Source organism: Streptomyces sp. NPDC002643 (genome assembly GCF_053592555.1).
Genome location: NZ_JBSFVY010000002.1, coordinates 245708 through 476393 on the forward strand (window position 1 = coordinate 245708; position 230686 = coordinate 476393).

Below are 230686 nucleotides of genomic sequence, written 5' to 3' on the forward strand. Positions count from 1 at the left end.
GACGACCAGGGCCGCATCCGCACCGAGACCTACGTCTTCGACACGCCGCAGGACAGCTTCTCTCCGCTTCCCGCCTCTCCGGGAACCGGTGCAGCGGGCGCCACGGATGCGGGAACGTCCCCTTCGGGGGAAAGGAACTCCTCTAAGGACGGGGGAAAGATCCCTCCCTTCCCTCCGCAGGACAGCGACGCCCCGACCGGGGCTGAGCAGAGGGAGGGCACCAGCGAGAAGCGGGACAAGCAGACCGCCGAGGCCGCCCGCATCCTGCGCCGCTTCGCCGCCATCGACAGCCGCCTGAAGCTGTCCGAGCGACACGTCGCCAAGCTCGCCCCCTCCGTCGCTGACTGGCTCGACCGTGGCGCCACCATCGGCGAGATCACCGACGCCGTGACCCAGGGCCTTCCCTCGAAGGTCTACTCCGCCGCGCGCCTGATCGCCGACCGCCTCGACCGCAAGCGCCCCGAGCGCAAGCGGCAGTGGAAGACGTACACCGACTGCCCCGAGGGCTGCGGAAACCTCCTGCCCGCAGGCCAGGACGCCGGCATCTGCAACGAGTGCGCCCTCGGCACCGCCGCGTACTTCGAGATCGACTGCGAAACGGGCGAGATCGCTGACGCCCCGGAGTCCCCCGCGCTCCCCGAGCCCGGCCCCCTCGCACCCCAGGGCCTCGCCGCCTTCCGCGCTGCCCGCGCGGCCATGGCCCAGTAACCCCTTCCCTCACCCGCACCACCTCGAAAGGCACACCCATGTCTACGCCTGCCCGTATGCCCCGGTACGCCTACGTCGTCGGCGGCCTGGTGCTCGCCGTCGCCCTCGCGATGTCCGCCCCCGGCGAGTACCAGCTCGCCCGCACGGCCGGATGGAACGAGTGGGTCGCCGCCGGTATGCCGGTCTGCATGTCCGTGTACGCCGTCGTCGCGGTCTGGTTCACCGAGAGCAGGGCCAAGGGAGAGAAGGGCCGGGGCAGCGCCATAGCGGGAGCCGTGGGTGCGCTGGGCATGACCCTTGCCGGTCAGGTCGTCGCGCACTGGATCTCCGCCGGATACATGACCTCCTCGAAGGAGCTGGTCGCCGCCGTCTCCGCCGTCCCCGCCATTGTCGCCGGACACGTCGCCCACATGGTCATCCGCGCCGCCAAGCATGTGCCGGCGGAGGCCGCGCAGGTCGTCGAGGACCAGGACCAGGACGCCGAGCCCGTTCAGCCGACCCTCGACGGCACCGAGCCGCCGGTCGACGAGGTGGCCAAGGCTCGCGCCCGTCGCCGTCCCGGTCGCCCGGCTCCCAGCCTCGACGAGATCAAGGAGGCCGCGAAGACCCTGCTCGCAGATGGCGAGGAGATCAACGGTCCGAACCTGGCCAAGGTCATGGGTCGTGACCGCCGGACCGGCAGCCGCTACCTGAAGCGACTCCAGTCCGCCTGACAACTACAACCCGCACCCGCTCATGGGGGACAATCTGTACAGCGAGAGTCCCCCATGGGCGAGGAAGCGGAGAGATGGACGTAACGATCACCGTGCGCGTGTGTGACAAGTGCAAGAGGCAGGATCGACCCGCAACTCGCTACAGCCTCACGGCCGACGAGAGCAAGCCCGTGACCCGCGACCTGTGCGACGAGGACGCGGCCCCCGTGCTCGCTGTCTTCGACCTGGCCGTGGTCGAGAACAGCGAGCCTGAGCCTGCCGAGCCGAAGCCCCCTACGCAGAGGCGGGCGCCCGCCAAGAAGGCTGCCGAGAAGAGGACGACGCCTCGCAGGCGCGGCCGGACTCCGGTCAAGACCCTCGAAGAGATCGAGGCGGACAAGCAGGCCGCAGCCGCGAAGTCCTGAGACGCAGAAAGGCGCCCCCCTGCCGACCCGTGAGGGCCAACAGGGGGGCGCAGTGCTACTCGCCGTCGCTGGGCTCGACCACGCCGAGGGCAGTGGCGATCTGGACGATGACGGCGACCTCGGGCTTGTCGGCGTAGACGATGGCGGCGACGCTCACCATCACGCCCAGGGCCGCGATGACGGCCCCGGCGCGCGAGCGGTAGCGGACGGGCATGACGGACAGGAGAAGGGACGCAGGGCGTCGGTGCTTGCTCATCGGCGGCCCGCCTGCTTCTGGAGCGCGAGGAAGCCCTTCGGCCCGATCTTCGGGTCGTGCAGGCCGCTGCGGTACGCCGGGTTACGGTCGTGGAAGCGGGCCACGGCGCGCTGAGTCTCCGGGCCGTAGAAGTCGGTGTACGCGCCCTTGATGGGGCCGTACCCCGCCTTGACGAGGAGCTGCTGAAGCTCGCGCACCTGCTTGTGCGTAGCGCCGGGCTTCACTGCCGGGTTGAGGGCGACGATGTTCGAAGCGGGCTTCGGAGTGGGCTTCGGTGCCGGCGGCTTCGGCTTCTCGGGGTCGGCAACCTTCGGTGCAGGCATGCCCGCCTCCACCCACTCGTACAGGTGCTTGCCGGGGCAGGCGGTCGCGAAGCCGTCCTTGTGACCCTTCTTGGTCAGGGTCCGGCCGGTCTTCTTGCACGCCTCGTCGTACAGCGCACGCGCAGCCGCGAGGGCCTTGTCGCTCGGCTTCTGGTCCCCGCCGATGGCGATCTGAACGCCGATACCGGAGACGTTGTGCTCAGGGCAGTGCGCGCCCTGAAGGGTCCAGCCGCGGCCTTCGTAGATCGTGCCGTCCTGGTCAACGACGAAGTTGTAGCCGACCCCGGCCCAGCCCTGGGCCAGGTGCGAGCGCTCGATCGCCTGCGGGACCTTGACCCCGGTGTAGTTGATCGGGTTACCGCCGTCGTAGTGGATGAAGAACTCGGTCCGCTTGGACAGTGGGACGTCGGCCGGGTCGCCGTTCCAGGGCTTCGCGCCCCAGCTCTTACGGGAGACGATCGAGACAGACAAGGGACATACCTCCGGGCATGACAAAGGCCCCGCACCAGGCGGGGCCGCAGGGACGTAAGGGGGCAGCCGTCAGCGCGGGACAGCTGTGGAGATGTGGGTGTCGAGACGCTCGGCGACGGCCAGGCGCTCGCTGCGTTCGTGGGACAGCTCGGCGCGCAACTCGCGGATGTCCCGGCTGTGTTCGGCCTGTCCCGCGAGGACCTGATCGAGTCCCGAGATCACGCGGTCGAGGTCGTCTCGCAGGTTCGTGCTGTGGGTGTTGGAGACCTGTTCGCGGGCCTCTTGCGCGTGTTCGCGCACTTCGTTGAGGGCTGTCCCCTGGCGTCGGACCAGCTCGACGAGGACGCCCACCAGGGCCACGGTGACCATGCCGCCGGCAGAGACAGCCGCGACCTGAACGCTCGGGTCAAGGCTCATCGGGACATGTCCCTTACGAGCTGCTCCAGACGCTCGATGCGCTCGGCCTGGTCCTGCACGACGGACAGGAGGGCCACGCCGAGAAGGTCGTAGCGCAGGGCGTCGATGCGTCCCTCTTCGTCGTAGGTGACGATCTCGGGAAGCGTCTCGGCGACCTCTTCAGCGATCAGGCCGAACTCGTCCCGCAGGTATTCGCCGCCGTCTTCCTTCGGCCGCCGGTCATAGACGCGGGGACGCAGGGACAGAACTGCATCGGGGTCGATGTCGATGTCCCGGATGTTCTGCTTGAAACGGCGGGACGAGGTGTTCCGCGCGAAGGTGCCGTCACCCTGCACCCACACCGCGTAGTACGTCCCCGAGCCGGACACGGAGTCGGCGTGCACGCGCTTCGTGCCGTTGGACCAGGCGATCGTGTCCCCGGACTCCAGGTAGGACGAGTGCGTGTGGGACGACGGCGTGAACGTGGTCGGCTTCGAGGTGATGCTCGACCACGTGTGGGAGTGCGTCGAGGGGGCGAAGGTCGAGGGGACACCGGTCAGGTCCGACCAGGCGTGACCGTGCGCGGTCGGGTCGAAAGTCGTCGGCTTGCCCGTGACCTGCGTCCAGTCGTGCGTGTGCGCGGCCGGGGGCAAGGACGTGGGCCGGTCGGTGATGTCCGCCCACAGGTGACTGTGTGTGGACGGCGCGAAGGTGGCGGGCTTGCCGGTCAGCGTCGCCCAGCTCACGTTGCCGATGAGAGGTGTCCACGCCGTGTCATTCCAGAACTCGAAGGCGCTCGTGTCGGCGTTGTAGCCGATCTGTCCCAGGCGCGGGGATGTGGGGCGAGTGTTGGTGTTCCACACCAGGATGCGCGTCCCGACGAAGGGGCGGGTTCTGGTGATGTCCCCGGACGTGATGGAGGTGACGTTCGCGTTCACCGTGACCTGGGCGAGAGCGATTTCGTAGATGCCCGTGTCCGTCTGGGTCAGAGCCGGGGGAGTCGTCGAGCCCGCGGTGCCCTGCTTCACCGCGATGACGATGCTGTTCAACGCGGGGTCCAGTCGCAGGATCACCCGATCGACCCGGATGGAAGTGCTGGCGGCCGGAATGGTCGCGACCTCGGTCGCGGTGGACTGCACCATGTGCCCGCGCACGAACGCCAGTCCGGAGGAGACGTTGAGGTTCATGCCGGTGCCGGCGGTGACCGTGAAGCCGGACCCGCCGAAGCTCGCCACGATCCCCGACTCCTGGAACTCGCGGAACATCTGGCTGAACTGCGTCTCGGTGACGGCCTGAGCGTCAAAGGGGTAGGAGGTTATAGCCAAAGGGGGAACTCCTTAGATGGCCGCGCCCGCGTCCTCGATCACCAGTTGCGACAGGGAGCCCGGCAGGTAGCGGACCATGCCGTACGTCGCAGCGGCACGACGAGTGTTGAGCGTGACGCCGACCGTGATCAGTCCGGCCGGGGGGTTGTTGATGTAGCAGTTGATGTCGAGGCCGGTCGCCGTGTTCGAGTCGTCATCGAAGGTCGTGCTGAAGGCGTCGGCGACGAGGGAACTCGTTGTCGTGACCGTCGAACCGGCCGCCCACCGAACGGTGGTGTACGCGCCCTGCTTCGCGTAGCGGAGGCTGGCGTTATCGCCCGTGCCGTCCGTGTCGACGGCCGCGATCCGGAGGACGACCTTGTAACAACGGCCCGCCTCGGCCGTGAACTGCTGGCTGTAGATCAGGGTCGCCGTGTCACCGATGTACGACGAGGTAGCGAGCGTCTGCATAGCGAGGACGCCCTTCGCGGCCTTCTCGTTGAAGGCCGAGGTGCGCCAAGCCGTCCAGCCCGCCGCGTCGTTGCCCGTACGCGACCACTGCTCGACCGTGGTTGGGCTGAGCCGTAGCCACGTCTGGTGGGCGTAGGTGCTGCCGACCGGACGGACCGTCCGCACCGTGCCGTACTTGCCCCCGTTACCGAAGGACCATCCGCCGGCAGCGGCTTGCGTCTCGTTCATCGTCAGCGTGGACACGCCCGCCGGGTAGGCGCTTGGCAGGGAGCTTTGGGTGTAGTCCGTCGGAATCAACTGATGGTCGAACCCGATGTGCCGCCAGGGGCCCCAGCCGTCCGCGTCGCTTCCGCTGCGCTCCCACTCCTGGGTGCCGTCTGCGACGCTCAACCGGCTCCAGCGCTGATGCGCGAACGTGCCGGTGGGATTGCGGAAGATGCGCAGGACGCCGTACCCGGCGCTCGCAAAGGACCAGCCGCCCGCACTCGCCTGCGTCGTGTCCAGCGTCACCCACGAGTCACCGTGCGGGTATGCGGTCGGAAGCGAGGCTTGCGTGTAGTTCGCCGCGGTGAGCGCATTGTCGAAGGTGACCTGCCGCCAGGGGGACCAGCCGCTCGTGTTGCCGCCGCGCACCCACATTTCATGCGGGGTGGTGTTCGCGTGCACCCGGCGCCACGTCTGCGTCGCATCGCCGCCAGACCAGACACGGGTGGTGACGTACCCCCACTTACCGGCGAAGTCCCACCCGCCCTGCGTGGCAGCGGTGGCGCTCAGATAGAACTCGGTGGCCTCGCCCTGCGGGTAACTCGTGGGCGGCGTCGCCTGCGTGATGCCGCCAGGCTCGATGACGCGGGGGCCGGGCGGGGTAGCTTCCGCCGTGCGCTCCAGCGAGGAGACTCGCGACTCCAAGTCCTTCTGCGCGGAGGCGGCAGCCGCCTGGGGAGAGAGCGGGGTCGGGTCGCCCAGGGTGGCGCCGAGCCGATAGCCGTCCGAGTCGACCTTCAGGACCATGCCCGTGACGACGGCCGCCATCTCCGAGCCGCCGACGATGACGGACACCTTGTCGCCGAGGAACCAGTCGCGGCCGAAGTCGAGCGCGCTGTCCTCCATCGGTACCGCCTGCGCCGCCTTGACGGTTGTGCCGCCATCGGCGAGGGCCTCCGTGCCCTTCTGTGTCAGCTCGGCCGTGTCGGTCGAGGAGCGCTCGTCGATGAAGCTCTCGATGCGGCGGCCCCAGTCCGTCTCGGCCGCAACGGAGTCCGCGTTGTCGACGCCGACGAAAAGGCGGTTCGAACCGTCCCCGTCGCCGCCAACGATTACTCGAGTTTTTGCCGGCGTCGACACCGACACCCGCTGGCCCGCGAGCGTGTTGTTCACGACGCCGAGGCGGGCTTCCTTCGTGCGGTCGGCGACCGCGTACGTCTCGAAGACGAGGTTCGAGCCCCGCTGGACGATGCGGAAGCCGAGGCCCGCAGGCTCGGCCAGTTCCTTGCACAGCTCGCCGAGCTGCTGGAAGCGGGCGGCCTTGCTGAGGATCGAGCCCCGTGCGCCGTTCGTGCCCATGATGAGCCCGGCCCGGCGCCGGTTGGCTGGGGCGCTCGGCCCGCAGTTCGCGTTGACGTAGTAGTGCATGAGCGACTCGGCCGTGTCGGTCCGGTCGTCGTAGGCGCGGATCTGCGTCGCGGGGTCACCATTGGACGGCTCGGGCCAGGCGAGCATGTCCGCCAGGATGATCGTGTCGTCCACACCCTCGACGGTCAGCGTGCCGAGAGGGTCGGTCGCGGTGACGGCGGTCTCCGTCTTCGTCACCGGTCCCGAGAACAGAACGTCCGTGGGGCCGGTGACGATGATGCCCGCGCCAGGCGTGGACAGGACGGCGGCGAGCGGATGCTCCGCGTTGATCTGGAGCTTCCACGTCCCGACGTTGTTGTGCACGTCTTCCGCGTCCATTGTCAGGAGATCCGCAGGGATGGCGCCGATGCGCGTCAGGGTCTTGTCGCGCACCTCGACGAGGAGATCCTCTTGCCTCACTAGATCACCACCCACTTACGAGGACGCCACGAGCACACGACCTTGGAAGCGGACGTGGTGTTGAGGAGAGAAGTCGTCGCAGTCGAGATGCCGGGGGCGATCGACCAGAATTGCGGGGCCGTGGCCAGCGACGTGTACCGGTTCGCGCCGGTCCCGTCTTGCACAGTGCCGGCGCCCATGTCGACGATCAGCTTTTGCCCGGCCGTAAGCGTGCCGGTCCAGTGCAGCGTCTTGCCGGTGGGGCTGATCGCCTTGAAGTTGTCGCCCGGTCCGGTCACCTCCCACACGGGATAGGCGTTCACGTCGCCCTCGTTGGAGAGCTGCACGGAGCCGATCGCCTGCGACGAGGCGAGCGGCATGGACGACATCGACGACAAGAAGGCGCCTGCCGTGGACCCGCCGATCGTGACTGTCTGGGCGGCCTCGGCGAGGAAGTACGGGGACGGGGCCCGCAGGGTGATGACGGTCTGCACGTCCCGTGTGCCGGCGCCCGCGTCTATCGCGCCACCACCGCTCCATGCGACCGGCGTCGACCAGCGCCCGCCCGCGTTGTCGATGTACGTCAGAGTCAGGCCGCTCTCGTCCGCCAGGACCCGCGCGAGGCGGGTCACCAGCTCGGACAGGTGCGCCCTGTCCCGCCCCACGATGTCGAGGGGTATGTCGATGTCACGGGGGAGGACGCGCCGCCCACGGTAGGCGGCGCCGTCCCCCGCGCCTTCGAGCCACTGAACGGAGAGCTGGGGCAGGCCCAGGCCGGTTATCCCGGCGAGGGCCTGAAACCCCGATCCCCCAGTCTCGAACCCGTCCAGGCTGAGCCTGTCCGAGGCCGAACTCAGTTCCAGCTTCACCAGCCGACCATCCTTGCCCGCGAGGCAGCCGCGAACAGCTCCTCCTCGGACGAGAGGGAGCTTCCGGACCCTGCGTAGTAGTTGAGAACCTTCGTCACCGACTGGCCGGAGCCAGACGTCGACAGGCCGCCAGAGACAGCGGCCGTGACCTGCCGGGACGCGCCCGAAACTGCGCTCGCCGCGAGGGTGTTGGTCGCGCGTTCGACGCGCCCTTGCTGGTCCTCGACGCCGAGACCGAAGCCCTTGCCGACGAAGTTGCCGAGCTTGCGGAACAGGCGGCTCGGACTGTGGATGTCCAGCGCCTTCTTGATCGCCTTCACCATGGCGTCGGCGATCTTGAGCATCTGCTTCTCGATCGCGTCCTGCTGCGCTTCGAGGCCCTTGACGAGGCCCTCGGCTGCCTGAATCCCCGCGTCGTACATGTAGTGCGCTGCGGTGGACCCGGCCTTCGTGGCGTACTTCTCCAGCTCCTTCTGAAGGTCGTTGACCTCCGAGACGCCGGAGGCGCCAGCGTTGGCGATGGCCTCGGCAGCCGCGAGTCCGGCCTCTGGTCCGGCCATGGCGATCTGATCGAACGTGGTCTGGTTCAGCCCGAGCTTCTTGAGCTTCGCGAGCACAGTCGCGAACCGCTTGGCCTGCTCGACCGCGTTCTTCAGGGAGTTCGAGATCGTCTCGAACGAGGCGTCCTTGACCTTCGTCACGTCGCCCGTGTCGATGACCCGCTCGCGAACCTGCTTCGCGTAGTCCGACATCTCCTCGCGGAGCTTGTCGAGCTTCTCCTGAGCCGCCTTCAGCTTCTTCGCCCCGGCCTCCCACTGGGCGGCCAACTGGAGGAGCTTGGTGCGGTCCTTGGCGATCCGGTCCTTCAGACCCTTGGAGGCGTTCTTCGGGATCTTCGCCGTTAGCTCGTTGAGCGACTTCTTGACGTTGTCGTACTGGGACTCCAGGCCCTTGATCAGACCCGAGATGATCAGCCGACCGGCGTCGTAAAGGAGTTTGGCGTCCTTGGGAGCCGGACCCTTCCAGTCGGTGAGCTTGCTCGTCAGGTCGCCGAGCGTGCTCTTGACCGAGCTGAACATCGACTTCAGACCGTCGATCAGACCGGTGATGATCTTCTTACCGGCGTCGACGAGCAGATTCTTAGCGTCGCTGAATATCTGCTTGACGTTCTTCGGTAGATCCTTGACGAACTTCACGCAGTCGTCGATCTTCTGGGAGAAAATCTTCTTGACCGCTTCCCAGGCGGTACCCGCCTCGGACTTGATTTTCGTCCAGGTCTCGCCGAAGAACTTGATGATCGCCTGCAAGGCCGCGCCCGGAGCGTTCTTCAGGGCCGTCATGAAGTTGGCGAAGTTGGTCTTCGTCGCATTCCAGACGTTGATGGCCGCCGTCTTCACGGCGTTCCACGAGTTGTCCCAGAGGCCCTTGATCGCGGTCAGGAGCTTCTTGCCGACGCCCAGGATTCCGATGTTCAGGAACACCATGAAGAGGCCCTTGATGGTGTCCCAGAGGCCAGAGAGGAAGCCCTTTACTCCGTTCCACATCTGCTTCAGGCCGTCGAGGGCCATGCCCCAGTCGCCCGTGATCAGGCCGACGAAGACGCCGATGATCGTCTTGAAGTAGCCGACGATGAAATCCCAGACGCCGACGAAGATGTCCTTCAAGCCGGTGAGGACATCGGCCACGCCCTGAATCGCCATGACGAGCGAGTCAAGGAAAAGCCCGGCGATGAACTCGATGGCGGGCGCCAAGATCGGCATCAGGAAATCGACGATCGCGAGGAGCGCATCAAGGAACGGCTTGAGCGCTTCCATGACGGCGGTGAACGCTTCGCCGATCTTCGGCAGGAACTCGGCGGCGAGCGACTGAACCACAGGGATCAGCGGCAGAATCGCAGCCGTGAGGATCTGCATGAGGATCTCGATAATCGGCTGAAGGGCAGCCGACATCGTGGCGAGCGTTTCCGAGATGATCGGGATAATCGGGGCCAGTCCCTCGACCAGGGCACTGATCAAGGGAACGAGCGCCTCGACCACGGTCGTGATCAGCGGGGCCAGCGCGGCGACGACGCCGCCCAGGGCCTCGCCGAGAAGACCGATCAGAGGCTCGATCGCGGGGGCCAGCGCCGTGAACGCCTCGGAGAGGGGCGTCAGGACGGCCGCGATCAGCGGGCCGAGCATCGTCAGGAACGAACCGGCCAGTGTCAGCAGTGCACCGAACGCCTGGCCCAGCGGGGCCAGTGCCGGGGCGAGAGCGGTCACCGCGGCCTGGATGCCGTCGAAGAGGGCGTAGATGCCGGCAAAGACCTCGGGCTGATTCAGCGCGGCAGCGATGCCGCCCAGTGCCGTACCAAGGATCGTGCCGACCTGCGGCATGACCTGAGTCAGGAGCCCGACGAACTGCCCGAAGAACGCCTTGACCTCTTCGCCGCCAACGGAGGCCATGTTGCTCATGGCGTCGTGGGCTGCGGTGAACAGGCCGATGAGCTTGGACTGAACGCCGCTACTGTCGACGGCCTCGTGGATGCCCGCGAGGGTGTCGCGCATCATGCCGAGCGTTGAGCCGCCGGCAGCCTGGGCCGCCCTGGCGAGGCCAGCGAAGATGCCGCCGGTCTCGAAGATGACACCGCCGAGATCCTTGAGGGCCTGGATACCGGCGTCGATCTCCTCGCGGAGACCGGACTCGCCCTTCTGGTTCAGCCAGTCCGACGCCTTCTCGGCAACGTCCACGAACCACTGGGCGAGCTGGGGCAGGTAGCCCGCACCGACCTCGCCGAGAACCTTGATGATGTTGGCGAAGTGGTTCGTACCGCCCGCCGCGATCTCGATCGACTTCGAGAGGTCGGCGAACATGCCGTCCAGCGCGGGGGCAAGAGCGCCCTTGAGGGAGGTGGCGAAGCCACCGAAGAACGAGCCGAGCTGGGTCGCAGTCTTGCCGAACCCTTCGCGCAGCTCGGGGAGAAGCGTGTCGATCAGGTCCTTGATCGGAGCCTTGGCCTTCTCCCAGAAGTTCGAGCTGATCAGGTCTTGCAGCGCGGAGAGCTGCCCCTTGACCCCAGGGAGAACCTTGTTGAAGTCCTTGAAGGCGGCGACGGTGGCACCAACGCCGATCGCCATTCCGCCGAGAATTCCGGGCAGGGCGAGGGACGTTGCTCCGATCTGCGCGAGCGATGCGGCCAGCGTGAAGAGGTTCGAGGCCGCCGAGATACCCCACGCCGACAGGCCCGCTATCGCAGTCGCGATGGTGCCGATGATCGGCGCGTTGCGGTCCAGGTTCTTGATGGAGTTGCCCAGGCGCTCGAACATGTCGCCCAGCACGCGGGCCCCGGACAGGGCTTGCAGCATGGCCGTAGCCGCCGCAGCGGCCGACAGCTTCACGCGTGGGATCAGCTCGACCACACGGTCCCGCGAGAGGGCCGCCAGGTGCGCGATCGTCGCCATGATGCCGGCACGGGAGACCTCGGGCTCGATCGTCGACTTCAGCTTCTTGATCTTGTCCTGAAGATCCTCGATCTCGCGCTCGACCTTGCGCCGCTCCATCGCGTCCAGCTCGGGCGTGACCTTCGCCTTGAGGGCCTGCATCTGCTCAAAGGCGGCTTCGAGCTGCCGCTTCGTCTGCGCGACCATCTCCTCGTCGAGCTTCGGCCGGACCTTGATCTCGTCCATCTGGGCCTGGATCTCGTCGCGCGCCTTCTGCGCGGCCTCGCGATCCGCGGTGACCTTGGCCTGAATCTCGGCGCCGAGAAGGGCCTTCATCTCGGCCTGGGCGGTCAGGAGGGACCGCTTGTCCATCTTGACCTTGATCTCTTCCCGGCCCATTTCTTCGAGCTGGTCTTCGATCTGCTTCAGCGCAGCCTCGACGGACGACATCGACTTCTTGTCGACCTTGAGGTCAAGGGTCAGATGCTTTTCGAGACGCGCCCGAGCCTTCAGGAGAGACGCCTCGTCCATCTTGACCGAGAGGTCGATCTCCTTGAACTTCTCCAACTCGGCATCAATGCGCGCGATAGCGGCCTTGACGGAATTCGTCGAGCGGGGGTTGAAGCCGATTTCCAGACGGAGTAGCTTTTCGAGCCGCTTCTTCTCTGCTTCGAGTGACGCCTCGTCGAGCTTGACCTTGATGTCGACGGCGCGAAGGTCCGACAGCTCGCGGTCGATCTGCGCTATGGCCGACTTCACCGAGGACTGCGAGTCCTTGTCGACGCGCAGATTGATGTGCGCGATCTCGCCGAGGCGGTCCTCGAACAGATCGACGGCCGCGTTCAGGGAGTCGGCGTTGATGTCGATGTCGATGTCGGTCTGGGCGAGTTCGTCGAGCGCGGCTCGGACCTTCGATATCGCCTTGGACACCGACGCCTGAGAGTCGAGGTTGACCCCGATGCTCAGGTCCGACAGCTCCTCGTCGGCGCCCTGGCGGACGCGACGGGCCTCGCTGATCATCTGCTGACCAGAGGCCCGGAAGGTGATGCGGTGCTGGTTCGCCCTCTGCTGGTACGCCTGGGCGGCCTTCTTGACCTCGCCCGACATGCCGGTGAGGTCGAGCTTCGTGTAGAAGCGGATCTTCCGAGAGTCCGTGGACTTGTTGTCCCGGTTGATGTCCCGGACGATTTCGAGGACATCCGCGCGGGCGCCGGCAGCGTCGGCCTTCGTGCGGATCGTGATCGCGAGATCGTTCTCGATCTTTTCGAGCTTGGTCTTCAGGTCTTGCTTGAAGCCGGTTGTGTCCGGCATGACCTTGACCGCGATCCGGCCGACGATATTCGGTTCCGACGCCACGGGCTTACCTCCGCTGGAAGTGCTTGTAAATCTCCGCGACGGTCCGCGGCTTCTTGGCCTTGTCCTTTTTCTTCTCGGCCTTGGTCGCCTTCGGCCTCGGATAGGCAGGGATCTTGGGAGCCTTGCCCTTGCCCCATTGGCCGGTTGCCCTGGTGTTTTGGTTGACGGCGTCGAACAGGTCGGCGGCTATATGCCGGTCCTGACCCCAGCCGAAATGCTCACGGCCGCCGGACGCCAAAGCGACAGTGAGGGAGGTGTCGGGGAGCCTCTGCACAAGCAGAAGGACGAGCGCGGGAGAGGGCCCCCGGCCCTCGATTACCTCGGCGAGATCGACGCCGAAGTGAAAGAGGAGATCCGGGTAAAGCCCTTCCGCGTATTCGTCGATCAGCCCTGCGAGGCCGAGGCTTCCCCCACCTGAGTGCTCTCGCCGTAGTGGCCGAAGATTTCGGCGAGGATCGCGAGGTCTCCGTCCACGGCTTCGAGGAGCTTGTCGGCGGCCTTCTCCGACTCCGCGATGGTGCGGATGGCCTGGGCCAGAAGCTCGGCCTGGTCGGCGTCGTCGTTGCCCATCTCTTCCTGAAGGGCCAGGAGCGCGTCACGCCGGGCCTTCGGCAGGCGGAGCGGGTTGAGCAGACGAACGGTGTCCTCGCCGAGGGTGATGTCGGTCGAGCCGTACTTGCGCTCAGCGGCGGCGCGGATGTCGTCGAGGGAGAAAGAAGCCATGGGGGTGCGGACCTCCAGAGTGAGAAGACAGGAAGGGGGCTGCGGACCTGAGAGAGAGGGGGGAGACCCGGCGCGGGCGGGTCCGCATCACACCCGCGCCGGGAGCCATCAGGCGGCCTGGCCAGCCACCCAGGCAGTGCCGTTCCAGTACGCCTTCGAGGCGTCGCCGAGAACGACGTGCTGACCGGTGGTCCACGCGCTCGACGGGGTGGCGATGACACCGGACATGGCGGCGAGGTTGTCGGGAGCCTCAGCACCGGCCGGGCTGAAGGAGCCGGGGCTGCCAGCGGTCGCGCCGGTCGCGAGGGTTCCGCCCAGAGGCGTGATCGCGTACGTCCAGACGTTGTTGCCGTAGGCCATCGGCTTCACGCCGAGCGGCAGACCGGCGAGCGACTCCGTATCGGAGATCGCCATGTCGTCCGCGCGGTAAATCTCAGCGCGCGGGGCGTAGAAGGCGAAGTGGTTGTCGCCGTCGATGAAGACCGCCAGGAAGGCGGACTGCGTGGGCTCGGGCTCCGTGGGGACACCGACCGAACCGTCCGGCAGGATCGGCGCGTTGGCGCCGAAGTACAGCTTCAGCGCGGCCGTGTCGAACTGCTGGAGCGTGAACGTCATGGTCTCGGTCCGCGCGCTGTACTTCGTGCGCAGGGACTTGTTCTGAAGCGACCCGATGGTGGTCGCCTCGCCACCCTCGGACGTGATGCCGAAGATGTCTTCGAGGGAGGTGTGACCGACGTTCTGCCACGGGCTGACCGGGGTCAGGAGATCCGCCGGCATGGACGTACCCGTGGGCGCCGTCAGGTAGTTACCGGAGCCGACGACAAGGGTTGCTGCATCGTTGATCGGCAAGGGGGCTGCATCCTTACTCGCGCACGCAAAAGGCCCGCACCCCCGAAGGGGCCGGGCCTGCGTGAAGGGGAACTGTTAGGGGGTGTAGGGGCGAATCCGCGGCTTGCGGATCTGCACGTCGTAGATCGACTCGTAGCGCCAGATCCCCGTGGGGAGGTCGGCGTACTGGACGGGGCCGGTAGCGGTCGCCCAGTCCGTTGCCCGTCTCGGCGCGGAGTTGAGGTCCACGCGGATGATGTGGCCGAGACGCGGATACACCTTTTGGTTCAGCCAGGCGTCGCGCATGACGACGCGGACGGCCTCGCCCAGGATTGCCGCGTCCTCGTCCCCGTTGGGGTCAGGCGCGAACGTGTTGATCACGATGCGGGCCGCATCCGTGAAGCGGGTGTCGCCCTGCCACTCACCCCACGTCGGGTCGCGGCGGACCAGGACCAGGGGGAACTTCTCGTGCAGGTCGACGAGGGACTTAACCCGGACTCCGGGCAGACCCTCGCGCAGTACGGCGAGAAGGAGATCCTCGACGGGAGACAGCTCCGCCATGGCCTTGATGTGGTCGGGGAGTCCTGCCATCAGTCGAGGTGCACCTTCCCCTTCCGCTTCTTCGGGAGGTTCGCGGCGCGAGCCAGGATGAACAGACCCTCGGACGCGGGGATCACGTCGAGGTACTTCGTGCCGTCCTTACGCGTCTTGACGACGATCGACTCCGCGCGGCCGTACTCGATCGACAGGGCGGCGTCCTTGCCTCGCTCGTCGTCGAGGATCACGTACTTGTCGATCCGGCCGTCCTCGACGTCGATCGAGGCGTGGCCTTCCTGGCGGTGCTGGAGTAGCAGAGCCTCGGCTCGCGCGGCGACTTCGAAGCGGGCCTCGTCGAGCGTCCGCTGTACGCCGGGCATGCGGGCGATGTACTCCTCCAGCTTCTTGCCGCCCACCGTGTCGTCGATCTCTGCCATCAGGGCCGCTCCCGTATGTCGATCGACCAGTGCCGTGTGCGGCGGTCGCCGTGGTGGTAGGCGGGCGGCGTCACGATGTCCCACATGCGGCCCTGGTACTCGACGCGGGACCACAGGGTGACGCCTTCGACATGGGCGTCCACGATCATGCGCGTCACGTTGATCTGCTGCTGACCGGGAACCTCGGCCTTGCCCGACCGCTGCGGGATGAAGGCGGCCTTGACCGTGATCGGGTTGTCCTCGTCCACGGCGATGACCGTGTTCCCCCGGTTGTCGACGAACTCCTTCGTCGCCCATACCGTCGCGGTCTGGCCGCGCCTGCGCTGGACGCTCACCAGGGGCTCACCCCGTCACTGAACATGGGGAAGGGGTCGCCGTTGTAGTCGACGGGTACGTGCCCGGCCGCGTCTCGTACAGGGAGCTTTGTTCCCCAGGCGGAGACGGCCGCGCTGTAGATGCCGCGCTTGCGCCCGGCGAGGTCTTCGAGGAGACGGATCTCGTCTCGCGTGAAGTACACGCTGCCGGCGTCTCGGCCGTGAGCGTCCGACCAGGCCAGCGTCTCGTCACCGGCCCGGCTCTGGGTGTAGCCGTTGGGGTTGCGCACGTAGCGTGCGGCGGCCTTCAGGACGAGGGTCTTCACCAGGCGGGGCACCGTGGCCTCGGGCCACTCGCGGCCGTAGGAGGCAGCAAGTTCCGAAGCGTCCGTCAGTGCCCCCGAGGCGATGCGCTCCTCGTCCGCGTCCAGCTCCCAATCGAGACGGCCCTTCAGCTCGTCGAGGGTTGCGTAAGCCAAGCCCCGACCTCCTTTCCGAAAGGCCGGGGGGCCGCGCTCCCGGTCTGCCCCAGGTCACGCGGCCCCCCGTTCACGATCAGGCGTTGGCCGGGTCGGTCTCAGCCTTCATGCCGGTCGGCGTCCAGACCTTCGCGTCGGAGATGCCGGTGATGGTGGCCAGCTCGGACGCGGCGGCCGGGTAGTTCGAGGCGCCGTCGAGGGTGAGCTTGATGCCCCGGACGAAGTGCTCCTGAGTGGAGACGATCTCCTTCTCGTTCACCTTGTCCCAGCCGACCAGGACATCGGTCACGGAGCGGAAGCCCGCGTAGGTGTTCACGACGGAACGGTCCTGCATGTAGAGCGGGTCGTAGTCGCGGACCCACCGCAGGGCGATGTTCTCGAACGAGGTGGTCGCGCCGTACGGAACCGACTGCGGAACGCTCGGGGCGCCGGACAGGAAGATGAACGCCGAGGACGCGAAGGCGTACGCGGCATCCGCGGGGATGGTCTGGTCGACCACGATGCGGAAGCCGAAGCGCTCGCCGATGGTGGCGGTACGGAGCGCGGTCTCGGCCTCGGAATCGCCAACGTTCTGCGCGAGGTTGAGCTTGTCGTCGTTCAGGAGCGCCGACTCGAACTCGGTGCCGACCAGGAGGTAGCGACCCTCCTTCGGCGCGTGGAAGGCGTTCAGGACCCGGCGGGCCTCGATCAGCGCACCGCGAAGGTTCTGCTGGGCGTTACCGATGACGGCGTTGTAGGTCTGGCCCGTCAGAAGGTTGACGGCCCGCCGCTGAAGACCGCGAGCAACCGCCTTGGACTGCGGGCGCAGGAGCTTCGACCAGTTGTCGATGTCGAAGTCGTTCTGCTCGTCGGTCAGCTTGACTGCCGAGTAGACGTTGCCGCCGAAGGTGACAGCGATGGTCCGCTCGCTGTACTCGTCGAAGACGATCGGCGAGGTTCGGTCGTTCCTCCACCCGTAGTCGTGGAACGGGAGGATTCCCTCGACCTTCATCGAGATCGTGTCGTTCTCGGCGCCCTTGAACTGGTCGACACCCTGCTTCTGGAACAGGTTCGGGATGACGAGTTCCTGCTCCAGCATGCCGACTGCGGCATTGACGAGCTTCTGCGGCTTGACTACCTGGTGCTGAGGGGTGGGCAAGAGTGTTACCTCCGGGGGCATGAAGAAACCCCCGGCCGAGTCAGCACGGGGGTTGAGTAAGGGGGTTCATCGGGGGCGCTAGAAGCGCCGAGTGCGCCGCGCGAGCTTGCGCGGGTCCATCTCTCCGTCGTCCTCGTCGTCGGACGGAGTGAGGCCGCCACCCAGAGCGGGCGGGGCGGCAGGGGTGATGAGTGCCTGAAGGGCCTTCGCGTCAGCCTCCAGCTCCTCGGGAGTCGTGCCACGCAGACGCCCGGCCAGCTCCTCGGGGAGGTCGTACTTCCGGGCCACGGACGCGACGACGAGCGAGTGCTCCAGCTCCGCGTTCTTCGCCTTCACCTCGGCGATGGCGGCCTCGACCTCCTCCGGGCTCTTGGCCCCGGAGAGCTTCGTTTCGGCGTCCCGCAGTCGAGTGCGGTAACCGGCCGCCTCGCCTCGGACCTTGGCCAGCTCCTTGCGAGCCCAGTCGGGCAGCTCGTCTTCCGATGAGCCGCCGGCACCGGCCTTGTCGTCCGGCTTCTGCTCGTCGTCCGGCTTCTGGCCGGGCGGAGTCTCGCCGGTCTTCTCCTCGGTCGGTGTCTCGTCAGGCTTCTCTTCGGGCACTTCACGCCTCCGGGGCTGTGTCAGTGGACTGCCGCGCCTCCTGGGCTGCGGCTCGTTGCTTGCTGCGGATGAAGCGGCGCCACACGGTCACCGCGGCCTTTCCGCTGTGGCCCTTCGTGACCTCCGGCCAGAGGGCCTCGTACTGCCGCGAGAGGGCGGTCAGTTCGCTCGACTGGTACTGATCCCGATTCCAGATCGGCATCGCGTAGCAGTGGCAGTTGTCGTGGTACTTGTCGCCGTCGTTGAACAGCGCGGACTCGCGGCTCTTGTAGACCGGGCCCCGGCTGATCAACATGGCGCACCAGCCGCACGGCGTTCCCGTGCGAGACAGACGCACGTACCCGAGGGCCCGGCCGTCCCGGCGCATGTGGTTCCAGTTCGTTGACCGGGCACCGTTCATGGCGACGCGGGACGCGGCTGCGGCTTGCTGGGCGCCCGCCTGGCGGTGAGCTTCGTCGGGATCTGCGTCTTCGAGAATCAGCCGGCGGTCGAGGTTGGCGGTGCCGAGGGCTTCCAACGCGATCCGAAGTTCTGCTTCGGCCTCGCGCTCGATGCGCTCCTCGTCCTCGCGCAACCCGTTCAGGTCCTCGACGAGGATTCGCTCCCAGTCGGGCTCGTCCTCGTCTTCGTCGTCCTGTCGGGCGGGCGAGGCTTCCCCGTCATCGACGGTCGCGGCCTCGCCCCCCTGTTCTGTGGGCGGCTCGTAGGTACCCGCCAGTTCGGCGAACTCCCTGCGCAGGTCCGCCAGGGTCACGTACGACGGTTCGGGGTGGTAGGGGTCGGTAACGGTCGTGCCGGTCTGGAGCGCTCGGGCGAGCCGGTAGTAGGCCCGCGCGAGGTCCCGGCTCTGTCGGCGTCTGCTCATGACGAGCGTGATCGCCTTACGCAGCCAGGCCCCAGCCGTAGCCGCCCGCCGCTCGGGCGGAACGTCCTGCCACAGGGCCAGGGCCTCAGCTGTGGTCCTGGCCCCGATCTCCGTCAGTGCGACGTGGAAGGCGACTGCAACCTCGTCGGTCTCGGCCATCCTCGCCAGTGCCATTACGCGGCCACCGCCACCGAATCCGCGGTGACCGGCTCAGGCTCAGCGGTCGCCCGCGTGAGCGCGGAGGCGAGCTGACCCACCGAGTCTTCCTCGTCCGCGAGGTCGTCCCACTCGTCCAGCTCGGTTTGCGTGACGTTCGGGACGCGCTTCCACAGCCCCTTCGCCGGGATGCCGAGCTGCTCGCGCAGCTTGCCCAGGGCGTCAGCGGCCTGCGCGAGGGAGCGCTGCTCCATGTCGCGCCAGATGACCTCGCCCTTGAAGTCGTCCACACCGGCCGCGCCTTCCAGCTCGGCGGCCAGCCTGAACACCCGCTCCCACGCCTCACCGAACACAGTCCGGAACTCCTGGATCTTGCGGGACAGCGCCGTCTCGGCGGCCTGCAAGGCTTCGGCCGAGAGGTTGGCGATCTGTCCGAGCAGATGGTGAGGGGGTACCTGCGCCACGGCGCTGAGGTGCCGGATACTCATGTCGATGCTGTCGATGAATCCGCCGAGCGGAGTCTCGTCCAGCGATCCGAAGCGAACATCGGGGTCCTCGGCGAACAGGAACCGCTTCGCGTTGTGGTTGATCGGCAGGGGGATCGGGTTGCCCTGCTCGTCGTAGACGACCTCGCCCGTCTCCGGGTCGCGCTGGACCGGCGGAGCCATGCCCGTGACGGTCCGCACCTTCGTGCTGCCGTACGACTGGGCGAGGAGCAAGTCGAAGATGGTCTGGTTGATGCGGTTCTGGAGCGGGATCATCGGCTCGATCACGCCGACCGTGCGACCTTCAAGGTCGACCGACGCGGCGAAGCGGGTGACCGGGCATTCCGAGGCGCCGTGGCGCTTGCCCTTGCCGACCTTCACGCCGTCCGCGTCGTCGAGGGACTTGAAACGGACCGCATACTCGAAGCGGCCGTCCCACATGCGGGCGGTGCCGGCGGTTTCGCCGGACGGCCAGGACGTGACGGTCAGGGCCGCGTACGGGGTGTCGTCGTTCGCCGGGTCCTCGTACAGGGCGGCCGTCCGCAGCGCGGACAGGCCCTTCGTCAGGACCACGCCCTTGACCCGCTCGGTCAGGGTGAAGCTGTGCCCATACGTCAGGGCGCCCTTGTAGACGGCCGACTGCCGGGCGTCGAGGCGGGACCGCTGCCAGTGCTCCCACTGCGGGGAGGTGAGGTCCGTCGCCGAGCCCTTGCCCTCGTCGTCGCCCGCGCGGTAGCCGTCCACGTAGAGGGCCTGCGCCGGGGTGTTGACCAGAAGCGGAGTCCAGTTCGAAATGGAGCGCTTCGCGAGGAGCCGGTACTCGTCGTCCGCCATGGCGGGCATGTACGGGTCGTCATGCTTGCCATGTAGGTAGTTGTCGATCCGGGTCAGCCGGTCTTTGTCCCGGCCAAGGATGGCGAGGAGCTGCACCGCCAGGGAGGCGGGCGTGGGGTCGGCCATGGTTCACCACCCTTGGGTCTCATGTTTACACCGCTACAGGAAGAACCCTCGGCCGGTCCGCTTGCGGACCTTCTTGCCTCGGGCGCGAAGGTCGAACAGGGCCTCGTGCGCCAACATGAGCGCGGCGTAGGCGTCCACCTTCTTTGGCGACTCCCGGCTTTCCTTGCCGAAGCTCACGCCGTAGTTGTTCGTCCGGCGCCGTGCATTGAGCACGTGCCGGCGGAGCTTCAGGTCGCCGTCGTGGGTGAGCTTGCGATCGAAGATCGTGCGCATGAGGCGCTCGTTCGCAAGGGTCGACGCCTTCAGGCTGGTGCGCATGTCCCAGCCGATCGCGTCCTTGCCGGGCGCCTTCACGGCCAGGCCCTCGCCGTACGTCTCCGACCACTCGGAGATGTAGGACTCCCAGAGCGCCACGTCGGCGTACATGCCCTGCACCTCGAACAAGCGGAAGGCATCGTGTACGGCCGAGTCGACCTGATCGCGGGGGACTTCCCAGTCCTTCCCCTGCGGGCCGTCCGGCTTCTCCCACAGCCCGAGCACGAAGGCGCACATGTCGCTGACGCGCAGAGCCACCAGGGCTGTGCTGTCGTCGCGGAGGCCGCCGTCGAACCCGAGCGTGATCTCGTCGCCGGGCTGGAGCTGCTTGCCGTCGTCCCGCAGGACATCCCACTCGGCCGGGCCGAAGAGGGCGTCCTCGCTCGCAACGATCTGGTTCAGCCACATACGCCGCGAGCGGCTGGGCGCGATGGTCGTGTCGAGGATCGACTGAAGGATCGTCTCGACCCGGAGCCACACCGCGTCACCGCGGATCTTCGGCAGGACGATTCGAATAGCCTCGGGCGTCAGAGGAGTTGAAGGGTGCGCCTCGATGCTGTCGTACATGAAGCCGATGTCGGCTGCCCGGCCTTCGAGGATCTTCTCGTACGCCTCGCGCATCTTCTCGGCGACGCTGTCCTCGCCAGGGAGGTAGGCGTTCGTGATCGCGAGGTAACGGCTGTCCTTCTTGGTGGCGTTGCCGTCGATCGTCTCGTACATGCGGTCGCCGTTGTTGCCGGTCACCCAGTGGTGCGTCTCGTTGAGCACCGTGAACGTGACTCGGCCGCCTTCCAATGCACGGAAGGAGCTGGTGACTGCTTCGAGTCTTTGCCGGCCGCCGTTCGCGCGGATCAGCTCGGCCCCGGCTTTGATGCCGTACGTCTCGATGAGCTTGTCCGACATCAGGGACGGCATCAGCGTCATCGTGTTGCGTGTCTGGTCGCGCGACACGGCCGCGATCTGCACCCACGCTTGCGGGTGCGGGACTCCGACCGGTTGCCCGTCCTCCCAGTGCGAGAACCGGGAGGGGCCGACGAACTCGACGAGCGAGATCACGGCCAAGAGGGGGTCCTTGCCCCAGCCCTTGAGCCGCTGAAGCACGCCCTTGCGGTAGATGAAGCGGCCGTTCTCGTCGACCGCGTACCACCAGAGCACGAAGCGGAGTTGTTCGCGCGTGAAGCGCCAGGGCCCGCCGTCCTCCGCCTTCAGGAACTCGGCGCACCAACCGGCGATCTGCCACCCGAGCGTGCGCTCGGGGAGCTTCCACGACCCGTCCGGCTCACGCATCCATGTGGGGCCCAGGAAGGCCGGTTCGAGGGCGTCGATCTCCTCGTCGGTCAGCTTCGGGGGAGCCTTCATCATGCGACTCACCCCCCGGCGCTACTCGGCGAGTCCGAGATCCTTCTTGTAGTCGGCGATGGCGAGGACAGCCGCGGACTGCTCCTCGGGCTCGGGCTCATGCAGTTCGATGCGCACACGGCGCCGGTCGCCTTCGGCGACGAGGAGCCGCTCGAAGGCGCTGTAGATGGTCTGGAGCATCTGACCCGACCTCTTCCCGGACTTCTTGTAGAAGGAGAGGTCTTCGCAGAGGGAGTAGGCGAGGGCCCAGTCACTCGCCTGGTAGAAGTCGGCCTGGCCGGACTCCTTCAGCGAGTCCCACAGGCGCTTCGCGATCGGGTGCCAGGAGCGGTCGCCGTTCGGCACCTTCGTGGGCCGGGCGACGCCGCGCGTCACTGACTGGACGTCGCCGCCCTTGCGCTCGCGGGGGCGAGCCAGGTCGGCTTCACGGTTGGGTACGGGGCCGGGCACTGGCTCACCTCCTTCAGAACGTCCCGCCCGTCAGGAAGTGGGCGGAGAGCCAGGCCATGAACGCGACCAGGACGAAGCGGCGGAGTCGCGTTGTCCGGTCCGGCACGACGCCTTTCGCGGTGTGGAACCACTTCCAGATGTGCTCGGACAGGGTGTCGCCGGGCTCTTTCAGGTAGAGGGCGGCGCCCTCGATCACGACGAAGAGGCCGATCCAGGCGACCCAGGCAACGGTGAACACGGGCGCCCCCTCACAGAAGGCCCGGATGGGCTTCGGTCCGCTTGAATCGCTTGCTGATCCGGCGCCGTTGGGCGGCCAGGGCGAGGGCTCCCTCGCGGGAAGACTTGGCCTGGTGATGAAACCCGCAGAGTGCTCTTAGGTTGATCTCTCGATGGTCATCACCAGGCACGATGTGGTCTACGTCCGTTGCGAGTTCCTCGCAGCGCTGCCCGTACTGATTGCGGGCGGTGCAGCGGTGTCCGTCTCGCCGCAGGACGCGGAGTCGGATCTTCGGCCAATCCGCCGGCAGGCGCTCGCGCCTATCTGAGGAGGACCAGTTCGGCATCACACCCCCAGGTCGAGGAGAGCCACGAACGCGGCCGAAGCCTGCTGGGGGACGACGCCGTTACCGAGGATCTGGAGCTGTTGTCCGCGAGTCAGGCCGGGAACGTCGGTGACGTATCCGCGAGGCAGGCCCATGAGCCACTCGACCCACCGCGCGCTGACGCGCGGGCTGCCCTGTAGACCGATCTCGGTAGGCCGGGGAGCAGCCCGGCCGGTCACGCCCTCCCACTGACGAATGCCGGGGAGGTACTCGCCCCACCAGGAAGCGGGGGAATGGGGACCGTCGATCTCGGGCTCAGGCTCGCGGCCTTCGCGGATCGCGCAGGAGTAGGGGAGGACGAAGCTCGCCTCGTCGTCGAGAGTGGGGCCGTGACCACCAGCTCGGCGTTCGTCAGGATGGCGGGGGCCGCCGTTACTGCCGAGGTTCGCGGTCGGCGTCTTCAGGGGTCGCGATGCAGAACCACCGATCGCGGAGGTGGGGAGCACCAGTTTCGGAAGCTCGTACGCACACCCATCGCGCGCTGTACCCGATCGCGGCCAGGTCGGAGACGACGACTTCGAGGCCGCGCGTCCGGAGGTTCGAGACGTTCTCCAGGAAGACGTATCGGGGTCGTATCGTGCGAACTGCTTCAGCGACGTGGACCCAAACTCCAGAGCGAGCGCCTCGTATGCCAACCCGGTTCCCCGCAATCGAGATGTCCTGGCAGGGGAACCCCGCCGTGATCACGTCGACCAGGCCCACGAGTTGAGCCCAGTCGATCTCGCAGATGTCGCCGAGGTTGGGAGCGTCCGGGTACCTCTCGGCCAGGACGGCGCTTGGGCCGGGCGCGCTCTCTGCCACGTACACCACGCGGCCGTTCACGAGAGGAGCCACAGCCTCACCCAGGCCGCCGTACCCAGCGCAGAGTTCGAGGATCTTCAAGCAGACCCCCTCGCGCGAAAGACGTATGTACGTACTCGCGTCTTCCGTCTTCGATCAGGAGGCCCCCTTCGGGGGCCAAGCCTGCAACCTGCGATGTACGTACGGCGTCTTCATACAGGCGAGCCCCGACAGGGGCTCAAGCCTCGCGAGCCTCGCGACTTACGTACTTACACTTACAAGTCGCTAAATGATCTTGCTTTCGGAAACGGGAAAGCCTGTGACCTCGCTCACATTCCTGCGGCGCCCGAAGGGCGACGGCGAAGGAGTGCAGCGGCGAAGGAATTGTGCCGCCCGAAGGGCGGACAGCATGAAGACGGCAAGCGGCTGCGGCGGCCGGTAGGCCGCCCCTTCATGAAGACGCGAAGACGTACTTCGGCCAGGCGAGCGCCGATAAGGTCGGCGGCATGGACGAGACGACCTTCACGTACGAGCTTCGTGTGCCGGCGGCAGCCAACGCAGGTGAAGGCTGGGAGGACCCTGCCCACAACGGCGAGATGACCACCTGGGCCGGGACGGCACACGACCTCGGCCGCCTCGTCCTAGCGCGCTGGCGCGAGACGGCCCAGGAGAAGTACCGAGGGCTTCCCGCCGTCGTCGAGGTGCACAGCGAGGATGGGCGCCATGCGGTGATCGACGACCCGACCCCGGTCCACGGGCCGACGCTCGCCCTTGAGTGCGCGATCGAAGAGGCGCAGGTCGCCGACCTCGCCCATGACATGAAGAGGCAGGAGCTTGCCGAGGCCATGCGGCTCGCGAGGGAGTTCGACGGCTTGTCCGACCGGAACATCGAGCACCGCGTGCGCTTCGTCCTGGTGCCGAACGAGGCGCGGAAGATCCTGGGCGACGGCAAGGACTGACCTCGCCGCAGCCTTCATTCCTGTGCAGTGCCGGCGGGCGTTCTGCAGGACGGTCGCACCGCCGCTGACCTGCGGAAACTTGCGGCGCGGCGGTCGGCATGCTAGCGATCACGTCGACCCTGGAACCGTGGCAGAATCCGAGCTGCTAAGACCCGGCGGCCGGGAAAACCGTCGAGCGCGGGTCATACCCCCACCCCTGCGCCCACGGCTGGGCGAATGGGACGCATGAGCGCCAGGCCGGCCGCTTGGGTGTGAAACGGACATGAAGGCACTAGGTCGACCGCTTACGGCCACAAGCGGACATCCATGCGCATGTGAGTGCATCACTAGCGGAGTAGCGCATAGGCATACGTGAGCCACACATGAGTGCACACAGGACAGAGCGCAACGCAATGCCGCAGGGCAGGGCTAGGCAGGGCAGGCCACACAGACCAGCCCAGAGCGGGCAGCACTGCACGCGCGTAAAGAGGCTAAGGACTCCAGCCCTCCCCAGCGGGCGCGGTTGCGGCGCACCCTGGGCAGCGTGTTAAGGTGTGACCACACCACGACGAATGGCCCGGCAACGGGGCGGACGGAATGGCACGCAGGACCGGGAAACCGCAGCTCACGCAAGGGGGTTGCGGAACGGACCGGGAATCGTGTTAAGGTGTGACCACGCCGAACGGACCGCAAGGTTCGGGAGGGCAGCGCTCCGGCCACATGGTCCGGGCGGTAGGACAATGGGAGTGCCTACCGCTGACCAGGCCAAACGCGAAACTCCGAACGGCAAGCGTGATAAGGTGAGACCACGCCGAACCAGCCCGGTTCGGCGAATCAAATCGGCTGGTGTAAACTTGAGACCAGCCTCACCCGAAGGGTAAGGTCACTTGACCGAGTACGTGTTCAGCGACGCCGACCGCGAGTACGGCAAGCGGGTCGGAGTGAAGAAGTCGGACGGCGACTTCCGGTGCTACCAGTGCATCGACTTCAGCTTCTACGAGGCGGAGGTCTCCGAGCGGGATGCAGACAAGCGGTGCACCTACTGCGGGGGGTTCGTCTTCATCACCCCCCAGGTGATCGCCCAGATGGAGGCCCCGAAGCAGGTCCTGCCGGTCGACCTGTCCAAGCGTGAGGTCCAGCGGTTCGACCTGGTGGCCATGGCCTACAACCTCGGCCGTCGCGTCGAAGAGGTGTCGTACGCCTACGACAAGGCCCGTCAGCGGATCGCGGAGCTGGAAGCCAAGCTCGCCGAGTACGAGGACGCCGGTTTCGTCGAGACCGTCGACTTCTAGACCCAGGTGTAAACATTGGACCGGGTTGCCCCTTCCCACACAGGGAGAGGGCGGGGGCAGCCCCTCTCTCGAATGCGAGGACACATGTACTCCGACTACCGCACCCCCTCCGAGGAGGTGCTCGCCAAGTACGCGGCCTACCTGGACGACGCTTACCGGTCCTGGCCCTCCTGGCGAACGGGTACCTACGGCTCGGAAGACGAGCCGACGCACGTGGAGCTGTTCGTCTGGCACGACGACCGAACCGGATGGATCGGCGATAAGTCGAACTTCGAGGTTGCCCGCGACCTGATCCGGTGCGCCGCCGACGAGGGACGCACGGACACGGAGGTGTCCGACGAGCAGATCTACGAGTGCGGCGGTGGGTCCTCCGCCTGGGACGTGGCGCAACTCTTCGTCCAGGTCTACGAGGGCGGATGCCCCGAGGAATGCGCCGGCACCCATGGGCAGGAGTGTGCCCCGAACTGCGACCCGATCGTGGATATCTGCTACGGGCAGGACTGCACCGGAGACTGCCACGAGACCCGTGCCTACACCGCAGCTTTCCGTACGGCCGTCGCCCTGGTCGAGCACGTCAAGCACGAGTACCCGTTCCTCGACGAGGACGACTACGACGACCAGCGCCGCGAGGTGTTCGCGAAGAACCTCGACGAGGCCCTCGACGACGTAAAGATGCACTTCCCGTACGACACCGAGGCCGACCACAGGTCCATCGTCGAGCACGGCACCGAGGCCCTGTACGACCTGGAGTACCGCGACGAGGACGGCCACGCGTCCTGGGACCAGGTGCGCGAGGCGTACGACGACGCTCGGGACGAGCACTTCCTCGACCTTGGCCGCGCGTTCATGCGCAACGAGATCCCCGGACAGCTCGCCTTGGAGGTGGCCGGTGCGTGAGGACATCGCCGTCCCCCCGATGCGCAAGGTGCCCCGAAGGGTCTACCGCGACTGGGAGATCAGCCGCACACCTAGCCACCAGTGCGCCGTGATGTCTGAGCCGGTCCCTGCCCGCGAGATCAGGGGCGGTGACCAGATCATCGGCCTGGCCGCCAACCCGTCGCGCCACAGGACAGACGGTTGGCGAGTCGGCCGGGTCCTGATCAGGGAGACCCGCGAGGGCCTGACACAGATCCGCATCGGCTTCTACGGCGAGTGGATCACGTGGGAGGGCGACCCCGACACCCCGATCCCCGTGTACCGGCGCTGACCCCCGAGTACTGCCGTCCCTCCCTGACTCCCCTCTCGGGGAGGGGCGGCCCCCGGATGCAAAGGCGAAACACCCCGCATGGGGTGTCAGCGGGAGGCGGTTCCTCCCCTCTGACGATGCCAGCCCGCATCGATCCATCCCCGAACTGAGGATCACATGAGCACCCTTTCCGACGCGATCAAGGCTGCCGCCGACATGGTGGACCAGCACCGCGGAGTGGTCTGTCTCGCCCTCTTCTCCGACAGCGAGGAACTGCACTTCTCCGCCCGCAAGGCCCGTGAGAAGGGTCTGCACCCCTTCGCCAACGAGCGCAACAACGCGTCTCTCCTCGCTCGCCACGTCGCAAGGCGCCTTACGGACGGCTTCAACACCCCGGCCTTCTGGGTCGAGCACCACTGGCAGACCCTCTTGGCCGCCGTGGTCCGCCGCGAGGCTGCCGACCTCGCCCACCGTCAGTCGATCTTGAAGTGGCTGGGCAGCTACGAGGGCTCGACCGACGCCCCGGTCTTCAAGGTGCAGTCCTGGCAGTACAAGTCGGCCGGGCAGCGCGTTGAGGCGCTCGCCGAGGTCAAGGCCGCGCTTACCGCCGTGCGCGACGCCTCCCGCGTCGCCGCTGCCTGATCACCCACCCCTCACGAAAGCGAGCCCGATCATGATCAAGCCCGACGACCAGATCGCCTTCCTGGCCCCCGAGTGCTACGCGCTCTCCGTCCTCCTCCGCTTCGGTGACGTGGTGATCGCAGGGTTCTACGAGCCCTTCGAGATCGACCCCCGCGAGCAGGTCGTCATGAGCTTCGACCTCCCGACCTTCGAGGAGCGCGAGGCCGCAGCGAAGGCGCGCATCGACGAGGCCGCCATCGGCCACATCCTCGACGGCTGGGACCTGATCTCCGTCTGACCCCCCAACCCATCGGCCGCCCCTGTCCACACAGGGAGAGGGCGGGGGCGGCCCCCTACCGCGAAAGCGAGGACACATGATCACGGCCCGCAAGATCGACCCGCAAGTCTGGATCGGCTGCCTGGCCTGCTACAACGCCGGTCGCCTGGTGGGTGATTGGTACGCCGCCGACACGGCCGATCTGGTCACCCCGGCCGACCTGCACAAGCGGGAGACCTCCCACGAGGAACTGTGGGTGATGGACCACGAGGGGTTCTGCGGAGCCCTGGAGGGCGAGTGCTCGCCGTCCGAAGCGGCCGAGATCGCCGAGGCCCTGGCCAGCCTGACCGAGGACGAGGCCCAAGCGTTCGCCTGCTGGGTCGAGGTGTTCGGCGAGCAGTCCGACCGCGCCCACTGGGTCGACAAGTTCCGCGACGCCTACCGGGGCTTCTGCGACGACGAGGCGGCCTACGCCCAGGAGTGGGCCGAGATGACCGCCTCGGACGAGGACAAGGAGCGCATGACGCGCTGGCCCTTCAACGAGATCGACTGGACGAGGGCGGCCGAGGAGCTGTTCAGCGGCGGTCTGCACGCCGAAGAGGTGCTCGGCGGAATCCACGTCTTCTGGTCCGACTGACCCGACCCTCTTCTCACAGTACGCAATGTAAACATGAGACCACAGAGAGATACGCACATGATGCCGTCCATCAAGAACGCCGAGTCGATCGCGTTCAGCAAGATCAAGCTACTCGTCGCCGAGGTGCTCAAGACCGCGCGAGAGGTCACCGCGTGGCGCAACGACTACGACCCCGGCACGCAGGAGTGGTACACGCTCTGCAACCTCGCCCAGACCGCCGAGAGCCTGGCCCTCACCCTGCCGGTCGAGATGCTCCCCGACGAGGAGTGGCGCTACGTCAGCCCCGCCGAGTACGCGGCCGTAGACGAGATCCTCGCGCTGCTCGAAGGGAGCGAGGCCAAGTGAAGCTCCTTCGCGCCATCGTCGCCGGATTCGCCGCCGCCGTCTTCGTGATCCTCGCCGACTACGCAGGCGCCTACCACCTGGCGAAGACCGCCGAACCGAAGCCCACCCACGCCCCCACCTTCCGGGAGCGCATGAAGGCCGAAGGCCGCGTGTTCTGGGGCGTGATCGACGGACACCGCGACTGCTGGGCCTTGATCGGCGACACCTCGTACGTCACCTGCCGCGACGGCTACAAGACCACTTCCTGACGCAAGCGGCCCCTCCTCACAGGGAGCGAGGAGGGGCCACCTCGAAAGGCTACCCGATGGACTCGATCCGCTGCGGTGACTGCGACGCCCCCTTCGGCCTCCGGCCGGACGGTCTCTTCCAGTGCGACGGCAAGCAGCCCCACGAACTCGACCCCCGCGACATCGACCTTGACGGCTCCGACGTGTGGGCGGTCAACGCCGCCGGCACTCTCGTGATCGTCGCCGACCCCGCCGTCACCGCCGAGTGGGCCCGCGAGGCCCTCGACACCTACCTCGAAGACGAGCCCGGCACCTGGGGCGAGGGCGACTCGATGCGCTCCTTCCTCGAAGCGGTCGACGACCTCCTCGACGCGGCCCGTGCGGGCCTCCCCCTCCCCAACCACCCCTGAGAGAAGCCGACATGAAGAACCTGCGCGACCACATCGACCTGACCGCCGAGAAGGCCCAGATCGACGCCGACATGCAGCACGCCGTGACTTTGGACTTCGGCCCGTACCTCGGCTACCTCGCCCACTACGGCCAGACCCTCGCCCGCATGGCAGGCGAGTACCGGCAGCACGAGATCGCCCGCCGAATCCTCACGGCCTACGCCGACGAGGCCCTCGACCGCGCCAACGGCAACTGAACCCAACTCCCCTGAAAGGAAGCCAACATGACCGCCCCGTTCCTCTCCTCGTTCCTCCGCCCCAACCCGCGCAACCTGGAGAGCCTCAAAGCGGCCTGGGCCCGCATGCTCGAACTCGGCTACATCACCCGAACCGAGCCGGTCGACGAGCCCGAGGGATGCACCCGAACCCGCTGCGCTGGAGTCCACGAGGGCTACCCCGGTAGTGAGCACCGATGGGCCCTGTACTGCCTGCTGTGCGCCGTCGACATCGAGGTCTTCTACAGCCACATGCGGGAGCGCAAGGGCAATAACCCGGCGCCGCCCCGCCGTCACAAGGGCTGCAAGTTCAGCGGCCCCAGCCGCGCCAAGGCACGCGCCACTCGCTACGCCGAACTCGGCCTCGACCTGCCCGCCTGGGACATCGACGCCCACGCCGCCCGCCTCGCCGCCTGATCACCCGAAGGAGACCAACATGTCCGACGTACTCGCCACCACCGAAGACGGCCGCTACCGCGTGCGCCTGGTGCTCGACGAGCACCCCGAGAACCCCCGCAACGACGACGAGACGCTCGTCCACGTCATCACGATCGACACCCACCTCGGGCAGTACCACCCCGTCGACAAGGACGGCGGTCCGCTCGCCGAGGCGTGGGAGCGCCTGAAGTGGAACTGCTGGACCGGCGTGGACATCTTCACCCGCTACGTCTCGATCATGCACGGCGGGATCGTGCTGGAGTCCAGCCCGCAGAGGGGCCCGCGCTCCCTCTGGTACGTGACGGGTGAAGAGGCCCGAGCCATAGACGGCGGCCTCCTCACCGAGGGCTACGTCGAGGCCGAAATGCAGGAGTACGAGGCATGGGCCGAAGGCGACGTGTGGGGCTTCGTCGTCGAGGAGCGCGTCGACTGGACCCGTGACGACGACCCCGACGAGTCCATGGAGACCTGGGAGCACGTCGACTCCTGCTTCGGCTTCTACGGCAAGCCATACGCCCGATCCCAGGCCCGCGAGGCCCTCCGCTTCTACGCCGCGCGTCCCGCCGGCATCGCCGCCTGACCGTCACCCATCACGGCCGCCCCGTCCATACAGGGAGAGGGCAGGGCGGCCCCCTGACAGAGAGCAGAGAGACCATGAGCGAGCCCGAGTTCGAGTACGCCGGACACGTCGGCCTGTCCTTCGGGACCGTGTACTTCGAGCGCCTGGCCGTCGACCCCGACGACAAGCCGTGGGCCACCACCGACCGGCCGTGGGTGACCGCCTACCGCGTGACCGGCCCCCGAATCCGCGGGACGGTCCGGATCACCCCCGTCTACGACGAGCCGCTCGTCACCTGGCACACCAACGGCCCCAACGAAAACGCCTGGGAGTTCCTCCCGACCGGCTTCTACGTCGGGTACGGCCGAGCCTCGTACGCGGCCTGCGAGGGTGACCTCGAAGTGTGGGGCTCGCGTCTGGCCGAAGGCGTGCACGTCTACACGAAGCGCGAGACGAAGCACGACTTCCCGGTCCGCCGACTGCAAACCGGCATCGGCGACTACCCGGCCCCGGCGGGCGTCCGCGACAAGACGCGCGAGCTGATCTGGGCCCTGGTCGAGATGCACAAGGAGGATGCCGCCCTCGTCCACGAGAAGGCCGCCGCTTTCGCCCGCGACCAGCGTGCCACCCGAACGACCGACCTCCGCAGCGAGTACCGCGAGGTCGAACGGATGCTCCGCGAACTCCAGGGGCGTCACGCCGAGCTGCAAATGCGCCTGAGCCTCATGGAGGGCGCCTGGTCCTTCGCGACCGCCATCGACGAGGCGGCACCGGCCGCCACCACCCAGACCGCCTGAAGGAGACAGACCGATGAACGCCCCCCTGATCGGCCTTGCCGGCGCCGCACGCTCGGGCAAGGACACCGCAGCTCAATCGCTCCTCGACCTGGGCTGGACGCGCCGAGCCTTCGCCGACAAGGTCCGCGACGTGCTGTACGCGATGAACCCCGTCCTCGACGAGTCCTCGTACGCCGATGGGTTCACCTCCCTGCGGTACGAAGTCGACCACTACGGCTGGGAGAGCGTGAAGGAGATGTACCCGGAGGTGCGCCGCTACCTTCAGCGCCTCGGCACTGAGGGCGGCCGGGAGATCCTTGGCGAGTCTGTGTGGGTCGATGCCCTGTTCCGCGACTCCGAGTCCTGGGGCCCGACCGTCATCACCGACGTGCGCTTCCCGAACGAGGCGAACGCGATCCGTGAGCGCGGCGGCCTGGTCGTGCGGATCGAGCGGCCCGGCATGAAGCCCATCCGGGAGGCCGGGCACTCCAGCGAGAACGCGCTCGCCGGGTACCTGTACGACGACGTGATCCTCAACGACGGCACCGTGGAACAGCTCCGCGACCGTGTGATGCAGCTCATCCCGCTCACTCTGTAAACATGAGACCTTGGTGTTAAGGTTGGCCCATGCGACTGACCCCCCGAAAGGAAGAGGTCGAGGCGATAAAGGCGCTCCTGGAGGACCCCACCTTCGAGAGCGCCGACCAGATGGCCAAGGCCGTCTTCAAGGAAGCCGCCGACCTCATCCAGATGCGCAACACGATCGCCCTCGTCCACACCTGGGCGGACGGTCACCGCGGCCTGAACTTCGGCCCCTTCGGCAGCGAAGCGGAGGTGAAGACCTTCGCCTCGAAGATGGCGTTCGGAGGCACGGGCCGCATGGTCCAACTCCACAGCCCCGGCGTGATGTTGGCCAACGTGGACGGCAAGAAGGGCTGGAAGGGCTACTGCTTCCACCCCGAATGCGGCCACGCACCCTTCACCCACTCCGCAGCAGGCGCCGGCAGAGGTGCCTGCCAGCTCCCCACCTGCCCGTGCGACAAGTTCCGGGCCAAATGACCTCAGAACGGATACCGCCATGACTGACGCACTCCGCGCCCCGAAGATGACCGAAGCCGAGATCGCCGAGCTGCGAGCCCTTCGCGAGGGATACCACGTCACCGACGCCTTCCTTGTCCGCCTCGCGACCCACTTCGTACAGGCCGAGGTAGACGGCGTGCTCAACCCGGCTCGCCACCTCGCCGACTACCTCGGAGTCCAGCGTCAGACCGTCCTCACCTACATGCGCATGGCCCGCCGCAGGGGCTTCGTCGCAAAGCCCCGCCACTGACCAGCAAGGAGAGCCATCATGAAGACCGTCGACTTCCACACCTGCGAGTGCTCGGACAAGCGGGCCTTCCCTGACAAGCGCTCCGCCGAGAAGGCTCTCGGCCGCGCACAGGCCAAGCGTGACCGCCAGGCCCAGTCGATCCGTGGACGCGGCCCCATCAACCGTGAGAACCGCGTCTACGAGTGCGAGTTCGGCATGTGGCACCTCACGAAGCAGTCCCGCCGCTCCTACGAGGAGTACGCCGCCAACAACGCGGCCTGAATGTAAACTTTGGACCGAAGGAAGCAGCCGTGACCACCCCTCTCAACCTCCGCTCCGACATGCGCGTCGAACTCGTCGCCCACAACCTCTCGGACCTCGCCGTCGTACGAGCCGCCCGCGTCTCCACCCTCGGCGCCGAGACCCGCCAGGACGAGACCGGCCGGACCCTGGCCACCAGCGACGAGGGCCTGATCAAGTACCTCATGCGCGAGCGTCACGGCAGCCCGTTCGAGCACGGCAGCCTCACCCTGTACATCGAGGCACCGATCTTCGTCTTCCGCGAGTGGCAGCGCCACCGCATCGCCTCGTACAACGAAGAGTCCGCCCGCTACCGCGAGTTGAAGCCCGACTTCTACCTTCCCGCCGTAGGTCGCAACCTCGTCCAGGTCGGCAAGCCCGGCCACTACCGCTTCGAGCCCGGCACCCCCGGGCAGTTCGCCACTGTGGACGCCGAGCTTCTCCGCGCTTACGAGACCGCCTACCAGGCGTACGAGCGGATGCTCTCCGCCGGCATCGCCCGCGAGATCGCCCGCGCCGCCCTGCCGGTCGGCATCTACAGCTCGATGTACGTCACGATGAACCCCCGCGGCCTGATGAACTTCCTGAGCCTGCGCACCCACCGCGAGGACGCGGCCTTCGTCTCCAACCCGCAGCGCGAGATCGAGATGTGCGCCGAGAAGGCCGAGCGGATCTTCGCCGAGCTGATGCCGATCACGTACGCGGCCTTCGAGGCGAACGGACGGGTCACCCCGTGACGAAAGAGGAGTGGGTCGAGGCCATGCTCGCAAAGGCCCCGACCCCTACCCCCGAAGACATGGAGTGGCTCTGTGCCCGCTTCGGTCTGGAGCGCGATGGATGACGCGCCCCGCTACTTCCAGATGACGTCGATCAGGTCCGGCCGGAACGCGTGGTTACCGCCTCGCGGCTGCTTCTTGATCACCACGGCCTCGATGAACCGCTCGATCGCAGCGCGCTTCATCGGGGTCGTGTACGTTTCCCACTCCCTCGCGATCCGCTCGGCCGCCGTGGTGCTCGACTCCATGCCGGACACGTTCAGGGTCGCGACCTCGATTTCGAGGGCATCGCGCCGATCGTCCAGGCGCTTGATCTCACGTACGAACTCCTTCAGCGGGAACTCGCCCGACTCCCGCAACTGCCGGGCCTCCGTGATCTCCGCCTTCACCTGATCCAGCTCTGCCCTGGCCTTCACGAGTGCCGGATTGATCTCTGACTTGCCCGACCGCAGGGCCTTCGCCATGCGCCGCAGGTACGCCAGGAGGGCCGCCTCGACGAACTCCTCGACCGGCGGGCCCGAGCGCGAGACTCCACCGCAGCCCCCCGCGGACTTCAGGCAGGTGTAGAAGAACCCGTGCCGCTCGTAGCTCGTCGTGCCGCGCGTGTACATCATCGTCAGCATTCCGCCCCCGCACTCGCCGCAGCGGGCTATGCGGGTCAGTAGCCGCTTCGTGACCGTGCTGCCCTTCTTGCGCCCTCGCCCGGAGATCGCCCGAGACTTCAGCACGTCGCACACGGCCCGCCACTGGTCCGGCGAGCAAATCTTCTCCCAGTCGCCAATGACCGGCGTCCCGTCCGCTCGCTCAAGGACGAACTCGCTCAGGTCGAGGCGCCCGCGTTTCTCCCGCTCGGCCTGCGGCACATACACCCGGTACCCGCACAGGCGGGGGTTCGTGAGGATGTACCGGACGGACGTGTACGTGATGTTCCGGCCGGGCGGAGTCTGCCGACTCCTCACCCCCAGCTCGACCCATTCGAGGTGCACCTCGGACAAGAGCTTGCCGTTCAGGATGTCCCGATGGGCCTTGTTGATCAGCTCGGCCTCGAAGGGCTCGGCCTCCTTCCCGCCGTCCTTCCAGCCGAAGGGGGCCACCCCGCGATGGGGCTTCCCCTCCATCGCCTCGGCCTTCTTCTGGCGAGCGACACGGCGGGCCGCGTCGGCAGAGAACTTGTTCGCGATCATCACGTACAGGCGGGCATTGAACCGGCCGTCGTCGGTCGACAGGTCGTAGTCGCCGGCAGTGGTCGCGAAGACCATGGGCCGCCGGGCCCGCTCGTATATATCGATCAGTCGTTCGAGCTGTCGAGGCTGCCGAGTCACGCGGTCGATGTTGTACGCCGCGATCCCGTCGATGACCTCGGTCTCCAGGTCGGAGACCAGCTCGTCAAAGTCCGGCCGCTTCACGCGCCGCTTGAAGGCGGACAGGTCGTTGTCCACGTACATGCGGTGCAGGGTCAGGGACCGCACCTTCACGAGGTCGTGAACGTCCTCCTTCTGGCGGGTCACCCCCTCTTCGCCGTCTCGGCCGTCGCCCAGCTCTCCTGCGTCGCTGATACGCGCGTAGCCGCCGACTAGTATCCCCATGCGGACTCTCTCATTCCGGATCTGGGGTCAGGGTAATCGAACCAGTTCGAACTACGTTTTGGGGGTCCTGGGCGAGACCCGTACGTACTCCTTCGAGGCCATGACCAAGGCGGTACGGCTGATCGAGGGCGGCGCGCGGTTCATCGCGACCAACCCCGACGAGACCGGGCCGTCGACCGAGGGGCCGCTGCCGGCGACCGGGGCGGTGGCCGCGCTGATCACCAAGGCGACCGGGAAGAAGCCGTACTTCGCCGGCAAGCCGAATCCTTTGATGATGCGGACGGGGTTGAACACGATCGGGGCGCATTCGGAGACCAGTGCGATGATCGGGGACCGGATGGACACCGATGTGCTGGCCGGGATCGAGGCGGGGATGGAGACGATTCTGGTGCTGACCGGGTTGACGTCGCCTGAGCAGGTGGAGGACTTTCCGTATCGGCCGTCGGCTGTGGTGAACTCCATTGCGGATCTTGTTGAGCGGATTTGAGCGCCTAGTGGCTCGGGGGATCGGGTGGGGTGGCGACTGCGGCTGAGTGGGGCTGATCGCGCAGTTCCCCGCGCCCCTGTTCGGGCCTGCGGCCCTCAATCCGGCCTTCGGCCTAAACCACCCGGCACCCGTACGGAGCAGTGACCGTCCTCCCCGGATGCGTGCCCGTCCTCGCCGGGGGAGCCTCTGATGTGGAGGTTCACCATGGGCTCACTGCGGCTTACTCTCTGTGTGGGGGCGGTGGTCGCGGGCGCGTCGAGTTTGTCGGCGCCCGCTGTGTACGCGGCCGAATCCGGGGGTGTCTCCGTGCTGCCGGGGGAGCCGGCGCCCGGGACCGATGTTCGGGTGCGGGTCGAGGGGTGCGGGGGGAGACAGGGCACCGCCGCCTCGGCGGCGTTCGTCGCGGACGCCCAGCTCACCCAGCTCGGTGGCCCGAGTGTCGGCACCCTCGTCGGGGAGACCCGCGTACGGTCCTCGCTCCGACCCGGGACGTACGAGGTACGGGTCTTCTGCGACGGCAGGGAGGGCAAGGTCGAGGGCGCGATCAGGGTCGGGGACGGGAAGCCGTCCACCGCCAGGCCCTCGACTTCCGAGCCGGAGCCCCAGTCCGCCGCCCCGGCCTCTCCGGTCGCCCCCGTTCGCGCGGGAGGCGGTGGTGCGGCCGAGTATCTGGCCGCCAACCTGGGCGAACCCGCCGCGACCGAGACCACCGACTCCTCCGACTCCGCTGATTCCTCCCTCATCCCCCTGAACTCGATGGACGACGCCCGGCACACCGGGCCCGGTACCCCGCACACCGTGGTCGGGCTCGTGCTGGCCGGGGTCGCGGCGGTGGTCGTGATCGCGCGGGGTGCGCGGCGCGGCCGTGGGAACAAGTGAGGTCGTCGCCGTGGCCGGTGAGAAGTACATGGACGACAGCGGGTTCGGGGTGGGGGAGCGGGACGGTGGCGGGGTCGGTCGATTCGCCGCCGGGATCGTCTGGGCGGTGCTGCTGCTCGGGCTCTGGCTGTGGGGGCGCGAGGCCACCGACGTACGGCAGGGGATATCCGCCCCGACCACCGGTGACGTGGCGGCCGTCGGACGGCCCGCGCAGGTCGAACTGCCGCCCGCCGCCCAGCCGTTGAAGGGGGCCCGGCCCAAGCGGATCGACGTTCCGGCGATGGGGGTGCAGGCGCCCGTCGTACCGCGCGGCCTCGACGTCGACGGGGCGATCGCCCCGCCCTCCTACGACCAGCTGGGCGTCGTCGGCTGGTACGCGGGCGGCACCCGGCCCGGGGCCACCGGGGTCGCGCTGTTCGTCGGGCATGTCGACACCGAGACCCGGCCCGCCGTCTTCCACAGGCTGAGCGCGCTGCGCCTCGGCGAGAGCGTTCGCGTGGCGCGGGACGACGGTACGGTCGCCGAGTTCACCGTGGACGACGTGCAGGTCTTCGGGCGCGACGACTTCGACGCCGCCCAGGCGTACGGCCCACGGCAGTCCGGGCGGGCCGAGCTGCGGCTCATCACCTGCGGCGGCACCTTCGACCGGGAGAGCCGTACGTACACGGCCAACGTGGTCGTCTCCGCGTACCTCAGCGGTATCGAGCCCTGAGCGCGCCCGGAGGGCGTCGTCGGCGGCGCCGTCACCTGGCCCGGTCGACGACCCGCTCCCCCCGGGGCCGCCGACCGGGCTGGTCCTCGACCGCGCACGCTCGGGCCGCGGGAGTGACCCGGCGTCGGCACGGGAGGCGTGGAGGCGCCGCTCCGAAGTGACTCTAGAACGTGTGAACGTATCGGGCTAGAGGCTTTTTGACGCCAAGTCGATGGGCGGTGACTTTGCGTCACTGTGCCGGTCCTTGTCGTCATCCCGCGTCAACTCCTCGTCCGGGGCGCGTAGTTGACATAACCGGCTCGTGGACAAGGGGGTGACCTCCTGTGGGCGAGGCGGGACTTATGCCAGGATTGGGACTTACGACACGGTGCACCCAAGGGGGAGTTGGATGTACGCCAGGAGGGGGGCGCCCGTCGTGCGGGCGTCCGTGGCGGTGGCGGGGGCGGCACTGCTGCTGGCCGGCTGTTTCGGGGGAGACGGTGACAAGGGCGGCGACGGAGAGCGCGACCGGGCCTCCGGGCCCGACATCACTCAACAGCCCCATGGCACGGACCCGTTCTGGGTCAACCCGGACGGGAACGCGGCGGCCCAGGTCGCCGCGTACGAGAAGGAGGGCAAGGACGAGGACGCCGAGCTGATCCGGAAGATCGCCGAGCAGCCCACCGGCGAGTGGATCGGGCCCGAGAACCCGGAGGACGAGGCGCGCGGCTTCACCGAGGCCGCCGAGAAGGCCGACCGGGACGCCATCCTCGTCCTCTACAACATCCCGCACCGCGACTGCGGCCAGTACTCCGGCGGCGGCGCGGCCGACGGCGACGCGTACCGGGCGTGGATCGACGGGGTGGCCAAGGGCATCGGGGACCGGCCGGCCATGGTCGTCCTCGAACCGGACGCCGTGCTGCACGTCGTGGACGGCTGCACACCGGGCGAGTTCCACGAGGAGCGGTACGACCTGCTCAAGGGCGCGATCGAGAAGCTGACCTCGCTCAAGAACACGAAGGTGTACGTGGACGCCGGGAACGCCGGGTGGAGCGAGGCCGACCGGATCGCCGAGCCGCTGAAGTGGGCCGGCGTGGAGCAGGCCGACGGCTTCGCCGTGAACGTCTCCAACTTCTACACGACCGAGGACTCCATCGAGTACGGCAAGCAGTTGTCGTCCAAGGTCGGCGGGAAGCCGTTCGTCATCGACACGAGCCGCAATGGGAACGGGCCTTGGACCGAGGGGGACGTGGACGAGCAGTGGTGCAATCCGCCGGGGCGGGCGTTGGGGGAGTCTCCGACGACGAAGACGGCGGATGAGCTGGTCGACGCGTATCTGTGGGTCAAGCGGCCCGGGGAGTCGGACGGGGAGTGCAAAGGGGGGCCGAAGGCCGGGGAGTGGTGGCCGGAGTATGCGCTGAGTCTGGCCAAGGCCTCTGAGTAAGGGTGGGGGCGCCTAATGGGGAGGGGGTGCGGGGCTGACGGTCGGATGTGGCTGGTCGCGCAGTTCCCCGCGCCCCTGAAAAAGCGGGGCTGCGCCCCTGCTTTTTCATCAGCCCGCCCGACCTCAGCCTTCAGGCCAAGGGCAACCGCAGGCTTTTAGGGCGCGGGCAATCGCGCAGGCTTTTGGAGCGCCGGGTAACCGCAGGTTTTTAGGGGCGCGGGGCTGTATCTGATGTGCGGCTCCGCCGCGCGGGCGCGACCAGCCCCCACCCACCCGCACCCGAAAACGAACCCCCTACGGCACCTTCACCCACCGAGCCTTGCTCGGTACGCCGGCGTCGTCCGCCACAAACAGCATGTACCACCCGGACTGCACCAGATTCCGATTCCCCGGCACCGTCACCGTGATCTCGTCCCCGCTCGTCTCGAAGTCCACCGCGATGGACTTCTGATCCACATCCGTGACATGCGTCGACGCGCTCGGCCGGATCAGACGGGCCGTCTTGATGGACGACGCGTGCCGTGTGCTGAACGTCGCGGTGCCGCCCCGCTTCACCGTCTTCGGCCCGCCCGACAACGTCGGCCGCGCGTCGCCGTACAGATACGGCGGCGTATAGATCTCGATCCGCTGCTCGAACTCCCCCGGCTTGGAGTTGGCCTCGTCCGCGTACAGGGAGTCGGAGCCGAAGAAGACCACGCGGCCGTCGGGGAGGAGCAGGGAGCCGGAGTGGTAGTTGCGGCCGACCAGAGGGTCGGCCACTTGGCGCATCTCGCCGGTCTTCGCGTCGTAGAGGCGGGCCTGGAGGATGTTGGAGTCGCCGCGGCCGCGGTAGTCCTCCGAGCCGCCCGAGATCAGGACCGTGTCGTCGGGGAGGATGGAGGCCTGGGGGTACCGGGTGCCCTTCTCCAGCGACGGGCCGTCCACAAAGCGCGGGCTCTCGGCCAGCAGGTCGATCACCCGCGTCTTCCTGCTCGACCGCTCCGACTCGCCGACCCCGCCGCCGCCGATCACCATGTACTTCTCGTCCTGCGCCGGCGGCAGCAACACCGTGCCGGCGGTCTCCAGCAGCTTGCTGTCGCTCATCCCGGGGACCTTGGTGAACTTGTTGGTCTTGAGGTCCCAGATGCCGGGGTCGCGGCCGATGTTGTCGGGGCCGTAGCCGGCGTTCGCGCCCGAGTAGAACAGCTTGCCGTTCTGCATCAGGGAGATCGCGGGGTAGGTCGGGAACTGCTGTTCCTTCTTGGTGTACGTCCAGGACCTGGTCTCGGGGTCGTAGATCTCGTTCTTGCCCGGGACCAGTTGGCCGATCTCGTCGAGGCCGGACAGCGACAGGACGCTGCCGTCGGAGAGCGTGGTGAGCGTGGGGTACCAGCGGGCCTCGTTCATCGGGTCGACCTTGATGTACTTCTCGGCGACCGGATCGAACTCGTAGGCGTCCTTGATGCCTTGGAAGTCCTTCTTGTCGAGGGCGAGCTTCTGCGCGATGCCGTAGGTGTTGCGGGCGTCGGCGCCCTTGAGGCCCACCACGCTGTAGTTGTCCTCGGTGCCGGTCTCGTACTTCTTGCCGCTGCGCTGGGCCTCGACATACGCGCGGGCGATCCCGGGCTTGTTGCCGGTGAATTTGCCGGTGTCCGGGTCGAAGGTCTTCGTGGCCTTCTTGAGGGTGACCTCGTCCTTCAGGACGAACGTCTTGCCGTTCTTCTTGCCGACGAACTTCGTGCCCGGCTTCAGCTTCATCTGCTTGTCGGGGTTCTCGTTGTGGATGATCATCAGGCCGCCGGCCTTGGTGACATCGCCCTTGAGCTTCTCGTAGCGCTTGGTGCCGCCCGCGATCAGCAGATTGCCGTTGGACAGCTGGGTGTGGCCGGTGCAGAACAGGTCGGCCGGGGTCGGGACCTTCTTGATGGTCATCTCGACCGGGTCCCAGACACGGGTGTCGAATTTCTTCTCGTCGAAGTTGTCCTGGTCGTTGCCCGAGCCCGCGATCAGCAGGACCTTGCCGGTGTGCAGCAGCGCGGCGTGGATCGTGTTCTGCCGGTACTCCTTCGGGAACTCCACGATCTGCCAGTGCCCGTTCTCGGCCTTGTACTCCGGTCTGTTGATCTTGTACTGGTGGTACTGCTCGGTGCCGAATCGGTACAACCAGGGCCCGTTCATCCCCGCGAGGGCGAGGACCACCGCCCCGCCGATCGCCAGACGACGGGCGCGGCGGCGGCCTGCACGGTCCTTCATTCCTTACGTCCCCCAAGTCCGCCCAGGGCGATCTGCATGGTCTGCTCGCTACCCGCGCCGCCGGGCCCGGACGCGGCCCAACTCGGCTTGTGCTGGGGAGCGTGGGGTGCGTGTGGGGCGCCCGGTGAGTGGGGCGGCGCATGGTGTGCGAGATGCGCGGGGTGTGCCGGGGCCGCTTCGGGTGGCGCCACCATCGAGCCTTGCAGTGCTGCCTTGGCGGCGGCCTTCTTGGCGTCCTCGCGCAGCATGTAGCGCCAGACGAAGATCGGGAACGCGGTGATCAGCATGGCGAACGTCGCCCAGATGATCATCGCCGGGTGGGAGTTGCCGAGGACGAGACCGGCGGCGATCGAGGCGCCGAAGATCGCGATGAAGTACCAGTGGTAGCGGAAGGTGCCGAGCCAGCGGTCGGGGCTCGCCGAGTCGCCCTTCGGCGTGACCACGAACTTGCTCTTGCGGCGCAGCGCCGAATCGATCAGCGCCTTGGCGTACAGCGGCGCCGACAGCGCGGACATCACCATGCCGGCCACACCGCCGGAGCCCTCCGGCTCGTGCGGGGAGACATTGTGGCGGCGGTTCCAGACGTACAGGCCTATCTGCAGGGCGGAGGCGTTGCCGTAGAGCATCAGCCACACCACCGGGTCGATGTTCACACCCGAGGCGCCCGCGCCCAGGAACAGGGCGCAACTCAGCGCCGCGAGAATCCAGTTGAGGGCGGACATCGGGTAGAAGATGATCATCATGGTGTAGTTGAAGAGCTTGGTCGGCGGCAGCGAGTACCAGCCCTTCCAGTACTGCTTGAGGATCGTCTCGTACGTCCCGCGCGACCAGCGCATCTGCTGGGTGAAGAAGTCCGTCCAGGCGCTGGGGCCCTCGCCGACCGCGAGGACGTCCGGGGTGTAGACCGAGCGCCACTTCCGGCCCGTCGCCGGGTTCTTGTGGCGGTGGATCTCGAAGCCGGTGGCCATGTCCTCGGTGATCGAGTCGTAGAGGCCGCCGATCTGCTTGAGTGCCTTGATCCGTACGGCGTTCGAGGTGCCGACGAACATGGGCGAGCCGTAGCGGTTGCCGGCGCGCTGGATCAGGGCGTGGAACAGGAACTGCTGGGACTCGGCGGCCTTGGTGACGAAGTTGTCGTAGTTGCCGTACACCTGGGGGCCGATGACGAAGCCGACGTCCGGGTCGCGGAAGAACCCGAGCATCCGCTCCAGGTAGTTGGGCAGCGGGATGTGGTCGGTGTCGACGGAGGCGAAGTAGTCGTAGTCGTCTCCGTGGGCGTCCAGCCAGGCGTTGTAGTTGCCGTGCTTGGTCTTGGCGCGGTGCGGGCCCTTGGGCTGGTTCCACTTCGCGATGCCCTTGCGGGAGAAGTGGTGCACGCCCAGGCGCGCGCAGACCGCCTTCACCTCCGCGTCGTCGCCCTCGTCGAGCAGCCAGATGTGCAGAAGCCCCCGGTGGCGCAGCTTGACCGCCGCCTCCAGGGTCTTCGTCACCATCTCCAGCGGCTCCTTGCCGGGCACGAAGGAGGTGAGGAAGGCGACTCTGGTGCCGACCTCCGGAACCACCGGGACCGGGTCACGGGCCACCAGCGTGGCGTGCGCGTTCGACAGGACGTTCATGCAGCGGAAGAACTCGATCAGCCCGATCGAGACCAGCATGATCAGATCGAAGGCCGGCAGGAGGTCGTACGTGGGATAGTCGCGCTTGGTCCAGTGCTCCGGCTGCAGCAGCCAGGCGAGCAGGACGAGGGAGAGCACCGGCGCGGCGAACAGCATCAGCGCGATCCTGATGCGGTGCGGCTCCTGGGAGATCAGGGAGCGGTAGCGCACCTTGTACGGCTTGGTCGGATCGGGCTGAGTGAGGGGCCCGGCGAGCCGGCTGTAGTGCTCGTAGTCGTATCTGGGAAGGCTCTTCTTGAGTTTTCGGAAGGCTCCGGTCCGATGTGACGGCATCTTGAGCTGGGTCGTATCGGACGAGTCGTGGTGGTGCCGGGCGCCCGTCGGCGTCGACGTCATGAGTCATCCCCCCGCACACACGTGCGTGTGTGTGTTAGTCGGTCTTCCGCCCGTTTCGGTCCCCCTCGACCGTTACGGACGTATCAGTGGTGGATCGTCGTCACCATGTGATCTACACCATAAAGACACGGGACGGCGGCCTTCCGGTTCCATTGATGCCCCCCTCGGCATCGCTTCCAGGCGTACGTGACCGGCGCACGCGACAGGTGTGCGCGCCGGGGGGCCGTCGATCCCCATCCCTGGACGCATAACGCCCACAGCCCCCCAACTGCCGTGTATCCCGCAGTCTCTTACGGCCCAGGGTTCTACGGTGTTCGTCTTGATCGCAAGAGCGAAACACGGTGTTTACCGGTCATACGCGGTTATTGGGACATCGGTGGAGGATCTGTGGGGAGTGGGGAGGGAGCGCGAAAAGGCCCCCCGCTCTCGCGAGGGGCCTCTCGGTGGTGGTGCGCCGCCAGGGACTCGAACCCCGGACCCGCTGATTAAGAGTCAGCTGCTCTAACCAACTGAGCTAGCGGCGCGCGAGAAGAACTCTACCGGGTGTCCGGGGGTGCTCCCGACCAGAGCACCCCCGGACGAGCCGCCTACTTGAGCCAGAACTGGCTGGGGGTGCGGCCGTTGACCTGCCAGACATTGTCCGCGCGCTGCATGCTGTTGCAGACGTCGTCGCCGTACTTGGACTCGAACAGATCCTGTGAGAACCACTCACAGGTCACGTTCTGCAGTCGCTGCCGCGCGCCCCATGTCACGCCGAGCTTGGTGATCTCGCCCGGCGGGTTACCGACCCTGTCGGTCCGGTCGATGGCCCGCTGGCAGGAGACGCCGTCGGTCTTCGGCACCTCGATCACCCGCGCCCAGGTGACCTCCTGCTGACCGTTGTTGTAGTAGCCCTTCCAGTAGTTCCCGCAGATACGGGAGCCGGACTGGGCCTCAGCCGTTCCGGGAACCGCGATCGCGAACAGGGCCCCGGCCGCCAGACCCGCGGCGGCGAGCGAAGCCGTACGGCGCTTGATGCGCATGACCGTCATGGTTGTCTCCTTGGGTGTCTCCCCGGGGCCGGGGAGGGGGGAGTGGCCGGCCCCGGGGAGAAGGTGTGGGGGGTGTGGGGGGTGTGGGGCGAACCGCGAGGTCAGATACGGCCGTTGACGGCGTAGCCGACCCTTTCCTTCTCGTAGACGTTGCGGGTCCAGTTGCCGAATCGGGTGTTGCCGTTCCACTCGTAGACGGTGCCGCCCTGGCAGCCGCGGTTGGTCCGCACCCAGCCGCCGGAGAAGTCGCCCTGGGTCCAGCGGCGTACCGCGATCTGGACGGGGTGGGCCACGTCACCGCCGTTGAGGTTCACCTTCCAGCCGAAGGTGGTGTTGATCTGGGTGGTCTTCTGGTACCCGCCGACCAGTGAAAGGACGACGTTGTACCACTTCTTGGAGGGCGAGCTGGCGTTACCGGCATCGGTGCCGCCGCCGATGGCCCAACCGGTGACCGTCGACTTCGAATGCTCCCAGGAGTACTCGCAGGTCCGGCCCCTCGGGCACACGAACTCGGTGCCGCGCCATACCCAGTCGTCCCACGTGTTGCCCGCCCGCTGCCGGGTGATGGCGCGGGTGACGTTTCCGCCACCGGTGCCGGGCACGATCCGCGCGCCGTCGGAATAGCTCTGGCTGAAGCACTGGGTGGCCGCTTCCGCCGAGCCGGTCGAGATGACCGCCGTCGAGATGGCGAGGGTTCCGCACATCAGGGCGCGCTGCCACAATTTCATGGACACTGTGTTTTCCTTTCGGGGGGGGGGTGCAGTCGACGCGTAATTCCAGAATTCCTGGGTCGCCGTACTTCGGAATTCCTGGAACGTGTTGAGTGATGTGCGAGGTCAGATACGGCCGTTGATGGCGTAGCCGACCCTTTCCTTCTCGTAGACGTTGCGGGTCCAGTTGCCGAATCGGGTGTTGCCGTTCCACTCGTAGACGGTGCCGCCCTGGCAGCCGCGGTTCGTTCTGACCCAGCCGCCGGAGAAGTCGCCCTGGGTCCAGCGGCGGACCGCGATCTGGACGGGGTGGGCCACGTCACCGCCGTTGAGGTTCACCGTCCAGCCGAAGGTGGTGTTGATCTCGGTGCTCTTCTGGTATCCGCCGACCAGTGAGACAAGGGCGTTGTACCACTTCTTGGTGGGCGAGCTGGTGTTGCCGAGATCGGTGCCGCCGCCGATGGCCCAACCGGTGACCGTCGACTTCGAATGGTTCCAGGAGTATTGGCAGGTCCGGCCCCTCGGGCACACGAACTCGGTGCCGCGCCATACCCAGTCGTCCCACGTGTTGCCCGCCCGCTGCCGGGTGATGGCGCGGGTCACGTTTCCGCCACCGGTGCCGGGCACGATCCGCGCGCCGTCGGAATAGCTCTGGCTGTAACAGGCGGTCGCCGCTTCCGCTGTGCCGGTCGCGGAGACGGCCGTCGCGACGGCAAGGGCTCCGCACATCAGAACCCGCTGCCACACTCGTAGACGCATGTCAGTACACCTGCGACCACTCGGCGGGCGTACGGCCGGCGACCTGGTGGATCAGGTCCACCCGGTTCATGGTCAGGCAGGGGTCCCAGCCGTACTTGCCCTGGAACAGGTTGCCGGCCTCCTCGCAGGTCCAGGAGCGCATGGGCTGCCGGGGGTTCCAGGTCACCTTGCCGTAGCCCGGGAGCTCCCGGCCGTTGATGCTGTTGGTCTTGTCGATGACGCGCAGGCAGATACCGAAGTCGGTCTTGGGCACCTCAAGGACCTTGGCCATGATCCCGACGGTCTTGCCGTTTGCCCTGGCCTCCCAGTAGTTGCCGCAGATACGGGAGCCCGACTGGGCCTCGGCCGTACCGGGGAGCGTGATCGTGGTGGCCGCCGCGGCGGCCATCGCGAGAGCGGCCAGTGCCGTCCTGCGTTTGTGGGGGAATGCGATCGCCACGTCTGTCTCCTTGAGCTCCTGAAAACGGACCTCGCGCGAGGGCCGAATTCCATGGGGGGTGGTCATTCAATGGAGCGTGAGGGCTGCCAACAGCCCTGTGTGGCGGGCGACTTGTTCGGCGAACCCGTCGTCCGGCGGGCATCAATATGGATCGCGTGAGGAGGGGAAGTCAAGACTTCAAGAACCGTCTTTTGAGCTTTGTTTGAGGTAGCTGGAATTGGTGTTTCCGGGCATGCCGAAGGCCCCTTCCGCGCCCGGGAAAGGGCATGGCGAAGCGCCGGAAGGGGTTATGGGAAAGGAAGCGGCTACCTGAAATCAGGGCATGCCTGAAGGGGGAGTGCTCGCGAAGAAAGGAGGTGGGGGGTGGGGGGTCTTCGGAGACGCTTCGGTGAAGTGGGGTGGGGGGTGATGCGGCTCTTACTCAGTCGTTGATCATGCAGCCCGGGAACTCGACCGTCAAGCGCATGGCAGCGAGAACGCAATGTTCGAAACTCTACTGAGCAGTCACCTTCCCTCAACTTACTCAACCGTCCGGTAACCATGAGCCCGGGGCCCGATTTTGCATTTCTTTGGTGAACCGGTCGGGCCGACGGAGGTGAGCGGCGCCCGGGGCCCGGCGGGACGGCGTACATCATTTGGACCGTCAGCATGCGACACCGGGAGACAGTTGGGAAACTGGCGGTCGTGCAGAACCCTGGAATTCGTCGCCCGGTCCGCGAGGGGAATCGTATGGACGCTCCGGTATTCGAGGAAGTCGATCCCGGGGGCGATTGCGAGTGCCCCGGTTGTGTTCATCGGCGTCGGCTTGTGCCGTACTCGGCCCGATGCGTCCATCTGGGCCGGCCCGCGGTCCGGAACGCGATCGTCGTGGCCACCGCGGCCGGTGCGGCGCTCGGTGCGGGGCAGGTCGTCCCGGCGGTCGCGGCGGCCCCCGAGGCGGGCCCGCAGACCCGGCCCGAGGAGCTGCCCGCGACCCTCCCCATGACTCGTCCCATGGCCCTCCGTGCGAGCGTTCCCGCAGATGAGCAGCCCCGTACCCCGCAGGGGAAGAAGGCTCCGCTGCACGGTCCCGGAGGGCGGCCGGCGGACCCGGAGAAGCCGCCAGAGGAGCTGAAGACACCGCCGATCACCCGGGCGGAGATCATCCGGCGGGCCCGGACCTGGATCGTCGCCGAGGTGCCGTACAGCATGACGGAATACTGGTCGGACGGTTATCGGCAGGACTGCTCGGGCTTTGTCTCCATGGCCTGGAAACTGCCGGGGAACGAGTGGACGGGCAGCCTCGACAAGTTCGCCGAGCGCATTTCCAAGGACGATCTCGAACCCGGGGACATGCTGCTCTTCCATAATCCGAATGACCCTCAGAAGGGCTCGCACGTAGTAATTTTCGGCGGCTGGACGGACGACACGCACACCGAGTACATCGCCTACGAGTCGACCCGCCCGCACGCCCGCAGGCTGGTCACCCCGTACAGCTACTGGAACAACTCCAGCCGCTATGTGCCGTACCGCTACAAGGGGCTGGTCGAGGAGGGCGAGGGCGAGGGCGAGGGCACGGCGGACGGCAAGACGGGCACCGTCGACTCCCCGTCCGGGCCGGACGCCACGGGTGAGCCCGGTTCCGCCGAGGCCCCGGGGGCCAAGGGCTCCGCCGGTGCCGACCGGGACGACCGCTATCCGGGGGCCGCCTACTTCGGGCCCGGCGCCGACAACCGCCATGTCACCCGGTTGGGGCAGCTGCTGGTGGAGCGCGGTGGGGGCCGCTTCTACCGCGAGGGGCCGGGGCCGCGCTGGACGGCGGCCGACGGCAGGGCGACCCAGGCCTTCCAGCGGGCCCAGGGCTGGTCGGGCCGGGACGCGGACGGGCTGCCGGGGCCGACGACCTGGTCGTACCTGGTGAACGGGAAGGGGCGCGACATCCCACCGCCCGGGAGCGCCGGCCCCGCCGGCAGACCCGCGACGCCTCGCCCGTCCGGGACCTCCGTGCCGCCCTACCCGGGCCGCGGCATGTTCCGCCCCGGCGCGGACAACGCCCATATCACCCGCCTGGGGAAACAGCTGATCAAGAAGGGCTTCGGCAAGTACTACACGTCCCCTCCGGGTTCCCGCTGGGACGAGTCGGACCGCCGGAACGTGGAGGCCTTCCAGCGGGCCCAGGGCTGGCGGGGAGGCGCGGCGGACGGCTACCCGGGACCGGAAACCTGGCGCCGCCTCTTCTCTTGACCGGGCCTTGGGCGACCTGACGACTCCGGCCGACCCCGGAGTCCCTGGCCGACTCCGGCCGACCTGACCGACTCCGGTCGGCCCCGGTGACCCTGGCCGACCCCGGTGGCCCCGGTCGGCCTTCGGCCCACCCGACCAGCCCCGAGGCTGAACCCGACCGGCCCCTGACCGAAGTGCAACCGACACCTGACAGCCCCCGGCCGCAGCCGACTGGCCCCCGACCGAACCCCGCCGAACCTGCCTGACTCCAGTTGGCCTTGACCGAATCCGACTCGCCCCCGAGCCGAACCCGACTCGCTCCCCTCGGCTGGCCCCCGACCGACCTCCGGTCCACCCCGACCGAACCCCTGCGACCCCGACTCGCCCCCCGGCCCACCTCGACTGGCCCCGACCAAACCCCCACGACCCCGGCCGCCGCCCGGCCCACCCCGACTGGCCTCCGACCGGCCCCTGACGACATCCGGCTGAACCCGACGGGCCCCTGCCACCCCGACTGGCCCCGGCCACCCCGGCTGACCCGACCGCCCCCGCTCGACCCGACCCGCCCCGTGACTCCCCCCAACCGACCTCGGCCCCTTCGCCGAGCCGACCCGTCCCACCCCCCTCGTCGGCCCACCCCCGCACGCCCCCCCAATCCCCCTCTCACCACGGTTCTTCCTGCGCGGAGGCATGGAGGCACGTATGAGTACGACCACCTCATCCAGTCCTGAGCCGGAGGGGGCGGCGCGGCCCGCTCGGCTCATTCAGAACGAGGTCACGACCGAGATCCCCGTCCATCTGCTGTTCCGCGACGACCCGGCGCCGTTCTCCGTACCGGTCGCCCCCGCCGTCGTCGGCCGGCGGCGCGGCACCGGCGAGCAGCCGAGGGTGCGGCGCGGCCCGGGAGCGGTGAAGCCGAGGCCGACCGTGGAGGTGGACCCCGAACTGGTGGAGCGGCCCGCGCGGGTGTGGCCCGGTGGGATCGGTGTGCTGGGCGGGGCGTGCGGACTGGCCGGTTGTGTCCTCACCTCGTGGTGGGCCGGCGCGCTGCCCGGCATGGCCGTACGGGCGTTGGGGCTTCCGGCCGCGCACGCCGGTGCCGGACTCGGCCCGGCGCAGTGGGCGGCGTACACCGGCGCCGGGGCGCTGACCCTGTTCGGGTTCGGCGGTCTGGCACGGGGCAGGACCGGGCGGGCCTGGGTGCTCGGCCTCTTCGGGCGCTACCGGGGCACGGTCCGCCGTACCGGACTGCTCTGGGTGAACCCGCTCGTGCTGCGCCGCCGGGTCGACGTACGGCTGCGGCACTGGCGGAGCGAGCCGATGCCGGCCGTCGACGCGGGCGGGGTCGCGCTGCGGGTCGTCGTCCTGGTGGCCTGGCGGGTGCGGGACACCGCGCGGGCCGTGCTCGGCGTCGAGGACCACGAGCAGTATCTGCGGGAGTGCGTGGAGGCCGCCCTGTCCCGGGTGCTGTCCCAGCTTCCGGCGGACGCGACGCCGGGCGCGCTGGTGCGGGACGCGACCCTGCGCAACACCGAGGCGGTCGGCGAGGCGCTGACCCGGCTGGTGGTCGCGGACACGGCCCCGGTCGGCATCGAGGTGTACTCGGCCCAGCCGACCCGGATCGACTACGCGCCCGAGGTGGCCGCCGTGATGCAGCGCCGCCGGATCGCCGCGCTCGACGCCCAGCACCGGGACACCGTGCTCACCTCGGTCGTCGACTCCGTGGAGGACACGGTGACCCGGCTGACCATGCGCGGTCTGGTCGAACTCGACGACTACGAACGCAAGGCGCTGGTGAAGGACTTGACCGTCGCCTTCTACACGGGCCGCCGTGAAGTCTCGTCATGAACGGGGCCGTTGATTGGTATGGACATGCTCACTCGCCGCCCATAATCTGGAACTTGGTCTAGACCTGGAACACCCCCACATTCTCCAGGGAGCGGCAGTATGCGTAGAAAGACCAAGTGCTCCGCCCTCGCCGTCGGCCTCGTCACCACCGGCGCCCTCGTCCTCTCCAGCCCGGGCGCCTCCGGCCACGGCTACACCGATCTCCCCGTCAGTCGGCAGAAGCTCTGTCAGAACGGCACCGTCACGAACTGCGGCGACATCCAATGGGAGCCGCAGAGCGTGGAGGGCCCGAAGGGCTTCCCAGGCTCAGGGCCGGCTGACGGCCAGATCTGCTCCGCAGGACACAGCAGGTTCGGTCAGCTCGACTCACCCACCAAGCCGGGCGGCGGCGCCTGGCCCACCACCCAGGTGACGGGAGGCCAGAACCACACGTTCCGCTGGCAGTTCACGGCCATGCACGCCACCACCGACTTCACGTACTACGTCACCAAACAGGGCTGGAACCAGAACCACGCCCTGGCCCGCTCCGACCTCAACCTCACCCCGTTCTTCACCGTCCCCTACAACGGCCAGCGCCCACCGGCCACCCTCTCCCACACCGGACGCCTGCCGTCCGGTCTGAGCGGCCACCACGTCATCCTCGCGGTCTGGACGATCGCCGACACCGGCAACGCGTTCTACGCCTGCTCGGACGTCACGTTCTGACCGCCCGACCGCCCGACCGCGTGACGGCATGCCTGCCCGACCGCCGATGGGTGGATTCCGCGTGCGCCGTCCGACCGGCGCACGCGGATACGGCACGCGTGCGCGAGTTCTGAGCATCCCTTGAGCTGACGGGCGCACCCGGACGGGTACGTTCCCCCACACACCGCCGACCAGGGCGGTCGCCGAACCCCGGGGGACACCGATGGACTTCGCCTTCTACCTCATCCCGGCGGTCATGATGGCCGTCATCGCCTTCATGGCGTACCGCATCACGCGCCGCTGGTTCCAGATCCGCAGCGCCTGGAACAGCGGGCTGACGGCGGAGGGCCGCTGTCTGAAGGCGTTCACCACGGTCAGCAGGGGCGCGGGGCACAACAGCGCCGTGCACAGCACGATCCACCACGTGTACGAGTTCAAGACGCACGACGGGCGTGCCGTCCGCTTCGAGGAGGAGTACGGCCCGTTGACGACGGTCGAGGGCGACTTCGTCACCGTCTACTACACCGACGGCCCCCACGTGGTGGCCACCGCCCACGCCCCCGGCCAGCGGCTCAAGCAGGCGGCGGCGAGCTTCGGCCTCCTCGCCTTCCTCAGCGTGGCCTTCGTCTTCTGTGTCGGCTTCATGATCACGTACCACCAGTTCGCCACGGACCCGACGTACCCCACCCCGTGACCCCGACCGGGCGGGCTGCGACCTCCATGCCCCTCCAGTCTGGCAAGCCCCTCCCCATCTGACGATCCGTCAACTACCGTGCGTCCCCATGGAGTCCACTGGGCGTACGGTCGCGGAGCTCGTCGCCGGCCGGTGGGGTGACCATCGGCCCGGGCTGTGGTTCGAGGACAGGGTGCTGACCCATCACGAGGTCGCGGCCGGGGCCGCCGCCCGCGCGGCGCTGCTGGCCGATCTGCTGCCACCCGACGCCGAACCCCACCTCGGCGTTCTCCTCGACAACACCCCGGAGTTCCCCCTGTGGTTGAGCGCGGCGGCCCTCGCGGGCGCGGCCGTCGCCGGGATCAACCCCACCCGCCGGGGCCCCGAACTGGCCCGCGACATCCTGCACACCGAGTGCCGGGTCCTCGTCACGGAAGAGGCCCACCTCCCTCTCCTCGCCGGCCTCGAACTCCCATGGGGGTCCCCCCGCGCGAGCGGAGCCGAGCGTGGGGGAGTACGCGTCCTGGTGACCGACACCCCGCCGTACGAGGACCTCCTGACCCCCTACGCCGACGCCGCACCCGAGCCGACGACCCGGGCCACCCCCGCCCACCGCCTCCTCCTCTACTTCACCTCCGGCTCCACGGGCGCCCCCAAGGCGGCGATCTGCTCGCAGGGGCGGCTCGCGGCGGCCGGACGGGCGCTGGTGGACCGCTTCGGGGTGCGACGCGACGACGTCCACTACATCTGCATGCCGATGTTCCACGGCAACGCGGTGATCGCCGACTGGGCGCCCGCGCTGGCCGCAGGCGCGGGCATCGCCCTCCGCCGCCGCTTCTCGGCCTCCGGCTTCCTGGACGACGTACGGACGTTCGGGGCCACCTACTTCACCTACGTCGGCCGGGCCGTGCAGTACATCCTGGCCACCGAGCCCCGCCCCGACGACCACGACAACCCCCTGCGCATGGGCTTCGGCACCGAGGCCGGGGCGGTGGACGCGGCGGCGTTCGAGAAGAGGTTCGGGGTACGGCTGGTGGAGGGCTACGGGTCCTCCGAGGGCGGGGCGGCGATCCAGTGGACGCCCGGAGCGCCACCGGGGGCGATCGGCCGGGCGGCACCGACGGACGACCTCGTGGTGGTCGACCCGGCGACGGGATGGGAGTGCCCACCGGCGGCGTTCGACGAGGACGGCACCCTGCTCAACGGCACCGTGGCCATAGGGGAGTTGGTGAACCGTGGCCCCAACCCCTTCGAGGGCTACTGGCGCAACCCCGAGGCGGACGCGGCCCGCCGCCGCTCCGGCTGGTACTGGACCGGCGACCTCTTCTACCGCGACCTCGAAGGCTTCCTCTACTTCGCGGGCCGCGCGGATGACAGGCTCCGCGTCGACAGCGAGAACCTCGCCGCCGCCGTCATCGAGAACATCCTCGCCCGCTACGAGGGCGCCGACGCCGTGGCCGTCTACGCCGTCCCCGACCCGGTCGCTGGCGACCAGGTCATGGCCACCATCGCGGGCACCTTCGACCCGAGATCCTTCATGGAGTTCCTCCTCTCCCAGCCGGACCTGGGCACCAAGATGAGCCCCCGCTTCATCCGGGTCGTCCCCGCGATGCCGGTCACCGCCACCAACAAGATCCAGCGGGCCGCGCTGCGTCGAGAGGGCTTCCGCTGCCCCGACCCGGTCTGGTGGCGCCCACCGGGCAAGTGGACGTACCGCAGGTTCACGGCGGTGGACCGGGCGAGGCTGGTGGGCGAATTCCGGGCGCGGGGCAGGGAGGAACTGCTGAGGAGGTAGGAGCTGCGGACGAGGCAGGTAGCCAGGTAGGCCCAGCCCTACCTCCGGTACGCCCCCTGCCCCCATGGCCCTTCCCCGTCACCGCCGCCTACCGTGACTCCATGATCCGAACGGTCGTGCGGGACGTGCGGTACGTACGGTACGTACGAGATGTGCCCCGAGCCGTGGCCTATCTCCTCACCGGCGTGCTCATGGGCCTCGTCCTGCTCGTGGCCCTCCTGCTGCTGCTCACCCTCGGCCTCGCCCTGGCCCCGGTCCTGGTGGGCCTGCCGCTGCTGGCCCTCGCCGTACTGTCCGGCGTACCCGTGGGCGCCCTCGAACGCCGTCGGCTGACCCTCGCCGACAGCGCACCCCTCCTCCCCGACCCCCACGCGACCCCCGCCGAGCCGGGTCTCGCCGCCTGGGCCCGGCTGCGGCTGACCGAACGGGCGACCTGGCGGGAGCTGGCGTACACCGTGGCGCTCGGCTTCGCGCTGTGGCCGCTGGACGCGCTGGTGCTGTTCGGGGCGCTGGGCCTGCCCGGCGCGATGATCGGGGCGCCCGCGCAGCTGGCGTTGAGCGACAGCACCAGCGGTGACACCCGGATCGCCAAACTCTGGCTGATCGATTCCTACGGCCAGGCCCTGCTCTGCGTGCTTCTCGGCGCCGCCCTCCTCCTCGTGTTTGCCTGGCCCCTCGTCCGGTACGCCCGAGCCCGTGCCGCGCTGGCCCGGCTGTCGCTGGCGCCCGGTGAGGCCGAGGCCGAGCGCAGGCTGGTCGAGGTGACACGGTCGCGGGCCCGGCTGGTGGCCGCGTTCGAGGCGGAGCGGCGGAGGATCGAACGGGATCTGCACGACGGGGCTCAGCAGCGGCTCGTCTCACTCGGCATGACCCTGGGCCTGGCCCGTCTCGACGCCCCACCCGAACTGGCCGACCGGCTCACCGCCGCCCACCAGGAGGCGGACCGGGTCCTCACCGAACTCCGCGAGCTGATCCACGGCATCCACCCCCAGGTCCTCGCCGACTACGGCCTCCCGGACGCCCTCGCCGACGCGGCCGACCGCTGCGCCGTACCGGTCGAACTGGATGAACTGGACGCGGAACTGCCGAGGTTCGCCGAGTCCGTCGAGTCCGCCGTGTACTTCGCGGTCCGGGAGGCGCTCGCCAACGTCGTCAGACACAGCGGGGCGGCGCGGGCGTGGATCACCGGGCGGTACGCGGACGGACGGCTGCGGGTGGAGGTACGGGACGACGGCACCGGCGGCGCGGACCCGGCCCGGGGCACGGGTCTGACCGGGCTCGCCGATCGCCTCGCCGTACTCGATGGCACACTGACCGTCCACAGCCCGCCCGGCGGCCCGACCGTCCTCTCCCTGGAGATCCCGTGCGCACAGCGCTGAAGATCGTGCTCGCCGAGGACAGCGTGCTGCTGCGGGAGGGGCTGGTGGGCGTCCTGACCCGGTTCGGGCACGAGGTCGTCGCGGCAGTGGGGGACGCGGAGGCGCTGACATCGGCCGTGGTGTCGTACACCCCCGACCTCGTCGTCACCGATGTGCGGATGCCGCCGGGCCTCACCGACGAGGGCCTGCGCGCAGCCCTCGAACTGCGCGCGGCGAACCCGGCGCTCCCCGTCCTGGTCCTCAGCCAGTACGTCCAACGCGCCTACGCCGCCGAGCTGTTGGACACCGGTGACGGCACCGGCGTCGGCTATCTCCTCAAGGACCGCATCGGCCAGGTCGAACAGTTCGCGGAGGCGGTGGAGCGGGTCGCGGCCGGGGGCACGGTCGTGGACCCCGAGGTCGTACGACAGCTGCTGCGGCGGCGCCGTGATCCGCTGGCGGCGCTGACCCCGAGGGAACGGGAGGTGCTCGCGCTGGTGGCCGAGGGGAAGTCGAACGGGGCGATCGCCCGCGACCTCGTCGTCACCGAGGCGGCGGTCGGCAAGCACATCGGCAACATCCTGGCGAAGCTGGAGCTGCCTCCGGCGGAGGAGACCCATCGCAGGGTGCTGGCGGTGCTCGCCTATCTGCGCAGCTGAGGCCCGCACGGCGGTAAGGGGGGTGCGGGTGGCGAAGCCACCGCGACGCGCGGCGAAGCCGCGCAATAACGACGATGGCGAGGCATGTTCGCGCTTTCCGCGAACATGCCTCGCCATCGTCATCGTGCGCCGCCAGGGACTCGAACCCCGGACCCGCTGATTAAGAGTCAGCTGCTCTAACCAACTGAGCTAGCGGCGCAGACTCTGTCGCCGTCCCGCTTTCACGGCTGGCGACAGGGAAAATACTACCTGGTCCGGAGGGGTGCCCTCGACCGGATAAACGTGACGTGGATCTCTGGCGAACGCCGGAGGGCGTCTCCAGGGCGTGGCCCTAGATCGCCAACGACAGCAGCACCGGCGCCGCCCCCCGGTTCAAGGTCTGCGCGGCATGGCGGAGCCGATGCGCGTGCTCCAGTGGGAGTGACAGCGCGAGGCAGCCGACCGAGGAGCCCGCTGTGATGGGGACGGCCGCGCAGACCGTGCCCGGCGCGTACTCCTGGAGGTCGAGGACGGGGACGGTTGGGGACTGGGCGTCGAGTTTGCTGAGCAGCACCTTCTCGCTGGTGATCGTCCGGGAGGTGAGCCGGGCCGGCCGGTGGCGGGAGAGGTGGTCGCGGCGGGCGTTGAGGTCGAGTTGGCCCAGCAGGCTCTTGCCGATGGCGGTGGCGTGGGCGGCGGAACGGAAGTCCACCCACTGGTGCACGGCGGGTGTGGCGGGCCCCTCGGCGACCCCGGTGACCTGGATCTCCCCGTCCTGGTACCGGCTGATGTAGACGGCGGCGCCCAGTGAGTCGCGCAGCCGGTCGAGGGTGCGCTGAAGCTGCTCGGCCAGGGCCTGGTCATGACCCTGGGCGGAGCTGAGCCGGGCGAGTGCGGCGCCGCTGACATAGGCGCCGTCGGTGGTCTGCTCGACATACCCCTCGCGGCGCAGCATCCGCAGCAGCGCGGTCAGTCGCTCGCTGCCGACGCCGGTGCGACGGGCGATCTCGGCGTCGGTGACGCCGTCTGGGTGCCGCGCCACCGTCTCCAGGACACGGAGGGCGTCCTGGGCGGAGTGGTACGGGGCGGTCGGCTCGTGCTTGAGCGCCACGGTTCCCCCTGCGCTTCTCGGGCCGTTTTTCGGACAGCTTGCCATCCACCACGATACGGCCCAAGAGGCGCCCGCGCAGGGGTTGTTCGCGAGAATTTCCGTCCACCCACGGGCCTCTCAACAGCCGGACCAACCCTCTGGCATATGTCAGAGTCATGGCTCGCTCGTCCGACCTTGCGCGTTCCCAGCCTCGTGTCCGTTCACATGCCGTAGTCAGAGGACCGCGCTGAGGAACTCCCGCGTGCGTTCCTGTTCGGGGTCGCCGAAGATCTTCTCCGGGCTGCCGGATTCGATCACCTGTCCGGAATCGAACATCAGAACCTGATCCGAGATGTCCCGGGCGAAGTTCATCTCATGGGTGACACAGAGCATGGTGATGTCGGTGGTGCGGGCGATGTCCCTGAGCAGGTCGAGGACGCCCGCGACCAGTTCGGGGTCGAGTGCGGAGGTGACCTCGTCGAGAAGCAGTACCTGGGGGCGCATCGCGAGGGCGCGGGCGATCGCCACGCGCTGCTGCTGGCCTCCGGAGAGCTGGGTCGGGTAGGCGTCGCACTTGTCGGCGAGCCCGACCAGGTCGAGCAGTTCCCGGGCACGCTGCTCGGCCTCGTCCTTGCCGAGGCCGAGGACGTTGACCGGTGCCTCGGTGATATTGCGCAGCACCCGCATATTGGGGAACAGGTTGAACTGCTGGAACACCATCCCGATGTTCTTGCGGACCTCCCGGCACTCCTTCTCGCTCGCCGGATACAGCCGCCGCCCGCCGACCGTGATCGTTCCCTCGTCGGGCTTGGTCAGGGTCATCAGCAACCGCAGGATCGTCGTCTTGCCGGACCCGGACGGCCCGATCAGCGTGACGTGCTTGCCCGCGTCGACGGAGAAGCTCAGCCGGTCGAGGACCGTGGTGCCGCCGAAACGCTTGACGACGTTCTCGAAACGGATCAGCTCGCCCACCGGACGATCGACGGGGGACTCGGACTCGGCGCCCGGGTGGGGCTCGGTATCGGTGCCCGGGTTGGGCTCGGGGTCTTTCATCAGCGGGGTGTCAGCGGACAAGACGACGCTCCAGGGCTCGCAGGAGGAGGGAGGCGGGGTAGGCGATCAGGACGAAGGCGATGCCGACGGCGACCACGGGCTCGTTCATCTCGAAGGTCCGTGAGCCGAACTGGCGGGCCTCGCCGAGCATTTCGAGCACACCGATGGTCATCAGCATCGGCGAGTCCTTCAGCATCGCGATGACGTAGTTGCCGAGGGCGGGTACGACCCGGCGCAGCGCCTGCGGCAGGATCACCGCGATCCAGGTCCGCGACCTCGGCAGACTGAGCGCGGTCGCCGCCTCCCACTGGCCGGCGGGCACACCGTCGATCCCGGCGCGGTACACCTCGGCCGTGTACGTCGAGTAGTGCAGACCGAGGCCGAGGACGCCGGTGGCCAGCGCGGAGAGGGTCAGACCCCATTCGGGCAGGACGTAGAAGAGGAAGAACAGCTGGACGAGCAGCGGGGTGTTGCGGACGAACTCGGTGACCGCCGTCACCGGCCAGCGCACCACCCTCAGCGGCGACCGCTGGGCGAGCGCCCACACCAGCCCGAGCGAGAACGCCAGCAGCGAACCGCCGAGCAGCGCCTGCAGCGTGACCAGCACGCCGTCCCGGAAGACCGGCATGAACTCGTCCAAGGTGGACCAGTCCCAGCTCATGAGGAACCTCCGGGGGACGACGGGGTGACGGAGGCCGCGGATGACGCGGATGACGCCGATGACGCGGCGGCGGCGGACGATCCGGCCGCGGCCAGGGGCTTCCGGGGCCCGGGGACCCCCTTGACCGGCGCCCGGCCCACCCCCGCCTTCGCCCGGCGCTCCACCTGCCGCATCACCCGCGTGATCACGAAGGCCAGCACGAAGTACATGACGAGGACCACCGTGTAGACCGGCGCGCTCTGCCCGGTGGCGTTGCGCACCAGCTGGGCGGCGAAGGTGATGTCGGCGACCCCGAGGACGGACACCAGGGCCGTGCCCTTGAGCAGTTCGATCAGCAGATTGCAGAACGGCGGCACCATCTCGGGCCAGGCCTGCGGCAACACGATCCTCCGCAGCCGCTGCCCCGGTGTGAAGCTCAGCGCCACCCCCGCCTCGCGCTGCGCCACCGGCACCGCCGCCACCGCGCCCCGCACGATCTCCGAGCCGTACGCACCGTACGTACAGCCCAGCGTCAGTACGGCGGCCCACATCGGCACCAGCTGCCAGCCCAGCGTCAGCGGCACCACGAAGAACACCCAGATCATCAGCACCAGGGCGGACGTCCCACGGAAGATCTCGAAGTACGCACCCGCCAGAAACCGTACGATCCACAGCCGATGCGTACGGGCGAGCCCCACGACGAAGGCGACAACGGCCCCGAGCGCCGCGCTGAACACGGTCAGCTGGACGGTGATCCAGATCCCGCGCAGCAGCAGCTCCCACAGACCTTGACTGAAGCTGAAGTCGCTCATGAGCGGCACTTCTCCTCGGCCTTGACGTCGGTCATCTGGTCCTCGGTGAAGCCGAAGGGCCGCATGACGTCCAGCAGTTCGCCGGTGCGCTTCATCTTGTGCAGCTCACGGTTGAAGGCGTCCCGCAGATTCCGCTCGGGCAGCCGGAACGCGAACCCCCCGACATCGACGACGGGCTCACCGTCGACATACGGAGTGACCTCCTCCGTCGCCTCCGCCTTCGTACTCTTCGTCTGCTCGACGACATTGCGCACGGCGACGGCGGTCCCCGCGAACACATCGACCCGCCCCTGTTCGACGGCGAGGAGACCGGCCAGCTGATCCGGCAGGGTGCTGATCCGCTTCACCCCGGCGGCCTTGGCGTAGTCGATCTCCGCGAAGCCGATCCCGGTGGCCATCCGGGCCCCGGTCCGAGCGATGTCGGCGTAGGTACGCAACCGCTTCGGATTCCCCTTGGGCACGATGAACGCGTCCCGCATCCGGTACTCGGGGTCCGCGAACAGCACCTGCTCACAGCGCTCCGGGTTGATGTACATCCCGGCGGCGACCACGTCGAACTGCAGCGAGTTCAACCCGAAGATCAGCGACCCGAACTCGGTGGGGAACGGCTCGACGCTCTCCACGCCCAGCCGCCGGAAGATCCGGGTGGCGATGGCGGGCGCGGACCCGGTGATCTCACCGTCCGTCCCGATGTACCCGTACGGCTGCTCACCGGCGATGCCCAGCTTCACGGTGCCCTTGGCCCGCAACTGGTCCAGCAGATGCCCCCCGTCGTTGCTGTCGGCGGTCGCCACCCGGCTGCATCCACTGCTGCCGCCGACCACCGCACCGGTGGTGACCAGCGCGGCAGCGCCCGACAGCAAAGAACGCCGACGTACGGGGGGTCTGCCGCCACCCCATGGACCTGTCTCACTTCCCTGCACTCGAACCATGGCCGCGCGGCTACCCGACCCGCCCCCGGATATGCCGTATCTTTTCGGGTCCTTCACGCAGGGGCCCGACAGCCGAAACGGACCGAAACAGCCGCGATTGAGCCGCCCGACACTGGGCAGACGCGCGGGGAAGGGACCGCTCGGACACACCCGAGAGAGCCCGGCGCCATGGTTCGTTCCCGCCGCGACGGCGATCAGCCACGACGGCGGCGCCTACCCTCCCAGCGCCCGGTTCAGTGGCCGGGTACGTACCCGCGCCGCTTGTCGACCACGTTCGGCAGCGGCCGCCCCGCCGCCCACAGCTCGTACAACTCCACGAACTGGCGCCCGAGTTCATCGCGCCACCCCACGGTGTCACCGCTCATGTGAGGAGAGACGATCAGGCCGGGCACCTCCCACAAGGGGTCGTCCCGGCCCAGTGGCTCACGCTCGAACACATCCAGCGCGGCCCCCGCGATCCACCGCTTCCGCAACGCCTCGACCAGCGCCTCCGTCACCACGAGCGGCCCACGCCCCACATTGATGAACCGCGCCGAGGGCTGCATCACCCCGAAACGCCGGGCGTCGAACATCCCGTACGTCGACTCCGTCAGCGGCGCCGCCGCGATCACCCAGTCGGCGCGGGCCATCAGCCGGTCGAGATCGGCGGGACCGTACACACCGGGACGCGCCTCCCGCCCCACCACCGCCGTGAGCACCCCGAGCCCCGCCAGATACCGCGCCACGGCCCGCCCGATCGGCCCGGACCCGACCACACACGCCCGGCTCCCGGCCACCCGCAGCCCCTCCCGATGCCGCCACCGCCTCTCCCGCTGGAGCTCCCAGGTACGCGGCAGATCCTTCGCCATGGCCAGCACGAGCGCGCCCACGTACTCGGCGATCGGCTCCTCGAACACACCGCGCGCGTTCGTCACCACCGTGTCGGAGGCGATGAGTTCGGGGCAGAGCAGATGGTCCACGCCGGCGCTCGCGGTGTGCACCCAGCGCGGCCGGGGCCCGTCGCCCGGCCATGCCTCCCGTACCGCCCGCGAGGTGAAGTCCCACACCAGCAGCGCGTCGGCATACGGCAACCGCTCGGCCAGCGTCGACGCGTCGGCGTGCTCGACGGTCACCCGCCCGGTCAGCCGCCCCAGCCGGGGCAGGGGTTCGGCATCGAGAACGAGCAGAGTAGACGGCAGCCCGATCGCCCCATTCCATCCCCGTGAAGTGCGTTCCCCACGTCCGACCAGTGCCGATCGACCACGCTCGCACCCGAACCCACCTTCGTCAACACGGCTCCGTACGGTCCGCCGTCCGCGCCTCCCTCTCCGTGCGGCGGGCGGCTCTCGGCCAACCAGGTGACGATGTGGGCCGCGCCGCGTCACCTGGGTACCCGGGCAGTGGGGCCGTACCAGGCTCTGTTCGACGAGTCGGCCAGGCCGTCGTTCGGTGCGGGCCCCGTTCCGCCACCGCCGGTACCGCCGGAAGAACAGGAAGGTTGGGCATGACCGCACTCGGTTTCCTCTACCCGGGCCACTCCGCCGAGGACGACTTCCCGCGGATCGAGCAACTGCTGGGCAGCGACATCCGGGTGGACGTCGTGCACATCGACACCGGCGAGGACGCGCACCACATGGACGCCCTGCGCGAGACGGGCACCCCCGAACGCCTCGCCGCCGGCTGCGAGGCCCTCCGCCTGACCGGCGCCGAGGCCGTCGTCTGGGCCTCCACGGGCGGCAGTTTCGTCTACGGCCACGAGGGCGCCCAGGACCAGATCCGCACCCTGGCCCGCGCGGCGGGAATGCCGGCCTCGTCCACGTCCTTCGCCTTCGTCCACGCGGCGAAGGAGATCGGCGCGAGCCGAGTGGCCGTGGCCGCGACCTACCCCGAGGACGTGGCCCAACTCTTCGTGGACTTCCTGGCGGCGGCCGGCCTGGAGGTCGTCTCCCTCCACTCCTCGGGCATCGCCACGGCGGCGGAGGTCTCGACCTGGGGCATCCACGACACCTTGACGATCGCCCACACAGCGGACCACGAGGCCGCCGACGCCCTACTCCTCCCCGACACGGCCCTCCACACCGCCTCCCACATCCAAACCCTGGAACAACACCTGACCAAACCGGTTCTCACCGCCCACCAGGTCTCGGTCTGGGAAGCCCTGAGGCTGACAGACCGAAGGGTCAACGCCCCACAATTGGGCGCCCTGTTCACGAGGGAGCCGATCGTGCAGGTGTAGCGGGGGTTGCATCGGGTGCCGGTGCCGGTGCCGGTGTCTTTGTCGTCGGGGGCGAGGGGCGAGGGGCGAGGGGCGGTGAGGGCGCAGGGGGCGCGCTTGCAACCCCCGGGCGCGACGCATGCCGCTGCTTTTTTGGGGGGCGCGGGGCTGTATCTGATGTGCGGCTCCGCCGCGCGGGCGCGACCAGCCCCCACCCACCCGCACCCGACACTCAAGCCGCCCAGGGGGGCATGGGGGCGCAGCCCCCTGGGACGGGACGGGTAGGGGCGGCGGGGGGCGGAAATAACCGGAGCCACCCTCCTGTTCCCGCAAGACACACCCCGCACCACACGGACACACCCCAGGAGGACACCCCCGTGACCACAGACGAGATCCGAGGCGAAGCCAAGGGCTCGGCCCCCGTCCCCCTCTCGGTCCTGGACCTGGTCACCGTAGGCGCCGGCCGCACAGCCACCCAGGCCCTCCAGACCAGCGTCACCCTGGCCCGTCAAACCGAGCGCACCGGATTCCACCGCTACTGGGTGGCCGAACACCACTCCATGCCGGGCGTGGCCTCCTCCTCCCCGGCGGTGATCCTCGCCCACCTCGCCGCCCACACCACCCGCATCCGCCTCGGCTCAGGCGGCGTGATGCTCCCCAACCACGCCCCACTGGTCATCGCGGAACAGTTCGGCACCCTGGAGGCGATGGCCCCCGGCCGCATAGATCTCGGCCTGGGCCGAGCCCCCGGCACAGACGGCCCCACCGCCGCCGCCCTCCGCCGCACCGTCAACCTCCACGAGGGCGCCGACGACTTCCCCGAGCAACTCGCGGAGCTGACCCGCTTCCTGGACGACGACTTCCCCGACGCCCACCCCTACCGCCGTATCCACGCCGTCCCGGGCCCGATCCAGGGCACATCCCCCGGCGGCATACAGTCCCCGCACCGCCCCCCGGTCTGGCTGCTCGGCTCCTCCGGCTTCAGCGCCCGCCTGGCCGGCGCACTCGGCCTCCCCTTCGCCTTCGCCCACCACTTCTCGGCCCGCAACACGATCCCCGCGCTGGACCTCTACCGCGAGTCGTTCCGCCCCTCCGCGGCCCTCGACACCCCGTACGCCCTGATCGCCGTCTCGGCCCTCGCGACGGACGACGAGAAGGACGCCCGCCGCCAGGTGAGGGCGGCCGCCCTGAACATGGTCCGGCTGCGCACCGGCCGCCCGGGCCTCGTCCCCACCCCCGAGGAGGCGGAGGCGTACGAATTCAGCGTGGTCGAACAGGACTTCATCGACTCCTGGAACGCGGACGTCGTCCACGGCACCATCGACGAGGTCCGCACCCGCCTCGACGACCTCCAGAAGCGCACGGGCGCCGACGAGTTGATGCTCACCACCCACGCCCACAGCCCCGACCTGCGCCTACGCTCCTACGAACTGATCGCGCACGCTTACGACTTGCCGCACCCGACCGACGACTGAACGACCGACAACCGACCGCCCGACCGACAACTGATACCGCCCGATCGACAACTGAACGGCACCACGGAGCGACCGGTCGCTCCTCGGGCCCACCCGACTGGTGCTCAGGCCCGAGGACAGGCCGCGGCCCCCAGCAGCGCGGCGATCCGCTCCGGTGACACCGCGCGGGAGTACAGCCACCCCTGCCCGGTGTCGCACCCGAGCCGGCGCAGCCGGGAGGCCTGGGCGTCGGTCTCGATCCCCTCGGCGGTGACGCTCAGCCCCAGCCGGTGCGCGAGTTGCACGAGCGCCTCGACGATGATCTCGTCGGCGGCGTTCGGCTGCCCGTGATCACCCGCCCCCGTCCCGGGCCCGGCCCCCACTCCGCCCCGCACACCCGTACCGGCCCCGCCCTGCACCCCGGCGCCCTGGAAGCCCCGTACGAACGCCCCGTCCAACTTCAGTACGGACACCGGCAGTCGGCTCAGATAGGCGAGGTTGGAGTACCCGGTGCCGAAGTCGTCGATGGCGATACGGACGCCCATGTCGCTGAGGGCCTGGAGCGCTTCGAGGGGCCGCCCGGCGGAGCCCATCAGCGCGGACTCGGTGAGCTCCACCTGGAGCAGGTGCGGGGCGAGCCCGGTCTCCGCGAGGATCTCGGCGACATCGGCGACGAGATCGGAGTCCCAGACCTGCCGTACGGCGACGTTGACGCTGACGAAGATCGGCGCCCGGTCGGGATGGTCGAGCTGCCAGCGCCGGGCCTGACGGCAGGCGGTGCCGAGAATCCACCGCCCGAGCTGGACGATCGAACCGTCCTCCTCCGCCAGTGAGATGAACCGATTCGGCGCCAATACGCCGAACTGCGGATGGTGCCAGCGCACCAGCGCCTCGACCCCGTGCACCTCACCGTCGGCCATGCCCACCAGCGGCTGGTACTCCAGCACGAACTCGCCCCGCCCGATGGCCGCCCGCAGCGTGGAGGACAGGGCCTGACGGGTCATCCGGTGCGCGTTGCGCTCGGGGTCGAACAGGGTCCAGCGGGACTTTCCGTCGGCCTTCGCCCAGTACAGCGTCGTATCGGCGGCCTGCATCAGCCCCGTCGCCGTCGTGCTCGCCGACTGCCGTTCGACGACGCCGATGGAGGCGGAGACGGACAGCCGCTGACCGGAGAGGTCGAAGGGGGCCTGGAGGCTCCGGAGCACGGCCTCGGCGAGGTCGGCGAGTTGCTCGGTGCCGGTGGAGTCCTCGACGAGCAGGGCGAACTCGTCCCCGCCCAGCCGGGCGACCAGCGGTGCCCCGATCGCCGCCCCGCCCGCCGTACGGCCCTGCGCGGTGGCCTCGGCGCACCGGGTGAGCCGTTCGGCGACGGCGGCGAGCAGCCGGTCGCCGACGCGATGGCCGAGGGTGTCGTTGACCGCCTTGAACCCGTCGAGGTCCAGATAGACCAGACCGATCCGCCCGGTGCCGGCCTCGTCGTAGGCGTCCCGCTCCAGGGCGGCGGCGAGCCGCTCGAAGAAGAGGGCGCGGTTGGGGAGCCGGGTCACCGGGTCATGCATCTGCAAGTGCTGGAGCCTGGCTTGAAGTTGCCGGTTTACGCTGACGTCGGCGACGGAAAGGAGGATCGCGCCCTCCTCCTCGGGCAGCGGAGCCACCGACACCTGCACCCACAGCGCGGCCCCGTCCGGCTGTTTGAGCCGTCGCGTACAGCGCAGCCGGGCCTGCCGCCCGCGCAGCACCTCCCGGTAGGCGTGCCAGGTGCGGGTGTCCGCCGCGAGGTCCACCAGATCGGCCGCGACCCGCCCCACCAACGTCTCCGCGTCGGCGCTGAGGAGCGTCCCCAGCGCGCCGTTGGCGGCGGCGATCCGCCCCTCCCGGTCCACGACCGCCATGGCGAGCGGCGCGGCGGAGAAGGCGGCGGGGAGGGCCGGCGCGGCGGGCGGGCCGACCAGGGCCTCGACGGGGGAAACGGCGGGTGTCACCGCCGACCTGCCGGAAAAGCCCGTGGTGACGGGCGCGTCGGCGCCGTCGCCGCCCTCCGCCGGGGAGATCACGGGCAGGGGGACCGAGGCCGCTGCGGTCTCCTGCACCGACCCCTGGACCGATGACTGCTCGGACGCCTGAACGGCCGCCGCACCTGAAGCATTGACGTGACGCTCTGTGACCGTCACCCGGACGAGGTCTGCCGCGGGCGCCTGCCCGTGGGACATTCCGCTCACCGTTCGCTCCCGCAGTGCACTCGTGTTCGTACGGATCTCGTTTGTGTCGTCGGAGCGGCCGAACAACGTACGTCGGGGCGCTCAAGCCGTGTCCGTGCAGGAAAGTGTGCCGATCATAGAGGCTGGCCCCAGGGCCTTCTAGCCACTCTCCAGTCTCCCTGAACAACGACCCGATCTGACAGATCGTTTCTGCCCCGAGCTGAACGGCATCTCCGCGCCGTCGACCGGTTGTGACGTTCCGTGAGGGAGCGGGGTGTCGACCCCCGGCCGGCCCCTCGGACGGACCCTCACCCTTCTGGGGCAGACAAACAGGGCAAAGTACTACTAATTCCGAAAACCTGGACGCGGTGTTCTCAAGATCGGCGTCCGGGAGGTCTCCGTGCAGCGTCAGCTCCCCTGGAGCCTGTGGAAGGGGCCACTCCGACAGGGACTTCTCGGCGGCCGGGCGCCCGATCTGCGCAGTACGGCGGCCATGTTGACCTCCCTGACCGCGCTCGCCGCGACCTCCCTCGTCGCGGCCCCCTCCGTCGCCGTACCCCTGTCCGAACCGTGCGAACTGCGCCGGACCCCCGCGCACCACTCGGAGGGCGTCGACAGCTGGAACGCCGCATATCCACGCCCCACCCGCGCCCTCGACGCCGTACTGGTGTTCCTGTCCTTCCCTGATGCGGCCCCCCTGACGACCCCCGCCGAACTGACCGCCGATCACTTTCCGGCCACCAGTCGCTTCTTCGAACAGGCGTCGTACGGCAAGTTCGCGCTCCGTCCCCATCCACGCCGCGAATGGCTGCGGATGCCCCAGCCCTCGACGGCGTACGCCATACGGCGCGACTGGAACGCCGCTCACCGGGCCGCCTATCTGAAGGATGCCCTCACGACCGCCGACCCCCACATCGACTTCTCCCGCTACGACATCGTCTACTTCATCGCCGACCCGCACGCCCCCGGCGTCGACTCGGATGCGACGAAGGTGGTGAACCTCGAAACCCCGCTGGAGGTCGACGGCGCCGCCCTCCGCCGAGTCGTCACCGTGTTCGAGAGGCATCCCCCGGACCGCCTGGTCCTCGCCCATGAGACCGGTCATGTCTTCGACCTCCCCGATCTCTACCGCCGCCCCGCCGACGGCAAGGGCGACTGGGACACCCATGTGGGCGACTGGGACCTCATGGGCAGCCAGTTCGCCCTCGCCCCCGACCTGTTCGCCTGGCACAAGTGGAAGCTGGGCTGGCTGGAGCCGGGGCAGGTGGAGTGCGTACGGGGCACGGGCCGCACCCGTCTGACCCTGGAGGCGGTGGGGGCGGGGCCGAGGAGGGGGTACGGGGGTGGGGGTGACGCGGGTGAGGTGGGCGCCGGCGCCGGGGACGCCGTCGGCGCCGCTGCCGGGGCCCTGGCCGTGGACATGGGGGCGAGCCGGGAGTGGAGGGAGGCGGCGGCCGGAGCGGGGGCGGCCCTCGGGGTCGACCGGAGCGCGGAGCTGTTCGGCGCCGGCCGGGGTACGAAGCTGGCGGTCGTCCGCACGGGCCCCGACAGCGCCCTCGGCATCGAGGCGCGGAGCGCCGTGGGCAACGACCACTCCCTCTGCACCCAGGGCGTCCTCGTCTATCGGGTCCGTGGCACGGCCGAGTCCGGCGGCGGCCCCATCGAGGTCCTGGACGCCCACCCCCGCACCGAGTCCTGCTGGGAGGACTCCGTCTACCCACCCCTCGCGGACGCCCCGATCGGCGTGGGCGAGAGTTTCACGGTGCCGGGGGAGGGGGTCCGGGTGGCGGTGGAGGGGCGTACGCGGTCCGGGGGGTGGACGGTGCGGATCACGACGGCGGGGTAGGGCGGGGTGCCGGTGGCTTTGTGGGTTGGTGGGCCGGCGTCGGGTGGTTCGGGGAACGAAGAAGCCCCTCGCTTTCGCGAGGGGCTTCTTCGTGTCGTGCGCCGCCAGGGACTCGAACCCCGGACCCGCTGATTAAGAGTCAGCTGCTCTAACCAACTGAGCTAGCGGCGCCTGCTGACGTCGTAGACCTTAGCACCCTGGTCGGCGGGAGGAAAAATCGATACCCGCAGCACCGGGGAGGTATGCGCCCGAGCGGCCCGCACCGCCGCCCAGAGCAGAACCTCGGGCCCCGGAAGCCAGGGCCGCCGCCGATCGGGGGCGACGATCCAACGGGAGGCGGGCCGGTTGAAGCGGGGGGCTTGCGCCGTGCCGTCGTCGCCGCGTCCGCCGTCGCTGCCGAGGCCCCCGCCCCTGCCGGCGTCCCCGCCCTTGCCGATGTCGCTGCTGTCGCCGGTGCCCGACCCGGTGTGGACGTCGGCCAGGGCCGGGACGGTGACCGAGTCGCCGGGGCCGTGACAGAAGAGCGGCGGAACAGCGCCGGCACGGCCGGGTGCGCCCCACTCCTCCCACTCCAGCAGGCTGGGCAGCCGCTGTGCGGTACCGGGCGAGGCGAAGATCAGCATCCGCCCCCGACAGACGGCGACGGGCCCACACCCGGGCCCTTCCTCCCACAACCGGTCAAGCATCCACCGCCCAAAGACAAGGGGCGCACTGACGACATCGAACGCATCCCCACACCCCAACACCACACCCGCCGCACTCCCACAGCTCATACACCCAGAAGTACAGTCCGTGACCACCCGCCCCCATAGGGTTGCCGAAACTTGGCACGAAGAGCAGACAAGTCGGGTACCTTGCCACACCGGGCATATGCCCCAGCGAGAAACCCAGCCGCGGTCACTGACACCACGGAGGCAACTGCCCACCCAGTCGCCCCAGCGCCACAGCTTCGGGCCCGCCGGGCCGCTTCCCGCTCCGCCGTCGCAGCTGCGGGCAATCGCACCGCCGGGCGGCTGCCCGCCCGGTCGCCCTAGGTCGTCGTGGCTGCGGGCGCCCGTGCCGCCGGGCGGCGCCCACCCGGCAGTCGTCGTGGCTTCGGGCAATCGTGCGGCTGGGTCGCTTCCCGCTCAGTCGTCATAGCTGCGGGCAATCGCGCCGCCGGGCGGCTGCCCGCCCGGTCGCCCTAGGTCGTCGTGGCTGCGGGCGCCCGTGCCGCCGGGCGGCGCCCACCCGGCAGCCGTCATAGCTGCGGGCAATCGTGCCGCTGGGGCGGCGCCCATCCCAAAGGGAGCGGCACTCTGCAAGCGCCGGTGAGTGAAACCCCGCCCAAGCTCAGCCCCAGCTACGAGCACACTCAGATCGCCTCAGGCCCGCTGGCGTCCCGCCCCCGCAGCAGATCCCGCCCGAACTCGACCATCTTCTTCGCATAGTCCTCGGTCCACTCGGCCCGCTCGGCGATATCCGCCGCGGTCAACCGATCGAACCGCCGAGGATCGGCAAGCTGCGCCGCGGCGATCGCCTGGAACTCCACCGCCCGATCCGCCGCCGCCCGAAACGCCTGCGTCAACTCCGTAGCCCGTGCCAACAACGCCCGTGGATCGTCGATCGACTCCAGATCGAAGAAGTGCTCGGGATCACCGGCGGCCTCCGCCGGCTCGAAGAGCAGAGGCGCGGGGCGTAGCCGCGGTTCGTTCCGACGCGGCGTGGGCTCCGCCATGTCTTTCCTCCTTGTACGACGGTTCAGACGGCCTGTTCTCGGGGGCGTCCCAGGGGGAAGTCCACCGTCCATTGTCTCGCGCCCACGCAAGTGGGCACCGAGCCCGCCCCCACCCCCCGAGCGCCGCACCCCGTACCCACACCACGCACCCCCGAACCCGCGCCCCTCCCGCACGCCCCCCACGACCGCCGGACCACCCGAAACCCGGCCAGTCGATGCCGGAGAGCCGATGCCGGAGGGCCGGTCAGGGCCGCCACACCACCCGATGCTCGGCCAGCTCCGCCAGAACCGCGTGGTTCGCCTCCCACCCGTCAGGGAACTTCACGGTCACCCCCAGCTGGACCGGCTCGGTCGACGGATGGTCGTCCAGGAGGTCGGTCACACCCGCTCGGCACACCACGACGCACGCGTGCCGATGGCGGGAGGCGAGGACGCACAGCCGCCCCGTCTCCAGATGGAACGCGGTCGCGTCCGGGCGACCGGAGAGCGGATGCAGGACCACCGTCACGTCGTACTCCCGGCCCTGAAGCCGGTTCGCCGTGTCCACGACCACGTCCGCGACCCCCAGCTCGGCCAGCGCGGAGCGCACCGCCGCGGCCTGGTCCCGATGCGCCGTACCGACGGCGATCCGCTCGGCGGTCAACGGCACCGGCTCCTCCGCCCGCTCGGACACCGCCGCCCCACCCCGGTCCAGCAACCGCCGCACGACCAGCGCGACCGCCCGTACCGCCTCCGGATCGGTACGGGGCGTATGCCGGGCCGGCAACTCCAGCAACCCCCACCCGGACTCGGCGGCCTCGTCGATCACCCGGTCGGGCCCGGAGCCGTCCGACGGGACCCCGAAGGCCAGCCGCCGGTCCCCGTGCCCCGTACCGCTGCGGAACGGCGTGAACGGATAGAACGCGTCCGAGACGAGCGGCGCCGCCGACGCCGGAAGCCGCCACGACACCGGCAGCCGGTGCTGGGGCAGCTCGGGGTTGTGCGCCAGCAGCGTCGTCACCGCCGACGCCGACGGGTCGTACGACAGGCCCGCCCACTGCTCGCTGCCGACGATCGCGAACGGGTCCAGCTGCCCGGGGTCGCCCACGAACAGCGCCCGCTCGAACAGCCCCGCCACCGCCAGCAGCGCGTCCGACCGCATCTGGTATGCCTCGTCGACGATCGCGTGCCGCCACGGCTCGACACCCTTGACGTGCGCCCACTTGGCCGCCGTCGAGATGACCACGTCCAGCCCGGCCAGATCGGCCGCCTTCGTGGACTTCCGTACGTTCGGCAGGGCGTCCAGCGCCTTGTCGTACGGGTCGCTGTCACTGCTGTGCAAGCGGCCGACCGGCAGGTCCTGGTCCTTCTCCGCGAGACGGACCACCAGATCGTCGACCTGCGCGTTCGTCTGCGCGATGATCATCAACGGGCGCCCGGCGGAGGCCAGTTCGAGCGCGGCCCGTACGACGAGCGTCGACTTCCCGGCGCCGGGCGGCGAGTCGACCACCACGCCGCGCGACTCGCCGCGCAGGGTGTCGCGGAGGATCGCGTCGGTGGCCCGGCCGGCCGCCGCACCGGGGTCGAGTACGGCCTCGGCGGCCTCGGTGGGGCTCACAGCACATCCTCCTCGGTCGCCTGGTCCGGCAGCGGCAGCGCGTCGGGCGCACCCGGCGGCCCGCCGTGCGTCCACGGTGTCTCCTCGGGATCGGGCAGCTTCGCCCCACCCCGCTGATCATGCTCGAAGAGGGTGAAGCAGACGGGGTCCCCCTTCTCCGGCACGGACCCCACCTCCGGCTCCTTCCCCCGCCCCATCTTGTCCAGCACCCGCAGCACGACGAGCGACCCGTCCCCGCCCTCGGCGGAATCGCCGTCCTCGTACCCCACGAACTCGGCCGCCTGCGGCTTCCCGCCCAGGGAGCGGTACACCTTCGCGCGCTCCCCGACATGCGGCCGGTCCTGGGTCCGTACGGTGATCAGGGGCCGTGGGCTGGGCCGTTTGCCCTCGCTGTACGCCATGACCACCTCGACGACCTCCCCGGCGAAGGCCTCCCCGGCCAGGCGGCGCCCCGCCATGACGAGGGGGTCGTCCAGGGCCTCCTGAGCGTCGAGGCGGGCCTGCTCACGCTCGCGCGCGGCCAGTTTGTTCGCGGCGGTGACCGCGTCGTCGAGGCGGGGCTGCGGGGGCTCCCCGGCGGTGACGCGGTCCCGGTGGCCGGTGAAGGACCAGCGGTCGCGGGTCCAGCGGTCGGCCGCGTGGGCGCCCTCGGGCAGGGCGCGCAGCAGGTCCAGGCCGTGCCAGACCGCGTCCCACGTGGGCCGGGTGCGGCTCTCGACCAGGGCGCGGATCTCCCGCTCGGCGGCGGTGAGCGCGCCCAGCCGCTCGTCGGCCTCCATGCCGTCCTCGGCGGCGCCGAAGGCCTGCCGCGCCCGGTCGTACCGCTCGATGGCCGGGGCCAGCAGCTTGTTATCGAACGCCGGGTCGGTGGCGGGGCCGGCGGGCGGGCACAGCAACTGGCCCTCGGCGTCCCGCGCCAGCTCGGCCCGACGCGCCGCTTCCTCGCCCGACATCCCCTCCGGGGGGTCGATCCAGGCGAGCAGCGAGGCCAGGTGCTGGTCCTCGACGCCGGACTGCCCGGTCGCCCAGTGCCGGGACAGCAGATCGGTCAGGGCGAGCAGCAGCGAGGAACCCGGCACCCGCGCCCGCTCCCCGAAGTGCGTCAGCCACCGCCCCAGCAGCGGCACGCGCGGGGGCGCCGGATGCGGTGCCTCGGGGTCCTGCTCGGCGGTCCGCCGGAACCGCATGGCCCGCCCCAGCAGCCGTACGAAGTCGATACCGGTCCGGCTCGGCACGATCAACTGCGGGGCGTCCGCGCACAGTTCGACCTCGACCTTGACCCGCTTGCCGGTCTCCGGGTCGGTCTCGCTGCGCTCGGCGGCCTCCACGACCTCGCCGTACGCGTCCACATAGGGCAGCACGATGTCCGCCAGCTCCGCCAGGAACGCGAACCGCAGATCGCGGTCCCGTGGCTGCGGCACCACCAGCAGCCGGGGCGCGTCCCGCTCGGTGCCGACGAGCGCCCCGAGCGGGGCCCCGGCCTCACCCGCGGTGATCAGCGGCACGAACACGAGCGGGTGCTCGGAGAGATGCCGGTGCAGAACGGTGGCGGCGGGCTGAGCCCGGCCCGTACTCACGGCTTCGAGCCGGGCGAGCGTCGACATCAGGGACATGGGACGCCCTCCCGGGGGCCGCCGGGGGCGACGGCGGACGAGTCGAGGGCCGGGCGCGCGGGGGCCGTCGAAGGCTCGACGGCCGGTCGTACGCCGGGGGCAGACGTCTGCGGGGCCGCCGCCGGTCGCGCACCGGCGGCGGCCAGGGCCTCCGCCCGTAGCTCCGCCGCTCTGCGCAGCGCGGCCACCGCCGGGTCGTCCGGGTCGCCGGCCAGGCCGTGGGCCGCCGCCAGGACGTCCTCGACGGTGGTGAGGCCGCCCAACTCGGCCCGGGCGGCGCGGCCCAGGGACGTCACCGCGCCGTCCGCGCGGGAGCGGGCGCGGCAGTGGAAGGCCAGCTCGCAGGCGGCGAGGCACTCGGGGGCGTAGGTGGCGGAGAGACACTCGACGGCGGCCGTCAGCTTCTCCTGGGGCAGGTCCGGGGCGAAACACGTGCCCTCGGGGAGCGCGTCCGCGATCTCTTCGATACGGGTGAGCCGCGTCAACTGGCGGCGCGTGACCGCCCGTTGCTTACGGACGTCCACCGCGGCGGCCGTCGGCAGGTTGGTGAAGTCCTTCGGGCAGACCAGCAGCACCCGGTGCCGGACCTCGGGTGTGGAGGTCTCCCCTGCTTCCTTGGTGCCGAGCCGGGCGGCGACCTCCTCCAGGGCCAGGACGTACACCGCGGCCTGGCGGGCCGCCGCGCCGACCTTCGCCGGGTCCGCCGAACCGTCCAGCATCGGGAAGGACTTGATCTCCACGACCGTCCACGAGCCGTCCGGGTGGACCACCACGGCGTCCGGCTCCAGGAAGGCGGGGGAGCCCGCCACGTCCAGCGCCAGCATGGGGTGGTCCAGCAGCGCCCAGCCGCCGGCGTCGGTGGCCTCGCGCAACGCCAGCGCCGTACGGGCCGTACGGCCCTGGGGGCCGACGGCGGCCAGATCGGGGACGGAGGCCGCGACCGGTGGCTCGGCGCCGGGGTCCAGCCTCTCGTGCACCAGCCGCAGCAGCTCAGCGCCGCCGTCCGCCTTGACCCGGGCCTCGAAGGCGTTGCCGCGCATGAAGGCGAACTGGGACTGACCGAAGGCGGACGGCGAACCGAGCGCGCTCGCCAGCACCGCCTTGTTCACCCCCGCCCCGTCCAGCAGCGCGCGGCGCTCGCAACCCGGGTTGGCCGCGAGCGCGGCGAGGGCGCGCGCGTCCAGCGCCTTGGGTGGGACCTCGGGTCCGCGCAGCTCAGCGAGCCGCTGCCGCAGCGCCGTCCCCTGCCTCCGAGGGGGCGGCACCGGGACCGGTTCCGATGATCCGCTGCCGTGGAATTCGTTCACCCGCGGAAGTCTGGCACCCACCACTGACAATTGGGGAAATCGAGCCCCGAGAGGCCCCGGATTCGACGGCGGCGGACGCGTCCGCCCGGCGGCCGTGAGCGTCGGCGGTCTCCCCTTCGGCGGCCTCGCGGGGGGCGTCGTAGCGGTCGGTGGCGGCCATCGGCGGGAGGCCCAGCGAGGCGCGGCACTGGTCCAACGTCCTTGTCACCACCGGTGTCAGCAGCAGGCCGGTGCCCATCACGGCGGCGCCGGCGACCGCGTCGAGGAAGTAGTGGTTCGCGGTGCCCATCACCACGATCGTCGTGATCAGCGGGTACGCCACGGCCGCGGTCCGCACCGGGCGCGAGCCGCCGCCGAAGCGCCACAGGATCACCCCGCACCACAGCGACCAGCCGACGTGCAGACTCGGCATCGCCGCGAACTGGTTCGTCATACCGCCCAGCCCCCGGGGCGCGCTGGCCTCCCCGCCCCACCAGCCCCAGGCGCTGTAGTGGGCCATCGTGTCGACGAAACCGTGGGACGCGTGCAGCAGCCGGGGCGGGCAGGTGGGGAACAGGGTGAACCCGATCAGCCCGATGAAGGTGGAGGTCATCAGCCACGTGCGGGCCGCGCGATAGCGCACGGTACGGGACCGGAAGAGCCACACCAGGAGCGCGGGGGTGACCAGGTAGTGCAGCGACGCGTACCAGAAGTCGGCGGGTATCCCTATCCAGGGCTCACGGGTGAACAGCCGGTTCAGCGGATGCTCGGCGTTCAGCCCCAGGGCCTTCTCGACGCGCAGGATCGCCAGACCGTGGTCCACGGCACTCGACACATCGCCCCGCGCGAGCAGTCGCCCGGCCGTGTACGCCCCGTACACCAGGAGGATCAGCGGCAGCTCGGTCCACCAGCGCGGGCGCGGGCCCGGTGCCGCTTCCCCGGCTCCCTCGGCCTTCTCGGCGACCTGTGTGTCGGTCTTCCCGGTACCCGGTCCCTTCCTGGTAACCGGTCCGACGGTCGCCTCGGCCTGCGGCATCGATTGATCCTCCCCCGTCTGCGCGTCGTTCATCGAGTGTTTGTCGTGCGGGACGATGGCCAAGACGCGGTGACCGCCTCATGGGTTGCCCTACGACAGCGTGAGCGAAAATGGACACATCCGCCGCTCCATTTTCACGTCACCCAGAAGACATCGGAAATACCTGAAAGGTCCCCCATGGCACCGCGCATCCTGCTGGCCCGGCACGGACAGACGGAATGGTCCCGGCTCGGGAAGCACACCGGCAGGACGGACGTCCCCCTCCTCGACGAGGGCCGACGCGGCGCCAAGCTGCTCGGTGAACGCCTCCACCGCGCGCCCCTGGACGGCCTCCCCGAGGTCGAGGTCCGCACCAGCCCCCTCTCACGCGCGCGTGAGACCTGCGAACTGGCCGGCTTCGGTGACCGCGCCACCGACTGGGACACCCTCATGGAGGTCGATTACGGCGCCTACGAGGGCCTCACTCCGTTGGAAATCCAAACCTTCCGCCCCGGCTGGCTGATGTGGCGGGACGGCGTCCCCGAAGGGGAGACTCTCGATCAGCTGACGGCCCGAGCGGACGAGGTGGTCGCCTGGGCCCGCGACTCCGACCACGACGTCCTGATCTTCGCCCACGGCCACATCCTGCGCTCCATAGCGGCCCGCTGGCTCGGCGAGCCCATAGCCTTCGCCGCCAAGATCCGCCTCAACCCCACATCACTGTCGACCCTGGGCTGGGCATACGGCGCCCCGGCAATGGAGTCCTGGAACGACACGGGCCACCTGTGAGTTCACGTCGCTGCGGGCAACGGGCCGCTAAGGCGGCGCCCACCCAGCAGTCGTCGTAGCTGCGGGCGCCCCCAGCCGTCGTAGCTGCGGGCAATCGTGTGGCTGGGGCGGCGCCCATCCCAAAGAGAGCGGCACCCTGTAAGCGTCGGCAAGCGCAACCCACCCCCGCCCAGTCCAGCCCCCGGGCGCCCAGTAACGCAAACCACCCCTAGGCGGACCGCGCGACCCCCGCATGCCGCTCAAGAAACGCCGACACCCCACCGGCCCGACGATGCGGCAACAACACCCGCGCGGTCCCGGCCAACATCTGCTGCACCCGAGAGGACTGCACCTCGTCCAACAGATCCAACACCCGCATCCCCGCACCGGCGGCCTCATCCGGCCGCCCCCCACGCGCGAGATCATCCGCAAGCTCAGCCGTGTAGAGCGCGATGTTCCGAGTGAAGTGCGGATTCTGCGTCCCCGCCGCCCGCCGCGCATGCCGCGCCGCCCGGTTCCAGTCCCCGAGCGTCGACCAGCACTGCGCCTCAAGCCCCTCCAACTCGGCCTCTCCATAGAAGCTCATCCACTCGGGATCGGCCTCCGACGCCCCGCGCGCGTACAGGACGTGCGCGCGGGCCAACGCCTGCTCGCACCCGGCCCGATCGGCGAGCCCCGCCCAGCCCCCCGCCTCACGCAGCGCGAGCAGCGACATCAGCCGGGCCGACCCGAGCGGCCGGGCCACCCGCTGCGCGGCCTGCGCGGCCCGTACGGCCTCCCGGGGCCGCCCGGCGTCCCGCGCGAGGAACGCGGTGTTGCAGAACGCGTGCGCCTCCAGCGCCGGGTCCCCCGACATACGGGCCGTGGCGAGGGCCTCCGCGTAGTGCGAGCGGGCGTCGTCGAAACGCCCCGAGTCATGCGCCAACCACCCCACGGAGATGGCCAGTTCACCAGCTCCCGCGTACAGCCGGTCGGCGGTGGACTGCCGTGCGGTCCCGGCGTCGAGCAGCGCGTACGCGGCCCGCAGCGGCGCCGAGGCCCTGCGGTACAGCCCGTCCGCCCCGTGCCGGTCGTCGAGCAGCCGGATCTTGCGTACGGCCGCTTCGAGGGCCCCCGCCTCCGCCGTACCCGCCCGGTGGACGGTACGGCCCGCGGCCGACGCGGACACGGCCGATGGCGATCCCGATGCCGTGCCGCTGAGGGCGAAGGGGCCGAAGGAGGCCGCCGCCACCGCGGCGGTACCTCCCGTCATGAACGCGCGACGCTGCACGTCGCTCTCCTCGTGGTTCTGGTACGTGTGGTGCGTGTCCCGCCGGCCGCGCACATAGCCCGTGTCGCCCCGCGGGTCCTGCATGTCGTACGTCTCTTGCGGGTCATACGGCTCGTACGCCCCCTCCGTCTCACCCCTCGTTCCGTGCGAGGAGCGTGGACGGCTCTTGGTGCGAGGCGAGGGCGCCTCCTCGGCGGGCCGCGCCCCCCGACCGCGTACCTCTGCGCGGGGCGCGAAGCCCAGGTCGGTGAGGGTCCGGCCGGGGAACATATGCAGGAACACCCGCTCGTACGCGTAGTTGGGACAGCGGATCTCGCCCGCCTCGACCCGCCCGACGTAACGAGCGTCACAACTCACCCGCTCGCCGATCTCACGCGCGGCCCGCCGTACCGCCGCGGCGAACTCGCCGGGCGAACGCTGTCCGCGCAGCTGCCGGAAGGCGAGGTTCGGCCGCTGTGGTCGGGGGGACGGGGACGAGGCCACCGATGACGTCGCCATGGTCGGGCCCTCTCTCGCGAACCGTCGAACCGTCGAACCGTGCCGGATTCATAAGGAATTGGGTGCGCGGTGGAGGTGCTTACGCGTGTTTGATTCCGCTGTGTCCGGCGGGGCAAGAACGTACCGGCCCCACCGGTGTCGCGAGACGAGGTTTGGCTACAAACCGGATATCTCATCCTTCATCTGCCATGAACTGCCATCCTTTGCGGGGCGGTTTCGCCGTAGCCGTTGACGCGGTGGAGCGTTGGGCAGCGTGGACCGGGAGCGCCCGTACTCCCGACCCGCTTACCGGAGGAGGGGGTTCGGACGTGTTGGAGGCCCACATGGAGAAAGTCGCGGCGCAGCATTGGCCGGTCCCCGAGTGCACCCCCGGGTCCCCGCAGTCGGCCTCCGACTGCGACCTCGTGACCGTGCCCGCGCGCCAGGGGCTGGAGGCCGTCGACATCCTCCGCCGTGGCGCGGTGGAGACGGCGGGGCCCGTCATGACCGTGGGGCCCGTGCTGCACGACGGTCCCTGCGACACCCTGGGGTTCGTCGTCCCGCCGGGGACGGCTGACGCCTGGGATGTGCCGGGGAGTGTCTGCACGCACAGCGACGGGCGGGGGGCCGTGCTGGCGCCGGTCGACGGGGCGGGGTGGCTGCTGCCGCCGGGTGAGGTGGACCTCGCGACCGATCCGGCGGCGTTGCGGGCGGCGCTTGGGGAGGCGGCGCGAATCATCGAGGCCGCGGACAACTGTAGCTAGCCTCTGTTTCGCGTTCAGCGGCCCTTGGGGCCCACGACCCACTGGAGCGGCGTCCTCCGCCACCTCCGATAATGGGTGAATGAGCAGGTCGAAGAAGGGGCGCGGGCGGCGGGCGGCAGACGTTCCGGCTGTCGTGGAGGCGGTCGACGGCGGGCTGGCCGAGTTGGTGCCCGACCCGGATCGGCCCCGCGCCTGGACCCTGCTCATCGACGGTGCGCCCCAGTCGCATGTCGATCTCGATGATCCCTCCTACCTCTCCTTCGAGTACCAGCGGCGGCTCGGGCATGTCATCGATCTCGTCGCCCTGCCGGGGCGGCCCGTGCAGGTCGTGCATCTCGGCGGTGGAGCCTTCACACTCGCCCGGTATGTCGCCGCCACCCGGCCCCGGTCCACTCAGCAGGTCGTCGAGCGGGACGCGGCGCTCGTGCGACTCGTGCGGCGTGAGCTGCCGTTGGACGCCCACGCGCGCGTGCGGGTGCGGTCGACGGACGCGCGGGAAGGGTTGGCCAAGGTGCCGGACGGGTGGGCGGATCTGGTGATCGCGGATGTGTTCAGCGCGGCGCGTACCCCGGCGCATTTGACGTCCACGGAATTCCTCACCGAGGTACGGCGGGTGGTGAAGCCCGGCGGGCAGTACGCGGCCAATCTCGCCGACGGGCCTCCGCTCGTCCATCTGCGCGGACAGATCGCCACCGCCGCCGTCGTCTTCCCGGAACTGGCGCTCGTCGCCGACCCGACCGTGCTCCGGGGCAAACGCTTCGGCAACGCCGTCCTCGTCGCCTCCGATCTACCGCTGCCCCTCGCCGAACTCACCCGCCGCGCAGCCTCCGACCCCCACCCCGTCCGGGTCGAACACGGCCGTGCCCTCATCGACTTCACCGGCGGCGCGACCCCGGTGACGGACGCGGCGGCCGTCGCCTCACCGGCCCCGCCCCCGTCGGTGTTCCGCTGACGGCACCGGGTCGGGCAGCCCGGGTGAGGAGGCCCTGTGCCAGGAGGCCCCGCGCCGGGAGACCCGATCAGTAGGTCTGGACGTCCACCTTCGGCGCGCTGTCGTGCCAGGTGCAGAACACGGTCACCCGGTCCGAACCGGCCGCGAACTCCACCCGAATCCAGGTCTCCGTCTTCCACACCTGCATCGACCAACCCGAGCCGGGCGTCGCCGAGACGAGGGTCGCGTAGGTCTCGCCGAGCGAGAAGACGACCCGGCCGCCCTCGGTGTCGTAACTCTTCACCTCGCCGGAGTCGGTGGGGGTGTTGGGGGTGGTGAGGGACGAACCGGGGTCGGGATCGGCCGACTTCGACGGCGACGGGGGCCGCGCGGAGGGGGAGGCGGAAGGGGGCGGGGTGGGTGTACCGGTGTTCGGTGTGGCGTCGGCGCCGGCGGCGTTGATGGGCAGGGCCCGGGGCGGGTCGTAGGCGGTGCCTGTCATCACCGTGTGGACGCCCCACCATGACAACGTGACCGCCGCGCCCGTGGCGAGCAGCCAGGCCAGTAGATGAAGGAGTCCTCTGCGCATCGCGGCCATAGTGCACCACGGGCCCCACGGGTGTTGTGCGATCGCGTGTTCGGGCCGGGGCGCGGGGTTTGTCGGTGAGTTATCCACAGGCCCCGACCGGCTTTCTCCGCATGGCGTACGTTCGGCGCATGGCAAGTGTGCTCGTGGTCGAGGACGACCAGTTCGTACGCTCGGCGCTGATCAGGCATCTGACGGACGCCGCACATACCGTGCGCAGCGTCGGTACGGCCCTGGAGGCGCTGCACGAGGTCGCGCACCACCGCTTCGACGTGGTGATCCTCGACCTCGGGCTGCCCGATCTGGACGGTTCGGAGGCGTTGAAGATGCTGCGGGGGATCACCGAGGTACCGGTCATCGTCGCGACCGCGCGGGACGACGAGTCGGAGATCGTACGGCTGTTGAACGCGGGCGCGGACGACTACCTGACCAAGCCGTTCTCGGTGGAGCACCTGTCCGCGAGAATGGCCGCCGTACTGCGCCGCTCCCGCGCCTACGCCGGTGAGGCACCGTCGTCCACGGTCATACGGGTCGGCGGTCTGTCCATCGACCCGCTGCGCCGCCAGGCCGAGCTGGACGGCGTACGACTCGACCTCACCCGGCGGGAGTTCGACCTGCTCGCCTTTCTCGCCGGGCGGCCGGGTGTCGTCGTGCCCCGCAGGGAGCTGCTCGCCGAGGTGTGGCAGCAGACGTACGGGGACGACCAGACCATCGACGTCCATCTGTCCTGGCTGCGCCGGAAGTTGGGGGAGACGGCGGCCAACCCGCGCTATCTGCACACGTTGCGCGGCGTCGGTGTGAAGCTGGAGCCACCGGGGGCGGAGGCCGGGCCATGACGCCGACACGCACGCGCACACGGACGCGCACACGGACACGGACGCGGGTGCCGGGCCGGGCGCGTGGGGCGGTGCGGTCATGAGGTGGGCGCTGGTCAAGGTGTGCGTGGCCGTGACGAGCATGGTGGTGATCGCGTTCGCGGTGCCGTTGGGGTTGGTCATCAAGGAGATGGCGCGGGACCGGGCCTTCTCCAACGCCGAGCGGCAGGCGGCGGCGATCGCTCCGGCGCTGTCCATCACCACCGACCGGGACCAGCTGGAGCGGGTCGTCGCTTCGGCGGGCGCGGACGACGGCATCGCGGTCCACATACCGGCGCGGACGACCGCCGAGGGTCAGGAGAGCGCCGGCGCTCAGGGAAGCGGCGGCAGCCTGGGCACCGCCGGGATCGATCTCGGACGGCAGCGCGCCACCGACGAGGACATCGCCACCGTGCGCGAGCTGGGGCGGGCCTCCACCACGGAGGTGCCCGGCGGCTCCGCACTGCTCCAGCCCACGGCGCTCAGCTCGGGCGAGACAGCGGTCGTCGAGGTGTTCGTGCCGGAGACCGAGGTGAGCCATGGCGTGACCACGGCGTGGGCGGTGCTCGCCGGGGTGGGCCTCGCGCTGATCGTGGGCTCGGTGGCGGTGGCCGACCGGCTGGGTGCCCGGATGGTCCGGCCCGCCCGGCGGCTGGTGGAGAGCGCGCGTGAACTGGGGGAGGGACAGCTGGGCGCACGGGTACCGGAGGAGGGGCCGAAGGAGCTGCGGCTGGCGGCGGTGGCGTTCAACGCGATGGCCGACCAGGTGGTCCACCTGCTGGCGAACGAGCGGGAGCTGGCGGCCGACCTGTCCCACCGGCTGCGCACCCCGCTGACCGTGCTGCGGCTGAACGCGGCCTCGCTCGGCGAAGGCCCGGCCGCCGAGCACACCCGGGCGGCAGTGGAGCAACTGGAGCGGGAGGTGGACACGATCATCCGTACGGCGCGGGAGGCCAGGCCGCAGACCGCGGCGGCGGGGCCGGGCGCCGGGTGCGACGCGGCGGAGGTGGTGGGTGAGCGGATGGCGTTCTGGTCGGCGCTGGCGGAGGACGAGGGCCGCAAGTGGCGGGTGGCCGGGGTGGAGCGCCCGGTGCGCATACCCGTGGCTCGGGCCGACCTCGCGGCCGCGCTGGACGCCCTCCTCGGCAATGTCTTTCGTCACACGGCGCAGGGCACGGCGTTCGCGGTGGACGTCCATGACGCGCAGGACGCGGTGATCGTCCTGGTCTCCGACGCGGGCGCCGGCATCCCCGACCCCGGGGCGGCCATGGCCCGGGGCCGAGGCTCCGGCACGGCCGGCTCGACGGGTCTGGGCCTGGACATAGTCCGCCGCCTGGCGGAGTCGACGGGAGGAGACGTACGCATAGGCCGCTCGGTACTGGGAGGAGCGGAGGTGAGGATCTGGCTCCAGACAAGAAGACCGCCGAGCCCCGAGCCGCGCCCCAAAGGGGCGCGGGGCCGAGTCGATATGCGGCTCCGCCGCGGGGCGCGACCAGCCCCCACACACGGGCGCTGACGCACGAGCCGGCGGACCCGAGCTGTCATGCACCCCACCCGCCCCGCAGCTGAACACAACCCCCCTCTGTTCATCTCCTGTCCGTAACCTGAGTGACCCATGGGTGTGTCGGTCACGTTTCGACCCGGAGGGATTACGTTTCAACAAAGGAAGACATGAAGTCTTGACGTATGACAGGACATAGAGCTGTTATTACGGCCACCGTGTTCGGTCGAGTTGGTTTCTGGTCGTTTTCGATCAGTAACTGGCGAGGGCCATTGACGACCGGACCATCTGTCCCAGGGAGCCGTACATGCAACTCACACCTTCAGGTCTCGCCGTGCCCGGCCCGAGTCGCCGCACCCTGCTGCGCGGCATAGGCGGCGCCGCCGCACTCGGCGCCGGTATCCCTCTGCTGAGCGCCTGCGGCGGCAGCGGCACGGCCGCCGACCCGAAGACCGTCACCCTCGGCTCGAAGGCGTCCGACCCGGTCCCGAAGAAGGCGTTCGCCGAGATCTACGCGGCGTACAAGAAGAAGACCGGCATCACGGTCGACGTGAACACCAAGGACTCCAACACCTTCCAGGAGCAGATCAACTCCTACCTGCAGGGTACGCCGGACGACGTGTTCACCTGGTTCGCCGGTTACCGCATGCAGTTCTTCGCGGCGAAGGGCCTGGCCACGCCGATCGACGACGTGTGGAAGACCATCGGGGACAACTTCCCCGAGGCGATGCACAAGCTCAGCAAGGGCGAGGACGGCAAGTACTACTTCGTGCCGCTGTACACGTACCCCTGGGCGATCTTCTACCGGAAGAGCGTCTTCGAGGAGAAGGGCTACGAGGTTCCCACCACGTGGGACGACTTCGTGGCGCTGTGCAAGCAGATGCAGAAGGACGGGCTCGTTCCGATCGCCTTCGGTGACAAGGACGCCTGGCCCGCGCTCGGCACCTTCGACCAGATCAACTTCCGCAAGAACGGCTACGACTTCCATGTCGAGCTGATGGCGGGCAAGGCGTCCTGGACCGACGCCAAGGTGAAGGCCGCCTTCGACCTGTGGACCGAGATCCTTCCGTACCACCAGGAGGGCGCGGTCGGCCGTACCTGGCAGGACGCGGCGCAGACGCTGGCGTCGAAGAAGGCGGGCATGTACCTGCTGGGCACGTTCGTGGCGCAGCAGTTCACCGACCCGGAGGCCCTTGAGGACCTCGACTTCTTCGCCTTCCCGGAGATCGACTCGGCCTACGGGCAGGACACGGTCGAGGCGCCCACCGACGGCTTCATGATGAGCAAGAGCCCCAAGAACAAGGCCGAGGCCGTCAAGCTGCTGGAGTTCCTCGGCACCACGGACGCCGAGGACATCTACCTCAAGGCCGACCCGAGCGTGGTCCACGCCGCCACCGGCGCCGACACCTCGTCGTACACCGCCCTGCAGAAGAAGGCGTACGAAATGATCGCGGGCGCCAAGAGCCTCACCCAGTTCATGGACCGCGACAGCCGTCCCGACTTCACGTCCACGGTGATGCAGCCCTCGCTGCAGAAGTTCATCCGTGACCCGAAGGGGATCGACAGCCTGCTCACGTCGATCGAGCGCCAGAAGAAGACGATCTTCGCTTCCTCATGACCAAGACCGATACCACCCCCGAGAAGTCGGGCAACCCGGAGGCGGCCGTGCCGCCTCCGGGCTCTGCCCATGTCACCGCCAAGAAGCCCCCCACGGGCCACGCTCGTCTGCTCACCCGGCGCGACCGGCTGACCCTGGGTGTGATGGCGGGTCTGCCGACGATCCTGCATGTCGCCCTGGTCTGGGTGACGGCCCTCGCCTCGATCTTCCTCGCCTTCACCACCTGGGACGGCATCGGCTTCGACTCCATCACATGGGTCGGGCTGGAGAACTTCAAGGAACTGTTCGAGAACAACCCGCAGTTCTGGCCGGCCGTCCAGCACAACGTCATCTGGTTCGTCGTCCTGATCCTGATCCCGACGCCGATGGGCCTGTTCCTGGCCGTACAGCTGGACAAGAAGATCCGCTTCAGCCGCGTCTACCAGACCGCGTTCTTCCTGCCCGTCGTGCTGTCCATGGCCGTCATCGGTTTCGTCTGGCAGCTCGTCTACAACCCCGACACCGGTCTGATCAACAGCCTGATCGGGGCCAACGAGCCCGGCAAGTACATCGACTGGATCGGCGACCCGGACCTCAACCTGTGGGCCATCCTCATCGCCGCCTCCTGGCGCCACACCGGCTACATGATGATCCTCTACCTGGCCGGCCTCAAGGGCGTCGACCCCTCGCTGCGCGAAGCGTCCTCGCTCGACGGCGCCAACGAGTGGCAGACCTTCAAGAACGTCATCTTCCCCACCCTGCGGCCCACCAACACCGTCGTGCTGGTCGTCACCATCATCGAGGCACTGCGCGCCTTCGACCTGGTCTACGTCTTCAACGGCGGGGCCGAGGGCACCGAACTGCTCTCCATCCTGGTGACCACCAACATCATCGGTGAGTCCAGCCGCATCGGATACGGATCGGCGATCGCGGTCGTCCTGCTGGCGATCTCCCTCGTCGTGATCATCCCGTATCTGATCGCCACCTTCCGGAAGGAGCGGCGGGCATGAGCACCACCCTCACCGTGTCCAAGGACACCACCGGCGGGCCGGTCCCGGCCGTGTACAGGAAGACCTCCCGCCTGCGCCCCGCCCGGATTCTGCTGCACGTCTTCCTCGCCGGCACCGCGCTGGCCTGGCTCGCCCCGCTCCTGTGGGCGATCTACGCGGCGCTGCGGCCGTACTCGGAGACCAGTGAGAAGGGCTATGTCTCCTGGCCCGACAAGCTGACCTTCGAGAACTTCACCAACGCGTTCACGCAGTCGGACATGACGCACTACTTCGTGAACACGCTGATCGTCGCCGTCCCGGCGGTGCTGCTGACGCTGTTCCTGTCCTCGATGGTCGCGTTCTACGTCAGCCGCTTCGACTTCCGCCTCAACCTGTTCCTGCTGCTGGTCTTCACCGCCGGCAACCTGCTCCCGCAGCAGGTCATCATCACCCCGCTGTACCGCATGTACCTGCTCATCGACCTGCCCGGCATCACCATGAGCGGCAAGCTGTACGACTCGGCCCTGGGTCTCGTCCTGATCCATGTCGCGTTCCAGTCGGGGTTCTGCGCCTTCGTGCTGAGCAACTACATGCGCTCGCTGCCGCACGAGCTGACCGAGGCCGCGCTCGTCGACGGCGCCTCGGTATGGCGGATGTACTGGCAGATCGTGCTGCCGCTGTGCAAACCGGCGATGGCCGCCCTGGCCACGCTGCTGTCCATCTGGATCTACAACGACTTCTTCTGGGCACTCGTGCTGATCTCGACCGGTGAGAACATGCCGATCACCTCGGCACTGAACAACCTCTCCGGCCAGTTCTTCACCGACAACAACCTCGTCGCCGCCGGCGCCCTCCTCACCGCCATCCCCACCCTGATCGTCTACTTCCTGCTCCAGCGGCAGTTCGTGGGCGGTCTCACCCTGGGCGCGAACAAGGGCTGATCCCGCAGTTCGTGCTAGTTCGTTCTATTTGGTACGAGTTCGTACCGGTGTGGCGCCGGGCCTGTTTCGGGCCCGGCGCCACACGTACCTGAGACCCCGAGAGAGAACACCGTGCCCCACCCCTTCACGCCGGTCGCCTCCGTGCCCGTGGACCCGAACACCGCCCGGGTGCACGAGGAGGGCTGGCAGTCGTGGAGCCCCAGCGGCTCCTACGCCCTCGGCGACGCCCCGTACCGCCCGACCAACGCCAACTGGGCGACCGTCTGCTACCGCCCCGGCCGCACCGTCCCCGCCGACACCTTCCAGGGCGAGGGCCTGCTCGCCCTCGACCCCGGCGACGGCGGCCCCGTACGGCTGTGGGCGGCGCCCGAGCCGACCGCCGAGGTCCCCTCGATCCGCCTCGTCGTCCGCGACGGCGTGGCGGAGGTGACCGCCGACGGCCCGGTGAAGGAGTGGACCGGCACCGACATCCAGTCCGTCCTCGCCGACTGGGCCGACGGCCTCGCCGTACCCGCGCCCCGCCCGGCGCCCACGGTCTGGTGCTCCTGGTACGAGTACTTCACCGAGGTCACCGAGGACGACATCCACGAGAACCTCCGTGCGATGGACACCCTCGACCTGCCCATCGACGTGGTCCAGATCGACGACGGCTACCAGAAGGCCCTCGGCGACTGGCTCACCCTCTCCGGCCGCTTCCGCTCCCGCGCGGGCATCTCCGAGGTGATCCGCGCCCGTGGCCGCCGCGCCGGCATCTGGACGGCCCCCTTCCTGGTCGACCCGGCGAGCACCCTGGCCGCCGAGCACCCCGAGTGGCTCGTCCGCGACGCGGACGGCGACGCCCCGCTGCACGCCGGCCGCAACTGGGGCCACGACCTGTACGTCCTGGACACCACCCACCCCGAGGCCGCCGCGTACCTCACCGAGGTCTACCGGACGCTCCTCTCCGAGGGCTACGACTACTTCAAGGTCGACTTCCTGTACGCGGGCGCGCTGGAGGGCGTACGGCACGCGGATGTGGACGCGCTCACCGCGTACCGCCAGGGGATCGAACTGATCCGCGACGCGATAGGCGAGGAGTCGTACCTCCTGGGCTGCGGCGCCCCGATCCTCCCCTCCATCGGGCTGTTCGACGCGATGCGGGTCAGCCCCGACACGGCACCGCACCGCCGTCCCGAGGCCGACGACTACAGCCAGCCCGGCCAGGACCCGGCGGAGTTCACGGGTGTGGGCCGGCAGTGGCAGCACGGCCGTCTCTGGGTGAACGACCCCGACTGCCTGATGGCCCGCCCGGCCGTGGAGACGCGGGAGCGGTGGGCCGCGCACGTGGAGGCGACCGGCGGCCTGATGGCCTCCAGCGACCGCCTTCTCTCCCTGGACACCTGGGGTGTGGACACGACCCGCCGTCTGCTCGGCGGAAACCCCGGAGGAACCGACCGATGAGCACCTCTCTGAACGTCCCCGGTATCGCCTACGGCGGCGACTACAACCCCGAGCAGTGGCCCGAGGAGGTCTGGGCCGAGGACGTACGCCTCATGCGCGAGGCGGGCGTCAACATGGTGAGCGTCAACATCTTCTCGTGGGCGTTCCTGGAGCCCAGGGAGGGCGAGTACGACTTCTCCCGCCTGGACAAGATCCTCGCCCTGCTCCACGAGAACGGCATCGCCGCCGACCTGGCGACCCCGACCGCCGCCCCGCCCGCGTGGTTCTTCCGGGCGCACCCGGAGGCGCTGCCGGTCGACAAGGACGGCCGCACCCTCTCGTACGGCAGCCGTCAGACGTTCTGCCCGTCGAGCCCGGCGTACCGCGAGGCGGCGCTGCGCATCGCCCGCGTCCTGGGCGAGCGCTACGCCGACCACCCCGCCGTCGTCATGTGGCACGTCCACAACGAGTACGGCTGCCACAACGGCGAGTGCTACTGCGACACCAGCGCGGCGGCGTTCCGGGTCTGGCTGCGCGCGAAGTACGGCGACGACCTGGCGGCGCTCAACGACGCCTGGGGCACGACGTTCTGGAGCCAGTGGTACTACGACTGGGACGAGATCATCCCGCCCCGGGCGACCGGCGCGGTCCCCAACCCGACGCACCAGCTGGACTGGCGCCGCTTCTGCAGCGACGCCCTGCTCTCCCTGCTGAAGGCGGAGCGCGAGATCCTGCGGGAGACGGCCCCGGCCACCCCCGCCACCACGAACTTCATGGTGATGTACAACTTCGACAAGCTGGACTACTGGCGCTGGGCCCCGGAGCTGGACATCGTCTCCAACGACCACTACCTCCAGTCCACGGACCCCGAGTCGGAGATCGACATCGCGCTCAGCGGCGATCTGGTCCGCTCGCTGGCGGGCCGCCCCTGGCTGCTGATGGAGCACTCCACGGGCGCGGTCAACTGGCAGCCGGTCAACCGCGCCAAGACCGCCGGCGAACTGCGCCGCAACGCCCTCTCCCATGTGGCCAGGGGCGCCGACGGCATCGCCTACTTCCAGTGGCGGGCCGCCAAGGCGGGCGCCGAGCAGTGGCACTCGGCGATGCTGCCCCACGCGGGCACCGACAGCCGGATCTGGCGGGACGTGGTCGCACTCGGCGCGGACCTGAAGGCGCTGGCGGAGGTGCGCGGCAGCGAGGGCGTGGCCGAGGTCGCCGTCGTCTGGGACTGGGACGCCTGGTGGGCGGTCGAACTCCCCTCCCAGCCGAGCGAGAAGCTCCGCTTCCAGGACCTGGTCCGCGCTTGGTACGAGCCGCTGTGGCGGGCCGGGGTGGCGGTGGACTTCGTACGCCCCGACGCCGATCTGTCCTCCTACAAGCTGGTGCTGGCGCCGAGCCTGTACCTGGTGGACGACGCGGGCGCGGCCAACCTGACGGGCTTCGCGCAGTCCGGCGGTACCCTCGCCGTGGGCTTCCACAGCGGGGCGGTCGACGAGAACTGCCATATCCGGCTGGGCGGTTACCCGGGAGCGTTCCGCGAGGCGCTGGGCGTTCGGACGGACGAGGTGTTCCCGCTGCTGCCGGGGGAGACCGTGGGCCTGAGCGGGGGCGGTACGGCTTCGCTGTGGTCGGAGCGGGTGGCCCTGGCGGGCGCCGAGCCGGTCGCCGCGTACACCTCCGGCCCGCTGACCGGCGTCCCGGCGGTGACCCGCAACGCGTACGGCTCGGGCACGACGTGGTACCTGGCCACGCGCCCCGACCCGGCGACGCTCGCGTCACTGCTGGACCGGCTCCGCTCGGAGGCGGGCGTGGACCCCGTGCGTGCGACTCCCCGGGGCGTGGAGGCGGTCCTGCGCCGGGGACCGGACGCCGACTACCTCTTCCTGATCAACCATGGGGACGAGGACGCCGAAGTCGCCGCCCACGGCACCGACCTGCTGACGGGCAAGGCGGCCGAGGGCGGCTCGGTGACGGTGGCCGCCGGGGACGTGGCGGTCGTACGGGAACCTCGCTGACGGCGATGTGAGGGGGCCGGTGACCGGGCGCATGTCCGATCGCCGGCCCCCTCCGCGCTCGACCCTCGGCGCTCACGCCTCCCCCTCCGCTCACGCACCCGAGCCAGGCCCTCCCCGCGCTCACGGTGCCGGGACCGCGGCCAGCAGGGCCGTGTCGTCGTCGACGCGGTCGGGGGTGGCCAGCATGCCGAGGGCCAGGCCGATGATCGCGTCCGGCGCGGGCGCGGCGTGCGGCGATGCCGGTGCGGGCAGGACGTCGCGGCAGATGCGGCGCAGGGCCGCGAGCCGGTCGTCGAGGCGCGTGGTGCGGTGCTCGACCAGGCCGTCGGTGAACAGCAGCAGCCCGGTGCCGGGCAGGAGCAGCGTCTCGTGGTCGGTGGCGTCACCACGGGCCACCCCGAGGGGCATGCCCGGGGCGAGGTCCAGGTATCCGGTCCTGCCGCCGGCCACCAGCAGCGGGGGCAGATGGCCCGCCGACGCGTAGCGCAGCCGACGGGCTCCGGGCTCGTAGACGGCGTACAGGCAGGTGGCGAAGCGGTCGCTGTCGAGGGCGGAGCAGTGCGCGTCGAGGCGGGCCAGCACCTCGCTCGGGGTGGGGCACTCCAGCGCGTAGGCGTGCAGGGCCGAGCGCAGACTGCCCATGAGGATGGCCGCGTCGACGTCGTGGCCCATGACGTCCCCGATGGCCAGCCCGACCGCGCCGTCCGGCAGTTGGATGACGTCGTACCAGTCGCCGCCCACCTCGGCGCCGAGGGCGCTGGCCCGGTAGTAGGACGCGGTGGTCATGCCCGGCACCTGGGGGAGAGCCTGGGGCAGCAGCGCGCGTTGCAGCGCGACGGCGAGGCGGCGCTCGTTCTGGTAGCGGGTGGCGTTGTCGTAGGCGACGGCGATCCGGCTGGTCACGGCCTGGAGGTAGGTGCGTTCGCCGTCGGAGTAGGGGCGGTGGCGGCGGGCCACGGCCAGGGCGCCCAGCATCCGTCCGCGCGAGGTCAGCGCCAGGGCCAGGAGCCGGCCGTCCGGGTCGCGGGGCGTGGGGCCCCCGCGCAGGACGCGGGCCACCGCGTCGGCCAGCCGGTCGTCGGTCGCGGAGCCGTGTCCCGAGGTGTACACCGCCGGGTCCGGTGACCCGTCCGGGGCGGGGCCCCGGGCGTCGCCGAGCACGTCGATACGGACCTCGTCGGCGAGCTGGGGGACGAGCAGTTCACCGGCCGTCTCCAGCACCTGCCCCGGTTCCAGGCTGCCGGACAGCCGCAGTCCCGCCTCGGCGAGGGTGGCCAGCGCGGTCGCGTGCTCACGGGTCTCGGACAGGATGCGGTCCCGCAGCCGCGACAGCTCCAGGTTGGCCCGTACACGGGCGAGCAGTTGGCGGGACGAGAAGGGTTTGGCCAGGTAGTCGTCGGCGCCCGCCTCGATGCCCTGGACGGCGGCCTCCTCACCGGCCCGGGCGGTGAGCATCACGATCGGCAGATGGGAGGTACGGGGGGCGTCCCGCAGCGCGCGGACCAGCTCGAAGCCGTCCATGCCGGGCATCATCGCGTCGGTCAGCACCAGGTCGTACGGGCCCTCGACGGCGGCCGCCAGCGCGGTCCGGCCGTCGGGCACGAGCCGCAGGTCGTACTCGGGGTGCAGCAGGTCGTAGAGGTACGCCCGCATGTCGCTGTTGTCGTCGGCGACGAGCAGCCGGGGGCGGGCACTCCGGCCGGGGACGCCGGGGCGGGTGGTCCCCTCGGCGTGGGGCCGAGGCTCGGCCCGGCCCTCCCGCTCGGCCCGCTCCACCCCCTCCCTGCGGGCCGCCCCCTCCCCGGCCGCCTCCTCCCCGTGGGCCACCTCCTCGGCGCAGGCCTCGCGCGCGGTGCGGGTCGGCCATCCGTGCGGGGCGGCCGGGCCGCGTGCCGCCTCGGCGTAGGCGGTGGCCCGGCGAGAGGGCCCGGCCGGCGTGCCGACGCGCTCGGGCCCTGTCCTCGGCGGCGGGGACAGATGGGCCGTGCCGAAGGGGATCTCCACCGTGAACGTGGTGCCCCGGCCCGGGCGGCTGCCGGCGGTGATGGTGCCACCGTGCTGCTGCACCAGGTCCTTGACCAGCGCGAGGCCGATACCGCTGCCCTCATGGGTGCGGGCGGGCGCCCCGTGCACCTGGTGGAAGCGTTCGAAGAGCCGGGGCAGTTCCTCCTCGGGCACCCCGATGCCCGTGTCCGACACCGTCAGCCGGGCGCGGTCGCCGACGGCCGACACGGCGACCCGGGCGCCGCCCGACGGCGTGAACTTCAGCGCGTTGCTGAGCAGATTGAGGACGATCTTCTCGTACATCTCCCGGTCGACGCAGACCGGCTGGGGCAGCGGCGGGCAGTCGACGTCCAGCGACAGGCCGGCCGTCTCGAAGGCGGAGCGGAACATCCCGGACAGCTCGGCGGTGGTGGCCGACAGATCGACGGGCTCGAAGTCGCCCTGCAGGGCCCCCGCCTCGGCGCGTGTGACATCGAGCAGGGTGTTGACCAGCTTCAGCAGCCGCAGGGCGTTGCGCTCGGCCAGCTCCAGCCGTCTGCGGGTCCCGGGCCGGTCCTCCTGCGCCAGCGCGTCCTGGACCGGACCGAGGAACAGGGTGAGCGGTGTGCGCAGCTCATGGCTGACGTTGGCGAAGAACATCGTCTTGGCCCGGTCCAGCTCCGTCAGCGCCTCGGCGCGTCGGCGCTGCTCCTCGTGCGCGAGCGCGGCCGAGAGGGCGGCGGTGACGGCGCGCGCGAGGATGTCGAGGAAGTCCCGGTAGCCGCCGGCCAGGGGAAGCAGCGGATTGATCCCGGCGACGAGGACGCCGCGTACCCGGTCGGGGTTGCTCAGCGGCAGGGCGAGCGCTTCCACGGGGGGCGCCTCGGCGGTGGACGCCTCGGCGTGAGGTGCCTCGGCGGGGGCGCCCGGCTCGCACAGGAAGGGCTCGGCGGGCAGGGTGACGGCGGTGCCGCCGGTGACCCGCGCGGCGACGTCCTCGGGCAGCCGGGCCCGGCTCCCGTGGGGCGGCGGCCGGCAGGTGGACGCGGCCAGGACGGGCTCTTCCGTCCCCGAGGCCAGATACAGGTGGGCGAACGGCACGTCGTCGCGGTAGCGGGCGAGCACGTCGGCGATCTTCCGCGCCACCTCGGCGGGGCCGGGCAGATCGGTGGTGTGGACGCCGATGTCGGCCAGCAGCCCGAGCCGCCGCTCGCCGAGCACCCGGCCGGTGGTCTCCGACACGAAGCACAGCACCCCGCCGACGGTCCCGTCGTCCATGAGCACCGGCTGGAAGGAGATGTCGAAGTACGTCTGCTCCACGAAGCCGTGGCGGATGAGGCGGAAGGGCCGGTCACGGACGACCAGTGCCTGACGCCGGTCGACGACGGACTGGAACATGGGCCCCGTGTAGTCGTCCCAGTTCTCCGGGAACAGCTGTCCGGCCGGGGCCCCGAGCGCGCCCGGGTGCTTGGAGCCGATGATCTCGGCGTAGCCCTGGTTGTAGAGCATCACGAAGCGGGGCCCCCAGAACAGCGCCATCGGCAGGTCGGAGGCCAGCACGACGCGCAGGTTCTCGACCAGCCGGTGCGGCCAGCCCGGGGTGGGACCGAGCACGGTCGCCGACCAGTCGGTCCCGGACAGCACCTCACCGAACGGCCCGCCCTGGGCGAAGGCCCGGACCGCCTCGTCTCCCTCTCCGTACGCGTCGCGCGGCGCGTACCCGTCGTCGTCGCCACGGTGCATCTGCCTCAGCCCTTCCTCACCGCCCGGGCAGGGCCTGCTCCGCCCAGATGGTCTTGCCGAGGGCCGTGTGGCGGGTGCCCCACGCCTGGGTCATCTGTGCGACCAGCATCAGGCCCCGGCCGCCCTCGTCGAAGGTGCGGGCCCGACGCAGGTGCGGGGCGGTGCTGCTGGCGTCGGACACCTCGCAGATGAGCGTGCGGTCGTTGATCAGCCGCAGCTGGATCGGCGGCTCGGCGTGCCGGATGGCGTTGGTGACCAGTTCGCTCACCACCAGCTCGGTGATGTACGTGGCGTCGTCCAGCCCCCACTCCGCGAGCCGGTCGGCGGCCAGCTTGCGGGCGTCGGCGACCATGGCCGGATCGGCGGGCACGTCCCAGGCGGTCACATGGTCGGCGTCGAGCGTGCGGGTACGGGCGACGAGCAGGGCGATGTCGTCCATGGGCCGATCGGACAGCATCGCGCCCAGCACCAGGTCGCACACACCGTCCAGGGAGGCGGCGGGCTGCGCGAGGGCATGGCACAGCAGATCGAGGCCGAGGTCGAGGTCGGGGTCGCGGGCCGTGATCAGCCCGTTGGTGTAGAGGGCGAGCAGACTGCCCTCCGGTACGTCGACCTCGACGGCCTCGAACGGCAGCCCACCGAGGCCCAGGGGCGGCCCGGCGGGCGCCTCCAGGAGGGTGACCGTTCCGTCGGGGCTCACCAGGGCGGGTGCCGGGTGCCCGGCGGTGGCCAGGGTGCAGCGGCCCGCGATCGGGTCGTACACGGCGTACAGGCAGGTCGCGCCGAGGTCTCCGTCGTCGTGCGGGGCGTCGTCCTCGCTGTCGTCGGCGTTGAGGTGGGAGACCAGGTCGTCGAGGTGGGTGAGGAGTTCGTCGGGCGGCAGATCGACATCGGCGAGGGTACGGACGGCGGTGCGCAGCCGGCCCATCGTCGCCGAGGCGTGCAGGCCGTGGCCGACCACGTCGCCGACGACCAGCGCGACCCTGGCGCCCGACAACGGGATCACGTCGAACCAGTCGCCGCCCACGCCGGCCGTGCCCCCGGCGGGCAGATAGCGGGAGGCGACGTCCACGGCCGCCTGGCGGGGCAGCCGCTGCGGCAGCAGGCTGCGCTGGAGGGTGACGGCGGTGGAGCGCTCACGGGTGTAGCGCCGGGCGTTGTCGACGCAGACGGCCGCCCGGGCGGTGATCTCCTCGGCCAGCAGCAGATCGTCCCGCTCGAACGCCTCGGGGCGCTGGTGGCGGATGAAGACGGCCACACCCAGGATGGTGCCCCGGGCCCGCAGCGGCACCATCATCACGGAGTGAATCCCGAACGTCCCGATCTGCTCCGCGCGGGCGCGGTCCCGGGCCGCCCAGGGCGCGAACCCGGGATCGGCCACCGCGAACAGCGCGCCCCTGCCCGAGTTCAGGCACTCCACCGGGGGCGAGTCCGCCGGGTAGACATCCGTCTCGCCCAGGCCGATCACGGACTCGGGAACGTCCGCGTACACGGACTGGTGGGCCACGCGCCGCAGTTCCATGGCGCCGTCCGCGGCCCCGAGGCGGCCGCCGGGCGTCGGTTCGGGACCGCTGTCGAGGGAGGCGAGCAGGTCGACGGTGACGAAGTCGGCGATGGCGGGGACGGCCACGTCCGCCAGTTCCCGCGCGGTCCGGGCCACGTCCAGGGTGGTCCCGATGCGGGCGCTGGCCTCGGTGATCAGCTGGAGCCGCCGGCGGGCCCAGTGCTGCTCCGTGATGTCGTGCGCGGAGAGGATGACACCGCGCGTCCGGTCGTCCCGGTCCTTGAGAGGGGCGAGGTAGCACGACCAGGCGTGCTCCCGGCTCTCCCCCTCGACCCTCAGGAAGTTCTCGATGTACTGCGGTTCGTCGGTCTCCAGCACCCGGGTCATGGCCCGCTCGGTCTTCTCCGCGTCCGCGTGCGGGACGATCTCGCTCACCCGCAGCCCGCGCATCTCGTCCTCGCTGAGAGCAGACGCCCGTTCCATGTCCGCGTTCGCGCGCCGCAGCCGCAGACCGGTGTCGTAGAGCGCCATCGTGCAGCACGGAGTCTGGGCGAAGGCCCACCTGGTCAGACGGTCGTCCAGGTGGTCCGGGTCCGTTCCGGTGAGGGCGGAGACCACCAGCCAGTCGCCCTGCCCGTCGCCGGTCGTCCGGTGGTGGGCGAGGACCGCCACCTCCAGCCGCCGGCCGTCCCGGTGCCGCAGCGCCACCCGGCCGTTCCAGCGCGACCGCGCCGCGAGGGAGGGCAGGTCCATGTCGACTCCGTCGGAGAGCAGGACGGCGCCGGCGCGGCCGACGATCTCCGTCGCGCCGTAGCCGAGCAGCCGCTCGGCTCCCGTGCTCCAGCCCGTCACGGTGCCCTGCTCGTCGAGTGTCACCCTGGCCGTCGCCGCCTCGTCGATGGCGCCCGTCGAGGGCAACCATCGACGGGCACCATCATCGGTCCGCGTCTTCCCCATGTGCCTCATCCCGTCCTCGGAGACGTGGCCGCCCTGTCAAGTATGACGCAATCGAGTTATTTCATGACATGTGCCTACGTGGGGCGCGAACGGGCACGGAAAGGGCACGGCGCTCTCTCAGCCGCACCGTGCCCCGGGCCCGCGGACCTACCCGGACCTACCCGAACCCCCGGTCACGCCGAGTTCGTCACCAGCGGCGGAAGCGCCCCCGTCTTCGCCGCCTGCGCGTACCAGTACGCACTCGACTTCGGCGTACGAGCCAGCGTCCCGTAGTCCACGTACACCGCCCCGAACCGCTTCCCGTACCCGTACGCCCACTCGAAGTTGTCCATCAACGACCAGAGGTAGTACCCGCGGACATCCGCCCCCTCGGCGATCGCCCGCCGCACCGCCCGCAGATGGCCGTGCAGATACGCGATCCGCTCCGGGTCGTGGACGCGGCCGTCGGCGTCCATCTTGTCGTCGTACGCCGCCCCGTTCTCGGTGATGTACATCGGCAGCCCGGGGGTCTCCCGCGCGTACCGCATGATCAGCTCGTGCAGGCCCGTCGGGTCGATCGTCCACCCCATCTCCGTACGGTCGCCCGGCGTCTGGTGGAACAGCACGTCGTCCGCGCCCGGCCACGGGGAGTGCTCGCTCGCGCCGTGACCGTCCGCGCGCGGGCCCTTCAGGTCGGCGTCCGCCGCGCCCACCAGCGTCGGCGTGTAGTAGTTCAACCCCAGCGCGTCCAACGGCTGGTTCGCCGTCGCCACATCGCCGTCCTGGACGAACGACCAGTCCGTCAGCGACGCCGTCGCCGCGAACAGCGACTCCGGATACGCCCCGTGCAGCATCGGCCCGTGGAAGACACCGTTCGCGAGGTCGTCGATCTTCCGAGCCGCCGCCAGATCCGCCGGGGAGTCCGAAATCGGCCGTACGACCGACGAGTTCAGGCTCACGGCCACACTGTTGCGCGCCGGCATCACCGACCTCAGCGCCGCCACCCCCAGCCCGTGCGCCACGTTCAGATGGTGCGCCGCGCGCAGCGACGCCACCGGGTCGGTTCGGCCCGGCGCGTGCACCCCGGAGCCGTAGCCCAGGAACGCCGTGCACCACGGCTCGTTCAGCGTGATCCACTGCTCGACCCGGTCGCCCAGCGCCTCGCCCACGATCCGCGCGTACTCGGCGAAACGGTGCACGATGTCCCGCTCGGGCCAGCCGCCCGCGTCCTCCAACTCCTGCGGCAGATCCCAGTGGTAGAGGGTCACGGCCGGCTTGATGCCCTTCTCCAGCAGCTCGTCCACCAGACGCCGGTAGAAGTCCAGACCCCGCTGGATCGCCGGACCCCGGCCCGTCGGCTGGACGCGCGACCAGGAGATCGAGAAGCGGTACGAGGTGAGGCCCAGGTCGGCCATCATCGCCACGTCGTCGCGGTAGCGGTGGTAGTGGTCGACAGCGATGTCACCGGTCTCGCCACCGGCGGTCTTCCCCGGCGTATGGCTGAAGGTGTCCCAGATGGAGGGCGTACGGCCGTCCTCCCGCACCGCGCCCTCGATCTGGTAGGCGGAGGTGGCCGCGCCCCAGAGGAAGGCGGGAGGAAAGGTCACCGGCGTGGTGGGCTCAGGCATGGAAGCGCTCCCATTGGTGGTCGGGTAGACCGACGGAGGTGGGTGGGGGGAAAGAGAACAGCGGGAGGAAGAGGGGCCGGGGCGGCGGTGACCCGGCCCCCGAGAACGAACCGCGGTGGGCCTCAGCCCTTCACCGCCCCCTGCATGATGCCCCCCACGATCTGCTTGCCGAAGACCGCGAAGACCAGCAGCAGCGGGAGGGTGCTCAGCAGGGCGCCCGCCATGATCAGGGCCTGGTCGGGGGTGTAACCGCGGCCGAGGCCGGCGACCGCGACCTGGACGGTCGGGTTGCCCAACTGGGTCAGGACGAGGAACGGCCACAGGAAGTCGTTCCAGGTCTGGACGAACATCAGCATGCCGAGCACGGCCATGGCCGGACGCGCGGCCGGGAAGACCACATGCCAGACGACCCGCCAACTGCTCGCGCCGTCCACCCGCGCCGCCTCGATGATCTCGTCCGGCAGCGCCTGGAGCAGATACTGCCGCATGAAGAACACACCGAACGCGCTGACCAGCGACGGCAGGATCACCGCCTGCAGCTGATCCGTCCAGTCCAGCTCGGCGACCAGCATGTACAGCGGGATCACCTGGAGCTGCGGCGGCACCATCATCGTGCCGATCACGATCAGCATCAGGGCGTTACGGCCCCTGAAGCGCAGCTTCGCGAAGGCGAAACCGGCGATCGTGGACAGGAACACGATCGTCAGGGACGAAATGCCCGCCACGATCGTCGTGTTGAGGAACGCCTCGCCCAGATTGGCGTCCTTCCAGGCCACTTCGATCTTGTCGAAGAGGTTGGCGCCGAACCAGAACGGCGGCGGTGTCTCCGCCAGCCGCGCGTTGTCCCGGGAGGCGGCGACCGCCGTCCAGAACAACGGGAAGATCGACACCAGGGCGAAGATGATCAGGATGGCGTACGCGAGGGGCCCGGCGTGGTGCTGGCCGCCCGCCCGCGCCGCCTTGGAGCCGAACCTGCGTCGCCCGTCCTTGGGCGGCTCCGGCGGCACGGCATCGACCGGGGCTTTGTTGATTGTCGTCGTCACGGCCGGTCTCCTAACCACTGGCGCGCAGCCGGCGCGAGATGACGTAGTTGACGATCCCGATCACGATGAGGATCAGGAACATCGTCCAGGCGATGGCGGAGGCACGGCCCAGGTGGTGGTTCACCCACCCCTGCTCGTACATGTACAGGCCGAGCGTCTGGAACTGGTGCTGGGGACCGCCGGAGGCACCCTTGTTGGTGTCGAACATCAGGGGCTCGGCGAAGAGTTGCGAGGCACCGATGGTCGACACCACACAGGTGAACAGGATCGTCGGGCGCAGCGACGGCAGCGTGACATGCAGGAACTGCTTCCAGCGGCTGGCGCCGTCGAGGGCCGCCGACTCGTACAGGTCCTGCGGGATCGCCTGCATCGCGGCCAGATAGATCAGCGCGTTGTAGCCGGTCCAGCGCCAGATGACGATCGAGGACACGGCGATCTGCGCGTACCACTTGTCGTTCTGCCAGTCGATGCCGTCGACACCGATCAGACCGAGGAACCAGTTGATCATCCCGTAGTCGCGGCCGAACAGCAGCACGAAGACGAGCGTCGCCGCGGCGATCGACGTGGCGTACGGCGCGAGCATCACGACCCGGAAGAACGACGAGGCGCGCAGCTTGTAGTTGAGGAGATGGGCGATGCCCAGCGCCATCATCAGCTGCGGGACGGTCGAGATGATCCCGATGGTGAAGGTGTTCTTCGCGGCGTTCCAGTAGAACTCGTCGTCGAAGATCCGCGTGTAGTTGCGCAGCCCCGCCCACTCCATGTCCGTCGGCGCGGTCAGCTCCACCGTGTGCAGCGAGGCCCACGCCGTGTAGATCAGCGGGAACAGACCGAACGCCACGAAGAGGAGGAAGAACGGGGAGACGAACGCGTACGGGCTCCAGCGCACGTCACGCTGCCAGCGCCGGGACAGCCGGGCCCGTTTCCGAAGCGTCTGGGGAGACTCGGCGGGCGGACCGGCCGGGGCCGCGCCCCCCTCCTTCACGGGGGGCGCGGCGGCGGTGTCGTGCCTGGATGCCATTCCGGTCACCTGATATCTCCGAGTCGACGGCCTGGAGAGCGGAGACGGGGTGCCGTCCACACGATCGGGTGAACGGTGCTTGATGCGTTGCGAGAACCAAGCATGCGGCTAGATCCTTGGTGTTGTTGTAGACCGGGCTGGTTCCAACCCGGCTGGTGTTGATCGCGTAGGACTCGATCGCTTGCTGAGCGGCCGAGCGGCGTGAGCCAGGAATCCCTCTGCTCCGGCTGGGGGAGGGGTCATTGCTCCAGGTTGTTGTCGATGGTCTTGGTGGCGTTGGTCCAAGCCTCCTCAGGAGACTTGCCCTGCGTCACCAAGATGACCCCGTTGTCCGTCAGACCCTGCTGGATGATCTGGTCCTTCGGGCCGACCACCTGGACCGGGAGTTCCGCGGCCAGCGGCGCGTAGATCTGGCCGATCGGGGCGTCACCGGTCATCTTGTTCTTGGCGTCCTTCACCAGCGGCAGATCGTAGGCGGCCTGCGCGCTCGGGAAGCTGCCGCGCTTGGAGAAGAGCTTCGCCTGCTGCTCGGGTGCGGTCAGCCAGGCGGCGAGCTTCGCGGCCTCCTCGGCGTTCTTGCCCGACTTCGGCACGCTGAGGAAGGAGCCGCCCCAGTTGGCGGCCTTCGGCGGCGCGGCCACGTCCCACTTGCCGGCGGCCTCCGGCTTGGACTTGCTCTCGATGTAGCCGAGCATCCACGGCGGGCAGGCCATCGCGGCGAACTTGCTGTTGGCGATGGTCGTGTCCCAGGCGGGCTGGAACTGCGTCTGGTTGCCGATGAGCCCGGCCTCGGCGGCCTCGGCGGTCAGGTCGAACGCGTTCTTGATCGCCGGGTTCGTCTTGTAGATGACCTCGCCGGAGGCGCTGTAGAACCGCTCCTTCTCACTGCCCATGATGGCGTTGAGCAGACCACCGGGGGAGTCCATGAAGGTGGTGCCCTCGGGCGCCTTCGCCTTGTAGTCCTTGCCGACGTCGACGAGCTTGCTCCAGTCACCGGCCCACAGCTTCCCGACCTCCTCGCGATCGGTCGGCAGCCCGGCGGCCTCGAACAGGTCCTTCCGGTAGCAGATGGCCATCGGCCCGACGTCGGTGCCGAGCCCCACCGTCGCTCCGGCCTCCGTGGACCCCTGCTCCCACTTCCAGGGCAGGTAGTCGCTCTCCTTGCCGTACTTCGACAGGTCGACGAACTTGTCGCCGTACTTCTCGACGACCTCGGCGATGTTGCCGACCTCGATGCCCTGGATGTCCTGCAGACCGCTGCTGGTCGTGAGGTGGTTGACGAGCGCGGGGTAGTAGTTCTCGTTCCGCTCGGTCACGGTCTGCTGGATGTCGATGTCCGGGTTCAGCTTCTCGTACTCGTCGTAGAGCCCGGCCTCCTCGAAGCCGAAGCTGCCGAAGAGCCCCAGGGTGATCTTGGTCTTGCCGCCGCCCTCGCTCGTCGACGAGCCCTCCTCGTCCTTGCCGTCGTCGGCACAGCCGGCCAGCAGCCCGGCGCCCAACGCGGCGACGGCCGCGATGACCACCGTCTTTCGCGTCCTGCGGGCGATACGGGTGCCCCCGTCCGACCGAGATCGGGAGTGGGGGAGGGTACGTGCTCGCATTGCGTCCTCCTGATGCCCTGACGTGCCGACCCCCCGGCCAACTGCGTTGTTGGGCCCGTTAGTTCAAGCTGCGGCTCGGGCGGGGAACGTGCGGGATGTGTAAGTGCCAGGTACTGTGGGAGCGCTCCCACAAGTGATGTGTTGAAGAGTCGTCGGTTCATGCGGGGGTGTCAAGGGACCGGACGACGAGATCTGGCTTCGGTTATCGGGCTGTTAACTACGGGGTGGGGCGGGGCCGTGGGGGTGGGCCGGAGCGGTGTGGCGGCCACCGGTTTGCTGCCGTACTCGCCTGCCCGGCCCGCCGCCCGGTGGCGGGAGAAGATCTCAAACGAGCTCTTGGTGAACCTCTCGGTGAAGTTCTCGGGCGTCGTACGAGGATCAGGACTGTTAGATTCCACGCCAGCGCGGTGTGAACGGGAGGCGACCATGGTGGCAGGCCACGGAGCACGGGGCCGGAGCGGCCGGCGGCCGACGCTGGAGGAGGTCGCCGCACGGGCCGGGGTCGGCCGGGGCACGGTGTCCCGGGTGATCAACGGCTCACCGAGGGTCAGCGACGCGACCCGCGCGGCAGTGGAGGCGGCGGTCGCTGAGCTCGGTTATGTCCCGAACACGGCGGCGCGGGCGCTCGCGGCGAACCGCACCGACGCGATCGCGATGGTCGTCCCCGAGCCGGAGACGCGCTTCTTCGCGGAGCCGTACTTCTCGGACATGCTGAAGGGCGTGGGCGCGCAGCTGTCGGACACGGAGATGCAGCTGCTGCTGATCTTCGCGGGCAGCGACCGGGAGCGGCAGCGCCTGGCCCAGTACCTGGCGGCCCACCGCGTGGACGGCGTACTCCTGGTGTCGGTCCACGCACACGACCCGTTGCCCGATTTGCTGGCGCAGCTGGAAATCCCGGCGGTGATCAGCGGTCCGCGCTCGGAGCGGGAGACGCTGCCGTCGGTGGACTCGGACAACTACGGCGGCGGCCGCTCGGCGGTGGAACACCTGATCGCCCGGGGCCGCGCCCGTATCGCCACGATCACCGGCCGTCTGGATGTGTACGGCGCCCAGCGGCGGATAGAGGGCTACCGCGAGGCGCTGGAGGACGCGGGCCGCGAGGTCGACGAGAGTCTGATCGTCCCCGGCGACTTCACGGAGGAGGGCGGCCGGCGGGCGATGCGGGAGCTGTTGGACCGCTGCCCGGACCTGGACGCGGTCTTCGCCGAGTCGGACGTCATGGCGGCGGGCGCCCGCCAGGTCCTCCGCGAGGCGGGCCGCCGCATACCGGACGACGTCGCGCTGGTCGGCTACGACGACTCGGCCATCGCCCGCCATATGGACCCACCCCTGACCAGCGTCCGCCAGCCGATCGAGGAAATGGGCCGAGCGATGATCGACCTGCTCCTCGACGAGATCGCGGACCGCCGCCCAGCGGCGTCCCGAGGCCTGGAACGACGCCAGGTGGTGCTGCCCACGGAACTGGTGGCCAGGGATTCTTCCTGACGGGTGATGTTGGCGATGTGCGCTTTATTTGTACAAGCCCATCATGGAGGTGGTCGCGGTGACCGTAACCCAGATTGATCTTGATGACGAGGCGCTCGCTGAGGCGATGCGCCTGATGGGGGCCACGACGAAGAAGGACACCGTGAACACGGCCCTGCGGGACTACGTGGCCCGCGTCAAGCGGCTAGAGGCCGCGGAGAAGCTGGCTGCCCGAGGCGCGCGTGGTGAGTTCGACGCCGCTGCGGCGGCCCATGAGGCAGCCAAGCGTGCGCGCCGGGCGGCCTTCGAGTGATCACGTACCTCCTGGACGCATCGGCTTTGTGGCATTTCTTCCGCACCCCCGGGGTGCTGCGGGCCTGGGAAGTCCACATTGCCGCAGGAGCTTTCCATATCTGCGAGCCCACACGTACCGAGTTCCTGTACTCCGCCACCGGCCCTGCTCACCGCGACGAGATGGAGGAGGAGTTGGACGCCCTGTGCCATCTGTCGCCAGTTCCGAAGGGCGCGTGGCGCTGGGTCGAAACGGCACAGTACAAGCTCACCCAGCACGGGCAGCATCGTGCTGCGGGCGCCATCGACCTCCTGGTCTGCGCCACAGCCCTCCACCACGACCACACCGTCCTCCATGTGGACAACGACTTCGCCGCGGTGGCCGCCGTGCTGAAGGAAGTGGACCAGCGGGACGCGCGTGGCTGAGGGCGGGAGCGGAAGCACCGGCGAGCACTCGTTGCTGTCGGTGGACCGGATCGAGGGGCGCTCGGTGCGGGCGTACCTCGACGTGGTCGGTGAGGTGTTCCGGGTGTTCGGCAAGCAGGACTCGGGATGTCTGTCGTACGGGGTGCGGTTGCCGGGCAGCGGGGAGCGGTGGTTTGTGAAGACCGCCGTCACCGGGGCGGGGCGGGAGGCCATGGAGCGGGGCTGGGCGTTTCACCGGGCCGTACGGCATCCGGTGATCGTGCCGCAGACGCACCGGATCGAGGTACGGCACAACGGCGGCAGCCTGGCCGTGGTCATGCCCTGGCGGGACGGGGAGGTGCTGTACCACCCGGGGGAGCGCGGCACCGGGGATCGCACGGCCGCCAAAAGCCCCATGTCCCGCTTCCGCGCCCTCCCCCTGCCTCGCGTCGAGGCGGCCTTCGCCCGCGTCCTCGAAGCCCACCTCGCCGTCGAGGCCGCCGGCCACGTCGCCGTGGACCTCTACGACGGGGCCATGCTGTACGACTTCACGGCTCACGAACTGCACCTGGTCGACCTGGACGAGTACCGCCCCGGCCCCTTCACCCTGCGCACCGAACGCCTCCCGGGCTCACGGCGGTTCATGGCCCCGGAGGAGTTCCGCCGCGGCGCCGTCATCGACATCCGGACGACCGTGTACGCACTGGGCCGGGCCGCTCGGCTGCTGCTGGACGCGGGCGACGAGGAGCGCGCCTGGCGCGGCACACCGGCCCAACTGGCCGTCCTGGCACGGGCCACCCACCCCGGACCGCCTGAACGCTTCGCGAGCGTAAGGGAGTTCGCGGACGCCTGGCGGCACGCCGTGGAGGCCGGGACATCGGCGCCGTAGCGCGTGGCACTCGCAGGGGACCCGACATGACATCAGCCGGTGGCCCGGTAAGTAACCGGGCCACCGGCTGATGCATCAAGGGTGAGTGACGGGACTCGAACCCGCGACATCCTGGACCACAACCAGGTGCTCTACCAGCTGAGCTACACCCACCATGACCGGCGGTTCATCCGAAGGTTTCACCGACCGGCCGAGAAAAAGTGTACAGGGTCTGAAGGGGTGCTCGCGCACGCCTTTTGCCGGCGCACCACCGCGCCCGTGGGGCGGGCTATCGCGCAGGTAGGACGTGCTTCGCGGCGATCGCGCGGGCCGTGTCCGAGTCGGGGCCGGGCTGCGGGACGAAGATCGCCTCGCGGTAGTAGCGGAGTTCCGCGATGGATTCGCGGATGTCGGCGAGCGCCCGGTGGTTGCCGTTCTTCTCGGGGCTGTTGAAGTACGCCCTCGGATACCAGCGGCGGGCCAGCTCCTTGACCGACGAGACGTCCACGATGCGGTAGTGGAGGTAGTCCTCCAGCGTCGGCATGTCCCGGACGAGGAAGCCCCGGTCGGTGCCGACGGAGTTGCCGCACAGGGGCGCCTTGCCCGGCTCCTTGACGTGTTCGCGTACGTACGTCAGCACCTGCTCCTCGGCGTCCGCGAGCGTCGTACCGCCCGCGAGGACGTCCAGCAGACCGGACGCGGTGTGCATCCGGCGCACCACCTCCGGCATGGTCTCCAGCGCCGAGTCCGGCGGGCGGATGACGATGTCGACACCCTCGCCGAGTACGTTCAGCTCGGAGTCGGTGACGAGGGCGGCCACCTCGATGAGCGCGTCGTCGGACAGCGAGAGGCCGGTCATCTCGCAGTCGATCCACACCATGCGATCGTTCATGTGTCTCACCTTACGGCCCGTGACAGCCGTACGGCCCGGTCCTGCACCTGGGTGATCAGGGCGGGACCGGGCCGCACGGCCACTACGGATGTGCTACGGCGCGCTGCGCTGCCCCGGCAGCCGGCCGGCGTACAGCTCCGGCTTGGCGCCCTCCGTCGACAGGGACGCCGAGGGCGCCAGCGCGCTCGCGGCGGCCGTACGACGGGCCTGGAGCGGCACCGGGGCGTGCTCCGGCGCCACCGGGGTCGGTCCGGCGTGGCCGACCGGACCGACCGGGCCGTCGTGGTCGCCGGGCTTGTCGCCCTGCGGACGCCGGGCCCGGTACGCGGCCCGGTACGCCGCCGGGGACGAGCCGAGCTGGCGGCGGAAGTGCCCGCGCAGCGCCACCGGCGAACGGAAGCCGCAGCGTCCCGCGACCTCGTCCACCGAGTAGTCCGATGTCTCCAGGAGACGCTGCGCCTGCAGCACCCGCTGGGTGATCAGCCACTGCAGGGGAGCGCTCCCGGTGAGCGAGCGGAACCGGCGGTCGAACGTACGACGGCTCATGTACGCCCGTGCCGCGAGCGTCTCCACGTCGAACTGCTCGTGGAGGTGCTCCAGCGCCCAGGCGACGACCTCGGCGAGCGGGTCGGCGCCGATCTCCTCTGGTAAAGATCGATCGAGGTAGCGCTCCTGGCCGCCCGATCGACGCGGTGGGACCACCAGACGGCGGGCCAGGGCCCCTGCCGCCTCGTTCCCGTGATCCGTCCGCACGATGTGCAGACAGAGATCGATTCCGGCCGCGGTGCCGGCCGATGTCAGTACGTCGCCGTCGTCCACGAAGAGCTCTCGTGGATCGACGTGGACGGACGGATAGCGCTTGGCCAGCGTCGGCGCGTACATCCAGTGCGTGGTCGCGGGCCTGCCGTCCAGCAGTCCGGCGGCGGCCAGCACGAACGCGCCGGTGCACAGCCCCACGATGCGGGCGCCCTCTTCGTGCGCTCGGCGCAGTGCGTCGAGCGCCTCCTCCGGCGGCGGTGAGGTGATCGAACGCCATGCGGGCACGACCACCGTGCCCGCCCGCGAGATCGCCTCAAGGCCGTTCGGCGCGGTGAGTTCCAGGCCCCCCGTGGTCCGCAGCGGGCCTTCCTCGCCCGCGCACACCAGCAGGCGGTAGCGCGGTACGCCGGCGTCCTGGCGATCGATCCCGAACACCGACAGCGGTATGGAACTCTCGAAGATGGGGCCGCCGCTGAACAGCAGCACCGCGACGATCTCCTTGCGGCGTCGCCCGGAGAGTTTCCGGGCCGCTCCGTCCGGCGCGGCGGTGGAGTCGTGGCTCATACTGCTAAGCCCCCCTCGGTGGTCGCGGCTCCTCGGTTGTGTCGCTCCTGCACGTTTCCCCTTGGTCCTGCACGAGTCCCCCGCCGTAAGACAGTCATGATCGAATCTACTGTGTCCCGTGGTGCCGGCGTGACCAGTTCGCCATCCGGCACATTGTCGACATGGCAACTTGGCGTGAAGCATTCGATCACGAAGCGTTGCACTCTCGTGGCGCGCAGGGAAGTGCGCCTCGTCCCAGTGGCTGGTCCACGTAGGGTGCGCGGCGCCCCTGGACCCCTTTCAGCGCAGGTCGAACGGGGGGTGGAGGGGTGTTCGACCAAGGGATGTGCAGGTGGCCGAAGTTGGCTGAAAAGATACGGGAGTGTGCGCGGAAACCGGTCAGTCGACCGGCGTACTCGGACCGGCCTTTCGACCGCCCCCGCGCGCCCCGGAAGCGGATCGTCCGTGTCTGGGACGAGGGGAGCCGGTGCGCGCGGTCCGGGCGGAGTCGCCGTGCCGGGTCCGGGGGGAACCGGCCTGCGGGGTGTGGGCGGAGCCGGTGCGCGGGGTGCGGGCGGAGCCTGTCCGGGGGGTGCGCGCGGCCCCGCGTTCGGACTGGCGCAGGAGGATGCGGCAGACGGCGGTGACGGCCGCCAGGCCCAGGGCCGCGCCGGTCGCCCCGGCCAGTGAGGTGCCGTACCAGACGAGGACGACCGGGACGAGGACACAGCTGAAGGCCGCCCAGCGGACCACGTCCGTGGCGCTCTCGGGGGAGTCGTGGGAGCGGGCCCGCGCGGGGGCCGCGGACGTCGAGCCGGGGCCGAGGGGGTCCGGTGGACCGGCGGCCTCACCGGTCCCGGCTGTCTCGGGCGGGGACTGGGGCGCGGTGCGGGGGACCGGCACGGCTTGCTCCCTTCTGGCTCCCTCGGGGACGACTTACGGGGGTTCAACGCCTGTTCGAGCCGTCGGTCACTGGCGCGGGCCCGATGGGTTGCCGTCCGTGATCCGGCCTGTGACGGGCGCCGGTTACTCGTACAACCGTTTCCTGTGGAATCCGCTGTACATGGCAGCAACCATTGCGTTACGGGCGGGGGGTCGTGCATGCTCCCTGGAACCCCCGTGCAGCCGGTGCGGGATCTGGGCGGAGGAGGCGTGCGGCCGTACCCTTGAGGGTATGGGGTTGGGAAGATGATTCCCGGACACAGCTCCGCCGCACCCTGACGTCCCATCCACGTCGTCCCAACCCACGAGGACCCAAACGCCGAGACACCCATGGCCGGTCACGAATTCTTCGACTCCTCGGACCGCAAGCGGCGGCCCGTCGCCGATCCCACGGCGGCCGACCCCCTCGCGGCACCAGAGGCACGCCCCACCTGCGATCCCGCCTTCAAACACGGCGTCGTCGTGGGTTTCGACGGTTCCACGTCCAGCGAACGGGCCCTCGCGTACGCCATCGGCATGGCCCGCCGCTCCGGCTCCGGCCTGATCATCGTGCATGTGGCCAACCGGCTGCCCACGACCGTGTGGGCCGGTTGCGAGCCCCCCGTCTTCGTCGACGTCCCCGATCATCGGACCGAGGTCCTCGGCCTTGAGCTCGCCTGCGCGGACTATCTCGCCGAAGTGCCGTGGATTCTCGTCGAGCGCGGCGGGGACATCTGCCATGAACTCGAAGAGGTGGGCAGGGAGTACGAGGCCGACGCCATCGTCGTGGGCTCCACCCATGGCCTCGTCGGCCGGATCTTCGGCTCGGTCGCCGGCCGCCTCGCCAAGCGCGCCCAGCGCCCGGTGATCGTCATCCCGTAACTCCCCTACGGCCCAGGTGGGATGAGCCGGGGTGAATCCGGCTCGCCAGCAACTCCCTTCCGTGAATGCGTGAACCTACCGACGCGTAGAGGTGTTTGTGTCCTTGTGAAGGGCATATACCGGTCGCCGGCCCCACAACATGGCCGGAAAACGCACCGCACGCACCGCACGCGCGGCACAACCGCGCACGCATGAACGCATGAAGGGAGCCCGCCGTGGACAATGACGTCTCCGCGGGAAGCACCACCTCGACCTTTGGCCAACTCGCGCTCGGACTCACCCTGTTGGCGTTCGGTCTCGGTCACACACGGGTGATCGACGGACTGACGGACACCGACGCCGCCTCACTCGCCACCTACGTCGGCGGCATCGCCCTCTTCGCCGCCGGGCTGCTCGCCTTCCGCGACCGCGACGGCCTCACGGGTACGGCGTACGCCGCGCTCGGCGCCCTCTGGTTCACCTGGGGCGTGACCGCCGACGGATCGGCCTCGGCCAACGCGGGCGGGCTCTTCATGCTTCTGTTCGCCCTCGTGGCCCTCAGCCTCGCGCTGGGCACGTCGGTGACCCTCGCCCGGGCGACATACGCCCTGCTGTTCGTCGCCCTGCTGCTGCTCGCCATAGCCGCGTTCGGCGACAGCGAGGGGATGGCGAAGGCGGCCGGCTGGTTCGCGGCCGTGGGCGGCCTCGTGGCCTGGTACGCGGCGACCGCCGCACTGGCCCACTGGCCGACGGTACTTCCGAAGCGGGCTGCCGGCCGGGGAGTGACGGCCACCGGCTGATCGGCAGCCGACGCCGGGACATCGGGCACCCCCGGCGCACTGGAACGGACCCCCTGTGCGAGGTGGCTACACGTGGGGGTCCGTTCTTCCGACCCGGGCCAGCACCTGGTCGGCCAACTCCCGTGGGGGCAACTCCCCGTCCAGGAACACCGTGTCGCCGGGCAGGGTGTCGACCGCGGCCATGCACGGCTCGATCCTGTCCTTGCACCAGCGCCGGACCCGTTCGTCCTGCTCGGGATTGTCCGGGGTGAAGCTCCGGCCGTCGATCCGCTTCTCCAGGACCTCTCGGGAGACCTTGAGGAAGAAGTGGTGGACATCGACGCCCGCGTCCTTCAGCGCGCCGAAGATCTCATCGACGTACCCCGGGTCGATCAGGGTCATGGGGACCAGGAGCGGGCGGCGGTACTCCTCGACCAGGCCCACCGCCAGTGCGGCGACCTGCCGCCGCCACAGCCGGAGATCCTGGAAGTCGCCGGTCGGCACCTCCACGATCTCCCGCAATACATAGCCGACCATCTCCGGGTCATAGACCAGCGCTTCGGGCCAGCGCGGACGCAACTCGTCCACCAGCGTGCTCTTTCCGCTGCCGAACGCACCGTTCACCCAGATGATCAACGCGATCCTCCCCAACCCCGTTGCCGGGCCCGCTGATCGGGCCCGGCGTGTTGGATCAGCATCCCGCAAGGCCGGGGACTTCGGGGGTGGTTACTCCACCGTCACCGACTTCGCCAGGTTGCGGGGCTTGTCGATGTCGCGGCCGAGGGCCAACGCCGTGTGGTAGGCGAGGAGTTGGAGCGGGATGCCCATGAGGATCGGGTCCAGCTCGTCCTCGTTCTTGGGGACGACGATCGTCTGGTCGGCCTTCTCCTGGTGCTGGTGGGCGACGGCGAGGATCTTGCCGCTGCGGGCCTTGATCTCCTCCAGGGCGGCGCGGTTCTTCTCCAGGAGGTCGTCGTCGGGGACGATCGCGACCGTGGGGAGCGCCGGCTCGATCAGGGCCAGCGGGCCGTGCTTCAGCTCCGACGCCGGGTACGCCTCGGCGTGGATGTACGAGACCTCCTTGAGCTTCAGGGACGCCTCGCGGGCCACCGGGTAGCCGCGGACCCGGCCGATGAACAGCATCGAGCGGGCCTCGGCGAACTCCTGGGCCAGCTTCTTGATCTCGTCCTCCTGCTCCAGCATCTCGGAGATCTGGGCGGGCAGTTTGCGCAGGCCCTCGATGATGCGCTTGCCGTCGCGGACGGAGAGGTCACGGGTGCGGCCCAGGTGGAGCGCCAACAGGGCGAAAGCGACCGTGGTGTTGGTGAAGCACTTGGTGGAGACCACGCAGACCTCCGGGCCCGCGTGGACGTAGACGCCGCCGTCCGCCTCCCGGGCGATCGCCGAGCCGACGACGTTCACCACGCCGAGGACCCGCGCGCCCTTGCGCTTCAGCTCCTGCACGGCGGCCAGCACGTCGTAGGTCTCACCGGACTGGGAGACGGCGACGTAGAGGGTGTCGGGGTCGACGACCGCGTTGCGGTAGCGGAACTCCGAGGCCGGCTCGGCGTCCGCGGGGATACGGGCCAGCTCCTCGATCATCTGGGCGCCGATCATGCCCGCGTGGTACGAGGTGCCGCAGCCGAGGATCTTCACCCGGCGGATCTGGCGGGCCTCACGGGCGTCCAGGTTGAGGCCGCCGAGGTGCACGGTGGAGAAGCGGTCGTCGATCCGGCCGCGCAGCACACGGTCCACGGCGTCGGCCTGCTCGTGGATCTCCTTGTGCATGTAGGTGTCGTGGCCGCCCATGTCGTACGAGGCGGCCTCCCACTCGACGGTGGTCGGCTCGGCCGTCGTACGCGTGCCCTCGGTGGTGTAGGTGCGGAAGTCGTCGACCTTGAGGGTGGCCATCTCGCCGTCGTCGAGGGTGACGATCTGGCGGGTGTGGGCGACCAGCGCGGCGATGTCCGAGGCGACGAACATCTCCTTCTCGCCGATGCCGAGGACGACCGGGGAGCCGTTGCGGGCGACGACGATCCGGTCGTTGAAGTCGGCGTGCATCACGGCGATGCCGTACGTGCCCTCCAGGATGCGGACCGCCTGGCGGACCTTCTCCTCCAGGGTGGTCGCCTGGGAACGGGCGATCAGGTGGGTGATGACCTCGGTGTCCGTCTCGGAGAGGAAGACGACGCCGTCCGCCTCCAGCTTGCGGCGCAGCTCGGAGGCGTTGTCGATGATGCCGTTGTGGACGACGGCGACCTTGTTGTCGGCGTCCATGTGCGGGTGGGCGTTGACGTCGGACGGGGCGCCGTGCGTGGCCCAGCGGGTGTGGGCGATGCCGGTGGTGCCCTTGAAGCGTGCGGGGACCTTGGCCTCCAGGTCGCGGACCCGGCCCTTGGCCTTGACCATCTTCAGACCGGGGGCCTTGGGGGAGGTGACGACGATGCCCGCGGAGTCATAGCCCCGGTACTCCAGCCGCTGCAGGCCCTCCAGGAGGAGGGGGGCGACATCACGCTTGCCGATATAGCCGACAATTCCGCACATGTATAGGTGTCCCGTTCCCGTTTTGTCTGTCTTCGGTCTGTCTGAGATCTTGTCTGAGATCTGTCTGGGGTCTGTCTGGTGCGACGGTCGTGGTGTGGTCCGGCGGCCGGTTCAGCCGTAGACCATGCGGCGCAGCTGTCTGAGTGTCAGCTCCGGTGGTGCGACCGCGCGGTATTTCAGGTCCGCCCCGATCCGTTCGAAGATCTCCGCGTTCACCAGGCCCTGGGCCTGGAGTTCGCGGTGGCGGCGACGGACGTAGTCCTCCGTCGTCTCGTCGAAGTAGGCGAGCACGTCCTGGATCACCCGCAGCGCCTCGCCCCGGCTGAGGGGTGTGGACCGCGTCAGATGATCTACAAGTTCGTCGTGCACCCGGTAGATCCTGGGGTACCGGCGTAGGTTTCGCAAGAATCCTGCCCGATTTCGGGCAGCTCCCTGTTAAAGACCCTTGGGGGAACGTTGAACGTGTTATGAGCGCCTGTTCGGGAGCTGTCCATCCGACGGACCGCAGTCCGTCGCCTCGGGCGACGAGTTTCGGACGCCATGGACCTACCTCGCATGGGCGTACCCGAGCGGCTCGCCGACCTGATGAGCATGGCCGAGCAGCACGAGTACCTGCGCGCGCGTTTCTCGCGGCGCACGATGATCAGAGGTGGCGCCGTCACGCTCGGCGCCGTCACCGGTGGCGTTCTCGTCACCGGCCCCGCGGCCCAGGCGGCCACCGCCGCCCGCGCCTCCTCCGCACCCACCCAAGCCGCCACGCGCACCGAGCACATCGACGGCTCCTTCGTCGCCCCCTTCGGCCGTCACCTCGCCTACGGCAACGACCCGCGCACGGAGATCACCGTCTCCTGGCAGGTGCCCGTCGCCGTGAAGAAGCCCTTCATCCGGGTCGGCGCCCACCCGCAGGACCTCTCCCGCAAGATCGACGCCGAGGTACGCACCCTCTTCACCCCGGCCGGTGTCGGCGCCAGCGGAAACCACACCCAGTACTACGTGCACGCCCGGCTCACCCACCTCAAGCCCGGTCGCACCTACTACTACGGCGTCGGCCACCAGGGCTTCGACCCCGCCGAGCCGCACCTCCTCGGCACCCTGGGCACCTTCACCACCGCCCCCGCCCACAGCACGCCGTTCACCTTCACCGCGTTCGGCGACGAGGGTGTCAGCTATCACGCCCTCGCCAACAACAGCCTCCTCCTCGGGCAGAACCCGGCCTTCCACCTCCACGCCGGTGACATCGCGTACGGCGACCCGGCCGGGCAGGGGAAGACCTCCGACACCGGGTTCGACTCACGGGTGTGGGACCAGTTCCTCGCGCAGACCGAGTCCGTCGCCAAGTCCGTCCCGTGGATGCCGGCGTACGGCAACCACGACATGGAGGCCTGGTACTCGCCGAACGGCTACGGCGGCGAGGAGGCCCGCTGGACCCTCCCCGACAACGGCCCCGACAGGAAGAACCTGCCGGGTGTCTATTCGTTCGTCTACGGCAACACGGCGGTGATCTCGCTCGACGCCAACGACATCTCGTACGAGATCCCGGCGAACCTCGGGATCTCCGGCGGCACCCAGACCACATGGCTGGAGGCCCGGCTCAGGAAGTTCCGGGCCGCGAAGGACATCGACTTCGTCGTCGTCTTCTTCCACCACTGCGCCTACTGCACCTCCACCGCGCACGCCTCGGAAGGCGGTGTGCGCCAGGAGTGGGTGCCGTTGTTCGAGAAGTACACCGTCGACCTGGTGATCAACGGGCACAACCACCAGTACGAGCGCACCGACGTCATCAAGGGCGACAAGGTCACCAAGAAGCTGCCGATCGGTGGCACCGCGTACCCCGAGAGCGAGGGTGTGGTGTATGTCACGGCCGGCGCGGCGGGCCGCAGTCTGTACGCGTTCAGCGCGCCGCAGTCGTACGAGGGTCATGAGAACGAGGTCGAGTCCGTGGCCTCCTTCGTCAACACCAAGGACGGGAAGGCCGACGAGACGGTCGCCTGGTCGCGGGTGCGCTACCTCGACTACTCCTTCCTCCGTGTGGATGTGAGGCCCGCGCCGAAGGGGCGTCTCGCCACCCTCACCGTGCGCGGCATCGCCGAGACGGGCGACGAGGTCGACCGCTTCACGGTGGCCCGCCGGGCGAAGTAGGGCACCGGAGGGGTTTCGGGTGCGCAGGCGGTTTCGTTCCACAGCCGTTGGCCGTTCCACAGCCGTTGGCCGTTCCACAGCCGTTGGCCGTTCCACAGCCGTTGGCCGTTCCACCGTCGTTGGTCGTTCTACAGCCGCTTGAGGACCGCCTGTTTGGCCAGGGTGAACTCCTCGTCGGTGAGTACACCCGAGGTGTACAGGTCTCCCAGCTCGCGCAGTCGGCGCAGCAGGGCGTCGTGGTCGTCCTCGCGAGGGGCGGCGGGCGCGAGCCGGGGGACGGCGGGGTCGGGGCCTGGTGGCGGCACGTCGTCGACGGTCGTCGACGGGTGGGGGAGACGGGCCTGGACGGCCGCCGCGACCAGGGCCATCAGGGGGTCCTTCTTGAAGCCCCACAGTTCCACCGAGTTGGCGTCGTACTTGGGCGGGGCCTTGGTCGGGGCGTTGCGGACGGTGAAGCGGAGGTAGCCGTTCTCCAGGCCGACCGACGGGTGCCACTCCACGGCCTCGATGTCCCGCAGGGCGAGCTGCCGGGTGCCGGCGGCGGCCTTGGAGTCCTCCGTCTTCCAGTTCCACTCCAGCCGTACGTGCTCCCCGTCGAAGCTCGCGCTGCCGTCCCCGGCGGAGAACGTGAGGGGGACGGGCGGGCCCGGCAGCAGATAGGCGTCCACCGCGTCGGGCGGCACCTCGTCGAGCAGCAGCGCGTTGCGGATCTCGTCCACGAAGTACTCGGCGACCCCGTACCGGTCGGAGTCGACGCTGAGCTGGTACGGGTCGTTGCCGTCGGTGAGCCGGCCGCCGGTGGCCTGGAGGAGGGGGTCGGAGCCGTCGCGCAGCCGCAGTCGCAGCCGCCCCGACTTCTTGCCCTGCTCGAAGGAGATCCCCGCCAACGCCCCTAGCGGGACGGCGAGTTCACCGAGGGTCTTGCGCAGCAGACTCACGCTCTTGTCGCGGCCGGGGGTCAGCCGCAGGGTGTCACCGTCGAAGGTCCATGTGCCGTCCCGCTGGAGGATTTCCGCCATGGAGGGATTGTTCCACCGGGTCTTCGCAATAATGGTCTAGACCTGAGGGGTGGGTTGGGTGGATGGTGGTGGGGTCCGTTCGGTTGGTGGAAGGGGACGCCGTTGACACCGCACCACAGGCCGTACCGGAGATCGCATCACAGATCGCATCACCAATCGCATCACAGATCGACCCGCTTGTTCGGATCGCTGCTGCTCGTGGCGGCCGGGCTGTTCACCATGGGAGCCGTACCCGTGTCCGAGACCGTGTCCGAGAGCGATGACTTCGACGTGACCCCGCTCGCCCGGATCATTCCCGCGCCCGCCTCCGTCCGGCCCGCCGGAGCCCCGTACCGGATCACGGACGCCACCCGTATCCAGGTGGACGACGCTCCCGGCGTCCGCGGTGTCGGGGAGTATCTGGCCGAACTCCTGCGGCCCTCGACGGGCTACCGGCTGCCCGTGACGGACCGTCGAGCGGCCGGTGCGTCCGATGCGGCCGGAATCCGGCTCAGGTCGGCGCCCGGGGAGGCGGGTCTCGGACAGGAGGGCTATCGGCTGGACAGCGGGCGGTCCGGTGTCACGATCACCGCCCGCACGACCGCCGGGCTCTTCCACGGCGTACAGACGCTACGGCAGTTGCTGCCCGCGTCGGTCGAGAAGGACTCCGTGCAGCCGGGCCCGTGGCTCGTCGCCGGCGGCACCATCGAGGACACCCCGCGCTACGCCTGGCGCGGCGCGATGCTGGATGTCTCCCGGCACTTCTTCACCGTCGACCAAGTCAAGCGGTACGTCGACCAGTTGGCGCTCTACAAGTTCAACAAGCTCCACCTCCACCTCTCCGACGACCAGGGCTGGCGTATCGCCATCGACTCCTGGCCCAGGCTGGCCACGTACGGCGGCTCCACACAGGTCGGTGGCGGCCCCGGCGGCCACTACACCAAGGCCGACTACGAGGAGATCGTCCGGTACGCCGCCTCCCGCCATCTGGAGGTGGTCCCCGAGATCGACATGCCGGGCCACACCAACGCGGCCCTCGCCTCCTACGCCGAGCTGAACTGCGACGGAGTCGCGCCGCCGCTCTACACCGGCACCGAGGTCGGCTTCAGTTCGCTCTGCGTCGACAAGGAGGTGACGTATGACTTCGTGGACGATGTGGTGCGGGAGGTGGCCGCGTTGACACCCGGCCGCCATCTCCATATCGGGGGTGACGAGGCGCACTCCACCAGCCATGAGGACTACGTCACGTTCATGGACCGGGTGCGGTCGGTCGTCGAGCGGTGCGGGAAGACCGTGATCGGCTGGCACCAGCTGACCGGGGCGACCCCGGCGCGGGGCGCTCTCGCGCAGTACTGGGGGCTGGACAGTACGAGCGCGGAGGAGAAGGAGCGGGTGGCCGCCGCCGCGCGGAAGGGTGCCGGGTGGCTGCCGGTCATCATCCGGGCCTGAGTGTGCGAGAGAGCCTCACTCGTACGGGTGAGAAGTGGGCTTCTTATTGGGAACGACGGTACGGGCGCCGCAGATGGGTGCCTAGGGTGTGCGTAAGCCCGTTGGCGACAACCAAGTTAGCGGGCATCACTGGAGAGGTTTCGGACTTCTCCCGGTTGCTGGCAGAGCAGTCGTCAGGCGGACCTGAGTGCCGTCCAACTCCCCGGAGCGATCCAGGGGAGAGTCTCCCACCACGTGCGGGAGAGAGCTGCAACTCGACATGAAGTACGACATGTCGCAGGGCCGGACACGGCCGAGCAAAGGAAGACGGGCACTCCCGGAGCACCGTACTCCGGGGCTGCCCGTCAGCGTGTTGGCGGGTCGGGTGCGGGTGGTGTGTGGTTGCTCGCGCCCACCCGCCCGCAGCGAACAATCAACCGGCAAAATACGACGGGCACCTCGGAGGACCGTACTCCGAGGTGCCCGTCAGCCTGGTGGGGCCGAGCCGGGTCGCTAGAGGCCCGCGATCGGGTTGTTCAGGTTGCCGACCAGCTGCAGCGCCCCCGCCGGGTCCGCCAGGTCCACCATCTGCTTGTTGTTGCGCAGCTGGAGGCGGTTGAGGCAGGAGAGGGCGAACTCGGGGGCGAACATGTCGTACTGGGCGAACTTGTCGGCCAGTTCGGGCATGGAGTGCTGGTAGTCGCGGACCGTCTCGGCGACCGTGCGCCAGAAGTCCTCCTCCTCCAGGACTCCCTCGTCCGCCAGGTTGGAGGCGAGGAAGCGGAAGAAGCAGTCGAAGACGTCCGTGAAGATGGACAGGAGTTTCTTGTCCTCGGGGACTTCGACGCGCAGGCGTTCGACCGTCGGAGGGAGGACCGCGTCCGGGTCCATCACCGCGATCTCCTCGGCGATGTCCTTGTAGATCGCCCGCTCCACGACGCCGTCCCTCAGGACCAGGATGACGTTCTCGCCGTGCGGCATGAAGACCAGGTCGTAGGCGTAGAAGCTGTGGAGGAGCGGGGTGAAGTACGCCCGAAGGTAGCGGCGCAGCCACTCCGTCGGGGTCAGGCCGGAGCGTGCGATGAGCGCCGCCGCGAAGCCGTTGCCCTCGTGGTCGACATGGACCAGGGAGGCCATGGTCGCCAGGGACTCGCCGTCCTGGAGGCCGGACACGGGGCTCTCCCGCCACAGCGCGGCCAGCATCTTGCGGTACGGGGAGAACTTGTCGGTTGCCGCCTCGTACTCCAGGTGCCGGTAACCGACGGCCGCGCGCTCGCGGATGATCGACAGGCCCGTGGACTTCAGCACCGGGTCGCTGTCGATGAGCCCGGCGAGCCAGTCGTTGATGGCCGGGGTCGCCTCCATGTACGCCGCCGAGAGGCCGCGCATGAAGCCCATGTTGAGGACGGACAGGGCCGTCTTCACGTAGTGCTTCTCGGGGGCGGAGTGGTTGAAGAAGGTGCGGATCGACTGCTGGGCCAGGTACTCGTCGTCGCCCTCGCCGAGGCACACCAGGTACTGCTGGGCGACCTCGGCGGCGAAGGTGACGGTGAGCTTGTTCCACCACTGCCAGGGATGGACCGGGATGAAGAGGTAGTCGGCCGGGTCCAGCTCCAGGCCGGTGAGGACGGAGTGGAAGCGGGCGACCGTCTCCGCGCCCAGCTCGTCGCGGAGGAACGCCTCGTACTCGATGCCCACGCCCGCCGTGAAGGCCGCGCGGGAGCGGTGGGCGGCCAGCCAGATCAGTTTGACCGGGCTCGCGGTCTCGGGCGCGTACGAGAGGTACTCGTGGACGCCGAAGCCGAGGCGGCCGTTGTTGGCGACGAAGCAGGGGTGGCCCTCGGTCATCCCGGTCTCGATGGCCTGGAAACCGGCCTCGGCCAGCTCGGTGACCGGGATCTGCGGCTTGGTGAGCTTGTAGCAGGTGCCGGAGAGGGTGGAGGAGATCTCCTCCAGATAGACCGGGAGGATCTCGTCGCTCAGGCCGAGGGAGCCCTTCAGCTCGATGAAGAAGTCCAGGGCGGCCAGAGGGAGGTCGACGCCGTCTCGCTGACGGGAGATCGAGTCGGCGTCGACCTGCCAGTGGTCGAGGGCACGCCGGACGGCGGTGAACCCGTAACGGGTCAGACCGTCGTCGCTGCGGACCTCGTAGCGGCCGTCCGCGGTGGCCTGCGGGGTGATGAGCCGCTCATGGGCGAACTCGGCGAGGGCCTTGCGGATCAGCAGGCGGTTGGCCCGTGCCCAGCGGTGGGGGGACAGATGCGCCACGGCATCGGAGAGGGTCATACAGCTACTCCTCGGGCAGCCTCGAAAAACTGCTCTCGCGTACAGAAGCTCAGCAGTGCGCGCTTCTCCGGCTTGTCGATCTCGCGGTCGGGGACGAAACCGACGACCTCGTTGAGGGCGTGGACGGCCTTGTTGGACACGTCCGGCTCGACGACGACCCGGTGGGTGGCCGGGTCCTCGAAGAGGTGCGCCATCACGGCGGTGATCACGGACCTGGTGAAGCCGTGCACCGGGGTGTCCGTCGGCGGCACCAGGAAGTGCATACCGACGTCTCCGGGCTCGGGCTCGTACAGGCCGACGAGTTCACGGTGGGCGGGGTCGTACTTCTCCATGAGGAACGCGGGCTCGCCGTCGAGCAGCCCCAGCAGGGCGTGGTGGTGCGGGTCGGCCGCGATCTCCATGTAGGCCCGCTCGACGTCCTCCAGTTTGGCGCCCTGCATCATCCAGTACGCCGCCTTGGGGTGCGTCACCCAGGAGTGCAGGAGTTCGCCGTCGCTCAGCGGGTCCAGCGGACGGAAGGTGAAGTTCATACGGCGAACTCCTGGAAGGCGATCGTCTTCTCGACCGGGTAGTACTCGGTGCCCAGCAGCTCGCGGATGATGTACGCGTTGCGGTAGGCGCCCATGCCCAGGTCGGGGGAGGTGATGCTGTGGGTGTGGACGCCGGCGTTCTGGAGGAAGACGCCGCGGCCGGTGACGTCGATGGCGTAGTTGCGGGCCACGTCGAAGCGGCCGTGGCCGTCGAAGACGAGCCGGTCGTGGAGCGAGGCGAGGAAGGCCGGCGGCTGGTAGTGGTAGCCGGTGGCCAGGACCAGGCCCTCGGTCTCGATCTCGAAGTCCTTGCCCTGCTCGTCCTGGCGGAGGCCGAGGATGTAGCGCCCGTCCTCGTGACGCGCGCTGTTGAGGGACGAGTTGGTGAGCAGACGGGTCGGGACCGGACGTCCGCCGCCGCTGACGTTCTTCTGGTACAGCAGATCGAAGATCGAGTCGATCAGATCCCCGTTTATGCCCTTGAACAGGCCCTTCTGCTGCTTCTCCAGCCGGTAGCGGGTCTCCTCGGGCAGCGCGCGGAAGTAGTCGATGTAGTCCGGGGACGTCATCTCCAGCGTCAGCTTGGTGTATTCGAGGGGGAAGAAGCGCGGGGAGCGCGTCACCCAGTTCAGCTGGTAGCCGTGGACGTCGATCTCGGAGAGCAGTTCGTAGTAGATCTCGGCGGCGCTCTGGCCGCTGCCGACGATCGTGATCGACTTCTTCGACCGCAGCTCCGCCTTGCGGTGCATGTACTGGGCGTTGTGGAAGAAGTCGCCGTCGAGGCCCTGGCAGGCGTCCGGGATGTACGGGACGGTGCCGGTGCCGAGGACGAGCCGCCGGGTGCGGTACGACTCGCCGGCGGCGGTGCGTACGACGTAGACCTCGTCGGCGGCCTCGTACGTCACCTCCGTCACCGTGGTGTTGAAGCGGACGTTGCTCAGCCGGTTCGCGGCCCAGCGGCAGTAGTCGTCGTACTCGACCCGGAGCGGATAGAAGTTCTCGCGGATGTAGAACGAGTACAGACGGCCGGAGTCCTTCAGGTAGTTGAGGAAGGAGTACGGGGACGTCGGGTCGGCGAGGGTGACCAGGTCCGACATGAACGGGGTCTGGAGGTGGGCGCCGTCGAGGAACATGCCCGAGTGCCACTCGAAGTGCGGCTTCGAGTCCAGGAAGATCCCGTCGAGTTCGGCGATGGGCTCGGTGAGGCAGGCGAGGCCGAGGTTGAAGGGTCCGAGCCCGATGCCGATGAAGTCGTGTGTTTTCACGGCGGATTCAGGAAGCGCGGGTTCAGGAAGCGCGGTCAAGGGACTCTCCCAGGTACTGCTCGGCGTGGCCGGCGATCAGATCGAGTACGGCGGCGATGTCGTCCACCGTCGTCTCGGGGTTGAGCAGGGTGAACTTCAGATAGTGGCGACCGCCGACCTTGGTGCCCGCGACCACCGCGTCCCCGGAGGCGAACAGGGCCTTGCGGGCGTAGAGGTTGGCGCGGTCGATCTCCGCCGGGTCGGTGACGGCCTCGGGGATGTAGCGGTAGACCAGCGTGGACAGCTGCGGCTCCACGACCACGTCGAAGCGCGGGTCGGCGGCGAGCAGTTTCCAGCCCTCTGCCGCGAGGTCGCACACCTCGTCGAAGAGCCGGCCCACACCGTCGGCGCCCATCGTGCGCAGCGTCATCCACAGTTTGAGGGCGTCGAAGCGGCGGGTGGTCTGGAGGGACTTGTCGACCTGGTTGGGGATGCGCTCGGTGACCATACGGCGCGGGTTGAGGTACTCCGCGTGGTAGGTGGCGTGGCGCAGGGTGTCCCCGTCGCGGACCAGCACGGCGGACGAACTCACCGGCTGGAAGAAGGACTTGTGGTAGTCGACGGTGACGGAGTCGGCGCGTTCGATGCCGTTGAGGAGGGCGCGGCGCTTAAGAGAGATCAACAGTCCGCAGCCGTACGCCGCGTCGACGTGCATCCACGCCCCGAACCGGTCGCACAGCTCGGCTATCTCGGGCAGCGGGTCTATGGAGCCGAAGTCGGTGGTGCCGGCGGTGGCGACGACGGCCATGGGGATGAGCCCGGCCTCCTCGCAGCGCTCCAGCTCACGGGCGAGGGCGACGGTCTGCATGCGCTTGTTGCCGTCGACGGGGACGGAGACGACGGCGTCCTGGCCGAGGCCCAGCAGTTTCGCGGACTTCTTCACGCTGAAGTGGCTGACCTCGGAGGCGAAGATCCGCAGTTTGGCGAGGGAAGCCGTTCCTTCCCATCCCTCCGGGCCCGGCTTGGCCTCTTCCCTGGCCAGCAGCAGCGCCTGGAGGTTGGACTGTGAGCCGCCGGAGGTGAAGACGCCGTCGGCGCCCTCGTGGAAGCCGATGCGCTCGTTGGTCCAGTCGATCAGTTTGCGCTCGATCAGGGTGCCGCCGGCCGACTGGTCCCAGGTGTCCAGGGAGGAGTTGACGGCGGAGAGGACGGCTTCGCCGAGCACGGCCGGGATGACGACCGGGCAGTTGAGGTGCGCGAGATACCGGGGGTGGTGGAAGTAGATCGCGTCGCGGAGGTAGACGTCTTCGAGTTCGTCGAGGACGGCCGTCGTGTCGTGCAGCGGCTTGTCGAGGTCGATTTTCTCAAGGGTGGGAGAAAGGGCGTCGACGGTGACACCGGTGAACGGTCGGTCGGTGGTGGCGAGTTTGGCCGCCACCCGCTCCACGCCTTCGGTCACGGTGCGGCGGTACCGCTCCGCGGTCGTGTCATTGAGCAGGTGCGAGCGCATGGGGAGGTCCTCCGAGCGGGGCAGTCCGGGTGGGACGGAGAGGTGAGGTGTGGGGGGCGAGATCACATCGTCCAACTTAGGTAAGCCTAACCTAATTAACGCACCGGAAATCCTGACTCCCCCGTGACTGTGGTCACTTCAGGAACGCGGCGGCGCGGGTTTGGGCGAGGGGTGGGTGAGGTCGCGGGGCGAAGCGGGTGAGGTCGCGCGGGCGCGGGTGGGTGGGGGGCTGCTGCGGTTCGGGTGGGTGAGGTGAGGGCTGTGCGGTTCGGGTGAGGTCGGTGAGCGGGCGTGCGAGGTCGGTGAGCGGGCGTGCGAGGGGCCGGTCCTGTGGCGCGGGCCTACTCGCCGCGCTCCCGCAGCTGCTCCTCGGTCAGGCCCTCGCGCCAGTACCCGACGAACGTCACCCGCCTCTTGTCGATCCCCCGCTCGCGGACGAGATGCCGCCGCAGCTCCTTGATGCGCCCGGACTCCCCCGCGATCCAGGCGTACGGCAGCGCGGCGGGCGGCAGTTGGGCGTCCCGGACGGATTCGAGGGCGGCCGGGGCCCCTTCGTCCCGCACGAGCCAGGTGATCTCGGCGTCGGCGTCGGTGGCCAGGTCCTGGATGTCGCCGGGGTGGTGAACCTCCAGCCAGACCCGGGCGGGCATACCGGCGGGCAGCGACTCCAGGATGGCGGAGGCGGCGGGAAGGGCGGTCTCGTCACCCCAGATCAGCACCAGATCGGTGTCCTCGGGCGGCCGGAACCGAATGGCCCGGTTGTCGGCGATGGCGGGCCCGAGCAGCAGAACCCGGTTCCCGGGGGCGGCGGTCGAGGCCCACCGGGACGCCGGCCCGGCGGGCACGGAGGCCTCCGGCTCGACACCGTGCAGCACGAAGTCGATGTCGATCTCGGTCGTCGTGCCATGGCCGTCGGCACGCAGGGTCCGCAGGGTGTACGACCGCATCACGGCCCGTACGTCGTCGGGCAGTTCCCGCCAGCCCTGCCACCATCCGTCGCCCAACTCGACGGGAACGGCGGGCGCGTCCTGCCCCGGGTGCGGCAGGAAGAGCGACAGCGACTGATCTCTGCGGTCGGAGTGGAAGTACCGCAGATCGTCCCCCGCGAAGGAGACCCGAACGAGAGACGGCCCGAGCCGCCGGGTCCGTACGACCTGAAGGGAGAAGAACCGGAAGGGGGCGGCTATGGCGGTGGTCATGGTGGGGGCTCCTCTGTAAGGAGGGGTACTACCGCGCCCCTTCATGGGCCGTAGGCCCAAAAGGGGCGCGGGGAACTGCGCGACCAGCCACAACGGACCCGCAGTCGAAGTACCTCCGTCAACTAACCTTCTTCGCGTTCTCGATCGCCTCCGCCAACTCCTCAAGAAGCGGCGCACACTTGTCGTAGGACAGAATCGGCTCGGGGTTGCGCCCGATGACCTGCCCCGCCTTCACCGCGGGCAGCGCCTTCCACGTCGCCTCGGTGATGTCATCCGGCTGAATCGCCGACGTACGGTTGTCCATGATGATGACGTCCGCGTCGTACTTGTCGACGTTCTCCCAGCTGAGGTTCTCGAACCAACCACCGCTGGCCTTGAGGGCGTCGGCGCCGGGCTCGACGAAGTTCACGCCGAGGGCCTTGTAGTACTCCAGGTCGATGGAGAGGTTGGACCCGGAGACGTAGAAGATGTCCTGGCTGGCGGACCCGGCGAGGACCTTGATGTCGGGCTTGGCCTTGGCGGCGGCGCGCAGCCGGGCCGCGGCGTCCTCGAACCGCTTCTTCGCGGCGGTGATCTTCTCGCCCTCCGTGTCGGCGCCCAGCGACTTCGCCAGCTCCAACATGCGCTGCAGCGGCTCGGTCATCTGGCGGTCGTAGACGGAGATGCCGACGCTCGGGGCGAGCTTGGCGATCTTGTCCTTGGAGGCCTCGGGGACGTACCAGAGGGTGCCGGCGTCGTCGTACATGGTGGTGATGAGGACGTCGGGGGAGAGCGCGGCGTACTTCTCGACGTTGAACTCGTCCCAGACGTTGCCGATGATCTCGACCTTGCTGATGTCGAGGTCGCCGGCCTGGACGTCGGCCTTGCCGTCCTGCGTCTTGGTGGGACCGAAGACGCCCTTGACGTCGATGCCGTAGTCGAACAGCGCGGCGGCGACACCGACGAACGCGACGATGTTCTCGGGGGTCTTGTCGAGTTCGACGGTGGTGCCGCGGTCGTCCTTGAACGTCCAGGGACCCGACTCGGCGGCAGCCGTCTCCTTGTCCGACCCAGCGCTGCTGCTGCTCTTCTCGTCTCCACAGGCGGCGAGGACGGCACCGAGACCGAGTGCGCCACCGGCGGCGAGGATGCCACGGCGGGTGAGGTGAGCGGCTCTGGCGTGAGACATGTGTGGCTACTTTCGAACGGGGCGGCGGTCGCCCGAGGGTGAGTTCGAAGGTAGGTTAGCCTAACCTCATCGCTTGTCCAGAGGGTGGTTCCAAGTAGTGGAATGCCCTGGTCCAGGCGTGCCCTAATCTTTGAGTTCCCTGTGAATCCAAGGTTGGCGGGGTGGTTGAGATTTCAATAGGTGATGAACCCGCTGGTGGAGTCGTGGATGCGAAGACATGGCGGGGAGGGTGCGACGGCGTACCGAACGGCGCAACAGCCCCTCCGTGCGCGCCTGTTGAGCCCCGCTTATAGGCCCACGCATCGGATGTGGATAGAGCGAATCCAGCCAGGGGGACGGTGCCTGGTTGGTGTCTCCTCAAGCGGGCGGTCGGCGCCCGATCGCCAGCAAGTGGGAGCTGGCGGCGAGCAGTTCGGGATAGGGCTCGGCCATACGCGCCGCGGTCAGCGCCGACTCGAACATCGGTGAGCCGATCAGCGACTCGCCGGTGTGCCGCTCGGCCGCGGCCAGCAGCGCCCAGGCCGGGCCCTCGACGCCGTACACCTCGGTCTCGTCGAAGCCGGCGGTCGCCACCTCCGCGAGCAGTTGCGCGCCGCTGTGGAAGTACGCGGCGGTGAAGGCCTTCCTCCCGTCGTGGATCTGTGTCGCGAGGATGCCGTCGATACTGCGCCGCAGGGGCTCCTCGTGCAGATGCGCGAACGCGGTGTGCTCGAACAGCGAGGCGTACCGGTTGATGCCGGCGGCGGCCAGGAGACCCTCGGGCTTGAGGACGCGGTGGGCCTCCGTGAGGGCCTGGTCGCGGTCGGCGCGGTCGAGGAGGTGGTAGAGCGGGCCCAGCACGAGCACCACGTCGTACGAGGCGTCTTCGACGGGGAGCCTGCGCGCGTCACCGAGTTCGACGGTGGCACCGGTCTGCTGCGCCTGCTCGATGTGCCGGGGGACCGGGTCGATGAGATGGACGCCGTATCCGTCGTCGACGAGCCACCGCGCATGGGCGCCGGGTCCGCCACCGACGTCGAGGACGCGGGCCGGTGGGGCGGGCAGATATCGGCGCAGCAACTCCTGTGTGCGTACCATCTCCAGACGCCCATCGGCGGTCGTGGACAGCCGGTCCGCCTCGTCGATGGTGTCGGTGTAGAACGTCACGATCTCCGGCGCTACCTCAGGGCTTGTCATGCGGGCATTCTGATGGTTGCCCGGTGGACCAGTCCAGTGATCGGAAAGTTACGGCCCATGCCCCTGCTGAAGTACGAGCAGATCGCGGAGGATCTGCGGACACGGATCGCGAACGGCGAGTTCCAGCCCGGCGATCTACTGCCCTCTGGGCGTGATCTGGCCGAGCAGTGGGACGTGTCCAGGGCGACCGTCGTCAAGGCGTACGACACATTGCGCAACGATGGTCTGGTGGTCGCCCGGCAGGGCAGCGGATTCACCGTCGTCGACACGCCGGTCGCGCGGCCGGCGGGAGGGCGCCGGGCCGGTTCGACGCGGGTGGTCGGTGGTGCGCCGTACCGTCGTCTCGGCATTCCGGACCGCACGGTGCCACCCGTGCATGTGGCCGAGGCCCTCGGCCTGAATCCGGGCGATGAGGCGCTCCGGCGCATCCGGCTGGTCCTGCTCGACGATAGATCGCCGCACAGCCTGGTGACGGCCTGGTTTCCGCCCGCCGTCGCGGATGCCGCCCCGCGCCTGGCATTGAAGGGGCCGATCGCCGAAGGTACAACGCACTATGTGCGCCGGGAGACGGGCCGTTTCCCAATAGAGGGCGTGGACGTCACGACAGTGCGGCTGGCCGACGACGATGAGGCGCGCCTGCTCGAAGTGGACCAGCCTGCCGCAGTGGCCGTGGTACTGCATGTGGCGTACGACGCCGAGCATCGCGCTCTGGTGTGCGAAGAGGGCGTCACGGCGTCCCATGTGTTCGAAGAGGTCGACCGGTACCGGATGGGCTGACAGGCCCCGTTGGGCTGACAAGGTTCCCGAAGCGCTTGACTGGACCGGTCCACCGGTCCAGTCTCATTCTTGCGCTGCGCAGCCGGACGCTTTCGGCGGCCCTTGGTGTAGTCGAGGGCGCCCTGGCCGCGCCGAGTCTGGCAACGCACAAACCGAGCCCCCGCAACCGTGGCGACGGTCCGGGGGAATGGCCGACCTGATCGGAGCAGATCGACAATGAACCTTGTACCACGATTGCGCGAGCTGATGAGAGCACTGCTGTTCGGGCGGCGCGGAATCGGCCATCCCGGCCTCAGCGTCCACGCAAACTTCGGCCCCAACTTCCCCATCCGGCATGCGCCTTGCGGCGTGTGGGGAGCCGTCCTCGCCCGCGCGCGCATCCGCCGCGCCCCGCACTTGTGGGCGCTCCCCGAGGCTCCCGCCCCCATGGCCGACGCCTTCGCCCTGGACCTCGTACGTGCCTACGTGGTGCGTGAGGACGAGCAGACCCGGCGCCCGGCCTCCCCGGTGAGGAGGGCCTGGTGACGATGCCCAAGTGCAGGCCAGTCATCGGCGACACCGTCGAGGACACCGACCGCAAGCGGGTCGGCAAGGTCATGGGGTTCGAGGGCCCCTACGTGCAGCTCCGACCCATCGGGGGTGGGCGGGAATGGGACGCCTGCGCGGACAGGCTCCGGCGGCTCACGCTCGCCGAGACCTTGAGCGCGGAGGTGGCCGCGGCCAACGTACGGTCCAAGGGAGAGCGGCTGTGAGTACCCAGGACGACGAGACCACCGAGGCGGTCGTGCCCAAGGGCTGGGACCCGGAGGGTTTCGTGGCCCACAGCTATCGGTGCCATCAGTGCGCCAGCAACCCGCTGGACCAGGCATGCCCGGAGGGAATCAGGCGACTCCGCCGTGCCCCGGTGAACGCCGCGCCTCCGGACGACGACACCGCCACCCCGATGGAGTCGCTGCCCATCGACACCGAGACGATGCGCGACACCACGGCCCGCCTCCTCTCCCCTCACGCCCATCAACTCCAGCCCGCCGACCTGCTCGACCTGACCCTCCTGTGCCGGGGCCACCTGACCCTGCTGATCCTGGAGGTAGAAGCGGCGGCCGCCCGCCGGAAACCGAACAACGACACCCTCACAGCGAGCACTTGGGCCGACATCGACGAAGCCCGGCGCCGCCTGAACCTGACCCTCGACGGACGCCTGCCCCACACCCTCGCCCACGCCCAACGCCTCGCCCGCTCCGTCGACCACCTCCTCCACGACCTGGAGAAACTGGGCGGTGGGCGACCGTGACCGCAGAACTGCCCCAGAGCTGAACCGCAGGCTTCCCGCCCCGGCCAAGGGGCGGGCAGGCGGGCCCGCAGGGTGACAGGCCCTGCGGTGCCCATGGCGCCACCGGACAGAGTGGGGCGAGGACCAGGCGCAGAACATGCTGCGCGAGGCACACCGGGTGCTGCCCACGCTGCCGGGTCGCCGCGCGGTTCTGCTGACTCTGCGGCACCCCGCGAATGTCCCGGCCGGGCCCGGTACGGCCGATACGATGACCGGGCCCGCGCCCAAACGGAGGCCCTTCAGTGAGCCAGCACCGTATCGCCCGTGCGGCGGTGTTCTCGGCCGGGTCCTGGGGAACCGCCGCCGCCAAGATCCTGGCCGACGCCGGTACCGACGTCATCGTGCACGCCCGCCGGGACGAGATCGCCGACGCGATCAACACGCGGCACCGCAACCCCGGTTACTTCCCGGACGTCGAGCTGCCCGCCGCCCTGACCGCGACGACCGACCCGGCCACCGCACTGGATGGCGCGGACTTCCTGGTGCTGTCCATCCCCGCGCAGACCCTGCGCGCCAACCTCGCCGCGTGGGCGCCGCGCATCGAGCCCGACACCGTGATCGTGTCGCTGATGAAGGGCATCGAGCAGGGCACCCACCTGCGCGCAAGTCAGATCATCACCGAGGTGACCGGTGTGGGCGCCGACCGGGTCGCCGTACTCTCCGGTCCGAACCTGGCGCGCGAGATCATGGCGGGCCACCCCGCCGCCGCCACCGTCGCCTGCCCGGACGAGGACGTCGCCCGCCGTTTCCAACAGGCCTGCCACACCGGCTACTTCCGCCCCTACACCAGCACCGACGTGACCGGCTGCGAGCTGGGCGGCGCGGTGAAGAACGTCATCGCCCTCGCGGTCGGCATCGCCTCCGGCATGGGTACGGGCCACAACGCACAGGCCATGCTCATCACCCGCGGCCTGGCGGAAACCACCAGACTCGCCGTGGCCATGGGCGCCCACCCGGCCACCCTCGCCGGTCTGTCCGGCCTCGGCGACCTGGTCGCCACCTGCTCATCCCCCCTCTCCCGCAACCGCACCTTCGGCACCCACCTCGGCAAGGGACTGAGCGTCGAAGAGGCGACGGCCGCCACCCGGCAGACCACCGAGGGCGTCAAGTCCGCCGAAGCGATCCTCGCCCTGGCCCAGATCCACGACGTCGAGATGCCGATCACGGAAGTCATCTCCGACCTGCTGCACTCGAAGGTCACCCTCGCCGAGGCCGCCGCAGCGCTGATGCAGCGGCCCACCAAGCCCGAGCGCTGACCCTGCGGCGCTCCGCAGGGCGCCTTCCCGAGCCCCGTTCAGCCGGCCAACCCCAACTCCCTCGCGATCAGCATCCGCTGCACCTCACTCGTCCCCTCCCCGATCTCCAGGATCTTGGCGTCGCGCCACATGCGGGCCACCGGGTACTCGTTCATGAAGCCGTAGCCGCCGTGGATCTGGGTGGCGTCGCGGGCGTTGTCCACCGCGATCGTCGACGAGTACAGCTTCGCCAGGGCCGCCTCCTTCTTGAAGGGTTCGCCGGAGATCAGGCGGCTGGCCGCGTCGCGCCAGGCCAGTCGGGCCGTGTGGGCCTTCATCTCCATGTCGGCGATCTTGAACTGGATGGCCTGGTTGGAGCCGATGGGGCGGCCGAAGGCGTGGCGCTCCTTCGCGTATTTCACCGACTCGTCCACGCAGCCTTGCGCCAGGCCTGTGGCGAGGGCCGAGATCGCGATGCGGCCTTCGTCCAGGATGCGCAGGAACTGGGCGTAGCCACGGCCGAGTTCGCCGAGGAGGTTGGCCGCCGGGACCCGTACGTCGGTGAAGGACAGCTCCCGGGTGTCCGAGGCGCTCCAGCCGACCTTCGAGTACGGGGCCGCCACCGTGAAGCCCGGGGTGCCCGACGGGACGATGATCGAGGAGATGAGGGGTTTGCCCTCGGGCGTACGGTCCGTCACCGCCGTTACCGTGACCAGGCCCGTGATGTCCGTCCCCGAGTTGGTGATGAAGCACTTGCTGCCGTTGATCACCCACTCGTTCGTCGACTCGTCCAGACGGGCCGTCGTACGCGTCGCGCCGGCGTCGCTGCCGCCGTCCGGTTCCGTCAGGCCGAACGCGCCCAGGATCTCGCCGGAGCAGAGGCGAGGCAGCCACTCCCGCTTCTGGGCCTCCGTGCCGAAGAGGTGGATCGGCATCGCGCCCAGCGACACGCCCGCTTCGAGGGTGATGGCCACGGACGAGTCCACGCGGGCCAGTTCTTCCAGGGCCAGACCCAGCGCCAGGTAGTCGCCGCCCATACCGCCGTACTCCTCCGGGAACGGCAGTCCGAACAGCCCCATCCGGCCCATCTCGCGGACGATCTCGTAGGGGAATTCATGGCGTTCGTAGAAGTCGCCGATCTTCGGCGCTACGACCTCGTGGGCGAACTCCTCGACCGTACGGCGGAGTTCTTCCAGTTCGGGGGAGAGGTGGTGGTCCATCGCGGGTCACTCCTGGTGGGAGAGGGCTCGTACGGTGCGGGACGGGCTGGGTCGGCCCAGGTGCGCGGCCATCCACACGCTTGTGGCGGTGAGACGGTCGAGGTCGACGCCGGTGTCGATGCCGAGACCGCGCAGCATCCACACCAGGTCCTCGGTGGCGAGATTGCCGGTGGCGGACTTGGCGAACGGGCAGCCGCCGAGGCCCCCGGCGGAGGCGTCGACCGTGGTGACGCCCAGTTGCAGCGCCGCGAGGGTGTTGGCGAGGGCCTGGCCGTAGGTGTCGTGGAAGTGCACGGCCAGCCGGGACACCGGGGTGCCGTGCGTGGTCAGTTCGGTGAGCAGGGCCTGTACGTGGCCCGGCGTCGCCACGCCGATCGTGTCGCCCAGGCTCAACTCGTCGCAGCCCATGTCCAGGAGGGCACGGCAGACCCGTACCACCTGGGGGATCGGGACCGGGCCCTCCCAGGGATCGCCGAAGCACATGGAGAGATAGCCGCGTACGTGGACGCCGTCGGCCTTCGCCCGGCTGACCACCGGCTCGAACATGGCCAGGGACTGGTCGACCGTGCGGTTGAGGTTGGCCTGGGCGAAGGACTCGGTGGCGCTGGCGAAGACCGCGATACGGCGGGCGCCGAAGGTGAGGGCGCGGTCCAGGCCGCGTTCGTTGGGGACCAGCACCGGGAGGGCGACCCCTGCGGACTCGGACAGCTCGCTGATCTCGGGGAACAGGGCCTCCGCGTCGGCCAGTTGGGGCACCCACTCGGGGTGGACGAAGCTGGTCGCCTCGATGGTCGTCAGGCCCGTGTCGGCCAGGCGCCGGATGAATCCGGCCTTCACCTCGGTCGGTACGGTCGCCTTCTCGTTCTGCAGTCCGTCGCGTGGGCCGACCTCGTGGATACGGACACGGGTGGGCAGGCCCTCGGACGGTACGGCCATGGGGAGCCCTTGAGCGGTCACTGCTCCGCCTCCTCGTGGGGTGCGACAACGGCCAGCACCTGGTCCATGGCGACCGTCGTGCCGGGCGACACGTCCAGTTCGGCGACCGTGCCGGCGTGCGGGGCGGAGACGACGTGCTCCATCTTCATCGCCTCCACGACCAACAGGCTCTGCCCGGCGGTCACTTCGTCCCCGACGGCCACCTTCACGACAGTGACCGTGCCCGGCATGGGGGCGGTGAGGGAGTCGGCCCCGGCGTGCGCGGAACGGTTCAGGGAGGCCGCCACCGGGTCGTGGTCCCGTACGTGCCAGGCGTCGCCGTCGCGGCCTACCCAGTCGGCGGCGCGGTGGAAGGTGTGGCGGACGCCGTCCAGGGTCACGGACACCTGGTCGCCGGTGACCGTATGGGCGCTGCCGCGGAGCCGATGCGTGACGGGTTCCAGGCCCGTCACTCGCAAGTCGAAGAGCGGCGGCTTCGGTTCACCGCCGAGTCGCCAACCGCTCGGCACCGAGAACGGGTCGGTCCAGCCGGCCCCCGTCGGCTTCAGCCCCTCCAGCCGTACGGCCGCGGCCGCCTCGTACACCTCCTCCGGTACGTCGGCGGAGACCAGCCCCGCCACCTCCCGCTCCACCAACCCCGTGTCCAACTCCCCGGCCACCACCGCCGGATGGGCCAGCAGCCGCCGCAGGAACCCGGCGTTCGTCCCCACCCCCAGCGTGACCGTCTCGGCGAGGGCGGCCCGGAGTCGGCGCAGCGCGGTCGGGCGGTCGGGGCCGTACGCGATGACCTTGGACAGCATCGGGTCGTACAGCGACCCGACCTCCGTGCCCTCGCTCAGACCGGAGTCGGTGCGTACGCCGTCGCCCTGGGGTTCACAAAGCTTGAGCACCGTCCCCCCGGAGGGGAGGAAGCCCCGGACGCCCTCCTTGACGGACACGGTCTCGGCGCAGATGCGGGCCTCGATCGCGTGGCCGGTGAGCCGGATGTCCTCCTGCCCGAAGGGCAGTCGCTCGCCCGCCGCCACCCGTAGTTGCCACTCCACCAGGTCGAGCCCGGTCACCATCTCGGTCACCGGGTGCTCCACCTGAAGGCGGGTGTTCATCTCCATGAAGTGGTACGAGGACGGGTCGCCGCCGGGGACGATGAACTCCACCGTGCCCGCGCCCCGGTAGCCGCACGAGCGGGCCGCCTGGACCGCCGCCTCGCCCATCGCCGCCCGGGTCTCCTCGTCGAGGAGCACGCTCGGCGCCTCCTCGATGAGCTTCTGGTGGCGGCGCTGCAGCGAGCACTCGCGTTCGCCGAGGTGGACGACATGGCCGTGGGCGTCGGCCAGGATCTGGATCTCGATATGGCGGGGGCGGTCGATCCACCGCTCCACGAGGAGGGTGTCGTCGCCGAAGGAGGCGCGGGCCTCGCGGCGGGCGGCGGCGATCTCGTCGGCCAGCACCGCCGCGTCCCGCACCAGCCGCATGCCCTTGCCGCCGCCGCCCGCGCTGGGCTTCAGCAGCACCGGCATACCGATCGCGTGGGCGGCTTCGGACAACTCCGCGTCCGTCAGTCCGCTGCCGCTCGACCCCGGCACCACCGGCACGCCGGCCGCCCGTACCGTCTCCTTCGCTCGGATCTTGTCGCCCATCAGGGAGATGGCGTCGGCGGGCGGGCCGATGAAGACCAGGCCCGCGTCGGCGCAGGCCCGCGCGAACTCGGCGTTCTCCGCGAGGAAGCCGTAGCCCGGGTGGACGGCTTGGGCGCCGGTGCGGGCCGCCGCCTCCAGCAGGCGCTCGGCCGAGAGATAGCTCTCGGCCGCCGGCGCGGGGCCGATGCGTACGGCCGTGTCGGCCTCGCGGACGTGCCGGGCGTCCGCGTCGGCGTCGGAGTACACGGCCACCGAGCGCACGCCCAGCGAGCGCAGCGTGCGGATGACGCGGACGGCGATCTCGCCCCGGTTGGCCACGAGTACGGTGTCGAACACGAGTCCCCTCCTCCTCACATCCGGAAGACGCCGAAGTGCGGCTCGCCCAGCGGCGCGTTGGCGCACGCGGTCAGGGCCAGCCCCAGGACCTGTCGGGTCTCCAGTGGGTCGATGACGCCGTCGTCCCAGAGGCGGGCCGTCGCGTAATAGGCGTTCCCCTGGCGCTCGTACTGCTCACGGACGGGTGCCTTGAAGGCGTCCTCGTCCTCCGCGGGCCAGTCCTCTCCCCGCGCCTCCAACTGGTCCCGCTTCACCGTCGCCAGCACCGACGCCGCCTGCTCGCCGCCCATCACGGAGATCTTGGCGTTGGGCCACATCCACAGGAAGCGGGGGGAGTAGGCCCGGCCGCACATCGAGTAGTTGCCCGCGCCGTACGAGCCGCCGATGACGACCGTCAGCTTCGGTACGCGCGTGCAGGCCACCGCCGTCACCATCTTGGCGCCGTGCTTGGCGATGCCGCCCGCCTCGTAGTCCTTGCCGACCATGAAGCCGGAGATGTTCTGCAGGAAGACCAGGGGGATACCGCGCTGGTCGCACAGCTCGATGAAGTGGGCGCCCTTCTGGGCGGATTCGGAGAACAGGATGCCGTTGTTGGCGACGACGCCGACCGGGTGGCCGTGGACGCGGGCGAAACCGGTGACCAGGGTCTGCCCGAACTCCGCCTTGAACTCGGCGAAACGGGAGCCGTCCACCACGCGCGCGATGACCTCGCGAACGTCGTAGGGAGTGCGGGAGTCGACGGGGACGACGCCGTAGAGGCCGTACGGGTCCACCTTCGGCTCGGTGGTGGGGACGACCTTCCAGGGCAGGGGGCCGCGCTCGGGGAGGGTGGCGACGATGTTCCGCACGATGCGCAGGGCGTGGGCGTCGTCCTCGGCGAGATGGTCGGTGACGCCGGAGATCCGGGAGTGGACCTCGCCGCCGCCCAGCTCCTCGGCGGTGACGACCTCACCGGTGGCGGCCTTCACCAGCGGGGGGCCGCCGAGGAAGATCGTCCCTTGGTTCCGCACGATGACGGCCTCGTCGCTCATCGCCGGGACGTACGCGCCACCGGCGGTGCAGGACCCGAGGACGGCCGCGATCTGCGGGATGCCGGCGCCCGACATCCGCGCCTGGTTGTAGAAGATCCGCCCGAAGTGCTCGCGGTCCGGGAAGACCTCGTCCTGCATGGGCAGGAAAGCGCCGCCGGAGTCGACGAGGTACAGGCAGGGGAGGCGGTTCTCCAGGGCCACCTCCTGGGCGCGGAGGTGCTTCTTCACCGTCATCGGGTAGTACGTGCCGCCCTTGACCGTGGCGTCGTTGGCGACGATCACGCACTCACGGCCGCTGACCCGGCCGATCCCGGCGATCACACCCGCGGCCGGGGCCTGGCCCTCGTACATGCCGTCGGCGGCGAGGGGGGCCAGCTCCAGGAAGGGCGAGCCGGGGTCGAGGAGGGTGTCGACCCGGTCGCGCGGGAGCAGCTTTCCGCGTGCCGTGTGGCGGGCGCGGGCCTTCTCGCCGCCGCCGAGCCTCGCCGCAGCCAGCTTGGCGCGCAGCTCCTCGCCCAGCGCGCGGTGCGCGGCCTCGCCCGCCCGATACGCCTCCGCCGCGGGGTCTGCCGCAGTCGTCAGCTCCGGTGCGTGAGCGCTCCGCTGGGTGTGCCGCGATGGGTCGTCGGTCGTGTGCGGCGCCGTCGGGGCTGGTCGCGCCCACGCGGCGGTAGCCGCAGGTCCAGTACTGCCCCGCGCCCCTTCGGGGCGCGGGCGGAGCGCGGCGGACTTCGCCCGGCCTGCCTGGTCCATCGTGCGGTCCCCTCACCCGGTGGTCATCTGTTAATGAGCGTTAACGCGTCTCCGTCAGGTTAACGACCGCTAACCTCCTTGTCTAGAATTGCCTCCATGGCCACCAGAACGGATGCCCCCACCCGCCGTGAACAGATCCTCAAGGAAGCCGCGCGCCTCTTCGCCGAGCGCGGTTTCCACGGTGTGGGCGTGGACGAGATAGGCGCCGCCGTCGGCATCAGCGGGCCCGGTCTCTACCGCCACTTCGCGGGGAAGGACGCGATGCTCGCCGAGTTGCTGGTGGGGATCAGCGGGCAGTTGCTGACGGGGGCGAAGCGGCGGGTGGCGGAGGCCGACGGGGTCCCCGCCGAGTCGATGCTCGACTCCCTCATCGAGGGCCATATCGACTTCGCCCTCGACGACCGTCCCCTCATCACCCTGCACGACCGCGAGCTGGACCGCCTCCGCGACAGCGACCGCAAGCTGGTCCGCCAGCTCCAGCGGCAGTACGTCGAGCTGTGGGTCGGGGTGCTGCGCGAGGTCTACCCCGCACTGGCCGAGCCCGCCGCCCGCTCGGCGGTGCACTCGGTCTTCGGCCTGCTGAACTCGACCCCCCATCTGGGCCGACCGGGATCGCTCCCGGGCCGGGCGGCGACGGCGGAGCTGCTGCACCGGATGGCGCGGGGGGCGTTCGGGGCGGCGGGGGAGCGGGGGCAGGGGTGAGCCCGCGCCTAGGTCCTGTCGTCAAATTCCCGTCGTCGCCCGGAGGGCGGCCCCGCGGCGTCGTGGGGGCACCTCCCGCTCGAGCGAAGCCGAGAGTGGGGGAGCGTGCTCTCGGCGTGCCGGGCGGAAGGCCCCGTCGATGGACCGGACGTACTTGCGCTTTCGCCCGGTGCGGCGAGTGGGGGCACCTCCCACGCCCTTAAGGCAGTGGGGGAGCGTGCATGGCGTCGCGGGGCAGACGGGAATTATCCCCAACCCGAGCCCGCGCCCCTCCCGGCGGGGCGAGTTCGACTGGAGCACACTCGACCGGCTGCTCGACGCCGCGAAACGGAAGGGGCTGCCCACGGTGTTCGTCTTCGGCGGCACCCCGCCCTGGGCCGCCCCGAACGGCCGCAAGGCCGCCTACCGGGAGGACTCCCGGGCCGCGCCCCCCGACGACCTCGCCGACTGGGACGCCTTCGTGCGCGCGCTGGTACGGCACGCGGGCGACCGTATCGACGCCTACGAGCCGTGGATCACCGCCAATCACCCGCACCACTACAACGGCGGCGTCGAGACGCTCGTCGCGATGACCCGCCGTGCCGCGCGCATCATCCGGCAGGACGATCCGGCCGCGACCGTCGTCTGCCCCGCGATCACCGATCTGTGGGAGCGGACGTCGCACGAGTATCTGCTCCGCTTCGCCGCGTCCGGCGCCTACCAGTACTGCGACGCGGCGGCCGTCAACCTCTACCAGCGGCGGATCACGGACCCTCCGGAGACCATGCTGGAGACGGTCCGGGACGTCGAGCGGACCTTCCAGCTCGCGGGGTACCACCTGCCGCTGTGGCGCACCGGAACCACCCAGACTCTCCAGCTGAACGACCCCCTGGACGAGGACACCGCCGCGAACCACCTCGTCCGCTACTACCTGATGAGCCTCTACTCCCGGCGTGTGGAGCGGATGTTCTTCTACGCCTGGGGCAACAGCAAGATCCCCCTCGTCGTCCAGGCCGAGGGGCAGCCGCCCACCAAGGCGGGCCGGTATCTCGACCGACTCCAGCGATGGCTCGACGGTGCCGGAATCCGCTCCTGCGGCCACGGCGGCGAGATCCGGCTGCCGGGCAACGTCTGGCAGTGCGAGTTCGTCGTCCCCGGTGACCACGGCACCCCGCACCGGGCCCGTATCCGCTGGACCCTGTCCGGCACGGCGGACGTCACGGCGGGCTCCGGCGCACGACGGCTGCGCCGACTCGACGGCACCTCCCGCTCCCTGGGGGCGAAGGACACCGTACGCATCACCGGGCGCCCGGTGCTGATCGAGTACGCCTGAGCGGGCGTGACGAGCGTTACGGCCCTCCGCCTCTGGACGGGCGTTCCTACTCACCGGTACCTTGATCTGAGCAAGCGCTTAGCCGCCCGGACCGCAACCATCGATTGAGGAACCCCGACGGCGAGCGACCACATCCGCGAGAGCGGCGCCGGCTTAGGCGCAGAGAGGGGCCGGCGGTGCGCCGTACGGTGTTCAACGAGGATCACGAGGCGTTCCGGGAGACCCTGCGTGCCTTCATCGAGGCCGAGGTCGTACCGGTCTACGACGAGTGGCTGGCCGAGGGCCAGGCCCCGCGTGACTTCTACTACAAGCTCGCCGAGCTGGGTGTCTTCGGTATCCGTGTGGACGAGGAGTACGGCGGCGCCGGTATCGACTCCTACAAGTTCGAGGCCGTGCTCTACGAGGAGACCGCCCGCGCGGGCATCACCTTCGGCGGCTCCGGTGTGCATGTGCTGCTCGGTCTGCCGTACATCAAGATGCTCGCCAATGACGAGCAGAAGAAGCGGTACCTGCCGAAGTTCGTCTCCGGTGAGGAGATGTGGGCGATCGCGATGACCGAGCCGGGCACCGGCTCCGACCTCGCGGGCATGAAGACCACCGCCAAGCTCAGCGAGGACGGCACGCACTACGTCCTCAACGGCGCCAAGACCTTCATCACCGGTGGCGTCCACGCCGACCGCATGATCGTCTGCGCGCGCACCGCCGCCCCGACCAAGGAGGACCGCCGCCACGGCATCTCCCTCTTCGTCGTGGACACCAAGGCCGAGGGCTACTCGGTCGGCCGCAAGCTGGACAAGCTCGGCCTGAAGACCTCCGACACCGCCGAGCTGGCGTTCGTCGACGTCAAGGTGCCCGTCGAGGACCTCCTCGGCGAGGAGCACAAGGGCTTCTCCTACCTCGGCCACAACCTCGCCTCCGAGCGCTGGGGCATCGCCTACGGCGCCTACGCGCAGGCCAAGGCCGCGATCCGGTTCGCCAAGAGTTACGTCCAGGACCGTGTCGTCTTCGGCCAGCCGGTCGCCGCGTTCCAGAACACCAAGTTCGAACTGGCCGCCTGCCAGGCCGAGGTGGACGCCGCCGAGGCCGTCGTCGACCGCGCCACCGAGGCCCTCGACGCCGGTGAGCTGACCCCGGCCGAGGCCGCCTCCGCCAAGCTGTTCACCACCGAGGTCGCCCACCGCGTCATCGACCGCTGCCTCCAACTGCACGGCGGCTACGGCTTCATGAACGAGTACCCGATCGCCCGCCTCTACGCCGACAACCGCGTCAACCGCATCTACGGCGGCACCAGCGAGATCATGAAGTCGATCATCGCGAAGGACATGGGTCTGTAAGGTCCCGGAAAACCACTGAGAACTACCGTCCAGTACAACCGACCTCATGAGTCAGGCACCACTTCAGGATCTCCTCGATCTGCTCGACCTGGAGCAGATCGAGGAGAACATCTTCCGCGGCCGGTCCCGGCCCGCCATCGTCCCGCGCGTGTTCGGCGGGCAGGTCGCGGCCCAGGCGCTCGTCGCCGCGGGGCGGACGGTCCCCGCGGACCGGCTGCCCCACTCCCTCCACGCGTACTTCCTGCGCATCGGCGACCCCGGCGCACCCATCGTCTACACGGTCGACCGGATGAACGACGGCCGTTCCTTCACCGCGCGCCGCGTCGTCGCCGTCCAGCACGGGCAGCCGATCTTCGCGCTCTCGGCGTCGTTCCAGCGGCTGGAGGAGGGCCTCGAACACCAGGCCCCGATGCCGCCGGCCCCCGACCCCGAGACCCTGCCGCCCGCCGAGGAACGGCTGGCGTCGTACGACCTCGCCCCCGCCGTCGTGAAGAAGATGCTGGAGTCCCGGGCCGCCGTCGACCTCCGCTACGTCGACGACCCGCCCTACGGCCGCTACGGCGAGCCCCGCGAACCCCACTCCCAGGTGTGGTTCCGCGCCAACGGCAAACTCGACGACGACCCCCTGCTCCATGTCGTCCTCGCCACCTATGTCTCCGACATGACGCTCCTCGACTCCATCCTGCTCGCGCACGGGCGCGGCGGCTGGGCCGTCGGTGATGTCGTCGGGGCCTCCCTGGACCACGCCATGTGGTTCCACCGGCCGTTCCGCGCCGACGAATGGCTCCTGTACGACCAGGAGTCGCCCTCGGCGTCCGCCGGCCGGGGCCTCGGCCAGGGCCGCATCTACACCCGGGACGGCAAGCTCGCGATCTCGGTGATCCAGGAGGGGGTCGTACGGGTGCCGAGGGCGACGATGCCGTAGGAGCACCGTAGGCCCACCCCGGCCGACAGCAGGCCCGCCCCAGGCCGCGCGCCGCCGCTCCTAGTCCTCTTTCAGGCCCGCCTGTTCCAGCAGGTACGCCGTCAGCGGGTCGTAGTAGCGGGGGCTGAGGACGTGGTCGTCGAGGGGGACGGCGACCTGGAGGGTGCCCTCGGACTCGCCGACGAAGAGGGCGGGGTCGTTGCAGTCCGCGTAGCCGACGGAGTCGATGCCGAGCTGGGCCGCGCAGCCCGCCCAGCCGTGGTCCGCGACCACCAGGTCGGGCAGGGGGCGCTCGGTGGCTTCCAGGCCCTTGAGGATGGCGCGCATCGGCTCGGGGGAGTGGGTGTGCCAGAGGGTGGCGCCGTGTTCGAGGACGGCGACGTCCGCGAACTGCATCACATACCCCTCGTCCGTCTGCAGCCCGTCCGGGATCACCACGATCTCGCAGCCCGCCGCGCGCAGCGCCTGTGCCGTGGCCCGGTGCACATCGAGGAGGCCGCCCGGGTGACCCGTGGCCAGCAGTACCCGCTGCCCGCCCTCCGCCGCCTTCCGCAGCCGCGCCGCCATCCGCTCCAGCGCGTCGACCGTCAGCTCCGGGTCGATGGTGTCCTGGCCGTAGCGGTGACCGGGGTCGTCATTCACCCCGGCGCGCTCGGCCATCACGGCGAGGACGTCCTGTTCGTCGCTCCAGCGGTTGCCGAGCTCCAGGCCGAGCCAGTAATAGCGGTTGCCGTTGGCCAGTTCGCGGTAGTGGGAGAGGTTGTTCTCGCGCGGCGTGGCGACGTCGCCCGCGATACGCGTCCGTACGAGGTGCTCGACGAGCTCGGCGCGGCTGGGGGTCCCGGGTATCGGCATGGGTCCATTGTGAGGCAGACAACTGTGGGAGTCCCGACCGTCGATCCCGCTGCGACCTGCGTCACTCTCCGCGAGTGCGTGGGGGTTGCTCGCGCCCCGCGGCGGAGCCGCATATTGATGCTGCCCCGCGCCCTTTACGGGGCCCGGCCTCGACCCCGCCCACGCGCCGGGCACCGGGACCCCGGAGGCCGGCGGGATGACCTCCCGTGAGCTGCTGGAGATCCTGCGCGGCCTCGGCTCCTGCGACATGGTCTCCGCCGATGTCGTCTAGGTCCTGTCGTCAAATTCCCGTCGTCGCCCGAAGGGCGGCCTCGCGGCGTCGTGGGGGCACCTCCCGCTCGAGCGAAGCCGAGAGTGGGGGAGCGTGCTCTCGGCGTGCCGGGCGGAAGGCCCCGTCGATGGACCGGACGTACTTGGGCTTTCGCCCGGTACGGCGAGTGGGGGCACCTCCCACGCCCTTAAGGCAGTGGGGGAGCGTGCATGGCGTCGCGGGGCAGACGGGAATTTGACGACAGGGCCTGGGTGGCCCCCGCGTACGATCACGCCGAGATCACCGCCGTGGCCGCCTCGCACACGGCGTACGAACTCACCACGATCATGACCCGCCGGATCGCGGCGGCCCGCAAGGAGAACGAAGGCAAGTGACCCACGACCACGACCTGGTACTCCGCCCCACGGCGGCGCAGATCTCGGCCGCGCTGAACCCTCCGCCCGGCCGTACCGGCGGAGACCTGGTCGTGGAGACCCTGGCCGGGCTCGGCGCGACGACCGTCTTCGGGCTGCCCGGTCAGCACGCCCTCGGCATGTTCGACGCGCTGCGCCGCTCCGATCTGCGGTACGTCGGGCTGCGGGTGGAGAACAACGCCGGTTTCGCGGCCGACGCCTACGGCCGGATCACCGGCGAGGCGGCCCCGCTGCTGCTGTCGACGGGCCCCGGCGCGCTGACGTCCCTGCCCGCGCTCCAGGAGGCGGCGGCCGCGTCCGCCCCCGTCCTGGCGATCAGCAGCCAGATCCCGACGGCGGGACTGGGCGGCGGCCGCCACGGCTACCTCCACGAACTCCCGGACCAGTCGGCCTCCTTCCGGGGCGTGGTGAAGTCGGTCCACACTGTCCGTACGCAGTCCCAGATCCCGTCCGCGATCGCCGCCGCCTGGCAGTCCGCGCTGACGGCACCGCACGGCCCGGTGTGGGTGGAGATCCCCCAGGACGTACTGCTGGCGGAGACACCGATCCCGGTGGTGACCGGGGCGGACGCGTTCCCGGAAGAACTCCCCCCGCGCCCCGAACTGACCGCCGTGGCCGCCCACCTGCTGTCCACCGCCACCCGCCCGGCGATCATCGCGGGCGGGGGAGTCGTACGGGCGGACGCGGCGGGCAAGCTGAAGCAGCTGGCGGAGCGGCTGCGGGCGCCGGTCGTGACGACGCCGGGCGGGAAGGGCGCGTTCCCATGGACCCATCCGCTCTCCCTGCGGTCCTGGCTGGAGGACCGGCACACCACGGACTTCCTGGAGGACGCCGACGTCCTGCTGGTCATCGGCTCGGGCCTCGGTGAACTCTCCTCCAACTACCACACGTTCAAGCCACGCGGCCGGGTCATCCAGATCGAGGCGGACCTCGGCAAACTGGAGTCCAACCACCCGGCCCTCGGCATCCACGCGGACGCCCGACTGGCGCTGCAGGCGCTGCTGGAGACGATCGAGGAGCCGAGGGCAAAGACCCCTGGGGAGACGGCGGCGGAGGGCGAGACGGCGGCCGAGCGGGTGCGGGAGGTGCTGGCGAAGGTCCACGAGCGCATCGACGGCCAGCAACTCGCCCTGGAACAGGACCTGTTGACGTCGATCCGCCGCGCCCTGCCCACCCGCTCCCCCTCCTTCTGGGACATGACGATCCTGGCGTACTGGGCCTGGTCGGCCTTCGACGCCAAGGGCCCCAACCTGTTCCACTCCGCCCAGGGCGCCGGCGGCCTCGGCTACGCGTTCCCGGCGGCCCTGGGAGCGGCCGTGGCCGACCCGACACACCCGGTGCTGGCGGTCTCGGGCGACGGGGGCGCGCTGTACTCGATCGCCGAGCTGGCGACGGCCCGGCAGTACGACCTGAACGTCACCTGGCTGATCGTCGACGACGGCGGTTACGGCATCCTCCGCGAGTACATGACGGACGCCTTCGGCGAGACGACGGGTACGGAGCTGACCCGCCCGGACTACGTGGCCCTGGCGGAGTCGTTCGGCGTACCGGCCGTACGGACGAGCCCCGGGACCCTCACCGAGGACCTGACCAAGTCCCTTGCGACGCCCGGCCCTTCGGTGGTGGTGCTACCGGTGGTGGTGAGGATGTTCGCGCCGACGCACGAAGAGGTGTGAGCGCCGTCTCCAGCTCGGCCGGTGTGGCGTAAGTCACATGAGTGGAGGCGACTGTTCCTCCGGAGAATCGCCCAACTGTCCGAACTCATCCTCCTTCCCGGCTCCCCTCTCGCCACTTTAGGTTTCAATCGACCACTTCTGGCTCACGGTTGGGCCACACAAACTTCATATGTGGAGCTCTGGGGAGAGCTCACGGGGGAAGGAGCAACGGGAATGACCGCCCGTTGGAACCGGCGGCCTCGCGCTGCCCGAAAACTCGGCGTGTTGCTCGGCACCGCCGCCGTACTCGCGGGAACACCGGCCCTCGCCGGGTCCGCCGTAGCCACCACACCGACCGAAACCACCACACCGACCGAAACCACCGCCGCATCGACCACCGGCCGCAACGCGGTGACCGACGCCGAGAAGTCCGCCTTCGCCCGTGCCGTCGCCGCCGGTGAACCCGTGGAGATCGTCGAGCGGCGGGCCGAGGACGAACTCGTCTTCGCCAATCCCGACGGCTCGTTGACCAGCGAGACCAGTGTCCAGCCGCAACGGGTGCGGCGGGACGACGGAGGTTGGGAGCGGGCCGACGCGACGCTCGAACGGCGCCCGGACGGGTCCGTCGGGCCCAAGGCCGCCGTCGTCGATCTCGCCTTCGCGGGCGGTGGCTCGTCCGACTTCGTCACGCTCGGAGAGGACGGCAAGTCGTTCACCCTGCGCTGGCCCACACCTCTGCCCGAGCCCGTCCTGAACGGGGACACCGCCGAGTACCGCGAGGTGCTGCCCGGCGTGGACCTGCTGGCCAGTGCCTCGGTCACCGGCTACTCGTACGTCCTGGAGGTGAAGACCCCGGAGGCGGCCCGCGATCCCGAGCTGGCCGAACTGCGGCTGCCCGTACGGGCGGAGGGGCTCGACCTCTCCACCGGACCGACGGGTGGGCTCCAGGCCGTGGACGCCTCCGGCCAGCGGGTCTTCGGCGGACAGGCGCCCAAGATGTGGGACTCCTCGGAAGCGGAGGCCGGGGCGGAGATCCCGGCGGACGCCGTACCCGCCTCCGGGGCCATGACCCCGCCGCAGGAAGCGCCCGACGCCGCCGCCAAGGTCGCCGACATGGCGCTCGACGTCTCCGGGGCCGCCGTCACCGTGGAGCCCGACCGGGCCCTGCTCACCGGCGCCGACACCGACTTCCCGGTCTATATCGACCCGGAGGCCGGGATGTCCAAGAGCGAGTGGCTGTACGTCTCCAGCTCGCACCCGAGCACCGAGTACCACAAGTTCAAGGACGACGAGGGCGTCGGCCGTTGCTCGGCGAAGAGCATCGGCGGGGTCTACTACGTGTGCAGCGGCTCGCCGTACACGAACCGGATGTACTTCCAGTTCGCCACCAAGGGGTGGAAGAACCGGACCATCTCCAAGGCCGTCTTCGAGGTCTACGAGACCTGGTCGTTCTCCTGCGCCAAGAGCACCGTCAATCTCCACATGGTCGCCGAGGGCGGGGTCGACTCCGCCACCAACTGGAACAACAAGCCCAAGGACGGCGACCTGATGGTCGACCGGACCGTCGCCTACGGCCGGGGCGACAGCTGCAGCCCGGACGCGCCGCGCAGCTGGGTCGACTTCGCGGACAACCCCGACGAGAGCAATGAGAACCTCACCTCCTCCGTCCGGAAGAAGGCCGCCGGCGAGGACCCCATCGCCTTCTCGCTGCGCGCCGCCGACGAGAGCGACCCCAACTCCTGGAAGCGGTTCCGCGGGGACAACGCCAAGCTCGTCGTCACCTACAACACCCGGCCGAACAAGCCCACCGGTGAGCGGCTGACCAACCCCGACGAGAAGCTCTGCACCACTGACAACACCAAGCGGCCGTGGATTCGTGACGCGACCCCGACCATGTCCGTCACCGGCACCGACGCCGACTCCCACACCGACGGCACCGGCCAGAACCTCACCGCCACCTTCCGCGTGTGGGACCAGGTCGAGGGCCGGCCCAAGGTCTACGAGGGCAAGGACGGGCCGCAGAACGAGGGCAGGTTCGAGGAGAACATCCCCGTCAAGGAACTGACCCACGGCCACGGGTACAGGTGGCACGCCCAGACGTACGACGGCTCCACCGGCAAGCTCAAGGACTCCGGGTACTCGGAGTGGTCCGACTGGTGCGAGTTCGTGGTGGACGTGAAGGCGCCCACCACCAAGCCGCATGTCGAGCCCGTCGCGAGCGAGGCCGATCTGCCCGTCGGCGGCAAGCGGCACTTCACCCTGTCCGCCAACGGCAACGCCGACCCGGTGTTCAAGAACGACGTCGAGTTCTACGAGTGGGACCTCGGCAACGACACCCCCGCACGCAAGGCGACCCCGGCCGCGCTCGGCGGCAACGCCACCATCGAGGTGCCGACCAGCACCTTCGGCCCGAACGTCCTCTACGTCCGCGGCGTCGACCGGGCCGGGAACCGGGGCCCGCTGGAGAAGTACTTCTTCACGGTCGACCGCGCCTGCCCCGACATCCTCGCCGACACCTGCGCCGCCGCCGTCTACGGCCTCGACCAGACCTCCGGCACCACCGCCCCCGACGCCTCCGGCCACGACCGGACGCTCACCGTCAGGGGCGCCGACTGGGTGGCGGGTCATGGTGCCGCGAGCGACCCGGCCGACAAGGCGCTGCGGTTCAACGGCACCACCGACCACGCCACCGCCGTGTCCCCCGTCCACACCGGCCAGGCCTTCACCGTCTCGGCATGGGCGCGGCCCACCTCGCTGGCCAAGAACATCTCGGTGATCAGCCAGGCGGGCAGCCAGGGCAACGGCCTCAACCTCTACTACTCCACCGCCTACCAGCGCTGGATCTTCGGCCGCCACATCTCCGACAAGGCCGACTCCGACCTCCTGCGCGCCATGGCGGCCAGTGAGCGTCCCGCCACCGTCAACAAGTGGGTCCATCTGGCCGGTACCTACGACCCGGTGGCCCGTGAGTTCACGCTCTTCGTCGACGGCGAGGAGCAGGGCAGCGCCACCGTCACCGACGTCTGGAACGCCGGCAAGGGCCTCAACATCGGCCGCGCCCAGTACGGCGCCGGCGACTGGTCCGACCCGTTCGCCGGTGACATCGACGACGTACGCCTCGTCCCCGGCCTGCTGTCCGGCACCGAGATCTTCCGGCTCGCGAACAACTGACGGCTGCCGACCGACGGTTGCCGACCGACGGCTCCTGACCAGAGCCGTCCACCCGGGCGCCCGAAACCCTTGGGCGCCCGGGCACTTCCCACATCACACAGAGGGGGAGCGCGCGTGCGCGCATCACGCAGACGTACCGCCACATCACGTGGACACACCGCCCGTACCTGGGCGAGAGCCCTGTCCGTCACGATCACATCCGCCCTGACCGTCACCCTGCTGCAGGGCACCCCGGCGCTCGGCGACGACCCCGACGAGGCCCGGGAGAAGCGGCGCCCCAAGACCCAGGACGTCGCCTCCACCCCGGTCGTCGAGCAGGACGGCGCGGCCACCCCGCTCAAGCACACCAAGGGGTACGGCAAACCGCTGAACCTCAAGGCCACCTGGCCCGAGCCGGGTAGCGCCACCGTCGACCTCGCGGGCGCCAGGAAGCGCGGCGCGCTGTCGAGCGCCAAGGCGGGCTCGCTGCCCGTACGGGTCGGCCCGCCCAAGGGCATGACCCGCTCGGCGATGGCAGCCGCCACACCCACCCGCGCCAAGATCGACGTCCTCGGCCACGCCGCCGCACGGAAGGCCGGCATCGACGGCCTGCTCCTCAAAGTGAGCCGCGCCGACAGCCGTACGACGAACGGCAAGGTCTCCGTGGAGGTCGACTACGCGGCCTTCGCCCAGGCCTACGGCGGCGACTGGGCGCAGCGGCTGCGTCTGGTCCAGCTGCCCGCCTGCGCGCTGACCACGCCCAAGGCGGCGAAGTGCCAGACCGTCACCCCGCTGAAGACCGACAACGACGTGCGCGACCAGCGGGTCACCGCCGACGTGGCCGCGCTGTCCGCCGCCAGGGCCCCGCTGCTCGCGGTCGCGGCCGGTCCGGCGGGCGGTTCGGGTTCGTACACGGCGACCTCCCTCGCTCCCTCCGCGTCCTGGCAGGTCGCGGGCCAGACCGGCGCCTTCACCTGGCAGTACCCGCTGCGGGTGCCGCCCGCGATCGCCGGGCCCTCCCCGCAGCTCGGCCTCGGCTACAACTCCGCGTCCACGGACGGCCGTACGGCCTCCAGCAACAACCAGACCTCCTGGATCGGCGAGGGCTTCGACCTCAACGCCGGCTACATCGAGCGGTCGTACCGCTCCTGCACGGAGGACGGCCACGACGAGGCCGGGTCGCAGAAGTACGACCTGTGCTGGCACTCCGACAACGCCACCATGAACTTCGGCGGCCGGGCCGGTGAGCTGGTCAAGAAGGGCAAGGACGAGTGGCGGCTGAAGCAGGACGACGGCACCCGTATCGAGCGTAAGTACGACGGCTTCAACTCCGACAACAACGACGAGTACTGGGTCGTCACCACCACTGACGGCACCCGCTACTTCTTCGGCAAGGGCAAACGCGAGTCGGAGGCCGCCGACGCCGAGAACACCGGCTCCGCCTGGGAGGTCCCGGTCTTCGGTGACGACAAGGACGAGCCCTGCCACGCCGACACGTTCAAGGAGTCCCGCTGCCAGCAGGCCTGGCGCTGGAACCTCGACTACGTCGTCGACGTGCACGGCAACTCGATGACGTACTACTACGGCACCGAGACCAACAAGTACGACTCGGTGCGCGGCGACAAGGTCGTCTCCTACGACCGCGGCGGCTACCTCAAGCGGATCGAGTACGGCGAGCGGGCGGGCAAGGAGAACACCACCGCCGCGCCCTCGCAGGTCGTCCTCACCACCGCCGAACGCTGCACGGGCGCCGCCGCCGACTGCGAGCCCGGCGACCTGAAGGAGTCGACGGCCAAGCGCTGGCCGGACGTGCCGTTCGAGCAGATCTGCACCTCCGACACCGAGTGCAAGGACCAGTGGTCGCCGACGTTCTTCTCCCGCAAGCGGCTGGCGAAGGTGACCACGCGGGTCCTGGGCTCCGACGGCAAGACGTACGCGGACGTGGACGTCTGGGAGCTGGCGCACAAGTACCAGAGCGCCGACACCACCCACGCCCCCGCGATGTGGCTGGAATCGGTAACCCACTCCGGCAAGGACGGCGCGAACAAGCTCCCGAAGGTCACCTTCTACGAGCGCCAGGACGCCAACCGCGTGGACACGGCCGCCGACGACCGTCTCCCCATGTACAAGTGGCGCATCCGGGCCATCAAGTCCGAGACCGGCGGCACGATCTCGGTCAACTACAAGCCCACCGAGTGCACCCCGTCCAACCTCCCCGCCCCCGAGACCAACACCAAACGCTGTATGCCGTCCTTCTGGTCGAAGGAGGGCACGGCCGGGGAGAAGGAGGACTGGTTCCACAAGTTCGTCGTCGACACGGTCATCGAGGACGAGGTCACGATCACCGGCCCCAACAAGGTCACGTCGTACGACTACTCCGGCGCCGCCTGGGCCTTCGACGACAGCGAACTCGTCAAGACCAAGAAGAAGACCTGGAACCAGTGGCGCGGCTACCGCACGGTCACGATGAGAACAGGTGAGGCGGGCGGCAGGCAGTCGCGCTCCGAGACCACCTACCTCCAGGGCATGGACGGCGACCGCGAGAAGGAGTCCGGCGGCACCAGGTCCGTCACGGTCACCGCCACCGACGGCACCAAGGTCCGCGACGACGCCCGCCACCAGGGCTTCACCCTGGAACAGCGCACCTTCAACGGCGACACCGAGGTGACCGGTTCGGTCAGCACCCCCTGGAAGTCCGGGGCGACGGCGACGGAGGGCAAGGACGAGGCGAGCTTCGCGGCCGTCAAGTCGGTGAAGACCCGCACGGCCCTCGACGGCGGCAAGGTCCGCCGCGCCGCCATCGAGCACTTCTACGACGCGTACGGCATGCTCGTCCGCTCCTCCGACTCCGGCGACCTCGCGGTCGAGGACGACGACACCTGCACGACGAACGAGTACACCCGCAACACCGACGCCAACCTGTTGACGCTGCTGAAGCGGGTCACGGTCGTCCCCGTCAACTGCGACGACGGCGCGCCCACTTCGTACAAGGGCGAGGCGATCTCCGACGTCCGCACCTGGTACGACGACCGCGACACCTACGGCACCACGCCCACCAAGGGCGACGTGGTCCGCAGCGAGAAGGTCAAGGGCTACACGGCCGACGGCACCCCGCAGTACGTGACGACGTCGACAGCCAAGTACGACGTCCACGGCCGTGTCGTGGAGTCCGCCGACCAGGCGGGCAACGCGACGAAGACGACATACACGCCGGCCACGGGCGGCCCGGTCACCGGCATGAAGGTCGAGGACCCGCTCGGCAACACGACGACTTCGACCGTCGACCGCCGCTGGGGTCTGGTCACCGCCACGGTCGACGCCAACAAGCAGCGCACCGACCTGGAGTACGACGCCCTCGGCCGCCTCCTGAAGGTCTGGCTGCCCGGCCGCGCCAAGGCCTCGGACACGCCGAGCCTGGAGTACGCGTACCTGATCCGCGACAACGCCCCCGTGGTCACGACCACGAAGTCCTTGCTTCCGAACGGCTCGGTCGCCACCAGCCACCAGCTCTCCGACGGCCTCCTGCGCCCCCGCCAGACACAGACACCGGCGGCGAACTCGGGGCGGGTGGTGACGACCACGGAGTACGACAGCCGAGGTCTGGCCGTGAAGGAGATCGGCCCGTTCTACAACTCGGCGGCGGTCGGGACGACGTTCGTGAACGTGAAGGACGCCTCCGAGGGGACACCTCGGGAGACGGAGACGGTGTACGACGGGGCGGGGCGCACCACCGACTCGATCTTCCGCGTCGCCGGCACCGAGAAGTGGCGCACGAAGACCGCGTACCACGGCGATCACACGACGGTGGACCCGCCGACCGGCGCCACGCCCACCGCGACGTACACCAACGCGCAGGGTCAGACGACCAAGGTCCTGGAGTTCAAGGCGAGTTCGCCGACCGGCGCGGCGGACACCACGTCCTACGACTACGACGCGGCGGGCCGCCTCGCCGAGGTCAAGGACGGGCCGGGCAACGTCTGGTCGTACGAGTACGACGTGCGGGGCCGGCAGACCAGGTCCATCGACCCGGACGCGGGCACGACGTGGATGACGTACGACGACCTGGACCAGCTGAAGACGGTTCGCAATCAGCGCGACATCACCCTCTCCTTCACCTACGACAAGCTCGGCCGTCAGCGCTCGCTGTACAACGGCGACAAGAAGCTGACGACCTGGGAGTACGACAGCGCCACCGTCCCCAACGGCAAGGGTCGTCTGGCGGCTGCCACGAAGTGGGTGGGTGACGACGCCTACACGAACTCGGTCGACGCCTACGACGTGGCGGGCCGCCCGACGAAGACCTCGGTGACGATCCCTTCCTCCGAGGGCAAGCTGGCGGGCACCTACACCTCGACGGCGTCGTACAAGCCGGACGGCTCGATCGACGACGTCGGCGTCCCGGCGGCCGGTGGGCTCCCCGCGGAGACGATCACTACGGGCTACACGGCGACCGGTCTGCCGTCCTTCACCTTGGGCGACACCACCGACTACGCCCGTGAGACCCGCTACTCCAACTACGGCGAGATGCTCCAGCTGACCCTGGGCACCGCCAGCTCCGACAAGTACACCTGGCTCACCCACACCTACGAGGAGGGCACCCGGCGCCTGGAGCGCGCCCGCATCGACCGGGAGATCGTCAAGACCCCCGACTCCGACATCACCTACGGCTACGACGCCACCGGCAATATCCTCAAGATCGCGGACGCGCCCGAGGGCAAGGCGGCGGACGTCCAGTGCTTCACCTACGACTACCTCCGTCGCCTGACCGAGGCATGGACCCAGACGGCGACCGGCTGCGCGCCGAGCGCCGGTGAGGCGACTGTCGGTGGCCCGGCACCGTACTGGCACTCGTACGCGTACGACGCGGCGGGCAACCGCACCGGCGAGGTCCGCCACGCCACCGGCACGACCGGCGACGCGGCGATCACGCAGACGGCGACGTACGTACCGAAGGCCCAGGACATCAAGGGCGGCACGCACGCCCACGCCTTGAAGTCCGCGCAGGTGCGCACCGCGACGGCGGCCAAGGAAGTGACGGCGGCCCAGAGCTTCCAGTACGACGAGGCAGGGAACACCGTCCGCCGCACCAAGGCGGCGACGGACCTCTCCCCGGCGGTCGACCAGAAACTGGACTGGGACGAGGAGGGCCGCCTGAGCGCGGTCACCCCGTACCTCGCCGGCGACACCCTGGACGAGGCGAACAAGACCTCGTACGTGTACGGCGCCGATGGAAGCCGCCTGCTCCGCAAGGAGAAGGGGGCGGTCACGCTGTACCTGGGCGGCCAGGAGATCCGCCTCGATACGGTGAAGAACTCCCTGTCGGGCACGCGTTACTACTCACACGGCGGCAAGCAGATCGCGGTGCGGACGCCGTCCGGCGTGACCTGGCTGGTCGGCGGCCAGAACGGCACGGCTGAGATCGCGATCAAGGCGGCGGACTCGGCGATCACCCAGCGCCGCACGCTTCCCTTCGGCGAAGTGCGTGGCGCCAAGCCGGCGGCGGGGGTGTGGCCGGGCGACAAGTCCTTCGTGGGCGGAACGGCGGATGCGACGACGGGGCTGATCCAACTCGGTGCCCGTGCGTACGATCCGGCGGTCGGCCGTTTCGTCTCCGTCGACCCCAAGCTGAATGTCGCGGACCCGCAGCACCTCAACGCCTACGCCTACGGGCGTAACAACCCGCTCGCCTTCCCGGACCCGACGGGCCTGTACTGGGGCGAGTCCTGGATCAGCCCGATCGGCCACGGCGCCCTCGACGTCGTCGGCCTGGTCCCCGGGTTCGGCGAGCCCGCCGACCTGCTCAACGGCCTGTGGTACACGGCCGAGGGCAACTACATCGACGCGGGCCTGTCCTACGCCTCGGCGATCCCGATCGCGGGATACGGGGCCACGGCGGCGAAGGGCGCGCGGTACGTCAACAAGGCCGTGGACGCCGTCGACACGGCGAGCGATGCCACCAAGGCCACCAAGAAGACCGAGGACGCGGTCGACGCCGCCGACAAGGTCACCCCACCGGTCACCCCGAAGCCGAAGCCCGCCCCCAAGCCCGCCCCTCCGGCCAAGGCGAAGGAGGCCCCGGCGGCCAAGAAGGGCGACTCCGGCGGGAAGAAGGACGACGGTGCCGGTGGCAAGAGCGACACGGCGACCGGCGCGAAGAAGACGGACTCCAAAGCGGGTGCCAAGGACGGCGCCGATGAGCCGGTGAAGCTCTACCGTTCGCCGGGCGAGGGAAAGCGGGCGAGCGAGCGGAACGGTCTCAGCGTCAAGAACCACGAGGGGGACCACCCCACGGCATATCTCTCCAACATGCCGGAAGGAGCCGCGCAGTATGCCGGAAACGGGCATGATCCGGGCTTCCATGTCTTCACGATGAAGCCCGGATTCAGAGAGGCATTCGGTGATCTCGAATTCCCCCTGCCGAACAAGAACGGACTGAAGGGGGTTACCGAGTGGCGGATTCCTTCGGATAGATTCGAGGAGTTCAACTCCTATATCGATCACGCCAAGACCGAGTGGTGGTACTCCGAGAAGGGCCACTTCTTCCCATCGTGAGAAGTCGAATCGAACAGAAGCAAAGAGGTTCAGTGAACGAACACGACACCGATGTCCGGTTCTCCCGGTACCTGGAACAGTTGCTCCTCCTGACGGGGAAGAAGCCGACGGAGGTTCACGAGATCGCCCCCGCGAAGCCGGAGGGTGGTCGCGTACGAGCCGTTGTCCATGCCGACACTCCGGAACCCGGGTATGTCACGGGTTTCAGTTACGGACTCTCCCTCGTGCGTCATCCGGACTGGACGTCGAACGGCCGGGAATTGGTGATCACGGTCCGGTCCGACGACATCGGTTGGGCGAGTGTTCCGGCCGATACGGTGGCGGCCTTGCGCGGTATGTGTGCCTACGCTCACGGCCAGGCCGTCGGCTATGTCAAGCCCTATGTCGAGAGTTCGGACATGAGCAGCATCGTGGTGGCAGATCCCGCGGTCCGCTGGAGTTCCGGGCCGGTCGATCTCGGCCCGGCCGGGATCGACCGGCCCGGCCGGGATCTCGTCGATCTGGTCGGGGTGTATCCCGTGTATTCCTCTGAGCGGGACCTCGTGTATGCGAAGGGTTTCGACGCGCTGTGGAAACTTGAATGGGACCGTTTCGACCCGCTTCGGCCGCCTGTGGCGTGAAAGGGCATACGACCCCGGTCCGCGCCTCTCGGAGCGGGCCGGCGCGGACGGTTCATGAGCGGCGTGCCGCGTGTGAACCGTCCGCGCCCGTGGGCCAGGGCTCAGCGCAGGGTCGTGCCGAACGTCGCGGCCGTGTACGGGGCGGATATGTCCTGGGGGCCGAAGGCGATCGACGACTTGGTGGTCAGGCCGGTGGGGGTGGCTCGGAGGAGCCAGACGGCGCCGTTGTCGCCGTTCTCCGCGGGGGCGCCGACGGCGAGGTCGGGGCGGCCGTTGCCGTTGACGTCCAGGAGGGCCGTGGCCGCGCCGAACGTGTCGTCCTTCTCGGCGACTCCGGGGACCCCGGCGGTGTTCTGGTGGAAGACCTGCGCACCGGTGCCCGTGACACCGGACGCGCCGCCGCGTACGAGGGCGACCGAACCGGCGTTCACGATGCCGTCGATGTCCTCGTAGGCGATACCGAGGGCGATGTCGGCGCAGCCGTCGCCGGTGACGTCGGCGACCGAGACCGCCGAGCCGGTCACGTCGCCGGACTCCTGCACGCCCGGGAAGCCGGGGAGGTCCTGGTCGAAGGTCCGGGTGGTCGCCTCGGACGGGCCGGTGGGGGAGCCGTAGGCCACCCGGACCCGGTCGGACGAGCCGTCGGCGCCCACGACCACGTCGTCGTGGCCGTCGCCGTTCACATCGCCGATGCCCGTGCCCGCCGGGTCGCGGCTCACGTCGTCCCCGGGCACCGAGCCCCGGGTGAACCCCGAACTCCCGCCCAGCAGAAGGCGGTTGCCCCAGGTGCCGTCACCCGTGTAGTGCCACTGGACCAGGTCGTCCCGGCCGTCGCCGTTGACGTCACCGACCTGGCCGGAGACCACCGGGCCCGTGATGGACGACGGGCCGTCCTCGCAGCCGACGCCGGTCGCGCAGGAGGCGCCGTCCTCGCTCCAGCCCCACCACAGGGACTTGTCGAGGAGGTCGAGTACGGCGGTGGGCTTGCCCGCGCGGGAGACCGGGCCCTTCCACAGGGCCGCCGGGGCGCCCTCGGGGTCGTCGCCGCCGAGGGGCTGGGCGGAGAAGAGGGCGAGGTCCGTCTTGCCGTCGCCGTCGAAGTCGCCCGCCTGCGGGGCCGCGCCGTATCGGGCGATGCCTGTACCGCCGGTCAGTCCTGAGGCCGACCCCCAGACGATCACGGAGCCCGCCGTACCGCCCGCGATCACCAGGTCGCCGTAGCCGTCCCGGTCCAGGTCGCCCTTGGTGAACGTCGAGCCGAAACGCTGGTTCGCGGCGGCCGAGCCGGGCACACCGCTCGTCGAACGGCTGATGAGCTTCCTCTTCGACGTGGACAGCCCGCTCTTCGAGCCGTACATGACGGCCACATGGCCCGCATTGGCCTTGCCGGAGACCTCGGCGTTCGGGGCGGCGACGACCAGGTCGGCGTAGCCGTCCTTGTTGAAGTCGTCCGCCACGTCCGCCGACCCGGGGCCCGCGGCGGCCGGTTCGGGCGACCAGGCCGTCACGCCCTCGTCCGACGCGGGGCCCGCCGAGGCAGGGCCGAGCGAACATGCCGTCAGGCCCCCGGCCAGGAGCACCACCGCCGCCAGGGGCGCGCCCACTCGTGCCGCGCAGGTGGTGCGTCGCGCTGCTCCTGCTCGTGACATGCGTGTGCCTTTCGAGTCGGGGGCTCACCTGCCGTTGGGGCAGTGGGTCCGGCGGGCGGAAGCGCCGCGCCCATGCGGAGGCGCGGCGTCCGTGTAGTCCGACTCGATCCGGCGTTCACCGGTTGTACGGTCTCATGTCATGGATGAGTAACCGCCGGGGGCAGGGGGCTCACTTCACGTCCGACGGGTCCAGTCGGTACACACTCGCCGACTGGCTGTTGTCGTCCGAGGCGGAGCCCGACGTGGAACCCGAGGCGGAGCCCGACGTGGAGCCCGAGTCCGACGACGTCGAAGTGCCGCCGTACTCGCTCGCGTCCACTGCCGTGCCGTTCTCCTGGACCCAGGCGGTGACCTCCGAGCTGAGGGAGGAGTTGCCGCCGGGACCGCCGCCCATGCCTCCGCCGAGCTGGATGTAGTGGAGCTCGCCGGCCTTCACCAGCTCCTTGAGCTTGGCCAGGGTCATCGCCTGGTCGCTGCCGGACCAGCCCCACATGGAGATGACGGGTTCGCCGCTGCTGAGGATGAGCTGGGCCGCGCTCTGCGAACTGGACACCGCGAGCAGCCACTTGGCGCCGTCCTGGTTCTTCTTCAGGTACGAGATCAGCTCGCTGCTGGCACCGCCCATGCCACCGCCGCCGCCCATGCCTCCGCCACCGCCGCCGGGGCCGCCGCTCGTACCGCCGCCCTGCGCAGCCTGACCGCCGGTGCCGTTCTGGCCGCCCTGCTGGGTGCCGTTCTGCTGAGTACCGCCGGGCGCCTGCCCGTTGGGCGCCCCGCTCGGCGGCGTACCCATCTGACCACCGGACTGCTGACCGCCGTCACCCTGCTGCTGGCCACCGGGCTGCCCCATCTGGCCGTTCTGCTGGCCACCGGCCTGGCTGTTCTGCCCGCCTCCGGGGAAGCCACCCCCGCCAGGCCCCCCGCCGCCGCGGTTGCCGCCGCCGAAGCCGCCCATGCCGCCCGTCTCGGGGCCTGCCGTCGGGTTGGTCCCGCCCATCCCGCCACCGCTCCCCGAGATCTCGGTGGCCGCGTACGCCGCCGGACCGGCGACCGAGGCGACCATCGCGGCGACGAGCGAGGCCGCGAGCAGCCGGAGCCGGTTGCCGGAGCCCGCCGCGCGGAACACGATCAGGCCCACCACGGCCGCCACCATGACCACCGCGATCGTCGGCCACAGCCAGGTGTTCCAGTCGGTCGCCCGGCGGAGGAGTACGACAGCCCACACACCCGTGACCGCGAAGGCGGCCGGAAGGACCCACAGCCAGCGCTTGTCCGTACGGAAGGCGCGCAGCAGCATCAGCCCGCCGCCCGCGCACAGCGCCGCGATACCGGGAGCCAGGGCGGTCGTGTAGTACGGGTGCATCGTGCCCTCGGCCAGGCTGAAGGTGAGGTAGTGCAGGGCGGTCCAGCCGCCCCACATCACCAGCGTGGCACGGGCCGGGTCCGTACGCGGGGCACGGCCGCACAGGACGAGGCCGCCGATGAGCGCGATCGCGGCGAAGGGCAGCAGCCAGGAGATCTGGCCGCCGAGGGTGTCGTTGAACATCCGGCCGAGCCCGGCGGTGCCGGAGAAGCCTCCGCCGCCACCTCCGCCTCCCCCGCCGTTGCCCTCGCCGCCGAAGATCCGGCCCAGGCCGTTGTAGCCCATGATCAGATCCCAGGCGGTGCCGTCGGTGGAGCCGCCGATGTACGGGCGTTCGTCGGCGGGGACCAACGACACCGCCGCCGCCCACCAGAAGCTGGAGACGGCCAGGGCGGCCCCGGCGAGCGCGAGGTTCACGATCCGCTTCAGCAGCGGGAGGTTCGCCGCGTACAGATAGACGGCGAAGACGGCCGGGAGGGCGATATAGCCCTGGAGCATCTTGGTGTTGAAGGCCAGGCCGAAGCAGACGGCCGAGCCGAGGAGGGGCAGCAGCTTGCCGTCGTATACGGCCCGCAGGGCCAGGGCGGCGGCGCCCACCATCAGGAAGACGAGGAGGGTGTCGGGGTTGTTGTCACGGTTGATGGCGACCGTGATGGGGGTGAGGGCGAGGACGAGCGCGGCGACCGCCGCCGCCCCGTGTCCCCACACCCGCTTCACGGAGGAGTGGAGAATCCAGATCGTGCCCAGCGCGGTCGCGATCAGCGGCGCCATCATCTGCCAGGTGCCGAACCCGAACACCCGACACGACAGCCCCATCACCATCAGCACGAACGGCGGCTTGTCGACGGTGAGGAAGTTGCCCGCGTCCAGCGAGCCGAAGAACCATGCCTTCCAGCTCTGCGTACCGCTCAGCACGGCCGCGCTGTAGAAGCTGTTCAGACCGGAGGACGACAGGTTCCAGGAGTACAGCACCCCCGCCAGGACCATGATCCCGATCAGCGCCGGAAGCGACCAGCGCGGCGCGCTCTCCGGCGGCCCCGCGGGACGGTCGGGCGGCGGCGACTCGGAGATCACCGTCGCTTCGGGGGTGTCGGTGGTGTCGGTGGTGTGGGGGCGTGGATCGGTGGCAGATGTCACGACCGCAACCGTGCGACGACGAAGTGGGCGTCCACTGTGCCGCACCTGGCAGCCGCCTGTGAATTCACACAGGCGTAGGTAAAGGGCGCCCTGTGAATGTGTGGGACCCCCGGCAGAGGGGAGCGCCGGGGGTCCTACGGGTCCTACGGGTTTACGGGTCCTACGGGTGTTCGGTGGCTACCAGATCGCCTCGATCCACTCCGGGTGGTCGATGAACGGGTTTCGGTTGCCCTGGTAGTCGGTGTAGATGAGTTCGTTGCGGCGCTCCTCGAAGGAGTCCGGCGGGTCCTCGTCGTTCCAGGCCTTCAGGACGGAGAGGCGGCCGTGGTAGCGGGTGCCGCCGTTGTTGACCGAGTCGTTGGGCTCCAGGTTCGGCCAGCCGTCGTCACCCTCGTAACGGACGGCCATGTACAGGATCATGCGGGCCACATCGCCCTTGACGGCGTCGCGCGGCTCGAAGGAGTTGGAGTCGACCAGGCTGCCACCGCTGTTGGTGAAGCTGCTGCCGCCGTTGTCGAAGTCCAGGTTGCCGCGGACGGCGTTGACCGTGACGTCCTCGGGGCGCAGGTGGTGCAGGTCCGTGCCGGGGCCGGCCGAGGTGCCGAAGTCGCCGTGGGACTGGGCCCACACGTGCTCGCGGTTCCAGTTGCCGGAGCTGCCGCCGTTGAGGGACTTGCTGCGCGAGATGCCGCTGTAGAGCAACTTGACGTTGCTGCTGTTGTTGGGGTCCTCGTCGGTGACCTTCAGCGCGTTCCAGACCGCCGAGTACGAGAGCGTCGTCTGGTCGCTGATGATCGTGTGCAGCGAGGACTTCAGAGCCGTACCGGTCTTGCCGATGGCGTCCGCGTAGTACGTGTCGTCGTACGCGGTCGTGGTCGCGGAGGCGGGGGAGGCGGTGGCCGCCGGCAGGACGAGACCGACGAGCACGGCCGACGTCGCCATCGCGAGCGTCTTCCAACTGCGTGTACGCGCAGCGGGCATGTGGGGTGTCCCCTTCCCGAAAAGGGCCGCGCGGAACGAGGGGGTGAGGCGCATGGGGCGGCGCCTCGGTGGGGAGATCTCGTTCTACGCGGGTTGACTGTGTGGGTAATCGAGAGATTGGCATGAACGGGTCAGCCGATGTGTAACGGGAAGAAGACGAGTTGGTGACGTTCTCATTAATGGGGCAACCTTTGGGGTTCAACTTCCGTCGCGCCGCCGCCGGTTGAGGGCGGCTGTGCGCGGCGGCGCGGGGTCGGTCTCGTACGACGAAGGCGCCCAGGAGTTGTCGTTGCCCCTTGGGGAAACCGATGTGACCTGACGGGCAGGCTTTCGGCAATCGGCGTGATTCGCGTGCTTTTCGCTACAACCTCTCTCCCAGCTCCCCTGTCTAACCCCGTGACCGGAGCAACCACCGCCCCTGCGAGAGGACCGCACCGACGCGTTCCCCGCCGGGCGCGGAGGGCCGCCGCCACGGCATCCCGTCACCACCGACATCACTGAACTGACATCACCGACTCAATGAAATCCGCATTCGCGAAGGGTTACTTCTGCATGCGCAAGTACAGGACCATCGCCGCCGCGGCCACCGCCGCACTCGCCCTCGGCGGTGCGCTGTTCGCGGCGCCCGCCGCCCAGGCGGCCGACCCGGGCCCGGCCACCCTCGTCCACGACGGCGAACTCTGGTACAAGGCCGCCCCCGGCCAGACCAACGACCTCACCATCTCGGCCGAGGTCGAGCAGCGGGGCGAATGGGAGTGGGTCTACGTCCTCACCTTCGACGACCGCTACGAGATGACCATCGAGTCGAGCGCGGCGTCGGCGGACGAGTGCGTCTACCCGTCGGCGAGCGACCACACCGTCGTCCAGTGCGCGGTCGAGATCCCGCAGAACTCCGACGACACCGACATCTACGACGTCACCGTTCGCGACGGCAACGACAAGGTGACGATCCCCGCCGACAACAGCGCCTACGCCACGATCTACGGCGGCCCCGGCAACGACGTCCTCGACTCGGCCTCCGGCGCCCCCGTCCTCAAGGGCGAGGACGGCAACGACCGGCTGAATGGCGGCGGCGGGGTCTGGGCGGTCGGCCCCTACGGCGGCAAGGGCCACGACACCATCACCAACTGCGCGCTGGACTGCTACGGCGGCGCGGGCGACGACAGCCTCACCGGTGACGCCGACGGCAACGTCCTGCACGGCGAGTCCGGCAACGACACCCTCTACGGCAAGCAGGGCCGGGACGTCCTCAACGGCGGCACGGGCAACGACAAGCTGCACGGCAACCGGGGCGCCGACCGCCTCAACGGCAACGAGGGCAACGACACCCTCTGGGGCGACCAGGACAACGACGCCCTCTACGGCAACAGCGGCAACGACACGCTGTACGGCGGCGCGGGCACGGACACCCTCTCGAGCGGGCCGGGCAGCAACAAGCTCTACCAGTAGTCCGTGGGCTGTCGTGGGCTGTTCGTGACCTGTTCGTTCGTGACCTGTTCGGATGAGCAGGGCGTGAACGGGCCGAGGGAACAGGCCCGTTGAAGGACCGGGGCCCCGCCCGGGGGAGCGGCGACGAAACGCCGCCCTTCGGACGGGGCCTTGTCCATGGCCCCTGGGCTCACTTGAGGTTGAGGACCTGGACCTCGGTCGTGGGATCGGCGGGCCGCTTGATCTTGAAGCTCTTGCCGTACGTGAGTGTGTCGCCGTCGGCGTCGACGCAGCTGACCCTGGCGTTGGCCGACAGCCCCTTCGTCCCCTTCGGAATCTTGGTGAAGGTCAGCGAGTACTCCTCGAACTCGTCCTCGCCGGACAGCTGGTCCGTCCTGGCGGGCTTTCCCCTGGGGGTTATCGTCACCGAGTCCACCACCGCGTCCTCGAACCGTTCGCAGCTCGCGCTTCCCTGGACCTTGACCCGGCTTGAATCCGGGTTGGCGTGTGCCGTGGTCGCCGCCGCGAATGCCGCGACCACCAGGGAGGCCACGGCCACGAGGGAGCCGTAGGTCGTCACCTTGCTTTTCGCCTCGCTTTTCGGCTTGCTTTCGAAAGAGCGCGTCTCGCATGTGAAAGACCGCGTCTCGCTGTTGAAGGACCGCATCTCACTCTCCACTTCTGGGCACAGCGCGGCAGGGCGGCAGGAATCCGCCGTTCTCGGGAATCGGGGTCGCGACGGAATTGTGCCGTCGCGTGATCTGTGGCTCGGCCACGGCCATGGCGTCAAGTAGCCGACTGCCAGGCGGATTACCGAGTGTAGGGAGCGGTGGCGGAGGGTTCGAGGGCGTACGGGAGGCGTTCGCGGCGGCGCTCGGGCGCGTTCGCCTCTTGGGCGGCGGGCTTGCCGAACCAGCGGGAGAGGTGGTCGTCCAGGTCCCCCTGGTTCTCGCCGATCCAGGCGACGTGGCCGTCGGGGCGTAGCAGGACGCAGGGAACGTCCAGTGCGGCGGTGGGGTCCGTGAGGTGATCGACCCGGTCCGACCAGCCGCCGACGGTCAGGCGTCCGGTGCGGTCCAGCAGCAGGCCGCGGCCGCGATGCAGCAGACCGTAGAGGCGGCCCTGTCCCACGTCGAGGTCGGGCAGCCGGCGGCCGAGCAGATCGGGGCCTTCGCCGAAGTCGTAGCGGATGCCGATCGCGGTGATCTTCTCGATGAGATGGCGGTTCACCTCGTCGAAGTCCATCAGTTCGGTGAGCAGCCGGCGGACGGCCCGCGCTCCCGGTTCGGTGGAGTGCAGTTCCATCTGGGCGCGGGTGTTGTCCAGCACGTCCTCGGCGACCGGATGACGTTCGGCCTGGTAGGTGTCCAGCAGTGTTTCCGGCGCCCAGCCCCGGATCTGCGCGGCCAGTTTCCAGCCGAGGTTGAACGCGTCCTGAACGCCCAGGTTGAGGCCCTGTCCGCCGGCGGGCGGATGGATGTGCGCCGCATCCCCGGCCAGCAGCACCCGCCCGACCCGATACCGTTCGGCCAGCCGTGTGGCATCCCCGAAGCGGGACAGCCAGCGCGGCGAGTGCACACCGAAATCGGTACCGGCGACGGCGCGCAGCTGTTGCTGAAAATCCTTGAGAGTGGGCGGTTCCGCGCGATCGCTCACTCCCTCGGCGCGAACGACGACGCGACAGACCCCGTCACCGAAAAGCCTGAGGCTGAATTGCTCATCGGTCTCGCGTACTTCTGCGACCTTGGCGGCGATCTCCTCCTGAGGAACCGCCACTTCCATCTCGCCCATCAGCGTCTCGGTCCGCGAGGGCTCGCCGGGGAAACCGACGCCGAGCAGTTTGCGCACGGTACTGCGTCCGCCGTCACAGCCGACGAGATACCGCGCACGCAACCGTTCACCGTCGGCCAGTTCGACGGTCACGCCCTCGTCGTCCTGCTCGAAACCTGCCACCGCACCACCGCGCCGGACCCGCGCACCCAGGTGGACCGCATGCTCTTCGAGCAGGCGAACGACGACCGGCTGCGGAATGCCCAGCAGATAGGCGTACGCGGAATCCAGGCCCTGGGGCACGGGTTTGTCGATGGCGGCGAAGAATCCGCGGGCCGGACGCTGCCGTCCGTGTTCACGCATACGGTCCAGCAGTCCACGCATTGCCATCAGTTCGAGACTGCGGATATGCAGACCGACGATGCGGACGAACGACACGGGCTCGGTTTCCTTCTCCAACACGAGTACCCGCACATCGTGCAGCCGCAGTTCGGCGGCCAGCATCGCGCCGGTCGGCCCGCACCCGGCAATGATCACGTCGAACGTCGGAGAGTCCATGGGCGTTGCCTTTCGGGAGTGCCTGGTTGTGGACGGCGCTCCCGGCGACACCTACGTCAATCGCCGGCCGTGACGGGAAAGGGGGAGCACCCATATCGATACAGCGTTCATGGGTCTCACCTCCTCGGGCGGCATCACGGTCCACGGCAAACTACAAGCCGGAGCGGCACCCTGGCCAATGCTTTTCCGGCAGCCTGATCGCGAGGCCGGAGACGGAGAAAGGAGCCCGGGGCCGTGATCCCCTGGCGTCGAGATCCGTAGGGTGGCGCCATGGATGTGGAACTCGTTGCCGTCACCGTCGACCGGAAGCAGATACTGGAAAACCTGATGCAGCTGTATCTGCACGACTTCTCAGAGATCGTGCCGGTGGAGCTGTCCGCGCAGGGCATGTTCGACTACCCCTGGCTGGGCAGCTACTTCACCACCCCGGAGCGTGAGGCATATCTGATCACCTCGGGCGGTCGGCTCGCGGGCTTCGCCATGATCCGTTGCGACGTCGAGGGCGATGAGGGGACATGGGACGTCAGCGAGTTCTTCGTCGCCCGCGGCCATCGCCGCAGCGGTGTGGCGAGGAAAGCCGCAGGGCAGCTGTTCAGGCGGCATCCGGGCACGTGGACACTTTCCTATCTGCACGACAACGCCCCCGCCGCCCGATTGTGGCCGGCGGTGGTCGAAGGCGTCGCCGACGGCCCTGTGACCGGCGTCGACAAGCATCCACCGACGGTTCCCGCCGCGAAGACCATCCTCCGCTTCCGCGTCTCGGGGAAGGCGGTTGGATGAGGTGGCGTTCGCCGTGGTCGCCGATGTCGAAGGCGCCTACGGTGCCCGATGGGGCGGCGGATAGCGTGCGGGTATGGCGATGGTGGGGAAGCGGCGGGTGCTGTACCGGCAGGGCAGCGGATTCTGGCGGATGACGGCGAAGTGGGTCGTGGTCTTCGGCGTCCTGTATCTGCTGGACGGCGGGCTGCTCCGGTCGTGGGGCGACGCGCTGGTCTGGCCGCTGATCGGCATCCTGCTGTGGGTGCCGTTCGGGATCGGCGTCGTCTGGTACCCGAAGAAGGACCAGCGCATCGAGCTGACGACGCGTGAACTGCGGGTGCGGCGCAAGCGACTGCCGATGGACAAGGTGAACCTGCTGCACGTGGCGCGGCTGTGGCTGGAGGGGCGGTCGACCGCGGACGACCAGCCGGTGCTGGAGTGGCCACGGCTCGACCGGGTGGTGTGGGTGCCGCTGCGGGACGGCCGAGCGTTCGGGCTGGAGTTCCGCGACCCGGCCGCGTTCGCCAGGACTTTCGGCGCCTTCGCGGTCGAGGCGTGCGGCGGGCCCGACATCGTCCGCGCGAGGGCCGCAGCGGAGACCTACCCCGATCCCCGCCCGATGCGGCCCCGCCCCGCCGACGACGCGGGCTCCTGGCTGGACGTCCTGGACATCTTCAACTGACAGCGTCGATACGAACCCGCGTACAACTTTCGGTCACCCTTGCGAGTCGGGTGAGGTGAATGCGTCCGTGACGCATTCGACGCGCTCGACGTACTTGACGTACTCGACGCACTCTTCGTCACTCAAGGGGATGGGAAGCCTCCATGACTCACCGGATATCCCGGGGCACCCGTGTGCTCGCCGCGGCCGTCGGGGCCGGGGTGCTGCTGCCGTTGGCGGTGGGTGCCACGCCGGCCGCGGCGGCCGGGACGCCGCAGGTCAGCTGTACGTCGAAGCAGGCAGGGCTGGCCGCGAAGCTGAAGAAGGACATCACGGCGGCGTACTCGAAGCGCAAGGGCACGGTGGCCGTCGGCCTGTACGAGCGGGCCACCAACACCACCTGCACCCTGCGCGCCTCGACCGCGTACGACTCGGCGAGCATCGTGAAGGTGACCGTACTGGCCGCCCTCCTCTTCGACGCCAAGAAGACGAACCGGTACCTCACCGACCGTGAGGACAAGCTCGCCACCGCCATGATCACCAAGTCCGACAACGCCTCCACCTCCACCCTGTGGAAGCAACTCGGTGTGAAGAAGATCCAGGCGTTCCTGACCGCCGCCGGTATGACCCAGACCAAGCCGGGCGCCAACAACTACTGGGGCCTCACCCAGATCACGGTCCGCGACGAGCAGAAGCTCCTCGCCCTCCTCACCGCCAAGAACAAGGTCCTCAGCGACAACGCGCGCGCCTACATCCTCAAGTTGATGAACAAGGTCATCGCCTCGCAGCGCTGGGGCACCCCGGCCGGGGCCCCCTCGACCGTCAAGGTGCATGTCAAGAACGGCTGGCTGTCCCGCGCCACCCACGGCTGGCGCGTCCACAGCGTCGGCACCTTCAAGGGCGGCGGCCGCGACTACACCATCACCGTCCTCACCCACGGCAACCCCGACATGACGTACGGCGTCAACACCATCCAGGCGGTGGCCAAGGCCATCCACAAGGACCTGATCCCGGTGAAGGCGTCCGTCCAGCGCTACGAGCCGACGACCAACCCGCAGGAGGCGTTCCCGGCGGTGCCGGCCACCGGGTGAGGGGTGCCCATCTCCGGTGACCGGGGGCGGTGAGAGGCCGCGGGGCTCCCTTCACCCGCAGTCCATCTCGAAGGCATCGAATCGCCCGACGATTCGCCCTACGGTGACGGCCATGCCCACGTCTTCCACGCCCATGCGCCTGAGAACCGTACTCGCGACCCTCACCGCCGGCCTGGCGGCGGCCACCACGACCCTGTCCGCCGTCAGCCCCGCCACCGCCAACTCCCTCACTCACAACGCCTGTTCACGCTCGGTCTCCATAACGGGCTACTCCGACGCCCTCGACAAGACGACGTACGACGGCACCTTCGTCGGCAACTTCTCGGCCCTCGCGACGGACCGGGACGGCTCCCTCCTCGCCCTCTCCGACCGCTCCTCCCTCTTCACCCTGGACGCCGGCACCCTCCGCCCGAAGGGCGTCCTCCCCCTCACGACCGAGACGGGCACGGCCCTCGACTCCGAGGGCCTGGCCGTCGACACCGACGAGACCCGCCTCATCACCTCGGAGACGGAACCCTCCGTACGCCGCTACGACCGGACGGGCCGCATCCTGTCCGCGCTCCCCGTCCCCGACGCCCTGAAGGTCGCCCCGGCCGGCCGCGCCACCACCAACCAGACCTTCGAGGGCCTCACCCTCCTCCCCGGGGGCCACACCCTCCTCGCCACGATGGAGGGCTCCCTGTCGGGCGACTCGACGGGCACGCTCCGCTTCCAGACCTGGCAACGGAAGGCCACCGGCGGCACCAGGGAATTCAAGCTCGCCGCGCAGTACGGGTACCGCGCCGACACAGGCCTCGGCGTCGTAGAGGCCACAGGCCTCCCGGGCGGACGCCTACTGATCCTTGAGCGGGGCTTCACATCCGGCGTCGGCAACACGGTCCGCCTCTACCTGGCGGACACGCGCCGGGCCACGGACACGACCGCCGTCGAAGCACTCCCCGGCCAGGACGACGCCGACGTACGCCTGATCCACAAGACCCTCCTGGCCGACATCGCCTCCTGCCCATCTCTCGGCGCAACCGCCAAACAGCCCCAGCCGAACCCTCTCCTCGACAACATCGAGGCGATGACGATCACCGGTCACCACCGGGGCCACCTGAACGTCCTCCTGGCCAGCGACGACAACCAGAACGCCGTGCAGATCACCCGGTTCTACAGGCTGCGGGTACGGGTGTGAGGTGAGCGGGGCTGAACTGCGCCGGTAGCTACGGGGCACCCGGCACGGGGGCGGGCCTGGCCGGGGTCACGCTTACCGGCGCGAGCAGGGTGCCGCTCTCTTTGGGATGGGTGCCGCCCCAGCGGCACGACTGCCCGCAGCTGGAGCGGGACGGCGGCCCGTGGCGAGGGCGGTCATAGGGACGGCGGGACGGCGGCCCGTGGTGAAGTCGGCTGCCACGATGGCGGGACAGCCGCGTACGGGCGGAAGGGGCCGGGCCGGTGTGTCCTATGTTCGTCGCGTACAGCCGGCTCAGCAAAGTTCATGCCATCCCAACCCCCGAGCAGTACGTCCGCCTGCGACGGACTGACACACCGGCCCGGCCCCGCCCCACCCACGCACCCCATGCGACCCCGCCCACATCATCGCGACGGGATGAAATCCACCCCCGCCGACGTTGGTGCCTTCCGGACCAGCAGGACGACAGAGGAGGGTGCCGGCGTGGCAGCGCAACAGGGGGACGGGCAGGGATGGGCCCGGCGGCTCGCCGGATACGCCTGGCGGTACCCCAAGGACGTCGTCCTCGCCCTCGGCTCCTCCCTCGCCGGCATGGCCCTCATGGCCCTCGTCCCCCTGATCACCAAGGTGATCATCGACGACGTCATCGGGGACAAGACGCGAGACATGACCCCCTGGGCCGCCGCCCTCCTCGCCTCCGCCGTCCTCGTCTACGTCTTCGCCTACATCCGCCGCTACTACGGCGGCCGCCTCGCCCTCGACGTCCAGCACGACCTCCGCACGGAGATGTACGAAACGATCACCCGTCTCGACGGGCGTCGCCAGGACGAACTCTCCACCGGCCAGGTGGTCGGCCGCGCCACCAGCGACCTCCAGCTCATCCAGGGTCTCCTCTTCATGCTGCCGATGACCATCGGCAACTTCCTCCTCTTCCTGATCTCCCTCGTCGTCATGGCGTGGCTCTCCCTCCCCCTCACCCTGGTCGCCCTCGCCGTGGCCCCCGCCCTGTGGTGGATCGCCGACCGCAGCCGCGCCAAGCTGCACCCGGCCACCTGGTACGCCCAGGCCCAGGCGGCGGCCGTCGCGGGCGTCGTCGACGGCGCGGTCAGCGGCGTACGCGTGGTCAAGGGCTTCGGCCAGGAGGACCAGGAGACCGGCAAGCTCCGCGAGGTGGGCCGACGGCTCTTCGCCGGCCGCCTCCGCACCATCCGCTTCAACGCCAGGTACACCCCCGCCCTCCAGTCCGTCCCCGCCCTCGGCCAGGTCGCGATGCTGGCCCTCGGCGGCTGGCTGGCGGTACGCGGTCACATCACCCTCGGTACGTTCGTGGCGTTCTCCACGTACCTCGCCCAGCTCGTCGGCCCCGTCCGGATGCTCGGCCTCGTCCTCACCGCCGCCCAGCAGGCCCGCGCCAGCACGGAACGCGTCCTGGAGCTGATCGACACCGAGCCCACCCTCACCGACGGCACGAAGACGCTCCCGGCCGACGCCCCCGCGACGGTCGAGTTCGACGACGTCTCCTTCGGCTACCAGGACCCTTCCGGCAAGGGCAAGATCACCCCCGTCCTCGCCGGCCTCTCCTTCGAGATCCGCCCCGGCGAGACCCTGGCCGTCGTCGGCTCCTCCGGCTCCGGAAAATCGACCGTCTCCCTCCTCCTCCCACGCTTCTACGACGTGACAGGCGGCGCGGTCCTCATCGGCGGCCACGACGTCCGCGAGCTGACCCACGCCTCCCTCCGCGCCGCGATCGGCCTGGTCCCCGAGGACTCCTTCCTCTTCTCCGACACGGTCCGCGCCAACATCGCCTACGGCCGCCCCGACGCCACCGACGAGCAGATCGAGACAGCCGCCCGAGCCGCCCAGGCCCACGGCTTCATCAGCGCCCTCCCGGACGGCTACGCCACGAAGGTCGGCGAACACGGCCTGACCCTCTCGGGCGGCCAGCGCCAGCGCATCGCGCTCGCCCGAGCGCTCCTCACCGACCCCCGCCTCCTCGTCCTCGACGACGCGACCTCGGCGGTGGACGCCCGCGTGGAACACGAGATCCACGAGGCCCTGGCCCAGGTCATGGAAGGCCGCACGACCCTCCTCATCGCCCACCGCCGCTCGACCCTCAACCTCGCCGACCGCATAGCCGTCCTCGACGAGGGCCGCCTCGCCGACCTCGGCACCCACGAGGAACTCGAACGACGCTCCCCCCTCTACCGCCGCCTCCTGACTGACCCCGACGAACTCGGCGGCGTATCCCCGGGCCACATCCACCCGAACCCGCCGACCTCCCAGGACACCGACGCGGCCCGCGACTCCCTGCGCGACGAACTGGACGCCGAGTTCGACGCGGAGCGCGGCATCACCCCCCGCCTCTGGACCGGCGACCGCACCCCCCGCGACCTCGCCCTCGACGGCACCCCCGCCACCCCCGAACTCCTCGCCCAGGTCGACGCCCTGCCCCCGGCCGACGACACTCCGGCCGTGGACGAGACCCGAGCGGTGGCGCCCGAGGACTCGTACGGCCTCAAACGCCTCCTCCGAGGCTTCGGCCCGCCCCTGCTCATCAGCCTCGCCCTGGTCGCGGTCGACGCGGGCATGGGCCTGCTGCTGCCGGTGCTGATCCGGTACGGCATCGACGAAGGCGTATCGGAAGCGGCCCTCGGCGGGGTGTGGGCGGCCTCCCTGCTCGCGCTCCTCGCGGTCCTCGCCCAGTGGGCGGCCCAGGTCGGCGAGATCCGCATGACCGGCCGTACCGGCGAACGCGTCCTCTACTCCCTCCGCCTGAAGATCTTCGCCCAGCTCCAGCGCCTCGGACTCGACTACTACGAGCGGGAGTTGACGGGCCGGATCATGACGAGGATGACGACCGACGTCGACGCACTCTCCACCTTCCTCCAGACCGGCCTGGTGACGGCGTTCGTCTCCGTCGTCACCTTCTTCGGCATCATGGTCGCCCTGGTGGTGATCGACGTACAGCTCGCCCTCGTCGTCTTCGCGACCCTGCCCCCGCTGATCGTCGGTACGGTCTACTTCCGCCGGGCGAGCGTGAAGGCGTACGAACTGGCCCGCGAGCGCGTGTCCGTCGTCAACGCCGACCTCCAGGAGTCGGTCTCCGGCCTCAGGATCGTCCAGGCGTTCCGCCGCGAGCGGGACGGCGGCGCGCGGTTCGCGGCGGGCAGCTCCAGCTACCGTGACGCCCGTGTCCACGGCCAGTGGCTGATCTCCATCTACTTCCCGTTCGTCCAGCTGCTGTCGTCGGTGGCGGCCACGGCGGTCCTGATCGTGGGCGCCCACCGCGTCGACGCGGGCACCCTCACCACCGGCGCCCTGGTCGCGTACCTCCTCTACATCGACCTCTTCTTCGCCCCGGTCCAGCAGCTCTCCCAGGTCTTCGACGGCTACCAGCAGGCCACCGTCTCCCTCGGCCGCATCCAGGAACTCCTCCAGGAACCCACCTCCACCAAGTCGGCCCCCGAGCCCCTGGAGGTCCTCTCCCTGCGCGGCGACCTCGCCTTCGAGGACGTCGACTTCGCGTACGGCGCCGACCTCGACGGCGAAGTGGCCCTGAGCGGCGTCTCGTTGGCCATCCCCGCGGGCCAGACGGTCGCGTTCGTCGGCGAGACGGGCGCGGGCAAGTCCACCCTCGTCAAACTCGTCGCCCGCTTCTACGACCCCACGAGCGGCCGGGTCACCGTCGACGGCTCGGATCTGCGCGACCTCGACCTCACCTCGTACCGCCATCGCCTTGGCGTCGTCCCCCAGGAGGCGTACCTCTTCCAGGGGACGATCAGGGACGCCATCGCGTACGGCCGTCAGGACGCCACCGACGCCGAGGTGGAGGCGGCGGCGCGGGCGGTCGGCGCGCACGACATGATCGCCACACTCGACGGCGGCTACCTCCACGAGGTCGCCGAACGCGGCCGCAACCTCTCGGCGGGCCAGCGCCAGCTGATCGCCCTGGCCAGGGCGGAGCTGGTCGACCCCGACATCCTGCTCCTCGACGAGGCCACGGCCGCCCTGGACCTGGCCACCGAGGCCCAGGTCAACCAGGCCACCGACCGCCTCACCGGCCGCCGTACGGCCCTCCCGTCGCCCGACCACCACCCCTCATGGAGCGCTGGCGTGCGCACCACCCTGATTGTGGCCCACCGCCTCACCACCGCCGCCCGCGCCGACCGCGTGATCGTCATGGCCCAAGGCCGGGTCGCCGAGGACGGCACCCACGACGAACTCCTGGCGAGGGGCGGCCAGTACGCCGAGCTGTGGCGCACCTTCGTGGGGGAGCCGGCCCTGAAGCCGTAGCCCCGGCGCCGTAGCTCTGAAGTCGTAGGGCAACCATTCGCCCCACCTCATGCGTCCGTACATCAGTACGGACGGACAGACAGACGCAGGCGTGGCGGGAGGGGCAAACAGTGCGCAGGGGGGCGACACGCCGGCCGACGGCACTCGCGTTGGCCGTTCTCACCTTGGCCGGGCTGCTGGCCCTGGCGGGCCCGGGGGCGGGTGAGGCGTCGGCGGCCTCGGCCACCGCGTCCTGTGCGGGCCGCAAGGTACGCACCCTCACCTTCGACGCCGGTACCGTCCGCGTCTACCGCAAGGGCACCCGCTACGTCTGCGCGGTGCTCGTCCCGAAGAAGAAGGCGAAGGCCCCGAAGGCGAGCGTGCGCATCCGGCCCTGGGGCGGGCGCTGGGTCCGCAACGCGAAGCACCCGGCGGGCCCCGTCACCGTCCACGCGGGCCGACGCGGAGTCTGGATCAACGCCCAGGTCGGCTCCCGCACGTACGACTCGGGCTGGATACTCCGCTGACCGCACAGGGTTTTCCCTACCATCGCCATCTCCGCCTGGAACCAGTCCAGTTGGCCCCTTTTCTCCCTGGTGCCCCGCCTGGCGCTTCGGTAGCTTCCGGCGCACAGCAGCTGCACAGGGGAGAGACGTATGCGCAAAGCACTCAGATGGGTGCTGTCGCTCGTGGTGCTCATAGGCACGTTGAGCACGGCGGGTGCGGCCACCGCCGCCGAGCCGGACAGCGGTGACATCAAGGACCGACTGCTCGCGATACCGGGCATGAGCCTGATCGAGGAGAAGCCGTACCCCGGCTACCGCTTCTTCGTCCTCAACTACACCCAGCCCATCGACCACCGGCGCCCGTCCAAGGGCACGTTCCAGCAGCGGATCACCCTGCTGCACAAGGACACCAGCCGCCCCACGGTCTTCTACACCGGCGGCTACAACGTCTCCACCAACCCCGGCCGCCGTGAGCCCACGCAGATCGTGGACGGCAACCAGGTCTCCATGGAGTACCGCTTCTTCACCCCGTCCCGCCCGGCCCCGGCCGACTGGTCCAAGCTGGACATCTGGCAGGCGGCCAGCGACCAGCACCGGATCTTCAAGGCGCTGAAGAAGATCTACGGCAAGAAGTGGATCTCCACGGGTGGTTCGAAGGGCGGCATGACCGCCACCTACTACGAGCGCTTCTACCCGAAGGACATGGACGGCGTCGTCGCGTACGTCGCCCCCAACGACGTCGTCAACAAGGAGGACTCGGCGTACGACCGGTTCTTCGCGGGCGTCGGCACCAAGGAGTGCCGCGACCGGCTGAACGCCGTGCAGCGCGAGGCGCTGGTGCGCCGGGAGCCGCTGGAGAAGAAGTACGCGGAGGTCGCCGCCGCCGAGGGCTTCACCTTCGACACGATCGGCGGCCTCGACCAGGCGTACGAGGCCGTCGTCCTCGACTACGTCTGGGGCTTCTGGCAGTACAGCACGCTCGCCGACTGCGACAGCGACGTCATCCCGAAGGACGCCACGAAGGCCACGGACGACGAGATCTGGACGTCCGTCGACACGATCTCCGGCTTCTCCTTCTACACCGACCAGGGCCTGGAGCCGTACACGCCGTACTTCTACCAGGCCGGTACGCAGCTGGGCGCCCCCACGATCGAGTTCCCGCACATCGAGAAGAAGTACATCCGCTACGGCTACCAGCCGCCCCGGAACTTCGTCCCCCGCGACATCGAGATGAGGTTCCAGCCGTACGCGATGCGGGACGTCGACACCTGGGTGCGGAACAACGCCAGGCAGATGCTCTTCGTGTACGGGCAGAACGACCCGTGGGGCGCCGAGCCGTTCCACCTGGGCAAGAAGGCCCGTGACTCGTACGTCTTCACGGCCCCCGGCGCCAACCACGGTGCCAATGTCGCCGGTCTCGTCGAGGACGAGAAGGCCCTGGCCACGGCCCGGATTCTTCAGTGGGCGGGCGTCGCCCCGGCCACCGTCCAGGAGGACCCGAGCAAGGCGAAGCCGCTGGCGAAGTTCGACTCCGGGCTCGACAAGCGTGATGTCGAGAGGGAGATGACGCTCAGGCCGTAACGAGCTGAGCCTGCAAGGGAGTTGAGCCCCGGCGCCTGTCATCACGGCAGGGCGCCGGGGCTCAGGCTCTCAGCCCTGTTCGTCGTCCGCCTCGGTGTCCAGGCTCACCCAGCCCGCCTTCGAGGACGGGGCGTAGACGATGCCGCCCGCCACCATCGGCTCGGTGTCCAGGCCCGTGTCGAAGCCGCTGTCGTCCTCGATGGTCGGCACGCTGTGCCGGTAGAGCAGCTTGCCGGTGCGCGGGTCGAAGACGGCGACACCACGGGTGTTGGCGACGTAGACGCGGTCGCCGGCCTGGACGGGCGGCGCGTCCGCCGGACCCAGTCCCGGCATGGCCCGGCGCCACAGCTCGGTCCGCTCCACCGTGTCGACGGCGACCAGCTCGCCGCCCGTCTGGGTGGGCGCCACGAACAGCACCCGGCCCGGTGTCACCGACAGCTCGGGCGCCCCGATCTGACCGCCGCCCAGACCCGCGTCCACCTCGATCCGCACACCCTTGGCGCCGGCCGTGAGGTCCTGGCTCAGCAGGGTGCTCTCCGCGCCGCCGTCGCTCACCACGACGCAGTACAGCCGGGTCGCGCCGTCCTCCTTCAGCAGCGCCTGGCTGCCGGGCTCGCACGGCGCGGCCAGCTCGAACCCGGCGACCTTCTCGCCGCTGCCGGTGTCGACGACCGTGTCATAGCCCTCGCCGGGCTCGGAGTCGCTGACACCGGTGAACACATGGAGCCGGTCGCCGACGACCCGCAGCGCGGGCGGATGCCCGGTGCCCGCGTTGGGGTCGGTGCGCGCCTGCGCCGACCAGGCCTCCCGGCCCGTGCGCGCGTCCACGGCCTGGACCAGCCCGCCATGGTCGACCACATACACCCGCTCGCCGTCCGCGATGAGCCGCTGCGTGAGCAACGCCATCGCGAAGCGCCACTTCACCTCGCCGTCGGCGAGCGAGAGCCCGATGAGCCGGTCGCCGATGTTGACGACAGCGATGTCACCGACGACGACCGGGGTGTTCTGCCCGTACGAGGACGCCTCGTCGGTCCGCCACAGCTCCTTGCCGGTCGCGGCGTCGATCCGGACCGTGCGGTCACCGACGCACACCAGGGACGACTCGGCGTACACGCAGTCGCTGTTCTGGAGGTTGTACTGCCACTGCCGCCAGCCGTCCGGGCGCCGCTCGGGGCTGTCGTGGTACGTGAACGTGAAGCCGCCCGAGCCGGACTGGGTGCTCGCGTAGGCTGCGGACCCCTCCGGCTGGGTGACGGCCCGCGCGCTCCGGCTCGCCGAGGCGCTGGGGTTCCCGGCGGAGTCCGCGCCGCCCGCGCCTCCCGCGCCGCTTTCCCGGTCGCCGCGCAGCCCGTACAGCAGCCCGCCCGACAGTGTGGCGATCGCCACCACCGAGGCCGCCACGGCGAGCACCAGCCGTCGGCGCCGCCGGGGCGGGAGAGTGTCGGCGGAGCCGGCGTCCGAGGTCACGGCCGGGGTCTCCGAGGAGCGGGACTCCGCGGGCCGGGACTCCGAAGAACGCGGCCCGGGGGAGCGGGGCTCGGCGGAACGGGGCGCCGTCGAGCGCAGTACGACGGTGTCCGGGGAGCCGGGGCCGGCCGGAGGAGGCGTACTCGCCGGGTAGGTCGTGCCTTGCAGCAGGACCAGCAGCTCGTCGGCGGACGGGCGTTCGTCCGGCTCCTTGGCGAGACAGCGCTCGACCACCGGCAGCAGCCAGTCGGGCACCCCCTCCAGATCCGGCGGTTCATGGACCAGCTGGTACGCCACCGCGTACACATCCGTGGCGTCGAACGGCACATGACCGCTGGCCGCGTACGTCAGCACCGAGCCCAGCGAGAAGATGTCGCTGCGCGAGCCGACGTCCTTCTGTGCGCGGATCTGCTCCGGCGACATGAACGGCGGGGTGCCCACCGTGACGCCCGTGCCCGTGGGCTGGTCGGCGTCGGCGGCGCGCACGATACCGAAGTCGATGACCCGGGGGCCGTCGGGGGCGAGCAGGACGTTGGCCGGTTTGAGATCGCGGTGCACTATGCCGGCCCGGTGGATGTCGCGCAGGGCCTCGGCGAGCCCGGTCGCGAGACGGTACAGCTCCTCGGCCTCCAGGCGGGGCCCCAGCTTGATACGTTCGGCCAGGGGCTGCCCCGGTACGAACAGCGTGGCCATCCACGGCGGATCGGCGTCCGGGTCGGCGTCCACCACCGGCGCGGTGAACGCCCCGCTGACCTGCCGCGCGGCGGTGACCTCACGCCGGAAACGGCGCCGGAAGTCGGGCTGATGGGCCAGATTGCCCCGGATCACCTTGATGGCGACCTGGCGCCCCGAGGGAGACGTCCCGAGATACACATGCCCCATCCCGCCGGACCCGAGAAGGGAGTCGATGCGATAGCCGGGAATCTCCGGCGACTCCCCCGACTCCTCCTTGCCCGAAGCGCCCCGACCCTGAGCATCCTGGGCCATCGTCCCCCCGCCGTCGTTGTCGTACGGTCCGTAAGCGGATGATATCGATCCGGCACGACGACGGACGGAGAGGTGTTCGGATCGCAACCAACCTGGCTTCGGCAAAGGGGAGTTCAGAGCGGGACGAAGGGGGTTCACGCCGGAGGCGAAGGGGGTTCACACCGGAACAGCGCACCCCACCGGCCGGTTGCCCCCCAACTGCACATACAGGTCGGTCGATCCGGGGCACTGTTCGCGTTCCTCGACGGCCGCCATGACCTGGAACTGCGGGGCGTGTTTGCCCTTGCCGTCGCAGGCGGTCTCGCGGACCTCGCCGCGTCCGGCGCCGTAGACGCAGTCGCCGACGATCGTGCGGGGCCCGCCGCCGCCACCGGGATCACCGGGATGCGGCGGCTGCAGCTTGCGCATGCACGCGTACCCCTGGGTCACGGACCCGTCGCCGTCCTCGTCCGCGCCGACGGTGGGCCGGGTCTCGCTGATGTGGAGGACGAAGTCGGTGGTCGCCGGGCAGAGCGGCCCCTGCGAGACCCGCCCGTCGTGCCGCGTCAGCACCCGCGCCGCCGCGCGCTCCCCGACACACGGCACCTCGGTGAAGCTGGTCGTCCCGAACGAACTGCACTCACCGACCCCGAGGAACACGGTCCCGTACCCGGTCGGCCGGGTGGGCGCGGTCGTGGTCGCGGCCCGGGAGACCTCCTCGGAGGTGCCCCCCGACCAGGCCTGACACCCGGACAGCCCGCCCCCGGCCAGGACGACGGCGCACACCAGCACACCCGCGCGAACGAGCCGAACACGACGCATCCCTCGCATGCCCACCCCCGATGAACCCCCGTCCAGCGTGACCCGATGGAAGAGGGCCACGCCAGACGAACCGTACGCTTTGCGTCACTTGGGGGTGGTACGCGAGGAGTGTGACGTAGAAGTCGTACGTCAGGGCCGGTAGGGGCCGAGGCCGGTAGGGGCCGAGGCCGAGGCTGGGGTTGGCAGGGGTCAGCCTCCCTGGCTCCCGTATGTCAGCCCGTGCCCGATCGGATACAGCACCGTCGTCGGATCATCGGCACGCTGCACCGGCACCGGCAGTTTCCCGCGCGGCGCGACCCGCCCGGCGAGCACCCGCGCCGCCGCCCGCACCTCGACATCGGTCCATGAGTACGCCGCCAAGTACCCCTTGACATCGGCCAGTTGGGCCACGTCGTATGGATTGCGGACGGCGACCGCGACGACCGGAACACCGGTGGCGAGCAGCCGTTGGACCAGCGTCCGCTGCGGGCTGCCGGCGATGACGTTGTACGTGGCCACGACGACCGCGTCCTTGCCCCGGGCGGCGGCGACGGCCTGGTCGATGAGGGCCGGGGTGGGGGCGGTCCCGGTGGAGAGCCGGGTGGTGGTGAACCCGAGGGAGGCCAGTTCGGCGGCGAGGACGGAGGTCGGCGGTCCGGTCGTCCCGGACGGCGAGGCCGGATCGGCGCCGACCACCAGCACATTCCGGTGCGTACGACGGTCCAGTGGCAGCAGCCCGCCCTCGTTGACGAGGAGGGTCGTGGTCCGCTCGGCGAGGCGGTCGGCGGCGTCGAGATGCCGTGCGATGCCCACCACCTGATCGACGCCCGCGTCAGTGACGTACGGCTGTTCGAGCAGTCCGAGCTTGGCCTTGAGACGCAGGATGCGCAGGACCGACTCCTCGATCCTTGCCTCGGTCAGCTCGCCGGAGCGTACGGCGGTCAGGACGGCGTTCCAGGCGACGTCCAGGGAGGGCGGGTTGAGGAGTTGGTCGGCGCCGGCCCGCAGGGCGAGCACGGGCACCCGGTCGTCGCCGTACTTCTCGCGGACGCCCTTCATGTCGAGCGCGTCGGTGACGACGACGCCGTCGTAGCCGAGTTCGTCGCGGAGGATGCCGGTGAGGAGGGGCCGGGAGAGGGTGGCCGGGTCGCCGGAGGGGTCGAGGGCGGGGACCATGATGTGCGCGGTCATGAGGGAGTCGATCCCGGCCCGGATGGCCGCCCGGAACGGCGGCGCGTCGAGTGTGGCCCATTCCTCCCTGCTGTGCTCGATGACGGGGAAGCCGTAGTGGCTGTCGACGGCGGTGTCCCCGTGCCCCGGGAAGTGCTTGGCGGTCGCCGCGACCCCGGCGCCCTGATAGCCCTTCACCTGGGCCGTGACGAGCCCGGACACGGCGTCCGGGTCGGCGCCGAAGGAGCGTACGCCGATGACGGGGTTGGCCGGGTTGACGTTCACGTCGGCGACGGGGGCGTAGTCCTGGCGGATGCCGAGCGCGCGCAGCTCGGCCCCGCTGATGCGGGCCGCCTCGCGGGCGTCCGCCCGTGAACCGCCCGCGCCGAGCGCCATGGCGCCCGGCAGCAGGGTGGCGGGCTTGCCGACGCGGGCGACGATGCCGTGTTCCTGGTCGGTGGAGACGAGTACGGGCAGACCGCGCGGGAGGTCGAGGGAGGCCCGCTGAATGCCGTTCGACAGCCCGGCGATCTGATGGGGATCGCGGGTGTTGTGGGCCCAGGAGAAGTAGATGATCCCGCCGACCCGGTACTTGGCCAGCAGCTCGGCGGCCGTACGGACGCCGAGTTCCTTGAGGTTGGCGTCGATGTCGGCCTGGTCGGGCTCGGTGGCGGAGTGCCCGTAGACCCGCGAGACGAAGAGCTGACCGACTTTCTCTTCGAGGGTCATACGGGAGATGAGCGAACGGAGCTGTGTGTCGGTGGTCTTGTGGGCGTGGCTGTCCGCTTGGGAGCTGGGGGAGATGGCGAGGGCGGCGGTGACGCCGGCGCCGGCTGTCGCCGCGAGAACGGTACGTCTGGAGGGCACGGGGGTGCGCTCCTTTCGGAGTGGGGGGCCGTCGAGGAAACCGTAGAGGGGCCGCCACCGGCGCTGTGGAGGGGGGCGCGCAGGTGGCGGCGTGCCGCCGGCCGCAGACGGCGGAGAGGGTACGTCAGCGATCGCAGCCAGCAGCGAGGCCGACACCGCACTGCGGAGACTCATCCGGCGGCATGGCGGTTGGACGAGGGTGTGTGCGGGTGGGTTCCACGAATCGGGGGATTCCGTGAAGTCGGTAGGGGTGGGGTGGATGGGGGCGCCTAGTAGCTCGGGGGTTCGGGGTGCGTTGGCGAGTGCGGGTGGATCGTGGTTGCTCGCGCAGTTCCCCGCGCCCCTAAAAGACAGGGCCTGCGGCCCTGAAACCGGCCCTTCGGGCCGATGAAAAGCTGGGCGCAGCCCATGCTTTTCAGGGGCGCGGGGCAGTGACATATGCGGCTCCGCCGCGTGGGCGCGACCAGCCCCCACCCACCCGCACCCGCCAACGCACCCCCACCCCCCCCACCCCGGAAGGCGAACGCCCGGCACCACACCCCGGTCCACCTTCCGGACGCGGCGACACACAACCCCCCTCACCAGCCACCATGGGCGGATGCCCCTCGTCCACACCCCCGGTTCCAAGTCCATCACCGCCCGCGCCCTCTTCCTCGCCGCAGCCGCCGACGGCGTCACCACCCTCCTCCACCCCCTCCGCTCCGACGACACCGAGGGCTTCGCCGAAGGCCTGACCCGGCTCGGCTACCGCGTGGGCCGTACCCCCGACTCCTGGCAGGTCGACGGCCGCCCGCAGGGCCCGGCGGTCACCGAGGCCGACGTCTACTGCCGGGACGGCGCCACCACCGCCCGCTTCCTCCCCACCCTCGCGGCAGCCGGCCACGGCACGTACCGCTTCGACGCCTCCCCCCAGATGCGCCGCAGGCCCCTCGCCCCCCTCTCCAAGGCCCTGCGCGACCTCGGCGTCGACCTCACCCACGAGGAGGCCGAGGGCCACCACCCCCTGCGGATCGTCGCGAACGGCGTCACCGGCGGCGAGGTCACCCTCGACGCCGGCCAGTCCTCCCAGTACCTCACCGCGCTGCTCCTCCTCGGCCCCCTCACCCGCGAGGGCCTGCGCATCACGGTGACGGACCTGGTCTCGGAGCCGTACGTGGAGATCACGACGGCGATGATGAAGGAATTCGGCGCGGACGTCCGCCGCGAGGGCCGTACGTACGTCGTCGCCCCCGGCGGCTACCGCGCCACCACCTACGCCGTCGAGCCGGACGCCTCCACCTCCAGCTACTTCTTCGCCGCGGCCGCGCTGACCGGCGGCGAGGTCACCGTCCCCGGCCTCGGCACCGGCGCGCTCCAGGGCGACCTCCGCTTCGTGGACGTACTGCGCCGGATGGGCGCCCGCGTGGACGTACGCGCGGACGGCACGACGGTGACCGGTACCGGCGAACTGCGCGGCCTCACCGTCAATATGCGGGACATCTCCGACACGATGCCCACCCTCGCCGCGATCGCGCCCTTCGCCTCCGGCCCGGTCCGCATCGAGGACGTCGCGAACACCCGCGTCAAGGAGTGCGACCGCCTGGAGGCCTGCGCGGAGAACCTCCGCCGCTTGGGCGTGGACGTGGCCACGGGCCCGGACTGGATCGAGATCCGCCCAGGCGCTCGGCCGACCCCCACCACGGACATCAAGACCTACGGCGACCACCGCATCGTGATGTCCTTCGCGGTGACGGGCCTCCGTACCCCCGGCATCACCTTCGACGACCCCGGCTGCGTACGGAAGACGTTCCCGGAATTCCACGAGGTGTTCGCGGAGTTCCGCAAGGAACTGCCGACCACCGACTGAGGCAACCGACCAACCCACAACCCACGCAACGCCCCTACAACAGCTGAGCCGGGAGGGGTCCGATGGACGTATTGCTACCCTCCCGGCCATGACCGCCTCCGAACCCACCATCGTCGCCACCTCGGGCGGCCACCGCCTGGGCGACCGCACCCGGGTGACCTTCCACTCCCTGGTGCACCACGCGGTGGAACTCTCGGGGGTCGACGGCCGCCGTCCGAAGGTGATGTACGTCGGTACGGCGGTCGGCGACTCCGAGCACATGACGGCCCGGATGAGCGAGGCGGCCCGGGTCGCGGGCTTCGATCTGACCCCGCTCGCGCTCTTCCCCATGCCCAACATCGAGGACATCGAGGGCGCCGTCCTCGAACAGGACGTCATCTGGGTCATGGGCGGCTCGGTCGCCAACCTCCTCGCCGTCTGGCGCGTCCACGGCCTGGACGACGTCTTCCGCCGCGCCTGGCGGTCGGGCGTCGTCCTCAGCGGCGTCAGCGCCGGCTCGATCTGCTGGTTCCAGGGCGGCACGACGGACTCCTTCGGCCCCCGACTACGCCCGGTGACGGACGCGTTGGCGTACCTCCCGTACGGCAACGGCGTCCACTACGACAGCGACGCGGGCCGCCGCCCCCTGGTCCACGACCTCGTTGCGGGCGGCACCCTCCCGGAAACCCACTGCACGGACGACGGCGTCGGCCTCGTCTACCGGGGCACCCAACTCGTGGAAGCGGTCACGGAGATCCCGGGCAGGGCCGCGTACGTGGTCCGCAGGGACGACGACGGCAAGGCGACGGAGGAGCGGCTGGAGCCGAGGCTGCTTCCGGAGCCGAGAGGCTGAGGGTCGCGGGACGGCAGCGTGCGGCGCCCTCGACGGCGCTCCCTCACCACTTGTGGACGCGCGGCGCGGCCCCCTGCGGCTGCTGTCGCCGCTGCCGTACCGGAGGGTCGAAGAACGAGCGTGGGCCGGCGTGGTCCGGGTCCGGGTGGGCCAGCGGGACATCGGGCCGGTCGGCCTGCCAGGGGGTGGCCGCCGCCCGCCGGCGGTCCTCCTCCGTCCGCCGTGCCGCGAACCGCCGGCGCTCACCGGCGGGCCGGCTCCATTCGCCTTCCCCCAGGACGAGCATCGGGTCGAACATCACGACCACTCCGGCCAGCAGCAGGAAGAGGACGGGCCCGATGAGCATCGGCAGCAGGATCGACAGGGGGGACTCGCCGCTCAGGCGGCCCGCACCCGTGTCGTGCAGATGGACCCCGACGGCGGCCATCCCGGTGTAGTGCATCCCGGACACCGCGACGCCCATGACCAGGCTGGCCCCGAGGCTGGTGAGGAAGCCCCGGATCGACACGGCGGCCCAGAGCGCGGCGGTCGCGGCGACGATGGCGATGACGACGGAGAGGGCGACGACGGAGATGTCGTACTGGATGTAGCCGTTCATCTTGAGGGCGGCCATGCCCAGGTAGTGCATGGCGGCGACCCCGAGGCCGGTGACGCCGCCGGCCGTGCACAGGGTGCGGGCGCTGACCCCGCGGTAGCCGACCGCGAAGATCCCGATGCCGACCACCACGATCGCGACGACGAGGCTGAGCACGGTTAAGCCGACGTCGTAGTGGATGCGGCTCTCCTTCACCCGGAAGCCGATCATCGCGATGAAGTGCATCGTCCAGATGCCGGTGCCGATCGAGGCGGCGCCGAGCGCGAGCCAACCGGGCTTCCAGGACTTCTCGTTGTAGACCGACCTCACCACACAGCGCAGTCCGAGCGCTCCGCCGAGGCAGGCCATGATGTACGCGGCCACCGGGGTGACCGCGCCGTAGCTGAAATCGTCGACTGTCCCTTGCATATGCCAAATCCCCCCAAGACATGGCCAGTTGACCGTTGGCAGGCGTGCGGGACGTCAGTCTGGTGTAAGCGCGTACCGAAGCGCTCCGTTTTCCGGGAGTTACTGACGGTATTTAGTCGAGGGGTGATCGGCTTTGGGTGGCTGGGGGCTGATTTACGTTCAAAATCCCGGCTGAGCTTGAGATTTCAAGCTAGGGCCAGAGTTTGACGTAGCGGTACGACGGCGATGACTGTCGCTACTGCTACTGCTACTGCTACTGCTACTGCTACTGCTACTGCTACTGCTACTGCTACTGCTACTGCTACTGCTACTGCTGCCGCTACAGCTATGCCGCGTCGTTGAGCAACCGTCCGAGGTGTTCCCGTCCCGCCCCCAGCAACCCCTCCAACGGCGCGGCGCCCTCGTACCACCGCTTCTCGTACTCCCAGCACAGCCATCCGTCCCACTCCTTGCGGGACAGCAGGTCCACGCACTCGGCGAGCGGCAGCACACCGGCGCCGAGCGGGAGCGGGGTCGTGTCGTCGGCCGAGGCGATGTCCTTCACCTGGACATAGCCGAGGAAGGGGGCGAGGGCGGCGTAGGACTCGGAGGGCTGTTCGCCGCCGAGCCAGGTGTGCATCACGTCCCACAGCGCCCCGACGCTACGGTGCCCGACCGGGCCGAGGATGCGGATCGCGTCGGCGCCGGTGCGGTGCGAGTCATGGGTCTCCAGCAGAATCCGTACACCGCACTCGGCCGCGATCTCCGCCGCGACGCCCAGCCGCCGGGCGGCGACGGCATCGGCCTCCTCCGCGCTCTGCCCCCCGCCCGCCGTGCCCCCACCGGGGAAGACCCGTACGAACGGCGCCCCCAAGTCCCGCGCCAACTCGACCAGCTGCCGGATCTCCTCCAGCACCGGCCCGTCCTCCCCGGGCGCCGCCACCCGGGCGTACCCGGCGAGCCCGACGATCTCGATCCCGGCGGCCTCGAACGCGGCGACGGCATCGGCCCGTTCGGCGGCGTCGATCCCCGGATGAACCGGTTCCTCGGGATGCGCACGCAACTCGACCCCGTGATAGCCGTGCGCGACGGCGAGCGCCACGACATCGGCAAGGGGAAGACCGGGAACACCGAGAGTGGAGAAGGCGAGTCTCATGCCTTCGGACCCTACTCGGCATCCCCGCCCCTGCCAGCACGCCGTGCGGCCCGCCATGCGATGCCGCCGCGTCGTGCGGGGCGCTGCGGGGTGTTGCCGGGTGGTGTGGGCCGTGGGTGGGTGCGGCCTGTGCTGTGCGGGGCGCTGCTGGGTGTTGCCGGGTGGTGTGGGCCGTGGGTGGGTGCGGCCTGTGCTGTGCGGGCCGCCGCTGGGTGTCGCCGGATTGTTCGGGCCGCCGCTGGACGTCCCCATGCCGTGTGGCCCGCCAGGCGACGGTGCCGCGCCATGCCGTCGGGGCGGCGGCCGACGCTCCCGTGGGGCCCATGCCGCGCGGCCGGAGAGCCCAAGCCGCCCGCGCCCGCGCCGCCCGCGCCTACGCCGGCCACGCCTACGCCGGCCACGCCCGCGCCGCCCGCGCCCGCGCCGCCCGCGCCGCCCGCGCCCGCGCCGCCCGCGCCCGCGCCGCCCGCGCCCGCGCCGCCCGCGCCCGCGCCGCCCATGTGTACGCCGCCCGCGCCCGCGCCGGTCAAGCCGCCGAATCCGCCCACGCCGCCCCCTGGACCCACCCCGCGCGGATCAGCCGTCCATGCCCCCGCCCAGGTCCAGTCGCCAGTCCTGGCCCATGAGGTCGGTGCCGAACGAGTGGTGTGGTTTTTCGGCGGTGAGGGTGAAGCCGTGGCGCTGGTAGATCCGTCGGGCGGCGGTCAGGCAGTCGTTCGTCCAAAGGATCACCTCCCGGTATCCGGCCGCGCGGGCGAAGTCGATGACGGCGCCCACCAGCCGGTCCCCGATGCGCAGCCCCCGGGCGTCGGGCTCGACGAGCAGCAGTCGTAGTCGGGCGGCGCCCTCCGTCCCCGCGTCCCGTACGCACATCACGGCCCCCACCGCCCGCCCGTCCAACTCGGCGATCCACACCCGCTCCCGAGCCGGATCGCGCCCCTCGGCGTAGTCCGCGACGATCCGGGCCACCAGCGCCTCGTACTCGGCGTTCCACCCGTACTCGGCCGAGTACAGCGCGGCGTTGCGCTGCACCATCCAGCCGAGATCGCCGGGCCGGGGCTCGCGCAGCGTCACATCGTCGGGGCCGGGGGTGCGCCGCCGGTCGCCCAGGACGGTGCGGATGTCGCGCATGGCCTCGGCGAGCCGTTGCCGGTCGGCGGCCGGAACGGTGGCCAGCAGGACGCCGACGGCCTCGTCGGACCGCTCGCTCAGCAGCGCGGCCGTCTCCCGCCCGGCGGCGGTGAGGGCGACCCGCTGCCGCCGGGTGTCCCGCCCCGACCGCGCCCGCTCCACCAGCCCGTCCTTCTCGAACTTCCCGAGCAACCGGCTCAAGTACCCCGAGTCCAACGACAGTTCGGCCCGCAGATCGGCGGCATCGGCCCGCGAGGCGTGCGCCAGCTCCCACAGGACGCGGGCCTCGGTGAGGGTGTAGGGGGCGTAGAGATGACGCCCGTAGTCGAGCGCCCCGATGACATTCGTATAGAACCGGTTGAACGCCCGAATCTCCTGCACGGTCATGAACGATCGCCCCCTGTCACTACCTGCCGCTTCGTGATCAGCTGCCCTGCTTGCCTTGATTGCTTTGCCTGCTCCAGCTGTTTCTCTGACTCAGTCAGCAGAATAGCTGACTGAGTCAGGATTTGGTGGCCTGGCCTGCAGCAGATCCGCCATCACGGCAGGCGGCAGGGACGGGTTGGCCGCCGCCGCTTCCGCCACCTGCCGGTCGGGGTCGGTGAGCAGTCCCTCGACGACCGACGGTGGGAGCGCGGGGTGGCCGGCGGCCACACGTCTCGCCCGCGTGTCCGTCAGACAGACGAGCAGCGCCGAGGCCGTCGCCCCGCGATGCCCGGCCACCTCGCGGAGCACCTTCGGCACCGCCGGTTCGTGCCGGACCAGGTCCTCCAGCAGCGCGGGCGACGCGTCCGGATTGGTCGCGACCTTGGCCAGGACACGCACACCATGACGGTCGACCATGGCCCGCAACCGCGCTTCGGCGAGGCCCGGGTGCGGAGCGACGGCCTTGACCACCTTCGCGTCGGGGTCGCCGGCCAGCCGGTCACGTATCCCGGGCGGCAGATCGCGCCGCTGGGCCACGAGCATCCGCGCCGCCGGGTCCGGTGATCCGGCCAGCTCCTCGACCTCGGCGGGGGAGAGCGCGGCGACACGGGGCAGCAGAACGGCGCCGATCTTGGCGGTTCGGGCGAGGTGGGCGAGCACGTCGAGCGGTACGCGGGCGTGGTGGGCGAGCGCGCGGCGTACGTCGACGCAGGGGTCGTCGGCCAGTGCGCGGATCAGGGTGTCGTCGAGTGCGGGATTGCCGGCGAGGTCGGCGCGGACACCGGGAACGGGGTCCGCGGCGAGCCGGGCGCAGACATCCCGGGGCAGGTCCCGGCGGGCGGCGAGCGCCCGGCGCAACAGTGCCGACGGATGGTCCACGAAACCGACGACGGCGTCGACGGGGGTGGCGGGGTTGCGCAGTGCCGCCTCCCGCATCTCATGGACGGTGGACTCGTGGGAGCCGTCGCAGGAGGCGCCCGGCGGCAGTTCGCAGTCGGGGCGCGGACAGTGCGGATGGTGAACGAAGGGGGTCTCCTCGCGGTCGCAGACCACACAGTGCCGCGCCGGGGGCAGTCCCTCCCCGGTCACCAGCGCCGCCAGTACGGCCGGGGGAGCGGCCTCGTTGCCCGCCACCGCGCGGCGGACCTCGGCGTGCGGATGCGCCGCGAGCCGTTCGGCCACATCGGGGGTGGTCCACCACGCCAGCTCGGCGACGACCCGTACATCCGGGTCCGCCGCGAGCGCGTCCACCACGTCGGCCGGGAGACCCCGGCAGGCCGCCAGCTTCTCCCGCCGCCCACGGACCGGGTCGGCCGCCAGCAGCCGCGCCCACTCCGGCGGCCCGACCCCCTCGTCGAGCAGGGCGAGGGCGGCATCCGGCCGACCGGAGGGATCGATGTCGTCGGCGGTCAGCCGACCCCCGTACGCGAGCACCACCGCGCTCTCGTCCACCCGCCCGGCCAACGCGACCGCCTGCGCCCGACTGAGATCCGCGCGATCGGCGAGGCTCAGAGCGATGTCCTCATCGGCGACGGCGATCAGCCGATCGACCAACTCATCCGGCAGAGCCGGATTGGCGGCGAGCCCACACAGAATGTGATCCACGGCAGCATCCTGCCTGCGACGCCCCTGACGGGTCGGGGATTTACGAGGCGATCAGACGCACACGACCACGTGCCCGGCCCTCCGCCCAGCCACCTGCCCGGCCCTGCGCGCCGACGTCCGCCCGGCCATGCACGCAGCTTCCCGTCGGCTGTCCGCGCGGCCGCCTGCCCGGTCACGAGCCCGGCCGTGCGTGTCGTTGTATGCCCGGTCACTCATCGGGCAGATGCGCGGCTACGGCGGCCGTTGTCGTCCGTCCGGTCACGTGCGCGGCCTTTCGTCGGTGTCCGCGCAGCCGCCTGCCCGGTCACGAGCCCGGTCATGCGCGCCGTCGTCCGCGCAGCCACCCGCCCGGCCATGCGCGCAGCCACCTGGCCGATCACCCTCCCCGCCCCCGCAGAGCAACCCTCCCCGCCCCCGCAGAGCGACCCGCCCCTCACCCCACCCGAGGCCCCCCACTAGACCCCCGCACCATCAACTCCCCCCGCACCATGGCGATCCCGCCCGGCGGTGGCTCCTCGCGGCCCATGGCGATCCGCCCCGCGCGGGCACCCGCCTCCGACAGTGGCAACCGGACCGTCGTGAGCGAGGGAACCGCGTCGATGCTGAACGGGAGATCGTCGAAACCGGCGACCGAGACGTCGTCCGGGATGCGCAGCCCGGAGTCGCGGAGCGCGGCGCACGCGCCCAGCGCGACCGTGTCGTTGGCGGCCACCACGGCGGTCAGCGAAGGGTCCCGCCGCAGCAGCTCCAGCGTCGCCTCGTACCCGGACCTCCGGTCGTACCGCCCGTACACCGTCCGCCCCGGAACGTCCTCGATCCCGGCGGCGGCGAGCGCGTCCCGATGCCCCTCCAGGCGGTGCCGCGTGGTCGTACGCTCCTCCGGCCCGGCGATATAGCCGAGCCGCCGATGCCCCAGCCCGATCAGATGCTCGGTGAGCCGCTGCCCGCCACCCCGGTTGTCGAAGGTGATCGCGATGGCCTCGGGAGCCGGCGGCCGTCCGCACAGCACCACGCGGGTCCCGGCCTCCGCCAGCCTGAGCAGCTTGTGCCCGACCGCCGCCCCGTGCGCCGCGTCCTCCACCGCCCCACCGGTCAGCACGACCGCCGCCGCCCGCTGCCGCTGCAGCAGGGTCAGATACGTCAGCTCCCGCTCCGGCGAGCCCCCGGTGTTGCACACCACGGCCAGCCGCTCCCCACCCGCACGCCCCCCGGGCCCCCCGATCTCCGACTGGATCGCGCTCGCCATGATCCCGAAGAAGGGGTCGGCGATGTCGTTGACGAGGATGCCGACCAGATCGGAGGTCGCGGCGGCGAGTGCGCTGGCGGGACCGTTGAGGACGTAGTCCAGCTCGTCCACGGCCTTGAGCACGCGCTCACGCGTGGACGCGGCCACCGGATAGTTCCCGTTGAGCACCCGGGAGACGGTCGCGGGAGACACCTGTGCGCGCGCCGCCACGTCCGCCAGGGTCACAGTCATCGTTACTCGTCCTCCGGTACACGCGTCTCGTTCGAGTCATCGACGAACCCCACGGCCCGCCCGGCAAACCCACGGCCCCGCCCGGCAAGCCCATGGCCCGCCCGGCAGCCCACGGCCCCGCCCAGGAAGCCTCGCGGCCCGTCCGGGGAACCATACGACCGCGATCACCGTTCGCCCCCTCGAACAACTCGACCCCCCTACGGTCTTGTCCAGACCGCTGCTCAGAGGCTAGCTTCTCATCAGATAGAAAGCGCTTGCTGTCACGCTCGGAACTGCCACATCAGAACGAACGGCCGAACAAGCAAGCGAAATATCAGCACGGCAGACAACCGAAGGGGCCGAACGTGACACGCAAAACGGTGAGAATCGCCATGAACGGCGTGACGGGGCGCATGGGCTACCGCCAGCACCTCGTCCGCTCCATCCTCGCGATCCGCGAGCAGGGCGGTGTGGACCTGGGCGACGGCACGGTGCTGTGGCCGGAGCCGATCCTCGTCGGCCGCCGCGAGCACGCGCTGAAGGCCATGGCCGACAGCCATGGCCTGGAGCACATCTCGACCGACGTGGACGCCGTTCTGGCCGACCCGACCGTCGACATCTACTTCGACGCCCAGGTCACCTCCGCCCGCGAGGAGGCGATCAAGAAGGCGATCGCGGCCGGCAAGCACATCTACACCGAGAAGCCCACGGCCACCGGCCTGGAGGGCGCCCTGGAGCTGGCCCGTCTCGCGAACGCCGCCGGCATCAAGCACGGCGTCGTCCAGGACAAGCTGTTCCTCCCCGGCCTGCTCAAGCTGAAGCGCCTCATCGACGGCGGCTTCTTCGGCCGCATCCTCTCCATCCGCGGCGAGTTCGGCTACTGGGTCTTCGAGGGCGACTGGCAGGAGGCCCAGCGCCCCTCCTGGAACTACCGTTCCGAGGACGGCGGCGGCATCGTCGTCGACATGTTCCCGCACTGGGAGTACGTCCTCCACGAGCTGTTCGGCCGTGTGAAGTCGGTCCAGGCCCTCACCGCCACCCACATCCCGCAGCGCTGGGACGAGCAGGACAAGCCGTACGACGCCACGGCCGACGACGCCGCGTACGGCATCTTCGAGCTGGACGGCGGCGCGATCGCCCAGATCAACTCCTCCTGGGCCGTCCGCGTCAACCGCGACGAGCTGGTGGAGTTCCAGGTCGACGGCACGGAGGGCTCGGCGGTCGCCGGTCTGCGCAACTGCCGCGTCCAGCACCGCTCCGCCACCCCCAAGCCGGTCTGGAACCCCGACATCCCCGCCACCTACTCCTTCCGCGACCAGTGGCAGGAGGTGCCGGACAACGCCGAGTTCGACAACGGCTTCAAGGCGCAGTGGGAGCTGTTCCTCAAGCACGTCTACGCCGACGCCCCCTACCACTGGGACCTGCTGGCCGGCGCCCGCGGCGTCCAGCTCGCCGAGCTGGGCCTGAAGTCCTCGGCCGAGGGCATCCGCGTCGAGGTCCCGGAGATCCAGCTGTGACGATCCAACTCCCCGATGGAAACGGCGGGTTCAAGACCTACACCCCCCGCACCGAACCCCTGCTGGTGTCTGCCGGCACCCCCCTCACCTCCCGTACGGTCTTCTCGGCGGCCCACGTCGTGGCGGACCCCTTCGCCGACGTCTCCCCGGACTCCCCGGCCGCCGTCGACTGGGACGCGACCCTCGCCTTCCGCCGCCACCTGTGGTCCCACGGGCTCGGCGTCGCCGAGGCGATGGACACCGCCCAGCGCGGTATGGGCCTGGACTGGGCGGGCGCGGCGGAGCTGATCCGCCGCAGCTCCGCCGAGGCCAAGGCGGTCGGCGGCCGTATCGCCTGCGGCGTCGGCACCGACCAGCTCACCGGACCCGCCTCCCTTCAGGAGATCCGCAAGGCGTACGAGGAGCAGCTGGCCGTCGTCGAGGAGTCGGGCGCCCAGGCGATCCTGATGGCCTCGCGCGCGCTCGCGGCGGCGGCCAAGGGCCCCGAGGACTATCTGGAGGTCTACGGCCACCTGCTCCGCCAGGCCGCCGAGCCGGTGGTCCTGCACTGGCTGGGCCCGATGTTCGACCCGGCGCTGGAGGGCTACTGGGGTTCGAGCGACCTCGACACGGCCACGGACACCTTCCTGGAGGTCATCGCGGCCCACCCGGACAAGGTGGACGGCATCAAGGTCTCCCTGCTGGACGCCCAGCGGGAGATCGACATCCGCCGCCGGCTGCCGCAGGGCGTCCGCTGCTACACGGGCGACGACTTCAACTACCCCGAGCTGATCGCGGGCGACGAGAAGGGCTTCAGCCACGCCCTCCTCGGCATCTTCGACCCGCTGGGCCCGCTGGCCGCGCAGGCGGTCCGGGTCCTGGACACGGGCGACGTGAAGGGCTTCCGGGAACTCCTCGACCCCACCGTCGAACTCTCCCGCCACCTCTTCCAGACCCCGACCCGCTTCTACAAGACGGGCGTCGTCTTCCTGGCCTGGCTGTCCGGCCACCAGTCGCACTTCACGATGGTCGGCGGCCTGCAGTCGGCCCGCTCGCTCCCGCACTTCGCCCGCGCCTACGAACTGGCCGACGGCCTCGGCCTGTTCCCGGACCCGGCGCTGGCGGAGACCAGGATGAAGAACCTCCTCTCCCTGTACGGAGTGGCCCAGTGAGCGACGGCAACAGCACTCCCTCCGCCCTCGGCGACCTCTCCCGCTTCTCCATCAACCAGATGACGGTGAAGCAGCTGTCGATGCCCGAACTGGTCGAGGGCTGCGTGGAGTTGGGCATCCCGGGCGTCGGCCTCTGGCGTGAGCCGGTCGCGGCGTACGGCCTGGAGGCGTCGGCGAAGCTGGTCCGTGACGCGGGCCTCGCGGTCACGACGCTCTGCCGGGGCGGTTTCTTCACGGCGATCGACGCGGCGGAGCGGGCGGCGGCCCTGGCCGACAACCGCAAGGCGATCGACGAGGCGGCGACGCTGGGCACGGACACCCTCGTCCTGGTCTCCGGCGGTCTGCCGTCCGGCTCGAAGGACCTGCACGGCGCGAGGGAGCGCATCGCCGATGCGTTGTCGGAGCTGGGGCCGTACGCCGCCGCGAACGGCGTCCGGCTGGCCATCGAGCCCCTGCACCCCATGTTCGCGTCGGACCGCTGTGTGGTGTCCACCCTGAGCCAGGCCCTGGACATCGCGGAGCGCTTCCCGGCGGAGCAGGTGGGCGTGACGGTCGACACGTACCACATCTGGTGGGACGACACGGCCCCCGCGGCGATCGCCCGCGCGGGCGCCTCCGGCCGTATCCACACCTTCCAACTGGCCGACTGGATCACCCCGTTGCCCGCGGGAGTCCTCACCGGCCGGGGTCAGATCGGCGACGGCTCGATCGACATGCGGGAGTGGAAGGGCTACGTGGAGGCCGCCGGCTACACGGGCCCCATCGAGGTCGAACTCTTCAACGACGACCTGTGGGCCCGCGACGGCCGCGAACTCCTGACGGAGACGGCACGGCGGTTCGTGGAACACGCGGCTGACTGACCCGACCGGCGAGCGACAGACCCCGGCCTGCCTTCTGCCCACCGCCGAGTGGGTGGAAGGCAGGCTTCCGCTATGGCCTGAGCATGGCGGACAGGGGCGGTCAGAGATAGGTCACCTGGTGAATGTAGAGGCACTCGTGGCGGGGGACGATCAAGTAGAGGAAGAACCCACCCGGGACATGCGTGACGTTCCCCTTCGGGCCTGCCTCTTGGTATGAGGTGCCGTCGAGGTAGAACGCGGCGGCGGCGCGGACGAGCTCGTCGGCTTTCTTCTCCACCTCGGCGAGAAACGCGGGTGGGGCCCCTCCGGCGACGTGTTCCTCGTCCGGGTCGTACTCCCACCTCCACGTCATGCGGACACCGCCCGGAGTGCTTCGGCCTCGATGGCGCGGAGGGTGTCCACAGCCGCCCGGAAGGTGGGGTCGTCCTTGTCGGCGGTGTTGTTCAACGCGGCGAGGGCGGCCTGGTGGCGGGCGTGAAGGTCGGATCGGCGTTCGATCTCGACCTGCGTCTGCCAGTGCGTCAGCCAGTGCTGGAGGTGGCCGATCTTGCCGTCCTGGATGGCCGCGCTCAGCGCCTGCTCTTTATGCTGCTCCATTTCCCCGAGCCGGTGAGGCGCGATGCGGGCCAGTGCGACGCGGACCGCTTCGGGGGTTCGTTCCGGGCGCGGGGTCAGCTCACTCCCGTAGTCAGGCTGCGTGGTCACGCGAGGCTCCTTCTTCGACTGCTCCTTGGACCCCACCGTACTGGCGGCCACTGACATCGGCACCGGACCAGGGCTTGGGCGGGGCTCCCGCCGACCACTGCCGAACCCCCGCCGGCCGGCCGGGAACCCGGTCGACTGTCGACCTGGTCGATCTAGTGGGCGATCCCGTCGATGAGATCGCGGGCGCCCTGGCGGAGGAGGGCCACGGCGACGGATGTGCCCAGGGTGGCCGGGTCGAGGCGGCCGGCCCACTCGTGGGCGTTGAGGACCGTCTTGCCGTCCGGGGTGAACACCGAGGCGCGCAGGGAGAGTTCACCGTTCCGCTCGGCGCGGGCGTATCCGGCGATGGGGCTGTTGCAGTGCCCCTGGAGGACGTGCAGCAGCATGCGCTCGGCGGTGGTCTCCCGGTGGGTGTCCGGGTTGCCGAGGTCGCTGACGATGTCGATGGTGTCGCTGTCGCCCTCCCGGCACTGCAGGGCGAGGACGCCCGCGCCGATCGGCGGCATCATCGTCTCCACGGACAGGACCTCGGAGATGACGTCCGTACGGCCGATCCGCTCCAGCCCCGACACGGCCAGCAGCAGGGCGTCGACCTCACCGGCGGCCAGCTTCTCCAGCCGCCGGTTGGCGTTGCCCCGGAACGGCACGCACTCCAGCCGCGGATGCGAGGCGGCGAGCTGAGCGACCCGCCGTACGGAGGAGGTACCGATCCGCGTCCCGTCGGGCAGCTCGTCCAGTGTGCGCCCGGCCGGGTCGACCAGGGCGTCCCGGATGTCGTCGCGCTTGAGGAACGCGGCGAACATCGTCCCCGCCGGAAGCGGCCGATCGGCGGGAATGTCCTTCACACAGTGAACGGCGAGATCCGCCTCCCCGGCGAGCAGCGCGGCGTCGACCTCCTTGGTGAACGCCCCCTTGCCCTCCACCTTGGACAGATCGCCCATCCACTTGTCCCCGGTGGTCTTCACGGGGATCACCTCGGTACGCACACCCGGGTGGATCACGGCCAACTCGGCCCGGACCCGCTCCACCTGAGCGAGCGCCATGGGCGAATCACGGGAGACGATACGAATCAAGTCCTGCGCCATGAAAGCACGATAGCCCTTCCCGGCCGGGGCCCTTGACCACGCTCGAACGAGTGGGCCATGGCGGCGGACCGATGCGGCGGGGCCGGTGCGGGGAACCGAAGTTTCTCGTAGCGTGTCCACTTCTTCTGGTGAGGACGTGGCTACGGAGGGTGGGACGGGCATGGAGCCGGTATCGGTGGCACTGTTGGCGGCCCTGGCGGGTGGCGCCGGTGGGGAGCTGGGACGGCAGTCCTGGGCGAGCCTGAGCGAGTTGGTACGCCGGCCGTTCCGGCGCGGCCAGGAGGGTGCTCACGTCCCCGCGATCAGCTCAGGAGAGGCGGAACTCACCACCCTCACCCGGGCCCCGGCCGACCCCGCCCACGCGCAGGCCCTGAGCACCGCCCTGGCCGTACGCGCCGCACTGGACGCCGACTTCCACACGGGCCTCCAGCAGTGGCAGGAACAGGCGAAGCTGGTACGCACCGGGGACGGCGCGGTGAACAACACGATCAGCGGTGGCACCTACAACGCCCCGGTCGTGATGGGCAGGGACATCAGCCAGACCACCATCACCAACGGCCCGCCCCCGGCCGCTCCGGGGGGCGGTGCGGGGCCCACGCACGGCTGAACGCCATGACCACCGGGGCCGACCCCATGACCGACCCGGACGGCGCCGCCGGCCGGGGTACGTCGAACCGCATCAGCGACGGGGTGTTCTTCCACACGGTCATCCAGGGCCGCGACATCAACGTGGTCCTGCCCCCGCGGATCACCCCGGCGCTGTCGGGCCTGCCGCCCGCGTCCCCGACGTTCACGGGCCGCGACGAGCATGTGAAGCGACTGCTCCAGGGCCTGGCCCCGGGCGGTGGGGTACGACAACGGGCGGTACTGGTGACGGCGGTGGCCGGGCTGGCGGGCGTCGGCAAGACGGAACTGGCGGTCCAGACGGCCACGCTCGCGCGGGACGAGCCGGACTGGTTCCCGGGCGGGGTGCTGTTCGTCGACCTCTTCGGCCACGACGCCGAGCGCCGCGTCACTCCCGAACGTGCCCTGGACGGCCTGCTGCGCGCCCTGGGCATCCCCGGAGAAGTGGTCCCCGCCGACCTCCAGGACCGTACGCGTCTGTACCGCAGCGTGCTCGCCACCTACGCCGAACGGGACCGCCGCATCCTGGTCGTCATCGACAACGCCTCCAGCGCCGACCAGGCCCGCCCGCTCCTCCCGGCCGACGGCACGACGGCGGCACTCCTGACCTCCCGCCACACCCTCGACATCGACGCCCGCCTCCACGACCTGGACACCCTGGACGAGACCGCGTCGGTGGACCTCCTGCGCCAGGCGCTGGACCAGGCCAGGGGCCCCGCCGACACAAGGGTGACCGACGACCCGGGGGCGGCTGCGGCAGTCGCCCGCCTCTGCGCGGGTCTGCCCCTGGCCCTGCGCATCGCCGCCGCGCTCCTCGCCGACAGCCCGGCCCGCCCCCTGGCCTCCCTGGCGAGGGCCCTCGAAGCCGAGCATTCACGTCTGGACCGCCTACGCCGAGAGGACCGCGCGGTACGCGCCGCCTTCGACCTCTCCTACGAGCACCTGGACGCCGAACACGCCCGCCTGTTCCGGCTGTTGCCGCTCAATCCCGGCCCGGATGTGTCGACGGAGAGCGTGTCCCGCCTTGTGGGCACGGACGCCGACGAGATCTCGGTCGAGGAAATGCTCCAGGACCTGGCCCGTGCCCACCTGATCGAGTCAGGGGGAAAGTGGGGTCGTTGGCGGCTACATGACTTGGTGCGCTTGTACGCCGACGACCACGGGCTCGTTCACGGGGACGCGGATCAGCGCGCCGCTGCTCAGGACCGCCTCCTGGACCACTACGAGCGCACCACCTTGGCTGCCGCCACCCATGTGGAGGTCCCGCACGACCGCGTGTCCCCCCGCTTCCCGGACCGCGCCACCGCCATGGCCTGGTTGGACGACGAACGTGACAACCTGATCGCCACCGTTGTCGCGGCTCCCACCCTGGGCCGTCCCGAAACCGGCGTCGCGCTCGCCGCCGCCCTCGCCCACTACCTGAACGCGCGCCGTGCCTTCGTCGACTGGATCACCGTCGCGACCAAAGCCCTCGCCCTCATCCGTGGACTCGGTGACCGCCCCGGCGAGGGCGCCGCGCTGAACAACCTTGGTATCGCCCTGGAGGGTGTACGGCGGTTTGGGGAGGCCGTCGACGCTTATACGCGGGCTATCGCGATTTCCCGTGAGACCGGTGATCGCCATCGCGAGGGCACCGCCCTGGACAACCTGGGTGACACCCTGAGAAAGGATCGGCGCTATGCGGAGGCGATCGATGCCCAGACTCGCTGCCTGGCCATCTGCCGCGAGCTGGGGGACCGCCACGACGAAGGCAGAGCCCTGAACGGCCTCGGTCTCTCCCTCAGGGAAGTGTCGCGGTTCGAGGAGGCCGTTGACGCTCACACGCTGGCTGTCGCCATTTTCCGCGAGACGGGTGACCGCCGTCGTGAAGGCATGGCCCTGACCAACCTTGGTAGTGCGCTGAGAGAGGAGCGGCGGCTTGACGAGGCCGTCGACGCTCACACCCAGAGCTTGGCCATCTGTCGCGAGTTCGGTGACAGGCAGGGCGAGGGAATCGCGCTGGCCAACCTCGGCAGCGCGCTTTCGGAGTTGCGGCGCTTCGCAGAGGCCATCGACGCTCACTCGCAGGCTCTCGCCATTCTCCGCGACACCGGCCACCGCCATGGCGAAGGGATGGTGCTGAGCAACCTCGGCCGTTCCCTCAGGGCCGCGTCGCGGTTCGACGAAGCTTTCGACGCCTACGCGCGGGCCGCTGCCGTCTTCCACGAGACCGGCGACTTCCACGGCGAAGGCATAGCGCTCATGTTCAAGGCAGCCGCGCACAACGAGCGTTGGGCTCGCGCCCAGCCGACCCTGGCCACCCCCGGACCACGTACGGAAGGAAGCCGGTCCACGCCGTGGGGGACAGGGTGAGGGTCGGGCCGGGCGTGTTCTTGGAGTCGCGAGGTCGCCGACACACGTGCCGAACGCCTGCCGCCTGGCCTCGGCCCCGGCGCCTCCCGGAGCGGCGGCCGCTCAAGAGGCGGGGTTGGGCGGTGCGTCGGGGGACGCGTCAGGGGCTGACGCCCGGTCGGCGGTGAGGATGGGCAGCGGGGTGTGCAGACGCCAGATGCCGGGCAGGTCCAGCGTGCCCTGCCGCTGCGCCAACGGGATCTCCTGGGCGGCGAGCATGGCGTCCAGGACGCAACTCCCGCTGCGGATGGCCACGATGTGGGCGTCCCGTACGACCGCCACGAGACCGTCGATCCGGAACAGCAGGTCCAGCAGGACATCGAGGGTGCCGATCTTGGCGCCGTCGACGTAGACGTCGATGTACGGGTGGTGGTGGGAGTCGATCTCGTGCTGCGCGAGGGCCACGATCTCCTCGCTGCCGGGCGCGGCACGCGTACGGTGGGCCGCGTCGGTGAGCGCGGCGTGTCTGCGCCAGCCGCCGGCCGCGATGTCGAAGACGTCGAGGGTGAGGAACGAGTCGATGGAACCGGCGAGTTGATGCTCCACGGCGTGATCGGCGGCGGGGCTGAGGGGACGGCCCGTCCTGCCGAGGAGTTGCCTGGTCGCGCCGCCGTCGTGCAGCGGTCCGGCCAGGGCGTCGGCCGGGTCCGACGAGTCCGAGGACTCCGGGCCGAGCAGGAACGTACGGACCGTGTACGGTTCCGCCGGAGCGGTCGGCGGCGTGGTCGTCGTGGTCGTGGTCATGGCGTCACCTCGACGGATGTCCCCATCTTCCCGGTCAGTTGTTGAGGCTTTGATCGCCCGGGTCGGGATGCGGTTCCAGTCGTACGGTCAGGTCCACCGTCCGGCCGTCCCGCCGCTCCCGCAACTCGGACGCCGCGGTCCCCGACCCCGGCCGCACCGTCGTACGGACGTGATCACGGACCCAGCGCGGGCCGCGTGGGCGGTGGTGGGCGAGGGAGTAGAGGAGGGCGAGCAGGAGCAGGGCGGCGAACACGGAGGGCCCCACGACCCATCCGGCCGGTATCGCCGAACTCCCGTCACCTCCGTTCCCGCCGACTCCACCGGAGCCGTTCCCCCCGACCGTCCCGTTCCCGGACCCGGACCCGTTGCCGTTCCCGCCCGTGTCCCCGGTCGTACCTCCGTTCGTATGGGTGCCGTTGTCCCCGGTCTCGCCCCCGTTCTGGGTGCTCCCGTTCTCGTTGCCGCCGTTCTCCGTCGTCCCGTTGTTCTGGTCGCCGGTCGTCGTCGTACCGTTCGTGTCGGTCTCCGTCACCGTGAAGTCGGCGGTGGCGTAGTAGTCGGGGTAGTCCGTGCACTCGGCCCGTACGGTGTGTGCCGTCGCGGACGAACCCTCCGGTACGTCGAACTTCTCGGTGATGTCTCCCTCGCCGGAAGGTGTGGCCCCGGGGACGAGCGTGCTGCCGTCGTCCCAGAACACGTTCACCGCCGAGCAGACGAAGCCGATCCCCTCGACGGTGACGGTCTTGCCCGCGGGGCCATCGGCGGGCGTCAGCCTGATGTCCTGACGCGGGTCGTGGATCGGGGTGACCGTGAACGTCGCGCTGCCGGAGAACACCGTCTCGTCCACACTCGAAGTGGACTCCTTGACGCATGTGGCCCGCACTTCATGGGGACCTCCTCGGGCCGTGGCAGGCACATGGATGACGGCCCCGCCCTTGCGTGACGGGGTGAAGTCGATGGGGTCGTCATCCCAGGTGATCTCGTCGATGACATAGGAGGGCGGATCGCAGCGGTTGAAGCCGACAACGACACGCTTCCCGCGCTCCCCCTCCGACGGGGTGAGGGTGATCCCCTCTTGGAGCGCGGCCCCCGATGCCATGGGCGCCCATCCGACCGTGATGCTCAGCAGCAGCGCGGTCAGCGATCGCAGGACGAATCGCACGGCGGAGAATGACATGAGGCATCGCCTCTTTCATTCTCCGCCGGCCCACTCCACTTCGCTCGTCATCCCGCCGACGACGTCGGCACCGGCATCGGCACCGGCGCTACTTTCCGACCGTCAGCAGATCCCTCTCGTCCGCCGACAACTCGACCTTGTCCGCGTAGAGCAGCGCGTGCGGCGGGTCGAAGACCAGCGAGACCTCGCCGGACAGGCCCCCGTTGTTGCTGAGGACCTGGACGACCTGGTCGCCGAGACGGACGTCGTACTCGTAGCGGGAGCCGACGTAGGAGCTGGTGATGACCTGGGCACCCAGCCTGTTGACGCCGGTGGTCGAGCCCGTGGCCGCCACCTCCAGTCGCTCCGGGCGGATGGCCACCGTCACCGAGTCGTCGACCACGACCGGGCGGTCACTGTCGACACGGACGACCTCACCGCTCGCGTCGAGGCGGACGGAGTGCCGGGTGCCGTCCTGCCCGACCACCTTGCCGGTCAGGAAGTTGCAGCGGCCCACGAACGCCGCCACCGCCGGGGCCGCCGGGCGCTCGTAGATCTCGTGCGGGGTGCCGATCTGGATCATGTTGCCGCCCTCCATGACCGCGATCCGGTCGCTGAGCGCCAGCGCCTCCTCCTGGTCGTGGGTGACGTAGACGGTGGTGATGCCCAGGTCCTCCTGGAGCCGCTTGAGCCAGGCCCGGGCCTGCTCGCGGAGCTTCGCGTCGAGATTGGAGAGCGGCTCGTCGAGGAGCAGGACCGTCGGCGAGTACACCAACGCCCTGGCCAGGGCGACACGTTGCTGCTGGCCGCCGGAGAGCTGGTGCGGGTAACGGCCGGACAGGGCCGCCAACCCCACCTTGTCCAGGGCGTCGTGGATCAGCGTTTTCTGCTTCTCCTTCGGCACCTTGCGGATGTTCAGCGGCAGCGCCAGGTTCTTCGCGATGGTCATGTGCGGCCAGAGCGCGTACGACTGGAAGACCATGCCGAGGTTGCGTTCCTCGGGCGGCAGGAACACCCCCGCGCCCGCGTCGACGAACGGCCTGCCGCCCACCGAGATGGAGCCCTCCGTCGGCTGCTCCAGGCCCGCGATGCAGTTCAGCGTCGTCGACTTGCCGCAGCCGCTCGCGCCAAGGAGCGTGAAGAACTCGCCGTCCTTGATGGTGAAGGTGACATCACGCAGGACCGAGTTGTCCCCGAACGTCTTGGCCAGGTTCTTGACGGTCACCTCAGGCATGGTGCTTTCCCTTCATGAGCAGTCCTGCGAGTGCGACGAAGACCGCGGTGATGGCGATCTGGAGGGTTGCCAGTGCGGCGACGGAACCGGCCCTGCCCTGCGTCCACAGGCTGAGCATGGTGGTACCGAGGATGTTGTTGTCGGCCGAGGAGAGGAACACGGCCGGCGAGTACTCCTTGAGCATGATCACGAAGGTGAGCACGAGCGCGCCCGCGAACGCCGGCGTGACCAGGGCGCGCAGCACCCGGAAGAAGGTCATCAGCCAGTCGGCGCCGGACACCCGCGCCGCGTTGTCCAGTTCACCGCCGATCTGCATGATCGCCGGGGCGACCGAGCCGAACGCGCTGGGCAGGGCCCGCATACCGAAGGCGATGATGACGGCGTAGATCGTGCCCTGGAGGAACGTGCCCATCCCGAACGGCGCCAGCGCGAAGGCCCAGAAGAAGCCGATACCGATGATGATGCCGGGCAGGGACTGCGGGATCAGGGCCAGATACTCCACCGCCCGGCCGAAGCGGAACGTCGAACGCCGGGCGACCATCACCGCGAAGACAGCGAGCGCGGACACGACCACCGAGCCGACTCCGGCCACGATCATGCTGTTGTAGAGCGACTGCACGTAGTTGTCGGAGTCGAAGACCAGCTCGTAGTTCTTGGTCGTCACCGTCTTGAACGGCGACTGCAGCGGGGTGAAGACGAGCGTGAACGACCGCATCACCAGGCCCGCGATCGGGATCAGGGCGCCGAGAATCACATAGACCCAGATGCACGCGATGCTGACCCACTTCAGCCAGCCCAGATCCAGCTTGCGCGGCCGGGTCACCTTGCCGCGTACGGACACGAACCGGGCCGCGTCCTTCAGCAGCTTCGCCTGCACGGCCACCAGGCTGAGCGTGACGACCAGGATGACCGTCGAGGCCGCGCCGAGCATCGTGTAGTTCGGGTCAACCGACTGAAGTCCGTTGTGGTACAGGAAGGTTGAGAAGACATCGATGTTGACGGGCTGGCCGTAGAGCAGCGGCACGCTCAGCGTCTCGATGGACACCGAGAAGACGAGAATCGCGGAGTAGACGATCGGGGGCCGCAGCAGCGGCACGATCACCTGGGCCAGAATCCGGAACGGGCCCGCCCCGCAGACCTGGGCCGCCGACTCCAGCGAAGCGTCGGACTGCCGCAGCGCGTTGGCGCAGAAGACATACGCGATGGGCGCGAGCGCCACGGCCTCCGTCAGCGCCATGCCGGGGATGGAGTAGAGATTCCACGGCACGGAGCCGAACACCTGCTGCACCTTGACGCTGACGAACCCCGCCGGGCCGTACATGATGATCCAGCCGAAGCCGAGGATCAGCGACGAGATGAAGAACGGCCACTGCATGGCGAGGGCGACCAGCCGCCCGCCCGGCAGCTTCGTCCGTACGACCACGATGGCCATCGGGATGGCGATCGCGAGGCTGATGAGGGTGGTCAGGGTGGCGAACAGCAGGGTGTTGAGGGCGACTTCACCGAAGCCGGCCTTGGTGAAGAGGTCGGTGTAGCCGCTGAGGGTGAAGGCGCCGCCCGCCTCGTAGAGCGGGCGGTTGCGGATGCTCTGGTAGAGCGTCGGAACGATCGGGGCCAGTACGAGGACGGCGAGGAACGCGAGGACCGCGTACTGGACGACGGTGTCCCGTCCGATGCCCAACGGGCGCCGGTAGCGCGGCGGTTGGAAGACGTCCGGGTGTTTGTCGCCGGAGCCGCCGGCCGGGGTGCGGGGCGGCTGGGTGAGGGTTGACATGATGTTTCTGACTCCGATCGTCCCGAGGGGCCGTGTCCGCGCCGCCGTTACTTGCGGAGTCCGTCGAAGCGGTCGAGCCAGGCGGCGGCGTCCGTCTTCGAGATGGCCTCGTACTTGACGTGGATGATGTTCTCCTCGCCGACCGCGTCCACGACCTCCTGGTAGGTGTGCAGACCCTCGCCCTTGACCCCGTCGCGGTACGAGGCGAGCCCGCCCTCGGCGACGGCGCGCTGGCCCTCCTCCGACAGGGCGAAGTCCAGGAAGAGCTTCGAGGTCGCCGGGTGCGGGGCCTCGGCGGCGATACCCAGACCGCGCGGCAGGACGACCGTGCCGTCCTTCGGGAAGACGATCTTCACCAGACCGGCGCTGTCGTCGACCACCGGGTACGCGGGGGAGGCGCTGATCAGGAAGCCGGCCGAGTACTCACCGGCGACGATCTTCTCCAGCTGCGTACCGGAGGAGGTCTCCGGACGGGTCAGCGGAAGGATCTTCTCCAGGTCGTCCCAGGCCTCCGGGTTGCCCTCGGTGAGCGCGTGCGTGACGGTGAACCCGAACGACCCCTCCGGATCACGGACGGTCACCTTGTTCTTGAATTTGTCCTCGTCCGAGGTCACGATCTTCGCGAAGTCGGTCAGGCTGGTCGGCGGGGTCTCCATCAGCGAGGTGTTGTACGCGATGGTCATCGGGTCCTGCGACATCGAGTACACGCTGGGCAGCAGCTCGGCGCTGTCGCCCATCTTCTCCAGCTCCGGCGACTTGTACGTAAGGACGGTGTCCTTGCGCGCCGAGAAGTCCGCCCAGGCGGTGGCCGCGCTGGAGATCAGGATGTCGGCGGGGGAGGACCCGGCCGCACTCTCGGACAACGTCTTCTGGAACAACTCATCGCTGTCCAGCTCATTGACCGACACGGTCTTGATGAAGCTGTACTTCTTCTTGAAGTCCCGGACGATCGGGGCCATGTTCTCGTCGCCGAGGTTGGAGTAGACGGTGAGCTTCCCGCCCTCCTTCTTCGCCGCCTCGATGAGGTCCGAGTAGTCCGCCGGGTAGTAGTCCGGCACCTGGCCCGCGGAGATCTTGTTCTCCGCCACCTTCGGCGCGTCGTCCTCGCCACCACAGGCGGCCAGGGTCCCGAGCGCGAGGGTCGCGGCGAAGGCCGCCGCGAGAGGGCGCCGGGCGGGGCGCACCACTGTTGCGATACCGAAGTGGCTGGATCTTGCCATGGTTCTCCTCCTGGCGCGTGCCGTCTGGCAGCTGTTGCCGGGAGGTTAGAGACGCAGGTCACCCCGGTAAATCCTTCACCGACCAGAGCTCTTACTGCTCGTATTGGTCGTTTTGTTAGTGACGCGAGTCACCCGCCCTGAGCGGCCTCGATGGCCGGTATTGATCGCCGGATGAGACCGGGCTGTGACCCGTCCGCGATGGGCCTGGCCTGCGAGGGCGCCGTCGTACGATCGACTGGCCGGAAAGGGGACCACCTCGTGGAGCGTCGCCGCTGGCGATCCAAAAATCTCGAAGCCCTCTACAACCCTTCCCCCACCTCCCGGGTCGTACTGGACGTCGGGACTTCCAGGAGGGGGATCTGGGGGGATCGCGGGGGTTACCGACAGGAGGGGAAAGCCGAGGGGCCCGGTCACCACTGGACCGGGCCCCTCGAAGTACCCGTTCGACATACCTACGCGTGATGCCGACTCGTACTGCCTGCTCGAAGCGCCTGTCGAAGTGCTAGAAGAACACCCCGCAGCGCAACAGCACATTCGCATACGGCCGCGCCTCCCCGGTCCGTACGACCAGCCGGGCGCCCTCCGACAACTCCTTCAGCCGCTCGTGCGAGACCAACTCCAACTCGGGGAACCGGCCCTCCAACAGCGCCGCCGCCTCCGGATTGGCCTCGTGCATCTCGTACGCGGCGGTCGCGCCCTCCACCACCAACTCGTCGAGCAGCCCGTCCACCACCTCCGCGAACGACGGCACCCCGGCCCGGAAGGCCAGATCCACCACACGCGGCCCCCGCGGCACGGGCATCCCCGCGTCACACACCAGCACCCCGTGCCCATGCCCCAACTCGGCGATCGCGCCCGCGAGATGGCGATTGAGTATCCCGGCCCGCTTCACAGCGACCCGCCTCGCATGTCATCCCCGGCCGCCTGGGCCGACCTGTTCTTCCTGCCGGGGGTCCGGGGGTTGTCCCCCGGGAGAACACGGCACAGCGCCGCGACCTCCTCGGCGGTCGGGAACGACACCTGCGCCCCGGCCCTGGTCACGGCCACCGCCCCGACCCGGGCCGCGTACCCGGCGGCCTCCGCCAATCCCTCACCCGCGCCCAGCTTCCACGCCAACGCCGCCGTGAACGAGTCCCCGGCACCCGTCGTGTCCACCGCCTCCACCTTCACCGCGGCCACCCGCGCACTCCCCTCGGCGGTGGCGACCAACGAGCCCTCCGCGCCCAGCGTCACCACCACCGACCGAGGCCCGAGCGCCAGCAACGCCCGCACCCAGTCATCCGGAGCACCCGAGAGTTCACCCCCGACGATGACCTTCGCCTCGTGCTCGTTGACGATCAGCGGATCACACGCGGCCAGCACCTCGTCCGGCAACTCCCTCGGCGGCGACGGATTCAGCACGAACCGCGTCCCCTCCGGCAACCGCCGTACGACCTCCACGACCGTCTCCAACGGAATCTCCAACTGCGCCGACACCACCCGCGAGGCCCGCAACAGCCCCTCGGCGGCCCGCACATCCTCGGGGGTCAACTTCCCGTTGGCGCCGGGCGACACGACGATGCTGTTGTCGCCCGACGGGTCCACCGTGATCAACGCGACCCCGGTGGGCGCCCCGCCGACCAGCACCCCGGCCGTGTCCACGCCCGCGTCCCGCTGCGACTCCAGCAACAGCCGCCCATTGCCGTCGTCACCGACCCGCGCGAGCAACGCCGTACGCGCCCCGAGCCGCGCCGCCGCCACCGCCTGGTTCGCACCCTTACCGCCCGGATGCACGGCCAGATCAGAGCCGAGCACGGTCTCCCCGGCCCCCGGCCGCCGCTCGACACCGATCACCAGATCGGCGTTGGCCGAACCCACGACCAGGAGGTCGTAGTCGTACATGAATGGTCTCCCTGTAGTGGGGTTGGACTGACGACTGACGGATGGCAGATAACAGATGACGGATAACAGATGACGTCATCTGTTATCCGTCATCCGTCACCTGTCGTCCGTCAGTCGTCATCCGTCATCTGTCAGTCGTTATCCGTCATCTGCCGACTGTCGCCCGTCAGCTGTCATCGGTCAGCTGTCATCTGCCATCCGCCGATCACCGATCACCAATCACCAATCACCAATCACCCACTGAACTCCCCCACGTTCTCCCCCGTCACCACCTTCACCGGCACCTTCACCATCGCCGCCACCTTCTCGTCCTCCGCCGCCTTCAGCGCGTTCTGGACGGCGATCCGGCCCAGTTCGGTCGGCTGCTGTGCGACCGACGCGTACAGCGTGCCGTCCTTGACGGCCTTCAGGCCGTCGGGGGTGCCGTCGAAGCCGATGACGGCGACGGACGTGCCGGCCTTGGAGCCGAGGGCCTTGACGGCGCCGAGGGCCATCTCGTCGTTCTCGGCGAAGACGCCGTCGACGTCGGGGTGGGCCTGGAGCAGGTTGGTCATCACGTCGAGGCCCTTGGTGCGGTCGAAGTCGGCGGGCTGCTTGGCCACGACCTCGATACCGGGGTAGGCCTTCAGCCCCTCTGTGAAGCCCGCGCCGCGCTCACGGCTCGCGGACGTACCGGCCAGACCCTGCAAGATGATGATCTTGCCCTTGCCGCCCAGCTTCTCGGCCAGCGCCTTGGCGCCCAGTTTGCCGCCCTCGACGTTGTCGGAGGCCACGAGCGCGGCGGTCTCGGCCTTGTTGACGCCCCGGTCGACACCGACGACGGGGATGCCGGCCTTGTTGGCGGCGCGCACGGAGGGGCCCGCCGCGTCGGAGTCCACGGGGTTGACGATGATCGAGTCGACGCCCTCGCTGGTGAAGTTCTGCAACTGGTTGGCCTGTTGCGAGGCGTCGTTCTGCGCGTCGGTGACGGTGAGGTCCACGCCGAGCTTCTTCGCCTCCTCCTGGGCCCCGGCCTTGATCTGCACGAAGAACGGGTTGTTCAGCGTCGACAACGACAGCCCCAGCTTCTGGTTCGCCGCCGCCGACGAACCGCTGTGCAGGAACGACGTCGCCCCCACGACCGCCGCCGCGACGACGGCGGCGAGCACATACGTCATCGCCTGTTGACGACGGCCTCCCGGCCCCTCGGCCCCGGCCGCCACCGGCGTCGCCCCGGCCTTGCGCCGAACCGTGTCCAGGAGCACCGCCAGCGCGATCACCACACCGATGACGACCTGCTGCCAGAACGCCGACACCGACAGCAGGTTCAGCCCGTTGCGCAGCACCGCGAGGATCAGCGCGCCGATCAGTGTCCCCGACGCCTTGCCCGTACCACCGGCCAGCGAGGCACCGCCGATGACGACGGCCGCGATCGCGTCCAGCTCATAGCCCTGCGCGGCCTGCGGCTGAGCCGAGGACAGCCGGGACGCCAGCACAATGCCCGCCGCCGCGGCGAACAGCCCGGACAGCGCGTAGATCGCCAGCTTCTGCCGCTTCACCCGCAGCCCGGACAGCCGTGCGGCCTCCTCGTTGCCACCGATCGCGTACATGGAACGCCCGATGTACGTCCGCCCCAGGATCACGGCGGTGACGAGACCCATGACGATCATCACCAGGACCGGCACCGGCAGCCAGCCGCCCAGCGTGTCACCGAGGTGGGACACCGACTCCGGGAACGCGATCGGGCTGCCCTGCGAGATCACCAGTGACAGACCGCGCCCCACCGACAGCATGGCGAGCGTCGCGATGAACGGCGGCAGTTTCCCGTACGAGATCAGCGCGCCGTTGACGAGACCGCAGGCGAGGCCGGTGGCGATCGCCAGGATCACGGCTATCCAGACCGGTACGCCCTCCGAAGTGGCGCTCCAGGCCAGCACGGTGGCCGACAGAGCCGCCACCGAACCGACCGACAGGTCGATGCCCGCCGAGACGATCACGAAGGTGACACCGAAGGCGAGGATGGCGGTCACGGCCGCCTGGACGCCGATGTTGAGCAGGTTGTCGGTGGTCAGGAAGTCGCCGGACAGCACCGACATGGCGATGACCAGGGCGATGAGCGCGGTGAGCGCCCCGTTGTCGAGCAGAAGCCGGCGAAGCCCCGAGGCGCCACCGGCGCCCGCCCGGCTCTTGAGCGTGTCAGCGGCCACGGGGGCCCTCCCCTTCGGTAGCGGAATCATCGGATGCGGCGGATTCAGCGGAATCAGCAGCGTCAATGGTGGTGAGGTTGGAGACGGCGAGCGCCATCACCGCGTCCTGGGTGGCCTCGGCGGCGGGCAGTTCACCCGCGATCCGCCCCTGCGCCATGACGATCACCCGGTCGCTCATCCCGAGCACCTCGGGCAGATCGCTGGAGATCATCAGAACGGCGGCGCCCTGGGCGGTCAGCTCATTGATCAGCTCGTAGATCTCGACCTTCGCGCCGACGTCGATGCCGCGCGTGGGCTCGTCGAGGATCAGCACCCTGGTGTCGGCGAGCAGCCACTTGCCGATGACGACCTTCTGCTGGTTGCCGCCGGAGAGGGTGCGTACGTGCTGGTGCAGCCCGGCCATGCGGACCCCGAGCTGCTCGGCGACCCGGGCCGCGTTGGCCCGCTGCGACTTGAGGTCGACGAACCCGCCCTTGGTGGCGCCCCGCAGGGTGACCAGGCCGAGGTTCTCCTCCACGGGCGCGTCGAGTACGAGCCCCTGGCCCTTGCGGTCCTCGGGCACGAGCCCGATCCCGGCGGTCATCGCCGCGTTGACGTCGTCCTTGGGCACGGAGGCGCCCGCGACCTTCACGGCCCCCTTGTCGTACGGATCGGCGCCGAACACGGCCCGCACGACCTCCGTACGACCGGCCCCGACGAGCCCGGCGATCCCGACGACCTCACCGGCCCGCACCTCGAAGCTCACATCGTGGAAGACCCCGTCCCGGGTGAGCCCCTCGACGATGAGCAGTGCCTCCCCGGCGTCGGCGGCCTGCCGCGGATACTGCTGCTCGATCGACCGCCCGACCATGAGCCGCACCAACTCGTCCTCGGGAGTCGCCGCGGGCATCTGCCCGACACTCTTCCCGTCCCGGATCACGGTGACCCGGTCCCCCAGGGCGGCGATCTCCTCCAGATGGTGGGTGATGAAGACGATGCCCACCCCGTCCTCGCGCAGCTTCCGCACGATCGCGAAGAGCTTCTCGACCTCCTCGGAGGTGAGCACGGCGGTCGGCTCGTCCATGATCAGCACCCGCGCGTCGAGACTGAGCGCCTTGGCGATCTCGACCATCTGGAGCCGGGCGATCCCGAGTTCACGCACACGCGCGCGTGGAGACACCTTCACGCCCACGCGCGCGAGGAGCACCTCGGCGTCGGCCTCCATGCGCTTCCGGTCGATCATCCCGAACCGACGCGGCTGCCGCCCCAGAAAGATGTTCTCGGCGACCGTCAGATCGGGGACGAGATTGAACTCCTGGTAGATGGTGGCGATCCCGAGCCGCTCGGAGTCCTGCGCCCCATGGATGGTCACCTCTCGACCGTCGACGAGGACACGCCCCGCGTCCGGCCGATAGGCGCCCGACAGCATCTTGATGAGCGTGCTCTTGCCCGCGCCGTTCTCACCGAGCAGTACGTGCACCTCGCCCCGGCGGAGGTCGAAGTCGACGCCGTCCAGCGCGACCACACCGGGAAAGGTCTTCCTTATGCCCTCGATGCGCAGCAACTCGTCCGCGTTGCTCACGACTGGCTCCTGTTCTGTGCGGCTGACGGCTCCGAAGCGGCCGGTGACCGGTGCGAAGGGTCCGATGACTGCGGTGAAGGGGCCGGCTCACCGCATGAGCGGCGTACGACGAGCCGGGCGGGCAGGGTGACGGACGCCGGGGTCCGCCCCTCGATACGGTCGACCAGGGCCCGTACGGCGGCCCGGCCCAGCTCGCCCGTCGGCTGGGCGATCGCGGTGACCGGCGGATCGGTGTGTGTGAACCACGGGATGTCGTCGAACGCCGCCAGCGCGAGATCGTCCGGAACCCGCAGCCCACGCGCGCGTACGGCGTCCAGGGCGCCCAGCGCCATCAGGTTGTCGGCGGCGAACACGACCTCGGGTGGCTCCGCCAGCGTCAGGAACCCCTCGGTGACCCGCCGCCCGCTCTCGGCCTGGAAGTCGCCCTGCCCTGTGTAGGCGTCCGGCAGCTTCAGCCCGTGCTCGGCGAGCGCCTCCCGAAAGGCCTCGACACGCTCCCGTCCGGTCGTGGTGGCGGCCGGCCCGGCGATGATCGCGAGCCGCCGATGCCCGAGCCCGTACAGATGTGCGACGAGATCCCGCACCGCAGCCCGCCCATCGGCCCTCACCACCGGCACATCCACACCCGGAATCCACCGGTCCACGAACACCATCGGCGTCCCCGCGCGAGCGGCGTCCAGCATCAACGGGGACCCACCGTCGGTGGGCGAGACGAGCACCCCGTCGATCCGCCGATCCAGCAGATTCCGTACGTGATGATCCTGAAGCTCGGGCCGTTCGTCGGCGTTCCCGATGATCACGCTGTACCCGAGCGCCCGGGCCTCCTCCTCCACCGACCGCGCCAACTCGGTGAAGTAAGGGTTCATCACATCGCTGATCACCAGCCCGAGGGTGTGGGTCTGATCGGTCCTGAGCGACCGGGCGACGGCATTGGGCCGATACCCCAACGTCTCGACAGCGGCCATCACACGCGCGCGTGCGTCCTCACTGACCGACGGATGGTCATTGAGCACCCGCGACACGGTCGCAACGGACACCCCCGCCGCAGCAGCGACATCCTTGATGCTCGCCACCGTCGCCCCACCTCCTCGTGGACCACTCTGGAATCGATTACATCGACGCGTACGGAGGATTGGAATCGATTACACGCCTGCTTGGCAACCCCCTGAGACCCGATCGTGATGAGCACCGTCAGGAATGCAGACCGGGCGGCGGAGGAATCTGTGACGGCGCCTTACCGAACCCGAGCCCGCTCTGAGACGGCCGATGTGAGGGCCGGAGGCCCGAATCAGGGGCGCGGGGAACTGCGCGATCAACCCCCACGCACCCGCACTCGCCCAACTACATCAGCCCCCGAGCTATTAGGCGCCCCCCGCTCTGTCAGCGCCAGCGAGTAGCGTCGGATCATGCCCAACCCGACCGGCCCCCCAGCGACGGCACCCGGCGAACGCCGACTCGCCGTGCTCGAAGGCGTACTGGAGCGCATCACGTACGCCAACGAGGACAACGGCTACACGGTCGCGCGCGTGGACACCGGCCGGGGCGGCGGCGATCTCCTCACGGTCGTCGGCGCCCTGCTCGGCGCCCAGGTCGGCGAATCCCTCCGCATGGAGGGCCGTTGGGGCTCGCACCCGCAGTACGGCAAGCAGTTCACCGTGGAGAACTACACGACGGTCCTCCCGGCCACGGTCCAGGGCATCCGGCGCTACCTCGGCTCAGGCCTCGTCAAGGGCATCGGCCCGGTCTTCGCCGACCGCATCACCCAGCACTTCGGCCTGGACACCCTGAAGATCATCGAGGAGGAGCCCAAGCGCCTCATCGAGGTCCCCGGCCTCGGCCCCAAGCGCACCAAGAAGATCGCGGATGCCTGGGAGGAACAGAAGGCGATCAAGGAGGTCATGCTCTTCCTCCAGACCGTCGAGGTGTCGACGTCCATCGCGGTCCGCATCTACAAGAAGTACGGCGACGCCTCCATCTCCGTCGTCAAGAACCAGCCGTACCGCCTCGCCGCCGACGTCTGGGGCATCGGTTTCCTCACCGCCGACAAGATCGCCCAGTCCGTCGGCATCCCCCACGACAGCCCGGAGCGCGTCAAGGCGGGCCTGCAGTACGCCCTTTCGCAGGCCACCGACCAGGGCAACTGCTATCTCCCCCAGGAGAAGCTGATCGCCGACGCGGTCAAGCTCCTCCAGGTCGACACGGGCCTGGTCATCGAGTGCCTGGCGGAGCTGTCGGCGCCCCCGGAGGAGGGCGAGGACCCCGGCGTCGTACGGGAGAAGGTGCCCGCGCAGGACGGGGGAGACCCGGTCACGGCCGTCTATCTGGTCCCCTTCCACCGCGCCGAACTCTCCCTGTCCGCCCAGCTGTTGCGTCTGCTGCGCACCGACGAGGACCGGATGCCGGGCTTCCGGGACGTCGCCTGGGACCGCGCGCTGGGGTGGCTGAAGGGGCGTACGGGCGCGGAGTTGGCGCCGGAGCAGGAGGCGGCCGTACGGCTGGCGCTGACCGAGAAGGTGGCCGTGCTGACCGGCGGCCCGGGCTGCGGCAAGTCGTTCACGGTGCGCTCGATCGTGGAGCTGGCCCGCGCCAAGAAGGCCAAGGTGGTCCTCGCCGCTCCCACCGGCCGTGCCGCGAAGCGCCTCGCGGAGCTGACCGGCGCCGAGGCCTCCACCGTCCACCGCCTCCTGGAGCTGAAGCCGGGCGGCGACGCGGCATACGACCGCGACCGCCCGCTGGACGCGGACCTGGTGGTCGTCGACGAGGCGTCCATGCTGGACCTCCTCCTCGCCAACAAGCTGGCCAAGGCGGTCCCTCCGGGGGCGCATCTCCTCTTCGTCGGGGATGTGGACCAACTCCCCAGCGTCGGCGCGGGCGAAGTCCTCCGCGACCTGCTGGCCGATGGCAGCCCGGTCCCGGCGGTCCGGCTCACCAAGGTCTTCCGGCAGGCCCAGCAGTCCGGTGTCGTCACCAACGCGCACCGGATCAACTCCGGCCGGCATCCGGTCACCGACGGCATGAAGGACTTCTTCCTCTTCGTCGAGGACGACACGGAGGAGGCGGGACGCCTCACCGTGGATGTCGCGGCACGTCGAATTCCGGCCAAATTCGGCCTCGATCCACGCCGGGACATCCAGGTTCTGGCACCCATGCACCGGGGCCCGGCCGGCGCGGGCAACCTCAACGGCCTGCTCCAGCAGGCCATCACCCCCGCCCGCCCCGATCTCCCCGAGAAGCGGTTCGGCGGCCGGGTCTTCCGCGTCGGCGACAAGGTCACCCAGATTCGCAACAATTACGACAAGGGCCAGAACGGCGTCTTCAACGGAACGGTCGGCGTGGTCACCGGCCTCGACCCCGTCGACCAGCGGCTGACGGTGCTGACGGACGAGGACGAGGAGGTGCCGTACGAGTTCGACGAACTGGACGAGCTGGCGCATGCCTACGCGGTGACGATCCACCGTTCCCAGGGCAGCGAGTACCCGGCCGTGGTGATCCCGGTGACCACGGGCGCGTGGATGATGCTCCAGCGCAACCTGTTGTATACAGCCGTCACGCGGGCGAAGAAGCTGGTCGTCCTGGTCGGCTCGCGCAAGGCCATCGGCCAGGCGGTGCGCACGGTCTCCGCGGGCCGGCGGTGCACGGCCCTGGACTTCCGGCTCGCACCCCGGGTCTTGTAGGCCCTCCGGCTCGCGCGCCGGGGTCCGTGGACCGCAGGATCTCCTCAGGAGCCCCGGGGCGCCCCGAAGGATCTGCGGAACGGACCTCTCGTGAGCCTCCGGTGGCCGGTGAGTGAAATTTGATCGATCAAACGAGTCGTAAAGGTCACACAGCTCTTCCAGATGCCGGACGGAAGGGGCAGGATGAACAGGCTGACGGCACTGAGTGCCGCCAGAAGGCCCGGTGGTCGACCCCGAGTGCACTCTCCTGAGCCGATTGCGGGAAGGTAGAGACAGTCAGGGCACCTCGAAGATGAGGCACTACGTCGGTGAGGGAAGACGTGAGCGAGCACACCAATAACGCTGTAGTACTGCGGTACGGCGACGGCGAGTACACCTACCCGGTGATCGACAGCACCGTCGGCGACAAGGGCTTCGACATCGGGAAGCTCCGGGCCCAGACCGGTCTGGTCACCCTGGACAGCGGTTACGGGAACACCGCCGCCTATAAATCCGCCGTCACGTATCTGGACGGCGAGGCGGGCATCCTCCGGTACCGCGGCTACCCGATCGAGCAACTGGCCGAGCGCTCCACCTTCCTGGAGGTCGCCTACCTGCTGATCAACGGCGAGCTGCCCACGGTCGACGAGCTCTCCGTCTTCAAGAACGACATCACGCAGCACACCCTGCTGCACGAGGACGTCAAGAACTTCTACAAGGGCTTCCCGCGTGACGCCCACCCGATGGCGATGCTGTCCTCCGTGGTCAGCGCCCTGTCGACGTTCTACCAGGACAGCCACAACCCGTTCGACGAGCGTCAGCGCAACCTCTCCACGATCCGTCTGCTCGCCAAGCTTCCGACGATCGCGGCGTACGCGTACAAGAAGTCGATCGGTCACCCGTTCGTCTACCCGCGCAACGACCTCGGTTACGTCGAGAACTTCCTGCGGATGACGTTCTCGGTCCCGGCGCAGGAGTACGACCTCGACCCGGTCGTCGTCGCCGCGCTCGACAAGCTGCTCATCCTGCACGCGGACCACGAGCAGAACTGTTCGACCTCCACGGTCCGTCTCGTCGGTTCCTCGCAGGCGAACATGTTCGCCTCGATCTCCGCCGGTATCTCCGCCCTCTGGGGCCCGCTGCACGGCGGCGCCAACCAGTCCGTGCTGGAGATGCTGGAGGGCATCCGCGACGCCGGCGGCGACGTCGACTCCTTCATCCGCAAGGTGAAGAACAAGGAGGACGGCGTCCGTCTGATGGGCTTCGGCCACCGGGTCTACAAGAACTTCGACCCTCGCGCCAAGATCATCAAGGCCGCCGCGCACGATGTCCTCTCCGCGCTCGGCAAGTCCGACGAGCTGCTGGACATCGCGCTGAAGCTGGAGGAGCACGCGCTCTCCGACGACTACTTCGTCTCGCGCAGCCTCTACCCGAACGTGGACTTCTACACGGGTCTGATCTACCGCGCCATGGGCTTCCCGACCGAGATGTTCACGGTCCTCTTCGCCCTCGGCCGCCTTCCGGGCTGGATCGCCCAGTGGCACGAGATGATCAAGGAGCCGGGCTCCCGCATCGGCCGCCCGCGCCAGATCTACACCGGGGTTGTCGAGCGCGACTTCGTTCCGGTCGAGGCGCGCTAGCTCCGCTGGGAGAGCCGGATTCGTCTGCGGGCGCGTGGGGGCTGGTCGTGCAGTCCCCCGCGCCCCTTTCGGCCTTCGGCCTCGATCGGGCCGTGCCCCCTTCGGGCCTTCGGCCTCGATGGGGGCCGCGACCTCGCAGTGTGCGCATAACAGAAGGCGCCCTGCAACGCTGGTCCCCCCACGGGCCGGCGAGCAGGGCGCCTTCCCATGTCCCGGTGCGGATTCCCCCCACGGGATCCGGCCGGGCGTCTGGTGGGCCAGCGCCTGAATCGCTGAGCAGAACGGGCGGAACCCGTCCCACCTGTATGCATCTGTTGTGCGGTCGTGCTGCGATCTGCCGGGACCCGTACGTACGGGAGGGCCGCTCAAAGCTCCCCGGTGTACGTGCCCCGGCAACGCAATTCCGGGAACGTCCCCCAAGACATCCCCAGATGCCAGTCACGCCCCCCAAGACGCTTCTGACATCGCCAACTTAGACTCACGAACCCCTTCGGTGGTTACCTTCACACCACTGTGATCTGCGTCTCTTGCCATATGTCCTGAAGATGCGCAAGAGACCCGATCTGGTGATCGAGGTCCCAGCGTAAGGATGATGCGGGAGCCTTGTGAAGAGCTTATGTGAGGCTCAGTCCGGACTCTAGAGGGACTTTTACCCGACTGTCATGCAAATGCCCTGAGTCGCAAGCTGTTCGTGACCACGAAAACGGATGAAAAGGCCATCGCGGCTCCCGCGATCATCGGATTGAGCAGACCGGCCGCGGCCAGCGGCAACGCGGCCACGTTGTAGCCGAAGGCCCAGAGCAGATTGCCCTTGATCGTGGCGAGCGTCCGCCGGGAGAGCCGGATGGCGTCGGCGGCCACCCGAAGGTCTCCGCGCACCAGTGTCAGATCGCTCGCCTCGATCGCCGCGTCCGTCCCCGTGCCCATGGCGAGCCCCAGGTCGGCGGCGGCCAGCGCGGCGGCGTCGTTGACCCCGTCCCCGACCATCGCGACCGTACGGCCCTCGCCCTGGAGACGCCGTACGACCTCGACCTTGTCCTCGGGCAGCACCTCGGCGATCACGTCCTCGGGGGCGATTCCGACCGCCTCGGCCACGGCACGCGCCACGCGCGCGTGGTCCCCCGTCAGCAGCACCGGGGTCAGCCCGAGCGCCCGCAGCTCCCGTACGGCCTCGGCGCTGGTCTCCTTGACCGCGTCGGCCACGGTGAGGACGCCGAGGGGCGCTCCGTCGCGGGTGACCACGACCGCCGTGCGCCCGGCGCTCCCGGCGGCCTCCTTGGCGGCCTCCAGGGCTTCGGGGAGCGGTCCGTCGTGCATCCGGCCCACCTGGACGTCGTAGCCCTCCACGCGGCCGCGTACGCCCCTGCCGGGGACGTTTTCGAAGGACTCGACGGGCGGGAGGGTGCCGACCTGCTCCTCGGCGCCGGTGGCGATCGCGCGGGCCACCGGGTGCTCGGAGGCGTGTTCCAGGGCGCCCGCGAGACGCAGTACGTCCTCTTCGGAGACGCCTTCGGCGGCGTACACCTCCTGGAGGGTCATCCGGCCGGTGGTGACCGTGCCCGTCTTGTCCAGGACGACGGTGTCGACGCGGCGGGTGGACTCCAGGACCTCCGGGCCCTTGATGAGGATGCCGAGCCGGGCGCCCCGGCCCGTGCCCACCATGAGGGCGGTCGGGGTGGCCAGGCCCAGCGCGCACGGGCAGGCGATGATCAGGACCGCCACGGCGGCGGTGAAGGCGGCGGTGGCGTCGTCGGTGGCGCCCAGCCACACCCCGAAGGTGGCGACGGCGAGGAGGACGACGGCCGGGACGAACACCGCCGAGATCCGGTCGGCGAGCCGCTGCACCCGCGCCTTGCCGTTCTGCGCGTCCTCCACCAGACGGGCCATCCGGGCCAGCTGGGTGTCCGCGCCGACCCGCGTCGCCTCGACGACGAGCCGGCCGCCGACGTTGACCGTGGCGCCCGTGACGGCGTCCCCGACGGTCACGTCCACCGGCACGGACTCGCCGGTCAGCATGGAGGTGTCCACCGCCGAGGAGCCCTCGCCGACGGTCCCGTCCGTGGCGAGCTTCTCCCCGGGGCGTACGACGAAACGATCACCTGGGACGAGCTGTCCCACCGGCACGCGTACCTCGCGTCCCGCGCGGAGCACCGACACGTCCTTGGCGCCCAGCTCCAGCAGCGCCCGGAACGCGGCGCCCGCGCGGCGCTTGGCGCGGGCCTCCAGATAGCGGCCCAGCAGGATGAACGTGACGACCCCGGCGGCCACCTCCAGGTAGATCGTCGACGAGGGGTCCGTACGCGCCACGGTGAACGTGAAGCCGTGCCGCATCCCCGGCATGCCCGCGTGCCCCCGGAACAGTGCCCACAGGGACCAGCCGAACGCGGCGAGGGTGCCCAGCGACACCAGCGTGTCCATGGTGGCCGCGCCGTGCCGGAGATTGGTGAGCGCCGCCCGGTGGAACGGCAGCCCGCCCCAGACGACCACGGGCGCGGCCAGCGTCAGCGACAGCCACTGCCAGTTGTCGAACTGCAGTGCCGGGACCATGGACATCAGGACCACAGGGACGGCGAGCAGCGCGGAGACGGTGAGGCGCTGCCGGAGGGCGACGAGTTCGGGGTCCTCCTCGGCGACCGCCCCCGCCTCCGTCGCCGCCTCCGGCTGCGGGGGAGCGGGCGGCGGGGGCTCCTCGGCGGTGTAGCCCGTCTTCACCACGGTGGCGATCAGATCGGCGACCTCCACCCCTACGGGGTAGGTGACCTTCGCCTTCTCCGTCGCGTAGTTCACCGAGGCCGATACCCCGTCCATGCGGTTGAGCTTCTTCTCGACGCGGGCCGCGCAGGAGGCGCAGGTCATGCCGCCGATCAGTAGCTCGACTTCCGAGGGCCGCGCTATGGGGGCCCTGTCGGTGGTGCTGGACATGTTCCGTAGCTCCAGGGATGTGGTGCGGCGCAGCCGCACCCTGAAAGGGGCGCGGGGCTGCGCTGATCTGCGGCTCCGCCGCGCGGGCGCGGCCAGCCACGACGAAGCCGCAGACGAATGGCGCATCATGGCCTCGGCTGCGGAGCGCTCAGGCCTTGCCGACCAGCTCGAAGCCGGCCTCGTCCACGGCGGAGCGCACCGCTTCCTCGTCGAGAGGGGCGGCCGAGACCACGGTGACCTCACCGCTGGAGGCGACGGCCTTCACGGAGGAGACGCCGTCGAGTTGCGAGATCTCGCCGGAGACGGCGCCTTCGCAGTGTCCGCAGCTCATACCGCTGACCTTGTAGACGGCGGTGACGGAACCGGGGGTGTCGGTCTGGGCGGTCATGTCGTTGCTCCTCATCGAGGCGTGTGGGGTGTCAGTACCGGCAGGTACCTCTCCATGACACCCACACTATACCCCTAGGGGGTATGAATCCAAGAGTGGCCCGGCGAGTCCGGAGGGTCGGGAGTGAGCCCGCTCGGGGCCGGTGCCCCGGTCTCAGGGGGTCGGCGTCGGGGTGGCGGCCGTCGGGCCGGGTCCGATCCGGTCGCCGACGAGGGGCTCCAGATAGCGCAGCAGAACGTTCTTCAGCTCCTGGACGTACGCGTCGCGCTCGGCGCCCTCGCTGGCGAGGATCAGCTCCAGGCCGGCCTTGTACATGGCCACGCAGATGTGCGCGGTGCGCGTGACATCGGCGGCGGGCCGGTCGGACAGGAACGGGGAGAGCAGGCCCTCGACCCGCTCCACCAGGGTCTTGTGCAGGGCGTCGTGCTCCTCGGCGATACGGCCGGGGATGTCCGGGCCGTGCATCAGTGTGAAGAACACCGGGTGCCGGCAGTTGAAGTCGATGAACCGGTCGACCGCGGCGGCCACCGCCTGCTCCAGTGGCGTCAACGGGTCGACGGGCGCGAGCGCCTCGCCGTACGCCTCCCGCATCTCGCGCATCAGCCGCTCGCCCAGCTCGATCGCGATCGCTTCCTTGTTCGGGAAGAACTGGTACAGCGTGCCGGGTGAGACGCCGGCCTCGCGGGCGATCGCGTTGGTGCTGGCGGCGGTGTAGCCGGTCGAGGTGAACACGGACGCCGCGGCGTCGAGGAGCTGTGCGATGCGCCGCTCACCACGGGCCTGACGGCGGCGCGGCTGCTCCTTCTCCTGTCCCGCCCGGTCCTTCTCCCCGTGGGGCTGCTCCTTCTCCCGGTTGACGGGTTCCCGGTTGGTGGGCACGCGGTTATCCCCAGCTTTCCGAACGTGATTGACAAACACGAGCTGTCGCTCGCATTCTGGTGAAACGCGAGCGATCTCTCGTGTTTGCCAGTCTATGGCTTGGCGCCCCCATGCCGCCCGGCTGCGCACGCACGGACGAGAGCGACGGATCGGATTGAAGGGGACACCGCACCATGACCGAAGTCAACCGCCCACCCCGAGTGGGTGGCTGGACCCGATTCGTGACCGCGCGCCCCCGGCTCTCCCTCCTGATCGCCCTGCTGATCACGGCCCTGGCGGTGGTGGCGGGCGGCGATGTCGCCGACCGCCTCGGCAGCGGCGGCTGGGAGGACCCGAAGGCCCAGTCGACGTATGCGACCAAGGCCTTGGAGCGGGAGTTCCCCGACTCCCAGCCGAACCTCCTGCTGCTGGTCGACGCGGGGAAGGCCTCGGTCGACGACCCCGAGGTCGCGGCCGAGGCGAAGCGGCTGGCCGGGCGACTCACCGCCGAGAAGGGCGTGACGGGCGTCGGCTCCTACTGGCGGTCCGGCGCCCCCGCCCTGCGCGCCGAGGACGGCCACGAGGCGCTGATAGCGGCCCGCCTCACGGGCGACGACACGACGGTGAACGAGACCCTGGACCGCATCGCCCCCGAATACCGCGGCACGCACGGCCCGGTAGAGGTGAAGGTCGGCGGCATCGTCGCCGTGCGCCACGAGATGCAGTCGATCATCCAGGAGGACCTGCTGCGGGCCGAGATGATCGCGCTGCCCGTCACCCTGGTCCTGCTGGTGATGGTCTTCGGCAGCGCGGTCGCCGCCCTGCTGCCGCTCGGCGTGGGCATCGTCGCCATCCTCGGCACCAACGCCATCCTGCGCGGTCTGACGGAGATCACCGACGTCTCGGTCTTCGCCCTGAATCTGACGACGGCCATGGGTCTGGGCCTGGCCATCGACTACGCCCTGTTCATCGTCCGCCGCTTCCGCGAGGAACTGGCCACAGGGGACACCCCGTTGACGGCGGTCGCCACGACCCTCCGCACGGCCGGCCGCACGGTCCTCTTCTCCGCCCTCACGGTCGCTGTCTCCCTGGCCGCGATGATGGTCTTCCCCCAGTACTTCCTGAAGTCCTTCGCCTACGCGGGCATCGCGGTCGTCCTCCTGGCCGCGGCAGCCGCCCTGATCCTGCTCCCGGCGGCCCTGGTCCTGCTGGGCCACCGCGTCAACGCCCTGGACCTGCGCAAGCTGTTCAGGCGCCGGAAGCCGCACAAGTCGCAGAAGTCGCAGAAGCCGGAGAAGCCGGAGAAGCCGGAGAAGCCGGAGAAGCCGGAGAAGCCGGAGAAGCCGGAGAAGCCGGAGAAGCCGGAGAAGCCGGAGAAGCCGGTGAAGCCGGTGAAGCCGGTGAAGCCGGTGAAGCCGGAGAAGGGTACCCCCGTCGCCGCCGAGGAAGGCTCGGCCTGGGGCCGTATGGCCACCCTGGTCATGCGCAGGGCCCCTTACTTCGCCATCGCCACCACGGCCGGACTGGTCCTCCTGGGCCTGCCCTTCCTGGGCGCGAAGTTCGGCACGGCCGACGACCGCCAACTCCCCTCCTCCGCCGAGTCCCATGTGGTCCAGCAGCACATCAGGGAGGGCTTCCCGGGCAGCCCCGGCGGCGGCCTGGAGATCCTGGCAGAAGGCAGGGCGACCGAGTCCGACTACGCCACCTACAAGGAGCGGATCGCCGGCCTCCCCGAGGTACTGAGGGTGGACGGCCCCCTGGTGAAGGGCGACGCCGCCTACTTCACGGTGCAGCCGAAGGGCGAGCCGGTGGACGAGGGCGCGCAGACCCTGGTGAAGGACATCAGGGCGACCGAGGCCCCCTTCGAAACCTCGGTGACGGGCACGGCGGCGGTCCTGGTGGACACCAAGTCGGCCATAGCGGACGGCCTCCCCTGGGCCCTGTCCTTCATCGCGATCGTCACCCTCCTCCTGGTCTTCCTCCTCACCGGAAGCGTCCTGATCCCCCTCCAGGCGGTCCTGCTGAACGCCCTGAGCCTGACGGCGATGTTCGGCGCCCTGGTCTGGGTCTTCCAGGAGGGCCACTTCTCGGAGGTGCTGTCCTTCACCACCCCGGGCTCCATAGAGACCACCCTCCCCGTCCTGATGTTCTGCGTGGCCTTCGGCCTCTCCATGGACTACGGCGTCTTCCTGCTCTCCCGCATCAAGGAGGAGTACGACCACACGGGCGACCACACGGCCTCGATCCGCTTCGGCCTCCAACGCACCGGCGGCCTGATCACCGCGGCGGCGGTCATCCTGGCCGTGGTGATGATCGCCATAGGCACCTCCCGAGTGACCAACACCAAGATGCTGGGCCTGGGCATAGCCCTCGCCGTCCTGATGGACGCGATGGTCGTCCGCAGCCTCCTGGTCCCGGCGGTCATGCGCCTGACGGGCCGGGCCACCTGGTGGGCTCCCGCCCCGCTGAGGAGGTTCCACGCCCGCTTCGGCCTGAGCGAAGGGGAATCGACTCCGCCGACGACACCGGGTGCCGAGCGGCACCGAGACAGCGAGGAGAGCCGAGCAACCGAGAAGGCACCGAAAGCGCAGACCCAGCCGGAACCGGCGACCCGCCGCTAGGACGTGAGAGGGAGGGGACCGAAGCAGGTGGGGCAACCGTGAGTGAAAGACGCCCTGGGGGCCGGTGAAAGCGGGGCGCAGCCCCGTCTTTCCAGGGGCGCGGGGAACTGCGCGAGCAACCTCCCACAACCGCCACCTACGCACTCATCGCAACCACCCCTCCATCCCCAGCGGGGGTCTGGGGGAGGCAGCCCCCAGAAGCACGCCGACCCGAGCCGATGGGGATGGAAGGGGCACCGCCCCTCGGGATGGGACGGGTAGGGGCGGCGGGGGCGAGAAAATCGCACACGGACAGTGACATGCTGCCCAAAGCCCCACCCAGGGGGCAGCCACAAACGGCACCCCCCATCGAAAGGTGAGACACATGCGCGCGGTGGTGTTCGAGCGGTTCGGGGAGCCGGCCGAGGTGCGGACCGTCCCGGACCCGCACCCGAATCCCCGCGGCGTGGTCGTACGCGTGGAGGCGACCGGCCTCTGCCGAAGCGACTGGCACGGCTGGATGGGCCACGACCCGGACATCACGCTCCCGCACGTCCCGGGCCATGAACTCGCCGGAGTGGTCGAGGCCGTCGGCGCCGCGGTGACCCGCTGGCACCCCGGCGACCGCGTCACCGTCCCCTTCATCTGCGCCTGCGGAACGTGCCCGTCCTGCGCGGCCGGCGACCAGCAGGTGTGCGAGCGCCAGACCCAGCCGGGCTTCACCCACTGGGGCTCCTTCGCCGAGTACGTGGCGCTGGACCACGCCGAGGTGAACCTGGTGGCGCTGCCCGATGCGTTGTCGTACGGCACGGCGGCGGCGCTCGGCTGCCGTTTCGCCACGGCGTACCGCGCGGTCGTGGCGCAGGGCCGGGTCAGGGCGGGGGAGTGGGTGGCGGTGCACGGCTGCGGCGGTGTGGGCCTGTCGGCGGTGATGATCGCGGCGGCCTCGGGCGCGAGGGTGATCGCGGTCGACGTCTCGCCCCAGGCCCTGGACCTGGCCCGCGAGTTCGGCGCGGCGCACTGCGTGGACGCGTCCGCCGCACCGAATGGATCGGACGAACCGGACACGGCGGAGGCGATACGCGACCTGACCGGCGGCGGAGCCCATGTCTCCCTGGACGCCCTGGGCTCCCCGGCGACCTGCGCGGCCTCCGTCAACTCCCTCCGCCGCAGAGGCCGCCACATCCAGGTGGGCCTCCTCCCCACCCCGGACGGCACGACCCCCGTCCCCATGGCCCGAGCGATAGCCCTGGAGCTGGAGTTGCTCGGCAGCCACGGCATGCAGGCCCACGCCTACCCGGAGATGCTGGAAGCCGTCCGCGCGGGCATTCTCCGCCCGGACCTCCTGGTCACCTCGGCGATCCCGCTGGACGCGACCCCGGCGGCCCTCGCGGCCATGGACACGACCCCCGGCAGCGGCGTGACGGTCATCGAACCCTGGACCTGACCCGCCCCTGCGGGGCGCGGCGCGTAAGAACCAGCGGGAGGAGGGTCACTCGGGCCTGCGGTTGCGGTTGCCCGGTCTGGCGGCGACCCAGGCGCGGATGGTGTCGGCGTACCAGAAGGGCTTGCCGCCCTCGACCTGGTCCGGCGGCGGCAGCAACCCGTGTTTGCGGTACGAGCGGACGGTGTCGGGCTGCACACGGATGTGCGCCGCGATGTCCTTGTACGACCAGAGGCAACGGTCGGCCATCAATGGCACCTCCCTGAGCGCGCACCACGGCGACGACCGGAAGGGCCGTAGGGGGAGCCGGACACGCGCTGACGATCACAAACCTGCGCCCGCTCAACGCCGGAGAGTGATCAGGGGAGGCTCGCTGTCGACTCCCTGTGACACAAGCCGCACGCATACGTGACACCTGTGACAAAGGTTCACATCAGCCGCGCCCCAAAAGGGGCGCGGGGAACTGCGCAACCAGCCACGACGATCCCGCAGCCTGCATCAAATCCGCAGTCCCCCGACGCTACCCAGCACCCGGCCCCCAGCGGAGCTACCCGGTACCCCGCCCCCAGCGGAGCGCCTACGCCCCGCAAGACCTCAAGAACGCCCGAGTCCGCTGAGCGATCGGCAGCGGAGTGTCCGGCGCGCACGGATACATGTCCTGCTCCACGATCGCGAACAGGTCGACATCCAGCTTCGCGGCAGCGCTCAGCACCGGCCCGATCTCGGGCACACCCTTCGGCGGCTCGCACATCACGCCCTTGGCGACGGCCGGCCCGAACGGAATCTCGTTGGCCCGGACCTCGGCGAGGATCTCGGGGTCGACCTGCTTGAGGTGGAGGTACCCGATCCGCTCACCGTAGGTCTCGATCAGCTTGACGCTGTCGCCGCCGCAGTAGGCGTAGTGCCCGGTGTCGAGGCACAGCGACACCACGGAGGAGTCGGTGCCGTCCAGGAAGCGGACGACGTTCTCCTCGCTGTCGATATGTGTGTCGGCGTGCGGGTGGACGACGATCTGGAGGCCGTACTTCTCCCGCACCTCCCGCCCGAGCCGCTCGGTCAGCTGGGTGAGGTGGCGCCACTGTTCGACCGTCAGTTCGCTGGGCTCCAGCACCTTGCCCGTCTTGTCGTCCCGCCAGAAGGACGGGATGACGACGAGGTGCCTGGCACCCATCGCCTGGGCGAGCACCGCGTTGTCGGCCACGTGCGCCCAGGTCTTCTCCCAGACGTCGGGGCCGTGGTGCAGCCCGGTGAAGACCGTGCCGGCCGACACTTTCAGGCCACGCTTCTCGGTCTCCTCGCGGAGGACCGCGGGGTCGGTCGGCAGATAGCCGTAGGGGCCCAGCTCGATCCACTCGTAACCGGACGCGGCGACCTCGTCGAGGAAGCGCTGCCAGGGGACCTGCTGAGGGTCGTCGGGGAACCATACGCCCCAGGAGTCCGGCGCCGAGCCGATCCTGATGCGGGAAAGTGAGGACTGAGGTGACAACGACGTCATGGGCGTCAGCTTCAGCCCGGGAAGCGAAGCGTGTCAATAGGTAGTCCGAATGTCTGGACAAAGTATTGACAGGGTCGCTCCGACAGGGCTAGACCTTTACGGAACCGGAGCGTGAAGGGAACTCGATGGCGTACGACCTGATCACCATGGGGCGGATCGGAGTGGACCTGTACCCGTTGCAGACGGGGGTCCCGTTGCCGCAGGTGACGTCCTTCGGGAAGTTCCTCGGCGGCTCGGCGACCAATGTCGCGGTCGCCGCCTCCCGCCTTGGCCGCACCACCGCCGTCATCACCCGTACGGGCGAGGACCCCTTCGGCGAGTACCTCCATCAGGCACTGCGCGACTTCGGCGTCGACGACCGCTGGGTGACCCCGGTCCCCGGGCTGCCGACGCCGGTGACGTTCTGCGAGGTGTTCCCGCCGGACGACTTCCCGCTGTACTTCTACCGCCGCCCCAAGGCCCCGGACCTGGAGATCGACGCCCACGAGCTGGACCTCGACGCCATCCGCGACACCCGGATCTTCTGGATGACCGGCACCGGCCTCAGTGAGGAGCCCAGCCGTACGGCGACGCTCGCGGCCCTCGCCCACCGCGCCAAGGCGGGGACGACCGTCTTCGACCTCGACTGGCGCCCCATGTTCTGGACCGACCCGGCCGAGGCCCGCCCCTTCTACGAGGAGGCCCTGCGCCACACGACGGTCGCCGTCGGCAACCTGGACGAGGTCGAGGTCGCCACCGGCGTACGCGAACCGCAGGCCGCCGCCCGCGCCCTCCTCGACGCCGGGGTCGAACTCGCGGTCGTCAAGCAGGGCCCCAAGGGCGTCCTCGCCGTCAACAGCAAGGGCGAGTCCGCCGAGGTCCCGCCGCTCCCCGTCAATGTCCTGAACGGCCTCGGCGCCGGTGACGCCTTCGGCGGCTCCCTCTGCCACGGCCTCCTCGCCGGCTGGGACCTGGAGACGATCATGCGCAACGCCAACGCGGCCGGCGCGATCGTCGCCTCCCGCCTGGAGTGCTCCTCGGCGATGCCGACCCCCGAGGAGATCGAGGCCGCGGTCGAGGCGGGGGCGGTCCTGTGACCACCACCGACCCGGGCCGCCTGGCTTCGGCGACTGTCCCCGCCCCCGGCGGCCCCCTCAGCCCCATCGACATCTCGGCCCTCGTCCGCACCCGGGTCCGCCACCCCGAAGCGGTCGCCGAAGCGGCGGCCCGCCGTACCCGCCGCCCCCTGATCGGTGACTCCGGCCGCCTGATGATCGTGGCCGCCGACCACCCCGCCCGGGGCGCCCTCGCCGTCGGCGACCGCAAGCTGGCCATGGCCAACCGCGCCGACCTGCTCGAACGGCTGTGCCTGGCGCTTTCCCGCCCCGGCGTCGACGGCGTCCTCGCGACCGCCGACATCCTCGACGACCTGCTCCTTCTCGGCGCCCTCGACAACAAGGTCGTGATGGGCTCGATGAACCGCGGCGGTCTCGCGGGAGCGAGCTTCGAACTCGACGACCGCTTCACCGGCCACCGCCCCGAGGACATCGAGCGCCTCGGCTTCGACGCCGGCAAGCTCCTGCTGCGCATCGACTACGACGACCCGGGCTCCCTCACCACCCTGGAATCCACCGCCCGAGCCGTGGACGCCATGGCCGAACGCAGGCTCCCCGTCTTCGTCGAGCCGTTCCTCAGCCGCCGCGACCCCGTCACCGGCAAGGTCAGGAACGACCTGGGCGCGGAGGCGGTCACCAAGTCGATCGCCATAGCGGCCGGCCTCGGCGGCAGTTCGGCGTACACCTGGTTGAAGCTGCCCGTCACCGAGAACCCGGACGACATGGCGCGCGTCATGGAGACATCGACGCTCCCGGCCGTACTCCTGGGCGGCGAGGTCGGCGACGACCAGGAGGGCGCGTACGAGAAGTGGCGGAGTGCGCTGCGACTGCCCACCGTCCAGGGCCTGGTGGTCGGCCGTTCGCTGCTCTACCCGGCGGACGACGACGTGGCCGCCGCCGTGGACACCGCCGTAGGACTGCTGTGAGGGCCGTATGACACCCCGTATGACACAGAAGACCGAGCTGTACGTCCCGAAGGGGGCGACCGCGCGCGCTCAGTACGCCGTCGACATCGACCCCGAGCGGGCCGGCTGGACCCACAGCAGTCTGCGGATCGTCGAACTCGAAGCGGGCGGCAGCCACACCTTCACCACCGAGGACAGCGAGTGGATCGTGCTGTCCCTGAACGGCTCCTGCACGATTCGGGTAACGGAAACCACCGAGACAACAGAGTTTGAAATCCTGGGCCGGGAGAGCGTGTTCGCCGGAGTCTCCGACTTCGTGTACGCGCCCCGCGACTCCCGGGTACAGATCGCCTCCGGTGCGGGAGGCCGCTTCGCTTTGGCAGGAGCGAGGTGCGAGCGACGACTCCCCGCTCGTTACGGCCCCGCGCCGGAGGTCCCCGTCGAGGACCGAGGCAGTGGCAACTGCGCCCGCCAGGTGCGCAACTTCGCCTCCGCCGACGCCTTCGAGTGCGACCAGCTGATCGCCGTGGAGGTGATCACCCCCGGCGGCAACTGGTCCTCGTACCCGCCCCACAAGCACGACGAGAACCGGCCGGGGGAGGAGACGGAACTCGAAGAGATCTACTACTTCGAGATCGACGGCCCGCACGGCTTCGGCTACCAGCGTGTCTCCCCGTCCCGCGAGGGCGGCTCGGAGGTGCTCGCCGAGGTCCGCTCCGGTGACGCCGTGCTCGTCCCCGACGGCTGGCACGGGCCGTCCATCGCGCAGCCCGGCCACTCCATGTACTACCTGAACGTGATGGCAGGACCCGGCCCCGAGCGCCAGTGGCGGATCTGCTTCCACCCCGACCACACGGAGGGCTACCGATGACCACGGGGACCACACGAACCAACGGGCCCACGGGAACCACGAAGACGACAGGGACGGCCGGAACCACGCGGCTGACCGTCGCCCAGGCCCTCGTCCGCTTCCTCGCCGCCCAGTACACCGAACGCGACGGCGAGCGGCAGCGGCTGATCGGCGCCACCTGGGGCATCTTCGGCCACGGCAACGTCGCCGGCCTCGGCCAGGCGCTGATCGAGTACGCCGACGACATGCCGTACCTCCAGGGCCGCAACGAGCAGTCGATGGTGCACGCGGCGGTCGGCTACGCCCGCCAGTCGGGCCGCCTGTCCACGCACGCGGTGACGACGTCCATCGGCCCCGGCGCGACGAACCTCGTCACCGGCGCCGCCCTCGCCACCATCAACCACCTCCCGGTGCTGCTGCTCCCCGGCGACATCTTCGCCACCCGCCCGGCCGACCCGGTCCTGCAGCAGCTCGAAGTGCCGTACGCCGGTGACATCAGCGTCAACGACAGCCTGCGCCCGGTGTCGAAGTACTTCGACCGGATCACCCGCCCCGAGGCCCTGATCCCGGCCGCGCTCCAGGCGATGCGCGTGCTCACCGACCCGGTCGACACCGGCGCCGTGACGCTTGCCCTCCCGCAGGACGTGCAGGCCGAGGCGTACGACTGGCCGGAGGAGTTCTTCGCCGAGCGGACCTGGACGGTACGCCGCTCCGCCGCCGACCCCACCGAACTGTCCGCCGCCGTGAGGGCGGTCCGCGAGGCCCGCCGCCCCCTGATCGTCGCCGGCGGCGGTGTCCACCACGCCCGCGCGGAGGAGGCCCTCGCCGAACTCGCCGACGCGACGGGCATCCCGGTGGCGTCCACCCAGGCGGGCAAGGGCTCCCTGCGCTACGACCACCCTCAGGACGTCGGCGCCATCGGCCACACCGGCACCGCGACCGCCAACGAACTGGCCCGCACCGCCGACCTGGTGATCGGCGTCGGCACCCGGTACACGGACTTCACCACCGCCTCCGGCACCCTCTTCGCCGCCGACGGCGTCCGCTTCCTCAACCTCAACATCGCCGCCTACGACGGTCACAAGCTCTCCGGCCTGCCGCTGATCGCCGACGCGCGCTCCGCGCTGGAGGAGCTGAACCAGGCCCTCGAACTGCACGGCCACCGCGTCCCGGACGCGTATGTCGCCGAGTACAGCGAGGACAAACAGCGCTGGGAGCACCGCGTCGACGCCTGCTACGAGGCCGACGAGCCCGACACCCGGCCCACCCAGGCCCAGGTCCTCGGCCTCCTCGACGAACTGGTCGACGAGTCCGACATCCTGATCAACGCGGCCGGTTCCCTCCCCGGTGACCTGCACAAACTGTGGCGGGCCCGGTCACGCGACCAGTACCACCTGGAGTACGGCTACTCCTGCATGGGCTATGAGATCCCGGCCGCGATCGGCGTCCGGATGGCCGCCCCCGGCCGCCCGGTATGGGCGCTGGTCGGCGACGGCACCTATCTCATGATGCCGACCGAGATCGTCACGGCCGTCCAGGAGAACGTGCCGATCAAGGTGCTGATCATCCAGAACCACGGTTACGCGTCCATCGGCGGCCTCTCCCAGGAGACCGGCGCCGAGCGCTACGGCACCGCGTACCGTTTCCGCTCCGACGACGGCACCTTCACGGGCGCCCCGCTGCCGGTCGATCTCGCCGCCAACGCGGCCAGCCTCGGCCTGCGGGTGCTGCGCGCCAAGACCGTACGCGAGCTGCGAGCGGCCCTCGCCGAGGCGCGGGCCGCCGACACCCCCACTTGTGTCTACGTGGAGACCGAAACGGCCGACACTGTGTCGGGCCCGCCTCCGGCGCAGGCCTGGTGGGATGTTCCTGTGGCCGAGACCGCGACGCGTCCGTCGGCGGTCAAGGCCCGCGAGGAGTACGACCGGCACGTCTCTGCCCGACGCCGCCATCTGTAAGAAGGAGTTTCTCGGCATGACGAAGATCGTCAACCACTGGATCGGCGGCAAGACCGTCGAAGGCGCGTCGGGTACGTTCGGGCCGGTCACGGACCCGGCGACCGGCGCGGTCACCACGCAGGTCGCGTTCGCGACCGTCGACGAGGTCGACACGGCCGTCGCGACGGCAAAGGAAGCCTTCGCGACCTGGGGCCAGTCCTCGCTGGCGAAGCGCACGGAGATCCTGTTCCGCTTCCGCGCGCTGCTGGACGCCAACCGCGACGCGATCGCGGAGCTGATCACCGCCGAGCACGGCAAGGTCCACTCGGACGCCCTCGGCGAGGTCGCGCGCGGCCTGGAGATCGTCGACCTGGCCTGCGGCATCACCGTCCAGCTCAAGGGCGAGCTGTCCACTCAGGTCGCCACCCGCGTGGACGTCTCCTCCATCCGCCAGCCGCTCGGTGTCGTGGCCGGCATCACGCCGTTCAACTTCCCGGCGATGGTCCCGATGTGGATGTTCCCGATCGCGATCGCGTGCGGCAACACCTTCGTGCTGAAGCCTTCGGAGAAGGACCCCTCGGCGTCCATCAAGATCGCCGAACTCCTCTCGGAGGCGGGCCTCCCGGACGGCGTCTTCAACGTCGTCCACGGCGACAAGGTGGCGGTGGACCGCCTCCTGGAGCACCCGGACGTGAAGGCGGTCTCCTTCGTAGGCTCGACGCCCATCGCCCGCTACATCCACACCACGGCCTCCGCGAACGGCAAGCGGGTCCAGGCCCTGGGCGGCGCCAAGAACCACATGCTGGTCCTCCCCGACGCCGACCTGGACGCGGCCGCCGACGCCGCCGTGTCGGCCGCCTACGGCTCGGCGGGCGAACGCTGCATGGCGATCTCGGCGGTCGTGGCCGTGGGCGCGATCGGCGACGAACTGGTCGAAAAGATCCGCGAACGCGCCGAAAAGATCAAGATCGGCCCGGGCAACGACCCCACCTCCGAGATGGGCCCGCTGATCACGGCCGTCCACCGCGACAAGGTGGCGTCCTACGTCACAGGCGCGGCGGCCGAGGGAGCGGAAGTGGTGCTGGACGGCACCGGCTACACGGTCGACGGCTACGAGAACGGCCACTGGATCGGCATCTCGCTGCTGGACAAGGTCCCGACCACGGCGAAGGCCTACCAGGACGAGATCTTCGGCCCGGTGCTGACCGTGCTGCGCGTCGACACCTACGACGACGGCATCGCCCTCATCAACGCCTCCCCCTTCGGCAACGGCACCGCGATCTTCACCCGCGACGGCGGCGCCGCCCGCCGCTTCCAGCTGGAGGTCGAGGCCGGCATGGTCGGCGTCAACGTCCCGATCCCGGTCCCGGTGGGCTACCACTCCTTCGGCGGCTGGAAGGACTCCCTCTTCGGCGACCACCACATCTACGGCAACGACGGCACCCACTTCTACACCCGCGGCAAGGTCGTCACCACCCGCTGGCCCGACCCGGCCGACGCCCCGTCAGGCGTGGACCTGGGCTTCCCGCGCAACCACTGAATCGCTCCGCTGCAGTGCCGGGCCCCCGCGCGAGAGCTCGGGGGTCCGGGTACGTCGGCGGGTGCGGGCGGGTGGGGGTTGCTCGCGCAGTTCCCCGCGCCCCTGAAAAGCAGGGGCTGCGCCCCGCTTTTATCCGGCCCGCCGGGCCGATGAAAAAGCCGGCCGCAGGCCGCTTTTTCAGGGGCGCGGGGAACTGCGCGACAAGCCCCCACCCGCCCGCACCCGACCCACCCACCCCCTCGGGGGTCAAAGGGGCGCAGCCCCTGTGGATGGGACGGGTAGGGGCGGCGGGGGCGAGGAACCCCGACCCGAACCCCCACTTATCAGGTTGCTGTCGGCTCCCCACATACCGCACCCGCTGTATGCCGAATTCCCCCCGTACGACCGTGGGATGGCCCACACCTCCCCCCGAAGACGGCCCCGGGCCCACACCCCCGCCCCGTACCGTTGACGCATGGATCTTCGACTGCCCGGCCTCCGCCGAGCGCTGACCCGGAGGCCACGACGGACCATCGCCGCCGCAGCCACCGTCGTGGTGCTCGCCGGGGCCGGCACATGGACGGCCACCGCCTCCGACGAGGCCGTACCGGTCACCCGCACCGACCAGCTCATGACGATGGACGGCGGCGTCCGCATAGACACCTCGTACTTCACGGCGGACACAGCGGGCGCGGCGAACGCAGACGCCCGCCGCCCCGCCGTCCTCCTCGGCCACGGCTTCGGCGGCAGCAAGGATGACGTCCGCACCCAGGCCGAGAACCTCGCCCGCGACGGCTACGCGGTACTGACCTGGTCGGCCCGAGGCTTCGGCGAGTCCACCGGCAAGATCGGCCTGAACGACCCGAAGGCCGAGGTCGCGGATGTCTCCCGGCTGATCGACTGGCTGGCGAAGCGCCCCGAGGTGGAGCTGGACAAGGACGGCGACCCCCGCGTGGGCGCGGCCGGAGCCTCGTACGGCGGAGCGATCTCGCTGCTGGCCGCCGGCTACGACGACCGCGTGGACGCCATCGCCCCGGCGATCACGTACTGGAACCTGTCGGACGCCCTGTTCCCGAACGGCGTCTACAAGAAGCTGTGGGCCGGCATCTTCTTCAACACCGGCGGCGGCTGCGAGAAGTTCGAGGAGCAGCTGTGCGAGATGTACGAACGGGTCGCCGAGAGCGGTGAACCGGACGCGGAGGCGGTCAAGCTCCTCGATGAGCGCAGCCCCGAGGCGGTCGGCGACCGTATCAAGGTGCCGACGCTTCTCCTCCAGGGCCAGACCGACTCCCTGTTCCCGCTGGCCCAGGCCGACGCCGCCGCCAAGGCGATCAAGGCGGGCGGCGCCCCCGTGGACGTCGACTGGATCTCCGGCGGCCACGACGGCGGCGACATGGAGACGGACCGCGTCCAGTCACGCGTCACCGCCTGGTTCGACCGCTATCTGAAGGACGACAAGTCCGCCGACACCGGCTCGGCGTTCCGCGTCACCCGCACCCTCGGCTCCGGTTCCAACGACGGCGAGACCCGCCTGGCCGGGACGACGGACGACACCTACCCGGGCCTGGAGAGCGACCAGCGGTCGATCGCTCTCACGGGCCGCGAGCAGACCGTCACCAACCCGGCCGGCGCCAACCCGCCCGCCGTCTCCGCCCTCCCCGGCCTCGGCGCGGCGGCGGGCGGTCTCTCCCAGCTGTCCTCGCTCGGCGTCAGCATCTCCCTGGACTTCCCCGGCCAGTTCGCCGCGTTCGAGTCGAAGCCGTTCGCCGACGATCTCCAGATCACCGGCTCGCCCACGGCGACCGTCCACGTCAAGTCGACCAGCGAGGACGCCGTCCTCTTCGCCAAGGTCTACGACGTCGGCCCGGACGGCCGCTCCCAGGTCCTGCCCTCCCAACTCGTCGAACCCGTCCGGGTGGAGGGCGCCAGGTCCGGCAAGGACGTGAAGCTCACGCTCCCGGCCATCGACTACGACCTGGACGACGGCCACCGCCTCCGTCTGGTCCTCGCCTCCACCGACCTCGGCTACGCCTCCCCGGTCGCCCCGGCGACGTACACCGTCTCCCTCAAGGGCGACCTGGAGGTGCCCACGCCGCTGGCCGACGCCGAACAGGCGGGCACGCTGCCCGCCTGGGTCTGGTACCTGCCGCTCACGGGCGCGCTGATCGCCGCCGCGCTGCTGATCACGGGCCGCCGCCGCACGGTGGTCCCGGCCCCGGCCGACCCGGCACTCGCCGAAGTCCCGCTGCAGATCACGGATCTGAGCAAGAAGTACGCGAACGGCGACCGCTACAGCGTCCGCGATCTCTCCTTCCGGGTGGAGAAGGGCCAGGTCCTCGGCCTGCTCGGGCCGAACGGCGCGGGCAAGACCACCACCCTGCGCATGCTCATGGGCCTGATCCGCCCGGACGCCGGCGAGATCCGTGTCTTCGGCCACGCGATCGTGCCGGGCGCACCCGTACTGTCTAGGGTCGGCGCCTTCGTCGAGGGCGCGGGCTTCCTCCCGCACCTCTCCGGCCGCGAGAACCTGGAGCTGTACTGGCAGGCCACCGGCCGCCCGCCGGAGGACGCCCACATGGAGGAGGCGTTGGAGATCGCCGGTCTCGGCGACGCCCTCGCCCGCGCGGTGCGCACCTACTCCCAGGGCATGCGCCAGCGCCTCGCCATCGCCCAGGCCATGCTCGGCCTGCCCGATCTGCTCATCCTCGACGAGCCGACCAACGGACTCGACCCGCCGCAGATCCGCGAGATGCGCGAGGTCATGATCCGCTACGCGGCGGCCGGCCGTACGGTCATCGTCTCCAGCCATCTTCTGGCCGAGGTCGAACAGACCTGCACCCACCTGGTCGTCATGGACCACGGACAGCTCGTCCAGGCGGGCCCGGTCGGCGAGATCGTCGGCTCCGGCGACACCCTGCTCGTCGGCACCTCCGTCCCCGTGGAGGAGCCCGTCGTCGAAAAGGTCGCCGCCCTGCCCGGCGTCGAGTCGGCCCTGCGCACCGACGACGGCCTGGTCGTCCGCCTCGGCCCGACCGGCAGCGCCCGCGCCCTGGTCACCGAGCTGGTACGGCTGGAGGTCCCCGTGGAGTCGGTCGGCCCCCACCGCCGCCTCGAAGACGCCTTCCTCACCCTGATCGGAGAGTCCGCATGAGCACGCTGGCCGAGCGCGCCGAACGCGACGAAACGGGTGCCTCCGGCCAGGACGGCGGCCCCGCGAAGCCCCCCGTCGAGGTCGCCGACGGCTACCGCGCCGCCCGCACCCTCCCCCTGAGGGTCGAGCTGGTCCGGCAGTTGAAGCGCCGCCGCACGATGGTCATGGGCGGGGTGCTGTTCGCCCTGCCGATCATCCTGGTGATCGCCTTCCAGCTCGGCAGCCCCGGCGAGGGCGGCAACCGGGTCAACCTGATGGACACGGCCACGGCGTCCGGCGCGAACTTCGCCGCGGTGAACCTCTTCGCCGCCGCGGGCTTCCTGCTGGTCATCCCCGTCGCCCTGTTCTGCGGGGACACGGTCGCCTCGGAGGCCAGCTGGTCCTCCCTGCGCTATCTCCTCGCCGCGCCCGTACCGCGCGCCCGACTGCTGTGGTCGAAGCTGGTCGTGGGCCTCACCCTCAGCCTCGCCGCGATCGTCCTGCTCCCGGTGATCGCCCTGGTCATCGGCTCGATCGCCTACGGCTGGGGCCCGCTCCAACTGCCCACCGGCGGTGAACTGTCCACGGGCACCGCCCTGCAGGCCCTGCTGATCACCGTGGGCTACACCTTCGTCTTCCAACTGGTCACCGCCGCCCTGGCGTTCTGGCTCTCCACCCGCACCGACGCCCCCCTCGGCGCGGTCGGCGGAGCCGTCGGCCTCACCATCATCGGCAGCGTCCTCGACGAGGTCACCGCCCTCGGCGACTGGCGCGACTTCGTCCCCGCGCACTGGCAGTACGCCTGGCTCGACGTCGTCCAGCCCCAGCCCGACTACTCCGACATGATCCAGGGCGCCTCCCTCTCGATAACGTACGCGCTCATCCTGTTCGCCCTGGCCTTCAGGGGTTTCGGCAGCAA

Annotated in this window: 193 protein-coding genes, 4 tRNA genes, 1 other RNA gene and 6 pseudogenes (2 of these 204 cut by a window edge); 98 read left to right on the forward strand and 106 right to left on the reverse strand. The window is 69.8% G+C overall.

The window, feature by feature from the left end:
• From ACWD4G_RS03710 to ACWD4G_RS03720, 3 genes are all read left to right on the forward strand, one after another.
• Positions 1-708, forward strand: the 3' portion of a protein-coding gene (locus tag ACWD4G_RS03710; RefSeq protein ID WP_451290552.1) for a hypothetical protein. 243 nt of this gene lie to the left of the window's left edge; only the last 708 of its 951 coding nucleotides appear in the window; the start codon falls outside the window, past its left edge; the stop codon is at positions 706-708.
• 38 nt (positions 709-746) lie between these two features.
• Positions 747-1421 carry a hypothetical protein gene (locus tag ACWD4G_RS03715; RefSeq protein WP_451290553.1) on the forward strand — a complete coding sequence of 225 codons (675 nt, stop codon included), beginning with the start codon at positions 747-749 and terminating at the stop codon, positions 1419-1421.
• 74 nt (positions 1422-1495) lie between these two features.
• The gene (locus tag ACWD4G_RS03720; RefSeq protein WP_451290554.1) at positions 1496-1825 is read left to right on the forward strand and encodes a hypothetical protein; all 330 of its coding nucleotides are present in this window, start codon (positions 1496-1498) and stop codon (positions 1823-1825) included.
• Positions 1826-1880: 55 nt separating this feature from the next.
• On the opposite strand, the gene ACWD4G_RS03725 is transcribed toward ACWD4G_RS03720, so the two are convergent.
• From ACWD4G_RS03725 to ACWD4G_RS03835, 23 genes are all read right to left on the reverse strand, one after another.
• Positions 1881-2081 (reverse strand): DUF7439 family protein, encoded by a 201-nt coding sequence (locus ACWD4G_RS03725; protein ID WP_451290555.1) that lies wholly within the window; start codon positions 2079-2081, stop codon positions 1881-1883.
• Positions 2078-2875, reverse strand: coding sequence for a peptidoglycan recognition protein family protein (locus ACWD4G_RS03730; RefSeq protein WP_451290556.1), 798 nt, complete (start codon positions 2873-2875; stop codon positions 2078-2080). The genes ACWD4G_RS03725 and ACWD4G_RS03730 overlap by 4 nt, the downstream gene beginning before the upstream one ends.
• Before the next feature lie 69 nt (positions 2876-2944).
• Positions 2945-3292, reverse strand: coding sequence for a DUF2746 domain-containing protein (locus tag ACWD4G_RS03735; RefSeq protein WP_451290557.1), 348 nt, complete (start codon positions 3290-3292; stop codon positions 2945-2947).
• Positions 3289-4596, reverse strand: coding sequence for a tail fiber domain-containing protein (locus tag ACWD4G_RS03740; protein ID WP_451290558.1), 1308 nt, complete (start codon positions 4594-4596; stop codon positions 3289-3291). The genes ACWD4G_RS03735 and ACWD4G_RS03740 overlap by 4 nt, the downstream gene beginning before the upstream one ends.
• 12 nt (positions 4597-4608) lie before the next feature.
• Positions 4609-7077 (reverse strand): siphovirus ReqiPepy6 Gp37-like family protein, encoded by a 2469-nt coding sequence (locus ACWD4G_RS03745; RefSeq protein WP_451290559.1) that lies wholly within the window; start codon positions 7075-7077, stop codon positions 4609-4611.
• Entirely contained in the window at positions 7077-7925 is an 849-nt protein-coding gene (locus tag ACWD4G_RS03750; protein WP_451290560.1) for a phage distal tail protein, read from the reverse strand. Before ACWD4G_RS03750 ends, ACWD4G_RS03745 begins: the two co-directional genes overlap by 1 nt.
• The gene (locus tag ACWD4G_RS03755) at positions 7922-12700 is read right to left on the reverse strand and encodes a hypothetical protein (protein ID WP_451290561.1); all 4779 of its coding nucleotides are present in this window, start codon (positions 12698-12700) and stop codon (positions 7922-7924) included. Before ACWD4G_RS03755 ends, ACWD4G_RS03750 begins: the two co-directional genes overlap by 4 nt.
• A 4-nt stretch (positions 12701-12704) precedes the next feature.
• Entirely contained in the window at positions 12705-12938 is a 234-nt protein-coding gene (locus tag ACWD4G_RS03760; RefSeq protein ID WP_451290562.1) for a hypothetical protein, read from the reverse strand.
• 146 nt (positions 12939-13084) lie between these two features.
• A complete protein-coding gene (locus tag ACWD4G_RS03765; RefSeq protein ID WP_451290563.1) occupies positions 13085-13423 on the reverse strand; it encodes a phage tail assembly protein in 339 nt (112 codons plus the stop codon).
• 108 nt (positions 13424-13531) lie between these two features.
• A complete protein-coding gene (locus ACWD4G_RS03770; protein WP_451290564.1) occupies positions 13532-14272 on the reverse strand; it encodes a phage tail tube protein in 741 nt (246 codons plus the stop codon).
• A 75-nt stretch (positions 14273-14347) separates the two neighbouring features.
• A complete protein-coding gene (locus tag ACWD4G_RS03775; RefSeq protein ID WP_451290565.1) occupies positions 14348-14842 on the reverse strand; it encodes a hypothetical protein in 495 nt (164 codons plus the stop codon).
• The gene (locus tag ACWD4G_RS03780) at positions 14842-15225 is read right to left on the reverse strand and encodes a DUF5403 family protein (RefSeq protein WP_451290566.1); all 384 of its coding nucleotides are present in this window, start codon (positions 15223-15225) and stop codon (positions 14842-14844) included. Before ACWD4G_RS03780 ends, ACWD4G_RS03775 begins: the two co-directional genes overlap by 1 nt.
• Positions 15225-15560: a phage head-tail adapter protein gene (locus ACWD4G_RS03785; RefSeq protein ID WP_451290567.1), complete on the reverse strand. Its 336-nt coding sequence runs from the start codon at positions 15558-15560 to the stop codon at positions 15225-15227. Before ACWD4G_RS03785 ends, ACWD4G_RS03780 begins: the two co-directional genes overlap by 1 nt.
• Complete coding sequence (locus tag ACWD4G_RS03790) at positions 15557-16018, reverse strand: hypothetical protein (protein ID WP_451290568.1); 462 nt, start codon at positions 16016-16018, stop codon at positions 15557-15559. Before ACWD4G_RS03790 ends, ACWD4G_RS03785 begins: the two co-directional genes overlap by 4 nt.
• A 76-nt stretch (positions 16019-16094) precedes the next feature.
• Positions 16095-17156, reverse strand: coding sequence for a hypothetical protein (locus ACWD4G_RS03795; RefSeq protein ID WP_451290569.1), 1062 nt, complete (start codon positions 17154-17156; stop codon positions 16095-16097).
• A 78-nt stretch (positions 17157-17234) separates the two neighbouring features.
• Complete coding sequence (locus ACWD4G_RS03800) at positions 17235-17756, reverse strand: hypothetical protein (RefSeq protein WP_451290570.1); 522 nt, start codon at positions 17754-17756, stop codon at positions 17235-17237.
• 1 nt (position 17757) lies between these two features.
• The gene (locus ACWD4G_RS03805) at positions 17758-18795 is read right to left on the reverse strand and encodes a VG15 protein (protein ID WP_451290571.1); all 1038 of its coding nucleotides are present in this window, start codon (positions 18793-18795) and stop codon (positions 17758-17760) included.
• Positions 18795-20222 carry a phage portal protein gene (locus ACWD4G_RS03810; protein ID WP_451290572.1) on the reverse strand — a complete coding sequence of 476 codons (1428 nt, stop codon included), beginning with the start codon at positions 20220-20222 and terminating at the stop codon, positions 18795-18797. The genes ACWD4G_RS03805 and ACWD4G_RS03810 overlap by 1 nt, the downstream gene beginning before the upstream one ends.
• A gap of 33 nt (positions 20223-20255) precedes the next feature.
• On the reverse strand, positions 20256-21899 hold the full coding sequence (locus ACWD4G_RS03815) for a terminase (RefSeq protein WP_451290573.1): 1644 nt from the start codon (positions 21897-21899) through the stop codon (positions 20256-20258).
• An 18-nt stretch (positions 21900-21917) separates the two neighbouring features.
• Positions 21918-22346 carry a phage terminase small subunit gene (locus tag ACWD4G_RS03820; protein ID WP_059300967.1) on the reverse strand — a complete coding sequence of 143 codons (429 nt, stop codon included), beginning with the start codon at positions 22344-22346 and terminating at the stop codon, positions 21918-21920.
• 13 nt (positions 22347-22359) lie between these two features.
• Complete coding sequence (locus ACWD4G_RS03825) at positions 22360-22584, reverse strand: hypothetical protein (protein ID WP_451290574.1); 225 nt, start codon at positions 22582-22584, stop codon at positions 22360-22362.
• A 324-nt stretch (positions 22585-22908) separates the two neighbouring features.
• Positions 22909-23043, reverse strand: coding sequence for a hypothetical protein (locus ACWD4G_RS03830; RefSeq protein ID WP_451290575.1), 135 nt, complete (start codon positions 23041-23043; stop codon positions 22909-22911).
• Positions 23044-23320: 277 nt separating this feature from the next.
• Positions 23321-23830 (reverse strand): DNA cytosine methyltransferase, encoded by a 510-nt coding sequence (locus ACWD4G_RS03835; protein ID WP_451290576.1) that lies wholly within the window; start codon positions 23828-23830, stop codon positions 23321-23323.
• 404 nt (positions 23831-24234) lie between these two features.
• Here ACWD4G_RS03835 and ACWD4G_RS03840 point away from each other — a divergent pair, with 404 nt between their 5' ends.
• The 20 genes from ACWD4G_RS03840 to thyX all read left to right on the forward strand — a co-directional run bounded on the left by ACWD4G_RS03840 (position 24235) and on the right by thyX (position 34034).
• Positions 24235-24687 carry a hypothetical protein gene (locus ACWD4G_RS03840; RefSeq protein WP_451290577.1) on the forward strand — a complete coding sequence of 151 codons (453 nt, stop codon included), beginning with the start codon at positions 24235-24237 and terminating at the stop codon, positions 24685-24687.
• 866 nt (positions 24688-25553) lie between these two features.
• Positions 25554-25958 carry a hypothetical protein gene (locus tag ACWD4G_RS03845; protein WP_451290578.1) on the forward strand — a complete coding sequence of 135 codons (405 nt, stop codon included), beginning with the start codon at positions 25554-25556 and terminating at the stop codon, positions 25956-25958.
• 72 nt (positions 25959-26030) lie between these two features.
• Entirely contained in the window at positions 26031-26855 is an 825-nt protein-coding gene (locus tag ACWD4G_RS03850) for a hypothetical protein (protein WP_451290579.1), read from the forward strand.
• A complete protein-coding gene (locus ACWD4G_RS03855) occupies positions 26848-27165 on the forward strand; it encodes a hypothetical protein (RefSeq protein WP_451290580.1) in 318 nt (105 codons plus the stop codon). Before ACWD4G_RS03850 ends, ACWD4G_RS03855 begins: the two co-directional genes overlap by 8 nt.
• A 62-nt stretch (positions 27166-27227) precedes the next feature.
• Positions 27228-27294: hammerhead ribozyme type II (locus tag ACWD4G_RS03860), an RNA gene on the forward strand.
• A 27-nt stretch (positions 27295-27321) separates the two neighbouring features.
• The gene (locus ACWD4G_RS03865; protein ID WP_451290581.1) at positions 27322-27786 is read left to right on the forward strand and encodes a hypothetical protein; all 465 of its coding nucleotides are present in this window, start codon (positions 27322-27324) and stop codon (positions 27784-27786) included.
• A 31-nt stretch (positions 27787-27817) separates the two neighbouring features.
• Positions 27818-28063, forward strand: coding sequence for a hypothetical protein (locus ACWD4G_RS03870; RefSeq protein ID WP_451290582.1), 246 nt, complete (start codon positions 27818-27820; stop codon positions 28061-28063).
• A gap of 76 nt (positions 28064-28139) precedes the next feature.
• A complete protein-coding gene (locus ACWD4G_RS03875) occupies positions 28140-28679 on the forward strand; it encodes an antirestriction protein ArdA (RefSeq protein WP_451290583.1) in 540 nt (179 codons plus the stop codon).
• A gap of 33 nt (positions 28680-28712) precedes the next feature.
• On the forward strand, positions 28713-29024 hold the full coding sequence (locus ACWD4G_RS03880; RefSeq protein ID WP_451290584.1) for a hypothetical protein: 312 nt from the start codon (positions 28713-28715) through the stop codon (positions 29022-29024).
• The gene (locus ACWD4G_RS03885) at positions 29021-29272 is read left to right on the forward strand and encodes a hypothetical protein (RefSeq protein WP_451290585.1); all 252 of its coding nucleotides are present in this window, start codon (positions 29021-29023) and stop codon (positions 29270-29272) included. The genes ACWD4G_RS03880 and ACWD4G_RS03885 overlap by 4 nt, the downstream gene beginning before the upstream one ends.
• 56 nt (positions 29273-29328) lie before the next feature.
• A complete protein-coding gene (locus ACWD4G_RS03890; protein WP_451290586.1) occupies positions 29329-29661 on the forward strand; it encodes a hypothetical protein in 333 nt (110 codons plus the stop codon).
• Positions 29662-29672: 11 nt separating this feature from the next.
• On the forward strand, positions 29673-29897 hold the full coding sequence (locus ACWD4G_RS03895; RefSeq protein WP_451290587.1) for a hypothetical protein: 225 nt from the start codon (positions 29673-29675) through the stop codon (positions 29895-29897).
• A gap of 27 nt (positions 29898-29924) precedes the next feature.
• Positions 29925-30332, forward strand: coding sequence for a hypothetical protein (locus tag ACWD4G_RS03900; RefSeq protein ID WP_451290588.1), 408 nt, complete (start codon positions 29925-29927; stop codon positions 30330-30332).
• A 19-nt stretch (positions 30333-30351) separates the two neighbouring features.
• The gene (locus tag ACWD4G_RS03905) at positions 30352-30933 is read left to right on the forward strand and encodes a hypothetical protein (RefSeq protein ID WP_451290589.1); all 582 of its coding nucleotides are present in this window, start codon (positions 30352-30354) and stop codon (positions 30931-30933) included.
• Between the two features lie 74 nt (positions 30934-31007).
• Positions 31008-31709 (forward strand): hypothetical protein, encoded by a 702-nt coding sequence (locus ACWD4G_RS03910; RefSeq protein WP_451290590.1) that lies wholly within the window; start codon positions 31008-31010, stop codon positions 31707-31709.
• A 13-nt stretch (positions 31710-31722) separates the two neighbouring features.
• Positions 31723-32286 carry a deoxynucleotide monophosphate kinase family protein gene (locus ACWD4G_RS03915; protein ID WP_451290591.1) on the forward strand — a complete coding sequence of 188 codons (564 nt, stop codon included), beginning with the start codon at positions 31723-31725 and terminating at the stop codon, positions 32284-32286.
• 29 nt (positions 32287-32315) lie between these two features.
• The gene (locus tag ACWD4G_RS03920) at positions 32316-32747 is read left to right on the forward strand and encodes a hypothetical protein (protein ID WP_007264297.1); all 432 of its coding nucleotides are present in this window, start codon (positions 32316-32318) and stop codon (positions 32745-32747) included.
• A gap of 19 nt (positions 32748-32766) precedes the next feature.
• Positions 32767-33018, forward strand: coding sequence for a hypothetical protein (locus ACWD4G_RS03925; protein ID WP_451290592.1), 252 nt, complete (start codon positions 32767-32769; stop codon positions 33016-33018).
• A gap of 18 nt (positions 33019-33036) precedes the next feature.
• The gene (locus ACWD4G_RS03930; protein ID WP_451290593.1) at positions 33037-33279 is read left to right on the forward strand and encodes a hypothetical protein; all 243 of its coding nucleotides are present in this window, start codon (positions 33037-33039) and stop codon (positions 33277-33279) included.
• 29 nt (positions 33280-33308) lie between these two features.
• Positions 33309-34034 (forward strand): FAD-dependent thymidylate synthase, encoded by a 726-nt coding sequence (thyX, locus tag ACWD4G_RS03935; RefSeq protein ID WP_451290594.1) that lies wholly within the window; start codon positions 33309-33311, stop codon positions 34032-34034.
• Between the two features lie 113 nt (positions 34035-34147).
• Here thyX and ACWD4G_RS03940 read toward each other — a convergent pair whose 3' ends face one another.
• On the reverse strand, positions 34148-35659 hold the full coding sequence (locus ACWD4G_RS03940) for a recombinase family protein (protein ID WP_451290595.1): 1512 nt from the start codon (positions 35657-35659) through the stop codon (positions 34148-34150).
• A gap of 64 nt (positions 35660-35723) precedes the next feature.
• Between ACWD4G_RS03940 and ACWD4G_RS03945 the strand changes: the two are divergent.
• The 4 genes and pseudogenes from ACWD4G_RS03945 to ACWD4G_RS03960 all read left to right on the forward strand — a co-directional run.
• Positions 35724-36146: pseudogene (locus ACWD4G_RS03945) on the forward strand (HAD hydrolase-like protein); the annotation flags it as partial.
• Between the two features lie 204 nt (positions 36147-36350).
• Entirely contained in the window at positions 36351-37025 is a 675-nt protein-coding gene (locus ACWD4G_RS03950; RefSeq protein ID WP_451290760.1) for a hypothetical protein, read from the forward strand.
• Positions 37026-37053: 28 nt separating this feature from the next.
• On the forward strand, positions 37054-37737 hold the full coding sequence (locus tag ACWD4G_RS03955; RefSeq protein WP_451290761.1) for a class F sortase: 684 nt from the start codon (positions 37054-37056) through the stop codon (positions 37735-37737).
• A gap of 388 nt (positions 37738-38125) precedes the next feature.
• Positions 38126-39160: a glycoside hydrolase family 6 protein gene (locus ACWD4G_RS03960; RefSeq protein ID WP_451290596.1), complete on the forward strand. Its 1035-nt coding sequence runs from the start codon at positions 38126-38128 to the stop codon at positions 39158-39160.
• Positions 39161-39454: 294 nt separating this feature from the next.
• On the opposite strand, the gene ACWD4G_RS03965 is transcribed toward ACWD4G_RS03960, so the two are convergent.
• The 7 genes from ACWD4G_RS03965 to ACWD4G_RS03995 all read right to left on the reverse strand — a co-directional run bounded on the left by ACWD4G_RS03965 (position 39455) and on the right by ACWD4G_RS03995 (position 46343).
• Positions 39455-41392: a galactose oxidase-like domain-containing protein gene (locus ACWD4G_RS03965; RefSeq protein ID WP_451290597.1), complete on the reverse strand. Its 1938-nt coding sequence runs from the start codon at positions 41390-41392 to the stop codon at positions 39455-39457.
• Positions 41389-43404 carry a glycosyltransferase family 2 protein gene (locus ACWD4G_RS03970; RefSeq protein WP_451290598.1) on the reverse strand — a complete coding sequence of 672 codons (2016 nt, stop codon included), beginning with the start codon at positions 43402-43404 and terminating at the stop codon, positions 41389-41391. The genes ACWD4G_RS03965 and ACWD4G_RS03970 overlap by 4 nt, the downstream gene beginning before the upstream one ends.
• Before the next feature lie 447 nt (positions 43405-43851).
• A tRNA-Lys gene (locus tag ACWD4G_RS03975) sits at positions 43852-43928 on the reverse strand.
• 63 nt (positions 43929-43991) lie between these two features.
• On the reverse strand, positions 43992-44435 hold the full coding sequence (locus ACWD4G_RS03980; RefSeq protein WP_451290599.1) for a hypothetical protein: 444 nt from the start codon (positions 44433-44435) through the stop codon (positions 43992-43994).
• A gap of 101 nt (positions 44436-44536) precedes the next feature.
• On the reverse strand, positions 44537-45163 hold the full coding sequence (locus tag ACWD4G_RS03985; protein WP_451290600.1) for a hypothetical protein: 627 nt from the start codon (positions 45161-45163) through the stop codon (positions 44537-44539).
• 108 nt (positions 45164-45271) lie between these two features.
• Positions 45272-45904 carry a hypothetical protein gene (locus tag ACWD4G_RS03990; RefSeq protein ID WP_451290601.1) on the reverse strand — a complete coding sequence of 211 codons (633 nt, stop codon included), beginning with the start codon at positions 45902-45904 and terminating at the stop codon, positions 45272-45274.
• Between the two features lies 1 nt (position 45905).
• Positions 45906-46343, reverse strand: a complete 438-nt coding sequence (locus ACWD4G_RS03995) for a hypothetical protein (protein WP_451290602.1) — start codon at positions 46341-46343, stop codon at positions 45906-45908.
• 729 nt (positions 46344-47072) lie between these two features.
• On the opposite strand from ACWD4G_RS03995, the gene ACWD4G_RS04000 reads away from it, so the two are divergent.
• The 7 genes from ACWD4G_RS04000 (at position 47073) to ACWD4G_RS04030 (ending at position 55562) form a co-directional block, all read left to right on the forward strand.
• Entirely contained in the window at positions 47073-48566 is a 1494-nt protein-coding gene (locus ACWD4G_RS04000) for a peptidoglycan-binding protein (RefSeq protein WP_451290603.1), read from the forward strand.
• A 681-nt stretch (positions 48567-49247) separates the two neighbouring features.
• The gene (locus ACWD4G_RS04005; RefSeq protein WP_451290604.1) at positions 49248-50393 is read left to right on the forward strand and encodes an SPFH domain-containing protein; all 1146 of its coding nucleotides are present in this window, start codon (positions 49248-49250) and stop codon (positions 50391-50393) included.
• Between the two features lie 99 nt (positions 50394-50492).
• Positions 50493-51098 (forward strand): lytic polysaccharide monooxygenase auxiliary activity family 9 protein, encoded by a 606-nt coding sequence (locus ACWD4G_RS04010; protein ID WP_451290605.1) that lies wholly within the window; start codon positions 50493-50495, stop codon positions 51096-51098.
• Between the two features lie 202 nt (positions 51099-51300).
• Positions 51301-51771, forward strand: coding sequence for a hypothetical protein (locus ACWD4G_RS04015; RefSeq protein WP_451290606.1), 471 nt, complete (start codon positions 51301-51303; stop codon positions 51769-51771).
• Positions 51772-51859: 88 nt separating this feature from the next.
• The gene (locus ACWD4G_RS04020) at positions 51860-53545 is read left to right on the forward strand and encodes an AMP-binding protein (RefSeq protein WP_451290607.1); all 1686 of its coding nucleotides are present in this window, start codon (positions 51860-51862) and stop codon (positions 53543-53545) included.
• 101 nt (positions 53546-53646) lie between these two features.
• Positions 53647-54924 (forward strand): sensor histidine kinase, encoded by a 1278-nt coding sequence (locus ACWD4G_RS04025; RefSeq protein WP_451290608.1) that lies wholly within the window; start codon positions 53647-53649, stop codon positions 54922-54924.
• On the forward strand, positions 54909-55562 hold the full coding sequence (locus tag ACWD4G_RS04030) for a response regulator (RefSeq protein ID WP_451290609.1): 654 nt from the start codon (positions 54909-54911) through the stop codon (positions 55560-55562). Before ACWD4G_RS04025 ends, ACWD4G_RS04030 begins: the two co-directional genes overlap by 16 nt.
• 125 nt (positions 55563-55687) lie before the next feature.
• Here the strand turns inward: ACWD4G_RS04030 and ACWD4G_RS04035 are convergent.
• The 7 genes from ACWD4G_RS04035 to ACWD4G_RS04065 form a co-directional block, all read right to left on the reverse strand.
• Positions 55688-55761 (reverse strand) — tRNA-Lys (locus ACWD4G_RS04035).
• Between the two features lie 132 nt (positions 55762-55893).
• Positions 55894-56652 carry an IclR family transcriptional regulator gene (locus ACWD4G_RS04040; RefSeq protein WP_451290610.1) on the reverse strand — a complete coding sequence of 253 codons (759 nt, stop codon included), beginning with the start codon at positions 56650-56652 and terminating at the stop codon, positions 55894-55896.
• A gap of 213 nt (positions 56653-56865) precedes the next feature.
• On the reverse strand, positions 56866-57684 hold the full coding sequence (ehuA, locus tag ACWD4G_RS04045) for an ectoine/hydroxyectoine ABC transporter ATP-binding protein EhuA (protein ID WP_451290762.1): 819 nt from the start codon (positions 57682-57684) through the stop codon (positions 56866-56868).
• A gap of 10 nt (positions 57685-57694) precedes the next feature.
• Positions 57695-58345 carry an ectoine/hydroxyectoine ABC transporter permease subunit EhuD gene (gene ehuD, locus ACWD4G_RS04050; RefSeq protein WP_451290611.1) on the reverse strand — a complete coding sequence of 217 codons (651 nt, stop codon included), beginning with the start codon at positions 58343-58345 and terminating at the stop codon, positions 57695-57697.
• On the reverse strand, positions 58342-59136 hold the full coding sequence (gene ehuC / locus ACWD4G_RS04055; protein WP_451290612.1) for an ectoine/hydroxyectoine ABC transporter permease subunit EhuC: 795 nt from the start codon (positions 59134-59136) through the stop codon (positions 58342-58344). The genes ehuD and ehuC overlap by 4 nt, the downstream gene beginning before the upstream one ends.
• Entirely contained in the window at positions 59133-60068 is a 936-nt protein-coding gene (gene ehuB, locus ACWD4G_RS04060; protein ID WP_451290613.1) for an ectoine/hydroxyectoine ABC transporter substrate-binding protein EhuB, read from the reverse strand. Before ehuB ends, ehuC begins: the two co-directional genes overlap by 4 nt.
• 233 nt (positions 60069-60301) lie before the next feature.
• Complete coding sequence (locus tag ACWD4G_RS04065) at positions 60302-61252, reverse strand: D-2-hydroxyacid dehydrogenase (RefSeq protein WP_451290763.1); 951 nt, start codon at positions 61250-61252, stop codon at positions 60302-60304.
• A 138-nt stretch (positions 61253-61390) separates the two neighbouring features.
• Between ACWD4G_RS04065 and ACWD4G_RS04070 the strand changes: the two are divergent.
• From ACWD4G_RS04070 to ACWD4G_RS04080, 3 genes and pseudogenes are all read left to right on the forward strand, one after another.
• Positions 61391-61555, forward strand: a pseudogene (locus tag ACWD4G_RS04070) (decarboxylase); the annotation flags it as partial.
• Positions 61552-62283: a maleate cis-trans isomerase family protein gene (locus ACWD4G_RS04075; protein WP_451290614.1), complete on the forward strand. Its 732-nt coding sequence runs from the start codon at positions 61552-61554 to the stop codon at positions 62281-62283. The pseudogene ACWD4G_RS04070 and the gene ACWD4G_RS04075, both read left to right, overlap by 4 nt.
• Positions 62284-62639: 356 nt before the next feature.
• Positions 62640-63737 (forward strand): LLM class flavin-dependent oxidoreductase, encoded by a 1098-nt coding sequence (locus ACWD4G_RS04080; RefSeq protein ID WP_451290615.1) that lies wholly within the window; start codon positions 62640-62642, stop codon positions 63735-63737.
• A gap of 104 nt (positions 63738-63841) precedes the next feature.
• Here the strand turns inward: ACWD4G_RS04080 and ACWD4G_RS04085 are convergent, their stop codons facing one another.
• The gene (locus tag ACWD4G_RS04085) at positions 63842-65926 is read right to left on the reverse strand and encodes a putative bifunctional diguanylate cyclase/phosphodiesterase (protein ID WP_451290616.1); all 2085 of its coding nucleotides are present in this window, start codon (positions 65924-65926) and stop codon (positions 63842-63844) included.
• A 388-nt stretch (positions 65927-66314) separates the two neighbouring features.
• Here ACWD4G_RS04085 and ACWD4G_RS04090 point away from each other — a divergent pair, with 388 nt between their 5' ends.
• Entirely contained in the window at positions 66315-67760 is a 1446-nt protein-coding gene (locus ACWD4G_RS04090; protein WP_451290617.1) for a M6 family metalloprotease domain-containing protein, read from the forward strand.
• Positions 67761-67857: 97 nt separating this feature from the next.
• Here the strand turns inward: ACWD4G_RS04090 and ACWD4G_RS04095 are convergent.
• From ACWD4G_RS04095 to ACWD4G_RS04125, 7 genes are all read right to left on the reverse strand, one after another.
• Positions 67858-67931: transfer RNA gene (locus tag ACWD4G_RS04095), tRNA-Lys, on the reverse strand.
• On the reverse strand, positions 67922-68533 hold the full coding sequence (locus ACWD4G_RS04100; RefSeq protein ID WP_451290618.1) for a hypothetical protein: 612 nt from the start codon (positions 68531-68533) through the stop codon (positions 67922-67924). The genes ACWD4G_RS04095 and ACWD4G_RS04100 overlap by 10 nt, the downstream gene beginning before the upstream one ends.
• Positions 68534-69114: 581 nt before the next feature.
• Positions 69115-69477 carry a hypothetical protein gene (locus ACWD4G_RS04105; protein WP_451290619.1) on the reverse strand — a complete coding sequence of 121 codons (363 nt, stop codon included), beginning with the start codon at positions 69475-69477 and terminating at the stop codon, positions 69115-69117.
• A 244-nt stretch (positions 69478-69721) separates the two neighbouring features.
• Positions 69722-71074 carry an AAA domain-containing protein gene (locus ACWD4G_RS04110; protein WP_451290620.1) on the reverse strand — a complete coding sequence of 451 codons (1353 nt, stop codon included), beginning with the start codon at positions 71072-71074 and terminating at the stop codon, positions 69722-69724.
• The gene (locus ACWD4G_RS04115; protein ID WP_451290621.1) at positions 71071-72687 is read right to left on the reverse strand and encodes a hypothetical protein; all 1617 of its coding nucleotides are present in this window, start codon (positions 72685-72687) and stop codon (positions 71071-71073) included. Before ACWD4G_RS04115 ends, ACWD4G_RS04110 begins: the two co-directional genes overlap by 4 nt.
• On the reverse strand, positions 72678-73952 hold the full coding sequence (locus tag ACWD4G_RS04120) for a hypothetical protein (protein ID WP_451290764.1): 1275 nt from the start codon (positions 73950-73952) through the stop codon (positions 72678-72680). Before ACWD4G_RS04120 ends, ACWD4G_RS04115 begins: the two co-directional genes overlap by 10 nt.
• A complete protein-coding gene (locus ACWD4G_RS04125; protein WP_451290765.1) occupies positions 73903-75009 on the reverse strand; it encodes a phosphatase PAP2 family protein in 1107 nt (368 codons plus the stop codon). The genes ACWD4G_RS04120 and ACWD4G_RS04125 overlap by 50 nt, the downstream gene beginning before the upstream one ends.
• Before the next feature lie 177 nt (positions 75010-75186).
• Here ACWD4G_RS04125 and ACWD4G_RS04130 point away from each other — a divergent pair, with 177 nt between their 5' ends.
• Positions 75187-75777 (forward strand): histidine phosphatase family protein, encoded by a 591-nt coding sequence (locus ACWD4G_RS04130; RefSeq protein WP_451290622.1) that lies wholly within the window; start codon positions 75187-75189, stop codon positions 75775-75777.
• Between the two features lie 208 nt (positions 75778-75985).
• Here ACWD4G_RS04130 and ACWD4G_RS04135 read toward each other — a convergent pair whose 3' ends face one another.
• Complete coding sequence (locus tag ACWD4G_RS04135; RefSeq protein WP_451290623.1) at positions 75986-77524, reverse strand: hypothetical protein; 1539 nt, start codon at positions 77522-77524, stop codon at positions 75986-75988.
• A gap of 323 nt (positions 77525-77847) precedes the next feature.
• Between ACWD4G_RS04135 and ACWD4G_RS04140 the strand changes: the two genes are divergently transcribed.
• A complete protein-coding gene (locus tag ACWD4G_RS04140) occupies positions 77848-78267 on the forward strand; it encodes a hypothetical protein (protein WP_451290624.1) in 420 nt (139 codons plus the stop codon).
• Between the two features lie 79 nt (positions 78268-78346).
• Complete coding sequence (locus tag ACWD4G_RS04145) at positions 78347-79219, forward strand: spermidine synthase (RefSeq protein ID WP_451290625.1); 873 nt, start codon at positions 78347-78349, stop codon at positions 79217-79219.
• 67 nt (positions 79220-79286) lie between these two features.
• Here the strand turns inward: ACWD4G_RS04145 and ACWD4G_RS04150 are convergent, their stop codons facing one another.
• Positions 79287-79796, reverse strand: coding sequence for a hypothetical protein (locus ACWD4G_RS04150; RefSeq protein ID WP_451290626.1), 510 nt, complete (start codon positions 79794-79796; stop codon positions 79287-79289).
• A 119-nt stretch (positions 79797-79915) separates the two neighbouring features.
• Here ACWD4G_RS04150 and ACWD4G_RS04155 point away from each other — a divergent pair, with 119 nt between their 5' ends.
• From ACWD4G_RS04155 to ACWD4G_RS04185, 7 genes are all read left to right on the forward strand, one after another.
• Complete coding sequence (locus ACWD4G_RS04155) at positions 79916-80620, forward strand: response regulator transcription factor (RefSeq protein ID WP_451290627.1); 705 nt, start codon at positions 79916-79918, stop codon at positions 80618-80620.
• 79 nt (positions 80621-80699) lie between these two features.
• Complete coding sequence (locus tag ACWD4G_RS04160; protein WP_451290628.1) at positions 80700-82154, forward strand: HAMP domain-containing sensor histidine kinase; 1455 nt, start codon at positions 80700-80702, stop codon at positions 82152-82154.
• Positions 82155-82446: 292 nt separating this feature from the next.
• Complete coding sequence (locus ACWD4G_RS04165; RefSeq protein ID WP_451290629.1) at positions 82447-83757, forward strand: ABC transporter substrate-binding protein; 1311 nt, start codon at positions 82447-82449, stop codon at positions 83755-83757.
• Positions 83754-84746 (forward strand): carbohydrate ABC transporter permease, encoded by a 993-nt coding sequence (locus ACWD4G_RS04170; RefSeq protein ID WP_451290630.1) that lies wholly within the window; start codon positions 83754-83756, stop codon positions 84744-84746. Before ACWD4G_RS04165 ends, ACWD4G_RS04170 begins: the two co-directional genes overlap by 4 nt.
• Positions 84743-85666 carry a carbohydrate ABC transporter permease gene (locus ACWD4G_RS04175; protein WP_451290631.1) on the forward strand — a complete coding sequence of 308 codons (924 nt, stop codon included), beginning with the start codon at positions 84743-84745 and terminating at the stop codon, positions 85664-85666. Before ACWD4G_RS04170 ends, ACWD4G_RS04175 begins: the two co-directional genes overlap by 4 nt.
• A 111-nt stretch (positions 85667-85777) precedes the next feature.
• On the forward strand, positions 85778-87106 hold the full coding sequence (locus ACWD4G_RS04180; RefSeq protein WP_451290632.1) for a glycoside hydrolase family 36 protein: 1329 nt from the start codon (positions 85778-85780) through the stop codon (positions 87104-87106).
• Positions 87103-89100, forward strand: a complete 1998-nt coding sequence (locus tag ACWD4G_RS04185; protein ID WP_451290633.1) for a beta-galactosidase — start codon at positions 87103-87105, stop codon at positions 89098-89100. Before ACWD4G_RS04180 ends, ACWD4G_RS04185 begins: the two co-directional genes overlap by 4 nt.
• Before the next feature lie 120 nt (positions 89101-89220).
• Here ACWD4G_RS04185 and ACWD4G_RS04190 read toward each other — a convergent pair whose 3' ends face one another.
• The 6 genes from ACWD4G_RS04190 to ACWD4G_RS04215 all read right to left on the reverse strand — a co-directional run bounded on the left by ACWD4G_RS04190 (position 89221) and on the right by ACWD4G_RS04215 (position 100559).
• The gene (locus ACWD4G_RS04190; protein WP_451290634.1) at positions 89221-92826 is read right to left on the reverse strand and encodes a SpoIIE family protein phosphatase; all 3606 of its coding nucleotides are present in this window, start codon (positions 92824-92826) and stop codon (positions 89221-89223) included.
• Positions 92827-92842: 16 nt separating this feature from the next.
• Positions 92843-95287, reverse strand: coding sequence for a SpoIIE family protein phosphatase (locus ACWD4G_RS04195; protein WP_451290635.1), 2445 nt, complete (start codon positions 95285-95287; stop codon positions 92843-92845).
• Between the two features lie 173 nt (positions 95288-95460).
• Positions 95461-96894 (reverse strand): GH1 family beta-glucosidase, encoded by a 1434-nt coding sequence (locus tag ACWD4G_RS04200; protein ID WP_451290636.1) that lies wholly within the window; start codon positions 96892-96894, stop codon positions 95461-95463.
• A gap of 122 nt (positions 96895-97016) precedes the next feature.
• The gene (locus ACWD4G_RS04205) at positions 97017-97937 is read right to left on the reverse strand and encodes a carbohydrate ABC transporter permease (protein ID WP_451290637.1); all 921 of its coding nucleotides are present in this window, start codon (positions 97935-97937) and stop codon (positions 97017-97019) included.
• A gap of 10 nt (positions 97938-97947) precedes the next feature.
• Positions 97948-98958, reverse strand: a complete 1011-nt coding sequence (locus ACWD4G_RS04210; RefSeq protein ID WP_451290638.1) for a carbohydrate ABC transporter permease — start codon at positions 98956-98958, stop codon at positions 97948-97950.
• 239 nt (positions 98959-99197) lie between these two features.
• On the reverse strand, positions 99198-100559 hold the full coding sequence (locus tag ACWD4G_RS04215) for an ABC transporter substrate-binding protein (protein ID WP_451290639.1): 1362 nt from the start codon (positions 100557-100559) through the stop codon (positions 99198-99200).
• Between the two features lie 429 nt (positions 100560-100988).
• Between ACWD4G_RS04215 and ACWD4G_RS04220 the strand changes: the two genes are divergently transcribed.
• Genes ACWD4G_RS04220 through ACWD4G_RS04235 form a run of 4 tightly spaced genes read left to right on the forward strand, consistent with a single transcriptional unit; the run spans position 100989 to position 103608 of the window.
• Complete coding sequence (locus ACWD4G_RS04220) at positions 100989-102044, forward strand: LacI family DNA-binding transcriptional regulator (protein WP_451290766.1); 1056 nt, start codon at positions 100989-100991, stop codon at positions 102042-102044.
• Between the two features lie 58 nt (positions 102045-102102).
• Positions 102103-102336: a type II toxin-antitoxin system VapB family antitoxin gene (locus ACWD4G_RS04225; protein WP_451290767.1), complete on the forward strand. Its 234-nt coding sequence runs from the start codon at positions 102103-102105 to the stop codon at positions 102334-102336.
• Positions 102333-102740 carry a PIN domain-containing protein gene (locus ACWD4G_RS04230; RefSeq protein ID WP_451290640.1) on the forward strand — a complete coding sequence of 136 codons (408 nt, stop codon included), beginning with the start codon at positions 102333-102335 and terminating at the stop codon, positions 102738-102740. The genes ACWD4G_RS04225 and ACWD4G_RS04230 overlap by 4 nt, the downstream gene beginning before the upstream one ends.
• Entirely contained in the window at positions 102733-103608 is an 876-nt protein-coding gene (locus tag ACWD4G_RS04235; protein ID WP_451290641.1) for a serine/threonine protein kinase, read from the forward strand. The genes ACWD4G_RS04230 and ACWD4G_RS04235 overlap by 8 nt, the downstream gene beginning before the upstream one ends.
• Before the next feature lie 80 nt (positions 103609-103688).
• Here the strand turns inward: ACWD4G_RS04235 and ACWD4G_RS04240 are convergent.
• The 4 genes from ACWD4G_RS04240 to ACWD4G_RS04255 form a co-directional block, all read right to left on the reverse strand.
• Positions 103689-103761: transfer RNA gene (locus ACWD4G_RS04240), tRNA-His, on the reverse strand.
• 115 nt (positions 103762-103876) lie between these two features.
• Positions 103877-104479 carry an oligoribonuclease gene (gene orn, locus ACWD4G_RS04245; protein WP_451290642.1) on the reverse strand — a complete coding sequence of 201 codons (603 nt, stop codon included), beginning with the start codon at positions 104477-104479 and terminating at the stop codon, positions 103877-103879.
• 93 nt (positions 104480-104572) lie between these two features.
• Positions 104573-105802, reverse strand: a complete 1230-nt coding sequence (locus ACWD4G_RS04250) for a helix-turn-helix domain-containing protein (RefSeq protein WP_451290643.1) — start codon at positions 105800-105802, stop codon at positions 104573-104575.
• A 378-nt stretch (positions 105803-106180) separates the two neighbouring features.
• Positions 106181-106534, reverse strand: a complete 354-nt coding sequence (locus ACWD4G_RS04255) for a hypothetical protein (protein ID WP_451290768.1) — start codon at positions 106532-106534, stop codon at positions 106181-106183.
• A gap of 519 nt (positions 106535-107053) precedes the next feature.
• On the opposite strand from ACWD4G_RS04255, the gene ACWD4G_RS04260 reads away from it, so the two are divergent.
• A complete protein-coding gene (locus ACWD4G_RS04260; RefSeq protein WP_451290644.1) occupies positions 107054-107584 on the forward strand; it encodes a universal stress protein in 531 nt (176 codons plus the stop codon).
• 215 nt (positions 107585-107799) lie between these two features.
• Positions 107800-108363 carry a GPR1/FUN34/YaaH family transporter gene (locus ACWD4G_RS04265; protein WP_451290645.1) on the forward strand — a complete coding sequence of 188 codons (564 nt, stop codon included), beginning with the start codon at positions 107800-107802 and terminating at the stop codon, positions 108361-108363.
• Positions 108364-108429: 66 nt separating this feature from the next.
• On the opposite strand, the gene ACWD4G_RS04270 is transcribed toward ACWD4G_RS04265, so the two are convergent.
• The 3 genes from ACWD4G_RS04270 to ACWD4G_RS04280 form a co-directional block, all read right to left on the reverse strand.
• Entirely contained in the window at positions 108430-108978 is a 549-nt protein-coding gene (locus ACWD4G_RS04270; RefSeq protein ID WP_451290646.1) for an AAA family ATPase, read from the reverse strand.
• Positions 108979-109068: 90 nt separating this feature from the next.
• Entirely contained in the window at positions 109069-110886 is a 1818-nt protein-coding gene (gene glmS, locus ACWD4G_RS04275; protein WP_451290647.1) for a glutamine--fructose-6-phosphate transaminase (isomerizing), read from the reverse strand.
• Positions 110887-110997: 111 nt separating this feature from the next.
• Positions 110998-111255, reverse strand: coding sequence for a hypothetical protein (locus ACWD4G_RS04280; RefSeq protein WP_451290648.1), 258 nt, complete (start codon positions 111253-111255; stop codon positions 110998-111000).
• A 186-nt stretch (positions 111256-111441) separates the two neighbouring features.
• On the opposite strand from ACWD4G_RS04280, the gene ACWD4G_RS04285 reads away from it, so the two are divergent.
• Positions 111442-113025 (forward strand): purple acid phosphatase family protein, encoded by a 1584-nt coding sequence (locus tag ACWD4G_RS04285; RefSeq protein WP_451290769.1) that lies wholly within the window; start codon positions 111442-111444, stop codon positions 113023-113025.
• A 128-nt stretch (positions 113026-113153) separates the two neighbouring features.
• Here ACWD4G_RS04285 and ACWD4G_RS04290 read toward each other — a convergent pair whose 3' ends face one another.
• A complete protein-coding gene (locus tag ACWD4G_RS04290) occupies positions 113154-114044 on the reverse strand; it encodes a DUF4429 domain-containing protein (protein ID WP_451290649.1) in 891 nt (296 codons plus the stop codon).
• Between the two features lie 219 nt (positions 114045-114263).
• On the opposite strand from ACWD4G_RS04290, the pseudogene ACWD4G_RS04295 reads away from it, so the two are divergent.
• Positions 114264-115445, forward strand: a pseudogene (locus tag ACWD4G_RS04295) (beta-N-acetylhexosaminidase); the annotation flags it as partial.
• Positions 115446-115964: 519 nt separating this feature from the next.
• On the opposite strand, the gene ACWD4G_RS04300 reads toward ACWD4G_RS04295, so the two are convergent.
• From ACWD4G_RS04300 to ACWD4G_RS04330, 7 genes are all read right to left on the reverse strand, one after another.
• Positions 115965-117737 (reverse strand): IucA/IucC family protein, encoded by a 1773-nt coding sequence (locus ACWD4G_RS04300; protein ID WP_451290650.1) that lies wholly within the window; start codon positions 117735-117737, stop codon positions 115965-115967.
• Positions 117734-118267 (reverse strand): GNAT family N-acetyltransferase, encoded by a 534-nt coding sequence (locus ACWD4G_RS04305; protein WP_451290651.1) that lies wholly within the window; start codon positions 118265-118267, stop codon positions 117734-117736. The genes ACWD4G_RS04300 and ACWD4G_RS04305 overlap by 4 nt, the downstream gene beginning before the upstream one ends.
• A complete protein-coding gene (locus ACWD4G_RS04310) occupies positions 118264-119571 on the reverse strand; it encodes a lysine N(6)-hydroxylase/L-ornithine N(5)-oxygenase family protein (protein WP_451290652.1) in 1308 nt (435 codons plus the stop codon). Before ACWD4G_RS04310 ends, ACWD4G_RS04305 begins: the two co-directional genes overlap by 4 nt.
• On the reverse strand, positions 119555-121021 hold the full coding sequence (gene desA, locus ACWD4G_RS04315) for a lysine decarboxylase DesA (RefSeq protein WP_451290653.1): 1467 nt from the start codon (positions 121019-121021) through the stop codon (positions 119555-119557). The genes ACWD4G_RS04310 and desA overlap by 17 nt, the downstream gene beginning before the upstream one ends.
• Positions 121022-121362: 341 nt before the next feature.
• Positions 121363-122220 carry a siderophore-interacting protein gene (locus ACWD4G_RS04320; RefSeq protein ID WP_451290654.1) on the reverse strand — a complete coding sequence of 286 codons (858 nt, stop codon included), beginning with the start codon at positions 122218-122220 and terminating at the stop codon, positions 121363-121365.
• A gap of 118 nt (positions 122221-122338) precedes the next feature.
• On the reverse strand, positions 122339-123388 hold the full coding sequence (locus ACWD4G_RS04325; protein ID WP_451290655.1) for an ABC transporter substrate-binding protein: 1050 nt from the start codon (positions 123386-123388) through the stop codon (positions 122339-122341).
• Positions 123389-123745: 357 nt separating this feature from the next.
• Entirely contained in the window at positions 123746-124564 is an 819-nt protein-coding gene (locus ACWD4G_RS04330) for a class I SAM-dependent methyltransferase (protein WP_451290656.1), read from the reverse strand.
• Between the two features lie 57 nt (positions 124565-124621).
• Here ACWD4G_RS04330 and ACWD4G_RS04335 point away from each other — a divergent pair, with 57 nt between their 5' ends.
• The 5 genes from ACWD4G_RS04335 (at position 124622) to ACWD4G_RS04355 (ending at position 127927) form a co-directional block, all read left to right on the forward strand.
• Positions 124622-125341, forward strand: coding sequence for a GntR family transcriptional regulator (locus ACWD4G_RS04335; protein WP_451290657.1), 720 nt, complete (start codon positions 124622-124624; stop codon positions 125339-125341).
• Positions 125342-125557: 216 nt separating this feature from the next.
• Positions 125558-125866: a hypothetical protein gene (locus ACWD4G_RS04340; RefSeq protein WP_451290658.1), complete on the forward strand. Its 309-nt coding sequence runs from the start codon at positions 125558-125560 to the stop codon at positions 125864-125866.
• Between the two features lie 2 nt (positions 125867-125868).
• The gene (locus tag ACWD4G_RS04345; RefSeq protein WP_451290770.1) at positions 125869-126093 is read left to right on the forward strand and encodes a hypothetical protein; all 225 of its coding nucleotides are present in this window, start codon (positions 125869-125871) and stop codon (positions 126091-126093) included.
• Positions 126090-126632, forward strand: a complete 543-nt coding sequence (locus tag ACWD4G_RS04350; protein WP_451290659.1) for a DUF6415 family natural product biosynthesis protein — start codon at positions 126090-126092, stop codon at positions 126630-126632. The genes ACWD4G_RS04345 and ACWD4G_RS04350 overlap by 4 nt, the downstream gene beginning before the upstream one ends.
• Positions 126633-126913: 281 nt before the next feature.
• A complete protein-coding gene (locus ACWD4G_RS04355) occupies positions 126914-127927 on the forward strand; it encodes an NAD(P)H-dependent glycerol-3-phosphate dehydrogenase (RefSeq protein ID WP_451290660.1) in 1014 nt (337 codons plus the stop codon).
• Between the two features lie 38 nt (positions 127928-127965).
• On the opposite strand, the gene ACWD4G_RS04360 is transcribed toward ACWD4G_RS04355, so the two are convergent.
• From ACWD4G_RS04360 to ACWD4G_RS04375, 4 genes are read right to left on the reverse strand one after another with little or no spacing between them, the layout of a single operon-like run.
• Positions 127966-129126 (reverse strand): acyl-CoA dehydrogenase family protein, encoded by a 1161-nt coding sequence (locus tag ACWD4G_RS04360; protein WP_451290661.1) that lies wholly within the window; start codon positions 129124-129126, stop codon positions 127966-127968.
• A 6-nt stretch (positions 129127-129132) separates the two neighbouring features.
• Positions 129133-130062 carry a hydroxymethylglutaryl-CoA lyase gene (locus tag ACWD4G_RS04365; protein WP_451290771.1) on the reverse strand — a complete coding sequence of 310 codons (930 nt, stop codon included), beginning with the start codon at positions 130060-130062 and terminating at the stop codon, positions 129133-129135.
• Positions 130063-130079: 17 nt separating this feature from the next.
• Positions 130080-132035 carry an acetyl/propionyl/methylcrotonyl-CoA carboxylase subunit alpha gene (locus ACWD4G_RS04370; protein ID WP_451290662.1) on the reverse strand — a complete coding sequence of 652 codons (1956 nt, stop codon included), beginning with the start codon at positions 132033-132035 and terminating at the stop codon, positions 130080-130082.
• 14 nt (positions 132036-132049) lie between these two features.
• On the reverse strand, positions 132050-133648 hold the full coding sequence (locus tag ACWD4G_RS04375) for a carboxyl transferase domain-containing protein (RefSeq protein WP_451290772.1): 1599 nt from the start codon (positions 133646-133648) through the stop codon (positions 132050-132052).
• 267 nt (positions 133649-133915) lie between these two features.
• Between ACWD4G_RS04375 and ACWD4G_RS04380 the strand changes: the two genes are divergently transcribed.
• The 4 genes from ACWD4G_RS04380 (at position 133916) to ACWD4G_RS04395 (ending at position 138092) form a co-directional block, all read left to right on the forward strand.
• On the forward strand, positions 133916-134521 hold the full coding sequence (locus ACWD4G_RS04380) for an SACE_7040 family transcriptional regulator (protein ID WP_451290663.1): 606 nt from the start codon (positions 133916-133918) through the stop codon (positions 134519-134521).
• Positions 134522-134738: 217 nt separating this feature from the next.
• Positions 134739-135833: a hypothetical protein gene (locus ACWD4G_RS04385; protein ID WP_451290664.1), complete on the forward strand. Its 1095-nt coding sequence runs from the start codon at positions 134739-134741 to the stop codon at positions 135831-135833.
• A gap of 176 nt (positions 135834-136009) precedes the next feature.
• A complete protein-coding gene (locus ACWD4G_RS04390; protein ID WP_451290665.1) occupies positions 136010-137167 on the forward strand; it encodes an acyl-CoA dehydrogenase family protein in 1158 nt (385 codons plus the stop codon).
• A 46-nt stretch (positions 137168-137213) separates the two neighbouring features.
• Positions 137214-138092 (forward strand): acyl-CoA thioesterase, encoded by an 879-nt coding sequence (locus ACWD4G_RS04395; RefSeq protein WP_451290666.1) that lies wholly within the window; start codon positions 137214-137216, stop codon positions 138090-138092.
• Positions 138093-138152: 60 nt separating this feature from the next.
• Here ACWD4G_RS04395 and ACWD4G_RS04400 read toward each other — a convergent pair whose 3' ends face one another.
• Complete coding sequence (locus ACWD4G_RS04400) at positions 138153-138947, reverse strand: phosphatase (RefSeq protein ID WP_451290667.1); 795 nt, start codon at positions 138945-138947, stop codon at positions 138153-138155.
• Positions 138948-139095: 148 nt separating this feature from the next.
• Between ACWD4G_RS04400 and ACWD4G_RS04405 the strand changes: the two are divergent.
• The 6 genes and pseudogenes from ACWD4G_RS04405 to ACWD4G_RS04430 form a co-directional block, all read left to right on the forward strand.
• Positions 139096-139215: pseudogene (locus ACWD4G_RS04405) on the forward strand (arginase family protein); the annotation flags it as partial.
• Between the two features lie 254 nt (positions 139216-139469).
• A pseudogene (locus tag ACWD4G_RS04410) lies at positions 139470-139592 on the forward strand (agmatinase); the annotation flags it as partial.
• Positions 139589-141307, forward strand: coding sequence for a thiamine pyrophosphate-binding protein (locus tag ACWD4G_RS04415; protein WP_451290668.1), 1719 nt, complete (start codon positions 139589-139591; stop codon positions 141305-141307). The pseudogene ACWD4G_RS04410 and the gene ACWD4G_RS04415, both read left to right, overlap by 4 nt.
• A gap of 213 nt (positions 141308-141520) precedes the next feature.
• Positions 141521-144457: a LamG-like jellyroll fold domain-containing protein gene (locus ACWD4G_RS04420; protein ID WP_451290669.1), complete on the forward strand. Its 2937-nt coding sequence runs from the start codon at positions 141521-141523 to the stop codon at positions 144455-144457.
• A 114-nt stretch (positions 144458-144571) separates the two neighbouring features.
• On the forward strand, positions 144572-150988 hold the full coding sequence (locus ACWD4G_RS04425) for an RHS repeat-associated core domain-containing protein (protein WP_451290670.1): 6417 nt from the start codon (positions 144572-144574) through the stop codon (positions 150986-150988).
• 32 nt (positions 150989-151020) lie between these two features.
• Positions 151021-151608, forward strand: coding sequence for a suppressor of fused domain protein (locus ACWD4G_RS04430; RefSeq protein ID WP_451290671.1), 588 nt, complete (start codon positions 151021-151023; stop codon positions 151606-151608).
• A 101-nt stretch (positions 151609-151709) separates the two neighbouring features.
• Here ACWD4G_RS04430 and ACWD4G_RS04435 read toward each other — a convergent pair whose 3' ends face one another.
• The 3 genes from ACWD4G_RS04435 to ACWD4G_RS04445 form a co-directional block, all read right to left on the reverse strand.
• Positions 151710-153257, reverse strand: a complete 1548-nt coding sequence (locus ACWD4G_RS04435) for an FG-GAP and VCBS repeat-containing protein (protein WP_451290672.1) — start codon at positions 153255-153257, stop codon at positions 151710-151712.
• 169 nt (positions 153258-153426) lie between these two features.
• Positions 153427-155757, reverse strand: coding sequence for an ArnT family glycosyltransferase (locus tag ACWD4G_RS04440; RefSeq protein WP_451290673.1), 2331 nt, complete (start codon positions 155755-155757; stop codon positions 153427-153429).
• A 177-nt stretch (positions 155758-155934) separates the two neighbouring features.
• Complete coding sequence (locus ACWD4G_RS04445) at positions 155935-156738, reverse strand: endonuclease I family protein (protein ID WP_451290674.1); 804 nt, start codon at positions 156736-156738, stop codon at positions 155935-155937.
• Positions 156739-157290: 552 nt separating this feature from the next.
• Here ACWD4G_RS04445 and ACWD4G_RS04450 point away from each other — a divergent pair.
• Positions 157291-158187 (forward strand): calcium-binding protein, encoded by an 897-nt coding sequence (locus ACWD4G_RS04450; RefSeq protein WP_451290675.1) that lies wholly within the window; start codon positions 157291-157293, stop codon positions 158185-158187.
• Between the two features lie 169 nt (positions 158188-158356).
• Here the strand turns inward: ACWD4G_RS04450 and ACWD4G_RS04455 are convergent, their stop codons facing one another.
• Positions 158357-158746 carry a hypothetical protein gene (locus tag ACWD4G_RS04455; RefSeq protein ID WP_451290676.1) on the reverse strand — a complete coding sequence of 130 codons (390 nt, stop codon included), beginning with the start codon at positions 158744-158746 and terminating at the stop codon, positions 158357-158359.
• A 230-nt stretch (positions 158747-158976) separates the two neighbouring features.
• Positions 158977-160494 carry a rifampin monooxygenase gene (gene rox / locus ACWD4G_RS04460; RefSeq protein ID WP_451290677.1) on the reverse strand — a complete coding sequence of 506 codons (1518 nt, stop codon included), beginning with the start codon at positions 160492-160494 and terminating at the stop codon, positions 158977-158979.
• Positions 160495-160764: 270 nt separating this feature from the next.
• Between rox and ACWD4G_RS04465 the strand changes: the two genes are divergently transcribed.
• The 7 genes from ACWD4G_RS04465 to ACWD4G_RS04495 all read left to right on the forward strand — a co-directional run bounded on the left by ACWD4G_RS04465 (position 160765) and on the right by ACWD4G_RS04495 (position 170538).
• Entirely contained in the window at positions 160765-161274 is a 510-nt protein-coding gene (locus tag ACWD4G_RS04465) for a GNAT family N-acetyltransferase (protein ID WP_451290678.1), read from the forward strand.
• 73 nt (positions 161275-161347) lie between these two features.
• Positions 161348-161935 (forward strand): hypothetical protein, encoded by a 588-nt coding sequence (locus tag ACWD4G_RS04470; protein WP_451290679.1) that lies wholly within the window; start codon positions 161348-161350, stop codon positions 161933-161935.
• Positions 161936-162078: 143 nt separating this feature from the next.
• Entirely contained in the window at positions 162079-163005 is a 927-nt protein-coding gene (locus ACWD4G_RS04475) for a serine hydrolase (RefSeq protein WP_451290680.1), read from the forward strand.
• 133 nt (positions 163006-163138) lie between these two features.
• Positions 163139-164182: an esterase-like activity of phytase family protein gene (locus ACWD4G_RS04480; RefSeq protein ID WP_451290773.1), complete on the forward strand. Its 1044-nt coding sequence runs from the start codon at positions 163139-163141 to the stop codon at positions 164180-164182.
• 480 nt (positions 164183-164662) lie between these two features.
• A complete protein-coding gene (locus ACWD4G_RS04485; protein WP_451290681.1) occupies positions 164663-168472 on the forward strand; it encodes an ABC transporter ATP-binding protein in 3810 nt (1269 codons plus the stop codon).
• A 149-nt stretch (positions 168473-168621) separates the two neighbouring features.
• On the forward strand, positions 168622-168978 hold the full coding sequence (locus ACWD4G_RS04490; RefSeq protein ID WP_451290682.1) for a hypothetical protein: 357 nt from the start codon (positions 168622-168624) through the stop codon (positions 168976-168978).
• A 129-nt stretch (positions 168979-169107) separates the two neighbouring features.
• Positions 169108-170538: a S28 family serine protease gene (locus ACWD4G_RS04495; RefSeq protein WP_451290683.1), complete on the forward strand. Its 1431-nt coding sequence runs from the start codon at positions 169108-169110 to the stop codon at positions 170536-170538.
• 69 nt (positions 170539-170607) lie between these two features.
• Here ACWD4G_RS04495 and ACWD4G_RS04500 read toward each other — a convergent pair whose 3' ends face one another.
• From ACWD4G_RS04500 to ACWD4G_RS04510, 3 genes are all read right to left on the reverse strand, one after another.
• Positions 170608-172992 (reverse strand): serine/threonine-protein kinase, encoded by a 2385-nt coding sequence (locus ACWD4G_RS04500; RefSeq protein ID WP_451290684.1) that lies wholly within the window; start codon positions 172990-172992, stop codon positions 170608-170610.
• 156 nt (positions 172993-173148) lie between these two features.
• Positions 173149-173793 carry a hypothetical protein gene (locus tag ACWD4G_RS04505; protein WP_451290685.1) on the reverse strand — a complete coding sequence of 215 codons (645 nt, stop codon included), beginning with the start codon at positions 173791-173793 and terminating at the stop codon, positions 173149-173151.
• A 189-nt stretch (positions 173794-173982) separates the two neighbouring features.
• Entirely contained in the window at positions 173983-175809 is a 1827-nt protein-coding gene (locus tag ACWD4G_RS04510) for a glycoside hydrolase family 3 protein (protein WP_451290686.1), read from the reverse strand.
• A gap of 598 nt (positions 175810-176407) precedes the next feature.
• Between ACWD4G_RS04510 and aroA the strand changes: the two genes are divergently transcribed.
• Positions 176408-177655, forward strand: a complete 1248-nt coding sequence (gene aroA / locus ACWD4G_RS04515; RefSeq protein ID WP_451290687.1) for a 3-phosphoshikimate 1-carboxyvinyltransferase — start codon at positions 176408-176410, stop codon at positions 177653-177655.
• Positions 177656-177743: 88 nt separating this feature from the next.
• The gene (locus tag ACWD4G_RS04520) at positions 177744-178487 is read left to right on the forward strand and encodes a Type 1 glutamine amidotransferase-like domain-containing protein (RefSeq protein ID WP_451290688.1); all 744 of its coding nucleotides are present in this window, start codon (positions 177744-177746) and stop codon (positions 178485-178487) included.
• A 43-nt stretch (positions 178488-178530) separates the two neighbouring features.
• Here the strand turns inward: ACWD4G_RS04520 and ACWD4G_RS04525 are convergent, their stop codons facing one another.
• Positions 178531-179490, reverse strand: a complete 960-nt coding sequence (locus tag ACWD4G_RS04525) for an MHYT domain-containing protein (RefSeq protein WP_451290689.1) — start codon at positions 179488-179490, stop codon at positions 178531-178533.
• A 325-nt stretch (positions 179491-179815) separates the two neighbouring features.
• A complete protein-coding gene (locus ACWD4G_RS04530; protein ID WP_451290690.1) occupies positions 179816-180625 on the reverse strand; it encodes a sugar phosphate isomerase/epimerase family protein in 810 nt (269 codons plus the stop codon).
• Positions 180626-180882: 257 nt separating this feature from the next.
• Here ACWD4G_RS04530 and ACWD4G_RS04535 point away from each other — a divergent pair, with 257 nt between their 5' ends.
• On the forward strand, positions 180883-181251 hold the full coding sequence (locus ACWD4G_RS04535) for a hypothetical protein (RefSeq protein WP_451290691.1): 369 nt from the start codon (positions 180883-180885) through the stop codon (positions 181249-181251).
• On the opposite strand, the gene ACWD4G_RS04540 is transcribed toward ACWD4G_RS04535, so the two are convergent.
• The 3 genes from ACWD4G_RS04540 to ACWD4G_RS04550 all read right to left on the reverse strand — a co-directional run bounded on the left by ACWD4G_RS04540 (position 181202) and on the right by ACWD4G_RS04550 (position 185264).
• Positions 181202-182143 carry a bifunctional helix-turn-helix transcriptional regulator/GNAT family N-acetyltransferase gene (locus ACWD4G_RS04540; protein WP_451290692.1) on the reverse strand — a complete coding sequence of 314 codons (942 nt, stop codon included), beginning with the start codon at positions 182141-182143 and terminating at the stop codon, positions 181202-181204. The two genes, ACWD4G_RS04535 and ACWD4G_RS04540, sit on opposite strands and share 50 nt — an antisense overlap.
• A 90-nt stretch (positions 182144-182233) precedes the next feature.
• The gene (locus ACWD4G_RS04545) at positions 182234-183787 is read right to left on the reverse strand and encodes a hypothetical protein (RefSeq protein ID WP_451290693.1); all 1554 of its coding nucleotides are present in this window, start codon (positions 183785-183787) and stop codon (positions 182234-182236) included.
• 433 nt (positions 183788-184220) lie between these two features.
• Positions 184221-185264 (reverse strand): LacI family DNA-binding transcriptional regulator, encoded by a 1044-nt coding sequence (locus tag ACWD4G_RS04550; RefSeq protein ID WP_451290694.1) that lies wholly within the window; start codon positions 185262-185264, stop codon positions 184221-184223.
• A gap of 344 nt (positions 185265-185608) precedes the next feature.
• Between ACWD4G_RS04550 and ACWD4G_RS04555 the strand changes: the two genes are divergently transcribed.
• From ACWD4G_RS04555 to ACWD4G_RS04565, 3 genes are read left to right on the forward strand one after another with little or no spacing between them, the layout of a single operon-like run.
• Positions 185609-186760 carry a Gfo/Idh/MocA family protein gene (locus ACWD4G_RS04555; RefSeq protein ID WP_451290695.1) on the forward strand — a complete coding sequence of 384 codons (1152 nt, stop codon included), beginning with the start codon at positions 185609-185611 and terminating at the stop codon, positions 186758-186760.
• Complete coding sequence (locus ACWD4G_RS04560) at positions 186757-187911, forward strand: dihydrodipicolinate synthase family protein (protein ID WP_451290696.1); 1155 nt, start codon at positions 186757-186759, stop codon at positions 187909-187911. The genes ACWD4G_RS04555 and ACWD4G_RS04560 overlap by 4 nt, the downstream gene beginning before the upstream one ends.
• A 59-nt stretch (positions 187912-187970) precedes the next feature.
• Positions 187971-188771, forward strand: coding sequence for a sugar phosphate isomerase/epimerase family protein (locus tag ACWD4G_RS04565; RefSeq protein WP_451290774.1), 801 nt, complete (start codon positions 187971-187973; stop codon positions 188769-188771).
• A 100-nt stretch (positions 188772-188871) separates the two neighbouring features.
• Here ACWD4G_RS04565 and ACWD4G_RS04570 read toward each other — a convergent pair whose 3' ends face one another.
• From ACWD4G_RS04570 to hemC, 3 genes are all read right to left on the reverse strand, one after another.
• Positions 188872-189123: a hypothetical protein gene (locus ACWD4G_RS04570; RefSeq protein WP_451290697.1), complete on the reverse strand. Its 252-nt coding sequence runs from the start codon at positions 189121-189123 to the stop codon at positions 188872-188874.
• Entirely contained in the window at positions 189120-189476 is a 357-nt protein-coding gene (locus ACWD4G_RS04575; RefSeq protein ID WP_451290698.1) for a hypothetical protein, read from the reverse strand. Before ACWD4G_RS04575 ends, ACWD4G_RS04570 begins: the two co-directional genes overlap by 4 nt.
• A 152-nt stretch (positions 189477-189628) precedes the next feature.
• On the reverse strand, positions 189629-190561 hold the full coding sequence (gene hemC / locus ACWD4G_RS04580) for a hydroxymethylbilane synthase (RefSeq protein WP_451290699.1): 933 nt from the start codon (positions 190559-190561) through the stop codon (positions 189629-189631).
• 160 nt (positions 190562-190721) lie between these two features.
• On the opposite strand from hemC, the gene ACWD4G_RS04585 reads away from it, so the two are divergent.
• The gene (locus ACWD4G_RS04585) at positions 190722-191168 is read left to right on the forward strand and encodes a hypothetical protein (protein WP_451290700.1); all 447 of its coding nucleotides are present in this window, start codon (positions 190722-190724) and stop codon (positions 191166-191168) included.
• Between the two features lie 1325 nt (positions 191169-192493).
• A complete protein-coding gene (locus tag ACWD4G_RS04590; protein ID WP_451290775.1) occupies positions 192494-193537 on the forward strand; it encodes a tetratricopeptide repeat protein in 1044 nt (347 codons plus the stop codon).
• Here ACWD4G_RS04590 and ACWD4G_RS04595 read toward each other — a convergent pair.
• From ACWD4G_RS04595 to ACWD4G_RS04645, 11 genes and pseudogenes are all read right to left on the reverse strand, one after another.
• Positions 193530-193583 (reverse strand): annotated as a pseudogene (locus tag ACWD4G_RS04595) (hypothetical protein); the annotation flags it as partial. The gene ACWD4G_RS04590 and the pseudogene ACWD4G_RS04595 sit on opposite strands and share 8 nt — an antisense overlap.
• A 56-nt stretch (positions 193584-193639) precedes the next feature.
• The gene (locus tag ACWD4G_RS04600) at positions 193640-194320 is read right to left on the reverse strand and encodes a hypothetical protein (RefSeq protein WP_451290701.1); all 681 of its coding nucleotides are present in this window, start codon (positions 194318-194320) and stop codon (positions 193640-193642) included.
• A 34-nt stretch (positions 194321-194354) separates the two neighbouring features.
• Complete coding sequence (locus ACWD4G_RS04605) at positions 194355-195497, reverse strand: hypothetical protein (RefSeq protein WP_451290702.1); 1143 nt, start codon at positions 195495-195497, stop codon at positions 194355-194357.
• Positions 195498-195585: 88 nt separating this feature from the next.
• Entirely contained in the window at positions 195586-196710 is a 1125-nt protein-coding gene (locus ACWD4G_RS04610; RefSeq protein ID WP_451290703.1) for an ABC transporter ATP-binding protein, read from the reverse strand.
• On the reverse strand, positions 196703-198484 hold the full coding sequence (locus ACWD4G_RS04615) for an ABC transporter permease (protein ID WP_451290704.1): 1782 nt from the start codon (positions 198482-198484) through the stop codon (positions 196703-196705). Before ACWD4G_RS04615 ends, ACWD4G_RS04610 begins: the two co-directional genes overlap by 8 nt.
• A gap of 47 nt (positions 198485-198531) precedes the next feature.
• Positions 198532-199704: an ABC transporter substrate-binding protein gene (locus tag ACWD4G_RS04620; protein WP_451290705.1), complete on the reverse strand. Its 1173-nt coding sequence runs from the start codon at positions 199702-199704 to the stop codon at positions 198532-198534.
• A 502-nt stretch (positions 199705-200206) separates the two neighbouring features.
• Positions 200207-200596 (reverse strand): D-ribose pyranase, encoded by a 390-nt coding sequence (rbsD, locus tag ACWD4G_RS04625; protein WP_451290706.1) that lies wholly within the window; start codon positions 200594-200596, stop codon positions 200207-200209.
• Positions 200593-201585: a ribokinase gene (locus ACWD4G_RS04630; protein ID WP_451290707.1), complete on the reverse strand. Its 993-nt coding sequence runs from the start codon at positions 201583-201585 to the stop codon at positions 200593-200595. Before ACWD4G_RS04630 ends, rbsD begins: the two co-directional genes overlap by 4 nt.
• Positions 201586-201818: 233 nt before the next feature.
• The gene (locus ACWD4G_RS04635; RefSeq protein WP_451290708.1) at positions 201819-203771 is read right to left on the reverse strand and encodes an ABC transporter permease/substrate-binding protein; all 1953 of its coding nucleotides are present in this window, start codon (positions 203769-203771) and stop codon (positions 201819-201821) included.
• Positions 203761-205332, reverse strand: coding sequence for a sugar ABC transporter ATP-binding protein (locus ACWD4G_RS04640; protein ID WP_451290709.1), 1572 nt, complete (start codon positions 205330-205332; stop codon positions 203761-203763). The genes ACWD4G_RS04635 and ACWD4G_RS04640 overlap by 11 nt, the downstream gene beginning before the upstream one ends.
• The gene (locus ACWD4G_RS04645) at positions 205329-206405 is read right to left on the reverse strand and encodes a LacI family DNA-binding transcriptional regulator (RefSeq protein WP_451290710.1); all 1077 of its coding nucleotides are present in this window, start codon (positions 206403-206405) and stop codon (positions 205329-205331) included. Before ACWD4G_RS04645 ends, ACWD4G_RS04640 begins: the two co-directional genes overlap by 4 nt.
• A 333-nt stretch (positions 206406-206738) precedes the next feature.
• Between ACWD4G_RS04645 and recD2 the strand changes: the two genes are divergently transcribed.
• On the forward strand, positions 206739-209006 hold the full coding sequence (gene recD2, locus ACWD4G_RS04650; protein WP_451290711.1) for an SF1B family DNA helicase RecD2: 2268 nt from the start codon (positions 206739-206741) through the stop codon (positions 209004-209006).
• Positions 209007-209314: 308 nt separating this feature from the next.
• The gene (locus ACWD4G_RS04655) at positions 209315-210625 is read left to right on the forward strand and encodes a citrate synthase (protein WP_451290712.1); all 1311 of its coding nucleotides are present in this window, start codon (positions 209315-209317) and stop codon (positions 210623-210625) included.
• Positions 210626-211285: 660 nt separating this feature from the next.
• On the opposite strand, the gene ACWD4G_RS04660 is transcribed toward ACWD4G_RS04655, so the two are convergent.
• From ACWD4G_RS04660 to ACWD4G_RS04670, 3 genes are all read right to left on the reverse strand, one after another.
• Complete coding sequence (locus tag ACWD4G_RS04660; protein ID WP_451290713.1) at positions 211286-213547, reverse strand: heavy metal translocating P-type ATPase; 2262 nt, start codon at positions 213545-213547, stop codon at positions 211286-211288.
• A 148-nt stretch (positions 213548-213695) separates the two neighbouring features.
• Complete coding sequence (locus tag ACWD4G_RS04665) at positions 213696-213935, reverse strand: heavy-metal-associated domain-containing protein (protein ID WP_451290714.1); 240 nt, start codon at positions 213933-213935, stop codon at positions 213696-213698.
• Positions 213936-214088: 153 nt separating this feature from the next.
• Complete coding sequence (locus tag ACWD4G_RS04670) at positions 214089-214697, reverse strand: TetR/AcrR family transcriptional regulator (RefSeq protein ID WP_451290776.1); 609 nt, start codon at positions 214695-214697, stop codon at positions 214089-214091.
• 290 nt (positions 214698-214987) lie between these two features.
• On the opposite strand from ACWD4G_RS04670, the gene ACWD4G_RS04675 reads away from it, so the two are divergent.
• Both ACWD4G_RS04675 and ACWD4G_RS04680 read left to right on the forward strand, forming a co-directional pair.
• Positions 214988-217414, forward strand: coding sequence for an MMPL family transporter (locus ACWD4G_RS04675; RefSeq protein ID WP_451290715.1), 2427 nt, complete (start codon positions 214988-214990; stop codon positions 217412-217414).
• Between the two features lie 364 nt (positions 217415-217778).
• Complete coding sequence (locus ACWD4G_RS04680) at positions 217779-218840, forward strand: zinc-dependent alcohol dehydrogenase family protein (protein ID WP_451290716.1); 1062 nt, start codon at positions 217779-217781, stop codon at positions 218838-218840.
• Between the two features lie 45 nt (positions 218841-218885).
• On the opposite strand, the gene ACWD4G_RS04685 is transcribed toward ACWD4G_RS04680, so the two are convergent.
• On the reverse strand, positions 218886-219086 hold the full coding sequence (locus ACWD4G_RS04685) for a helix-turn-helix transcriptional regulator (protein ID WP_451290717.1): 201 nt from the start codon (positions 219084-219086) through the stop codon (positions 218886-218888).
• 328 nt (positions 219087-219414) lie between these two features.
• Positions 219415-220332, reverse strand: a complete 918-nt coding sequence (locus ACWD4G_RS04690; protein ID WP_451290718.1) for a sugar phosphate isomerase/epimerase family protein — start codon at positions 220330-220332, stop codon at positions 219415-219417.
• Between the two features lie 125 nt (positions 220333-220457).
• On the opposite strand from ACWD4G_RS04690, the gene iolC reads away from it, so the two are divergent.
• From iolC to ACWD4G_RS04725, 7 genes are all read left to right on the forward strand, one after another.
• On the forward strand, positions 220458-221408 hold the full coding sequence (gene iolC, locus ACWD4G_RS04695) for a 5-dehydro-2-deoxygluconokinase (protein WP_451290719.1): 951 nt from the start codon (positions 220458-220460) through the stop codon (positions 221406-221408).
• A 65-nt stretch (positions 221409-221473) separates the two neighbouring features.
• The gene (locus tag ACWD4G_RS04700) at positions 221474-222352 is read left to right on the forward strand and encodes a Cgl0159 family (beta/alpha)8-fold protein (RefSeq protein WP_451290777.1); all 879 of its coding nucleotides are present in this window, start codon (positions 221474-221476) and stop codon (positions 222350-222352) included.
• A gap of 19 nt (positions 222353-222371) precedes the next feature.
• Positions 222372-223202 carry a 5-deoxy-glucuronate isomerase gene (gene iolB / locus ACWD4G_RS04705; protein ID WP_451290720.1) on the forward strand — a complete coding sequence of 277 codons (831 nt, stop codon included), beginning with the start codon at positions 222372-222374 and terminating at the stop codon, positions 223200-223202.
• Positions 223199-225139, forward strand: a complete 1941-nt coding sequence (gene iolD / locus ACWD4G_RS04710; protein WP_451290721.1) for a 3D-(3,5/4)-trihydroxycyclohexane-1,2-dione acylhydrolase (decyclizing) — start codon at positions 223199-223201, stop codon at positions 225137-225139. Before iolB ends, iolD begins: the two co-directional genes overlap by 4 nt.
• A 16-nt stretch (positions 225140-225155) precedes the next feature.
• Complete coding sequence (mmsA, locus tag ACWD4G_RS04715; RefSeq protein WP_451290722.1) at positions 225156-226658, forward strand: CoA-acylating methylmalonate-semialdehyde dehydrogenase; 1503 nt, start codon at positions 225156-225158, stop codon at positions 226656-226658.
• A gap of 454 nt (positions 226659-227112) precedes the next feature.
• The gene (locus ACWD4G_RS04720; RefSeq protein WP_451290723.1) at positions 227113-229788 is read left to right on the forward strand and encodes an alpha/beta fold hydrolase; all 2676 of its coding nucleotides are present in this window, start codon (positions 227113-227115) and stop codon (positions 229786-229788) included.
• Positions 229785-230686, forward strand: the 5' portion of a protein-coding gene (locus ACWD4G_RS04725; RefSeq protein ID WP_451290724.1) for an ABC transporter permease. Its footprint extends 16 nt past the window's final position; the window shows 902 of its 918 coding nt (coding positions 1-902); the start codon lies at positions 229785-229787; its stop codon lies beyond the right edge, outside the window. The genes ACWD4G_RS04720 and ACWD4G_RS04725 overlap by 4 nt, the downstream gene beginning before the upstream one ends.

Coding starts and splice junctions, on each gene's coding strand:
- ACWD4G_RS03715 (WP_451290553.1), top strand. CDS start 747: ATGTCTACGCCTGCCCGTATGCCCCGGTACGCCTACGTCGTCGGCGGC.
- ACWD4G_RS03720 (WP_451290554.1), top strand. CDS start 1,496: ATGGACGTAACGATCACCGTGCGCGTGTGTGACAAGTGCAAGAGGCAG.
- ACWD4G_RS03725 (WP_451290555.1), bottom strand. CDS start 2,081: ATGAGCAAGCACCGACGCCCTGCGTCCCTTCTCCTGTCCGTCATGCCC.
- ACWD4G_RS03735 (WP_451290557.1), bottom strand. CDS start 3,292: ATGAGCCTTGACCCGAGCGTTCAGGTCGCGGCTGTCTCTGCCGGCGGC.
- ACWD4G_RS03765 (WP_451290563.1), bottom strand. CDS start 13,423: ATGGCTTCTTTCTCCCTCGACGACATCCGCGCCGCCGCTGAGCGCAAG.
- ACWD4G_RS03775 (WP_451290565.1), bottom strand. CDS start 14,842: ATGGCAGGACTCCCCGACCACATCAAGGCCATGGCGGAGCTGTCTCCC.
- ACWD4G_RS03780 (WP_451290566.1), bottom strand. CDS start 15,225: ATGGCAGAGATCGACGACACGGTGGGCGGCAAGAAGCTGGAGGAGTAC.
- ACWD4G_RS03805 (WP_451290571.1), bottom strand. CDS start 18,795: ATGGCACTGGCGAGGATGGCCGAGACCGACGAGGTTGCAGTCGCCTTC.
- ACWD4G_RS03810 (WP_451290572.1), bottom strand. CDS start 20,222: ATGGCCGACCCCACGCCCGCCTCCCTGGCGGTGCAGCTCCTCGCCATC.
- ACWD4G_RS03815 (WP_451290573.1), bottom strand. CDS start 21,899: ATGATGAAGGCTCCCCCGAAGCTGACCGACGAGGAGATCGACGCCCTC.
- ACWD4G_RS03830 (WP_451290575.1), bottom strand. CDS start 23,043: ATGGGCCTGCCTCGCGGATACGTCACCGACGTTCCCGGCCTGACTCGC.
- ACWD4G_RS03840 (WP_451290577.1), top strand. CDS start 24,235: ATGGACGAGACGACCTTCACGTACGAGCTTCGTGTGCCGGCGGCAGCC.
- ACWD4G_RS03850 (WP_451290579.1), top strand. CDS start 26,031: ATGCGAGGACACATGTACTCCGACTACCGCACCCCCTCCGAGGAGGTG.
- ACWD4G_RS03865 (WP_451290581.1), top strand. CDS start 27,322: ATGAGCACCCTTTCCGACGCGATCAAGGCTGCCGCCGACATGGTGGAC.
- ACWD4G_RS03870 (WP_451290582.1), top strand. CDS start 27,818: ATGATCAAGCCCGACGACCAGATCGCCTTCCTGGCCCCCGAGTGCTAC.
- ACWD4G_RS03875 (WP_451290583.1), top strand. CDS start 28,140: ATGATCACGGCCCGCAAGATCGACCCGCAAGTCTGGATCGGCTGCCTG.
- ACWD4G_RS03880 (WP_451290584.1), top strand. CDS start 28,713: ATGAGACCACAGAGAGATACGCACATGATGCCGTCCATCAAGAACGCC.
- ACWD4G_RS03890 (WP_451290586.1), top strand. CDS start 29,329: ATGGACTCGATCCGCTGCGGTGACTGCGACGCCCCCTTCGGCCTCCGG.
- ACWD4G_RS03895 (WP_451290587.1), top strand. CDS start 29,673: ATGAAGAACCTGCGCGACCACATCGACCTGACCGCCGAGAAGGCCCAG.
- ACWD4G_RS03900 (WP_451290588.1), top strand. CDS start 29,925: ATGACCGCCCCGTTCCTCTCCTCGTTCCTCCGCCCCAACCCGCGCAAC.
- ACWD4G_RS03905 (WP_451290589.1), top strand. CDS start 30,352: ATGTCCGACGTACTCGCCACCACCGAAGACGGCCGCTACCGCGTGCGC.
- ACWD4G_RS03910 (WP_451290590.1), top strand. CDS start 31,008: ATGAGCGAGCCCGAGTTCGAGTACGCCGGACACGTCGGCCTGTCCTTC.
- ACWD4G_RS03915 (WP_451290591.1), top strand. CDS start 31,723: ATGAACGCCCCCCTGATCGGCCTTGCCGGCGCCGCACGCTCGGGCAAG.
- ACWD4G_RS03920 (WP_007264297.1), top strand. CDS start 32,316: ATGCGACTGACCCCCCGAAAGGAAGAGGTCGAGGCGATAAAGGCGCTC.
- ACWD4G_RS03925 (WP_451290592.1), top strand. CDS start 32,767: ATGACTGACGCACTCCGCGCCCCGAAGATGACCGAAGCCGAGATCGCC.
- ACWD4G_RS03930 (WP_451290593.1), top strand. CDS start 33,037: ATGAAGACCGTCGACTTCCACACCTGCGAGTGCTCGGACAAGCGGGCC.
- ACWD4G_RS03940 (WP_451290595.1), bottom strand. CDS start 35,659: ATGGGGATACTAGTCGGCGGCTACGCGCGTATCAGCGACGCAGGAGAG.
- ACWD4G_RS03950 (WP_451290760.1), top strand. CDS start 36,351: ATGGGCTCACTGCGGCTTACTCTCTGTGTGGGGGCGGTGGTCGCGGGC.
- ACWD4G_RS03955 (WP_451290761.1), top strand. CDS start 37,054: ATGGACGACAGCGGGTTCGGGGTGGGGGAGCGGGACGGTGGCGGGGTC.
- ACWD4G_RS03960 (WP_451290596.1), top strand. CDS start 38,126: ATGTACGCCAGGAGGGGGGCGCCCGTCGTGCGGGCGTCCGTGGCGGTG.
- ACWD4G_RS03965 (WP_451290597.1), bottom strand. CDS start 41,392: ATGAAGGACCGTGCAGGCCGCCGCCGCGCCCGTCGTCTGGCGATCGGC.
- ACWD4G_RS03970 (WP_451290598.1), bottom strand. CDS start 43,404: ATGACGTCGACGCCGACGGGCGCCCGGCACCACCACGACTCGTCCGAT.
- ACWD4G_RS03980 (WP_451290599.1), bottom strand. CDS start 44,435: ATGACGGTCATGCGCATCAAGCGCCGTACGGCTTCGCTCGCCGCCGCG.
- ACWD4G_RS03985 (WP_451290600.1), bottom strand. CDS start 45,163: ATGAAATTGTGGCAGCGCGCCCTGATGTGCGGAACCCTCGCCATCTCG.
- ACWD4G_RS03990 (WP_451290601.1), bottom strand. CDS start 45,904: ATGCGTCTACGAGTGTGGCAGCGGGTTCTGATGTGCGGAGCCCTTGCC.
- ACWD4G_RS04000 (WP_451290603.1), top strand. CDS start 47,073: ATGGACGCTCCGGTATTCGAGGAAGTCGATCCCGGGGGCGATTGCGAG.
- ACWD4G_RS04005 (WP_451290604.1), top strand. CDS start 49,248: ATGAGTACGACCACCTCATCCAGTCCTGAGCCGGAGGGGGCGGCGCGG.
- ACWD4G_RS04010 (WP_451290605.1), top strand. CDS start 50,493: ATGCGTAGAAAGACCAAGTGCTCCGCCCTCGCCGTCGGCCTCGTCACC.
- ACWD4G_RS04015 (WP_451290606.1), top strand. CDS start 51,301: ATGGACTTCGCCTTCTACCTCATCCCGGCGGTCATGATGGCCGTCATC.
- ACWD4G_RS04020 (WP_451290607.1), top strand. CDS start 51,860: ATGGAGTCCACTGGGCGTACGGTCGCGGAGCTCGTCGCCGGCCGGTGG.
- ACWD4G_RS04025 (WP_451290608.1), top strand. CDS start 53,647: ATGATCCGAACGGTCGTGCGGGACGTGCGGTACGTACGGTACGTACGA.
- ehuA (WP_451290762.1), bottom strand. CDS start 57,684: ATGAAAGACCCCGAGCCCAACCCGGGCACCGATACCGAGCCCCACCCG.
- ehuD (WP_451290611.1), bottom strand. CDS start 58,345: ATGAGCTGGGACTGGTCCACCTTGGACGAGTTCATGCCGGTCTTCCGG.
- ehuC (WP_451290612.1), bottom strand. CDS start 59,136: ATGAGCGACTTCAGCTTCAGTCAAGGTCTGTGGGAGCTGCTGCTGCGC.
- ehuB (WP_451290613.1), bottom strand. CDS start 60,068: ATGGTTCGAGTGCAGGGAAGTGAGACAGGTCCATGGGGTGGCGGCAGA.
- ACWD4G_RS04075 (WP_451290614.1), top strand. CDS start 61,552: ATGACCGCACTCGGTTTCCTCTACCCGGGCCACTCCGCCGAGGACGAC.
- ACWD4G_RS04085 (WP_451290616.1), bottom strand. CDS start 65,926: ATGTCCCACGGGCAGGCGCCCGCGGCAGACCTCGTCCGGGTGACGGTC.
- ACWD4G_RS04100 (WP_451290618.1), bottom strand. CDS start 68,533: ATGAGCTGTGGGAGTGCGGCGGGTGTGGTGTTGGGGTGTGGGGATGCG.
- ACWD4G_RS04105 (WP_451290619.1), bottom strand. CDS start 69,477: ATGGCGGAGCCCACGCCGCGTCGGAACGAACCGCGGCTACGCCCCGCG.
- ACWD4G_RS04115 (WP_451290621.1), bottom strand. CDS start 72,687: ATGTCCCTGATGTCGACGCTCGCCCGGCTCGAAGCCGTGAGTACGGGC.
- ACWD4G_RS04125 (WP_451290765.1), bottom strand. CDS start 75,009: ATGCCGCAGGCCGAGGCGACCGTCGGACCGGTTACCAGGAAGGGACCG.
- ACWD4G_RS04130 (WP_451290622.1), top strand. CDS start 75,187: ATGGCACCGCGCATCCTGCTGGCCCGGCACGGACAGACGGAATGGTCC.
- ACWD4G_RS04135 (WP_451290623.1), bottom strand. CDS start 77,524: ATGGCGACGTCATCGGTGGCCTCGTCCCCGTCCCCCCGACCACAGCGG.
- ACWD4G_RS04140 (WP_451290624.1), top strand. CDS start 77,848: ATGGAGAAAGTCGCGGCGCAGCATTGGCCGGTCCCCGAGTGCACCCCC.
- ACWD4G_RS04145 (WP_451290625.1), top strand. CDS start 78,347: ATGAGCAGGTCGAAGAAGGGGCGCGGGCGGCGGGCGGCAGACGTTCCG.
- ACWD4G_RS04150 (WP_451290626.1), bottom strand. CDS start 79,796: ATGGCCGCGATGCGCAGAGGACTCCTTCATCTACTGGCCTGGCTGCTC.
- ACWD4G_RS04155 (WP_451290627.1), top strand. CDS start 79,916: ATGGCAAGTGTGCTCGTGGTCGAGGACGACCAGTTCGTACGCTCGGCG.
- ACWD4G_RS04160 (WP_451290628.1), top strand. CDS start 80,700: ATGAGGTGGGCGCTGGTCAAGGTGTGCGTGGCCGTGACGAGCATGGTG.
- ACWD4G_RS04165 (WP_451290629.1), top strand. CDS start 82,447: ATGCAACTCACACCTTCAGGTCTCGCCGTGCCCGGCCCGAGTCGCCGC.
- ACWD4G_RS04170 (WP_451290630.1), top strand. CDS start 83,754: ATGACCAAGACCGATACCACCCCCGAGAAGTCGGGCAACCCGGAGGCG.
- ACWD4G_RS04175 (WP_451290631.1), top strand. CDS start 84,743: ATGAGCACCACCCTCACCGTGTCCAAGGACACCACCGGCGGGCCGGTC.
- ACWD4G_RS04185 (WP_451290633.1), top strand. CDS start 87,103: ATGAGCACCTCTCTGAACGTCCCCGGTATCGCCTACGGCGGCGACTAC.
- ACWD4G_RS04190 (WP_451290634.1), bottom strand. CDS start 92,826: ATGCACCGTGGCGACGACGACGGGTACGCGCCGCGCGACGCGTACGGA.
- ACWD4G_RS04195 (WP_451290635.1), bottom strand. CDS start 95,287: ATGGGGAAGACGCGGACCGATGATGGTGCCCGTCGATGGTTGCCCTCG.
- ACWD4G_RS04200 (WP_451290636.1), bottom strand. CDS start 96,894: ATGCCTGAGCCCACCACGCCGGTGACCTTTCCTCCCGCCTTCCTCTGG.
- ACWD4G_RS04210 (WP_451290638.1), bottom strand. CDS start 98,958: ATGGCATCCAGGCACGACACCGCCGCCGCGCCCCCCGTGAAGGAGGGG.
- ACWD4G_RS04215 (WP_451290639.1), bottom strand. CDS start 100,559: ATGCGAGCACGTACCCTCCCCCACTCCCGATCTCGGTCGGACGGGGGC.
- orn (WP_451290642.1), bottom strand. CDS start 104,479: ATGAACGATCGCATGGTGTGGATCGACTGCGAGATGACCGGCCTCTCG.
- ACWD4G_RS04250 (WP_451290643.1), bottom strand. CDS start 105,802: ATGAGCCACGACTCCACCGCCGCGCCGGACGGAGCGGCCCGGAAACTC.
- ACWD4G_RS04260 (WP_451290644.1), top strand. CDS start 107,054: ATGGCCGGTCACGAATTCTTCGACTCCTCGGACCGCAAGCGGCGGCCC.
- glmS (WP_451290647.1), bottom strand. CDS start 110,886: ATGTGCGGAATTGTCGGCTATATCGGCAAGCGTGATGTCGCCCCCCTC.
- ACWD4G_RS04285 (WP_451290769.1), top strand. CDS start 111,442: ATGGGCGTACCCGAGCGGCTCGCCGACCTGATGAGCATGGCCGAGCAG.
- ACWD4G_RS04290 (WP_451290649.1), bottom strand. CDS start 114,044: ATGGCGGAAATCCTCCAGCGGGACGGCACATGGACCTTCGACGGTGAC.
- ACWD4G_RS04300 (WP_451290650.1), bottom strand. CDS start 117,737: ATGACCCTCTCCGATGCCGTGGCGCATCTGTCCCCCCACCGCTGGGCA.
- ACWD4G_RS04305 (WP_451290651.1), bottom strand. CDS start 118,267: ATGAACTTCACCTTCCGTCCGCTGGACCCGCTGAGCGACGGCGAACTC.
- desA (WP_451290653.1), bottom strand. CDS start 121,021: ATGCGCTCGCACCTGCTCAATGACACGACCGCGGAGCGGTACCGCCGC.
- ACWD4G_RS04320 (WP_451290654.1), bottom strand. CDS start 122,220: ATGACCACCGCCATAGCCGCCCCCTTCCGGTTCTTCTCCCTTCAGGTC.
- ACWD4G_RS04325 (WP_451290655.1), bottom strand. CDS start 123,388: ATGTCTCACGCCAGAGCCGCTCACCTCACCCGCCGTGGCATCCTCGCC.
- ACWD4G_RS04330 (WP_451290656.1), bottom strand. CDS start 124,564: ATGACAAGCCCTGAGGTAGCGCCGGAGATCGTGACGTTCTACACCGAC.
- ACWD4G_RS04335 (WP_451290657.1), top strand. CDS start 124,622: ATGCCCCTGCTGAAGTACGAGCAGATCGCGGAGGATCTGCGGACACGG.
- ACWD4G_RS04340 (WP_451290658.1), top strand. CDS start 125,558: ATGAACCTTGTACCACGATTGCGCGAGCTGATGAGAGCACTGCTGTTC.
- ACWD4G_RS04345 (WP_451290770.1), top strand. CDS start 125,869: ATGCCCAAGTGCAGGCCAGTCATCGGCGACACCGTCGAGGACACCGAC.
- ACWD4G_RS04360 (WP_451290661.1), bottom strand. CDS start 129,126: ATGGACCACCACCTCTCCCCCGAACTGGAAGAACTCCGCCGTACGGTC.
- ACWD4G_RS04365 (WP_451290771.1), bottom strand. CDS start 130,062: ATGGCCGTACCGTCCGAGGGCCTGCCCACCCGTGTCCGTATCCACGAG.
- ACWD4G_RS04380 (WP_451290663.1), top strand. CDS start 133,916: ATGGCCACCAGAACGGATGCCCCCACCCGCCGTGAACAGATCCTCAAG.
- ACWD4G_RS04395 (WP_451290666.1), top strand. CDS start 137,214: ATGAGTCAGGCACCACTTCAGGATCTCCTCGATCTGCTCGACCTGGAG.
- ACWD4G_RS04400 (WP_451290667.1), bottom strand. CDS start 138,947: ATGCCGATACCCGGGACCCCCAGCCGCGCCGAGCTCGTCGAGCACCTC.
- ACWD4G_RS04420 (WP_451290669.1), top strand. CDS start 141,521: ATGACCGCCCGTTGGAACCGGCGGCCTCGCGCTGCCCGAAAACTCGGC.
- ACWD4G_RS04435 (WP_451290672.1), bottom strand. CDS start 153,257: ATGTCACGAGCAGGAGCAGCGCGACGCACCACCTGCGCGGCACGAGTG.
- ACWD4G_RS04445 (WP_451290674.1), bottom strand. CDS start 156,738: ATGCCCGCTGCGCGTACACGCAGTTGGAAGACGCTCGCGATGGCGACG.
- ACWD4G_RS04450 (WP_451290675.1), top strand. CDS start 157,291: ATGCGCAAGTACAGGACCATCGCCGCCGCGGCCACCGCCGCACTCGCC.
- rox (WP_451290677.1), bottom strand. CDS start 160,494: ATGGACTCTCCGACGTTCGACGTGATCATTGCCGGGTGCGGGCCGACC.
- ACWD4G_RS04465 (WP_451290678.1), top strand. CDS start 160,765: ATGGATGTGGAACTCGTTGCCGTCACCGTCGACCGGAAGCAGATACTG.
- ACWD4G_RS04470 (WP_451290679.1), top strand. CDS start 161,348: ATGGCGATGGTGGGGAAGCGGCGGGTGCTGTACCGGCAGGGCAGCGGA.
- ACWD4G_RS04475 (WP_451290680.1), top strand. CDS start 162,079: ATGACTCACCGGATATCCCGGGGCACCCGTGTGCTCGCCGCGGCCGTC.
- ACWD4G_RS04480 (WP_451290773.1), top strand. CDS start 163,139: ATGCGCCTGAGAACCGTACTCGCGACCCTCACCGCCGGCCTGGCGGCG.
- ACWD4G_RS04495 (WP_451290683.1), top strand. CDS start 169,108: ATGCGCAAAGCACTCAGATGGGTGCTGTCGCTCGTGGTGCTCATAGGC.
- ACWD4G_RS04500 (WP_451290684.1), bottom strand. CDS start 172,992: ATGGCCCAGGATGCTCAGGGTCGGGGCGCTTCGGGCAAGGAGGAGTCG.
- ACWD4G_RS04505 (WP_451290685.1), bottom strand. CDS start 173,793: ATGCGTCGTGTTCGGCTCGTTCGCGCGGGTGTGCTGGTGTGCGCCGTC.
- aroA (WP_451290687.1), top strand. CDS start 176,408: ATGCCCCTCGTCCACACCCCCGGTTCCAAGTCCATCACCGCCCGCGCC.
- ACWD4G_RS04520 (WP_451290688.1), top strand. CDS start 177,744: ATGACCGCCTCCGAACCCACCATCGTCGCCACCTCGGGCGGCCACCGC.
- ACWD4G_RS04525 (WP_451290689.1), bottom strand. CDS start 179,490: ATGCAAGGGACAGTCGACGATTTCAGCTACGGCGCGGTCACCCCGGTG.
- ACWD4G_RS04530 (WP_451290690.1), bottom strand. CDS start 180,625: ATGAGACTCGCCTTCTCCACTCTCGGTGTTCCCGGTCTTCCCCTTGCC.
- ACWD4G_RS04540 (WP_451290692.1), bottom strand. CDS start 182,143: ATGACCGTGCAGGAGATTCGGGCGTTCAACCGGTTCTATACGAATGTC.
- ACWD4G_RS04550 (WP_451290694.1), bottom strand. CDS start 185,264: ATGACTGTGACCCTGGCGGACGTGGCGGCGCGCGCACAGGTGTCTCCC.
- ACWD4G_RS04565 (WP_451290774.1), top strand. CDS start 187,971: ATGACGGTGAAGCAGCTGTCGATGCCCGAACTGGTCGAGGGCTGCGTG.
- ACWD4G_RS04570 (WP_451290697.1), bottom strand. CDS start 189,123: ATGACGTGGAGGTGGGAGTACGACCCGGACGAGGAACACGTCGCCGGA.
- hemC (WP_451290699.1), bottom strand. CDS start 190,561: ATGGCGCAGGACTTGATTCGTATCGTCTCCCGTGATTCGCCCATGGCG.
- ACWD4G_RS04585 (WP_451290700.1), top strand. CDS start 190,722: ATGGAGCCGGTATCGGTGGCACTGTTGGCGGCCCTGGCGGGTGGCGCC.
- ACWD4G_RS04590 (WP_451290775.1), top strand. CDS start 192,494: ATGGCCTGGTTGGACGACGAACGTGACAACCTGATCGCCACCGTTGTC.
- ACWD4G_RS04600 (WP_451290701.1), bottom strand. CDS start 194,320: ATGACCACGACCACGACGACCACGCCGCCGACCGCTCCGGCGGAACCG.
- ACWD4G_RS04605 (WP_451290702.1), bottom strand. CDS start 195,497: ATGTCATTCTCCGCCGTGCGATTCGTCCTGCGATCGCTGACCGCGCTG.
- ACWD4G_RS04610 (WP_451290703.1), bottom strand. CDS start 196,710: ATGCCTGAGGTGACCGTCAAGAACCTGGCCAAGACGTTCGGGGACAAC.
- ACWD4G_RS04615 (WP_451290704.1), bottom strand. CDS start 198,484: ATGTCAACCCTCACCCAGCCGCCCCGCACCCCGGCCGGCGGCTCCGGC.
- ACWD4G_RS04620 (WP_451290705.1), bottom strand. CDS start 199,704: ATGGCAAGATCCAGCCACTTCGGTATCGCAACAGTGGTGCGCCCCGCC.
- ACWD4G_RS04630 (WP_451290707.1), bottom strand. CDS start 201,585: ATGTACGACTACGACCTCCTGGTCGTGGGTTCGGCCAACGCCGATCTG.
- recD2 (WP_451290711.1), top strand. CDS start 206,739: ATGCCCAACCCGACCGGCCCCCCAGCGACGGCACCCGGCGAACGCCGA.
- ACWD4G_RS04660 (WP_451290713.1), bottom strand. CDS start 213,547: ATGTCCAGCACCACCGACAGGGCCCCCATAGCGCGGCCCTCGGAAGTC.
- ACWD4G_RS04665 (WP_451290714.1), bottom strand. CDS start 213,935: ATGACCGCCCAGACCGACACCCCCGGTTCCGTCACCGCCGTCTACAAG.
- ACWD4G_RS04675 (WP_451290715.1), top strand. CDS start 214,988: ATGACCGAAGTCAACCGCCCACCCCGAGTGGGTGGCTGGACCCGATTC.
- ACWD4G_RS04680 (WP_451290716.1), top strand. CDS start 217,779: ATGCGCGCGGTGGTGTTCGAGCGGTTCGGGGAGCCGGCCGAGGTGCGG.
- ACWD4G_RS04685 (WP_451290717.1), bottom strand. CDS start 219,086: ATGGCCGACCGTTGCCTCTGGTCGTACAAGGACATCGCGGCGCACATC.
- ACWD4G_RS04690 (WP_451290718.1), bottom strand. CDS start 220,332: ATGACGTCGTTGTCACCTCAGTCCTCACTTTCCCGCATCAGGATCGGC.
- iolC (WP_451290719.1), top strand. CDS start 220,458: ATGGCGTACGACCTGATCACCATGGGGCGGATCGGAGTGGACCTGTAC.
- iolB (WP_451290720.1), top strand. CDS start 222,372: ATGACACAGAAGACCGAGCTGTACGTCCCGAAGGGGGCGACCGCGCGC.
- iolD (WP_451290721.1), top strand. CDS start 223,199: ATGACCACGGGGACCACACGAACCAACGGGCCCACGGGAACCACGAAG.
- mmsA (WP_451290722.1), top strand. CDS start 225,156: ATGACGAAGATCGTCAACCACTGGATCGGCGGCAAGACCGTCGAAGGC.
- ACWD4G_RS04720 (WP_451290723.1), top strand. CDS start 227,113: ATGGATCTTCGACTGCCCGGCCTCCGCCGAGCGCTGACCCGGAGGCCA.